This is a genomic window from Vibrio sp. SNU_ST1 (assembly GCF_030563405.1).
GTDB lineage: Bacteria > Pseudomonadota > Gammaproteobacteria > Enterobacterales > Vibrionaceae > Vibrio.
This window is the reverse complement of record NZ_CP130748.1, coordinates 2,190,270-2,420,955: the sequence shown is the minus strand read 5'-3', so window position 1 is coordinate 2,420,955 and position 230,686 is coordinate 2,190,270. Positions and strand designations below refer to the sequence as shown.

Sequence of the window (230,686 nt, the reverse complement as noted above, 5' to 3'; positions counted from 1 at the left end):
GACTGGGCACTAGGTCTAGTAAACCCTCGCTTGGCGAAAGAGGGGAAAGAGCCGGTTCGTATCGAGTCGATTCCTCTGGATGATCAAGCGTCATTTAACCTATTACAGAATTCAGAAACGACTGCGGTATTCCAACTGGAATCACGCGGTATGAAAGATCTGATCAAGCGTCTGCAACCCGACTGTTTTGAAGATATCATCGCATTGGTGGCCTTGTTCCGTCCGGGCCCTCTGCAATCAGGCATGGTAGATAACTTTATCGACCGTAAACACGGACGAGAGGCAGTATCTTACCCTGATGAAACGTGGCAACACGAGTCGTTAAAAGAAACATTAGAACCGACTTACGGCATCATCCTGTATCAAGAACAGGTAATGCAAATCGCTCAGATCCTGGCGGGTTATACCCTTGGCGGAGCGGATATGTTGCGTCGTGCAATGGGTAAGAAAAAGCCAGAAGAGATGGCAAAGCAGCGCGGTACCTTTAAAGAAGGTGCTGAAGCCAATGGTGTTGATGGCGAACTGTCCATGAAGATCTTTGACTTGGTAGAGAAATTTGCGGGCTACGGCTTCAACAAATCTCACTCTGCAGCATACGCATTGGTTTCTTATCAAACACTATGGCTGAAAACTCACTACCCAGCGGAGTTTATGGCAGCAGTAATGACCGCGGATATGGATAACACCGAAAAGGTTATTGGCCTTGTCGATGAGTGTTTCCGTATGAAGCTCAAGCTTCTTCCACCTGATATCAACTCGGGCCTATACCGCTTTAATGTCGATGAAGATGGTGCGATTGTTTATGGCATTGGAGCGATAAAAGGGGTAGGTGAAGGGCCTATTGAAGCGATCATCGAAGCGCGAGATAAGGGGGGCTACTTTAAAGACTTATTCGACTTCTGTGCTCGTCTTGATTTGAAGAAGGTCAACAAACGTGTTATTGAAAAGTTGATTCTATCTGGAGCCTTAGATAGATTAGGTCCTCACCGGGCGGCGATGATGGCATCTTTGAAAGATGCGGTTAAGGCAGCAAGCCAACATCACCATGCTGAGTCGTTCGGTCAATCTGATATGTTTGGTGTGTTGACCGACGCTCCGGAAGAGGTTGAACACAAGTATACTCAAGTGCCTAAATGGCCTGAAAAGGTTTGGCTTGAAGGTGAACGCGAAACGCTTGGTTTGTATTTAACGGGTCACCCGGTGAATGCCTACATTAAAGAACTTGCGAAATACACCAGCTGTCGCTTGAAAGATGCGACACCGACACGTCGTGATCAGTCTTTAACAATTGCAGGTTTGGTCATTGCTGCTAGGGTAATGACCACGAAGCGCGGAACTCGAATCGGTTTGATGACTCTTGATGACCGATCGGGTCGGATGGAAGTGATGTTGTTCTCTGATGCGCTCGATCGCTACGCAGAATTGCTCGAAAAAGACAAAATTGTGGTCGTTTCTGGACAGGTCAGCTTTGATGATTTCAATGGTGGGCTTAAAATGTCCGCGCGCGAGGTCATGGACTTAGGAAGCGCCCGTGAGAAATATGCTCGTGGGGTGTCGATATCTATCGAGCAATCCCAAATTAACGGTCAATTTTTTGAACGCTTTAGTCAAATCTTAGAACCTTATAGAGCCGGAACGGTCCCAGTCAATGTATACTACCAACGTGCCGACGCTAGAGCGCGGTTAACATTGGGCACAGAATGGCGTGTGACGCCAAGTGATACATTACTAGACGAATTAAAACAGCTGCTTGGAAATAGCCAAGTAGAACTCGAATTTAACTAAAATTTAGCTCTGTAAACGCGGAGCTGAATCAACAAGGATTCATAGATGAGCCTGAACTTTCTAGAATTTGAAAAGCCTATCGCTGAACTTGAAGCAAAAATCGAAGCGCTACGTGACGTTTCGCGTCACGGTGGTGACACAGCGGTAGATCTAGACAAAGAAATCGAACAGCTAGAGAAAAAAAGCTTAGAGCTTAAACAGAAAATCTTTAGTGACTTAGGTGCATGGCAGGTAGCTCAACTTGCTCGTCACCCTCAACGTCCTTACACCAAAGATTATCTGGAGCATGCATTCACAGAGTTTGAAGAGATGGCGGGCGATCGCGCTTACGCTGACGACAAAGCAATTGTGGGTGGTATGGCTCGTCTAAATGGCCGTCCTGTTATGGTTATTGGTCACCAGAAAGGTCGTGAGACTAAAGAGAAAGTGATCCGTAACTTTGGTATGCCAAAGCCTGAAGGTTACCGCAAGGCACTTCGCCTAATGGAAACGGCTGAGCGTTTCAACATGCCTATCATTACTTTCATCGACACAGCGGGTGCATACCCAGGTGTTGGTGCAGAAGAACGTGGCCAATCTGAAGCTATCGCTAAAAACTTAAAAGTGATGGCTGGTCTTTCTGTTCCAGTTATCTGTAACGTTGTTGGTGAAGGCGGTTCTGGTGGTGCACTTGCGATTGGTGTTGGTGACTACGTGAATATGCTTCAGTACTCGACGTACTCAGTAATCTCTCCTGAAGGTTGTGCTTCAATCTTATGGCGTGATTCAGATAAAGCGCCACAAGCGGCTGAAGCGATGGGCCTAGTTGCTCCTCGTCTTAAAGAGCTTGAGCTTATCGATGAAATCATTCCTGAGCCTCTAGGTGGCGCGCACCGCGATCCAATACAGACAGCTCAGAACATGAAAGACATGTTAGTTAAGCAGTTAGAAGAGCTAGAGCAATTTGATAACGAAGCACTTTTAGAGCGTCGTTATCAGCGTCTAATGAGCTACGGTTACTGCTGATAAGCGACCTTAGCAAGGTATAATACCTGCTTTCCGTAACAAGTTGATGAAAGGGTTGGACTCAGTGCCAACCCTTTTTTATTATTAAAACATTCTCCTTTCTCATTAGTACACACGGCTCACTTAACCCCATGACTCACTTAATCGAAACTTTTACCTCTGCATTTCAACAAAGCGATCTCAAACCTCGTCGGTTAGTCGTTGCTTTCAGTGGTGGTGTCGATTCTCGAGTGTTGTTGGAACTTGCCTCTCAATACGCTAAGTCCCATCACATTGAGTGCTGTGCGGTGCACGTTCACCACGGTCTAAGTAAGAATGCTGACCTTTGGGCTGAGCAATGCCAAACATGGTGTGATGCGTCATCGGTTCCTTTAGCTATCGAGCGAGTATCTCTAGATATTAACAGCGGAGAAAGTGTTGAAAAGCTGGCTCGAGATGCTCGTTATGATTCGCTTCAGAAGCACCTTAGTTTTGGTGATGTTCTAATTACGGGTCAACATATTGATGACCAACTTGAAACTTTTTTGTTGGCGTTAAAACGTGGAAGTGGGCCGAAAGGACTCTCTTCTATGGCAAAAGTGATGCCGTTTGGCGAAGCGTTCATTGTGAGACCTCTACTGTCAGTGTCTCGAGTTGATATTGAAGAGTCTGCACGTAGCATGGGCTTAGCTTGGGTGGAAGATGAGAGTAATCAGGATCTGCGCTTTGATCGAAATTTCATTCGTCATCAAGTCACTCCGACGTTGACAGAGCGCTGGCCTAGCTTTCGAGAATCGGTCTGTCGCAGTGCTCAATTATGTGCAGAACAAGAGTCGCTACTCGACGAACTGCTTGAGTCTCACTTACAACAAGCTTTGGGAGGTTGTAACAGTAACAGTAACAGTAACAGTAACAGTCAGAGCTTAAGCATTGATTCGTTATCTCAGCATTCTGATTTGTTACGAGCACGTTTGATCAGAATGTGGCTTAGCCATTGTAATCAACCGATGCCAAGCCAAAAGCAGCTAAAACTTATTTGGGATGAAGTGGCTTGTGCTCAGGCAGACGCCAATCCTAAGCTGGTGTTGAATGATGTTGAGATTAGGCGCTTTAATAATCAGCTCTACTTGGTACAAGACACTAAAGATTTGTCGTACTGGGAAAGTGAAATTTTGATTGATGAGAATTTATTATTGCCTGATGGTTTAGGTGAGATCCATTTGAAAGCGGTGTCGAGTGGTAGTGCATCTAATAACCGAGATGCACAACGGTTTTCCCTTACTAAAGCCAACGGAACCCTACGAGTGATCTTTAATCCTGAAGGAGTGTCGGCTCACCCAGTTGGTCGTGGTCATAGTCGAAAACTCAAGAAGCTTTTTCAGGAATACCAAGTACCTAGCTGGTTAAGACGTAGAACGCCGATATTAATGGATGGCGATCGAGTGATCGCTGTTTTAGGCTTATTCGTAGATAAAAATTACGAAGGTCAAGATTGTGAAGCGCTTTGGAGCAAGTAGAAAAAGTTTGTGTCACAATTCTACGTCACTTAAATAAAAATAATTAATGGAATATGCAATGAAGAAAATTACACTAGGGTTAGTTCTTGGACTTGGGCTATTGAGTGGTAACGCTCTGGCTGGTGATATTACTGCGGGTCAAGCTAAAGCGGCAATCTGTGCGGCTTGTCATGGCGCAGACGGTATCGCAATGATCCCAGGATATCCAAACCTTAAAGGCCAAAACGAGCAATACATCGCTTCATCAATTAAGGCCTATAAGAACGGCCAGCGCACCGGCGGTTTGGCCGCTGTCATGCAGGCTCAAGCTTCAATGCTGAGTGATGAAGACATCGCGAATCTAGCCGCTTACTACGCAAGCCTTAAGTAATACCAATCGTAGTAAATAACTGGTCCCCCTAGCTTGCTAAAACGCTCGATAACTGCGTTAGAATTTTTGATTGTAGAATAACTACTTATCGAAAATTCAGCCTTGTTCTCAAGCTTTTTTCCTACGCTATTTCTGACCACTTACTTACTGTGATTAGTATGAAACCTTCTTAAAGCGCAGATTAAACAAGATGATAAATTTCGAGCCAGAGCTTTAATGCTCTGGCTTTTTTCATTGAATGTTTACTATAGCTAACCGATAATGAGCTATTCGCACAGTTTAAGGGATGAACATGAAAAAGATTGAAGCCATTATCAAGCCATTCAAACTTGATGATGTACGTGAAGCACTTGCAGAAGTGGGCATTACGGGTATGACAGTATCTGAAGTTAAAGGCTTTGGACGTCAAAAAGGTCATACTGAGCTATACCGTGGCGCAGAGTACATGGTCGATTTTTTACCTAAAGTGAAATTGGAAATTGTTGTGACCGACGAAGTGGCTGACCAATGTGTTGATACCATTATCGAAACGGCTCAAACAGGTAAAATTGGTGACGGTAAGATCTTCATTACTGAAGTTGAACGTGTGGTACGTATTCGTACTGGCGAAGAAGACGAAGACGCCGTATAAAAAAACTATTACCTTAAAAGGAGCGTTTATCGCTCCTTTTTCATTTCTGGTAGGGTGCTTTATGTTTAAGAAAACCATGATTGTTATCACGCTATTGATAACGCTTACTGTCGTTAGTTTTCATTTTATCTTCGTGATCCCGAATAAACCCAACTTGATCACTTCTTCTCAAAATACTAGCAACGATATCTATAGCTGCTACCAAAATTCTGCCCCGAAAGCGATTGATGTGTCTGATGGCCTAGGCATTACCGTGTGGAATATCTATAAGCAAAACCGAAATAATTGGCAAAGTGAGTTAAATCAGCTGTCAGCCGGTAGCGATTTAGTTTTGCTGCAAGAAGCGAGTATGACAGAAGGGCTTCGCCAATGGGTAACGAGTGGTCAATGGGGAAGTACTCGAGTTAATGCATTTGAAGCTTTTGAACAAAGTGCAGGCGTACTCAACCTAGCGACGCATCTACCGATTGAAGCTTGTGCTTATACTCATGAAGAACCTTGGCTTCAATTGCCTAAATCTGCACTTTGGTCTCGCTATTTGCTAAGTAATGGCGAAGAACTGGCTGTGATTAATATCCATGCGGTGAACTTTACCTTTGGTACGGAAGATTACGAGGCTCAGCTCAAGAGCTTAACCGACAATCTCCAAAAGTATCGTGGGCCTGTTATTTTTGCTGGGGATTTTAACAGTTGGAGTGAAGCTCGCTTTGCTGTATTGAAAGATGCGTTGGAACAGGTAGGTTTGACGGAAGTGGCTTTTGAACCAGATAACCGTACACAGTTTATGACAGGGTTGGTGCTCGATCATGTGTTCTATCGAGGGTTAGAAGTAGACAAAGCAAAAGCGCCCATTACGGACGCCTCTGATCATAACCCTATGCGAGTGACCTTTAAGGTTAAATAGTAAGAAGCTATTTGCTATTCACCATTCAGACTGTGGTTACTTTGGGTAATAAGCAGTGGAATAAATAGGCTAGTGAATTTTCACTAGCCTTCTTTTTATCTATTCAGCTTAAAAAATCAAAATGTAGAGAGCCCAGATTAGGTAATAGCCAACCCATGGCAAACCAGAGATGACCAGTGCCTGACCACGCTCAAACTCAGTCCAAGTTAATACTGCTGCATAACCCAATACAATGTACCAAGGCAACAACAGTGGTAATGAGCTGGCAAATTGCGACCAATCATTGGTTAGTGGTAACTTGATTAAGCCGTTTAAGCTGTTCAAGTCGGCCGCGTAGCTCATCACATGCCCGTGCTTGAGTATCAAGCTTGCGTAGCTTGCTACATCGCCTAGAACGGCAGGGAATATCACTACCGATGCGGCTGCAAACCATCGCCAAAAGCTATGTTGGTGTTGGCTTGGCTTTGTTGCCAAGTTAAACCAAAATGCCAACAGAATGATGGTTAACGTACGGCCGAATACATCACTGATGATTTCACTCGCGAGTAGAGTATTACTGTCAAGTAACGCCAATTGGTCAGGGTTTGTTTGAGCCAGTTGCTGTGACAACTCAGCGCTTAACCATGCAAAATCTACATTCGAAAAATAGGCTCCCCAAAATAAGAATGGGCTGAGCATTAATACGACGTAGGGTTGCCATCCCCAAGCACTTCTTTGATAAAGCGCTAAGAAACAAGCTGTTGGTGAACGGAATATATCCAACAGCATGACGAGTGGGTTACTTGACGGGTTCATACACTTACCTTAGTTACATCAACATACAGCTTTAGTTTTTGTCCTGGCTGTAGGTATTTCTTGTTCTGCAAAGCGTTCCATTTTACAACATCTGCGCTTTTTACTTTGAACTTTGATGCAATACCGCTGACTGTGTCACCTGATCTTACGTTATAAAAGACAGTTCGGATAATGGCACCGTCTGAACCATTCTTCCAAATGACCAGTTCTTGACCAATTCTAAGTGTGTCACGTGGTCCCATGCCATTCCACTTCGCCAGTGATTGGTGAGATACCTTATTTGCGCGCGCAATCGTCCATAGGCTATCACCACTTTTTACAGTATGGCTAAGCTTATATTGGCCACGACTCTTTGACTGTGTGCTTGCTAGGCGATTTGAAGCGCTTAGTGCGTATGTCTTGTCGTCTTTGGTTGATGTTGGAATAAATAGGTGCTGACCAACACGAATATTATTGTTGCTTAAACCGTTTGCAGAGCGGATCACTTTGCTGGTGGTGTTGTATTTACTCGCCAGTACGCTGATGCTATCGCCAGATTGCACTTTATAGCGCACCAACTTCATGCCTTTGCCTTTATTGACTGCCACTTCTTTGTTGAACTTCTCAACAGAGCTTAGAGGAAGCAATAATTGTTGGTGTTTCTCTGGTGCCGTTGCCCACTGGTTATAAGCCGGGTTGTAGCCTTGCAGCTCTTTGACAGGAATGCCTGCATAGCTTGCAGCAATGGCTAAATCAAGTTGTTCATTTGGGTTAACCAGAGTCAGTACTGGCTTGTTCGGGATCGCAGGGATATCGATGCCATATTTTTCTTGGTTGGCAATCACGTCGGCTAGTGCAAGTAGCTTAGGTACATAGCTGCTAGTCTCTTTTGGTAAGTCTAGAGAGAAGAAGTCGATTGGCTTACCCTGCTTCTTGTTCTTACGGATTGCGCTGTTCACACGACCACCGCCACTGTTGTAGGCTGCGATTGCATGTTGCCAGTTCCCATCAAAACGTTTGTTGAGGTCGGTTAAGAAGTCCAATGCAGCGTTGGTTGAAGCGGCTACGTCACGGCGGCCATCGTACCAGAAGTTTTGTTCTAGTCCGTAAGCTTTGCCAGTACCCGAAATGAACTGCCATAGTCCGGCAGCGCTACCATGAGAATAAGCAAATGCATCAAACGAGCTTTCAACAACGGGCAACAGGGCTAGCTCTAAAGGCAAGTCTCTTTCTTCAATCTTAGTAGTGATCAAGTAAAGGAAAGGTTCAGCGCGTTTTGATACAGTTTTTAGATGACCAGGGTGCTTGAGGTACCAAGTGCGGTAGTAGTCGACTTTCTTTTGGTCTGGCACTTCCATTTCAAGTTGCATCGCAATACGTTTCCAAACATCTTGCTGTGTTTGTGGAGTAACGACGGGTGTTTCAACTTTTGGTTGTTCTTGGATCGCTCCCGATGAAACGTTCGCTTGAGAAACTTCTTTAGTAGGGGAGGTGTTGGTTTGCTCGGAAGCTTGGTCTGGATTCTCTGACTGAGTTAATTGGCAACCAGAAAGTAGTAGTACCAAAGCCCAGCTGTACTTAACTCGCATGTTACAGCCTTTTTAATAAACGGCCGATGATAATACTTGCCACTCCCTATGAGTGACAAGCCTGTATTTGTTAAAATTCGTTCTTCCACGCACGTAAAGCGGTAAAAACAGATAAAGGATCGGTCTGCTCGGTACGATTAGATACTGATTTCACTACACTTGGTTCTGTGTAGCGTAAGAAGGGGTTAACAAACTTTTCTTGTCTTAAATTTGTGGGGATGGTCGACTTATTTTGAGCTCGAAGCCGGTTCACTTGGTCGCGGTATTGTTGCAAATGTTGGTTGTCAGGCTCAACGGCCAGTGCAAAAGCGATATTGGCTGCCGTGTATTCATGAGCACAGTAAACCTCGGTTTCTTGTGGGAGTGCTGTGATCTTATTCAATGCATCAAACATCTGCTGTGGTGTGCCTTCCATGATTCGCCCACAACCGGCTGAAAACAGTACATCGCCACAAAACAGTTTGGCATCACCCACATAACCTATGTGCCCAGCGGTGTGCCCACTGAGCCCTAGCACGAGGAATACTTCGCCAAACAGCTCTAATTGGTCACCGTCATCAACGGGATGCGTTAAGGTCGGGATAGGTTCATTTTTAGGGCCAACGACATCCACGCCAGGGAATTGTCTTACCAACTCTGGCACGCCACCAATGTGATCGTGGTGGTGGTGCGTAATCAAGATTGCATCTAAAGTTAGCTCATGGTGTGCTAAGTACTCTAATACTGGAGCTGCATCACCAGGGTCGACGACAGCACAACGGCGATCGCTATTTTGAATCAGCCAGATGTAATTGTCGTTAAATGCAGGTATGCTTTTGATATGTAACATTATTGGTTCTCCAGTCACTTTTAGTGAGACAGAATAAGTGAGACAGATTATTGATGAAGCCAGCACGTAGCAGAAAGAAGTTTGAGCGTCCTTATACTTGGGTACAATTGCACAATGGGGACTGGTTGAGGGAATCTATTCAAACTCGACTCGATGAGTGGTGCCCAAAGCTATTTGGTTACCATATGCTCAAACTTGGTGGCCTCAGCAGTGAAATTTCTAGCTGCACATGCAACATTCAACATCAAGTAAACCTAGATATCCAGAACCCATTACATAATGTGATAGCAGATGGTTATAATTTACCCTTTTTAGAGAAAAGCTTTGATGTTGTGGTGCTGAGCCATCAGTTAGATTATAGCAACGACCCACACCGGCTATTGAGAGAAGTCGACCGAGTAATGATGGATGATGGCTATATCATTATCACTGGCTTTAATCCTTTTAGTGTTACTGGGCTTGCCAGTTTGATGCCTTGGCGAAAGAACAGCTTGCCATGGAGTGGACGTATGTATACGCCAAACCGAATTAAAGATTGGCTAGGTGTACTTAATTATGAAGTGATTCATTGTGACACCTACGCGCTGTTCCCTATGAGTAAATACCAAGCGATGTGGACGTGGTTGGAGAACAGCTTAGGCAGCTGCGCATCGTTCGCTGGTAGCCAATACTTTATTGTTGCTCGTAAACGTACTTATCCACTTAAGCCTATCAAACCACATTGGCACCTTAAGCGACGCTTCTCCCCTGTAGGAGCCAGTTTTAGAACCAATACGCGTCGCACCTTGGACTCTGCTAAAACTTCGTATCCGTTAAAAACAGAAAAAGCCGACTCGTAGTCGGCTTTTCATCTATCTATCAGTTTCAGAAACAATAAATCTGTTTCTGAAATCTACATCTCATTTACAAAGGTGATTAGCTTGGTTGATAGCCCGTATCTTCTTGAGTCGGGTTTTCAGCTGCACTTCGAGCTAAATCATCACACATTTCATTTTCTCGGTGCCCCGCGTGCCCCTTAACCCAGCGCCAATCAACGCTATGGCGCGCCGTCTCTTTGTCGAGTCTTTGCCACAGGTCTGCGTTTTTAACGGGCTTTCTATCGGCTGTTTTCCAATCACGCTTTTTCCAGTTGTGAATCCACTGGGTGATACCTTGACGCACGTATTGGCTATCTGTGGTCAGAATGACAGAGCAAGGCTCTTTGAGGGCTTGGAGAGCCACAACAGCGGCGAGCATTTCCATGCGGTTATTGGTGGTTAGGGTGAAACCTTCGGCTAACGTCTTCTCGACTTTTTTGTAGCGAAGTACGATGCCGTAGCCGCCAGGGCCTGGGTTGCCTAAACAAGAACCATCAGTGAAAATTTCAACTTGTTTCGTCATGATTTGATACTATTACCTCAAGCACATTATCTGCATAGTCTGACACAGTTATCCTTATGAATACCAGTAGCACTCCAGAACAAAGCACGAACGAAAAAAACAGTTCGAATGAAAATAAACGCATCGTTGTACTCGATACCGAAACCACCGGTATGAATACAGAGGGTGGCCCCCACTATATGGGACATCGCATCGTTGAAATTGGTGCAGTCGAGATCATCAACCGTAGGCTGACTGGGCGTCACTTTCACGTCTATATCAAGCCCGATCGTGCGATTCAAGAAGAGGCAATTGGCGTTCACGGTATTACCGATGAATTCTTGATTGATAAACCAGAATACCAAGACATACATAAAGAGTTTCTCGACTTTATTAAAGGTGCGGAGCTGGTGGCTCATAACGCGCCCTTCGATACGGGCTTTATGGATTATGAGTTTGAGAAACTTAACCCTGCGATAGGTAAAACGGATGACTACTGTAAAGTTACCGATACCTTGGCGATGGCGAAGAAGATATTCCCAGGGAAAAGAAACAATCTAGATATCTTATGTGACCGTTATGGTATTGATAACTCACACCGTACACTTCACGGCGCATTGCTCGATGCGGAGATTCTAGCTGACGTCTACTTGTTGATGACGGGTGGGCAAACTTCGCTGCAATTTAACGCTGGCCAACAAGAAGGCGAAGGTGAAAGTATACGAAGAGCAGAAAGTGGTCGAAAATCCCTAAAGGTTTTGCGAGCTACGGCCGATGAAGTAGAAGCGCATCAAAGTCGTTTAGACCTCGTCGAGAAAAGCGGAAGCTGCCTCTGGCGTCAGTAGGGAGAGAGTATGTTAAGGGTATTGGCTACCGGTTGTTTATTGCTGTTGAGCTTTGGCTTACACGCAGCAACAGAATCTGTAATGAGTTTATTGGATAATCGCTTTCGAGTTGATCCCAGTATCGAGCAAGTTACTTTTGTGATCTATCGAGCCGATAATTCTAAACCCGTCGTCTTGGTTCGTCCTGATGGCAAGAAGTACCACGCTTTGCGTCATGCTGATAATGTCCGTTGGTACCAAGAATCGTCAATGGATATTATCTCTATCGACAATCCGATGCCGGGTCCTTGGCAAGCGGTAGGTAAAGTCTCACCTAAAAATAATATCAAACTTTTATCTCATCTGGTTTTAGACGCCAATGAATTTCCAGACAAGTTGTACCAAACCGAACACATTAAATTTACCGCTCGTTTGACATCCGATGGCAAGCCGCTTGTGCTACGTGACTTTCTTGACCGTGTGAAGCTTAAAGTAACATTCACTAAGTTCGTCGAAAACGAAGAGTCCTTAGTGAGAGAAGCGCGGCCAATTCCGGTTGTCATGGGGGAATTTGCCGATGATGGCGTTGATCTTGACGAAAAAGCTGGAGATGGTGTGTTCACCGTGTCGTTACCAATGGACATTGAGCCTGGTAAATATCGAGCTCGAATTACTTCTGGTAATGGTGTCTTCCTTCGAGCACAAGAGCAAGAAGTCTTGGTCTACCCAACGCCAATCACCACCACCTTCATTCAGTCTCGCAAAGAAGGTTTATCTCATACCGTCGTAGCATCTGGCGAGCCGGGTATGATTGCACCGAGCTCGTTAGCAGCTCACGTTGAGTATAAAGCTCCGGATGGGTATGTGCTGTATAAGCAAGGCCAAGCCGAAGCTGATGCGATGAAAGTGTCTTTAACGTTGCCTTATAATGATGATTTGGGAATTTACACTTGGTCGGGGATGGTTTATGCCACCGATGCGTCAAGCCAGCGTCCACTGATCTTTCCGATTACCGAGCAGTCGTACAGCGTTGTTCAAGAGATAGACTTAGCTGAATCTCGACGTCTTCAAGAAGAGGCGCTTGCAGAGCAGAAGCGTATTGCTGAGAAATTAATGATTCTTCAAAAAAGAGAAGATGATAGGCAGCGCAGCATAATGATTATAGCGGTAGGTAATGTGGCTGCGATTTTATTGGGCTTACTGATTTGGTTTGTAATACGTAAAATCACAGCGAAGAAGAGAGCGCTACCTGAGATGCAGCTCAAGGCGCCTAAGTAACTCGTCTGTATCACTAGAGTTGTCTTGAGAGAGTAAACGTCGGGACAACAAACCTCGAGAGGCTAAACTTAGATAGAACAAGCCTCGACAGAGTAAGCATTAAAATTTGTGACAATGAAGTGATGAATAAAAAAAACGGGACTCATAGGAGTCCCGTTTTTGTTTCTTTCTCTTACCTTAAGCGACGTTATCGATCGATTGGTCTGGGTATTGAGACTTTGCTGCAAGCTCCTCTGGTGAGAAATCATCAACGTTAATTGTGTACAGTCTATGTTCCTCTGCACTCTCCAATAACTCGGCTTCTTTCTCCGTTAAGATACCTTTCTCAAGTCCCAGCTGAGCGACAAGGTCGAGTCGTAAGAAAGCGCGCTTTTGATGTGTTTCTTTGCAGACTTTATCGAACAGAGGTTCAGCTTGAAGAATCACTTCTAGCGCTTTTTCAATCTTACCTACCGGGTTGTATTCTGTTGCTTCCAGGTATTGGCCACGGCCGATACGAGAGCGTGTTTCGCTTGGTGTTTGTAGGATGTGCGCGACTTGGCTATCCAGCTTGTCGTTTGGTGCGCGACGGATACGGCCAAATGGCATTAACACAACGCGAAGTAGGTGACCAATCACAGGATTAGGGAAGTTCGCCAAGAACTCATCAATTGCGACTTCAGTTTGACGCAAGCTATCTTGCATACCCCAATGGACTAATGGGAGATCTTCAGCATGGCTACCTTCGCTTTCAAAGCGCTTAAGTGTTGCTGAACCTAAGTAGAGCTGACTCAGGATATCACCAAGTCTTGCTGAGAGGCGCTCTCTGCGTTTCAGTGAACCGCCTAATACAGCCATTGAAATATCAGACAGTAGCGCTAGGTTAGCACTGTAGCGGTTCAGCTGTTGATAGTAACGCTGTGTCTGTTTATTTGCTTTATTAGATGGTGTTGGTGCATCTGAGCCTCGACCATCAGTTAAACCAAACCACAAACTACGGACTAGGTTGCTCATCGTAAAGCTAACGTGTCCTGCTAACGCTGAATCAAACTTATCCAGTGCATCGCTGCTTTCCGAATAAGCGGCTTCCATTTCATTTAGTACGTAAGGATGACAACGAATTGCACCTTGACCATAGATGATCATCGAACGAGTTAGGATGTTGGCACCTTCCACGGTAATCGCGATTGGCGCGCCTTGGTAGCTACGAGCTAAGAAGTTTGATGGACCTAAACAGATGCCTTTACCACCGACGATATCCATCGCATCGATGATGCTGCGTTGGCCACGGTGAGTACAGTGGTACTTCACGATTGCAGAGATAACCGAAGGCTTTTCACCAAGATCGATACCCGCAACCGTTAGGTTACTTGCTGCATCCATTACATAAGCATTACCAGCTAGACGTGCCAGTGGCTCTTCAACCCCTTCCATACGACCAATGGGTTGTTTGAATTGACGACGAATACGAGCATAAGCACCTGTTGCTAATGCTGCAGATTTAATACCACCGGTTGAGTTTGAAGGCAGTGTGATACCACGACCAACCGACAGACACTCAACCAACATACGCCAGCCTTGTCCTGCCATTTTCTGGCCACCAATGATGAAATCGATAGGCACAAAAATGTCATCACCTTGAGTCGGACCATTTTGGAAAGGTACGTTGAGTGGGGAGTGACGGTTGCCAATCTCTACGCCTTTTAAATCGGTAGGAATAAGGGCACAAGTGATGCCAAGATCTTTTTTGTCACCAAGCAGACCTTCTGGGTCTCGCAGTTTAAAGGCTAAGCCTAAAACGGTCGCGACAGGCGCTAAGGTGATGTAACGTTTGTTCCAAGTTAGGCGCATCCCCAATACTTCTTCGCCTTGCCATTGACCTTTACACACCACGCCATAATCTGGGATTGAGCCAGCATCTGAGCCGGCTTCTGGGCTAGTTAAGGCAAAGCAAGGGATCTCTTTACCTTCGGCTAGGCGAGGCAGGTAGTGGTTTCTTTGTTCTTCTGTACCATAGTGTTGTAATAGCTCACCGGGACCTAACGAATTAGGGACGCCAACGGTTGATGACAATACGCTAGAAACACCCGTTAGTTTCTGTAAAACCAAAGACTGAGCGTAGGCGGAGAACTCTAAGCCGCCATACTTTTTCTTGATGATCATAGCGAAGAATTTATGGTCTTTCAGGTACTGCCAAACTTCTGGTGGCAAATCGGCAAGTTCATGTGTCACTTGGTAATCGTTGACCATCTTACACACTGTATTTACTGGGCCATCTAAAAACGCTTGTTCCGCCTCAGAAAGTTTCGGATCCGCAATGTTTTGTAGCTTCTTCCACTCAGGCTTGCCTTTGAACAGCTCTGCTTCCCACCACACTGTGCCTGCTTCCAATGCCTCTTTTTCCGTCTGAGACATTGCTGGTAGAACCTTCTTAAACAGAGACAGTGCTTTTTGGCTAATGAGGGTTTGACGAATTGTTGGTATAGCAAAGATCGCAATGGCCAATAGATAACAAAGCCAACCAGTGACTGCCACGCTGCCAAACAGGGTTAATGCTACCATTGCGCCAGTTAACACGATTAACGCACGGACCAGACTAACTCTATGGTAAAGACAGACGCCTAAGATGGCTGTCATGCCGAGTAGGGAGAGCAATATGTTCATGATCGATTTCCTTTTCAGAGATCACTTATTGTTATTAAGTTTAGGTAAGAGGTCTAACCAGTCAAGTGTAAACAAAATATTAAATATTTGTAAAACTCCAAAGTGAATAAAAAGTGATCTCAATAGAGTTAAAGTTCTAATTGTGAGAGGTTGGTGGTGAATATTTGGACGGATCGACAGTGAGAGGTTAGGGGCTGTTGATTTTTCGTGGTTCAATTTTGTTCGAGATAAAATCGTTTTAGGCGCGGCGAAGAGTATGTAGCCTAGTCATTCTAAGAAAATATTCTTCAACAAAGCATAAAACGATTTTAGCCGAACCCTTCGGGCAGCCTTTGTGGTTCATTTCTACTGCGTTATTGGCTTTTCATGTAGGCTAGCTATACGTCAAAGCCTCTGCCTTGTATAAATTTCCCACAAAGATCTGCAAAAATCAGCTCGAAAGGTCAACAGACCCTAATAAAGGTGGCAATCTTTGGGCTTAAGTGTCGACACTATTTCATGTTTGTGGGTAAACTCAGTTATAAAGAGGGGAAAACCCTCAATTCTCATTTCACGCACTTTAAGTTGCGTCAAAAAACATAAGAGATAAGCCAAATGTACCAAGACCTAATCAAAAGTGAATTGAACGAAGCTGCTGACGTTCTGAACAAGTTCTTGAGTGATGACCATAACATTGCTCAAATTGAAGCTGCTGCAAAAATGATCGCAGATTCATTCAAGCAAGAGGGCAAAGTGCTTTCTTGTGGTAACGGTGGTTCACACTGTGATGCAATGCACTTCGCGGAAGAGCTAACAGGCCGATACCGTGAAAATCGTCCAGGTTACGCTGGTATTGCGATTTCAGATCCTAGTCATCTGTCTTGTGTGAGTAATGACTTTGGCTACGATCACGTATTTTCTCGTTATGTAGAAGCGGTAGGCCGTAAAGGTGATGTGTTATTTGGTTTGTCGACTTCAGGTAACTCTGCCAACATCTTAAAAGCAATTGAAGCTGCTCAAGCTAAAGGTATGAAAACCATTGCGCTTACCGGTAAAGATGGCGGTAAAATGGCAGGTTGTGCTGATATCGAAATCCGAGTGCCACACTTTGGCTACGCTGACCGTATCCAAGAGATTCACATTAAGATCATCCACATTGTGATTCAGCTTGTTGAAAAAGAAATGGAATAATAGTTTTACAGACATTTGGAGCCTAGGTTTGTGGCTCCATTGGTTTTTATAGGGAGTAGATTAAACCATGTGTGAATTGCTCGGTATGAGCGCGAATGTGCCAACTGATATTTGTTTTAGCTTTACTGGTCTTATGCAGCGTGGAGGCAATACCGGCCCACATCGTGATGGTTGGGGTATTACCTTCTATGAAGGAAAGGGTTTTCGTACATTTAAAGATCCTAATCCTAGCTGTGAATCTAAGATCGCTGAGTTGGTTCAAAACTACCCAATTAAGAGCCAAGCTGTTGTCAGTCATATCCGTCAAGCCAACCGTGGTGGCGTTAATCTAGAAAATACTCACCCTTTTACCCGTGAGCTTTGGGGACGATACTGGACCTTTGCTCACAATGGTCAACTAACGGATTATGATGATCTGGTTAGTGGTCGATTCAGACCTGTCGGTGAGACGGACAGTGAACTCTCTTTCTGTTGGTTGTTGAAACAACTTGAAGATCGTTTTCCTGAACCTCCTCAAGATATGGAAGGTATGTTTCGCTTTGTTGCTGAGTGTTGTGACCAGCTACGAGAGAAAGGTGTTTTCAATATGCTGCTCAGTGATGGTGAGTACGTGATGAACTACTGTACGAACCATTTGTACTGGATAACAAGACGTGCTCCTTTTGGTAACGCGAGCCTGATTGATGAAGATGTTGAGATTAACTTCCAAGAAGAAACTACGCCCAATGATGTGGTAACAGTCGTTGCAACTCAGCCTCTAACAGACAATGAAGAGTGGTTTAGAATGAAGCCGGGTGAATACGCGCTGTTTCATTTTGGAGAGTTAATTGGCAACAACCACCAAGCGTTGGAAGATGTCGCTTACGCACCTAAAAAGGTGGCAAGCCAAGCACCTACAGAACCATTGAGCTAATCTAGTCGATACTATTATTTGTCCTGATTAAAAAAGGCCGCTTACTGTACTAATAAGTCAGTGAGCGGCCTTTTTGTATTCGGACTTTTTTTAGGCTTTTTCTTCCGCGATTTACTTTTTTCTTCCGCGATTTACTTAGCTAGAGGAGCCCAACGAATTACTCTTCTGCGTAACCGTGTGTACCTAATGTTTCACCGTCTAAGACAGCCTTCCCGTTTACCATCGATAAACGATCTTCAGCAAACCATTTACAAACCATCGGGTAAATACAATGCTCTTGAGTCAGCACTCGGTTTGCTAACATGTCCGCATCATCATCTTCAAATACTGGCACCTTAGCTTGTAAGATCACAGGACCACCATCGAGCTCTTCGGTAACAAAGTGGACGCTTGTGCCATGCTCTTTGTCTTGTGCATCAATGGCACGCTGGTGGGTGTGTAGCCCAGGGTACTTAGGCAATAGAGAAGGGTGGATGTTGACCATTTTACCTGCATAGTGACGAACAAACTCTGGGCTTAGGATTCGCATATAGCCTGCAAGTACGATCAAATCGGGTTGGTAGGCATCGATTTGAATCATCAATTCATGATCAAACTCTTCTCGTGATCCAAAGTCTTTTGGGTTCACTGAATTCGCGTCAACGCCAGCGGTTTTCGCTCGCTCTAAACCAAAAGCTTCTGCTTTATTTGAGAAGACAGCTTTAACTGAAGCATCAATCATATTGCTATCGCAGGCGTCCAAAATTGCCTGTAAGTTACTTCCGCTTCCTGAGACTAAAACGACGATGTTTTTCTTAGAGTGACTGTTATTCATAGAATGGCTGTTCTTCATAGAGTGGGTCATGCGATTGATTAACGGGACTGTTTACAATGTACCTATATAAACTAAGGTTTTCTGCGGGCTAAATAGCAAAATGAGGACCATTAGGTCCTCATCTATTAACTAAATAAGCGATTACATCACTTATTTGATTTCAACTTGCTCTTCGCCAGCTTCAGCGTTTGCGATCTCACCGATAACCCAAGCGTTTTCGCCTTCGGCTTTCAGTAGTTCAACAGCAGCGTCTGCTTGATCTTTAGGTAGAGCAACAACTAGGCCTACACCACAGTTGAAAGTGCGGTACATTTCAAATGTCTCCACGTTACCTTTCTCTTGTAGCCAGTTGAAGATAGCAGGCCATTCCCAGCTCTTGCCATCAATCACTGCTTTAGTACCTTCAGGAAGTACGCGTGGGATGTTTTCCCAGAAACCACCACCTGTGATGTGCGAGATAGCATGAATGTCATGCTCTGCAATCATCTTAAGTGCCGATTTGATGTAAATCTTAGTTGGTTCTAGTAGGTGCTCACCGATAGTGCGACCTTCCAGTTCTTCACTCTTATCAGCACCAGAAACTTCTAGAACTTTACGAATTAAAGAGTAACCGTTTGAGTGTGGACCACTTGAGCCAACAGCGATAAGTGCGTCGCCTGCTGCTACTTTAGTGCCATCGATGATATTCGCTTTTTCTACAACACCAACACAGAAGCCAGCAACATCGTAGTCATCGCCTTCGTACATGCCAGGCATCTCAGCCGTTTCACCACCGATTAATGCACAACCAGCTTGAACACAGCCTTCAGCAATACCAGAAACAACGTCTGCTGCTGTATCTACATCTAGCTTACCTGTTGCGTAGTAATCTAGGAAAAATAGCGGCTCACCACCTTGAACGATTAGGTCGTTCACACACATTGCCACTAGGTCGATACCAATGGTGTCGTGTTTTTTCAGATCCAAAGCAAGGCGAAGTTTAGTACCAACACCATCAGTACCTGAAACAAGTACCGGCTCTTTGTATTTCGTTGGAAGTTCACATAGGGCGCCAAAGCCACCAATACCGCCCATTACTTCAGGGCGACGAGTGCGTTTAACAGCACCTTTAATACGGTCTACTAGTGCATTACCTGCATCGATATCAACACCAGCGTCTTTGTAGCTTAGAGAAGAAGTATTACCACTCACGGGATAGTCCTCGAACTTAAGTTGGATGTGAAAACGGCGCTATTCTAACAGGGCTTGATTACCAAGAGCAAACGTTTGCGCGGTTTTTTTTATTAGAATAAAGATTCTGAAATAACCCCACAGTTCGTGTATAATCTACAGGTTTGTTTAAATATTGCCGGAGTTGGAAATGAAAGTTGTTGAAGTGAAACACCCGCTAGTAAAACATAAAATTGGCCTGATGCGTGAAGGTGACATTAGTACTAAGCGTTTTCGTGAGCTAGCGACAGAAGTGGGTAGCCTTCTAACATACGAAGCGACATCAGACTTTGAAACTGAACGTGTAACTATTGATGGTTGGAACGGCCCAGTAGAAGTTGACCAAATTAAAGGTAAAAAGGTAACAGTAGTGCCAATCCTACGTGCAGGTCTAGGCATGATGGATGGTGTTTTAGAGCATATGCCAAGTGCTCGAATCAGTGTCGTGGGTATCTACCGCGACGAAGAAACATTAGAGCCTGTACCATACTTCAACAAGCTAGCATCTAACATTGATGAGCGTATTGCTCTAGTGGTTGATCCAATGTTAGCAACTGGCGGTTCTATGATTGCAACTCTTGACCTTCTAAAAGAGCAAGGCTGTAAAGTATTTAAAGTACTGGTACTTGTTGCTGCCCCTGAAGGTATCGCTGCACTAGAAAAAGCGCACCCAGATGTTGAGCTTTACACTGCTGCAATCGATGAGAAGCTAAACGACAAGGGCTACATTGTTCCTGGTCTTGGCGATGCTGGTGATAAGATCTTCGGTACTAAGTAATTTGGTTTCAGCTTAAGTTACGCTAAACCGTTTCTTAACTCGCTGAATTAGCCGTATTAATAAAAAGGGAGAGCATTCGATGCTCTCCCTTTTTTGATCTTACTAACTTGTGATGCTTTTTACTTAGTATCACAAGCCTCAATCAATCAGTTAGTCGATCTGAGCTTTGTCTACCACTGTGTTGTCGCCTAACTCTTCTGGAAGAATTAGGTTAAGTAGAATTGCCACGATGCCGCATAAGCTTACGCCTTGCAGACTAAAGTCGCCGATGCCAAATGCCATGCCGCCAATACCGAATACTAGGGTTATACCCACAATCACAAGGTTACGTGATTTGTGTAGGTCGACTTTGTTCTGAATTAGAGTATTCAAGCCTACGGTTGCGATAGAACCAAACAGTAGAATCATGATGCCGCCCATAACAGGAACTGGAATCGTTTGTAATAGAGCGCCTAGCTTACCTACTAACGCCAGAACAATGGCTGTTACTGCAGCCCAAGTCATGATCACAGGGTTGAATGCTTTAGTTAACATTACAGCTCCCGTAACTTCACTGTACGTTGTGTTTGGTGGCGCGCCTAGCATAGAAGCTGCAATCGTTGCCACACCGTCACCAGTAATTGTGCGGTGTAAACCTGGCTTCTTAAGGTAGTCTTTACCGGTTACATTAGAGATAGCAAGCATGTCGCCTACGTGTTCAACAGCAGGTGCAATCGCTACAAATACCATAAAAAAGATAGCGTTGATGTTGAACTCTGGTGCTGTGAAGTTTGGTAGAGCTAACCAAGCAGCTTGAGCTACAGGGGTAAAATCAACGACGCCGTATACTAAGCTCGTCACATAACCAGCAACAATACCGCCGAAGATCGGCAGCAGCTTAAGAAAGCCTTTCGAGAAAACACTGATGACAATCGTTACCAGTAATGAGATAGAAGAAATCCATAACGCGGCGTCTGCTTCAATCAGTTGAACCGCACCATCGCCTGTTTTACCTAGAGCCATGTTTACCGCAACAGGTGCAAGACCTAAACCGATAACCATGATTACAGGGCCAACCACGACTGGGGGAAGCAGTTTATGGATGAAGGCGACACCACGTACTTTAATCAATGCACCCATTAATACATACACAACACCTGCAGCCATAAGGCCGCCCATGGTTGCACCAACACCCCAAGTTTGAATGCCGAACATGATAGGTGCGATGAATGCAAAAGAAGACGCTAAGAAGATTGGCACTGAACGGCGTGTAATAAGTTGGAATAGAAGGGTACCGATACCTGCACCAAAGAGCGCTACGTTTGGGTCAAGGCCTGTCAGCAGGGGCACCAATACAAGTGCGCCAAAAGCAACAAATAGCATTTGCGCACCTTGCAAAGCATTTTTCATGTTATGTCCTTAAATGGTCTTTATATGAAAAGTGAAAATAAAAATTCGCGGGATTCTATCACTTGGCAATCGGTTGCTATGTCGGGTAGATCAAATTTATTTATATTAGTGATGTTTATCTCTATCAAAATAAGAAAAATTTAGTTTACAAGTGAACGATTTATCATGGTTAGGTGATATTTTGTGGTTATTAAACGCAGTGTGCGCTATCGACCTTGCCCCTCAATCCATAGTTGCTTATCATCAAGGCACAAGCTTTGAATATTAGGATCAATATGCGCTACATAGCATTGTTGTTGATGGGACTATTAGCCTCTCCGAGTTATGCCTTAACTCAAGTAGATATCTTTAGTGCTGAAGTTGCGATTAACGCCGAAGACAAACAACCAGAACAAGTGGCAAGAAATACTGGCATGGAGCAGGTATTGATACGTGCGACTGGCCAAACTGATGTCGCGTCGAATGAGACGATTCAAAAGGCGATGCGTAAGAGTGCGCAGTACATGTCTCAAATGAGTTTTGGCGAAAGCAATGACCAATCAACATTGCGCATGCGTTTTAACGGCGCCCAAATTCGTTCACTACTGACTCAAGCGCAATTACCGTACTGGCCTGATACACGCTCAAATATTCTTGTTTGGCTGGTGGAAGAGAATAACTACGACAAGAACATTGTCTGGGAACACTCCAACTCACTGTTAGTTGCAGGCTTACAAGCCAATGCAAAAGAGCGAGGTTTGCCTTTGATGTTTCCTGTTGGTGATTTTGACGATGTTACGGGAATCGCTACCTCGGATTTATGGGGCAACTTTGTCACACCGATTAGCAATGCGAGTCAACGTTATCCGGTTGATGCTGTTTTGGTGATTAAGGCACAACCTTCTGGATTACGTTGGACTTTATATGATCAAACCCCAAACCAGTTAACGAGCGCACCAACATCACCGGTAATCGGCTCGGTATCGGGTAACAGTGCGGCGACGTCTAAGAAACTGGTTGATCAAATCAGTAATTATTACGCAGGGAAGAGTGCTGTTGTTGTAGCAAGTGAATCATCAGAGTCGATTTTAACGCAGTTTATCAGTTTGAATAATGCTCAAGACTTTTTCCAATTGGAGAATGCGCTTAAGCGTCTAAACTCGGTTGCAAGCTTAGATATTCTACAAATTCAAAACAATGAAGTGACGTTCCGAATTCATTTGTTATCGACCCAACAAGAGTTTGAGCAAGAAGTTGGAAGTATTCGCCAAGTCGCGAAGGTTGAAGCGTCTTATATTGAACCTGAAGTGAGCCCTGAGTTCGAAGCGCAAGATAACACTATGTCTGTAGGCGATGACACTGCCGTTATTGCTGGTGCGAAGGGTGATGAAACAACCCCAAGTATTCAAGTGATTAAAGGCAGCGACCTATCAGTGGATACTGAGCTAACAAATACGACTGACGTGACGCGAGAGGAATCTGTCGCGGAAGAGCTACCTGTCACAGCGCCTGTACATGCGAAGCCAAGCTTAATATACGAATGGGTTCGCTCGTGATCGTTTACCGACATGACTGATTGATACGAAATCATGAAAAAAGCCCTGCAAGAGAAATCTCGCAGGGCTTTTTGTTTATTTGTTGTCATGTCAGATCTAGAGCATCGAATCAATATTATTGCTCGAACTTCGCTTTCTCTTTCTTTTCTACTTCAGAAAGGCGCTTAAGCTTGATGCCTAATTCCTTGGCACGAAAACGAGTAAATAAGATATTACCCGTAAAGCCTAGCGTAGTCAGAAGCAGCTCTACTGCTGCCAGAAGGCGTTCACCACCATCGATATATAAGATGGTGAGAGCATGCAGAAAGTAGAGCATCAAGACGAAATTTGCCCAAGCATGCGTATAAGGTTTACCTGCTAGAATGCCCGGTAATGGTAGTAACAGCGGTACAGCCCAAGCAATGGCCAGTGTGACATTACTGAGATGCGGGTGCGGTGAAAGCGTCATCTGCCAAGCAACCACCCAAAATAAAAGCGACAAGTTGCCCGTTAAAGCAAGGTAACGCAATAACTTGGTTTTGGGAGACATCGGTCTTTCTGACATATACATCATTGAGGTATTCCCTTTTGCTTTATTGCGATACGCGCTAGGCGTTGACCTAGCTTTTGTGCCAACTCAATTTCTTCTTTGCTTAATGAAGCTCGCTCTCCGGTACTACTTGCACCGTAAGGTGTACCACCAGTTTGAGTGGTGTGCAGCGCAGGTTCTGAGTAGGGGATCCCCACAACTAACATGCCATGATGAAGGAGGGGCAACATCATGCTTTGTTGTGTGGTCTCTTGTCCGCCATGCAGCGATGAAGATGAGGTAAATACACAAGCAGGCTTGTCGATCAGATCGCCATTGATCCACAGTGATGTCGTGCTATCCCAAAAGTGCTTCATTGGCCCTGCCATGTTGCCAAACCAAACTGGGCTGCCTAGTGCTAAGCCATCGCAAGAACAGAGCTCTTGTGATGTCGCAATAGGATCTGTTGGTTGATAACGCGAATCCGGCTGCTCTTCTACCGTGTACACGTCGTTCACTGTTCTTAGCATGGCTTCACAATGAGGAATGGACTCCACCCCGCGAGCGATTTGCCTTGCTAGCGCTTGGGTGTTGCCGTGTCGACTATAGTAGAGAACAAGAATGTTGATGCTCATATTGAATTACAGAATCTCTAGTACTTGTTCTGGTGGACGACCAATTTTTGCTTTGTTGTTCGCGACAACCACTGGGCGTTCAAACAGTTTTGGATTCGTTGCCATCGCAGCGAAAAGATTTTCATCAGTCACTGATGCGTCACCAAGGTTCGCTTCTTTGTAATCCGCTTCTTTGGTACGCATCATGTCGCGAACACTCTCAAAACCAAGCTGAGTGAAAAGCACTTTCAGCTGTTCAACAGTCAAAGGCGTATCTAGGTATTTGATCACCTCTGGTTGTACGCCGTTTGTTTTAAGCAGTTCGAGAGTTTGACGACTCTTTGAGCAGCGTGGGTTATGATAAATCACGACAGACATGGTTCTTCCTCATTATTATTTTTGATTTAATAGTTCAGTCGAAGCCAACTGAGTGGCTTCTTATTGTGTAACGTTGAGCTTTCTTTGTATTTTGGCAACGTGCTTCGCTGCCAGTCATATACCTATTGCAACGACAAGAAGCGTTCGCGCTGTATCATTAGTTGATCAATTCGAGCGTCATAACGTGCTTGTTTTAGGCTGCCTAGTTCCGCGATTTGGCTCGCCTGCGTGTAGTACTGAATCGCTTTGTTCCAGTTGGCTTGCAGTGCCAAGATCTCTGCTCTAGCAGCAAGTTCTTCATCGCTATTACCAAGGCTTGTATTTGCCTTTGAAAGCAGGTACCAGCCATTGGTGTCGTTCGGATTATCATGTGTGTAACGTTGCAATACGCGAACGGCTTCCTGTAGGTCTTCATTTTCGATCAGCGCATTGGCGTAGTTAATGGTTAGAACTGGGTTGTTTGGTTGACGAACCAGTGCTGACTCTAGTTCTTTAATCGCAATTTCAGGTTGTTTTTGTTCAATATGCAGATCTGAAATGGCATCTAGATAAAACAGGTTGGTTGGATCGCTGTTGATGAGTTTGGTCAGAATCAGCTCTGCTTTATCTAATTTTTTAGAATCAAGGTATACCAGTGCTTGGCCATATTCTAATGATGGAACCATGGCTTTAGGTGCTGTCTTCAGCTTACGCTCAAACCAATCTAGGGCAGCATCATTATTGATGCCAGCATAGCGCGCGACAATGCGAGCTCTTGCTAGATGGTAATCCAGTGACGGAGCCAATTTTAGTGGTGTATAGCTACGAGCGCGAGCACGTGAATCTGTGATTCGGTCTTCTGGTAATGGGTGGGTTAATAGCATTGGTGGCGGTGTGCTTGCATAGCGGTATTCATCAGCTAATCGGCCAAAGAAGCGTGGCATAGCGTTTACATCGAACCCAGCTTTCGCAAGCGTGTTGATGCCAAAGCGGTCAGCTTCTTTTTCATTACTGCGGGTGTAGTTGATTTGGCTTTGCATGTTGCCTGCCGTTGTTGCAGTGATGGCTGCGATACCAGCTTCAGGTGCAGCTATGGCCAATAATACAGAAGCTGCGAGCGCTGCAATAGTTGCAGGTGAACGGCGAGCTTGATCTTCCATACTACGTGCTAAGTGACGCTGAGTAACGTGCGCGATTTCGTGCGCTAATACGGAAGCCAGTTCACTTTCAGACTGTGCATGCAGGAACAAACCTGAGTGCAAAGCAACATAACCACCAAAAAAAGCAAAAGCGTTGATGTTGCGGTCGCGGATCATAAAGAACTGAAAAGGTGTCTTTACATCATTTGCGTTCGCGACAAGGCGATGACCAAGCGTGTCAATGTATTGGTTTAGAACCGGGTCGTTTACGATAGGCTGGCTGCTTCTGATGATGCGCATGTAAGCATCACCATAGATAAGCTCTTGGTCGATAGTGAGTGTGCCGCCAGCAGCGGTGCCGATATCGGGTAGCTCCAAACCATTGGTATTTGCCAACGTTGGGGGGCTTAATGTAGCTGCGATGCATAAGCAAGCAATTGAGCGAGCGCGTTTAAACATATTAGTCAGTAATACTCCGTTTCTTCTGACAGTAAGACAAGTGCAATGCAAATTGGTTCTCTATCTGATGTAATCTTTACCAAGTGCGTGCGCTATCATGAAGGAAGATGAATGAATGATGGCGCGTTTTCAAAAACAGATTACAATACGACCCTTATAATAAGCATCGAGCTAAAGAATGACACCTAATATTCTAGATTTACGCCAAGAGCGCTGTCCAATGGCACTATTATTAGCCAAGCGTCACAGTGTAAAGTTGGAAGTAGGGCAATCATTGTCAATTTATGTCTCTGATAACAGCTCGATGAAAGATATTGTTACTTTTTTGTCTAAGCAAGCCTATGACGTCACCGTAGAGGTTTGCTCTAATTACCATCATCTCCTCGTCACTAAAAAGGAATTGCAGTCAAATGCTTGAAATGGTCAATCGTTGGTATAAACGACGTTTCTCAGATCCCCATGCTGTCAGCTTGGTTGCCATCATTCTCTTCGGCTTTATTACGATCTACTTCTTTGGTCACCTCATTGCCCCACTTTTAGTGGCTATTGTGTTGGCTTACCTGCTTGAGTGGCCTGTTACTCAACTTCAAAGACTCGGTGTTCCAAGAACCCCATCAGTGATGTTGGTGATCTTAATGTTCTTTAGCGTGATGTTACTTGCGCTGTTTGGTCTAGTACCAACGATTTGGGAACAGGTAGGTAACCTTATCAATGATATACCAAGCATGTATGGTGGCTTACAGAAGTTCATCGCAACCATTCCTGAGCGTTACCCTGAACTAGCAAACCTGCAGATCGTTGAGTCGATTGTGTCGAATGCGAAAAACAAAGCATTAGGCTTTGGCGAAAGCGTTGTGAAGGGCTCTTTAGCTTCTCTTGTTAGTTTGGCAACGCTTGCGGTTTACCTGATTCTTGTACCGCTGCTGATTTTCTTCTTACTAAAAGACAAAGAAGAGATGATCAGTATGGCCAGTGGTGTTCTACCTAAGAACCGTCGTCTAGCGACCAAGGTTTGGGTTGAGATGAACCAACAAATCTCAAACTACATTCGCGGTAAGGTGCTTGAGATCCTGATTGTTGGTGGTGTGAGCTATGTAACTTTTGCGATTCTGGATTTACGTTATTCAGCACTGCTGGCTGTCGCGGTTGGTTTCTCGGTATTGATTCCTTACATCGGTGCGGCGGCTGTGACCGTTCCAGTCGCGATTGTTGGTTTGTTCCAGTGGGGATTAGAGCCTCAGTTTTATTGGCTGTTACTTGCTTACGGTATTATCCAAGCTCTAGATGGCAACGTGCTCGTTCCGGTTTTGTTCTCTGAAGCCGTGAACCTACACCCAGTAGCGATTATTGTAGCGGTATTGGTGTTTGGTGGGCTGTGGGGGTTCTGGGGCGTGTTCTTTGCTATCCCTCTAGCCACGCTGGTGAAAGCGGTTTGGAATGCCTTACCGAGCCATGCTCTCGATGATGACCCTGAACATCAATCGTAACGAAATGACTTACAAATGTTAGTTTTTTTATTAGCACTATTTATTTCACCACAAGTTTTCGCTGATGGAGATATAAGCTGGGTCAACGCTCAGAACAAATATTCCTGTGCGAAGGAGTTAGAGAGCTGCTTCATGGATGATTTTACTTCAGAAGAAGACTCTAAGGTTGTTGATGGGATATTTTTATACTTGGATAATATCGATTATCTAAGTCATTATTATAGCAAAACTAAGTTCCTCGAGAGGTTAGCAACTATCTCTAAAAAAAACGAGAACTATGCTTTTTTGATCGAAGCAAGTATTTATTACCATGGGGAAGGTTTTGTTCAAGATTTAGAACAATCAATAGATATTATTGAGTCAAGTCCTTTTTATAGTGAAAATGATCCTGACCAGATGATTATCCTTGGCAAGAGTTATTATTGGAAGTTTACAAAATCAAAAGAACCGCCTTTAGATTGGCATATAAAAGCCAAAAAATATCTTAAAAAATCTTATAAATTGGATGAAAACTATGCGTCAAGAGAGCTAGCCTTTATCCTAATCGAAGATGAAAATTCAGAAGATTTAGAATTGGCAGGAGATCTCTTTAGAAGGTTTGCTGAAACTGGTGACGAAGATGATGTATATACCTATGAATTGTATATTCAAAGCATGAAGCAATTAAAAGACAACCAATAATTTCTTTCTTACCTGATTCAATGTTTGTTTTGATGTAGAAAGGCATTTGTTAGGCTTAGGAATAAAAACTTTGAGTTGCCAATAGCATATTTATTTCTTCAACATAATTTTTCAATATCAAGTTCTATATTGCTCAGGTGAGTATAGTCGCGCTTGTCATATTGATGAAATATTAAAAAGGCCGAATACCCATGATATTCGGCCTTTTTGCATTTGGCTTAGTGAGTAGTGTATTTAGATTCGCTAGGTGCGAATTTAGAGAATCAACTCACTAAAATCGACATTAAGCTTCTGGGTTGAAGTAATCTAGAACCACTTCGTGGTGAGTTTTGGTTTTGAACTTGTTGAAGACATGTTCAATCTGACCTTCTTCATCAATTAGGAAGCTAATACGGTGCAGGCCGTCGTACACTTTGCCCATAAATTTCTTCTCGCCCCAAACACCAAACTGTTCAGCAACACTGTGGTCTTCATCAGATAGCAGTGTGAAGTTCAGAGATTTCTTCGCAACGAAATTTGGTAGACGTTTTACTGGGTCAACACTTACACCTAAAACAACCACATTCAGGTCATCAAGCTGTGCTTTGATATCACGCAGGCCTTCCGCTTGCACAATACAACCCGGAGTCATTGCTTTTGGGTAAAAATAGAAAAGGACTTTTTTACCTTTGAAGTCACCAAGAGATACGATATTGCCATCTTGATCTGGAAGAGAAAAAGCAGGTGCTGGAACACCAGCCGTTAGCGTATTCATGATATTTCCTTTTTAAAAACTGTTTTTGATAAAGTTGAGCGAGCCTTGTACGGATAGGCTCTGACACAGCGCGTCGAATTCTTCTTGTAGCTGCATCAAATTACATTCTGATTGCACAGAAGCGGTAATAGAGATATGGAATTGGTCGTTGTCGAGCTGAACCTTAGACTTATTGATGGTTCGTGCACTTAACGAATCGAGGCCGATGTTTCGGTCTGCGAAGAACTGGGTAAACTGCTCGGTAAGGCCTATTTTATCGTCTGACTCAACGAACACCTCTACTGTGTAAGAGTTCTCAATAACATCATGAGTTGAGGTTCGCTTCATAATCGTAATCAAGTCGTGCTCTTGTCCAAGCAAGGGCAGGGTGGTTTCAACGCGGGTGATGTTGTTTGCCTTTCCAGACAGTAGCATGATAAGCGTAAATTCTTCGCCAAATTGAGCGATACGGCTATCAATAATGTTACAGCCTGATTGGGTGACTAAATGAACCACTTGGTTGCATACACCTGGGCGATCTGTGCCCACAGCTGTGATTACTAGATGTTGAGTCATAAAATCACGTCTCTTATATTCCATTGATTCATGCATGTTAGCACAGTTAGCTAGAGGAATAAGTGTGCGCTTGGGGCTTTTATGAGGCACTTTGCTTCAAATATGTAACAAGTAATAGGAATATTTAGAGTGTTCAAAATTCAAAGAGTGGTGTGAGAGCATTGCTTACTTGTTACTGACATCGAGTGCTGAGCTATTCGCTAGATTGAGTGTAGGTTATCCAAATTCGAGGTCGAACGCCGTTATAAGTCGTTTTACCTCAAACATACGACAATATTTACTGCAGATGTTGCTGGTAAGCCACTTTAATGTCTTGTGTTTATTGATTGGCTTACAGTAACATGCAAAAAGAATAAATTAAGGGAGATAGACATGTTTTCAGGAAGTATCGTTGCGCTAGTTACACCATTTAATACAGATGGTGAAGTGGATTTCGACAGCCTTAAAAAGTTAGTTGATCACCATGTTGCAGCAGGTAGTGATGGTCTGGTTGCGGTTGGCACAACTGGTGAGTCTTCAACACTCACTATTGAAGAGCATGTCAAAGTCGTCAATAAGGTCGTTGAATTTGCTGATGGCCGTATTCCTGTTATCGCTGGTACGGGTGCAAACGCAACTCACGAATCTGTACTTTTCAGCCGTTTGCTCAATGGTTCTGGTATTGCTGGTTGCCTGAGTGTCACGCCTTACTACAACAAACCGACTCAAGAAGGTTTGTACCAACATTACAAAGCAATTGCTGAAGTCAGTGACGTTCCACAGATCCTTTACAATGTACCTGGTCGCACTGCGGTAGACTTGTTGCCAGAAACGGTTGCTCGTCTTGCCGAGATCGAAAACATCGTTGCACTGAAAGATGCGACTGGTGATCTCGAAAGAATTGCAATTCACCGTGAACTTTGTGGCGAAGACTTTATCTTACTAAGTGGTGATGACTTAACTGGCCTTGAATTTGTTAAGCGTGGTGGCGATGGTGTGATCTCTGTAACGAACAATGTTGCAGCTGCTGATATGGCGACCATGTTCAAGCTAGCGAAGGAAGGCAAGTTTGAGGAAGCTGAAGCGATCAATGAGCGTTTGATGCCTCTACATAAAAATTTGTTCGTTGAGTCTAACCCTATTCCCGTAAAATGGGCGGTTCACAAAATGGGTCTGATTGCTGAAGGTGGCTTACGCCTACCACTGACTGAACTGTCAAAACCAGCTCAACCTGTTGTTGCTCAAGCAATGACTGAAGCGTGCATTTACTAAAAACGTATAAAGCAATGCCGAAGCGAACCTTCGGCATTTAGGAGTATAAATGAAGTATTCTCACCAGCTAGTGATCGGTTCACTGGCTGTTTTCGTTCTTACAGCATGTTCTGGCAGCCCGACTCAACGTCGCCAAGCCAAAGATGATTTTGAATACTTAGAAACACCTGAGTTTTCACAATGGCAATTGCCTGAAGATGCTCAGCCTCAGTTTTACCCAAACTTTGATATCCCAAGCGGTGAATTCAGTGGTGGTACCGGTCGTCAAGTGGATATTCGTCCTCCTCAACAAGTTCTTGAACTGATCCCAGGTGCTCGTACTGAGCGTCAAAATGGTGAAGTGACGTTATGGCTCCTTCGTGCTGAAGAGGCTGACCGAGTATGGCAAACGGCTGTAGATATGCTGACCCAGCGTAATATCGGCATTCGTGAACAGTCAGAAAATGACATTGAGACTGATTGGGTTACGTGGGTTTCTGAAGATGAAGAAGTCGAGATTGGTAGCCGCTACTCTATCTCACGTTTTCAGGCGAACAATCGCCATGGCTTCAAGATTAATCTGATTGATTGGCGTGAAGGTTCTGAAGAAAAGCCAGTATCGGCAACCAATAAAGAACGCTACAACGCGTTCCTAACGAACCTAGTGATGGCGAGATACGATGCAGACCTTCGTGCTGAAGCGGCACTGAAAGCACAAGAGTTGGTGAAACGTATTCCTATTTCAATGGGTTCGGACCGCAGTGGTTTCCCTGTGATCATTGCTCGCACACCATACAATGTATTGTGGCAACGTCTACCTACCTTGCTACCGACGATGGGCTTCGAACTTGAAGAGCGTAACCAGTCTCAAGGTACCGTAAAAGCGAAATACGCAGCGCCTGATGATGAGTTCTGGGAAACAATTGGCCTACAACCTATTGATCTAGCGCCAGGTACTTACACCTTCTTGTTTGGTGATCTTGGTAACCGTACGTCAATTAACGTAACGGATGCATCAGGTAAGCCAGTAGAAGAAGAGCTATTGAAGTCAATGGTTCCGGTATTGGCACACGTTGCTGATCAAACCAAAGACAAGAAAGAAGCAAAAGCTGAATAAGCACTGAGCTGATTTTGAAAAATAAAAAGAGGACATACAGTGTCCTCTTTTTTTATGTTGGTCAGTGTTTTATGTGCCTGTTGTCAATTCGCTAACAAGGGATAACACGCGCCTGCTTGTTGGGGCTAGCGCATCAAGGGCGTTAGGCTAAGTATTTTTGCTGTCAGTAGACTCATCTTTTTGAGCTTTCTCTTGGTTCTGTTTATCCAATTGATTGAGCTTGTCTAAGTCTTTTTCTGTTTTGTTACGACCTGTCAGATCCATATTAGCGGTCTGTTTGAGCGCAGCAATATTACCCACCACAACGCTAACCACGATGATGATGATAACCCAAGGGTTTGTAAGCCACTCTAACATAAGCGCTCCTAATGACTGATATTCGCCACGAAGCGCGCATAGATCTCGTCTAGCTGCTCCGCAATAATTTCATACCCTAATATTGGCTTAGATTGGAGTTGCTTGCCAAGTAAAGTGGGAGATAACTGTGATAAACACAACTGTGAAACTTTACGGTGGCTTATATGCCAAGGTTCTATCGCCACGCCACCAAGGTCTTGGCTGTAAGGAAAGAAGAATCCAAACTGAGATGCATTGGTAGACAGCCATTGGTAAAACACTTGCTGGTGGCCTGTGAGGTATTCCCATGGTTCCAGTTGTAGCTGCGCGCCTTCCGGTAAGTGATTCCGAGCAAAGACATCAAAGTCACAACCCCAATGGTGACGACTCGCTCCGGGAAGCGCAGACCACCTTAGGATCGCCGACAACTTTTGATGTTCACTGAGTGTTGAAGCATCTAGTGGTTGGCTTTCTGAGTCTAATATCGGTGCTTCACCAGAAAACTTACGATTCCAAATCAGAGATTGCCTTTCATAGTCGCGAAAGCCACTGGCAATCTCCATTTTAAAACCAGCAAGTTGAGCAGCTTCAATCAAGTTGTTCAGATCATCTTTGACGTCACTGTGGACCAAGAAGGTCTTGGTGCCAATCAGGCTAGGTTCCAGATGAGAATCTGATTGTCCGGTAAGCTGCTCTGGTGTCATAACGCGTCTCTCAATAATTGGATGCTATCAATCGCTGATGAAAGAACTATTTAGCGAACAGGTTCACTAGTGTTCTTTCGTACATGTCGGTTAGCTTCTCTAAGTCAGCTACTTTCACGCATTCGTTAACCTTGTGAATGGTTGCATTAACCGGACCTAGTTCTACCACTTGCCCTTTCATGCGCGCAATAAAACGTCCATCAGATGTACCACCTGTGGTCAGTAGTGCTGGTTTTACGTCGTTAACGTGACCAACGGCATCCACAATAGCATCAAGCAACGAGCCTGCGTCGGTTAAGAACGGGTCGCCATTGAATGTCCATTTCAAATCGTATTCGAAATCGTACTTGTCGAGTGTATTTGTGATTCGTTCAACGATGATGTCGTTGTTTAACTCTGTGCTAAAGCGAAGGTTAAACTGAACATTAAATTCACCAGGGATCACGTTTGACGCGCCCGTGCCCGCACTCACATTTGGGATCTGGAAGCTGGTTGGTGGGAAGTAGTCATTACCTTTGTCCCACTCGGTCGTTGCTAGTTCGTTGATCGCTAGCAGAGAGCTGTGTACCGGGTTGTTCGCTAGGTGAGGGTAAGCAACATGACCTTGTGTGCCTTTAACCGTTAGATCGCCAGTGATAGAACCACGACGGCCGTTCTTCACGACATCACCTACGTACTCAGTACTTGATGGTTCGCCAACAATACACATGTCGATGTTCTCGCCACGAGCCATCAATGCTTCAACAACACGTACTGTCCCGTTGATGAACGGGCCTTCTTCATCTGACGTGATAAGGAAACCGATTGAGCCTGTGTGGTCCGGGTGTTTAGCAATGAACTGTTCTACTGCAACGATCATTGAAGCTAGAGAACCTTTCATATCTGCCGCGCCGCGACCATGTAGGAAACCATCTACGATAGTCGGTTCGAATGGCTTAGTGTTCCACTGCTCAATTGGGCCTGCAGGTACAACATCTGTGTGGCCAGCAAAGGCAAATAGAGGCGCTTCTGTACCACGGCGAGCCCAGAAGTTCGTCGTATCTTCAAATACCATCACTTCGATTTCAAAGCCTAATGCTTTTAAGCGTTCAATCATCAGGTCTTGGCAACCTGCATCTTCAGGGGTTACCGATTGACGGCTAATGAGGTCTTTTGCCAGAGCCAAAGTTGGGCTATCTGTCATCCTTGAGTTCCTTGTTTAAATTAAACGTCTAGTCATTAATTTTTAGGGCGAAGATTCAATGATCAACGTCCAGTTGTCTGTCTATGTAAATAATACGCTCTAAGCAAAAATAGCCGAGTATTGGTCGGCTTTAAATCCGATGTGAAGCTTACCTTCAACTTTCAAAATTGGGCGCTTAATCATTGCTGGTTGTTCAACAAGCAGAGCCACGGCTTTTTCTTCCGTTAGCGTGTCTTTTTGTTCTTGAGTCAGTTGGCGATAAGTCGTACCACGTTTGTTTAGCACTAACTCCCAACCAAGCTCTGAACAGAAGCTTGTTACTAACTCTTCAGTGATACCTTGTTTACGATAATCGTGAAATTCGAACTCGATACCTTCAGCTTCTAGCCATTTTTTTGCTTTTTTGATGGTGTCGCAGTTCGGAATGCCAAACATAGTGATAGTCATTATTCTTCCTTTGGGTGATTTTATTTCGTTGTTATGAGTTGAATCCTATCAGGAAGCTGCAATTCAGACAAAATAGAGTGAGGAATATTTCATAGAGTGAAAAAAAACAGTAAGAAAATGTCACTATTGGAGACTTATTGATCAGCCTCAACATGTTGTCAGCAAAAAAAGAAATAATTGAGTTGCACATATATAGGAGGTGTCAATGGAGTTGAGTCCTGTTTTTGCAAGGCGGCTATATTTAGCATTGTTAGTGGAAAGCCTTGATAGGCCAAATGTGCCTAAACTCATCGAAAAAACGGGGTGGCCTCGTCGTACTATTCAAGATGTACTCAAGGCGTTACCGGGGATCGGTATTGAACTTATGTTTGTTCAAGATGGGCGACGTCATAATGATGGCTATTACCAATTATCCGACTGGGGGCCATTTGACAGTCAATGGGTTATCCAGCGTAAAGGCGATATAGCAACAAGCCTTGGATTTAGTGCATAAGCCAGCGAAAGCTGGCTTTCTTCTATCTTCTCTCTACCGATCAGCGGTAAGTCGAATTAGCGACACCGATAAGCGGTGCCCAACATGGTTACGGAAGTCGCAAAATCTTGGGGAAGTGTGAAAATCACGGTGTCCGAACCTAATCTAATAGCGTTGGACTTTAACTCATTCATTGCGCCTTGAATCAGAGTATCGTTCGGGTAAAACAGGTAACTATACCAGTGGCCTTCGCTGCCGGTGACTTCCCCTTTATATTCGCACTTGTTGATATCAATCAGTCCGTGGTAATCCATTTGTACTTGGTCAGATTCGCTATGCGGTATTGATGTAGGTGTCGTGCACCCTACTAATATGCCAGTCATAGCTAAAGTGACTAATTCCTTTTTCATACATTTATCCTGCTATTTCATCAAATAAACCGCGAAACCTACCCAGCTTGCGATCAATAGTAACCACGGCAATTTGCTGGCGTGATTTGATGTTGTTTCAACAATCGTGTCTACATTACTCTCTTCGTCTAGATTAGTTTGTTGAGTTTGCTTCTCTTTCTGTACGCGTTTTCTTGCTTTATCGGCTTGGCGGCTGCGTTCTTTTTGCTGTTTCTTGTAAAGTGCGATGCCTTTTTCGATACCTTGAGCAATTAATTTTGTTTGTTCTTTGGTTTGAGCTGGCTTTTGCGTCGCTTTGGCTATCTTCAGTGCTTCTTGTTGAGATTCAACAGACGGTGTATTAGTTTTCTTTTTCATACTGAGTTCGACAATTAAAACGGATTAACCAATAAGATAACGCAAACCTAGTTAAGTATGAATGATTTGCGTTAAAGTGTTGGTTTGAAAACAAGTGAAAGTGAGAGTTGTGCGGTACTCCATAGAACAATACGATAAACACGGCTTTTTGAAAGCCCCAATCTTATTATGGTTAGGTTGGCTGTTTCTTGCGAAAGCTTTGGTCGTTTTCATTGTTGCGGGCGCAAGCCGAGAGTCGGGAACGGAGATTCTTGAGACCATCTATCCAGATCACCAGATGTTTTATGTCGGGATTACGTTGAGCGTCCCTAGTTTGTTATTGATGTGGTTGTTTGGACTAAGATCTCCAGAGAGAAAGCGCCTTAACAAAGTTGTGTCATGGGGACGTTGGGTTACCATGATGGCTATCTTGGCACAGGGCTCCCACACAATTTATTTAATCTATTTGGATAACGGATGGTTCCGTTGGTCAAATGCTATTACCCTATTATTGCTCCTCTGGTTAGCGCTTTATTTAACCAATAGCCATGCCGCTAGGGATTGCTTTAAAGTGGTTGAGCACGAAGACTGATTCTCATCAAAACATTTGTACCATTCACAATTATACTTAGAAGCTAAAACTGGAAGGAATAATCTATGCTTAATGTTTCAAATGAGCAGCCTAACGTTCAAAGTGCTATTTTGCCTGAAGCTGGGCCTTTCGCTCTTTACGTTCAACTTAAAGTGAACGCTAATACTGCTAATGTACTAGCAGAAATTCAAAAGCTTCCGACTCTAATCGACGAGCTGAACCAAACTCAACCTGATGCTAACCTAACGGCGTCGGTAGCGTTCTCAAAAGTTTTTTGGGATAAGTTCGAGCAAGCTGCTCCCTCTGATCTAATTGATTTTCCTACGCTTGGTGAAGGTGATATCACAGCACCGAGCACGCTGTCTGATGTTCTGATTCACTGTCATTCAAACCGACATGACCTACACTTCTTCATCCTACGTAAATTGCTATCTGAAGTAGCGGCAGACGTTGAAGTAGTAGATGAAACTTACGGTTACCGTTTCCTAGACTCACGTGACATGACTGATTTCGTTGATGGTACTGAAAACCCGAAAGACGCGCAGCGCGCTGAAGTGGCGATTGTTCCTGAAGGTGAATTCGCAGGTGGTAGCTACGTGATGGTGCAACGTTTTGTGCATAACCTACCTGCTTGGAATAGATTAAACGTATCGGCACAAGAGAAAGTGGTTGGCCGTACTAAGCCAGATTCGATCGAGCTAGACGATGTTCCAGCGGCGTCTCACGTTGGCCGTGTGGATATCAAAGAAGAAGGCAAGGGTCTTAAAATTGTTCGTCACAGCCTGCCTTACGGTACAGCAACGGGCGACCACGGCTTGCTGTTCATTGCTTACTGTAACGTTCGTCATAACTTTGATGCGATGCTAGAGAGTATGTACGGCGAAACAGATGGCAAAACAGACCAACTTCTTCGCTTTACTAAAGCCGTTACTGGCGCTTACTACTTTGCTCCATCAGCTGAGATGTTGAGTGCATTAACGATTAAGTAAGTCGTCTCAAATAGAATAAACAAAGGGAGCCTCATGGCTCCTTTTTTTTAAAGTTATATATAAATAGGTCGATACAAGAGCAATCGTAAGTTTTATTCATCTTTTTGTAAGTGAAGGTCTATGGCTATAACTGTTAATACGAATGTTTCAGCATTAGTGGCTCAGAGGAATCTCTCTAATGCCAATAACATGCTGAACCAATCTTTGGAGCGCTTGGCTTCAGGGAGTCGTATTAATAGTGCAAAAGACGATGCTGCTGGCTTACAAATCTCTAATCGATTAGAAGCACAGATGAGCGGCATCGATGTTGCGGTTCGAAATGCTAACGACGGTATCTCCATTATGCAGACAGCAGAAGGGGCGATGAATGAAACCACCAATATCATGCAACGCATGCGAGACCTGTCACTGCAAGCGACTAATGGTTCGAATAGCCAATCGGAAAGGATGGCTATTCAAGAAGAAGTAACCGCCTTAAATGATGAGTTGAACCGAATTGCGGAAACCACTTCATTTGGTGGGAAAAAGCTCCTTAACGGCAGTTTTGGTAGTTCGTCATTTCAAATTGGTGGCAGCTCTGGTGAAGCGGTGCAGATAGGTTTGAAAAACATGCGCACCGATGATATCAACATGGGCGGCTTTAGCTATGTTGCCAATGGCATGGCAAGTGACTCGTGGGAAGTTAAATCTAACCAGACAGATATGACGATGGCGTTTACCGATCGTTTTGGTCAGCCTCAAGAGATCAACATTAATGCCAAAGCGGGCGATGACATTGAAGAGCTAGCGACTTATATCAATGGTCAAACGGATCTGGTTTCGGCTTCCGTCAATGATGACGGGCAGCTTCAGATCTATATGTCAGGCGAAGATACGGCAGGCACGATCTCTTTCTCAGGCTCGTTAGCCAGTGAGCTTTCGATGTCGGCGGGTTATTACGAGTCAGTCGATGATATTAATGTCACTGATGTTGGTGGAGCGCAGCGCGCCGTGTCTATTTTGGATACCGCGATGAAGTATGTTGATAGTCACCGTTCTGAACTCGGGGCGATGCAAAACCGCTTTGACCATGCGATTAATAACCTTGAAAATGTTCATGAGAACTTGGGGGCATCAAACAGTCGAATCAAAGATACAGACTACGCCAAAGAAACCACTCAAATGCTCAAACAACAAATACTGCAGCAAGTCAGTACCACTATTTTAGCTCAAGCTAAGCAAGCGCCGAACTTAGCTTTAACGCTGTTAGGCTAATAAATTAGGTCAATTCTTATAAAGGTATTCTCGGTTAACTAAAGCCCTTTGGTTAATTAAAATACAACATGTCCCCCGGCTGACTTTGTGACAACTTTAGCCTTTTTCTCATCTTTTTTTGATAATTTCACTGCCAGTCACGCTTTCTTATCCTTTCTCGCTATTTCTTTAATTTTGTTGTTTTTTTTCTAAAGGTTTCAGCATTCACGCCGTTATTAAAAGTAACTTAGAGATAACTACTTGGTTTTCCGAGACGTCGGAAGCCGCTATACCGGAAAATCAATTGGAGAAATCACCATGGCAGTGAATGTAAATACCAACGTATCAGCAATGACAGCACAACGTTACCTAAACAGTGCAAACAGCGCTCAACAAACATCAATGGAACGCCTATCTTCAGGCTCTAAAATCAACAGCGCAAAAGATGATGCTGCTGGCCTACAAATCTCGAACCGTTTGAACGTTCAGAGCCGCGGCCTTGATGTTGCTGTACGTAACGCGAACGATGGTATCTCTATCGCTCAAACAGCAGAAGGTGCGATGAATGAAACATCAAACATTCTACAACGTATGCGTGATTTGTCTTTGCAATCAACAAACGGTTCAAATACCAAATCTGACCGTGTAGCAATCCAAGAAGAAGTAACGGCGCTTAATGATGAACTAAATCGTATCGCTGAAACCACATCTTTTGGTGGCAACAAGCTGCTTAACGGTACTCACGGTACTAAGTCATTCCAAATTGGTGCAGACAATGGTGAGGCAGTAATGCTTCAACTGAAAGACATGCGTTCTGATAACGACCAAATGGGCGGCAGCAGCTACCAATTTACAGAAGCTAAAGGTAAAGATTGGGGCGTGAAAGCTGGTGCGAATGACTTAACCATGTCATTAAAAGACAGCTTCGGTGACCAACGAGAAATCAACATCTCTGCTAAAGCTGGCGACGATATCGAAGAGCTAGCGACTTACATTAACGGTCAACAAGACCTAGTAAAAGCATCAATCGATGAAGAAGGTAAACTGCAAATCTTCGCTGGCAATAATAAAGTTGATGGAGAAATTGCATTTTCTGGTGCTTTATCCGATGAACTAGGCATGCAAGCAGGTAAGAACCCTGAAGACCCAAAAACTCTAGAGGGTAAGCAAGTAACGGTTGATACTATCGACGTAACGTCTGTTGGTGGTGCTCAAGAATCTGTAGCTGTTATCGATGCGGCACTTAAATATGTAGATAGCCACCGTTCTGAGCTTGGTGCTTTCCAAAACCGTTTCGACCACGCAATCAACAACTTAGATAACATTAATGAAAACGTTAATGCATCTAAGAGCCGCATTAAAGATACTGATTTCGCGAAAGAAACGACTAATATGACTAAGTCTCAAATTCTTTCACAAGCTTCAAGCTCGATTCTTGCACAAGCGAAGCAAGCTCCGAACTCCGCACTTAGCCTACTAGGTTAATCGGTTGAAAGGCCACGTTGACTATAAGCGTTGTTGATCGCAAGCGTTAACGTTAGGCTTCCACAAATTAGCTCGTGGTGAGAGATGAGCGCTAAATAAACCCAGCTTCGGCTGGGTTTTTTATTGTCTGTTATTTGGAAAGGGTGTAGTTGGAGAAAGTGCAGTGTTGGTAAGCAGGAGCAAAAACGAGATTCTCTATCACGTTCGTTCCTCACTCTAGGGAATAATGAATATAGGGCAGTATTGAATCTATTCTTATTACCTTAATCGAAGTCTTTAGTTGTCATCTTAGAATCAAGTAGAACGAGATATCAGAGATCTCCTGTTTGTTAAAAACAACAGGCGTAATTTAATGTATAGGCGAAATGCCTTGAATCGTGATTAATACCAATCATAGTAAGTAAGTGATCAAACATAGCATAGGAAAAAAGCTTGAGAACAAGGCAGAATTTTTCGATAAGTAGTTATTCTACAATCAAAAATTCTAACGAAGTTATCGAGGTTTTTAACAAGCTAGGGTGACCAGTTCTTTACTACGATTGGTATAACAGCGTTTAATAAGAAACTAGGCCGGATAGCAGGGTACAAACGGTCAGTGTGGTTGTGGTTGGTTTAGGGAGCTTGGAGAAGGGTTTCAGTGTGATAGTCAGTAATCCTATCTGAGATGTTAAAACAAATATAACAGGCACAAAAAACGCCACCCTTAGGTAGCGTTTTAATTAAAGCAGATAAGTAATCGGGATTACTTAGTTACTTTAAGAACTGGAGTTTCGCCAACAGTTACAGAACCAGAAAGCTTGTTCAGCTCCTTGATTTCGTCCATGTTAGAGATAACAACTGGAGTAAGCGTAGATTTTGCTTTCTCTTCTAGAAGCGCAAGGTCGAAAGTGATGATTGTGTCACCAGCTTTAACAGATTGACCTTCTTCAGCTACACGAGTGAAGCCTTCGCCTTTAAGTTCAACAGTATCGATACCGAAGTGAACAAAAAGCTCAATACCGTCGTCAGACTCGATAGAGAATGCGTGGTTAGTTTCGAAGATTTTACCGATAGTACCGTTAACAGGAGCTACCATTTTATCGCCAGCTGGTTTGATAGCAATGCCATCACCAACGATTTTTTCAGCGAAAACTACATCTGGCACGTCTTCGATGTTTACGATTTCACCAGAAAGAGGTGCGATGATTTCGATTGCACCAGCATCAGCGCTGTCATCAGATACAAGCTTTTTCAGTTTGTCAAACAGACCCATTGTGTCATGCTCCTAACGTTTAGTTTTATTCTGTAGAATATACTATACCAATCTAACAAATTAGACGACTATTTTTAGCCGTCTAACTTCATTAAGCTCTTGGTGATTACTGAGTTTTCTCAGCGATGAATTTTTCTACACAAGCTTCAATTTCTGCAGCTGTAGGTAGAGATAGTGCTTCGTCAGCCATAGCTTTAACTTCAGCAAAGTTAGAGTTACGGATTACTTTCTTAACTTTAGGGATAGAGATACCGCTCATAGAGAACTCATCTAGACCCATACCAAGAAGAAGTAGAGTTGCACGCTCATCACCTGCTAGTTCGCCACACATACCTGTCCATTTACCTTCTTTGTGAGAAGCATCGATTACTTGCTTGATAACAAGAAGAACCGCTGGAGATAGTGGGTTGTATAGGTGAGAAATCATTTCGTTACCACGGTCTACCGCAAGAGTATATTGCGTTAGGTCGTTAGTACCGATAGAGAAGAAAGATACTTCTTTCGCTAGGTGATGTGCGATTGCAGCAGCTGCTGGAGTCTCAACCATTACGCCGATTTCGATTTCTTCATCGAAAGCTAGGCCTTCAGCGCGAAGTTCAACTTTGTACTCTTCGATTGCTTTTTTAAGTTCACGGATCTCTTCAACAGAAATGATCATTGGGAACATGATGCGTAGTTTACCGTGTGCAGATGCACGTAGGATACCACGTAGTTGGTCACGTAGAATTTCACGACGATCCAAGCTGATACGTACTGCACGCCAGCCTAGGAATGGGTTCATCTCTTGTGGAAGATCCATGTATGGTAGGTCTTTATCGCCACCGATATCCATAGTACGGATAATCACTGACTCGCCTTCCATTGCTTCCGCTACTTCTTTGTAAGCAACGTATTGCTCTTCTTCAGTAGGAAGTGCTGTACGGTCCATGAATAGGAATTCAGTACGGTACAGACCAACGCCTTCACCGCCGTTACGCAGAATACCGTCACAGTCTTTTACTGTACCGATGTTGCCACAAACTTCTACACGGTGACCGTCTAGAGTTTCAGCATGTAAATCTTTTAGTTTTGCTAGTTCAACTGCTTCTGCTTCGAAATCAGATTTGATTTTCTTAGCTTCTGCTAATTCAGCGTCAGAAGGGTTGATGATGATCTTGTTGTTCATCGCATCTAGCACAAGCATGTCGCCGTTTTTAACTTGCTTAGTGATATCGTTAGTACCAACGATAGCTGGAAGCTCAAGTGAACGTGCCATGATTGAAGTATGAGATGTACGACCGCCGATGTCACAAGCAAAACCAAGAACGTAGTCTAGGTTGATTTGTGCCGTTTCAGATGGCGTTAAATCGTAAGCAACTAGGATAACTTCTTCATTGATATCTGCTAAAGATACAATGTTGATGCCTAGTGCATTTTTAACGAAGCGAGTACCGATATCACGGATATCAGTCGCACGTTCTTTTAGGTACTCATCATCAAGCGACTCAAGTGCAACAGCTTGCTCTTCGATCACTGTGTAGATCGCGTTGTCTGCGTGCATTTTGTCTTTCTTGATGAGTGCTAAAATCTCTTCTTCTAGCTCTTCATCTTCAAGCAGCATGATGTGGCCTTCAAAGATTGCTTCTTTTTCTTCGCCAAAAGTTTCAAGTGCTTTTTGCTTTACAACTTCAAGTTGTTGAGAAGATTTATTACGAGCGTCAAAAAAACGCTGAACTTCAGCTTCAACTTGATCGTCTGAGATAGATTGAGTGTTTAGGACAATTTCATCTTCTTGAAGTAGTAGTGCTTTACCGAAAGCAATACCAGGAGATGCTAGGATGCCTGAAATCATAGCCTTACCTTAGTTGTTCAACTGTAAACGGGAGAATGTGTGACTTTAAGTCGTCGACTAATGTCGCGCTTATTGCTATCTAATTCGAATTGCTATCTATTTCGAACAAAGCCACTTTGCTGTGCAAAATGGCTTTGAAAGAAGGAGACCGTATTAGTGTAGTTGATCCATAAGAGCAACTAGGTGGTCTACAGCTTGCTGAGCTTGAGGGCCTTCAGCTGAAATAGTAACGTTAGTACCTTTTACTAGGCCTAAAGTTTGTAGTTTGAACAGGCTTTTTGCGCTAGCGCTTTTGCCGTTAGAAGTCACTGTGATGTCAGCGTCGAAAGATTTTGCTTCTTTAACAAACTGTGCAGCTGGACGAGTGTGAAGACCGTTTTCTGCTGTGATTTCTACTTGCTTCTCGTACATTTTATATACCCCAATTAATTTATTTTTTGTAAGTTTGTAACCAGATTTAGCTTAACTGCTTTAGCCTAAATGCGCTAGAGCCGAGTATGCCATGTTCATGTTAGAACTTAGACTGGTTATAAATTTTATCCGGCCATGGTCTTCTTTTTTGAGTACTCACGACTTTCAGAATTTGTTTATTGCTTCTTTTATTTTGAAGCGAAAAATAAAACAGACCCGATATTACCAAAGGTGAGGCAGGGATCAACAAAAAAGCCCCTATATGGGGCTTTTTTGGACGAAAAATTGATTTGACCACATATTACTGTTGGTTCTCTTTTTCCGTAAAGAGACCAGCAAAGAGGGCAGTGCTAAGGTAACGTTCGCCCGAGCTTGGTAGCACTGTGACGATAGTTTTTCCTTCAAATTCAGGCAGTTCCGAAATTCGGTTTGCTGCTACGACTGCTGCGCCAGATGAGATGCCCGCGAGGATACCTTCTTCTTTCATTAGGCGTTGAGCCATCTCAATCGCTTCTTCAGAAGTTACGGACTCTACGCGGTCAATAATGTCTAAATCTAGGTTACCAGGAATGAAACCTGCACCAATACCTTGGATTTTATGTGGAGCGGGTTTAATTTCTTCACCTGCAAGTGCCTGCGCAATCACTGGAGATTCTGCTGGTTCAACGGCTACAGAAGTGATGGCTTTGCCTTTTTCACCTTTAATGTAACGACTTGTTCCAGTGATGGTGCCACCAGTACCTACACCGGCTACAAACACATCGATCTCGCCATCTGTTGCTTCCCAAATTTCAGGGCCAGTTGTCTGTTCGTGAATCTGTGGATTTGCTGGGTTATTGAATTGCTGTAGTAGTAGGTACTTGTCTGGGTCTGAAGCAACAATCTCTTCAGCTTTAGCAATCGCGCCGTTCATACCTTTTGGTGCTTCAGTTAGCACTAGGTTTGCGCCAAGAGCTTTAAGCAGCTTACGACGTTCTAGGCTCATTGATTCAGGCATTGTTAGTGTTAGCTTGTAGCCGCGCGCTGCAGCAACGAATGCAAGAGCAACACCTGTGTTACCACTGGTAGGCTCAACAAGCTCGATACCTGGCTTAAGCGTACCTGCTTTTTCTGCTTCCCAAATCATGTTTGAACCGATACGACACTTAACGCTGAAGCTTGGGTTACGAGCTTCGATCTTAGCTAGGACGTTACCTTTGCTTACTTTGTTTAGGCGGACTAGAGGTGTGTTACCAATCGTTAGGGTGTTGTCTTCGTAGATCTTGCTCATGCGATATTCCTTCATTTAATGACAGAACTAAACGTAGTATATCTACCAATTTACCGTCTAGTGTCTTTCGATGTTTGTTTAGCTTGAATTTAGATTAAACAAGTTGAAAAAAAGGTAAAAGGATTAAAAAGTTATATCATATAGAGATGTAGCAGGATTCACGCCTATCTTTATTGAAATCAGAACGTCAAAAAGATAGGCGTTGTTAGAGCAGGCTGTAAAACTATAGACGAGAGCGTAGGGCTTGGTCTTTAAACTCTGCAACCCACATTGCAGTAGCGCCGCAGACGGCAACTGGCATCACAATCAGGTTTAAAACTGGAATGGTAGTAAACACAGAAACAAGTGCGCCGAAGCTGTAGCTCTTACCTTGTTTTTGTTTCAAATTATTTCTCATATCGTCAAACTTGATTTTATGGTTGTCGAATGGGTAGTCAGCGTACTGAATAGCTAACATCCATGCAGTGAAAATGAACCATAAAAACGGTGCAACAGTTTGTCCTAGCGCTGGAATTAACAAAAGTAAGAATAAGCCGATCGCTTTTGGCAGAATATAGACCAGTTTGCGCCATTCTCTCGCTAAAATACGTGGGGTGTCTTTGAGTGCATCGAGTAAGCCATCGTCATTGACTTTTTTACCACTGAGTAGTTCTTCGACTTTTTCCGCGAGCAATCCGTTGAACGGTGCAGCAATAAAGTTAGCGAGTGTACTGAAGAAATACGAAAATGTGGCCAAAACGGTTAACACAAGTAGCGGCCATAGGATATATGACAACCACGACAAGAAACTTGGCAATGCACCAATCCAGCCTTCAATCCAAGTGTTTAAGTTGGAGAAAATATAAAATAAAGCACCGCCCACGAGTAGCACGTTAGCGATAAGAGGGAGCAGTACAAACTTACGGATACTCGGCGATAAGGCAATTTTTATTCCGAAAATAAAATAGCCAAAGCCAGAGCGAGGAACAGATTCAATAGTCATATTTAAATTGGGTCACATGTGAATTTGGTTAAATAGCAAACATCTCTAGTGTACTCGACCGAAATTAAGAAAAAAAGCGTGGTGAAAATCACACCAACTAATGAACTAATTGTATTAAGTGGTTCTAAAACAGTGGCTACTTTTGATAGAGTAGTGAGATTAGCCAAATTAACCTAACTTAGTGACAGCGTGTTTATAGCTAGTTGACTAAGAAAGCTGAGAGCGAAAAATGCAGGAATTGCGATTTGTACTCATTATTGTTGGCGCATTAGCTATCGCCGCATTATTGTTCCATGGTCTATGGACGAGTAAGAAAGAAGGGAAAGCAAAGTTTGGAGATAAGCCGCTTGGTAAGCTTGATAACGACAGCTTAGATGAAGCTGAATCTATTCCAAACCGTTCATTCGCTCCTGAGGATGATTTTGAGATAATCCGAAAAGAGCGTAAAGAACCGGATTTTGCTGTCTCACCGTCTGCAACTGATCCGCTGATTGACTCAGATCCATTGTCAGCACCACAAGTAAAAGAAGCTCACGAAGACGAAATAGAATTGAATGATCTTCCTTCTTTCAGTGTTGAAGCCCCGATCGAAGTTAAAGGTGAGCTTGAAGAGGTTGAGGAAGAGAAGGTTGTTGAACCTGAAGTTCCTAGCTTTGAATTGACTGACGAGCAAAAAGAAAATCACGCAGGCTTTAAAGAGCAGCACGGTTCGTTTGAAGAAGCCTTTGATGCGGACGCTGATCCACTGCTTTCTAACGAAGGCTTAACGCTAAGCGAACCGTTTATTGGGAAAGAAGTGGTTGCTGCACAAAGTGTTACTTCGGTTGAAGAAACTAAGTTAGATAAAGACGCCAATTTAGCAGAAGAAGCTCAGTTGGGTGACGAAGTTAATTTAGCTGACGAAAGTAAGTTAGATGAAAAAGCTCATTCAAATGAAGATCTTGGCCTTGAAGTTATTGTTCTTAATGTTCACTGTGCCGGGGAGATCCCATTTGTGGGTACTGAACTTTTCCGTAGCATGGAGAACAACGGCCTAGCTTATGGTGAAATGTCGATCTACCACTGCTTTGCACAAGCGAGCGATGAGCCAAAAGTTATTTTCAGCGTAGCAAATATGATGCAGCCAGGAACACTAGAACATGACGATCCTGCTGACTTTACCACCAAAGGTATTTCGTTCTTTATGACGCTGCCTTGTTATGGTCAAGCTGATCAAAACTTCAATCTGATGCTGAGTGCTGCACAGAAAATTGCCGACGATATGGGCGGAAACGTATTGGATGAGTCACGTAACTTGATGACGCCAAACCGTTTGTCTGATTACCGTAAGCAAATCCGAGACTTTATGACGGCAGCTAACGCCTAGCCGTATTGTTTAGCCTTGTAAATAATCTATATTTATAGAAGAGGGCTCCTAAGGGAGCCCTTTTTGATATTTCAATCACGACAGAGAATGATATGAAAGAATCGATTCAAGTTACCTTAGAGCAGTTAAGAGAAACTCTGCACTATCATGCCGTTCGTTATTACGTAGAAGATAGCCCTGAGATCCCTGATGTCGAGTACGATCGATTGATGCAACAACTGCTAAAGATCGAAGAAGAGAACCCAGAGCTTGTGACGGTAGATTCGCCGAGTCAGCGTGTCGGCGGTCAGCCTCTAGACGGCTTCACTCAAGTGACCCATGAGATCCCGATGCTTTCTTTAGATAATGCTTTCTCTGATGACGATTTAGATGCGTTCAATAAGCGCATGTCTGATAGAGCGCCAACAGCGAACCTAAAGACCTTCTGTTGTGAACCTAAGCTTGATGGTTTAGCGGTAAGCCTACTCTATGTAAAAGGCACCTTAGTACAGGCAGCGACGCGTGGTGATGGTGCGACGGGTGAAAATATTACCGAAAACGTGCGAACCATCAGCTCGATTCCGCTTAAGTTACAAGGTGAAGGCTGGCCAGAACGTATTGAAGTTCGTGGCGAAGTGTTTATGCCAAAAGCGGGCTTCGACAAATTGAATGAGATGGCATTGAAGAAGGGCGAGAAGGTCTTTGTGAATCCACGTAATGCCGCCGCAGGTAGCTTACGTCAGCTTGATTCTCGTATTACAGCAAAACGCCCCTTGGCTTTCTACGCATACAGTGTCGGTGTTGTACAAGGCGCTGAGCTTTCAAATAGCCACTATCAACGTTTCCTGCAGCTGAAAGCTTGGGGCTTGCCTATGTGCCCAGAGACAAAGCAACTGAGCTCGATTGAGGATGTAAAAGCCTATTACCAAGATATCATGACTCGTCGTGATGCTCTGGCTTATGAAATTGATGGGGTGGTGATTAAGGTTGATGACATTGCCGCACAAGAAACTCTAGGTTTTGTTGCACGCGCACCTCGCTGGGCTATTGCTTATAAGTTCCCAGCTCAAGAAGAAATTACTCTGCTCAATGATGTTGAGTTTCAGGTCGGTCGTACAGGCGCTATTACGCCGGTTGCTAAGCTTGAACCTATTTTTGTTGGCGGCGTAACGGTAAGCAATGCAACGCTGCACAATGCTGATGAGATCGCTCGTTTAGGTGTCAAGGTCGGAGATAGCGTGATTATCCGCCGTGCTGGTGACGTTATTCCACAAATTGTAGCTGTTGTACAAGATCGTCGTCCTGAGACTGCTAAAGACATTGTGTTCCCGGACGCCTGCCCTGTATGTAATTCTGCAGTGGAGCGCGTTGAGGGCGAAGCTGTAGCACGTTGTACTGGCGGTTTAGTGTGTCAGGCGCAGCGTAAAGAGGCACTTAAGCACTTTGTGTCTAGAAAGGCGCTAGATGTCGATGGTCTTGGCGTAAAGGTGATAGAACAGCTTGTGGATCGCGAAATGGTCGAAACGCCAGCGGATCTGTTCAAGCTAAGCGCGGGTGTGATTACGGTTCTTGATCGAATGGGGCCTAAATCGGCACAGAATGTAGTGAGTGCGCTTAACAAAGCGAAAGATACGACATTGGCGCGCTTCCTTTATTCTTTAGGAATTCGAGAAGTAGGTGAAGCGACGGCTATGAACTTAGCCCAGCACTTTAAAACGTTGGAGTTGGTTCAAGCTGCAACTCATGAACAGTTGGTTGAAGTGTCAGATATTGGTGACATCGTAGCAAGTCACCTCACGAGCTTTTTCTCACAAGAGAAAAATAGAGCAGTAGTCGACCAACTCATCGAGCTTGGAGTTAACTGGCCTGCAATTGAAGCTGTTGCGGATGATCAAGAGCTACCGTTAGAAGGCAAGGTAGTAGTGTTGACTGGCTCACTCTCTAAATTAGGTCGCAGTGAAGCGAAAGCCGCTTTGCAGGTTTTAGGTGCAAAAGTAACCGGTAGCGTCTCCAAGAAAACGGATATTTTATTCGCTGGTGAAGCGGCAGGTTCTAAACTGACCAAAGCACAAGATTTAGGTATCGAAATAAGAACCGAAGAAGATCTAATAGCCCTTATTTCGTAAGTAAATACAGATAAAAAAAGCTCAAAGGCACTCCTTTTAAGGGAGTGCCTTTTTTGTTTCTGATATAAAAATGATGGCTTTTTAATTGTTGAGAAATTTGTTCCTATACGAACTATGAAATCAGGACAGTGATGACGCTCAACATTAATGAAATGTTGCTTTAGTTGTTTATTAAATGCGAGTGATATCAATTTTTAAGAGGTTGAGGTGAGGCTAAGTTTTTGTTTTTTAATTATTTTTCCTTTTGTTATCTCGATCTTTTCAATTAGTAGACCTGGATCACTAAGTACATGATAAATTTGCACCAACTCATATTTTTTTAGATGAAAATTAAGTTCTCGTTGATCTTTTTTGGGGTGAAGTTAGTCTTATTGGCATGGATGCACATTGTGTATAACCAGAAAGGAAATCGAGAATTCGGTGTTTCAGGGTTCTCAAACAAGAAAAGGTATTTCTCTCTACGGCGGCCAACTTTAGGCGGGAAATATTCAAACAGCTATATCCATTTTTAGGAGTTTTATTCCATGGAAAACAAAATTTTCAAACGTACTTTACTTGGTGCTGCAGTTGCGATGATTTCAAGTGGTGCATTCGCATCTGAATCTTCTCAAGTTGGTGTTATCTCAGATTTTAACGTTCAGGCTTACGGTGTAGCAGCAATCTCTGTTGTTAACTATGATTCAGAAAAAACAAAAAATGGCGTAAAAACTGACACAGGTACGGGTTACGATTACGAGAATGAATCTCGTATTGGTTTCCGTGCAAGTAAAGACATGTTCGATAACGTGAACGTATTCATGCAAATTGAATCTGGCTACGTTGGTGAAAACGGTGACGGTGCGACACTAGGTAACCGTGATACGTTCTTAGGTCTGCAAGGTGACTGGGGTAAAGTACGTTTTGGTCGTATGTTAACGCCAATGTATGAAGTAATTGACTGGCCTTATGCTAACCCAGGTTTGGGCGCAGTATGGGACTGGGGCGGCGATGTTAAATATAACCGTGACCGTCATGGTGATATGGCTCGATACGATTCTGCTGACTTGAATGGTTTTACATTCAACCTAGCAACAGGTCGTGGTGACTCAAGCGTTAAAGATAACTACTTCTACGGCGCGGCTGCTCACTACCGTTTAGCTGATACGGTTACTTTCCACGCTGCTGTTGAATCAGAATCAGATCGTCAACTAACAGCTGCAACAGCTGGAACTGCTGCTGGTACATGTTTAGTAAGTTCTGGCTGTGATGGTGTTAAGTTTGGCGATGCGACTGCAGCGGTTGCAGCGACGTCTGCTGAAATGGCTGACACTTTCGGTTACCTAATCGGTTTTGAAGCGTCACTTCCTGCTGGTTTCGGTATTTCTGCAGCCTACAAAGCGGGTGAGTCAGATGTTCAAGGCGGCGCTAAATCAGAACAGGCTTCATACTCTGTAATCGGTCAGTACTGGAACGGCCCTTGGGGCTTCAAACTAGGCTACGCGGCTAACCTAGAGTCTGAAACTGATGGTGTTAAAAACGCTGATGAAGATAGCGTAATCTCAGGTCAGCTAATGTACGTTCATAACGGCTTTGTTCCTTACATTCGTATTGCACAGCGTGATATTAAAGCTGACGATAAAGGTTCTATTGCTAACACAGATACGTTCGTTACACGTATTGGTTTAGAGTACGGCTTCTAATTGAAACCATGCTTTAAGTAAAGAGATGCGCTGGCTTGTTAGTCGGCGCATATTCATTTCTGGTCCAGCCTAAGAAAGAAAAGGCATCGAAATAATATTATGGGGAAACCCTCGAGGTAGTTAATATGAAAAAAATAGTTTTAGCATCGATTCCTTTATTCTTAATTGGATGTACAACATTAGATTCTAATAGTGATTTTACAGATTCCGTTAAAAGAATAGAGAGTAAGCAAAATTATCAAATCGTCGTTGGTGAGTCGTTGTCTCCTGATGTGCTTGAAGTTAGACAAGGTCAGCTAGTGAACTCGTCTTTAGAGCTAAATTACGTTACCCCGAACAGTACTGTAACGGTACCTGATTCATATATAACGATGGAGCTTCAGTACTTTAAAAATTATAATGAGTACCGCTCTGTCTTAGTTAAGGGGGCTGAAGGTAAAGTACCATTAAAACCTTATGCAGCTTCAGCTGAAACATGTAGTGATATATGTACTCAAACACAGTATGTAAAATTTCCGGTGTCCAATGAAATCTTCAACGAAGCGCCTTTTAAAGATCTAATTTTTGATGTCCAAGTTTCAAATGCGAACAGCATTTCATTTTCTATCCCTGCTGGCTACATTGAAGCAATCGTAAATACTGGTAATAAAAACGCTACAGCTAAACCAATGGTTGCAGCAGTACCTGTAGTCGCAGCAACACCTGTAGCTGCAGTGCCCGCGATACAGCAAGAGCCGGTAAGCCAAGCTCAAGAGATGTCAAAATATTGGTTTGAACAAATTCCAACGGAACAAAGAGACTCTGTTATTAACTGGTCCGTAGCAAATCGAAATGGTGTTGTTGATTCTTTGGGTGATAATGTCAAAGAGATTGAAATGTTCGAATATTGGTTTAACAAAGCTTCGAAAGAAGAACGTAAAGCGATAATCAAACAACTAATCGAGTTTTAAAGGAAAGGAGCCTAGGCTCCTTTTTTGTTAGTGTAGAACCTTACCATTACTATGTTTGCATATAACGATAGGCATATATTCTACAACACTACTTCCTAAGTCACATTTTATGATCGGTCCAGATGCAGTGCTTCCTACATTTTGGGCGAATACAGAGAAGCTTAAAACTAAGCTAAAAATTAACGCTAGATAACATTTCATAATGACACCTCACTAAAAATCTCTTCAAACAAGAGATATCCATTAGTATGTGAGGTATTTCTCAAAGATCAAAAAAATCAAAAATTTCCTATGAAAAATAACGAATGCCTATTTTGCTATTTCAATCAGTAACTTGTTGATAGTTGGTGTTTGGGTTTGTTGGAAAAACTAAGCTACTTTCATCATTTGATGTAAAATAGCCATAAACAGCAGACTTTATTTTCGAACATTATATTGCTTCAATATTTTTGTTTCGGTAGCTAGCATTCCTAGATGTTTGAAGAATAGTCTTAGGTTTCTAAATAGTTTTTAAGCGATATTTACTTGAGTAATATTATGAACATAAGCGAAGTTGCAAGCCTCACGCAGTTATCACCTAAGTCTATTCGTTTGTATGAAGACAAAGGGGTGATATCTGCACCGTTACGTTCTGAAAATGGTTATCGGTCTTATGGTGAGAAGCAGATCAAGGAGCTCGGAATCGTAGCGAAAGCGAGAAGCGCTGGTTTTTCGCTTGATGAGTGTCGTGCGCTTGTTGAATTAGCCGACAACCCATGTCGCGAAAGTGCCGATGTTAAAGCAAAAGCGCTAAGTAAATTGGAAGAAGTGAATAAAAAAATTGAAGACTTATTGATCATTCAGAAGACATTGAAAGAGTGGGTTGAACTGTGCCCTGGTGACTCAAATAGCCATTGCCCAATTATCGATTCACTTGTAGAGAAAAAGCCATAAGTTGGTTACTTATGGCTTTGAAGGAGGGTTTTCTTGATTATTGTTTAGTAGGGCTTATCGTGAGAACAATGCCATCGACAGCAGTAATCACGACTTCCTCTCCCGCATCAATATCATGTGTACTCATCGCAGACCATGAGCTATCCCCTAGCTTTATCCTACAGTTACCTTTTTGTACTGATTCTAAGAGACGAGTCTTTCTTCCAATTAGTTGTTTCTCTCGTTGATTAAGATCTCGAGTAGAGTCAGATTGCTTGTCACTCGATAGCTGTCTTCTCCACCACAGCCAAGTGGTGATAAGCGAGAAGCTCGCAAAGGATAGCCATTGCATCTGCCAACCGATTGGTAGTGCGCCCAATAGCGCTCCGACAAGCATGGCAGATATACCTATCCACAAAAAGTAACCAGCGGTTCCAATCAGCTCAAGTGCTAACAACGCTAGCCCAAACGCTAACCAATGCCAGTAGTTTACTTGTTCGAGTAATTCGACCATAAGTTAGTCCTTACTACCCTTGTCATTCTTATGTGCAAATATCTCTGCAATACCCGCAACAGAACCCATTAGTCCAGTCGCTTCGAGCGGTAGCATGATGATCTTACCGTTTTCTGCTTGACCAATAGACTTCAGTGCGTCGGTGTAACCTTGTGCAATAAAGTAATTGACCGCTTGCATGTCGCCTTGAGCAATCGCTGTTGATACCATTTCTGTCGCTTTAGCTTCAGCTTCGGCAGCCCGTTCACGAGCTTCAGCTTGCAGGATAGCTGCTTGCTTTTGACCTTCCGCTTTTAAGATTTCTGATTGTTTGTGACCTTCTGCTTTCAATATCTCAGCTTGTCGTACACCCTCTGCCTCTAGGATATCTGCACGTTTGTTACGCTCGGCTTTCATCTGAGCATTCATCGCAGCGGTAAGGTCTGCTGGTGGCTGTACGTCTTTGATTTCGATACGCGTAACTTTGACACCCCAAGGGTTTGTCGCTTCATCAACGATATTCAATAATTTGGTGTTAATCATGTCTCGCTGGCTGAGCATTTCATCCAGTTCCATCGAGCCCAGTACAGTACGGATATTGGTGAGAGTTAAATTACGAATCGCGTGCTCAAGATCATTCACCTCATAAGCCGCTTTAGGCGCGTCGATCACTTGAACGAAACACACCGCATCAATAACCACATTTGCATTATCTTTGGAGATGACTTCTTGTGCCGGGATGTCGAGAACACGTTCCATCATACTGATGCGTTGTCCGATTTTATCGATAAATGGAATGATCAGGTTCAGACCTGGTTGGAGGGTTTGTGTATAACGGCCGAAGCGTTCTACGGTCCAGTTATTGCCTTGCGGAACCGTTTTTACTCCGGCGAAAATAAACAATATTGCGACGGCAGTAAAGACGCCGATAGTAATCAATGTATCAATAGCCATACAAAATCCTTTGCAAGTTTAAGTTTTTGATAGTTCAGTATTGATACTGGCTCATATTTAAATTCTGAGCAAATTTATAAATGAGAAATGGGCCATAAAATATTGATTTTATGGCCCATTTTACATTCTATTATTCGATAAACTAATTGATTGAATTGTCAGTTTTCGATGAGATATACGATGCTTATCTTTAGTGCTTTTAGGGTTTAGTTAGTAGAGCAGAGAGTACAGTTGTCGGCGGTACTTACTGGCAACTGGGTTACCTTGTCCAAGCGCACTTAAGATATCCATGAACTCTTTTTTCATATCGCCATCGCAAGCATTTAGATCTTTTGCTAGGAAAGACCATAACAGTTCCATCGCTTCTTCGTTGCGATTCACTTGGTGATATTGCAATGCTAATTCAGATGCGGTCTTAGCGTCATTTGGGTCTTGCTGAAGAGCGGTTTCTAATGCTTGTATTTCAGGGCTGTCTGCTGCTTGCTTGTGAAGCTCAAGCTTTGCGACTAAGCCTTTATAGTAATTATCTTGGTACTCTAGAGGGATGGTGGCTAGCTGAGTTTCAGCTAGATCAAACTGTTGCGTTTCTAACAAACACTCTGCGATCGCCAGTTTTACCTCGCCTTTACCCGTTAGCTCTAGTGGCAATTGTTGCATTGCAGCGAGAGCTTGTGTGTGCTCGCCTGCTTGCATTTGCTCGAGAGCCTGACGCAGTGCGAGCTCGTCTTGGCTAGGAAGATGTTTTCCTAACATTTCAATAATCGCTTCTATGCTTTGTGGACCACCCAAACCATCAACAGGCTGACCGTTAACAAACAGTGCAATAGTAGGGAGTGCTTGTACGCCGAATTGGCTAGCAATTGCCTGCTCTTGTTCACAATTCAACAGAGCTAAAGTAAAAGCGCCGTTGTATTGTTGAGTTAATGTTTGAAGTTCAGGAATGACTTGGGCGCTCTCTTGGCTCATTGGTGCCCAAAAATGGATGAGTACAGGGGTCTGCATCGAACCTTCTAATACTTGACGAAAGTTCTGCTCATTTAGTTCAACAATATGCGGAGATTGCATTTACGTTCCTTGATGTTTGTTTTGTGGATACGTTGCAAATATGGGGGGATAAGTCGGTAACTTCAAGATCTAACTCGGTTATCTCAAATAAAAAGAGCCAAAATAGAAAAACGCTATGCTTCTGTGTTGATAACGTGGTTATCTCAACAGGGGAGGCATAGCGTTATCATTGAGGTGGTCAGTGAGGCATTGCGTGAGATACTCAAAACAGAATAAACAACGTAATCGCCAGACTCACACCTACCCAATTGAGGCGGTTTAAAGTCATGAAATATCCAGAAGTCGATTCATCAATTGGGGATAATCGATGAGATAGGATAAATCATGACATCTTATTGTTACGGAAAAATTACATCGTTACATTAAAGTTTGCGACGATGCATTCAAAGTTAGAAATTTATGCAGCTTTTCTCAAAATAGGGTCTAGCCAGCGACTCGGTAGAATCCTTTTCAATACCGCGAACACTTTAGTTGGGGTTGTAACTCGGTATCTGAGCTTGGGTTTATCTGCGGTGAGTGCGTGATAAACCGGTTCAATACAACTTTCAGGCGGCAGAACAAAAGCGTTGTTCGATGATTCTTTTTCGAGTCGGTTTTTTTGCTGTTGATAAGCTTCTTGATGAGCGCTACCAGTAATGGTAATCCATTTATTGAAGGCTGTCAGGGCGTTGTTTCTAAACTGGGTTTCAATTGGACCGGGTTGTAATAACGAGATATGTATACCGCTACCATACAGCTCTAAACGTAACGTATCTGTCCACCCCTCAAGCGCGAACTTCGAAGCGTTGTAAGCGCCACGATATTTCATTGCAGCAAAGCCTAGGACTGAACTGTTTTGAACGATCCGACCTTCGCCGCGCTCGCGCATGTGCGGAAGGATTTGACAAACAAGATGGTGCCAACCAAAGAAATTCGTTTCGAACTGTTCTTTGAGCCCTTGTGTCGGCAAGTCTTCTAAGGCTCCTGCTTGACCATAAGCGCCGTTGTTGAATAAGCCATACAATCCGTTAGGTGCCAGCTCAATAGCAAGCTGTGCAGCTTGTTCAATGCTTTCTTGATTAGAAAGGTCGAGCTGTATGCAGGTCAGTCCTTCATCTTGCAGACGCTGTACATCTTGCGGATGACGACACGACGCAATGACGTGGAAGCCACGCTTCTGTAGTGCATGTGCACATGTGTAGCCAATACCCGTTGAGCAACCGGTGATAAGAATCGACTTGTTCACGCTTAATCCTTCATTAGAGTCTTTATCGCTCTAGGGTAAAGAATTAGTCTTGATGTTGTAACAAGTTTTTTAAGGCTGGTTCGATTCGTGAATAACTAAAGATAAATCCCATTTCAGTGAGTTTCTTTGGTTTGGAACGAATGCTGTCAAAGAGCAGACAAGAAGATTCCCCCATCAGAAGCGACATTGCCCATTTCGGCGTGAATAAGAAATGAGGTCGGCGTAGTTGCTTGGCGAGTGTGCTGCTGAACAGTTTGTTGGTTACAGGATGAGGGGCACACATATTAAATTCCCCTTGAGCGTGAGGAATCGACAATAAGTGGTTGATAGCTCTCACCATATCAAGCATGTGGATCCAAGGCATGTATTGCTGGCCTGAACCTAACGGTCCGCCTACCCCGAGCTTGTAGGGCATTAGCATCTTCTTCAACGCGCCGCCATTTTCACCTAACACAATCCCCGTTCTTAGTAGTATCACACGCGTCTCATCGGATTGGGCTCTCTTGGCTATCTCTTCCCAGTGCGCACAGACTTTATGGGGAAAACTTTCGTCTTCTACTTGTAGTGATTCATCAAATGGGTGTTGCTGTTGATCGCCATAGTAACCTACAGCCGAACCGCTAATAAAAACCTCCGGTGGGGGGCTACTGGCATGAATTAATTCGACCAGTTTTTCAGTGATGTGCCAGCGACTGTGACAGATCCTCTCTTTTTGCTCTGTACTCCAACGCTTATCTGCAATCGGTTCACCTGCGAGGTTGACGACAACATCAAAATCATTGAGATCACTGAGTTCATCAAGGGATTGAATGTAATGAAGGTTGTTCTGGTTGAGGTGATTTAGGTTTTGCTTCGCTTTTTCAGGACTCCGCGTCAGCAGTGTCACGTCGTCAGTGTTCCAACTTTTGACCAATTCAGAGCCAATAAATCCAGTACCACCAGTTAACAATATCTTCATACCAATCTCCCTATTACACATAATTATAGACATGGCTTGTTTTTAATCGCCAATCAATACGAAAAAATCACTATAACGATCAGTTGGTTTCAATCGTGTGATACCTGAATTACGCCTGATTTAATTTACTCTGGCGAGAAATTAAATTCATTTGGTCAGGATGTGTACCGTTATCACACTTATGGATTTTACTCGGATATGTTACCAACTGCGTAATATTTGTCACATAAGGAATGATAAGGATTTGCCATGATTATTGGTAATTAATAACCAGGCACAATTTCAATGACTAGGAGTTGCGATGACAGCAGTGCTTGCTTTGTTTCGAGCCATGTTAGGTAGTCTAAGGGATCTCTTGCCGATCGTGGCGGTGATTACTTTCTTCCAGCTTGCTGTTTTGCAAGAGCCACTCCCTCATCTTTTGTCTATTCTAATTGGCTTAGTGCTGGTGGTTTTGGGACTGACTTTTTTTATCTTTGGCCTTGAAATGGGTCTCTTCCCAATCGGCGAGTCGATGGCTCAAGCTTTTGCTCGTAAGGGGAGCGTGTTTTGGTTATTGACCTTCGCTTTCTGTTTAGGCTTTGGTACCACCATTGCCGAACCTGCGTTAACCGCAGTGGCCGCCGAAGCAGCAGAAGTGGCCGCTGAAGGTGGTGTTATTCCCAACTCTTTAGATGAAATGGAACAGTACGCCGATGGCTTGCGCTTGACAGTGGCATTGTCGGTTGGTATCGCTATTTTACTTGGCGTGCTGCGAATATTAAAAGGCTGGCCAATTCAGTACATGATCATCGGTGGTTATATTGGTGTGGTGGTGCTCACCGCTTTCGCCCCTGAAAATATCATTGGGATTGCGTATGACTCCGGTGGAGTGACAACATCGACGATCACCGTTCCGTTAGTGACCGCATTGGGGGTGGGGTTAGCGTCTGCGATTAAAGGAAGAAACCCGATGATTGATGGCTTTGGATTGATCGCCTTTGCTTCACTGCTGCCGATGATGTTTGTCATGGTGTATGGGATGGTGGTGACATGATCAGTGTCCAACAATTTATCGACACCTTTTTAGGCACTGTGATGGATGTGATTCCAATTGCGGTGATCATCTTTGGTTTTCAATTGGCGGTGCTGCGCAAGCCAGTTAATAACCTAGCCAAAGTGTTGGTAGGTTTCTTTTACGTCATTCTTGGTTTATCGCTCTTTTTGATGGGGTTAGAGCTCGCGTTGTTTCCTTTGGGGGAGACAATGGCAATGCAATTGACCGAGCCCAGTTTTCTGACTGAATTTAAGATCAGTTCAGGCCTTGCCTTAGTTTGGTTTGATTATTACTGGGTTTACCTTTTCGCGTTTTGTATTGGTTTTAGTACCACGATAGCTGAGCCCTCTTTGATTGCGGTAGCGATCAAGGCGAATCAAGTCTCTGGTGGTAGTATCAGCGTTAATGGGCTGAGGATCTCCGTGGCGTTAGGCGTAGCGATTGGCATATCGCTAGGTAGTTATCGCATCGTGGCTGGTGACCCTATTCATTACTACATCATTGTTGGCTATGTCATTGTGGTAATTCAGACCTTTTATGCACCCAAATTGATTATTCCATTGGCTTACGATTCTGGCGGGGTTACGACATCAACGGTGACGGTTCCTTTAGTAACGGCACTTGGGTTGGGACTCGCGTCAACGGTGCCAGGAAGAAATCCGGTAATTGATGGCTTTGGGTTGATTGCTTTCGCGAGCTTATTTCCAATTATATCCGTGATGGGGTATGCCCAAATAACGCAATGGCTAAACCGATCACAATCCTCTAAGGAGAGCAAAGATGCGCTTTAAACTTATCTTAGCGTTTGTAGAAGAGAGCAAGACCGATGTCGTGCTCGACGCCGCGCGTGATGCGGGCGCAACAGGGGCAACCGTGATTAACAATGCCAGAGGGCAGGGGCTAAACCAAAAACGCACCTTCTTTGGGTTAACGTTAGAGGTGCAAAAAGATGTGTTGCTGTTTGTGGTTGAGGAGCACCTAGCTAGGCATATTCTTGAAACTATCGGTGAAGTGGGGGAATTCGACCAAGAGTCAGGGCAAGGGATAGCAGTGCAGATCGATGTCGAAGATGCGGTCGGGGTCGCGCACCAAGTTGAAACATTAACTAAGGTTGTGGAGGACGAGTTATGAGTGTCAGTGAAAAAATCCGAGTAAGCGATGTAATGGCTAATACGTATGTGATTATCGATGGGCTAACCACTGTGTTGGAAGCGATAGAGATGGCGAAAAAGCACAAAGTGAAAGCCATTATTGTCGATAAGCGCCACGAAGATGATGAATACGGCATCGTATTGATGAATGACATTGCCAAAAAAGTATTAGCTAAAAATCGGTCTCCAAAGCGAACTAACGTTTATGAGATCATGACTAAACCAGCGTTAAGCGTGTCTGCTGACATGAATGTGAAGTACTGTGCACGCTTGTTTGAGCGTTTTGGTATCAGTCGTGCGCCAGTCGTTAGTGATAACAAGATAGTCGGTATGGTTAGTTACAATAATATCGTGATCAACGGTATGGCGAGAGATGACGTGTAGCTGTTAGATACGTACAATAGGCTCATAAATTTTATGGAGAAGTACGTGTGAAATTATTTTTTGCTTCAGACCTACACGGTTCGCTGCCAGCAACAGAAAAGGTATTAGAACTCTACCAAGCGTCTGGTGCGCAATATTTAGTGCTATTGGGTGACATTCTGAATCATGGTCCAAGAAACCCGATCCCAGAAGGATATAACCCGCCGGCGGTTGCAGAGAAGTTGAATGCGTTTTCTCAAGAAATTATTGCTGTTCGTGGCAACTGCGATAGCGAAGTGGATCAGATGCTGTTGTCTTTTCCAATGATGATGGATTACTCGTGGGTACTATTAGAATCAGGTCAGCGTATCTTTTTAACCCATGGCCATTTGTACAATACCAATAAAAGGCCTGCGCTGAAAGCGGGTGACATTATTGCCCACGGTCATACCCATATTCCAGTTGCTGAATACCAAGAAGAAATCTTTATCTTTAACCCTAGCTCTGTGACATTCCCGCGAGATGGCCACGCAGCAAGCTACGGCGTCTATGAAAACAATGTCTTCAAAATCATCAGCCTTGACGGTGATGTTCTCGTGAGTGGTCAGCTATAAGATTTCGAGTTAGTTCCATCAACATTACATCGAGTGGCGGAACAGAATTGCTGACTTCTGTGCAAAGGCTTACTTTGAGTCCACGTGGCCGAGGTCTCTGTCTGGAGCAATGATGTTTCGTACTCTTTGCTTCAGAACTTTAGCCTCAGGAAAACCGCCGTCCGCTTTTCTTTCCCAAATCTGTATTCCATTACAAAAAACCTCAAATCGACCTCCGGTATCTGGGTGTAAACTCACTTGCTCTATCTCTTCACTGAAAGTATGCAGTAACTCTTGGCATAACCAACTAGAACGAAGCATCCAATTGCATTGACGGCAATAGTGTATTGCGATGGTCGCTTTGGAGATTGATGTACCTACCGAGTTTGGTTCTGCATTCATAGGTATCCTTGAAAATTCTATACAGTAGTTTGATGTCAACAGTTAATAAAAAAGGGGCATCATGCCCCTTTCTATTGGTATATTGTTTAATGATATAAAGTTTTTGATATTAAATAACTGTCGAGTTTTAGTTTGAGCCAGCTTTAGTTTGAGAACAATACTCTAGAGCCATGATTTAGGCTAGTGAGCAGCAGTGCCTTCTGATTAATAATATCAATGCGTCGGCTTTGTTCTGCATCCATTTTAATCACTTGAGTGATCAGTTCGAGTTGCTCTTCCGAAAAGTCTTGTCGCTCAGCAGAAGTGACATCTTTAAACTCCGTTGGTGAGATCAGTAAGTAATTATCGTTAATATCCCACTGACCGGTTTCGGAAATATTGATGACGTTTGCGGGTGCAGTCTGAGTGCCATACAATTTAACCACAGCCATTCTCAGATACGTACCATTTGGCAGGTATTTCGCATTCGATGACAATTCAACTTTGCGCAGTGGTCCGATTGAATCCTCTTGCTTGATATCGCTAATCAGCGTGACCATTTTCGATTGCCATTCGTGTTGTGTCAGCAAGCGCTCTACTTTTGCATCGCTACCCCAGTACAACCAACCGCTAAAGAAAGCAGAGATAACCAGTAAAATAATGGATACTTTTAATTTCATGTTACTGACCACCGTTACAAATGTCGTTTACATCCGACTGGTTTGCGTAAATTCTTAGAGTTATATTCTCGCTCGAGTAATCTTGAGGGTGAATATAGTTTAGAGCTAGATTGTTACCTTGCCCCCCTGTTGCAATCACTTCAGTTGGCTTTAGCATGCCTGTGTGGTTAGTGTTGTAACGCAATACACATTTCTCTATCGCTGGTAGCCAACTAGTCAGACTCGGGTGGTTAATTGGTGTTTGAACTTTGACACCATTAACCTCTGCTAATGTTCGAAACTCTGACTCTGCTGGGTTCGTTAACGTTAAAACGAGTACTGGCATGATGAAAGCGACAAGCAGTATTCCAAACGCTAACCATTTATTAGGGCTTTCAGTTTTAGGTTCAGCCTGATTGGTCACCGGTTCCGATTCGACATGGGGCTCTTGAGCCTTTGCAATCGGCTCTGGGTCGATAGTTTCAGTGATGACCTCGTCAGCTAATGTGGTATTAGCAAACGTTAAGATCGGCTCTACGTCACTTTCTGAAATTTCAGTTGTTACTGGCTGATCATTTGATGACAGTGGTGCTGAGCGTTCAACCGTCGCGATAAATTGGTAACCGCGTTTAGGAACAGTCTTTACGAATGCTGGAGATTTGGTTGAGTCTTTGAGCATTTTTCTGAGTGTCGATACCGCTTGCGTTAAGCTAGAGTCGTCCACCTCAAAGCCTTGGTCTCGCCAAACATATTCGTGTAATTCGTTACGAGTGATAACTTCATTGGGTCTTTCTGACAGCATCAGGAGAATGCGGCTTTCATTGCTGCCAAGGCGTACGACTTCACCGTCGCTCATCTGATCAACAAGTGAGTTGCTATTTGGGTCAAATACGAACCGCTGTGCGAGAATAAACTTTGTGCCGATATTGCTCATTGAACTCTTCTATTTTGGATGATTTGGGGTGCGAAATAGACAAATCTCAGGTGAAGTTCTGTTAATTCTTCACCAAATCATGGCTTCTTTTATGTTCTTTTATATTTATAACACTCAAGGATAATAAAAACAGATCAAAAAAACAGTGTTTTTATGCTTTTTGACCTTGAATTTACATTTGTCATCCTCATGTTAATGAACAGAAGAGTGGCATAATGTGTAACGCCCCTATGATTATTCAACATAAAGTATAGATGTTTTGGAGTAAAAATGAGCGAAACGGCAACGCAAAATAAAGAGACTCGTGGCTTTCAATCTGAAGTAAAACAACTACTTCATCTAATGATTCACTCACTGTATTCAAATAAAGAAATCTTTCTACGTGAGCTGATCTCTAACGCATCTGACGCGGCTGATAAGCTTCGTTTCCAAGCGCTATCAAATGGCGACCTTTACCAAGGCGATGCTGATTTAGGTGTAAAACTTTCGTTTAACGCTGAAGCGAATACTTTAACGATCTCTGATAATGGCATCGGTATGAGCCGCGACAACGTTATTGAGCATTTAGGTACTATTGCTAAGTCAGGCACCGCAGACTTTTTCTCAAAGTTGTCTGAAGACCAAAGCAAAGATTCTCAATTGATTGGTCAATTTGGTGTGGGTTTCTATTCTGCATTTATCGTTGCAGACGCAGTGACTGTTCGCACTCGAGCTGCTGGACTTGCTAATGACCAAGCCGTGCAATGGCACTCTGCGGGTGAAGGTGATTACACTATCGAAGACATCACGAAAGAATCTCGTGGTACAGACATCATTCTTCATATGCGTGAAGACGGCAAAGAGTTCTTAAATGAGTGGCGTCTACGTGAAGTGATTGGTAAGTATTCTGATCACATTGGTATCCCTGTCTCTATCTTCACAGCGGTGAAAGATGACGAAGGTAAAGACACCGAAGAGAAGCATTGGGAACAGATTAACAAGGCTCAAGCGCTTTGGACTCGTAACAAGTCTGATATTGAGAAAGAAGAGTACCAAGAGTTTTACAAGCACGTATCTCACGATTTTGCTGATCCACTAACCTGGAGTCACAACAAAGTTGAAGGTAAGAACGACTACACAAGTCTGCTTTATATTCCTGCGAAAGCACCTTGGGATATGATGAACCGTGATCATAAGAGCGGCTTGAAACTATACGTGCAACGTGTGTTTATTATGGATGACGCAGAGCAGTTCATGCCATCTTATATGCGTTTCGTTCGTGGTTTGATTGACTCAAACGATCTGCCACTGAACGTGTCTCGTGAAATTCTACAAGACAACAAGGTTACTCAGTCTCTTCGTGGCGCATGTACCAAGCGTGTGCTGACTATGCTTGAGCGCATGGCGAAGAATGACAACGACAAGTACCTAGAATTTTGGAAAGAGTTTGGCCTTGTACTGAAAGAAGGTCCAGCGGAAGACATGGCGAACAAAGAAAAAATCGCTGGTTTGCTTCGCTTCTCATCAACGGAAGTGGATTCTGCTGAACAAACTATCCGCCTAGCATCTTACGTTGAACGCATGAAAGAAGGCCAAGACAAGATCTATTACCTAACAGCAGATAGTTACGCTGCCGCTAAGAACAGCCCACACTTGGAGCAGTTCAAAGCAAAAGGTATCGAAGTGGTCCTAATGTACGATCGTATTGATGAGTACGTAATGAATTACCTGACTGACTTCGACGGTAAACAGTTCCAATCGATCACTAAAGCGGGCTTAGACCTAAGCAAGTTTGAAGGTGAAGAAGAGAAAGAGAAGCAAAAAGAGACAGAAGAAGAGTTCAAATCTGTAGTTGAGCGCACTCAATCTTACCTAGGTGCTCGTGTTAAAGAGGTTCGCACGACATTCAAGTTAGCAACTACGCCTGCTGTTGTTGTTACCGATGATTTCGAGATGGGCACTCAAATGGCTAAACTTCTTGAAGCTGCAGGTCAAGCTGCTCCTGAAGTTAAGTACATCTTTGAGATTAACCCTGAGCATGCGCTAGTTAAACAGATGGCAGATGAAGCGGACGAACAAGCGTTTGGTCGTTGGGTTGAGCTACTACTTGGTCAAGCTATGCTGGCTGAAAAGGGCTCAATGGAAGATCCGTCACAATTCTTAGGTGCAATCAACGAACTACTGACAAAACGTTAGTCTTTCGACTTTGGGCTAAGCTCATAATTATAAATAAAAGCTCGCTAATGCGGGCTTTTTTTGTGAACGTCGCTTAACTTCATCGAAATGTCGCTAAAATTACTAACTAGACGAACACAAACGCTGTCGATACATTCTTTAGTCTTAATTTAAGCAAAATTGAATATTAATGTGATAGAATGCTCGACCTAATCAGCTGGTATTATGAACCTATCATCTCCAGTTGTATGATTTTTAAACGTTATACCGAAACTTACCGTTTTGCTTCTGTTTACAGTTGTGCTTAGCCTCAGTTGTTACCTAACCTCTCTTGTTTGACCTAAATTAAACCAGAAAGGCGGGATAGTGAGCTTCGGTATAAATCATAATTTTTATAAGAGGATTAAACATGCGCATCATTCTTCTAGGTGCTCCTGGCGCGGGTAAAGGTACTCAAGCTAACTTCATCATGAACAAATTTGGTATCCCTCAAATTTCAACTGGTGACATGCTACGTGCTGCTATCAAAGCGGGTACTGAGCTTGGTAAGCAAGCAAAATCAGTAATCGACGCTGGTCAGCTAGTTTCTGATGAAATTATCCTTGGTCTTATCAAAGAGCGTATCGCTCAAGATGACTGTGAGAAAGGTTTCCTACTAGACGGTTTCCCACGCACAATCCCTCAAGCTGATGGCCTAAAAGAAATGGGTATCGCAGTAGACTACGTTGTTGAATTCGACGTAGCTGACGATGTGATTGTTGAGCGTATGGCTGGTCGTCGTGCTCACCTTCCTTCTGGCCGTACATACCACAATGTGTACAACCCGCCTAAAGAAGAAGGTAAAGATGACATCACTGGCGAAGAGCTAGTGGTTCGTGATGACGACAAAGAAGAAACAGTTCGTGCACGTCTAGGCGTATACCACGATCAAACAGCTCCGCTTATCTCTTACTACGGTAAGGAAGCAGAAGCAGGCAACACTAAGTACCTTAAATTTGATGGAACTAAGCAAGTTGCTGAAGTTAGTGCAGAACTTGAGAAAGCACTAGCATAATTGGCTAACAGCCAGTTTTAGAATTTGATATATTGGAAGCGACCTTAAGGTCGCTTTTTTTGTTTCAATTTTTAGTCATATACCAATCTAGATAAACTCGATTGTGCACTGTTTCCGTGGTGCGGCTTAGATTCGCGCGGCTAACGATCAATGTGATGTTGTGATCACCTAGGTTAAGAACGATTATTCTTAAATTTAGTGGCACAACAATGATCTTAAACTTATGTAGATTAGTATATTACGTTCCAGAAAATCACATATTGGTCTCAGGTATCTATGAAAAATAATAAAAAGCAGGGCGTTTTACTGGTGAACTTAGGAACCCCAGACTCGGCGACCCCAGCTGGCGTTCGTCGATTTTTGAGTGAATTCTTACACGACAAGAGAGTAGTCAGCTTAACTCGCTGGCTTTGGTTCCCTATCTTACATGGGGTGATTTTACCGGTTCGCTCCCCTAAAGTAGCCAAACTTTATCAATCCGTTTGGATGGATGAAGGCTCACCACTGCTTGTGTACTCTCAAAGACAAGCCGAAAAGCTCCAGAAAAAATTACAGATGCCCGTAGCGCTAGGTATGACCTATGGCAACCCAAGCCTTAAAACGGGCGTTGAGCAATTAATGGAGCAGGGCGTTGAAGACATCATCGTATTGCCTTTATATCCTCAATACTCAGGCACGACCACAGCGGCCGTATCTGATGGATTAACCAAAGCCTTTAAGCAGATGCCAGTGATTCCGAGCTATCGCTTTATTCGCGACTACTACGCGCACCCAAGCTACACAAAAGCATTGGCTGAAAGCGTGCGTAGCCATTGGGATAAAAATGGCAGAGCCGATCATTTAGTTTGTTCTTTCCACGGTATTCCGAAGCGATTGGCTGATGAAGGCGACATCTACCCACAGCATTGTGAAGCGACAACAAAGCTCCTTGCTGCTGAGTTAGGCTTATCAGCGGACGATATCACCATGACATACCAATCTCGATTTGGTCGAGAAGAGTGGTTGAAGCCATACACTGACGACACACTTGAATCATTGCCGAGCAAAGGCATCAAAAAAATCGATATTATGGCGCCTGCATTTTCTGTGGATTGTTTAGAAACGTTAGAAGAGATTTCTGATCAGTGTAAAGAGACCTTTATTGACGCTGGTGGCTCAGACTTTAGTTATATTATGTGTCTTAACGACAGAGACTCGCACATCGATATGATGGCGGAGTTAGTGGCGCTGTATCGTTAAATACGACTTCGCCCAAACTGTCATGCATATCTAAAAATAACAAAAGGGCTGCTCATTGAGCAGCCCTTTTTGAACTGGATGTTTCTTCTTGAAATCGATCTAGATATTAAGCAACCGAAGTTTCTGCTTTTGGCTCTGCTTCAAGCATCATGTTGCTTTCTACGCCATGCATCCATGATACAAGCTTGCCAGCACAAAGAAGTAGTAAGACGCCACTTATTGTCGCTGTAATTGCGATACCACCGAAGATAGACATTGCGCCAAGCTCACCAACGTGAGAACCCACAAGACCAGCTACGTAGTTTGCGACAGCATTGAAGCCAAACCATGCACCCATCATTAGCGATGCGAGACGAAGCGGAGCTAACTTAGTGACCAACGACAGGCCAATAGGAGATAGACAAAGCTCGCCAAGGGTATGGAAGAAGAAAGCACCGACTAGCCACAGCATTGATGTTTTCACTGTTAGGTCGCCGCCTTGCTCCATTACCGCGCCCATCATGCACACAAAGCCAAGTGCTAAGAAGAACAATGCCATTGCAAACTTAACAGGAGAGTTGGGTTCACGCTTACCCAACTTCACCCAAAACGCGGCAATAATTGGAGCAAGTGTAATGATGAAGAATGGGTTCAGAGATTGGAACCACGCCGCTGGGACTTCAAAGCCACCAATCATGCGGTCAGTATATTGCTGAGTATAGATATTCATCAGGCCGCCAGCTTGTTCAAAGCCCGCCCAGAAAACTATGACGAATAGACCCATAACCAGAATAACTTTTAATCGATCGAACTCTTCTTTGGTGAGTGGCGTTTTTTCTTTAGATTTGTTCAGTGCTTTTGCTCGCGCAGCTGCTGGCACTGAACCAATGTTACCTAACCAAGATTGAGCCATTGTCATTTGCATGATTAAGCTAATAACCATACCAATACCAGCGGCTAAGAAACCTGCTTTCCAGCCGAAAGAGTCGACAGCAGCGCCTGAAATCAAGCCACCTAATAATGCACCTAAGTTGATGCCCATGTAGAAAATGGTGAATGCACCGTCACGGCGGTTATCACCTTCTTGGTATAGGTCGCCAACCATGGTCGAGATGTTTGGCTTAAACATACCGTTACCACTGATAAGTAGTGCTAAACCTAGATAAAGAGCATTTACTTGGTCTAAGCCAATAGCGCCGTTAGGAAGAGCGAGTGTAAATTGGCCGAGTGCCATTAATACACCGCCAACCAGTATCGATTTACGTTGCCCTAAGTAGTTATCGGCAATCCAGCCCCCGATCAATGGCGTGATGTAGACTAAGCCAGTGTAAATACCGTAGAGATCAAGTGCGTCTTTCGTTGACCAACCAAGCCCACCGTTGAGGGTCGTGTCAGTCAAAAATAAAACAAGGATGGCACGCATCGCGTAGTAGGAGAAACGTTCCCATAGCTCTGTGCTAAATAATAAAAATAGGCCTCTAGGGTGGCCAAAGATGTTGTGATTGCTTGGCATAAGTTTTACTAATTTTAGGTATTAAAAGATTTTATAGTCATTCATGTATACACAGTAGGGTAAAAGTCTGCAATAGGCGTATTTTGTGGTCACGATAACTTAGTTTTACTAAGGTGTTGATATTAAATATATTTACTTTTAATGTGGCCCATTCTGTTTGTGCTGCAAACTAACTTTCCATATTTGACCTGGTTGGTTAGTAACCTTTTTTTAAACCCTACCCAATAAAAATGTTTAGATTTATTGGCCTAGTCTATCATTATGATCTTATAGGGAATGTTATTCATACTATCTGCGATATACATATGCTTACAGCAATGAGTCTTTTGATTTCTAAATGTTCCTTGTACAATGACTGACCAAATTTTTTGCCTATGACTTTTTGGTTGATAAGTTTGTCTGTGACGCGTCATTTCTCGCTTATCAGAAATCATTTATTAACGGCGATTAAACTGTTTTAGGCTGTGGTAAAATATCTAAAAATATAAATGGCTAGTTAAATGAAACGTTGGTATTTACTTTACTGTAAGCGTGGTGATCAAAAACGCGCTCAACAGCACCTAGAAAATCAGGGGGTAGAGTGCTTTTACCCTCAAATAGAAGTCGAAAAGGTAGTGAGAGGGAAAGAGAAGCTGGTCCAAGAACCGCTGTTCCCATCATATATCTTTGTCCGTTTTGATTATGAGCAAGGCCCAAGCTTTACTACCGTTCGTTCAACTCGTGGTGTTGTCGACTTTATTAAGTTCGGTGCAAGGCCGTATGAAGTCCAAGGTGATTTGGTTTTTGAGCTAAAAGAGTTCGAGAAGTGTTGCAGTAGCGAAGTTGAAGATTGCTGTGTTGAATTTGAGACAGGGCAAGTTGTCAAAATTAATAGTGGCCAGTTTGCGGGTGTTGAAGCTATTTACCATCAGAAAGATGGCGAAGCTCGATCCATTATGCTCGTAAAAATGATCAGTCAAGTGGTTCCGATCAGTATTGAAAACGAAGCACTACAAGCTCACGTATAAGTGAAATATTAAAAAGTAAAAACTAGGCTTAAAACAAAAAGGCGCATAATGCGCCTTTTTTAGTATTTTATTTTTCAAACGCTTAAGCGTTGTAGGCGTCGTTGTGAACGGCTTGTACCGCACGGCCTGATGGGTCTACACAGTTTTTGAATGACTCATCCCACTCGATCGCTTTCGCTGATGAACAGGCAACTGAAGGGCCGCCAGGTACACACTCTGCCGCCGATTCTAGAGGGAATAGCTCCTCAAAGATTTCACGGTAAGCATAACCTTCTTTGGTTGTTGGTGTGTTGTAAGGGAAACGGAACTGAGCAGCTTCCATTTGTTGATCCGTTACTTTTTCTTCAGCCGTTGCTTTCAATGTGTCAATCCAGTCGTAGCCAACACCATCAGAGAACTGCTCTTTTTGGCGCCATGCGATTGAATCTGGCAGGTAGTCTTCAAAACACTCACGTAGGATGTGTTTCTCCATTTTACCGTTACCGCACATTTTGTCTTCAGGGTTTAAACGCATAGCCACATCGATGAACTCTTTATCCAAGAATGGTACACGACCTTCGACTCCCCATGCTGCAAGTGATTTGTTTGCACGAGCACAGTCAAACATGCTTAGAGCAAGAAGTTTACGTACTGTCTCTTCGTGGAACTCTTTTGCGTTTGGCGCTTTATGGAAGTACAGGTAGCCACCAAAGATTTCATCAGCACCTTCGCCAGAAAGTACCATTTTGATACCCATTGCCTTGATCTTACGAGCAAGCAAGTACATTGGCGTCGATGCGCGGATGGTCGTTACATCGTAAGTTTCAATGTGGTAGATAACATCACGGATGGCATCTAAGCCTTCCTGAATGGTGTACGTCATCTCGTGGTGCACAGTGCCGATTTTGTCCGCAACTTCACGAGCCGCGATAAGATCCGGCGCGTTTTCTAGACCAACAGCAAATGAGTGCAGTTGCGGCCACCAAGCTTCTGATTGCTCGTCATCTTCGATACGCATTGCTGCAAAACGCTTAGCGACTGCAGAAGTGATTGATGAATCAAGGCCACCAGATAGAAGTACACCGTAAGGAACGTCAGTCATTAGTTGACGCTTAACAGCAGCTTCTAGCGCTTCAGTTAGCTCTTCTTTGCTTGTGCTGTTACCTTGAACGGCTGCGTATTCGTTCCAATCGCGGATGTAGTAGCGTTGAGGTTCTGCATCTTTCGAAGAGTAGAAGCTACCAGGAGGGAACTCACTGATCGTCTTACAAACTGGAACAAGTGCTTTCATCTCTGAAGCTACGTAATAGTTGCCGTGCTCATCGTAGCCTTGGTAAAGCGGGATGATGCCAATATGGTCGCGGCCAACTAGGTATTCGTCTTTCTCTTCGTCATATAAAACGAAAGCGAAAATACCGTTAAGTTCTTCTAAAAGGTCGGCCCCCATCTCTTGGTAAAGCGCAAGAATGACTTCACAATCAGAGTCAGTTTGGAACTGGTATTTATCTTCATAGCGAGCGCGAAGTTCTTTGTGGTTATAGATTTCGCCATTAACTGCAAGAATGTGCTTTTTGTCTTGGCTGTATAGTGGTTGAGCACCACTGTTTAGGCCGACGATAGCGAGACGCTCGTGAGCAAGGATAGCTTTTTCACCGGCATAGATACCAGACCAGTCTGGGCCACGGTGACGAAGCTTTTTAGACATTTCTAAAGCAATAGGGCGAAGTGCTGCGGCATCACTTTTAATGTCGAGAATGCCAAATACTGAACACATAGAACTTCCTTTTAAATAATTTCTAAATCAACTGCATTCAATTTGCCATTCTGGCTAAAAAAAGCAACCGAATGTGAGCAAAAAAATAATATAAAGGGGTTTATGTTAGAAAATATCTAATTTTAAGGTGATTTTGGTGAGTGATGTCTAATTGCGGTTGGCTTTTTGAACAAAAACCTCTCAAAAGTGCAAAAAAACGCAATTCTGAGAGGTTGAATGGAACATGTTGAATATTAAATTTTATTGATGTTCGGATTCAATTGTTCACAAACATGTCGGGCAAAACCGCTGCCAGCTTCGCTGTAAATGTTAAATGCCGCATCGACGCCATTCTCTTTCAGTGTTTCGAGCTGATCTGGATATTCGGCAATTGCCGCTATTTGACCTTTAAAGTTTCGTGATTTTAATTGTTCTAAGGCGGTTTGATTACCTTGGTGGTGAGGCATAGCCAAGATCACCAGTTTTACGTTTGCTGTGTCTAAGATTCGTTCCCAGAAATCCGGGTCAGTTGCGTCACCAGAAATAACGTTTCTGCCATGGCTTCTGTGGTTATGTGCCGCGTCTTCACGAACTTCGACACCTAAACTTACTTTGCCGTAGCGTGAACGTAATTCGTCGTAGGCACCAGTACCAATGCGTCCCATACCAAGAATAAGTACCTGAGCCCGACCTGGGTCAATTCGTTTGTCACGTTGGTGGAGCTTCTCAGCAGCGTGCTCTTTTAACCAGCGACCTGATTGTTGATAAAGTTTGTGACCCGCTTTGTTGAGAGGTGCAGCGATTAAGAACGACAATGAAACGGCAATCGCCACTGCCACCAAGATGTCGCCAGACATCCAGCCCATCTTAAAAGCAAGGCCACCGACGATGAGACCAAATTCGCTGTAGTTAAACAGAGACAAAGAAGTGAGTAGGGAGGTTCGAACACGGAACTTGAATCGGTTTAGTACCAAGAAGTACAGGACGCCTTTCACTGGCAGTAACAATAAGAACAAGACTGCAAGCATAAAACCCTGAATAGTTGGCTGTTCTGACAAGCCAATATTCAAGAAGAAGCAGACGAGGAAAAGCTCTTTGAGGTTAAACAGCGACTTCGATAGCTCTGAAGCTTTTGGGTGACCGGCTAACAGCATACCTAGGATAAGGGCACCTAAGTCTGGTTTTACCCCCACAAACTGGAACAAACCAGCGCCAACAACTAATGCGAAGAAGATGCCGAAGAGCACCAACATTTCACCGTGCCCAACCCAATCGAGGACTTTGTAGAACAATGGGCGAAAGAAAGGCAAAGCGAACAGTGCGATAGCATACCACTCTGGAATTTTGCCTGTTGATGCAGTCAAGAATACGACAGCAAAGATATCTTGCATGACCAGAATGCCAATCGCTAGTGTGCCATAGGTAGCATTCATTTCCCCTTTCTCTTGCAGAGACTTGACCGCGAATACAGTACTAGAAAATGAAAGAGCAAAACCGAGTAGAACGATCTGTTCTATTGACATGGCTGCTAGAGATGAAATACCTAGGAACTTAAAACCAAATAGAGCGGCTGCAAAAAACAGAGTGGATAAAAGATTGTGGATTGTTGCGCCAGCCCAGATCTCTTTAGAGAGTAGGGTTTTGATGTCCAGCTTTAAGCCAATAGTAAATAAGAGAAGGGTGACACCAAGGTCAGCCAAAATAATGATGGTGTCATTGGTTTCAAAACCAAGGGCATAAAGCCCGAAACCCGCGACCAAAAAACCAACTAATGGGGGAAGGTGACATTTTAAAGCAATAAATCCTGCGATAAACGCAGTGGATATTAATATAAGTTCCATAACTTGTTGTTGTAGTTCCCTAGCTTAAAAAAACGGGCCGTGTTTATACAAACACGGCCCGCGGAAAATCAGAATTGTTTTCTTTAGTCTTCAAGAAGCTTTTGCAGTAACACACCGTTGAGCATGGCACGCTTAATCATGGCAAAGGCTCCCATCGTAGGATGTTTATCGATCTGTGATGCTACAATAGGCAGGCCGCTATGGAAAGTCGTTAACGACTGATTCTCTACATTGCGCTTAATTGCAGGGAAAACAATCTCTTGTGCCTTCGTAATATCACCAGCAATGATAACTTTCTGAGGGTTAAACAGGTTAATCGTCATCGCGATAGCCTTACCTAACTGGTTTCCTACTCGAACTAAGCTTTGTTTCGCGAGTTCATCGCCATTGATTGCGTGGTCACAAACATCTTGAATCGTAATATGTTCAAGTTCCGTTAAAGAAGATTCATAGCCTTGCTTAATGAGCTTCTGTACTCGATCAACAATGGCAGGGTTTGCCGCTACGGTTTCAAGACAACCGAAGTTACCACACTGGCACTGTTCTCCTAGCGGATCAATTTGGATATGACCAATTTCACCCACGTTACGGTTATGGCCTAAGAAAACCTGGCCATTAACGATAATACCAGCACCCGTACCACGGTGCACACTGACCAAAATAGAATCTTGACTATCTTTACTTGCACCGAAGTAGTGCTCAGCAAGCGCCATTCCTCTAACGTCATTACCAACAAAACAAGCCACATGGAAAGTATCGCGAATAATGTCGCTCAATGCGAGGTTATCGATGTCCGTATTTGGCATGTACTCAACAACACCGGTTGTTGGGTTAACCAAGCCTGGAAGGGTGACACCAATGGCAATCAGTTGGTCGATCTTTGGCTGATGCTCAGCAATGAAAGCCTTGAGGTTATTGACCAAGCCTTGTGTAAGGTCTGATTGGTCTGAATAATCTAGGTCTTGTTGTTGGAAAGCCAACTCACGACCGCCAAGGTCATGAAGGCTTATTTGAATATAGTCTCTACCTAAGCGTACAGCAACAGAATGAAAAGGGTCGACTTCTGTGGTTAGGGAGATCGCGCGTCTACCGCCAGTAGACGCTTGTTGCGCAACCTCTTTAATGAGGCCGCGCTCCAAAAGTTGGCGGGTAATTTTTGTAACACTTGCCGGTGCGAGTTGGCTTACATCAGCCACTTGTATACGACTGATAGGCCCTTGCTGGTCTATTAGTCGGTATACCGCCGCACTGTTTAGTTGTTTAACTAAGTCTACGTTACCTATTTGTCCGCCATTCATACTTAATTGTGCTCGTATTGTCCATTAACAACAGTCGCTTTAACGTTAAAGTCTCGGTCAAATACAGCTAGGTTTGCAACCATGCCTTTTTTGATTCGACCTAGCTTGCTTTCTACACCGATAGCCGTAGCTGGGTATAGCGTAGCCATGCGAAGAGCTTCGTCTAAAGCGATACCAGCGTGCTCAACTGTATTCTGAACTGCTTCAATCATAGTCAGAGCTGAGCCGCCCAGTGTGCCGTTTTCATCAACACACTTACCATCTCGGTAATATACTTTCTTACCGACAAAAATAAAGTATTCCATGTCAGCACCTGCAGGAGCTGTGGCATCCGTCACTAATACTAACTTTTCTCCCTTGATTTTGTGCGCAATTCTGATGTTTGCGTAATCAACGTGGAAGCCGTCGGCGATGATACCTGCATAAACTTCTGGCGTGTCGTAAATCGCGCCAACAACGCCAGGTTCACGACCGACCATAGGGGTCATTGCATTGAATAGGTGGGTAGCGAAAGTGATACCGGATTCGAAACTTTGTCGAGCTTCTGCGTAAGTCGCGTTTGTGTGGCCGATAGAAACGACAACGCCTGCTTTGTGTAGGCGCTCGATATGTTCTGGATCATTAAGCTCTGGTGCCAATGTTACTTTTGAAACTAGGTCGCTGTTCTCGCAAATCAGTTCAATCATTTCGCTGTCTGATTTACGAATGTGATCGACGCTATGGATGCCTTTTTTAGCCACGTTTAGATATGGACCTTCAAGGTGCAGACCTAGAGATTGGTTTTGGTATTGGTTGTGATATTCACGAGCTGCAGTAATAACTGCACGCATATCTTCGTCTGAAGAGGTGATTAGCGTTGGCAAGAAGCTAGTACAGCCAGACTTAAGGTTTGCTTCGTGCATGATCTGCATTGTTTCTGCCGTGATCTCATCATTCAGCATTACACCGCCACAACCATTCAGTTGTAGATCAATAAAACCTGGGCTTAGGTTTGCTCCGTTTAGATCGCGAACCTCGATTCCTTCTGGCAATTCAGAGGTAGGACAGACTTTTTTGATCAGTTCATTTTCGATTACAACAGCATGATCGGTTAGAACATCACTACCAGTGTAAATTTTACAGTTACTTAGCGCGTACATAGTCAGCTAATCCTTATTTCGTGAGATCTTTAAAATTTGTTCGTTACCTAAATGTGGACTTAGTTTGCGAGCATCATTTACGTAACGATTTATCTTTTATGGGCAAACGGCTTCAAAATGGTGAGCTGTTTAAGTTGTTGAAAAATCAATGAACAATTGATCATTATTATACGTTTAGGTTCATTGTTAATGATTATTCATAGGGTAATATCTGCCCAGAAATATCATCTTTTTGCCTAATGATTAGATTTGGATTTTATCTATAAATGTTCATTTTTTTGAATGATAAAATAAGTTTTATGATCTCGCTAGCAAAAACCTCTGGATTTGGTAAAAACTGGTGATTAGGATCACAAATGGTAAGGTTTTAATTTGCGGGGCAAAATTAATTGAATACACTGAATAGGACTAAATTGAGCGACTAAAATAAGTTTCTCAAATGAATTCTAAAAAATCCTATAGGGGGAAACAACTGGTGAATATTCTAGGATATGCACAGAAGCTAGGTAAGGCATTAATGCTACCTATCGCAACACTTCCGATTGCGGCGCTTCTACTACGTTTAGGTCAAGGCGACCTACTTGATATTCCATTTATGGCGCAAGCTGGTGGAGCTATCTTCGGCAACCTACCACTGCTATTTGGTCTAGGTATCGCGATTGGTCTTTCTAAAGACGGTAACGGCGCAGCGGGTCTTGCTGGTGCAGTTGCTTACTTCGTACTAACAGCGACAGCAACAACAATTAACGCTGACGTTAACATGTCATTCTTCGGCGGTATCTTCGCTGGTATCATCGCAGGTCACTCTTACAACGCTTTCCATGCTACACGCCTTCCTGAGTGGCTGGCTTTCTTTGCAGGTAAACGTTTAGTACCTATCATGGCTGGTCTATTTGCACTTGTTGCAGGTGCTGTGTCTGGTGTGGTTTGGCCTGGTGTTCAATCTGGTCTAGACGCACTGGCTCACGCAGTATCAACGTCTGGCGCTATCGGTCAATTCGTTTACGGTACTCTTAACCGTGCACTTATCCCTGTAGGTCTACACCATGTATTGAACTCATACTTCTGGTTCGGTATGGGTACATGTCAAGAAATCATTGTTGCTGGTCAAGGCGCATTCGCTAACATCACTCAACTTTGTGTTGACCCATCACTAGCTAAAACTCTAGTTGTTGGCCAAGAGCACACATTTACATTCGCTAACTCTGTAACTCCAGAAATCACTACTGTAGTTAAAGAAGTGACTGAAACTGTTAAATCTGGCGACCTACACCGTTTCTTCGGTGGCGATAAAGGCGCTGGCGTATTCATGAACGGTTTCTTCCCTGTAATGATGTTCGGTCTACCAGGTGCTGCACTTGCAATGTACCTAGCTGCTCCTGCTGAAAAACGCAGCCAAGTTGGTGGCGCACTGTTCTCAGTTGCATTCTGTTCATTCCTAACAGGTATCACAGAGCCGCTAGAATTCATGTTCGTATTCCTAGCTCCTGCTCTATACGCAATGCACGCTGTGTTTACAGGTCTGTCTCTAGTAGTTGCAAACATGTTTGGTACTCTGCATGGTTTCGGTTTCTCTGCTGGTCTTATCGACTTCGTATTGAACTGGGGTCTAGCAACTAAACCATTCGTACTACTACTAATCGGTCTTGGCTTCGGTGCTCTATACTTCTTCACTTTCTCTTTCGCAATCCGCGCTTTCAACTTGAAATCGCCAGGTCGTGAAGATGATGACGAAGCTGTAGCTGCTCCTGCTGGCGATGCACCAAAAGGTGAAGTTGCACGTCAATACCTGAAAGCTCTAGGTGGTCACGACAACCTAACTTCAATTGACGCTTGTATCACTCGTCTACGTCTAACTCTTAAAGACCGCTCTATCGCAGATGAAGCTGTTCTTAAGAAGCTTGGCGCTAAAGGTGTGGTTAAACTAGGTGAGAACAACCTACAGGTTATCCTAGGCCCACTAGCTGAAATCGTAGCCGGCGAAATGAAAGCTATCGGTGCAGGTGAAGACCTATCTGATGTTAAACTTCCATAGTGACGGAAGTGCTTAATTAAGAAGTAAAGTTACTCTTAAGTAAGTTTCCAATTGAAAGCCTCCCAAACGGGAGGCTTTTTTGTGCCTGCTGTTTAAGGTCAATGAACACGGTTCGTTCTATTCTTCATCGAATAGCAGAAATAATCGCAATTAACGGACGGTTCTTATTGTGCAAAGGCGAAGAATTGTGGATGATTAGCAACAATGATCTTTCTATCTTTGACTGGCGCTGTAAGCGACCATTTTCATTGGTACGAAAGATAACTTTCTCTGACAATACTAAATACATAGAGGTGCTATAGATGAGTGAAGCTGAGGCTCGTCCATCGAATTTCATTCGCCAAATTATCGATAAAGATTTAGCGGATGGTACACACAGTAGCGTGCATACTCGTTTCCCGCCGGAGCCAAATGGTTACCTGCACATTGGTCACGCTAAATCTATTTGCTTGAACTTTGGTATTGCTCAGGACTACCAGGGACAATGTAATCTTCGTTTCGATGATACAAACCCTGAAAAAGAAGACGTTGAATACGTTGAGTCAATTAAGAATGATGTAAGCTGGTTAGGCTTTGAATGGTCTGGTGATATTTGTTACTCATCAAACTATTTCGATACGCTTTACGCTTATGCTGTGGAATTAATTAATAAAGGCTTAGCGTATGTTGACGAGCTAAGTCCTGATCAAATCCGTGAGTACCGTGGCACGCTAAAAGAGCCAGGTAAAGCGAGCCCATTCCGTGATCGTAGCCCTGAAGAGAACCTAGCGTTGTTCGAAAAAATGCGTGACGGTGGCTTTGAAGAAGGTAAAGCGTGTCTACGTGCTAAGATCGACATGAGCTCTTCATTCATGGTTATGCGCGATCCTGTTATCTACCGTGTTCGTTTTGCTCATCACCATCAAACTGCTGATAAGTGGTGCATTTACCCAATGTACGACTTTACTCACTGTATCTCTGATGCGCTGGAAGGTATTACGCACTCTATCTGTACGCTTGAATTCCAAGATAACCGTCGTTTGTACGATTGGGTTCTAGATAACATCACGATTGATTGCCAACCTCGTCAGTACGAGTTTAGCCGCCTGAATCTTGAATACACAGTGATGTCTAAGCGTAAGCTGAACCAACTTGTGGTTGAAAACCTAGTTCAAGGTTGGGATGATCCGCGCATGCCTACTATTTCCGGTCTACGTCGTCGTGGTTTTACTTCAAGCTCGATTCGTGAGTTTTGTAAGCGTATTGGCGTGACTAAGCAAGAGAACATGATTGAGTTCGGTTCACTAGAATCTTGCATTCGTGATGATCTGAACGAAAATGCACCTCGTGCAATGGCTGTTCTGGATCCAGTTAAGATCGTTATTGAAAACTACGAAACAGGTGCAGTGGAAACGCTAACCGTTGCAAACCACCCGAACAAGCCAGAAATGGGTACTCGTGAAGTACCATTTACACGTGAAGTTTGGATTGAGCGTGATGACTTCCGTGAAGAAGCAAACAAAAAGTACAAGCGTTTGGTTCTAGGTAAAGAAGTTCGTCTACGTGGCGCTTACGTGATCAAAGCTGAACGTATCGAAAAAGATGCAGAAGGCAACATTACGACTATCTTCTGTTCTTACGACAGTGAAACATTGGGTAAGAACCCTGCAGATGGCCGTAAAGTGAAAGGCGTTATTCACTGGGTATCTGCTGATAAAGCGCTGCCTGCTGAGATTCGTTTGTACGATCGTCTATTCACAGTAGCAAACCCTGCCGCTGCTGATGATTTCGCTGCAACGCTAAACCCTGAATCACTTGTTACGCTAAATGGTTTTGTTGAACCTAGCCTAGCAGAAGGTGTGGTAGAGCAAGCATACCAGTTTGAACGTACAGGTTACTTCTGTGTGGATTCGAAAGATTCTAAAGCAGACGCATTAGTCTTCAACCGCACGGTTGGTCTACGCGATACTTGGGGTAAATCAGAGGCTTAATGGCTTTGTTTTTCTCTACTCTGTTTTCTAAGCTCTGTTTCTCAGAGCTTAGTTTTTCAAGAGACGCTTAATAAAAAACCGGCTTAGAGCCGGTTTTTTTGTGTCAGGGAAATAACCAAATTGTGGGCCAAGCTATTGTGATTCTTAATACAGTATCAGCCCAAATAAAAAACGCCGGCCTAAGCCAGCGTTCTGTGTTACTTCTTCGCTTTATGTGCGTCTGGGTTGCCTTTGCAATCCCCAGTGATGCTTTTACCATACAGATATAAACTGTGGTTAGTTAGCTGTACGTTGTAGCGTTGAGCGATTTCTTTTTGTCTTTCTTCGATAAGATCATCAGAGAACTCGATAACTTCACCGCAGTCTAAACATACTAGGTGATCGTGGTGATGCTGTGTTGAAAGTTCGAATACAGACTTACCACCTTCAAAGTGGTGACGAGTTACAATGCCTGCATCATCGAATTGGTTTAGTACGCGATAAACGGTCGCAAGACCAATCTCTTCACCTAAGTCGATCAGCTTTTTATATAAATCTTCAGCACTAATATGTTGGCAGTCTGGTTGTTGTAATACTTCTAAAATTTTGAGCCGTGGGAGGGTCACTTTAAGACCAGCATCTTTTAGCGCTTGATTATTGTCTGACATATACTTTCCTGTTGATGATCTGCAGCAATTAACAGAATTCAATATTAATACCATTATAGTTTAGTCAGGCATAACAATAAACCACGAACTTCAAAGGGTTACTCACTGACATCACAATCTGTTTTGTAAATTGGAAGTATCTCACTTATAGTGGAGGTACGACCAGTCAAGGTGACGGTATTTTTTGATATGAACATGGATTGTTGTTATGAATAAGCAACTCGCAAAAATATATAAACCTAACATTGTAAAATTTGCTCTTAATATTTGGCCGCCTTTCTGGGGGGCAGGGATTAGGATAGCCCATATTAGCTCTGATTTTAGGGTTGTTAAGACGATACTTAAGTTGCGCTGGTGGAATAAGAATGCCAATCGTACTCAATATGGTGGTAGTATCTTTTCTCTCACCGATCCGGTTTACTCTTTGATGCTAATGGGAATTTTAGGTGAGCGGTACTATGTTTGGGATAAAGAGGCGAGCATTAACTTTATCAAACCGGGTCAATCCGACTTGTACGCAGATTTTGAGATAAGTCAAGGGCAACTTGAGGAGATCTATCGTCAGACACAACTTGGTGAGAAGTGTTTTCCCGAATTTATTATCTACGTAAAAGATAAGCAGGGAAATGTGGTGTCAGAAATCCAGCGAACTCTTTATGTAAGAAAGAAGCCACAATTTAGAGATGATGACGAAGTATTTGAAGCTGAGTGTTGATTGATTACATTAAAGAGTAAAAAACCTCCTATAAGGAGGTTTTTTCATATCTACATAGCAGTTATTAATTGTAACAATTAACAGCCGCTAGAGAATTAGTCTTCTAGCTCTGCTAGGCACATCTCTTCGTGGATTTGTTTAACCCAGTTAGATACACGCTCATCAGTTAGCTCAGGCTGGCGGTCTTCATCGATACATAGACCAACGAACTGGCTGTCATCGCCTTCAACTAACCCCTTCGATGCTTCGAATTCGTAGCCTTCAGTTGATGTGTAACCTAGGATAGTACCGCCTTTTGCTTCAACGATGTCACGGATAGTGCCCATAGCATCGCAGAAGTATTCTGCGTAATCTTCTTGGTCGCCACAACCAAAGATAGCAACAAGCTTAGTTGAGAAATCAATAGCTTCTAGTTCAGGGAAAAAGTCATCCCAATCACATTGTGCTTCACCGTAGTACCACGTAGGGATACCAAGCAGCAGCAGATCGAAGTTATCGATATCTTCTTTGCTGCTTTTTGCAATGTCTTGAACTTGAACGAGCTGCTTGCCCAATTGCTTTTGAATCATCTTAGCAACAGCTTCAGTGTTACCTGTATCGCTACCAAAGAAGAGACCTACACTTGCCATAGAATCATTACCTTTCATTTTGTCTGTTGTCGGTGTAATAAAGTTCGGAGGAAATCGTTAGATTCCAGTTCCTTCCCAGCTTAGTTGGATTATCCCTTTGGCGATAAAACCCGCACAGCCAAGGAAAAGTACTAACCATACGATACGACGACCAAATGCAGGAACATTTCCCTGCTTTAGAACGTCTTTAATTGCCATTCCGATTAGAAAGAAAATCGCGGCAAACAGAAGATCTAAACCAACAGATTCAATGATGTTCATGTAGTCGTAAAGCATGGGAACCTTATATACCAAATTTGCTTGGGCGCACTATATCACTGTTGTGAGATAAAGTTAATCTGCTGTGATTACACAGCTCTCATTTATATCGACTAATCAACCTATCTAAGTGATGAATTTTCTTATTGCACGGAGCACTTCAGCGGGCTTTTCCGCGTGTAGCCAATGTCCAGTATTGGCGATAACATGTGCCTTTGCGTTGGAAAACTGCTGTTGAACGGCGGTTTGGTGCTCAGCCGTCAGATAATCTGAGTCACCACCCTTTATTAGCAAGGTTTTGACTGAGGTTTTGTCAATCGGTTCCCAACCAATAATCTGTGGGTAGTTGTTTAATAGCGAGGCAACGTTGAAACGCCATTCCATGATGCCTTGTTCTGATTTAAACAAAGATTTCGTTAAGAACTGGCGAACCCCATCAATTTCGATATGTTTTGCGAGGACCTTAAGCGCCTCTGAGCGTGATGTCGGTTTTTCTTCTATCACAGCTTGTAGGCCTGCGAATACGTTGTCGTGACGACTTTGGGTGTACGCGACTGGTGCCATATCTAAGACAATCAATTTATGCAGCGTCAGATGTTGTGTCAATGCCATTGCTACCTTGCCACCCATCGAGTGACCAATCACAATGACATCTTCTAGCTCAAGATCATTCAGCAGTTGAGCCACATCTTGTGCCATAGCTTGATAATTATGAGTGTCATTATGGAAAGATTGGCCGTGGTTACGTAGATCGATGCTAAGTACCTGATGATCGGCTTTTAGATCCCTAGCGAGCAAGCCAAGGTTGTCCAAATTTCCGAATAATCCATGGATCAAAACAATGGTGTGACCCTCACCTTCAATTTTATAGTTGAGCTGTACTGACATTTTTATCTTATTCATGGTGGGTTTGACGTAGAGTATCCGCGCGGATCTCGCTATAATCCCTCAGAGTTTAAACATTGAGATTGTGAAAAGCGAATGAAAACAATTGAGGTTGATGAGGACCTATACCGTTTTATTGCGGGTCAGACAGAACGTATTGGCGAAAGCGCTTCAGATATTCTGCGCCGCTTGTTACTGGTTGATAACCAAGGCACGGTTCCGATCGAAGAGATCGTTGAGCCAAAAGGTATCGTTGTTAGCAAAGAGGTAGGCTTTACTCCAGAGAAGTTCGATGGCGTTAAAGAAATGCGCTCACTACTAATATCAGATGAGTTTGCATCACTAAAGAAAGCCATTGATCGTTTCATGCTTGTGTTATCAACACTGCATAAAATCGACCCTTTAAGCTTTTCAGAAGCAACTCAAGTAAAAGGCCGTAAGCGTGTTTACTTTGCAGACAACGAAGCGACGTTGTTAGCAAACGGCAACACAACTAAGCCTAAAGCTATTCCACAAAGTCCTTTTTGGGTTATTACGAATAATAATACAAGCCGAAAAAGACAGATGGTTGAACAGCTTATGAGCCGCATGAGTTTCCAAGCAGAATTGATAGAAAAAGTAACAGGTTCAATTTAACGAAATCTGATTTAAACCTCATAATATCCATGGCTAAGAAGATATTATGAGGTTTTTTTGTTTTTAAATTTTATATATAAGGATGTCGATAATGGCTATGCACCCTCGTGCCGGGCAGAAAGCTCTGCAGGAAGATCTTCATAATATCCCGGCTTTAGTTGCAAACTATTTCTTACAGCAACCGGATGCTACTAACCCAGATCACAAAGTACTGTTCGGTACTTCAGGTCACCGCGGCACAGCAGACAAATCAACATTTAATGAAAACCACATTCTAGCGATCGCACAAGCGGTGGCTGAAGTTCGTGCCGATCAAGGTACAACAGGTCCACTTTTTCTAGGTAAAGATACTCACGCTCTATCTGAGCCTGCTTTTTCTACGGTTATTGAAGTGCTAGTTGCAAACGGCGTTGAAGTTATCGTTCAAGAAAACAATGGCTTTACTCCAACTCCAGGTATCTCGCACGCGATTCTTACGCACAACCTAGTGAATGATAAAAAAGCCGACGGCATTGTTATCACGCCTTCACATAACCCACCTCAAGACGGGGGCATTAAATACAACCCGACACACGGTGGCCCTGCTGAAGCTGAACTGACTCAAGCGATTGAAGATCGTGCGAATGTGATCATTGCTGAGCAAATGCAAGGCGTTAAGCGTACTCCTATCGCACAGGCTAAACAGTCTGAGCTAGTGAATGAAGTTGATTTAGTTGCTCCTTACGTTGCTGACTTGGTTAATGTGGTTGATATGGAAGCGATCCAGAAAGCAAACATCAAGATTGGCGTTGATCCACTGGGTGGTAGCGGTATTGATTACTGGCGTCAAATTGGCAAAGCGTACAACTTAGATCTTACTCTGGTCAGTGAAGCAGTTGATCCTTCGTTCCAATTTATGTCTCTAGACAAAGATGGTGTTGTTCGTATGGATTGCTCTTCTCCATACGCAATGGCAGGCTTACTGGCGCTTAAAGACGACTATCAACTAGCGTTTGGTAACGACCCTGATTACGATCGCCACGGCATTGTTACGCCAAAAGGCTTGATGAATCCAAACCACTTCCTAGCAGTGTGTATTGATTATCTATATCGCAACCGTGAAGGTTGGGGTAAAGACGTTGCAGTGGGTAAAACCTTGGTATCAAGTGCATTGATTGACCGTGTTGTTGCTGACTTAGGTCGCGAGCTTTGCGAAGTACCAGTGGGATTCAAATGGTTCGTTGATGGTCTTTATAACGGTCAGTTTGGTTTCGGTGGTGAAGAGAGTGCGGGTGCATCTTTCTTACGTAAAGACGGTACGCCTTGGTCAACAGATAAAGATGGCCTGATTCTTTGCCTACTTGCGGCTGAGATCACAGCAGTAACGGGTAAGAACCCACAAGAATACTACGAAGAACTTGCCGCTAAACATGGCGAATCTAAGTACAATCGTATTCAAGCAGTAGCTAACGGCGCACAAAAAGACGTGCTTAAGAAGCTATCTCCAGAGATGGTTTCAGCTGAGACGCTTGCTGGTGATGCAATTACTGCACGCTTAACGCACGCTCCAGGTAATGGTGCTGCGATTGGTGGCCTAAAAGTGACGACTGAAAATGGTTGGTTTGCTGCTCGTCCATCAGGTACAGAAGACATCTACAAGATCTACTGTGAAAGCTTTAAAGGTGAAGAGCACCTGAAAGCAATCGAAGCAGAAGCTCAAGAGATAGTTAACCAAGTATTTGCAGCCGCTGGTCTATAATCGAAATCTTGATTACTAGAGTCGCTACGTAGATTGAAGAAGGGTTGATGTGAAAGCATCAGCCCTTTTTATTTGTCTGTGAGTAAGTGACTAAGGCTAAGTCAACTCAATGGCTGAATGGATTAACCGTGTGGCCAACTTTGTGGCATCACAAACCAAAACTGTCCTGATTTGGTTTGTCCATGAACAAAGCGATCACCTAACTCGGTGATGGGTTTACCGCTGAAATCATCTGTCCCAGCTGCCCATTGTTCTTTGGTTAGAGGGTAGAGAGCTTCAGTAATTAAGTGAGCCTGATTTTGGTAGCACCAATAACCGTTTACTTGGCTCGGGTTAATATCGTAGCCCAAGCATCTTGTCGGTACGCTTTGCTCAAAGAAAGGGTTTGTATATAGACGACCTTGCATGAGGAGATGTTTTGAGTCGACATCGATCTCGGGATATTGCTCAACAAAGGCGGCTGAAGATGACATACCAAGCTGGTGGCTGAGCATCCTATCGAGCTTCTTATCCAATTGATCATGAGAGTTGGGTCCAAACCATGTTTGTTCATGAAGCAGATAAAACTTAATCGCCACTTCCCAATGTTGCAGCTTTTGGCTGCTCTCCTCTTCAAGAATAAAGTCGATTGCACCTAGCGTTCTGCCATCCACATTAATCTGAATTTCATCGTACTTGATCGAATAATCAGGTGAAGCTTCGATGACTTGTTCACATAGGTGCTGGTAGAGGAAACCTAACCTAGGATTACCATTGTATGTATGTGATGCATCTATGGTATGAGGGCTTGAGAAGGCTCTGAGACCAGAAACGGGTGGTTTGATTTCCAGTAATGGTGGCGAGTCGATAACCCATTGGTAAAAACGTTGCAGTGTTGTCATCTGTTCCTCATAAACTAGCTCTTTATAAACATAGCCCTGAGGCTTTCGACATTCTACCCGTAAATTGATATAACGACGTTATTATAAAGTAAGCTGGAAATAAAAATGAATAACTTACAATTAGAAAAGCTTCTTAACGAAAAACTGCAGCCACAGCAGATTAAAGATTACTGCCCGAATGGTTTACAGGTTGAAGGTGCATCAGAAGTAAAGCGTATCGTTACTGGTGTCACAGCATCTCAAGCGCTGATTGATAAAGCGGTAGAACTGAATGCAGACGCTTTATTAGTCCATCACGGCTTCTTTTGGAAAGGTGAGTCAGAAGCCATTCGCGGGATGAAAGGTAAGCGTATTCGCACATTGATCAAAAACGATATCAATCTGTTAGGTTACCACCTTCCTCTTGATATCCACCCTGAGCTTGGTAATAACGCCAAGCTTGCTGAGTTGCTTGATATCGAAGTCGAAGGCGGTTTAGAAGGGCACCCACAATCTGTTGCGATGTTCGGAAAGTTGAATGCACCAATGACAGGTGCAGAATTCGCAGAAAAGATTGGCCAAGCTTTGAATCGCAAGCCATTACACATTGCCCCTGAAAACCAAGACAAAATGATTACGACTGTCGGTTGGTGTACTGGTGGTGGTCAAGACTACATTGAATTAGCGGCTTCTCAAGGTATTGATGCGTTTATCTCTGGTGAGATCTCAGAGCGCACAACGTACTCAGCACGTGAGCAAGATATCCACTACTTTGCGGCAGGCCACCATGCAACAGAACGTTATGGCGTGAAGGCATTAGGTGAGTGGCTAGCGAAAGAGCATGACTTAGATGTTGAGTTTATTGATATAGACAACCCAGTGTAAAAACAAATATGTGATTGGGGGATAAGAGTTCCCCAACTCGCTCGTCCTTCACTATTGAGTGATGACGGAGTTGAGAGCATATAAAAGAAAAGGGTTGATGTTAATACATCAACCCTTTTTGAATTTAATCGATTAGAAAAGTATAAACCTTACTATTCGCGCTCGTGTAGAGCTTGGAAATCACGCTGTTCTTCACCAGTGTACAACTGACGAGGACGACCGATACGGTTCGTCGGATCGCTGTGCATTTCGTTCCAGTGTGCAATCCAACCGATGGTACGAGACATCGCGAAGATTACTGTGAACATTGATACAGGAATGCCGATCGCTTTCAGAATGATACCTGAGTAGAAATCTACGTTCGGGTATAGTTTCTTCGATACAAAGTACTCATCAGAAAGAGCGATGCGCTCAAGTTCCATTGCTACGTCTAGTAGTGGATCTTGAATGTTCAGTTCTTTAAGTACTTCGTGGCACGCTTCGCGCATTACCGTTGCTCGTGGATCGTAGTTCTTGTAGACACGGTGACCGAAGCCCATTAAACGGAATGGGTCATCTTTGTCTTTTGCTTTTGCTACGTACTCTTCAATGTTGTCTACGCTACCGATCTCTTCAAGCATCATTAGACAAGCTTCGTTAGCACCGCCGTGAGCCGGACCCCACAAAGAAGCGATACCAGCAGCAATACAAGCAAATGGGTTTGCGCCCGAAGAACCTGCTAAACGAACCGTTGACGTTGAAGCATTTTGTTCGTGATCTGCGTGTAACGTAAAGATTTTGTCCATTGCGCGAGCAACAACAGGGTTTACTTCATATTCTTCACATGGATTCGCATACATCATGTGCAGGAAGTTTTCTGCGTAGCCTAGGTCATTGCGTGGGTAGATAAACGGTTGACCGATAGAATATTTGTAACACATTGCCGCCAGTGTAGGCATTTTTGAAATTAGTCGGTATGCCGCAATTTCACGGTGTGTGTCGTTATTAACATCTAATGAATCATGATAGAACGCAGCAAGCGCACCTACCACACCACACATAACAGCCATTGGGTGAGCATCACGACGGAAGCCGTGGAAGAAACTAGCAATTTGCTCATGAACCATGGTGTGACGTGTGACAGTCGTCTTGAACTCTTCGTATTGAGCTCGAGAAGGAGCTTCGCCGTATAAAAGAATGTAACAAACTTCTAAGTAATCAGCGTTATTGGCCAGTTGATCAATTGGATAACCACGGTGTAGAAGGATACCTTTTCCACCGTCAATATAAGTGATTTGCGATTCACAAGATGCAGTGGCAAGAAAACCAGGATCAAAAGTGAAAAAACCATTAGAACCTAGTGTACGAACGTCGATGACTGGAGTACCAAGTACACCTTCTGTAATCGGCAATTCGATCGGCGCTTGACCTTCAATATGAAGGGTAGCTTTCTTATCCGCCATAACAATCTCCTTTGTTATTATTAATCCGTCCAGGATGTTTATGTGCCATTTTTTTACTGGTCTTACGTGAGAAAGTCAATTTTTCTGGAGCTTTGTGTGCACTTGTTAGTGTTTTTTACATTAAAATCGTTAAAAGTCTGGTCTGTGTAGCATTATTTGTTACGTCAATTGTATTAGAATGTTGCCGACCGTATAGTGGCGCTGAAAATGTCAGTCGGAACCTTATAAATTCAAGGCTAGAAAGAAATGTGAGGTTTCTTTTTTAATCTTGTAATTAACATATACTTTACAATTTACTAAGGCTCAAGCGTGGTTATTTGTTAAGTTAATGTTAATTTTTGATGGTTTGTGATTGATTTTTGCCCATAACAATATCATAAGGTTATTTAATGACCATCATGCTCAATGGAGCTGAGTGAGCGAGCCCGTGAAAGAAAGAAAGACAAGACCTGTTAATTTAGATTTACAGACCATCCACTTTCCTATCACAGCAATAGCTTCCATCCTACACCGTGTGTCTGGGGTGATTACTTTTGTTGCGATCGGAATTCTGCTTTGGTTACTATCCATTTCCCTCTCTTCCCCTGTAGGCTTTATGGAAGCTAGCGACATTGTCGACGGTTTCTTCGTGAAGTTTATTCTGTGGGGCATTTTAACCGCTTTGGCTTACCACATTGCTGGTGGTATTCGTCACCTTCTTATGGACCTTGGTCACTTTGAAGAGCTGGAATCTGGCGCTAAGAGCGCGAAGGTTGCATTCGCAGCAACAGCGGTATTGTCTCTACTAGCGGGGATCTTAGTATGGTAAACAACGTTTCTACTTTTGGTCGTAATGGCGTGCATGATTATCTATTGATTCGTGCAACAGCCATCATTATGACGCTTTACACTATCTACCTAGTGAGCTTCTGTGCTTTCTCAGGTGATATTTCTTACGCATCTTGGACACAATTCTTTGGTGGAACTTTCACTAAAGTCTTCACCATGTTAGCGCTTACTTCAATTTTGGTTCACGCGTGGATCGGCTTGTGGCAAGTACTAACTGACTACATCAAATGTGCAAAATTGCGCGTTGGTCTTCAAGTCGGTGTTGTTGCGGTTCTTCTAGGATATTTCTTCTCTGGTCTGTTTATTTTGTGGGGTGCGTAAGTGACTATTCCTGTTCGTGAGTTTGATGCTGTAGTAATCGGTGCTGGTGGTGCTGGTATGCGCGCCGCGCTACAAATTTCTGAGCAAGGCCTATCTTGTGCGTTGCTTTCTAAAGTTTTCCCAACTCGTTCTCATACTGTATCTGCGCAAGGTGGTATCACTGTTGCTCTTGGTAATGCGCATGAAGATCACTGGGAACAACACATGTACGATACGGTTAAAGGTTCCGATTACATCGGCGACCAAGATGCTATCGAATACATGTGTAAAAATGGCCCTGAGTCGGTTATCGAATTAGAAAAAATGGGTCTTCCATTTTCTCGTTTTGATAACGGCAGTATTTACCAACGTCCGTTTGGTGGCCAATCTAAGAATTTTGGTGGTGAGCAAGCGGCTCGTACCGCAGCGGCAGCCGACCGTACTGGTCACGCACTGCTACACACGCTTTACCAACAAAACATTAAACACAAAACGACGGTTTTCTCTGAGTGGTATGCACTGGATCTTGTTAAAAACGAAGATGGTGCAATCCTAGGTACTACTGCGCTTTGTATGGAGACGGGCGAGGTTTGCTACTTCAAAGCGAAGGCAACAATCCTCGCTACTGGTGGTGCTGGTCGTATCTACGCATCAACAACGAATGCACATATTAATACTGGTGACGGTGTTGGTATGGCGATTCGTGCTGGCGTTCCAATGCAAGACATCGAAATGTGGCAGTTCCACCCAACGGGTATCGCTGGCGCAGGTGTTTTGGTAACAGAAGGTTGTCGCGGTGAAGGTGGTTACCTTCTCAATAAAGACGGCGAGCGCTTCATGGAACGTTATGCTCCGAATGCTAAAGACTTAGCAGGTCGTGATGTGGTAGCTCGTTCGATGATGGTTGAGATTCGTGAAGGTCGTGGTTGTGATGGTCCATGGGGTCCACACATCAAGCTGAAACTTGATCACCTAGGTAAAGAGACGCTTGAATCTCGTCTACCGGGTGTATGTGAGCTTTCTCGTACCTTCGCTCACGTTGATCCTGTTAAAGAGCCAATCCCTGTAATCCCAACGTGTCACTACATGATGGGCGGCGTTCCAACACAGGTTTCTGGTCAAGCAATTAAACAGACTGAAGACGGCACAGACGTTGAAATTCAAGGTCTATTCGCTTGTGGCGAAATCGCTTCAGTATCCGTACACGGTGCAAACCGTCTAGGTGGCAACTCGCTACTTGATTTGGTTGTGTTCGGTCGTGCGACAGGTCTTCACCTTGGTGAGACTTTGAACAAACAAGCTGAAGCAAAACCTGCAACTGAAGCCGACATTGAACGTTCACTAGAGCGCTACAATCGTTGGGAAAACAGTACTGACGGTGAAGATCCTGCGGTAATTCGTAAAGACCTTCAGCAATGTATGCAGAACAACTTCTCTGTATTCCGTGAAGGTAAAGCGATGGCTGACGGCTTAGAAGAGCTGAAAGTGATTCGTGAGCGTCTTAAAAATGCACACCTTTCAGACAAGTCGACTGAGTTCAACACGCAACGTATTGAGTGTTTAGAGCTAGAAAACTTGATGGAAACTGCATTCGCAACCGCGGTTGCAGCAAACTTCCGTACAGAGAGTCGTGGAGCACATGCTCGTTTTGACTTCCCAGATCGTGATGATGAGCAATGGCTATGCCATTCACTGTACAACCCTGAATCAGAAAGTATGACTAAGCGTGGCGTGAACATGGAACCTATCCATCGTGAAGCATTCCCGCCGAAAGCACGTACGTACTAAGGAGATATGACCATGAAACTGAATTTCTCTTTATACCGTTACAACCCTGATGTGGACCAGAAACCTTACATGAAAGAGTACACCCTAGAGGTGGAAGAAGGTTCTGACATGATGCTTTTGGACGCGCTTATTCTTTTGAAAGAGCAAGATCCAACGATTTCATTCCGTCGCTCATGCCGTGAAGGTGTATGTGGTTCTGATGGTTTGAACATGAATGGTAAAAACGGATTGGCGTGTATTACGCCACTGTCTGCACTTTCTGGCCAAGATAAAATCGTAATTCGCCCACTTCCAGGTTTGCCTGTCGTACGCGATTTGATCGTAGACATGACTCAGTTCTACGATAACTACGAAAAAGTTAAGCCGTTCTTGGTGTCTGATGGCAATGTGCCACCGGCTCGTGAAAACCTACAAAGCCCTGATGAGCGTGCTCATTTAGATGGTTTGTATGAATGTATTATGTGTGCATGTTGTACGACTTCGTGCCCATCATTCTGGTGGAATCCAGATAAGTTCATCGGACCAGCTGGCCTACTTGCAGCATACCGTTGGCTAATAGATAGCCGAGATACGGCGACAGACGAACGTCTGTCCGATCTTGATGATGCATTTAGCGTTTTTCGTTGCCATGGCATCATGAATTGTGTAAGTGTTTGTCCTAAGGGATTAAATCCGACGAAAGCGATTGGTCATATCAAGACCATGCTAGTGAATCGTTCGGTTTAAGTTATATAAAAATTGCCGCCCTAGAAGTTTTGGGGCGGCCTTTTAATAGCTCGGCATAGACCGCAGCAAACGTGAAAACTACTGGTTAAGGGAAAATATGCACAACGGCGTGATGAAGGCATGGCTCGAGTCTTCACACTTGGCTGGCGCCAATGCAACGTACGTAGAAGAACTCTATGAACTGTATCTTAGTGACCCCGATTCGGTAAGTGACGAATGGAGAAGCGTTTTTGAAGAACTGCCTGTGCAAGCTTCAGAAGCGGTGGAACAACCACACTCTCGTGTTCGTGAATACTTCCGTCGACTCGCTCAAGAAACAAAGCATTACAGTGTCCAAGTTAGTGATCCAGATGTCGATGCGAAACAAGTAAAGGTTCTGCAACTTATTAATGCCTATCGATTCCGAGGGCATCAATCAGCAAATCTAGACCCTCTAGGTTTATGGGAAAGAGATACAGTCGCTGAACTGGATCCTTCTTTCCACACTCTTACCGAAGAAGACCTCAACGAGACGTTTAACGTCGGCTCTTACGCCATTGGCCAAGAGACGATGGTGCTTAAAGATCTCTACAAATCTCTAAAGCAAACTTATTGTGGTTCTATTGGTGCTGAATACATGCACATGACTAATACAGAACAAAAGCGTTGGATCCAACAGCGTTTAGAGTCTGTATCTGGTCAACCGTCTTTCAATAAAGAAGAAAAGCAAGCTTTCCTAGAAGAGCTAACGGCTGCTGAAGGTCTTGAGCGCTATCTTGGTGCGAAATTCCCTGGTGCAAAACGCTTCTCTTTGGAAGGTGGTGATGCTCTTATCCCAATGACGAAAGAAATCATTCGTCATGCAGGTGGACAAGGCATGCGTGAAGTTGTTGTTGGTATGGCTCACCGTGGTCGTCTAAACATGCTGGTCAATGTGCTTGGTAAAAAGCCACAAGACCTGTTTGACGAATTTGCGGGCAAGCACAGCGATGATTCATGGGGTACGGGTGATGTGAAATACCACCAAGGTTTCTCTGCGGATTTCGCAACCCCAGGCGGCAACGTTCACTTAGCACTTGCATTTAACCCATCTCACTTAGAAATCGTAAACCCGGTAGTTATCGGTTCAGTACGTGCTCGACAAGATCGTCTAGACGATAAAGACGGCAGTCGTGTACTTCCAATTACGATCCACGGTGATTCAGCTATCGCTGGTCAGGGCGTAGTGCAAGAGACGTTTAACATGTCTCAAGCGCGTGGTTTCTGTGTCGGTGGTACGGTTCGTATCGTTGTAAACAACCAAGTTGGTTTTACAACGTCTAACCCTCGCGATACACGTTCTACGATGTATTGTACAGATATCGCGAAGATGGTTCAGGCTCCGATTTTCCACGTTAATTCTGATGATCCAGAAGCGGTTGCGTTCGTAGCGCGTCTTGCATTGGATTACCGTAATACTTTTAAGCGTGATGTTGTTATTGATTTGGTTTGTTACCGTCGCCACGGTCACAACGAAGCCGATGAGCCGAATGCAACACAGCCTTTGATGTACCAAAAAATCAAGAAGCATCCAACACCACGTAAGCTTTATGCCGATGTGTTAATGGAGCGCGGTGAGTTTGGTATTGATACGGCAACTCAACTCGTTAACGAATATCGTGATGCACTTGATCACGGTGAAGTTGTGGTTAAAGAGTGGCGCCCAATGGCACTTCACTCTGTCGACTGGTCTCCTTACCTAGGTCACGACTGGAACATCGAGTGGGACAATAAGATTGATATCGAGCGCCTGAAAGAGCTTGGTACTAAACTTTGCCAATACCCAGACAGCCACAAGCTGCAAAGCCGAGTAAATAAACTGTACAACGATCGAACTGCCATGGTGAATGGTGAGAAACAAGTTGATTGGGGTATGGCTGAAACTCTGGCTTACGCAACACTTGTTGACGACGGTAAGCGTATTCGTATTTCTGGCCAAGATTCTGGCCGTGGTACGTTCTTCCACCGTCACTCTGTACTACACAATCAATCAGATGCCAGCACGTATGTTCCTCTTGCGAACATTCATGACAAACAAGGGCCATTCCAAGTGTTTGACTCTGTATTGTCAGAAGAAGCTGTGTTGGCATTTGAGTACGGCTATGCAACAGCAGAGCCGAGCGGTCTAACCCTTTGGGAAGCACAATTTGGTGACTTCGCAAACGGTGCACAAGTTGTTATTGACCAATTTATCTCGTCAGGTGAGCAAAAATGGGCACGTCTATGTGGCCTAACTATGTTGCTTCCTCACGGTTATGAAGGTCAAGGCCCTGAGCACTCTTCTGCTCGTCTTGAGCGTTACCTTCAGTTATGTGCTGAACAAAACATGCAGGTTGTTGTTCCTTCAACGCCAGCACAGGTTTACCACATGATTCGTCGTCAGGTCGTTAGACCAATGCGTCGTCCACTGATTGTAATGTCACCTAAGTCATTGCTTCGCCACCCTCTGTGTACGTCTTCTCTTGAAGATCTTGCAGACGGTACGTTCCAACCAGCCATCGCAGAAATTGATGATCTGGCTCCTGAGAACGTAAAACGCGTCGTGTTCTGTTCAGGCAAGGTTTACTTTGACCTTCTTGACCAAAGACGTAAGAACGAGCAAGACGATGTCGCTATTGTGCGTATTGAGCAACTTTACCCGTTCCCTTACGAGGACGTGAGAGCTGCAATCGCTCAATACACAAATGTAGTCGATTACGTTTGGTGTCAAGAAGAGCCACAAAACCAAGGTGCTTGGTACAGTAGCCAACATAATTTCCGAGCTGCTATCCCAGTGGGTGCTGATATTCAATACGCAGGTCGTCCTGCATCAGCGTCACCAGCTGTTGGCTATATGTCGGTACACTTGAAACAACAAAAAGCGTTAGTAGACGACGCTTTGACCCTACTTAAGAACTAGAAGTAAAAGGAAAATACAGACATGACAATTGAAATTCTGGTTCCAGATTTACCTGAATCTGTGGCTGATGCAACAGTAGCGACTTGGCACAAAAAACCAGGCGAAGCCGTTGCACGTGATGAAGTCATTGTAGACATCGAAACAGATAAAGTAGTTCTAGAAGTACCGGCTCCTGAAGCGGGTGTTCTGGAAGCTATCATTGAAGAAGAGGGTGCTACGGTACTTTCTAAGCAGCTTCTTGCGAAAATCAAGCCTGGTGCTGTCGCTGGTGAACCAACGAAAGACACTACTGAAGATACAGAAGCTTCTCCTGATAAGCGCCACAAAGCGGCACTTACAGAAGAAAGCAACGACGCACTAAGCCCTGCTGTTCGTCGTCTGCTTGCTGAGCACAACCTACAACCAGCTGACGTTAAAGGCACTGGTGTTGGTGGTCGTATTACTCGTGAAGACATTGACGCACACCTAGCAGCAGCGAAAGCGGCTCCGGCAGCAGCATCTGCACCAGCAGTTGAAGCGCCAGCAGCAGCTCGCAGCCAAAAACGCGTGCCAATGACTCGCCTACGTAAGACAGTTGCAAATCGTCTTCTAGAAGCGAAGAACAGCACAGCGATGCTGACTACTTTCAACGAAGTGAACATGAAGCCAATCATGGACCTTCGTAAGCAGTACAAAGACCAATTCGAGAAGCGTCACGATACGCGTCTTGGTTTCATGTCTTTCTACGTGAAAGCAGTAACAGAAGCACTGAAACGTTTCCCTGAAGTTAACGCTTCTATTGATGGTACAGATATCGTTTACCACAACTATTTCGACATCAGCATGGCAGTATCAACGCCACGTGGTCTAGTGACTCCAGTACTGAAAGACTGTGACACACTAGGTTTCGCTGACATCGAGAAAGGCATCAAAGAGCTAGCAATCAAAGGCCGTGACGGCAAGCTAACTGTTGATGAGCTGATGGGCGGTAACTTCACTATCACGAACGGTGGTGTATTTGGCTCTCTAATGTCTACGCCAATCATCAACCCGCCTCAAGCGGCAATTTTGGGTATGCACAAAATCCAAGATCGTCCAATGGCTGTTGATGGCAAGGTTGAGATCTTACCAATGATGTACCTAGCGCTTTCTTACGATCACCGTCTAATCGACGGCCGAGAATCAGTTGGCTTCCTAGTGACAATCAAAGAGCTTCTAGAAGATCCTGCACGTCTGCTATTAGACGTTTAGTATCTCTAAAACGTCTAGTTAACCCCGTTAGCTAGACGTAAAAAGTTTCAAAGGCTAGGCTGCTCAACGTCTGGCCTTCACTTGAACTGTAAAGCCATTAGAAAATGGACAGCAGTTGATTTGAGAAGACCCTACAGACGTACCACAGGAAACTGTGTCGTTATGGAAATAATAATCCCTTAAGGGGAAAATAAACGGAATATCAAAATGAATTTGCATGAATACCAAGCCAAACAGCTGTTTGCAGAATTCGGTTTGCCTGTACCAGAAGGTTTCGCATGTGATACAGCACAAGAAGCTTTCGAAGCTGCAGGTCGTATCAGTACAGCCAAGAAAGTCGTTAAGTGTCAAGTACACGCTGGTGGTCGCGGTAAAGCGGGCGGCGTAGAGCTACATGACACTAAAGAAGGCGTTAAAGAGTTTGCACAAAAGTGGCTAGGTAAAAACCTAGTGACTTACCAAACAGACGCTAATGGTCAGCCTGTAACAAAGATCCTAGTTGAAGAAGCATCTAACATTGCTAACGAGCTTTACCTAGGCGCTGTTGTTGACCGTGCAACGCGCAAAATTGTATTCATGGCGTCAACTGAAGGCGGTGTGGACATTGAGAAAATCGCTGAAGAAACTCCAGAGTTGATTCATCAATCAGCGATCGACCCTCTAGTTGGCCCTCAAGCTTACCAAGGCCGTGAACTGGCATTCAAACTTGGCCTAGCTGGCGATCAAATTAAACAGTTCGTTAAGATCTTCATGGGTCTTGGTAAAATGTTCGCTCAGTACGACCTAGCTCTACTAGAAATTAATCCGCTTGTTATTACAAATGAAGGTAACCTTCTTTGTCTAGACGGCAAGATCAACATTGACTCAAACGCAATGTACCGTCAGCCAAAGCTTCGTGAAATGCACGATCCTTCACAAGAAGACGAGCGCGAAGCGCACGCAGCTCAGTGGGAACTGAACTACGTAGCTCTTGATGGCAACGTTGGCTGTATGGTCAACGGTGCAGGCCTTGCTATGGGTACGATGGATATCGTAAACCTACACGGCGGCAAGCCAGCAAACTTCCTTGATGTAGGCGGCGGCGCAACAAAAGAGCGTGTAGCTGAAGCATTCAAGATCATCCTTTCTGATGACAATGTTAAAGCAGTACTAGTAAACATCTTCGGTGGCATCGTTCGTTGTGACATGATCGCTGAAGGTATTATTGGTGCAGTTAAAGAAGTTGGCGTAACAGTTCCTGTCGTTGTCCGTCTAGAAGGTACAAACGCAGACCTAGGTCGCGAAGTACTTGCTAATTCTGATGTTGATATCATTGCTGCTGTATCTCTAACAGATGCTGCTCAGAAAGTTGTTGCTGCTGCGGAGGCTAAATAATGTCTGTATTAATTAACAAAGACACTAAAGTAATCTGTCAGGGTTTCACTGGCGGTCAAGGTACATTCCACTCAGATCAAGCTATCGCATACGGTACGCAAATGGTTGGTGGTGTTTCACCTGGTAAAGGTGGTCAAACTCACCTAGGCCTTCCAGTATTCAACACAGTACGTGAAGCAGTAGAAGCGACTGGCGCAACAGCAACAGTTATCTACGTACCAGCACCTTTCTGTAAAGATGCAATCCTAGAAGCGATTGATGCAGGTATCGAACTGATCGTAACGATCACTGAAGGTATCCCTACTACAGATATGATCGACGTTAAGGTGAAGCTAGAAGAAACTGGCGTTCGCATGATCGGTCCTAACTGTCCAGGTCTTATTACTCCAGACGAGTGTAAGATTGGTATCATGCCTGGCCATATCCACAAGAAGGGTAAAGTAGGTATTGTATCTCGTTCAGGTACTCTGACGTACGAAGCAGTTAAACAAACAACAGATGAAGGCTTTGGTCAGTCTACATGTGTTGGTATCGGTGGTGACCCAATCCCAGGTTCAAACTTCATTGATATCCTAAAACTGTTCCAAGAAGACCCAGAGACTGAAGCAATCGTAATGATTGGTGAAATCGGTGGTACTGCGGAAGAAGAAGCGGCTGAGTTCATCAAAGCGAACGTAACTAAGCCAGTTGTTTCTTACATCGCTGGTGTTACAGCTCCTCCGGGTAAACGTATGGGCCACGCAGGCGCAATCATCTCTGGTGGTAAAGGTACTGCTGAAGATAAATTCGCAGCACTAGAAGCAGCAGGCGTTAAGACTGTTAAATCTCTTGCTGACATAGGTAAAGGCCTACGTGAAATCACGGGTTGGTAATCAGCTGGCTTTTGTCTAACGAGATAGAAGCTAACTGAACGATATAAGAAAGGCTTGGTCATTGACCAAGCCTTTTTCTTTTGTAAACGATTCTTTTATAAACGACTGCCGCATCAACTGTTGTGTTGTGTTGTGTTGTGAAAAGCCAGAATGAATCCCGACCTTTCACATTAGGCGCGGGTTTTATACATTTGAGATAGCATGAACATTGCCGCAGCACTGATAACAACAGAAGGGCCGGCCGGTGTGTCATAGAACCAAGACAAGCTCAATCCTCCGAACACAGCGATAGAACCAATTACAGAGGCGAGGAATGCCATTTGTTCGGGTGTATTGGCGAACTTTCTTGCCGTTGCTGCCGGAATGATGAGTAGTGAGGTCATGATTAACGCACCAACAAACTTCATACCTACCGCAATCACGATCCCAACCAATAGCATCAAAATAAGACGCATTAAATCAATGTTGATGCCGTCAACCGCTGCGAGATCTTCGTTAACGGTCGTCGACAATAGTGGTCGCCAAAAGGTAGCAAGTACCAGTCCAATCACGGCTGCACCCGCATAGATAAATACTAAGTCGGTCGGAGACACTGCAAGCAAGTCACCAAATAGGTAACTCATTAGGTCAACACGAACGTTATCTAAGAAACTCACGGCGACGAGACCCAAAGACAGAGCGCTGTGCGCCAAAATACCGAGTAGGGTATCGGTCGCGACCAGCTTTTGTTTTTGTAAAGTCACTAGCAACACAGCCAGCATCAAACAACAAATCAGCAGCGCGAAATACAAGTTAATGTTGAACAGAAAGCCAAGTGCTAAGCCCATCAAAGAAGCGTGAGCAAGCGTGTCACCAAAGTAAGCCATCTTACGCCACACCACGAATGAACCTAGTGGCCCCGCGATTAGAGCAATGCCCAAGCCAGCTAAAATAGAGGGAAGAAGAAACTCAAGCATTAGTGGTGTCCGTGTTTGTGGTTTGAACATTCATGCACGTCGCCTTCGACAGTCTGTCCTGCGAGATCATGATGGTGATGTTCGTGTTGGTGGTGATAAAAGGCTAAGGTCTCTTGGGTCGCGGTACCAAAAAGTGCGATATAAGAGGGGTGGTGTTTGATGTCTGCAGGTGCGCCTGAACAGCAGATATGGTGGTGCAAACAGATAACGTCATCTGTTTTTGCCATCACTAAATGCAGATCGTGTGAAACCATAAATACGGCACAACCAAAACGGTGGCGAATGGTATCTATGAGGTCATACAGGTCTATTTGGCCTTGTACATCAACACCTTGTGCGGGTTCATCAAGAACCAGTAGATCGGGTCTTCTTAGCAATGAACGAGCAATGAGCACACGTTGGTTTTCACCGCCAGATAGTTGATGCATGTTGCTCTTTTGTAGATGTTCAGCACCAACGAGCTTCAATGCTTCAAGGATCTCTTGCTGACTGAATTTACCAGTGAGCTTTAGAAAACGTTCTACATTGAGCGGTAGTGAATCATTGAGCTTTAATTTCTGCGGTACATACCCAATCTTTAGCTTATTGGCTTTTTTTATTTTGCCTGAAAATTTGGTCTGTAAACCCAATACCACTTTTACTAATGTCGACTTTCCTGCACCGTTTGGCCCAATCAAGGTGGTGATTCTGCCGCGCTCTAAATTTAGAGAGATGTTATCTAGAACTTTTCGACCGTCAAATTCGACGCTCACAGAATCTAGTTGGATTAAATTATCCATGAATAGAACTCATTTGCAATTCGCTAATGTTATAATGTAACATTTACCTCAAGCCTAAGCTACTTTTCTATTAACGAGGAATTATGTCACGTTCATCTTTTATACTTGCTACTTTGCTTTTAGCGCCAAGTGTTGCAAGTGCCAATACTATTCTAACAAGCTTCAAACCAATTCAAATGATTGTGACAGAATTAACGCAGGGCGTTAGTGAGCCGGATGTGTTGATGAACAGCAATGCTTCGCCGCACGATTATGCGCTTAAGCCATCGGATGTCAAAAAAGTTCATAGTGCCGATATGGTGATCTGGTTTGGCCCTGACCTAGAAGCTTTTTTGACCAAGGTGATTGGTTCTAGAGAAAACGTTATCAAGATCAGTGAGATTCCGGGGATTAACTTGAGAGAGTTTGGACATGAAGACCACGATGCTCATGAAGGGCACAACCATGGTAGTCATGACCCGCATTTTTGGTTGGGCATCGATCAAGTTGAGGTAGCGGCAAAATATATCTCAGCTCAGCTAATTGAATCAGACCCTGATAACGCAATGGCGTATCAAGAGAACCTAGATTCATTTTTGATTGCTTTGAAAGAGAAACAGCAGGCGATTCATGAACAACTCGCGCCAGTGAAAGACAAAGGCTACTACGTATTCCATGACGCGTATGGCTACTTCGAACAAGAATTTAAGTTGAATAATCTAGGTCACTTTACGGTTAGCCCTGAACGTAAACCTGGCGCAAAAAGTCTGATAACTATCAAGAAGACTTTGGTGCGTGAAAATGTTCAATGCGTATTTTCAGAGCCTCAATTTACACCGGCGGTGATTGAATCGGTGACTCGTGGAAGTAACGCTAAACAAGGACAACTTGATCCTGTTGGTTCGCAGGTTGAAGTGAAGAGTGGAAGCTATTTTTATTTTCTTCAGCAGCTTACAGATAGTTACACAAGCTGCTTGAGTGGAATGTAATCAATACCGAGTATTCTTTACGACACTTTGCTCTCGTTAATTGATGAATAATGCCGCTTTTTGCGGCATTTTCGTGACCGCTAAGATAAAACCTTCCAACAAATATCAAACCCCCTTTCTCCTTTGTCAATTTCAGCTAAAATAGAAAGATAATAATAATCACAAAAAAACTCACTTTTTGGTTAATCAGCAACAAGCGTTGTGAGAACCAATATTTCATGTGTTGTTGCTGTTCAGGATTAAAGGTTGCATCGAATTATTTTCAAAATGTTCATTTTAATGAGCATTTCATTTAGCGTTCTTGCGGTAAATACATCACCCTCCGTTTTCTACCCTTTGCCCGTTCAAGCACAAGGGAACTTCCTTGCGGCAAAAAATCTGTACTTAGGTGAAGGTGGTGGACTCTGGGTTCATGATGTGCATGGAAAAATACTTTTTTATGATGGCAGAACCATATTCCCTCGAAAAGGTAGCCTTTTGCAATTTTCTTCAGAGAAAGTCGCGTTTCTTAACGATGAGTTTTGGACTTTCTTTGATAATGAGGTGTACCGACATAGCCCAGGAATCGGCAACGAACTCGCATTTAGTCTAAGCCCTGGTGCTGAGATCGCGAATATTGGTGCGTCAGGTGATTATATTTGGGTTACTGATGGCAGTAATTTCTATACATACAACACTCGATCTTTAGAATTTACTACTTACTCACTTCTAAAATTGTATCGACACAACAATAGCAGCGATATTACGATTAACGATGCTGAGCGGGTACTGTCCAAATGGGTGCTAGCGACTAGTTCCGGAGTGTACCTTTCTGATAGCCAAGAATTTACTCATATCGGCGCATCAGAGAAGAATTATATAGAGACGCTGTATTTTTCGATGGCGAGACGTGAGCTAGTTATCGGCACATTGAATGGTGCGGTGATTATCGACCTTGCGAACCCAAAGAGAGAAACGTGGGTACATGGTTCACATGTTCTTTCTCTCGCAGAAACGACCGATCAATACTGGATTGGGACGGAGCATGGTCTTATCAGCTACAACTTTATTACAGGAAAAATTACACGATTTGAACAAGCCGACAATCAAGACTTTTCGTTACCGGGTGAAAAAATATACTCGTTAATTAACGACCATGCTGGTGGAATGTGGGTCGCGACCAACAACGGCATTCGATACTTTTCACTGTTCAGCAGGACATTCTCAAGAACGCCATTAACGGGAATGGGTATGCACTCGAGTAGTGTGGTGATAAACAAAGTACAGCTTGTTCGCGATCAACTGTCTTGGGTTGCTTCTTCCAGAGGTCTCTATTTGGTTGATTCTCAAAGTGAAGATAACCCCGTTCGTGTTTACTCTAACCCAGTACAGGACTTTGAGCTCTTTGGTTCTTCTATTTGGTTGGCGACAGCAGAAGGTATTATTAGTTTCAACACTGATACGTTAGAGGCTGAAGAGGTCGATCTACCAAGAGCGATTGAAGGTGTACCCGTTGAAAACTTTGCACTTGAAGCGGATAACATGCTTTGGATGACCTCGGGACAAAACCTTTATTCGTTATCTATCGAAACCAATAAGTTGACAAGTTATGGCACCGACTGGTTAGTTGATAAGTTCTTGCCAGCAAAGATCACCGCTCTCAACATAGGTTTACAAGGCCGTATTTATGTTGGTACTGATCACGGATTCTACTCATTTCTTGATGAGAGAATTAGCTTTAGTCGTTCAAGCGAGCGGTTTGGCAAAGTGGTCGATATTGAAAAAGCGAAAGATGGATCCCAGTGGTTTGCGAGTAGCTATGGTGTGTATCGAATCCCTCATAACAGTTCTATTATTCAAGAGGTCACTCTTGTTGAAGAAAATATCAGTCCTAAATGTTTAATTAGCGATGATAATGGGGTGTGGTTAGGTTCTTCGAAAGGGATTAGCTATTACGGATTGAATGGGCAACTGCATAAACACATCGGTTCACCATTTGGCTTGATCACCAATGAATTAGCTGCTGGTGCATGTGCTCTGTTTTACAGCGAAGGTAGCCCGTCTACTAGGCTTATCTTCGGCTCAAGATATGGCGTGGTGAGTGCATTATCTAATGAGCTATTAGTGTCAACAACACCTCATAGCCGTGCATTGCTGAGCAAGATAAGTGTTGACCAGCAGATAGTATCACTTGGTGGCAAGAAAGCTGATTTAGATGAAATTCCTTATGGCTCATCAATGGGTTTTAAGATTGGAATTTTACCAGCGACATACACACCTGCAATGGAGTATCGACTAAGCGACAATGAACCTTGGAGTGAGTTTGAAGGCGGCTTACTCGCGCTCGATCACCTTCTTCCTGGGGATTACACGCTGGAAGTAAAGCCCGTTAAGGACTCCCATTATCGCTTTACGTCAACGAACCAAAGCTTTTCCATTGCGGAGCCTTGGTACTTGAGTAATTGGGCAGCAGCAAGTTCTCTTATATTACTTATCTGTTTTGTTACAGCTTTGGTTTTTTGGCGCTCGCGTTATGTCACTTTTGCCAACCGGCACTTAAAGGCGCAAGTCGCATTAAAGACAGATCAATTGAGGCATCAAAGCCGAATACTACTTACGACCAATCAACAGCTTAAAAAACAGTTATCAGTTAAGAGTGCTCTTGTGTCTCACACCGCAAACGAACTTTTTTCTGAAGTTAATCATATCGCAGCGATGATCCCGAATTGGAACGACGAGCAAGGTAAGTCGCCAATATTGACATTGAAAAATGGCTTGGCTCAGTTGAGTAATACGCCACAAGGGAAGGGAAAGGTTTGTTACGATATAATTTTAATCTTAGAAGCTGTACTCAAAGCTTGGCAGGACGATTTAGCCAAAGCCGGTATTGAACTGGATATTAAAGTTGAAACTAAACAACGACATGTATCCTTACTGTATTTTAATCTTGATATTATTTTCAACAGTTTAGTCGCGAGCATCGTTAAGAGAAATTTTAAGTCACAGAGTATGGTGGTATTGGTTGAAGAGGTTAAAGAGCACCTTGTTGTGACGATTCGAGACCATGGAATGCCTTTCCCTAAATTGACTTCAAGTATTAATGACAATACTGGAAAGTCGACCGACCTAAACATCGAAAAGTTGCCATTATTGATGAACCAGAGCGGTGGTGAACTGAATGCCTTTGTCTCGGACTCTCAAAATAAGGTGCAGCTTTCGTGGCCAATTGAATATCAAGTGTTAGATAATTTGGAAGCTAGCACAATTGAAGAGATTGAGACCATTAAACTTACAGTTTCAGCGACGGAGCAACAAAGGTTAAGTGCTGAGCAAGAGTGGAAAAACAGAGTGTCGCAGCTTGTGAGTGAAAACTACGCCGATGCAGAGTTTAGTACTGCAAATGCTGCTAAGTACTTGTTCATGTCAGAGAGAAGCTTACAGAGACGTTTTAAATCGGCTTATAACAAGACCTTTAAAGAGCATTTGAGTGAAGTGCGTTTAGAGCATGCGTGCGAGCGGTTACTTGCGGGAGAGAGGATTTCAGACGTCGCGTTTGATTCTGGTTTCAATGACCCTTCCTATTTCAGTCAAAGGTTTAAACATCACTTTGGCATGTCACCATCTAAGTTTGCTGAAAACAACGAAGAGCAGTGAGCTAGGGACGTCCAGTAACAACATAGATAAAGATACTTTGAGCCTCGACATTCGTGTTGGGGCTTTTTTATGCTTCTACGAGATACGAGATACGAGATACGAGATACGAGATACGAGATACGAGATACGAGATACGAGATACGAGATATAACGATAGTTGGGGAGTTCAAAAAGGTTTATGGGGTAAAACAAAAGGAAGAAAAAAAATATCGTGGCATAGCCGGGGGGACTATACCACGGGTGCCAATGACACCTTCGCTTGCTGCCGGAGTGATATGGCAAGCCACATCACCTCTGGAATAAAATTAAAGAGAAAGAGTTTCTCTTCGATGGATTAACTATACGGGTAGCGACTTGTTTTGCTTATAAAATTAACGACAGATCACTGTGAGAAAACCGACATCATTATAAGTTGTTGATTATTATTGGTTTATTGTTTTCTGGTTGACGTGTGCTAGTGAGGTGGTTCTCACTAATTATTGAAAGTGACGTTTTTGACGTATACGTTTTTAACGAAACTTACGAGAGTGTATTTTCGAAAACATTGATTTCACACAATATTATTGTGGGTATGCATGTGTATCATGTCGCTAATAACAATATTTCTCATTATCAATCACAAACTAGGTACTTATGAAACTCTCACAATTAGAGCAAGGAAAAGCGGCTTCTATTGTTGCACTAACAGGTTTAACTCCAGACGTTAGAAAAAAACTGATGGTCATGGGGATGTTGCCAAAAACCGAGGTGACGTTAATTCGTCGTGCACCTATGGGCGATCCGCTTCAAGTTGAGGTGAGAGGCGTTTCAATCGCCATTCGTGAAAGTATCGCAGAACAAATTGAGGTTATCTAAATGGATTATCAAGTTCTTACCGTTGGTAACCCTAATAGTGGTAAAACAACATTGTTCAATGCACTGACAGGCGCCAAACAGCACGTTGGTAACTGGGTTGGTGTAACAGTAGAAAAGAAAACGGGTTTGTATTCGCACGCCGGTGATCAGTTTCAACTGACGGATTTACCAGGCATATATGCACTAGACAGTGGCAATGATGCGAACAGTATCGATGAATCTATCGCGTCTCGTGCCGTTCTAACTCACCCAGCCGATGTCATCATCAATGTTGTGGACGCAAGCTGTCTAGAACGAAGCTTATATATGACATTACAATTACGAGAGTTGGGACGCCCAATGATCGTTGTGTTGAACAAAATGGATGTATTACAGCGTGAACGTCAGGTAATTAACCTTAAAGCGCTAGAGAAAGAGCTAGGTTGTCCAGTTATAAGTTTATCTGCAAACGACAAAGGTCAAGTGGTTCGCTTTAAAGAGCGTCTTCATAAACTCCTTGTTCAAGGGGTTAACCTTGAGCCTATGTCTATTGATTATGATGCAGGGTTAGAAGCTCTTATTCCGTCAGTTGCTGCACAATTTGATGATGCTGATGTTTCTCATCGAGCTTTATCTATTCGTGCTTTGGAGAATGATTACTTAGTATTAAGCGGTTTGTCTCCGCAGATTCGCACGCAAATTGATAGTGTGCGCCTTGGTGCTGATTTTGATATTGACCTTGCAGTGGCTGATGCGAAGTACACTTTCTTGCATGATCTTTGTAAACGTGTTCGTCGCAGCGAAGGTAAACTCAGTCGTAATTTCACTGAAAAAGCAGATCAATTCATTCTTAACAAATGGGTCGGTATCCCTTTCTTCTTTGTCATCATGTACCTAATGTTCATGTTTTCTATCAATGTCGGTGGTGCATTTATCGACTTCTTTGATATTGGTGTTGGTGCAATATTAGTTGATGGTGGACATTACTTACTAGATGGTCACTTGCCGGTTTGGCTAGTCACTATACTTGCTGATGGCCTCGGTGGAGGTATTCAGACCGTTGCAACCTTTATTCCGGTTATCGCCGCGCTTTATTTGTTTTTGGCAGTATTAGAAAGTTCGGGTTACATGGCTCGTGCCGCATTTGTACTTGATAAAGTGATGCAGAAAATCGGCTTACCGGGCAAAGCTTTTGTCCCTTTGGTACTTGGTTTTGGCTGTAATGTACCTTCTATTATGGCTACACGTACTCTTGATCAAGAGCGTGAACGTAAATTGGCAGCATCAATGGCGCCGTTTATGTCATGTGGTGCTCGTTTACCGGTATACGCATTGTTCGCAGCTGCGTTCTTCCCTGAGGCTGGTCAAAATGTAGTATTTGCTCTGTATATTATGGGTATCGTTGCTTCAGTGTTTACTGGTTTATTTCTTAAAAAGACTATTTATCCTGGTAGCAGTGATAGCTTAGTTATGGAAATGCCGGATTATGAACTGCCGACTGTGCAAAACGTGATGCTTAAAACTTGGCAAAAGCTGAAGCGTTTCGTGCTTGGTGCGGGTAAAACAATCGTGATGGTTGTGGCTATTCTTAGCTTCTTGAACTCATTAGGTATGGACGGCAGTTTTGGTAATGAAGACAGCGAAAGCTCTGTGCTATCTAAAGCAGCTCAAGTCGTGACTCCAGTGTTCCAACCGATTGGTATCACTGAAGAAAACTGGCCTGCAACGGTTGGTATTATTACGGGAATTTTTGCTAAAGAGGCTGTTGTTGGTACGCTAAACAGCTTATACACCACGCCTTCTGATGAAGAAGCTGCTGAGTTTGATCTAGCGGCAAGTTTAGAAGAAGCAGTAATGACTATCCCTGAAAACCTAGCTGGTTTGAGCTATTCCGATCCATTAGGTATTGAAGTTGGCGACTTATCGGACTCAAGCTCTGTGGCTGCTGATCAAGAAGTCGATACCTCTATCTTTGGTAACTTGAAAGACAAATTTGTATCAGGGCATGCTGCATTCGCTTACTTGATTCTAATCCTGCTTTACACCCCTTGTGTTGCTGCGATGGGTGCTTATGTTCGTGAATTTGGTCAGATGTTTGCACGCTTCATTGCGGTGTGGACGATGGCTCTTGGTTACTTTGGTGCGACTTTCTACTACCAAGCGGCTAACTTTGCGGAACACCCAGTCAGCAGCGCTGTGTGGATGGTGGCAATTGCTGGTGGTTTTGTTGTGACGTATCGCGTCTTCAAGAAAATCGGCAGCAAGCAAAAAGCGCTAGAGGTGCAAGTAGTATGATTTTAACTGAACTTCATCAACATATTGATAACGAGGGGGTCTCAGCTCGTAGTGAACTCGCGTCTAAGTTTGGAATGAGTGAAGACGGTGTCGATGCGATGCTGAATGTGTGGGTTAAGAAAGGGAAAATTTCTCGCTTGGTCGATACGAATAAACATGGCCATACAACACGTATTCGTTACACCATCAGCAAACAAGATGGTTTGTCGCTTAATGTAATGATGTAGTTCAGATAGCTTAAATAAAAAACCGCAGCTTTTTAGCTGCGGTTTTTTATTGTGCAGTCTCTGCTTAGGAGGATTCTTTGGCTCCGCCTAGGCCGAGAACTTTAAGGCCAATACTCAGTAAGAGTATTGAGATAGGCAAGACGAGTATGTCCCATCCTATACTGTCGAAGTTGACGAGTACGAGCTCCAAAAATTTCACAAATAGAATGATGATGATAACTTCGGCCAAAATATTTTTTAGATGGCCAATGTTTGGCGTTTTTATCCAGTTAAGCACTTTGTTCTTTTTAATCTGCTCATCAATTTTTGCAGCGTTACTTTTGTCTGAGATGAATAAAGTGAACACGCCGTGAGAAAATATGAAGAGTACAAAAGCAATCAGAAACGTATCTAGAGATTTAATTAAGTATGAGATAGCGATGTCTGTTGTATCCAAATGTGCCAGTGATTCTGGTGGTATCTGGTTGAGCATGAAGATCGCAAAAGCAGAATAGGTCTTAGTTGCCCCCATGAAAAACAAAAGTAGCGAAGCAAGCATAGAGCATACGATAGCGATCCAGCTGATGTGACGAAATAGGTTGAAGGTTTGTTTCATGATGTTCTCTCTATGTTGTGTATGAGAGAGTATACGCAGGAATTCTTGTTGTGATAATGGTGTGTTTTTGTGAATTATTATTACATATTGGTAATAGTGGTAATGCCTAGCGGCTGGGCATTACCGGTATTAAAGAATACTTAAGACTTCTTGAAGATAGAGCTCAATGATAGAACATTCTGAATACGAGTATGGATTGTAGCTTGCTCTTCTTCGCTACGCTGTTCACCTTTGGTGTTGCCCCATACTGGCCCTGGCCATGCGATGTCGTCTTTGAAACGAGCAATATGGTGAATGTGCAGCTGTGGCACCATGTTACCCAGCGCGCCTAGGTTTAATTTGTCTGGTTGGAACGTAGCTTCTAATGCTTGGCTTACCGCTTGAGACTCAAGTAAGAACTGCTGTTGTTCTTTCATTGGCAGATGGTGCAACTCTTTTAGGTTGGCGCGTTTGGGTACCAAGATAACCCAAGGCACGGCACTGTCTTTGCTTAGCAGCGCCAAGCTTAGTGGAAATTCGCCGATAAGCGTGGTGTCTTTTGCTAACTGTGGGTGAAGTTCAAAGCTCATTATTATTATCCATTTCGATTTCTTGAAGTCATACCAATCACAGTAAGTAAATGATCAGAAATAGCGTAGGAAAAAGGTTTGAGAACAAGGCAGATTCTTTTGATAAGTAGTTACTCTACAATCAAAAATTCTAACGCAGTTATCGAGCGTTTTAACCAGCTAGGATGATTAGTTATTTACTACGATTGGTATCAGTATACGTTAGATAAAACAAAAGGTTGATGCTCTCACATCAACCTTTGTATTTATTCATTGTAACCCGAAGGGCATTACATGCGCTCTAGAGTTTCGATACCTAGAAGAGACAGACCTTGCTTGATAGTCTTCGCTGTTAGTGCAGCAAGCTTCAGGCGGCTCTGTTTAACGGTTTCATCTTCAGCCACAAGTATAGGGCACGCTTCGTAGAAGCTAGAGAATTGACCAGCAAGTTCGAACAGGTAGCTACACATGATGTGTGGTTGACCTTCGCGAGCAACAGACTGTACCGCTTCTTCAAATTGTAGAAGTTTCGCGATAAGGGCTTTCTCTTTCTCTTCAGTGATTTTGATTTCACCTTCTAGCGAGTCCATAGAAATGCCTGCTTTAGCAAAGATTGAAGCTACACGAGTGTATGCATACTGCATGTACGGTGCTGTGTTGCCTTCAAATGCCAGCATGTTTTCCCAGTCGAACACGTAATCAGTTGTACGGTGCTTAGAAAGGTCTGCGTATTTAACCGCCGCCATTGCTACTGTGTTCGCGATGGTTTTCTTCTCGTCTTCTGCTAGCTCAGGATTTTTAGATTCAATCAGCTGAGTTGCACGTACTTCCGCTTCGTCTAGAAGGTCAGCAAGACGCACTGTACCGCCTGCGCGAGTTTTAAATGGCTTGCCATCTTTACCTAGCATCATGCCGAATGCGTGGTGCTCAAGAGATACAGACTCAGGAACATAACCCGCTTTACGAACGATAGTCCAAGCTTGCATTAGGTGTTGGTGCTGACGAGAGTCGATGAAGTAAAGTACGCGATCTGCGCCCAGTTCTTCAAAACGGTATTTAGCACATGCAATATCGGTGGTGGTGTACAGGAAGCCACCGTCACGTTTTTGCACGATAACGCCCATAGGTTCGCCGTCTTTGTTTTTGTATTCGTCTAAGAATACAACTTGTGCGCCGTCAGACTCTTTTGCTAGGCCTTGTGCTTGTAGGTCAGAAACGATGTTTGAAAGCATGTGGTTATACATACTTTCACCCATCACATCATCACGTGTCAGTGATACATTTAGGCGATCGTAATTACGTTGGTTTTGAACCATGGTTACGTCAACCAGCTTTTTCCACATTTCAGCACAGTATGCGTCGCCACCTTGCAGTTTCACTACGTAGCCACGTGCTTTCACAGCGAATTCTTCGTCTTCGTCGTAAAGCTTTTTAGATTCACGGTAGAACTGCTCAAGATCTGAAAGTTCCATTGAAACTTCACCAGTTTCAGCTTGGATGCGCTCAAGGTTTGCGATAAGCATACCGAATTGAGTACCCCAGTCACCAATGTGGTTAGCACGGATAACTTTGTGACCTAAGAACTCAAGTGTACGAACAACAGCATCACCGATGATCGTTGAACGTAAGTGGCCTACGTGCATTTCTTTTGCAACGTTTGGAGCTGAGTAGTCAGCAACAATCGTTTGTGCTTCAGCGGCTGAAACACCAAGGCGAGAGTCAGCAAGTGCTGCGTCTGCTTGTTGTGCCAGGAACGCTTCATCTAGGAAGATGTTTAGGAAACCTGGACCTGCGATTTCAACTTTAGAAGCGATACCGTCTAGGTTTAGAACGTCCAATACTTTTTGAGCAAATTCTCGAGGGTTAGTGCCTAGTCGTTTAGCAACACCCATAATGCCGTTTGCTTGGTAGTCACCAAATTGTGGTTTTGCAGATTGGCGAACAGCCGCAGGAGAGCCTGCAGGTGCGCCAGCGGCTTCTAGAGCCTGAGATACTTTGTCATTAATCAGTGCTTGGATATTCACACGCGTTTCCTTCAATTCAAGGATGAATAAGAGTAGCCGTTATTTCGTGGGCATTAAATTTGGCTAATTATGCTTCTAGTTAACGATTTAATGCTGAAATGAACAACAGACTCTGTTTAAGTTCACAAAAATGGCGTTAATCATACCAATTTTGTGGGCTTTCTTATAGGTCGAATTGATAGAAAATTAACATTTCCTGAGGGGTTTTCGACAATCAACTTTGACCAAGCCAAGTTTGTCTATTTAGGAAAGTAAGACACGGTACTTTTTGAGTGTTTTTTGTAAAAGCAGCGCTTGTTGCTGGAAGTAAAACTGATACCATGCTGCCATTATTTGGAGAACATAGACAATGATGATGAGCCTGAAGCAAGCAGAACTAGAACCACAACAAATGATTGCACGCCTTGATACGTTTATGACGAAAATTGAGAACCTCGGAAATGTGCTGGGTTTGGATTTAAGCTTTGCTCAAGCAGATCATATTGCATTAAGAATCAATGAAACTGAGCTTGCGAAATCAGCACATCAAGCATGGTCTGAATACGGCTCTACGATTTCAGAAGCGATGATCAATGGTCGTCCCATTGTGGTGTTGGCTTTCGATAAACCATTGCAAAGCCTTGGTTGGAAGATTGAATGTTTAGAGCTTCCATACCCAGCTGAAGGCAAGGTTTACCCGAGCCAAGATTGGGAGCATGTAGAATTTGTGATTCCGTCTCACGCTCAAACGGCTGATGAGTACTTAGCGGATCTTAAAGAGACTTATCCACAGTTCGCAGCTAAATTTGAAAATTTGGCAGATCAAGGCATTAAGATAAAACTCTCTAGCCCGAAAGGTGAGGGTGAACGTTTGAATAACCCAACGGTTGCATTCAAGCATCAAGGGATTTGCATTAAGCTGCATCCACACTCTTTGAAGAAGATTGTTGAGTTAGAACAGGCCTAATTTGATTAGAGAGTTGCTGGGAAGAGATTCCTGATCTCGCTTAGGCTCGTCGGAATGACGGGGTGTTTGATGGTGTTTGCCAGAGTCTATTTTTGGATGCTGACTGTCTGAGCGTTCGAGGGCGTATGTCAGAGAGAAGGTTCTTGCCGAATTCGTCATTCCCGATAGCGACGAAGGAGTGTAGTCGGGAATCTCTAAAAGCTAGTCTGATAACCAGATACAAAAACGCGTAATGGAGAAATCCTATTACGCGTTTTTTATTGGGGTCTAACTGGAAGTCTTACTGTAAATCGAATTACAGAATTACAGAATTACAGTTTTGTTGCCGTAAACAAACACGTGATCATTGATCACTTTGTTCAGAGCCTTACTCAACACGTTCTTCTCTACGTCACGACCCGCTTGCGCCATGTCTTTTGCGCTGAAGTTGTGATCCACTGGGATAACATCTTGCTTGATGATAGGGCCTTCATCGAGATCGTTTGTCACAAAGTGCGCCGTTGCACCAATGATCTTCACACCGCGCTCGTAAGCTTGCTGGTATGGCTTAGCACCAATGAATGCTGGCAAGAAACTGTGGTGAATGTTGATGATTTTGTGGTTGTACTTCTCAACAAACCCCGGCGTCAGCACTCGCATGTATTTAGCAAGCACCAGGTAGTCTGCCTCATACAGGTCAATCACTTCCAACATCTTCTTCTCATGCTCTTCACGGTTCAACCCTTCGTGAGAAACATGGTGGTAAGGGATATCAAAACGCTCGGTTAGGCTTTGCAGTGTATCGTAGTTACCAACTACTGCCGCAATATCGACATCTAAACTGCCATCGAAGTTCTTCATCAGAATATCGCCAAGGCAGTGTGCTTCTTTAGTTACCAGTATCACAACACGCTTACGAGATGAATCAACAAGCTTACGTTTTGTGTTTTCTGGCAGGGCTTGGTCTAAATCGGCGAGTAAGGTTTCGTCATTGAAGTAGCCCTCTAGCTCGGTGCGCATAAAGAAGTGGCCACTTGTGTTATCAACGAACTCATTATTGTGAATAATATTGAGTTGGTGCTTATAACAAATGTTGGTGATCTTTGAGATGAGGCCTGGGGCGTCAGTACAATGTGTTAATAAAGTTTTTCTTTCCATTTGCGTCTTACTTCCATGAAATGTTGCACTTATTATAAGAAATCGGGATTCATCAAATTTAATGCAGGCCGTCGAACGGTGAACTGAGCCGCAGTATCACCGTTATAATTAATCTATTATCAAGTTGGTTTCAACAAATTCTGCTGCTCATTTATCGCATCGATAAATTGTTTTATATAGAAATATCAGTTTTTCGATAGAAAAAAAGGCAGAAGCTTCATTTTTCAAGTTTTGACCGTAGTACGCATTTGAACTTCAACCGAGGCATTGACGCTTTGGCCAAAAATAGAGGTGATACTTATGGATAAAGAGTTACTAGCAAAAAAACTGTACTGCAAACGAGTGAACTCATTAGCGGGAAGTACAGAGTTAGATGGTAATGTTCTAGATGAAATGTGGGAACGTAAAACTTCACCAACCGATGCAGTGAAAGCCATGCAGCCTTGCGATAATCATTTTGAAGGCGCCCCTTGGTTGTCGCGTTATCTCAGCCGAAAATAATAACGACTCTTTGATTTTTATTTCTTCAATTCTTACCTTCTAGATAGCTTAACCCGAACCAAATACCTCCGGTGCGAAGTCATTCTTGATTCGCGCCGGCTCACTAAACCTGCCATAATTCGCCTTCTATTTTTCTAAATTTCGTACTCTATGATATCTAAAACGTTTTCTGCTGATGGTGCTTTGGGTAAAGCGCTCCCTGGGTTCCAACCTCGACAAGCTCAGCTAGACATGGCTGAAGCGGTTGCACAGGCTATTGAACAACAGAGCCAATTGGTCGTTGAAGCGGGAACAGGAACAGGTAAGACGTTTGCTTATCTAGTGCCAGCACTGCTGAGTGGTAAGAAAACGATTATCAGTACGGGGTCTAAAAACCTTCAAGAACAGCTGTTTCACCGAGATTTACCATTGATGGTCGATGCGCTTGGTTTTTATGGTCAGGTTGCGTTACTCAAAGGCCGTTCAAACTATTTGTGCTTGGACAGGCTCAGTCGTCAAATGATCGAGAGCCATGGCACTCACACCGATCCAACGCTGTTAGCTCAGTTGGTGAAAGTGCGCAGCTGGTCGTCAGCGACTCAAACTGGCGATTTAGGTGACTGTGATGATATTGCTGAAGATAGCCCGGTCATTCCAACCATTACCTCGACTAACGACAACTGCTTAGGCAAAGAGTGCCCAAGCTACACCGATTGCTTTGTGCTGAAGGCGCGTAAAAAAGCGATGGATTCTGATGTTGTTGTAGTGAACCATCACTTGTTCCTCGCGGATTTAGCGATCAAAGAAACCGGGTTTGGTGAGCTGATACCTGAAGCTGATGTGTTTATCTTCGATGAAGCGCACCAACTTCCCGATATCGCTAGCCAATACTTCGGACAATCGGTTTCCAGCCGACAGATCCAAGAGCTAGCCAAAGACATTGAAATTGCTTACCGAACTGAAGCCAAAGACATGCGCCAACTGCAGAAAGTAGGGGATAGGCTCGTTCAATCGTCAGCCGATCTACGCATTGTGCTTGGCGATACGGGCTTTCGCGGTAACTGGCGTGAAGCATTGAAGTCAGAGTCGATTGCGAGAGAGCTAGTTCGCTTACAAGATGCGTTGCAACTGGCCGTTGATGTATTGAAATTAGCATTGGGTCGAAGCCAGCTGTTAGACACGGCTTTTGAACGCGCTACTATGATCAAGTCGCGCATTGAACGTGTATGTGATGTATCGATTACTGGCTATTCGTATTGGTATGACACTACGCCACGACACTTTGCTTTGCACATCACGCCACTCTCAGTCGCCGACAAGTTCCATGAGCAGATAGAGCTGAAACCGGGTGCTTGGGTGTTTACCTCCGCAACCTTAGCGGTTTCGGATGATTTCGACCATTTTACTTCTCGATTAGGACTAACGCCATCGGCACAGTTTTCACTACCGAGCCCGTTTGATTACCCAAATCAGGCGCGTTTGTGTGTGCCTCGTTATCTACCAGAACCGAATAGCCCGGGCTTAGCGGATAAGCTAGTAAGAATGCTGACCCCTGTGATTGAGCAAAACCAAGGTCGCTGTTTCTTCTTATGTACCTCACACAGCATGATGAAAGAATTGGGTGAACGGTTCCGCGAAACGCTCTCGGTTCCCGTTCTGCTGCAAGGTGAGACAAGTAAGCAAAAAACCTTAGCCGAATTCATGGAATTAGGTAATGCATTGCTGGTAGCCACTGGTGCTTTCTGGGAAGGTATAGATGTTAGGGGCGATGCATTAAGCTGTGTTATCATCGACAAATTGCCCTTTACAGCCCCTGATGACCCTTTGCTTAAGGCTCGAATTGAAGACTGTAAGTTGAAAGGGGGTGATCCTTTTGCACAAGTACAATTGCCAGACGCAGTGATTACCTTGAAACAAGGTGTCGGCCGATTGATACGTGATAAGCGCGATAATGGCGCTTTGATTATCTGCGACAACCGATTGGTGACTCGCGATTACGGTGGCATATTTTTGGCGAGTTTACCGCCTATCCCACGTACTCGTGACTTAGGGGTCATTAAAGAATTCTTAGCTAAAGACCATTCAACCGCTGCTGAGTAATTAGCATTGTTGAGCTTAGCCATTATTTTTAGATTAGATAACGAATATTTGAGACACAAATGAGCGCGAAAATTCTTGCAGTAGATACCGCAACTGAAAACTGTTCAGTTGCACTAGTAATTGGTGACCAGGTGTTCGCACGTAGCGAAGAGGCACCTCGAGACCATACGAAAAAAATTCTACCTATGGTTGATGAAGTACTGAAAGAAGCGAATGTTGCTTTAACCGATATCGACGCGATCGCGTTTGGCCAAGGCCCGGGCAGTTTCACGGGTGTACGTATTGGCATTGGTATTGCTCAAGGCTTAGCTTTTGGTGCTGATTTGCCGATGATCGGTGTGTCTACACTGGCAGCGATGGCGCAAGGCAGCTACCGTAAATTTGGCGAAACTCATGTTGCGACAGCGATTGATGCGCGCATGAGTGAAGTTTACTGGGCTCGTTACAGCCGTGAAGACGATGGTCGTTGGACGGCGGTCGATGCGGAGTGTGTGACGCCACCAAGCGAGTTGGCTGCGCAGTTAGAAGCAGATTCTGAGACATGGGCGAAAGTAGGCACAGGTTGGGAAGCATATGCTGAGCACATGGACACACTAGCGATCAAAACCAAAGCGTGTGAAGTACTATTCCCAGAAGCTCAAGATATGGCGTTTCTGGCTCAATTTGTTTACGCTGAAGGCAAAGCGGTTGCAGCAGAAGAGTCTGAGCCGGTTTACCTACGTGATAAAGTGACTTGGAAAAAACTGCCTGGTCGCGAGTAAATACGTATTACTTGGCTCTGCAGTTTATTTTGTAGAGCCGTTATTAAAATTAGGTAATAAACTCTTTAAGCATGGTTTCAATCAACGGCTTACCTCCTTCTTCGATAGGCAATACACCTAAAACCAATCGAACCAACAAAAAGAATGAGGTAAAAAAAGGCGATGCAAAGACCTCTGTTGGTCAGCCAACTAAGGTTGCGAATGCTGTCTCGCATTCTATTCGCCAGGTCAAAGAATCTGAGATTCACAAAGCTCAGGTTCAATATGATCTTCCAGAAGGGCGCGGACGACGTGCGATGGAAGAGTATATGGATGTGATGAATCAAGCTAAAAAAGAGGAACTTGCAAAGCTAATTGGGGTCGATATTTATATCTAGTTTTGTGTTTTCATTTATCCTGCTCTAAGGAGCTGCATTATGTATTCTCTCATATCTAAATCTCGCTTATTTTTCCTTGTCGCTTTCTCTACGATGGTGATGGGATGCTCCTCTTTACCTAAAGAACTTAATGCAAACTCAGAACAGGTGGTAACTGACTACCAAGAGTGGGTAAACACACTACCGGATGCCGGTGATGTTCGTTTGGGTGGCGTGATTGCTAAAGTCACTAATCTGAAAGATAAAACACGTGTGGAAGTGGTGAACTTACCTATCTCAAGTAGTGGCAAGCCTGATATTGATGCAGAACCAAAAGGACGTTTTGTTGGTTACATTGATGGCTATGTTGAACCATTGAGCTTTGCAGAGGGTCGTTTAGTTACTTTAGTTGGCACATCAAATAGCACTGAAGACGGTATGGTTGGTGAATACCCTTACACTTTCCCAGTCATGAATGTCTACAATCAACGTTTATGGCAGATCACTGAAAGAGTGGTCATTAATGACTTTGCGCCAACTTACTACTCTTGCCGTAGTTTGCATTGTCGCAGCTTTCAAACCATGCCTAAGTCAGGGCGTGTGATTCAAGATGTGCAATAGTCGAACCTTAACTCGACATACCCAATGACAGGGACACCATACTATCAATGATTGAAAAGTCATATTCTCTTGCGAGCGGGATGCTTGCAACACAGCAAACTGGTAACCCAAAAACGACCGCAACGACGGTCGTTTTTATTCATGGCTGGCTAGATAATTCCGCAAGCTTTACTCAGGTTATGCAGCAAGTCGCCAAGCTAGCTCCTAATGCTCACCTTATTGCTATCGATCTCTTCGGGCACGGTTTCTCGTCGCATAAAGCGGGGAGTTACTACCCATTTCACGACTATATTGATGATTTGCATCAGCTAGTGACCAAATTATCGCCAAACAGACTGGTACTGGTAGGACATTCTCTTGGTGCATTGATAGCAAGTTGCTATAGTGCCGCCTTTCCTGAAAAGGTGTCAGGATTAATTCAAATTGAAGGTCACGGACCTCTTTCTGAAGCTCCCCACGCAACAGTTTCTCGTTTGAGGGATGGGGTACTCAGTCGTCTTCGACAGCGAAGAAAGCCTTCACGTCCTCTAGCAAGTCTTGAGGATGCTATTAAGCTGAGAGCTTACGCTAACCAAATCAATGCAGAACTTATTGCTCCTATTGTTGAGCGAGGTATTGCCGAGTTCGAGAACTCTTGGCAATGGCGATGCGACCCTAATCTAAAATGTGACTCGCTATATCGAATGTCACAGGCGCATGCTGAAGCGATTATGGCGGCGATTGAATGCCCTCAATTAATAATATTAGGGAATGGTGGATTTCGACATTTGCAGCATAATCGCTACAAATCAGCGCATAGTCCTCTGAATATAGAGACGATTCCTGGCGGACATCATTGTCATTTAGAGAGCCCAGAGCTAGTTTCAGAGCTAATTCTTGGTGTAGTTAACAAAATTTAAACAAGTGTTTGAGCCTTTTAGTGCTCATGCACTAAAGCTGTGCTGTAATACCGCAATGATAAAAAGCGGCGAAGTAGTCGTCAGCTGATAAACGAGGAGTAACATCGTGGATAAACCTTGGCTTTCACGTTATCCAAGTGACGTACCAGAAACGATCAACCCAGATCAGTACCCATCTCTTGTTGAAATGTTTGAACAGTCGGTACAGAAGTACGCCGATCAACCTGCATTTGAAAACATGGGATCGATTATGACGTTCCGTAAGCTTGAAGAGCGCAGCCGCGCTTTTGCCGCTTACTTGCAAAATGATCTAAAACTGAAGAAAGGTGATCGTGTTGCGCTTATGATGCCAAACTTGCTGCAATACCCAATAGCACTCTTTGGTGTGCTGCGTGCTGGTATGATTGCAGTGAACGTCAATCCGCTGTACACGCCTCGTGAACTTGAACATCAACTGAATGACTCTGGCGCCAAAGCGATTGTTATCGTTTCTAACTTTGCAAGCACGCTAGAAAAAGTCGTTGATAAAACACCGGTTAAACACGTTGTACTCACTAGCCTTGGGCAAATGTTGCCACGAGCGAAAGGTACGATTGTCGACTTCGTAGTGAAATACGTCAAAGGTATGGTGCCTAAGTATGATCTGCCAGGCGCTATTTCATTTAGAAAAGCACTGCATAAAGGCCGTCGTCTACAGTACGTGAAGCCATTTATGGCTGGCGATGATATCGCATTTCTTCAGTACACTGGTGGTACAACGGGCGTAGCGAAGGGCGCAATTTTAACGCACCGCAATATGATTGCGAACGTACTTCAAGCGAAAGGGGCATACGGCCCAGTTCTGCAGGAAGGTCGTGAGTTGGTGGTAACGGCATTACCGCTTTACCATGTATTTGCACTGACAGTGAACTGTTTACTGTTTGTTGAGATGGGGGGGCGTAACCTTCTGATCACGAACCCTCGTGATATTCCTGGCTTTATTAAAGAACTGCAAAAGGTTCCGTTTACCGCTATTACGGGTGTAAACACTTTGTTCAATGCATTGGTCAACAACGAAGATTTCCACGAATTGGATTTCAGTAACATGCGTTTATCTGTTGGCGGTGGTATGGCCGTTCAACGCGCTGTTGCTGAGCAATGGAAAAAAGCGACAGGTGTTCATCTACTGGAAGGCTATGGTTTAACCGAATGTGCTCCTTTGGTAACGGGTAACCCATACGATCTAAAAGACTACACTGGCGCAATCGGTCTACCTGTACCATCGACGGAAGTTCGTATTGTTGATGATGAAGGGAAAGTAGTGGGCAATGACCAAGTGGGTGAATTGCAGGTTCGTGGTCCTCAAGTGATGCAAGGTTACTGGCAGCGTCCAGAAGCAACCAAAGAAGTGATCGATCAAGACGGCTGGTTATCGACAGGTGATATCGTTAAGTTTGATGACGAAGGCTTGTTGTACATCGTTGACCGTAAGAAAGACATGATTCTAGTGTCGGGCTTCAACGTTTACCCGAACGAGATTGAAGATGTAGTGGCTCTACACGGCAAAGTGTTAGAAGTTGCGGCTATCGGCCAACCTCATGAAGTGTCAGGTGAACTGGTTAAGATTTACGTAGTGAAACGTGACCCGAGCCTAACCAAAGAAGACATTATCGCGCACTGTCGTGAACACCTAACGGGCTACAAGATCCCTAAATTGATTGAGTTCCGTGAAGAACTACCAAAAACCAATGTAGGTAAGATCTTGCGCCGAGTGCTTCGTGAAGAAAACGACGCAGAGCTTGCCAAACGCGCAAGCGAGTAACGAGCTCATTTACGAGAAGATGCTGCACCATAAGCCATAGCAGCGCTTAATCTAAGCGAGCGCTGAAAAATGGTGTTAGAATGCCGACAGTTAATGTCGGCATTTTTGTATCCGGCGATCAAAGTAAAATCAGTGAGAGTTTTTGTGGATTATCAAATCATTACCCAAGTGAAAGACCTTGAGCGAGTTTGCCGACAAGCACGTGAAGCCGATGTTGTTATGCTTGATACAGAGTTCGTTCGTACAAGAACCTATTACCCTCAATTAGGCTTAATTCAGTTATTTGATGGTGAAACGCTGTCACTGATTGATCCTATTGCTCTTGATGAAATGACCCCGTTTGTTGGGCTGTTGAAAGACACTTCAGTACTGAAAGTGTTACACGCGTGTGGCGAGGATCTAGAAGTGTTCCAGAACGCATTTGGTTGTACGCCAACGCCAATGGTTGATACACAGATCATGGCAGCCTTCTTAGGGCATGGTCTTTCAACTGGCTTTGCTGCGCTGGTTTCAGAGTTTGTAGGCGTTGACCTAGATAAGAGTGAATCTCGCACCGACTGGCTAGCGCGTCCGCTTTCTCAAAAGCAACTCGACTATGCAGCGGCAGACGTTCATTACCTACTGCCAATGTACAATAAGCTGCTAGAAAAAGTGATGGAAGCGGGCTGGTGGGAAGCGGCACAGCAAGAGTCTGATTTACAAGTGGCTAAGCGCATCCGTAAAGCAAACCCAGATAACGCTTACCTTGATATTAAAGGCGCGTGGCAGCTAAAGCCTCAGCAGCTAGCTATTTTAAGACCGCTAGCAACTTGGCGTTTAAAAGAAGCGATTAAGCGTGACTTAGCGCTGAACTTTGTCTTTAAAGAGCAAGACTTATGGGCAGTAGCGCGTTTCGCGATGAAAGATCCTAAACATATGGAGCAAGAAGGTTTTGATTACCGCTCTGTACGTCGCCATGGTGCTAAAATCAGTTCAATCGTTAAGTTAGCTGAGCATACGCCAGAAGAAGAATATCCAGCGCCAGTAGAACGTCTAATGGACTACCCAGGTTACAAACAACTATTCAAAGTCTTGAAAGATGAAGTGAAAACAGCATCGCAACACAGTGGTTTAGCTACTGAGTTTTTGGCGTCGAAGAAGCAACTTAACCAAGTGTTAAGCTGGATTTGGAAGTACGATCGTAATCCTGAAAAGCTGCCAGATGTTATGCAAGGTTGGCGTTTAGATGTGGTTGGCGAGAAGCTCAATAAAGCGATCAAATAACCAACGACTGCAATGAAATTTCGATGATTCAAAGAAAAGCGACCTAATTAAGGTCGCTTTTTTATTTCGTAAAATTTAGCTAGCTACTCGGCACTTACGCCATCCTTTGAGTTGGCTTCCAACGTGCTAGCTCTGGAGCAAGCTTGATGCCTTGAGAGGTCAGCAGGTTAACACGTGCTAAGTAAGCCGCACCGTGCATCAGATGCTTAGCAAGATCAACGGCATTACGCTGTTGGTAATCATCTAGATAGCTGTCTTTTGCCCATGCGTTGAATGCGCCAAGTGCAGGGCCTGCCCATACTTGGTAATCCATTTCACGACCTTGTTCACCTGTGTTTGACCAACGACTAGAAAGACCCAAGTACCAACGGAAGATCAACGCCATCTTACGTTTCGGGTTACCTTCAACACGTTCGATCTGTTTAGGGTCGCGCTCGTTAAAGTGAGCCACAGTGCCAGCCCAAATGTCATCCAGTGTTGAACGGAATACCTGCTTCTCTAGCTTTAGGCGTTCTTCAACTGGAATCGCTTCAATCGAGTCGTAACGTGTGTATAGCTCATACAGTTTGTTTGCACGCATTGGGAATAGAGTGCCGCGCTTAACCACTTGCAGTTTCACGCCCATTTCGAACATGTCGGCCGCCGGAGCCATAGTCACGTCAGCCATTTCAGTTGTCGAAAGCAGCTTACGTGTGTGATCGCTCGCGCCAGCCTCAACACACGCTTGGTTGATTGAACCCGTAACAATGTAAGCAGCACCCATGTTAAACGTCGCTAGAGCAGCGTCAGGCGTACCTACGCCACCACCACAACCGACACGTAGCGGAGTTTTGAATTGGTACTGTGCTTGGATTTGCTCTTTCAGGGCAAGAATCGTTGGCAGTAGGGTAACCAGTGGACGGTTATCAGTGTGACCACCAGAGTCGGCTTCTGCGGTAATGTCATCAGCCATAGGAACCAACTGTGCCAGTTCCATCTGTTCTGCTGTGATTCGGCCTTCATCAACCAAAGCTTGCAGCATTTTCACAGGAGCAGGTTGCATGAATTTACTTGCGACTTCAGTACGGCTTACCTTGGCAATAACTTTGTTGCCTATCTGAACCTCACCTTGTGCATCGCGGCTAAGGCCAGCAGCACGGTAGTGAACGATTTGCGGTGTTAGACCTAAGAAGGCAGAAGCCTCAACCGTTTTCACTTTGTGCTTCAAAAATAGTTCAACACTGCCACGTTCTAGCGCGGGTTCGCTTGGGCTGTGAATCAGGTTAAACGCGTAAGGACCGTTTGGTAGTGCAGCCTGAATGCGGTTGATCGCTTGCTCAACACGAGACGGGATTAACCCCGCCGCGCCAAATGAACAAAGAATGCCAGCCTGACCAAGCGCAATCACCAACTCTTCAGATGAAATGCCGTTTGCCATGGCGCCAGCATAGTAAGCGTATTTCACGCCGTGGCAGCGACGAAACTCTTCGTCGCCCAAGCTTTGTGTACCGAGTGCAGGAGCAAAAGCGCTAACAGGCTGGCTGTTCGCTGCACTTGCTGAATCACCCGATGTAATTTCCGCTTGTTGGCTTACGCCCAAGCCTTTTTCTGGATGGTTTACTACGTAACAAGCAAGGCTCAAGTCTTTTAAGATGGTCGACATTGCCGCGCTATCAAAGTGAGTTGTGTTCTCTTCGATCTGCCAAGGCCACGGAGATAGCTTTTCGTTATTGATTGTAGTTAGAGTTGTCATACTAAATTATTTCCTAATTCTTTGTCTCTAATGGCGGCTTATGCTTTATCGATAGCAGGAGCTTCTTCGATACAAATCGCGATGTCTTTCACTTCGTAAATACGCAGACCATCTTTGCTCAGGTTTGCGTCGCCAACGATGATGCGTTTACCGTCTTCGTCTTTAATCGCAGTGATGTGTACATCCAGAGACATCTGCTTGTTCAGAGGATTAATCTGACCACGGTATTTCCATTTCACTTCAGATTGGATTTGACCAAACTTCGGATTGCGGAAGCCAGCGCCAAGATCTTTGTTTAGTGCGTAGGTTTGCATCAGCTCGATGATCGCTTCGACACCTAGAGAGCCTGGCATTACTGGGTCTTGATGGAAGTGGAATTGGAAGAACCAATCACTTGGGTCAATCGTACGCTCAGCATATAGGTAACCAAGACCGTCTTTACCACCATCGCTGGTGATCTGCACAGTATCGATAAAGTTCAAACGACCGCCAGCCAGTTGGTAGTGCTCTTGCACTTCACCAGTAGCAGAAACAGGTGCATTGAAGTAACGAGTCGTTTTGTCTAGCAGGTTGATGTTTACATCTGGTGTGCGGTTGTTATCAACGTGCCAAGGGTGAGTCACTTTACCGTTGTCCAAACCAAGCTGATCTTTCAGTGCTGCACCTTTGAAGTAACCAAATACCGCGGTACCTTGGTAGAAAGGTACGCCGTCAGTGCTCAGTTCGAAGCTGAAGCTCTGTACGATGTTGGTGCCCATCATTACGGTTGAAAGTAGACGAGAATCGTTGGTGATCGTTTTACCGCGTAAGTCGACGTTACGTAGCATTTTGCCACTGCCATCTAGGTTGCGGAAAAACAGTTCTTCACCTGGGAAGCCCAGTGTTGTACCCATGTAGCCAGAGATAAAGCCGTTTGGCTGCAGTGAAATCTCCATCAGTACCGAATAAGGCATCAAGGTGTGGTGACTGTTTTCATCAAAGTACCATGCATTTTCTGGCACTTCGTATTCTGCGATACACGATGAAGGTTTCTTGAAGTCGCCACGCTTACCGTCGATCTCAACCACACGAGTGGTTAGCTGTAAGTCACCACACGGAGTACGTGGTGGGATCATTCCACGGTAGATAGAGAAATCAGGGCCGAAACATTTTTCGATATCGCCGGTTGCGAATTCGAACATGTGATAAGGCGTGAATGGAACCGTATCGGGTGTGCGGTTCGGGTAATCAGGCGTTACCGGCGCTTCAACGTGTTGAAGAGGAATCACGCCTTTATTTGGCGTTGTTTCTAGGTCTTCAATTTGTGCCATCAGTGGCGCATTCGCTGAAGCTTGTTGGTTGACTGCTGGTGTATGGCCCAAGTTTTCAATAACAGGGGTCGCGACAGCTGTTTCTAAAGAAGGCAGGTAACGAGTACATTCGTCGTCTTCTTTTATCATCACGCCTAAGTTTTGGAAATCAACAATCACTTTGCCGTTGAGCAAGATATCGATGTTAGCCTTCGCGTATGGGCGAGGGCTTAGACCAATTTCAGTCACTTCCATGCGGTAAGTCAGTTCTGCCGATTGTGGTAGCACTTGTCCACGACAACGCACTTGTTGAGGGGCATTTTCAAGCGGTTGGAAACGACCATTTTGAACAAGCGTGTGCATGCCAAGGTGCATCATGAAGAACTGAAGCAGTTGACCACAACCTTCTGCCATCAAAGAGCCAGCCATTACTGAGTCATCTTTGAAGTGACAAGGGAAGTACCAGTGCTCAGGCTCTAGCTGTTTGTGACCTTCAATCAGACCAAGTCCCCATGTGCCGCCTTGTGGTTCAACACGGCTGACCTTTTCGATCATCATGAATTTCTCTGAGCTGAAGCATAGAGAAGGCTGGTGGCGATCAGATTGGTGAGTTGGGCCAAAACACTCTGCAATGTTCGCAGTCAGCAGGTGACGTAACTCTTGGTGGTTAAACTGCGTTTTAGGGCAGTGCAGAATCGGGTCGAAGCGTTGCTTAGTGGCAAGCTTACGAGCCTTGATCTCGTCTTCAGTGTGAATCACACCTTTGCCGTCTGCTAGCTCTTCATCAGTGAAGAAGCCTGCACAGCCGTTATCCATTTTCAGGATCATCTTGTCGCCAACGAAACACTCGTACGAGAAGAAGAAAAGTAGTGTGTCGCCATTGCGAGCAAAGCTGTTGATTGAGATGTCGTAACGGAGTGTATCGCCACCACGAGGCAAGTCGCCAAGGAAGGTCAGCGTACAATCGAGTAGGCGATAAACGCGCTCGCCTTTGTTTTCAAAATCAATGCCTAAGTAGCTGATCAGCATCAGGTCACATTGGCCAGATTCAACCGCTACTGCCCAAGGGATCTGACCATCAACAAGATACGGCGCATCAACAGGGATGTCGTATTCTGTGGTCATTGTGCTTGGCTTGTACTCGTTAACGGTCGCGTTCAGCTTAGTCACACGGGATACCAATAGGTAGTCGGTGGTTGGCAAACGAACGCGGCGCGAGTAGCTATCAATGATCGCGTAGTCAGGACCAAATACGTTAGCGATGTCGCCTTCAGCGTATTCAACCAGATCATCGTAATCCCAGATACATGGCTTTCGAACGGGCTTCACAGGTGCAGGAGTCGCTAATACGTTGACTGGCACTGACTGGGCTTGAGCTTGAACAGGCTGTCCATTCGTTTGTTGGCCAGTTGTTTGTTGAATAAGGGCATTGCTATCTAAACCAGACGTGACTGCGTTTAGCTGTGCTTTTAATAGCGCATCAGCCATTTGCATGCCTTGGGCACGAGTGTGCAGGAATGCTTTGTGTACTTGCTGAGCTGCTTGCTGATTTTGAGCAAAAGCTTGGTTGTATGGTGTTACAGACGGCTGTGATGCTGCATCCGTATTAGCGTCGATATTCGATACGCCATTTTTAGCGGATAGGACATGAGTCATATTGCTGTGGTTACCTGTTAGCTGACTGTGGCGCGTTGGCGCCAGAGTAGGGGATACTGATGTAGGAGTTTCGATGACTGGCTCTACCGCTTTCTGCGCTAATGCATTCTTCTCTAACTCTTTTTGCGCAAGGGCTGCTTGAATGCTTGCTGTCGTTGGAATCGACGCCACTCTTGCTGCTTGTTTACCAGAAGCTTTCTGTTGAATCGTTGCCAAGTTGGTCACTGGGGTTTGGGCAATATGTTGATAAATATCGCGACCACCAAGAGTAACTTGCTTAACCAATTGACGTTTAGCATCACTTGCCAGTTCATTACTTAAACGAACAGAAAGTGATTGAGATTCAACACTCGATTGGCTTAGTAGCAGCTGTGAACATTGTCCTTCGCTGATGTTGGCAACAATCGCGCTCTTAGAGCTGACATTTGGATTCAGAGACTCAAGGTTCAGATTGAGCAGACCGTGTAGCAGGCTTGCCATACCAGAGGCTGCAGAGCAGTGACCTACACGCTGACTCGCTTGAGTAGTCTTTGTGTTCCCTAGGCTGAGAGGCGAAGACTGATGTGATGAGAACTGATGAGATGAAGACTCTGGTGCATGGTTAAGTTCAAGCAGAGAAACATCGTTCGAGCTCATACCGACTTGAATCAGTAACTCATCAACAACGGCGTTGTTACGCTCGCTTGAACCAAACGCTAATGCGTTGATGCTGCCGTAAGCCGTATCTTGGTTGCTTGTTACTCGACTCTCTTTAACAAGAACGATTGCACCCGCGCCTTCGCCGACATTCCAACTGCCGTCTTGCGGTTGTCCGAATTTTGGAGAAAGTGACACTGGGCTCATGCTGTTCTTCAGAATCACATGTTCCGCACTGCCGCTTAGGTCGACGGCTGCAATTACAACTGCGTCCATCGATTCTTGCGACATCAGGTTTTGCGCGACATCAATACAACGTGCAACTGATTGTTCAGCGGCTGAAATCGTAAAGGCAGGGCCGTTAAAGTCCCACAATGAAGAGATACGCGAAGCCATGATGTTACCGATGAAACTGGTGTATTGGTTCAGCTTGGCTGCGTCCATCACACTGTCCATCGCGATGGTTTCTAGCGCTTGGTATTCGTCTTGAGTTAGTTCGATACCCATGTTGGCAAAGCTGTCAGCCAATTGGCTATGCAGGTTTACGCGTCCACGGAATTGGTGCATCTCAAGCTCAGTTTCCATCGCGACTAAAACCGCAACCTTTTGGCCTGCTACGAGCTTGGCATCTTTGATCGCTTCGTCTGCGACTTTCATCAGTAGCAACTGCTGAGAGATCAAACGGTCATCTTCATTAGGTGGCACTTTGAAGCGTAGGAAATCGAGATCGAATTGATCGATGTACGCTCCGTTTGGAATGCCGTGTAAACCAAATTGATTCAGTAGTTCTGGATGTTGGTCTAAGCCTTTCCAGCGTTTCTTAGGCAAAGCAATGAAAGCATCGTTGTTGGTCTCGATCGCAGTACTTAGTGCATCGATACTTTGCAGGGAGCCGAAGTGCGATGCGAGGCCAGTAATGCTTAAATTAGGCGATTGTAGACTTGGAGAAGCTGACTCTAGAGTCTGATTTGCATGACTCTTGTCAGAATACGCTTCAAGCAGCAAGTGAGCGTTACAACCACCGAAACCAAATACAGACACACCTGCGCAGCGCTCTGAGTTACCCGCTTTACTTGGCCAAGGTTGAACCTGCGTTGGTAGAGTCTGCGAGCCAAATAAACCTTCTGGCGACGATAGTGGCTTATCCAAGTTAATACTTGGTGGCAGCACGCCTTCTTTCATCGCAAAGATCATCTTCATGATCCCCGGCATACCTGCCGCAGTCAGTAAGTGACCGAGGTTTGATTTCGCAGAACCAATCAATGGCGGGTTAGAACCATTCAATTTTTCAGTAAAGAATCGTTCCATTGAGGTTAACTCAACCTTGTCACCTAATGGTGTGCCGGTTGCGTGACACTCAATCACTTCAATGCTGTCTGGTGATAGGTTTGAAGCCTCGTAAGCGCGTTCAAAGGCTTGTACTTGTCCTTTGCTATTCGGGCTTAATACGAACTGACCACGACCATCGTTTGATAAACCAATGCCGTTGACGACTGCGTAGATATTGTCGCCATCACGCTCGGCATCAGCTAAGCGTTTTAGCACTAATACACCAGCGCCTTCACCAGCAAACAAGCCTTTACTGTTGCTATCAAACGGAACCGACACGCCGTGGTCTGGGTAAGCGTGGAAGATGGAAAAACCCATGTTGATGAAGAATGGGTCAGCTCCTGATACCGCGCCTGCCAACATCATGTCGGCTTTGCCTGTGTTTAAGTAATCACACGCTAACTTCAATGAATACACTGAACTTGCACATGCCGCATCTAGGCTAAGTTGCACGTTGCCTAAACCTAGCGCATCAGCGACTAACTTAGAGGCGTTGTGTGCTGCCGCACCGTTGATCGGGTTGAGGTCTTGAGCAGTTTCATTGGTTGGTAGCAGTGAAAACTGGTCATTAGCTAATTTATCTTTAAGTGCTTTCTCGACCACCGAGTGATACATCGGCAGAAACAAGTCGTTTGAACGTGTCGTTGGGAACGAAAGGGCACCCATGATCACGCCAGTGCGCTCTAAAACATCGGCATTTAAATTAACGCCTGCGTCGACTAACGCCTTACGGCTGGTATCCAAAGCCCAAAGGAAACTCTGGTCGACACCTTTGAATGATTCCGCGGTTAAGCGGTAGCCATTGCTGTCGAAATTGAAGTTTTCGATGTAGCCGCCTTTATCACAGTAAAAGCGGTCTGATTCACCTTGTACACCCTGATAGCTTTCAGGCTTAGCGCCTAACTTTTCAGCGCTTAATGTGGTTCGAGAATCTTTTTTGTTTAGCAAGTTTTGCCAAAAATCTTTTGGCGTATCAGATTCAGGGTATTGGTTAGCAATACCGACAATCGCGATCTTATTGCACTTCACTTGCTGTTTGTTCTGAGCCTGATTCGATTGAGAACTCATACTAGCTCTCCTTGATGATTCACTGCGCTGCCTTGAGACACACCACGTAATTGCTTAGCGGCGGTGATCTGTTGTTCTAGCCCTTGAATAAGTGGCTCGACAGACAGTGGGATTTGATGAGTAATGAGCTGACCAATGCACTTGATGAGCGTGACAACATCGTCGCCACCCTTGGCATTGGAAGCGATTGTGCAGTTTTGGTCTGCTACGTTGTCGCTGCGGTTGATCTTGTCGATCAATGTGCTGGTTTGACGATCGGCACCGACTTCTACAAACAGGCGAGCACCTTGCTGACGCGCACTCTGGATCAACGCGGTGAAATCCAGCGTTGAACAGAAAGTGTCGGCAATCGAAAGGGCGATGCTGCCGCTATCGATATTGATTGGTGCGCCAGTTGGCAAGCCAGCTGCGCTGATAAAGCGGATATGCCTTGGCAACTCGTCGAACAGTGGTTGCGTGTAAAACTCTCGCACTTGGCTGTGTTGGCTCAACGCTGGCGTGGTGTGCATTGCGGTAACACGATTCGCGGCAATGCCTCGTTTACCCAATTTTTTGAGTAGTGCACGACATGTGCTTTCACAACCGGCCAGTACGCAGGTGTCACCTTGGATAATAGCAAGGTAAGCACGTGGAAACTCCGGTAACAGAGCCTCAATCGCTTGCGCATCACTGCGAACCACAAAGCTATTCCATTGGATGCTTTCGTCGCCGTTCAGCTGCCAATCTTGACGCACCGCGGTGAGTTCGCCCGAAATAGCCGTGGTGAAGATAGGACTGGTTTGAGTCATCTCAATCAGTGCATGTGGTTTTTTCCAAACATTTAAGCTCGCCCACATTGAGGCTTCACCTTTGGAGTAACCCAAGGCGAAATCTGGCTGCACTTTAAATTCGCCACACAATAGCTGCGTTAGTAAGTAACTACTGCCCACACCTGCAATTGCCAATTCACTGAGCGACATTTCTTGCGAGTCTTCAGCGTAGGTTTTTTCAGCCTGTAGCATCTCATTCAAGTTACCTTCTCGCTCTAAGCGAGCAAATAACTGTGGGAAATAGTGGTGAAACTCGCGCAACATGCCGGGATAAACCGTGCCAACACCAGGGTAAACAAATGCAACACCACCTTTGCTTTGAGGTTTCGGTGAGAAACAACTGCCCGCAGGAGTCTTGTATTGGCTATTGTCAGCCATTACTTTTGGCAACGCATTTTCAACCGCTGTGATCTCTTGTAGTGCAGCATCAATTGACGCCGCTTGAATCACGATGTTCGCGCCAAGGTCAGCATTGTGCTGAACGCTTTGGAAGTGATTTAGGTTTGAATGCATCAGGGTGGCGATAGCAAGTTCGCTGTCCGCCGAATCGCTAATGCACTTAAGCTCTGCTTTTAAAGAGGTTAACTGAGAAAGCAATTCGGCTTGTTCATTGCCTGAAACCACAAACATCAAACGTTCGCTCGATAGTAAGGGCTTTGGTTCTTGCAAACCGGTCGCTTGAGTCAATATCAGGCTGGTGGATTTTGGGCTATCGTCATTGAAGGTCAATGAAGCAACACGAGCTTTGTTCGGCTCAGTGAACCAATAATGGCTCGGTAATGAATGGTTCGGCAATGAACGGCTCGATATTACATTAACCATATTCAACAATTCCTCAAACTGCTGCGAAGCAGAGAGAGCAGAATATTGCTGTTGATGGCTTAAATCCGAAGTTGGGCGGCGTGCAATATCCAGAGCGAGCTGAACGCTATCTCCATTATCTAGATCAAGAGCTTCGGCAAAGCCTGCCAAATTTGCGTGTGGGTGAATCTTATTCTGAGCAGCATTCAGCGCACTTAACATCAACAATGATGGTGAGTGAGAATCCAAACAGAGTTTAACAGCAGCGCCTTGATTTATAGTCTCAACCGCACGGCTAAGTGCTTGATTAAAATTGCTGTCAACTACAACAGTAACCATCTCAGGAAACAAAGGTAATAAGTCGGCAGAAAGCTCAGCCGCGTTTACTGGCTGAGCTAAAAGAGCGATGCGCAATGGCATCGCTTTATTAGTAGGAACAGTCACTATGACAATTGCTCCTTTTCTGTTTTCTTATCTGTTTTAGTCTTACTCGCTACTGCTGAGCTAGACTTCGGCAAAAATGCGTCATTTAAGCTCTTGCTGATGGTGACTTTGGCACCTTTCATTACCGCGCTTAAACGACCATCTTGGTGGTAAAGCGAGATATCAGCTTGCAGCGAACGAGCCGTGCTTTTTATCACGCTGAGCTCTAGCCAACCTTGGTCACCATTGTGCATTGGTGCGTAACAAATAAACTCACCAATTGCAGACGGTAGGCTTGCCGCGCCGTACTTCAATCGAGCCCATACCAGCATTGCTTGCAACAGATAATCTTCAGCAAATGGTTGGCTATCACCAAAGCCTTGCTTAGGAATAAATGATCCGCAGTCGCTGTTTTCAATCTGAGGCAACTGGCACTGAGCCAATAAGCCTAAGTCGTCAAAGCGTTCAACTGAGGTAATACCTTGCAATCTTGGTCCATGAAACAGAGTGCCGTCACTGTATAGAGCTTGTGCTGTTGTTACGGGTGCTGAAGTATTGGCTTCAAAACGCTTTACTGACGCTTGTTGAACATCTTCAGACACTAGTACAGAGGCGACTTGCAACTGAGCTTGATACTGTGGTCGCCCTTGGCAACTGATCACCGCTTTTAGCTGATCTTTTGATTTAGCGTCAGAGGAAAGAACCAGTTTCAGCTCTTGCACTTCATCAGTATCAAAAATCACACCTTTCAGCAGTTTGTAGTTGTGAACGCTGACGTTCACCCCTAGCAGTTGCTCAGCCACTTCACGCATCCATTGGATAGCACACACTGTCGGTAACACTGGGTTACCGGCAATGCAGTGATCTTGAATGAAAGGCAATGCCTTCGGATCAAGATGACGTGTCACAGTGATGCTTGTATTCAGCGGACTCTTTGCAAGATGCATAGACTCCGCATTAAGCTTTTTTACAGCAGCTTCCTTGTTGTCAGAACCTTGCATGCTCGTACCAACCAGCAATTGAATGCCAGTTTCGTTCAGTAGCTGAGAACTAAATAGCTCTGCACCCGCCTGAAGAGGGATCACGTAAACACCGCGCTCTGTAAACATACGTTTCAGTGCTGCGTTGACCATGCCACCGTCCCACGGTCCCCAGTTGAAGCTCATCACTTTCGCTTGAGGGTTACGCGCAGACAATTGCAGAGCCGCTTTGTTTAGGATCTCGTTAGACATTGAGTAATCACTTTGGCCTGTATTTCCGTAGAAACCCGCTGCCGAAGAGAACATCGCAATCAGCTTTAGCTTGCTGCTATCAAGACCACCAAGAACCGCTTCTAATCCACCCACTTTCGTGCCGTAAACCATGTTCAGTTCATCAAGCGTTTTATCTTGAATGTGTTTGTCAGCCAGTACACCTGCACCGTGGATAAGACCCGTAATGCCGTCGAAGTTTGCCAGCGTTTTCGCTACTGACTCATGGTTCGACACATCTAAGCTTAGGTATTCAGCGCTCGCGCCAATCTCGTTGAAAGCGGCAAGTGCTGCGTTGATTTCAAGGCTGCTCAATACAGGTTTTAGCAAGGCATCAACTTTCTTCGGCGTTGGTTTGTCACCTGTTGCTTGTAGGTGAGCGATAGCCGCTGGTTTTAGCTCTTTCTCTTGCTTGCCTTGTGCCCACTGAGGTAGCTCCGCTGAAGTAATATGCTTACTACGACCTGCAAGAATGAAGTGAGACTTACATTGCTTAGCAAGCGTCAGTGCACATTCAAACGTCACGCCTTTAGCGCCACCCGTTACGAGAACTTTGTCGCTCTTGGTGAGTTGAGCGCCTGTGTTTTTGGTTTGTGCAGCACCTGGTGTTGTCGCAATCAATGTTGCACGACCAGATTCACCACTTTCCGCATGGCTAAGGCCGATTTCCACCGTGTTGGTGTCGATATCGAACAGTTCGCCAGTGATAGCTTCAGCAAGGTGACGAGCATCAATAGAAGCATCAGCATCCAATGCACGGCAGAACACGTTTGACCATTCGTGGCTCAGTGTCTTAGTTAGACCAGACAGCGCTGCTTGGTTAAGTTCTGCATTCGCTAATTGCTTAGCATCTAGGTAACCAAAGCCACCATCGATACGGCTTAGGGTGAAGAACACGCTGCGACCAGAAACCGCATTCAGTTGGCCATTTAGGTGCTTCGCGAATAAGAACGCTGTCGTCAGTGAAGTTCTTGAGTCTGCATTCAAGTTAACAGCTTGCTCGTTGCTTTGTTTCGCATCAACGATAGCTTGTAGATGAATGAAGCCAGCAATCACTTTGTTCGACGTTTTAAGGTCTGCTTCGATGTCGTTAATAACCGCAGTTACACCAGCATCATCGACGCTGTTGAGTGTGTAGCTTGCGATTTCACTGTTTAAAGGTGACGCGACAGAAGTAGCACTACGCACTACAGCAACTTGAATGCCGTTAGCGGTCAACTTTTCTGCTAGAACACCAGCGTTGTGACCATCATCGGTGATCACGACACAAGCGTCTTTTGAGAAACAATCGACGAGTTTATCTGCCGCTGGTAGCTTTTTTAGCGCTACTTCATTGTGTGGAGGAAGTTCTGTTGTCGCTGCTTCTGCGATAGGCGTTACAGGTTGAGCTTGAGGAGTCGCTGCGGGTGCAGCAGCGGATAGCTTGCTTTGCATGTAGGTAACGATTTCACCAAGTGTACGACACTCTGCTAGGTCTTCAGGGTTTAGTTCTGGCAGCGTTGGTAGCTGGTCTTGAACCGTACCAAGGATCTCAACACGTTTGATTGAGTCGATGCCAAGGTCAGCTTCCATGTCCATCGCTAGGTCGAGCATTTCTGCTGGGTAGCCTGTTTTGTCGGCAACCACTTCCATCATTGTCGATTGAACATGAGCAGGGTTTAGGTCGTTGCTTGCGCTTTCTGTAGCGGTTGCAGTTGCTTCTGGAGCAGGTGCTGCATTAGCACCTAGTTTGCTGTTCATGTAAGCAACGATTTCACCCAGAGTGCGGCACTCAGCTAGGTCTTCAGGGTTCAGCTCTGGCAATGTTGGTAGCTGGTCTTGAACCGTACCAAGGATCTCAACACGTTTGATTGAGTCGATGCCAAGGTCTGCTTCCATGTCCATTGCTAGGTCTAGCATTTCTGTTGGGTAGCCAGTTTTATCAGCCACTACGCTCAGCATTGTGCCTTGAACTTGTTCTGCGTTTAAACCGTTTGATACTGCTTGTACTGGTGCAGATACTTGAGCTGCTACTGGAGCAGAAGCTGGAAGCTTACTGTTCATGCTTTTAGTATTCATGTAAGCAACGATCTCGCCTAGAGTACGACACTCAGCGAGGTCTTCAGGGTTCAGTTCTGGAAGAGTCGGTAGCTCGTCTTGAACCGTACCTAGAATTTCAACACGCTTGATTGAGTCGATACCAAGATCTGCTTCCATGTCCATTGCTAGGTCTAGCATTTCAGTCGGGTAGCCCGTCTTCTCTGCTACCACTTCTAACATGGTTTTTTGAACGACAGCGGCATCTAGTCCGTTGTTAGATGTGACCGGAGCAACTGCTGTTGCTTGTGAAGACACTGGCGCAGAAGCTGGAAGCTTGCTGTTCATGTAGCTAACGATTTCGCCAAGAGTACGACACTCAGCTAAGTCTTCAGGGTTTAGCTCTGGAAGAGTAGGCAGTTCATCTTGAACCGTACCAAGGATCTCAACACGCTTGATTGAGTCGATACCAAGGTCTGCTTCCATATCCATTTCTAGATCAAGCATTTCTGTTGGGTAACCTGTCTTCTCAGCAACCACTTCTAGCATGGTTTGTTGAACGACTTTTGCATCAAGACTATTAGCAGCTTGAACAGGAGCCGTTGCACTTGGCTGTGCTGCCACAGGCGCTGATGCTGGCATCTTGCTGTTCATGCTTTTACTGTTCATATAGTCGACGATTTCACCAAGAGTACGACACTCAGCTAAATCTTCAGGGTTCAGCTCAGGTAGGTTTGGCATTTCGTCTTGAACGGTACCAAGAATCTCTACGCGCTTGATTGAGTCGATACCAAGGTCTGCTTCCATGTCCATTTCTAGATCAAGCATTTCCGTTGGGTAACCCGTTTTCTCGGCGACCACTTCGAGCATGACTTTTTCAGCATCCGCTGATTGTACTGCTGCTGGTGCAGCCACAGGAGCAGGTTGCGCTTTAACTGGTACAGGTTGAGCTGCAACAGGCGCTGCCGCTTGAGCCGCTACTTGTGGTGTAGGAACGGCTTCCTGTACTGGAGCTTGTTGAGCTGTTGTATTTTGAACTGGCGCAGCTTGAACAGGAGTCGCTTGTACTTGAGCTACAGGCTGTTGGACGACAGCTGCTTGAGTCGATGGAGCTTGAATCGCTGGCTGGGCATTTACTGGCGCAACGAAAGTTGGTTGTGCCGTTTGTACTGAACCTTGCGTCAGCATATTAAGTGCAGAGCTGTTGCTGTGCGATTGCATCTCTAGGTAATGAGCGTGAGCTTTTAGCGTCTCAGCTTGGTGCTGGTGGAACATCTCCATAGAACGTTGTAGGTTTTCAGGAATTGCTACGCCTGCTGTTGCCATTTTCGCTTGCTCAGACATTAGGGTGTTGAACGTGTCACCGTATTGCTGAGGAATAGCCAAGAATTGCTGATGTACTTCGGCTGCTTGTTGTTGAGCGTTGAAGAACGACTGCAGTGAAGATTCATCAACCGTTACTTGGGCTGCTGGCTGAATAGTCGCTGGTGCTGTTTGAGCGACGAGAGGCTGCTGCGCTGCTGATACTGGCGTACTTGATGCTGGTGCAACTGACGGTTGTACATTTGAAGCTTGAGGAGCTGCAACAGGTACTTCAACAATTTCTGTTTTTATCACTTCTTTTTCCACGATTTTCTCGACTTCAACTTTCACTTCCACAATCTCAGTCTTCTCGGTGACGTTGCCCGAAGCCAATGATTGATCCATTTTCTTACGAGTAGCAGGGCTGATGTAGTTGGTTGCATTCAGCTTGATGTTCATTGGTGACGCCTTTGCAGGTTCAGCAATGTCAGCTTGGTAAGGGTCAATGTTGTCTAGTGAAACACCTGCCACGCACAGTTGAACCGCAGCTAGGCGAAGCTGTTGGTCACTGTCGCCTTTAGGGCTTGGGTTAATGCTGATTGCGTAAAGCTCTTCGTTCTTATCAGCCAATGTTTTCTCAACCAGCTTTTGAAGAATATTTTTCGGACCGAACTCAACGAATACACGAGCACCTGCTTCATACATCGCTTCAATTTGCTCGCTGAAACGAACCGATTGCAGCATGTGTTGCTTGAACGCTTTCTTAATAGCTTTCGCGTCTTTGCTGTGCAGTTTGCCCGTTGCGTTTGAGTAAAGCGGCAGCGTCGGAGCGCTGAATGAAGCTTTATCAATTGCAGCAGCAAATGGTTTTTGAGCGTGAGCAACAAGCGGTGTGTGGAAAGCACCAGATACTGGCAGAGCAATTGCTTTGAAGCCTTGTTCTGTTAGCGCTTGTGCTGCTTGTTGAACCGTCGCAGTTGGACCTGCAATAACCAGTTGAGTCGGAGCATTGTAGTTGGCAATACTCACGCCTTCGAATTGGCTGATGCAGCTTTCAACGGCTGGAAGTTTGTCTGCGTCTAGGATGACCGCAAACATAGTACCGCTGTCGCCTTGTTCAGGTGTCGCTGCCATCGCATCGCCACGAGCGAAAGCTAGCTGGTAGTAATCGTCTTGCGAGATAACACCCGATGCACATAGTGCACTTAGCTCACCAAAGCTGTGGCCTGCGACCATGTCTGCTTTGAAGCCAGCTTGAGTCATGATGTCGAACTGACCCATAGACACAGTACCAATCGCACTTTGCGCATTGGCGGTGTTGGTTAGTACAGCTTCTTGAGCTTTGGTTGCTTCTGGTGTGAAAGTTGGAATTGGGAACAGAATTTGCGACAGAGCCGTTTTCTTGTGCTGACCAAATACTTGATCCGCTTGAGAAAGCTGTTGGCGCATCTCAGGGTAATGACAAGCAAGCTCGCGACCCATGTTTAGGTATTGCGACCCTTGACCTGCAAATAGCGCAGCCACTTTACCTGCGCCGTTTTCTGCAATCAGTGCCGACTCACGGTAGCTAGTACCGTTTGGCATCTGCCAATGTGCTTTGGTTTGGCTCTCAAGCATAGAAACCGCTTGAGTCAGTTGCGCTTGAAGGTCTGCTTGGTCAGTAACGACTAAACCAAGACGTGCATGCTTAGCGTCAACTTCGCGTAGAGCGTGTTGCTCAGCAAGCGTTTCCAGTTTGAACGCAGCATCTGTAGCTTGAGTTGAAACCTGCTTGAGCTCATTGATCAGTGCTTGGCGAGACTCTGCGCTGAACAATAGAGTTTGAGGTACTTGGCGCTGACGGTATTTGTCACCGCGAGCGTGTTCTGGTGTGTACTCTTCCAATACAACGTGGAAGTTAGTGCCACCAAAACCAAATGAGCTGATACCTGCACGGCGCGGTGTGCCGTCGACACGTTTCATCCAAGGACGCGTTTGGGTGTTTAGGTAGAACGGTGAGTTCTCGATATCTAACTTAGGATTCGGAGCCGATACGTTAATCGTTGGCGGCAGTACTTTGTGGTGCAGTGCTAATGCAGCTTTGATTAGACCTGCAGTACCCGCAGTTGATTTGGTGTGACCTATTTGAGATTTCACAGAACCTAACGCAATGTGTTGCTTCTCTTCGTTGTTCTCGCTGAATACTGAGTTTAAGCCACCAAATTCAGCTACATCACCTGCTGCTGTACCAGTACCGTGCGCTTCTAGTAAGCCAAGCGTGTGTGGTGCAAAACCTGCATCATCGTAAGCGCGTTTCAGTGCTTTAGCTTGCCCTTCAGGACGAGGTGCGTAAATACTCTTGAACTTACCGTCTGACGAAGAACCCACACCTTTAATCACTGAGTAGATTCTGTCGCCGTCGCGCTCTGCATCTTCAAGACGCTTAAGAGCAACCATGCCGATGCCTTCACCAATCATCATGCCTTTTGAGTCGATGTCGAAAGGTTGAATGGTTTCATTGGTGGTAAATGCAGGTGTTTTAGAGAAGCTCATGTACATGGTTGGCGAGTTATCTGTACACACGCCACCTGTGATCATCATTTCACTGCGGCCTTCAACCAGCTCGCTCAGTGCCATGCGCATTGCAGCTAGAGAGCCTGCACAAGCAGCATCTACTACACAGTTGATGCCACCAAGGTCAAAGCGGTTAGCGATACGACCTGAAATTACGTTACCCAATGAACCAGGGAATGAGTTTTCCTCCCAGTGGATGTATTGGTCTTGGAACTTTTTGATCAGCATTTCGCTGTCTTCGTCGTTGATGCCACTGCTCTTGAATACTTTTTTCAAAACAGGGTATTGAAGACGAGCGTTAAGGCTTTGAGCGATCTTCTGACCACCACCAACACCTAGCGTGATACCGATCTTATCGCGGTCGTAGCCTTCAGGTAGCTTGGCATCTTCAAGTACTTCTTTTGCAACGATCAGAGAAAGCAGCTGTGACGTATCAGTCAGTTCTAGGATATTTGGCGGAAGGCCGAACTCCATTGGGTTGAAGTCCACTTCAGGGATGAAACCACCGCGCTTACAGTAAGACTTGTCTGGCGTAGTACGATCTGAATCGTAGTAATCTTCTGGACGCCAGTGCGTATCTGGCACTTCAGTAATTGCATCGATCTTTTCGCTAATAAGGTCCCAAAATTTATTCAGGTAACGAGAGTTTGCAAACATGCTCGCCATACCAACGATAGCCACAGGCATGTCTTTAAGGCGTTTATTCAGTCGAGAATCGTCGACTGATTCCGGTGTATTTGTCTCGGGTTGGCTCATTATGAGTCTCCACTAGAAATCACAGAAAGTGATGTCGTGTTTTGAGGCTGCGCTTGTAAATTTATAGAAAGAAAATCTGAAACAGATTTAGGGAAGCACAGCTGAAAATTCAGGTTGCTGAGTAGCGGCAACCAGATAGAAACTAGGCTTTCGAAGTGCGTTGACTTACGAGAGTAGGGGAGGTGTTTCATGCGCGACGGTGGCATTCAAATGTTGAGGCGATGTCCATTAAAATCCTGTTCAAAGTCTGACTAAATGACAAGTCGGTATCCGCAAAGAAAACGTGTGAATTTGTTTAATGGTTGAGCAGGCTACCCGAGGTGAGTTGCTGATACAATGCTCCCAGAGGCCACTATGATCTGTTCAGACCAGATGATTTTACGGAACTTTTGTTTTTTGTATTTTTGATTGGATTAACCTATTGATAATTAATAGGTATGTGTATTTTTTTAGTGTTTATGCTCTATTTATTTGCTTTGTGAGATCTATGTCAGATTTTTGTAACTAACATTTAATAGGTGCCTATTCCGTAAGGTGAAGTGTGATCTGTGTTTTAATTTGTTATTATTTGAAAAGTTAGTTTTAAGCCCGTATATGAAGGGTGTTTCCTGCGCAGATTCTCTATGTTTATCTCGAATTATAGGTGAGTTAAATTTGTGCGTTTTGATGTTTTTTTGATGAGTGGTTTGAATCAGTGAGTATGAGTAAAATGGAAAAACCAGTCGTCGATCTATGGCTATGTTCTCTGAGCGATTTGCGTGACGATTCCGATAGCAGGTCATATTTAAAACAGACATTAACGGACGATGAAATAGTGAAAGTTGAGCGGTATCGAATACCCTCATCTCAAGTTCAAGCCTTGTATGTTCGTAACTATTTAAGAGGTGTGTTGTCTTGCTATTCGGATTTAGCACCTGAAGCGTGGCGATTTGATTATGGTGAGAAAGGAAAGCCAAGATTAATTGAGAAACAACAAATAGAAACCGGCCTGAATTTCAATATCAGTCATAGCAAAGAATATTTGTTAATCGCAGTTTGCCAGAGAGAAGGGAAGTCACTTCAATTAGGCGTCGATATCGAACATGCCAGAAGCTCGACCAATATCGACTCGATCATGAAGCACTATTTTTCAGATACGGAATTGACGGATTTACTTGAGCTCAGCAAAGAAGAACAAAGAGAGCGCTTTTTCGATCTGTGGGCGCTGAAGGAGTCGTATATCAAAGCGACGGGCAGGGGGCTAGCCACATCGTTGCGAAGCTTTTCGTTTGATTTCTCCAATCTGACGGAGCAAACATTGCCAATTCACCCTTCGGATTTTCAACCAAACTTGCAGGATGAAATTAGATTTCATGGTGAAATCAGCATATACAGTGGAGTTGGGTTGGATGTTACTGAGCAAACTGATATTTCTACAGATTGGCAATGTTGCTTAGGGCGGTTGGATGAGCAGTATCGCTTTGCGGTTACGCTCGGCGGAAATTTGCTACCGATGCAGATAGAGATGAGAACCTTTGCATCATCTCATCTCTTTTAAGCTAACTTGGTGAGGTGAGGTTAGCTCGACTCACCAAGCATCGCTTTTAATACTTCAGCGGGTACAGGCTGAAGTTGCTTGTCTTTATCAAGGCAGACCATTTCAATATCACCAATCACCGCAGGCTTAGTGGCATCTTTGCGCCACACTTCTTGTCGCCATAGCGTTTTGTATTTTCCATCGAGTTCAAAAGAGGTTCTGATATCGCAAATCTCAGCGAACTCAACCCCATCTTGGAAAGTCATGTTGGCTTTATATACCGCAAAACCCAATCCATGTTCATTCCACAACTCCGCCAGTTTGTCGCTGCCCAATACATGCTCGCGTGCACGCTCGAAATACTTTAGAAAGTTGGGGTGATAAACCACACCTGAGTGATCGGTATCTTCATAGTAAATTTGTACTGGGTGATGGTAGACCTGGCTCATTGATATCAACTCTTATTAAGTAGTGTTGTTACAATACCAATCGTAGTAAATAACTGCTCGCTCTAGCTGGTTAAAATACTCGATAACAGCGTTAGAATTTTTGATTGTAGAATAACTACTTATCAAAAAATCATGCCTTGTTCTCAAGCCTTTTTCCTGCGCTATTTCTGATCACTTATTCACTGTGATTGGTATAAATCTGATTAAGTTGTGCAGCACTCTACAGGATAGGTTGAAATTACTTCAAGGCATCATCGACTCTTGAGCTTTTGGTCAGACCTCATTCATTACTAATACATTGGCCAGCTTCCACCCATTTACAAATATTTTATGTGTCATTTCCCACCCATTAATTTTTGCAGCGAGTTGGTAACTACTGCTGGCAGATATCATGAAGCCTTATGGTTAAAGGGTTGTTAATGATTTGTGTTAATGTGGCGCGCTAATTGCCTTAGTGAAAGCACGCAGTTCCCATTGAAGGGCTGCTTTGTTTACTAAGGAGAATAATAATGTTTAAGCCTCTTACCCTGCTGTCTGTATCTGCTCTGGCGCTCACAAGTTTTAATGCTGCTGCAAACTGTGATCCTGGTGAAATCGTGATTAAATTCAGTCATGTGACCAATACCGACAAGCACCCGAAAGGCATTGCCGCTTCTTTACTGGAAGAGCGAGTAAACACTGAAATGAATGGTAAAGCTTGTATGCAAGTTTTCCCTAACTCGACGCTTTACGATGATAATAAGGTACTGGAAGCCCTGTTAAATGGTGATGTTCAAATGGCGGCACCTTCGCTGTCTAAATTTGAGAAGTTCACTAAGAAATACCGCATTTTTGACCTTCCATTCCTATTTGAAGATGTAGACGCCGTTGACCGTTTCCAAAACTCAGAATCTGGTGAAAAACTGAAGAATGCAATGAAACGTCGTGGTCTACAAGGCCTTGCGTTTTGGCACAATGGCATGAAACAGATGTCGGCGAACAAACCTCTTATCAACCCTGAAGACGCGGAAGGTTTGAAATTCCGTGTTCAAGCATCAGACGTCTTGGTTGCTCAGTTTGAACAGCTAGGCGCTAACCCACAGAAGATGTCTTTCAAAGAAGTATACGGTGGCCTGCAAACTAAGGTTATCGATGGCCAAGAGAACACATGGTCAAACATCTACGGTAAGAAGTTCTTTGAAGTACAAGACGGCGTGACTGAAACCAATCACGGTATCTTGGATTACCTAGTTGTAACGTCAAACGACTTCTGGAAAGACCTACCTGAAGATGTACGTACGCAACTTGGCACAATCGTTCAAGAAGTGTCTGAGACTCGTAACGCAGAATCTTCAAAAGTTAACCTAGCGAACAAAAACAATATCATCGAAGCTGGTGGTGAGGTTCGTGCGCTTACGCCTGAACAGCGTGAAGCATGGGTAACTGCGCTTCAACCAGTATGGAAGAAGTTTGAAAAAGACATCGGTTCAGATCTTATCGATGCAGCGTTAGCTTCAAACCAATAACACCGCTAAGGGAGTGGCGTGCATTTCGCCACTCCTTATTAAAATAACTATAAGCGGAGTCAATTATGGATAATCCTCAAATGGAACAGCCAAATTCTAGCGAATCAGCACTGGAAACCTCTTTTTTTTCCAAAGTCGGAAGAGTTACGGATGTGATTGAAGAGTCATTAATCGCATTTTTCCTTGGCGCAATGACGCTACTTACTTTTGCCAATGTGGTATTTCGATACGCATTCAATGGCAATATCTTATGGGCACTAGAACTGACGGTGTTCATGTTCGCTTGGATGGTGTTAGTGGGCGCATCTTATGGCGTTAAAAAACACTTCCACATTGGCGTTGATGTGATCATCAACCTTGCCCCAGAAAAGCTACGTAAAGTGTATGCGTTAATCGCCGTCACAAGCTGCCTAGCATTCTCAATCTTACTCCTTATCGGTTCTTGGAATTACTGGTACCCATTCGCGACTGAGCGCGCTTGGTACGAGACCGATGATATTCCAATGCCTGAGATGCTTCAGTTTCTTTCCAACTGGATGAATGAAGGCGAGCGATACGAGAAACTGCCACGTTTTATTCCTTACATGGCACTGCCGATTGGTATGGCAATGCTGACGTTCCGTTTTGCCCAAGTTGCTTACCAAGTAGTCACAGGCAAGCTTGACCGCATGATTGCAGGTCATGAGGCCGAAGAAGAGCTGGATGCATTGAAAGCTGATGTATTAGCGGGTTCTGATGAAGATGCGACAGCAGTATTGGATTCGACTCCGCAGAACAAAGCGAATGAGTCGAGTACAAAATCTAACGGTAAGGAAGACTAATAATGGCAATGTTATTTCTATTTTTAATGGTAATTGCTTTCATGTTGGTCGGTGTGCCAATTGCGATTTCCCTAGGTTTATCGAGCATCATTTTTTTGTTGATGCACTCTGATGCGTCATTAGCTTCGGTTGCACAAACGCTGTTTAATGCATTTGCAGGCCACTACACACTCTTAGCGATTCCTTTCTTTATTTTGGCCTCTAGTTTCATGTCCACTGGTGGTGTGGCGAAACGTATTATCCGTTTTGCTATTGCAATGGTGGGTTGGTTCCGCGGCGGTTTAGCAATGGCATCGGTTGTGGCGTGTATGATGTTCGCTGCACTGTCTGGTTCGTCTCCTGCAACGGTAGTAGCGATCGGTAGTATTGTTATCGCAGGTATGATCAAAAACGGCTACACAAAAGAGTTCGCGGCAGGGGTTATCTGTAATGCGGGTACTTTGGGTATCTTGATTCCACCATCCATCGTTATGGTTGTTTACGCTGCGGCGACGGATGTATCTGTAGGTCGTATGTTCTTAGGCGGCGTGATTCCTGGCCTGTTGGCGGGTGTGATGTTGATGATAGCTATCTACATTGCAGCACGTATTAAGAAAATTCCTGCACAGCCATTTGTGGGCTGGGGTGAGATGTTCGCAGCTGCGAAGGATGCGAGCTGGGGCTTGTTGCTGATTGTTATCATTTTAGGTGGTATCTACGGCGGTATCTTTACTCCGACAGAAGCGGCTGCTGTTGCAGCGGTTTACGCGTTCTTCATTGCCAACTTTATCTATAAAGATATGGGGCCGTTTGCGGACAAGAAGAATACAAAGCCTGCTTTGGTGAAAGTGTTCCAAACGTTTTTCCATAAAGACACCAAAGACACGCTCTATGATGCGGGTAAGCTGACCATCATGTTGCTGTTTATCATTGCCAATGCTCTGATTCTTAAGCATGTACTGACAGAAGAACGTATTCCTCAGATGATCACTGAGTCTATGCTTTCTGCGGGCTTAGGTCCGATTACCTTCTTGATTGTGGTGAACGTTCTACTCTTGATTGGTGGGCAGTTCATGGAGCCATCAGGCTTGCTGATCATCGTTGCGCCGTTGGTATTCCCAATTGCAATTGCACTGGGCATCGACCCTATTCACCTTGGTATCATGATGGTGGTGAACATGGAGATAGGGATGATAACCCCGCCGGTGGGGCTCAACTTGTTTGTGACCGCTGGGGTCGCGAAGATGTCGATGATGAACGTAGTCAAAGCAGCACTGCCTTGGGTGGGCGTGATGTTCTTGTTCCTAATCATCGTGACTTACGTACCATGGGTTTCAACGTGGTTACCAACTACTCTGATGGGGCCGGAGATTATAACCAAGTAGTGAATGGTTTTATTCTCAATGTAAATAGCAGCGATAGATGAAGAGTTACACCTTTTCATCTATCGCTTTCTTATTTCCGCGCCTTATTGTGCCGCTTAAGCGTCTGTCGTAGCCTTTCCATCGTACTCTTTTCTTTCTTCGCTCGCGCCCAGACCTTCTTTCTACTTCATAGTGGTCATCAACCAGCACTGTATCTACAATGACCGGAATGGTCGTTTTTTCATTCATATGCAACTTATCCTTAAAGTCGACATATGAATTATGGGAGAGGAACCTCATCTCTGCCAGTTTCGATAAACATTCAGATCAAGCGGGAGTTTGTGCTTTGTTTCGTGGCTTGTTTCTTTTACTTCGCAGCTTAATTCCTTACTTCGACATCTATTGTTTTACTTAAAGTTCTCTTTGTCGATTTGATAGCGCTGCATTTTGTCGTAAAGCGTTTTTCTTGGGACATTTAATTGAGACATGGTTAATTTTATACTCCCTTCATTCTCAATCAGCGCACGCTCGATCACTGCTTTTTCGAACTCTGCTACTTGGTCCGATAGACTAATGCTGGCATCTGAGTGGCTGTCTGAGCTCGCACCATCCCCCAGTTGAGCTAATTTTCCGAGTAAGATGAAGCGTTCAGCGCTGTTACGTAGTTCACGAACATTCCCTGGCCAATCATGAGCCAAAAGCGCGTGCAGTTCCTTTTGTGGAAGTGCCGGGGCTGTCTTGCCATAACGCGCTGCAGCGACCAGTAAAAAGTGGTGGAAGAGTGCTGGGATATCTTCTTGGCGGCTTCTTAGCGGCGGTAAATCTAGTGTCACGACATTGAGGCGATAATAGAGATCTTGGCGGAAAGTACCTTCTTCAGCAGCTTTCTTTAGGTCGACTTTAGTTGCCGCAATCACTCTGATATCTAGAGGAACTAAACCATTGGAACCAACTCTTTCAATGACGCGTTCTTGCAAGACGCGCAACAGGCGAATTTGTGCCTGCATTGGCATGGATTCAATTTCATCTAAGAATAGGGTACCGCCCTGAGCAAATTCAAATTTACCTACTCGCTTGCTTTCGGCGCCAGTAAACGCACCTTTCTCGTGACCATAGAGTTCACTTTCAATCAGGTTTTCAGGCACCGCCCCACAGTTGACCGCGACAAAGTTTTGCTCTCGGCGGCTGCTTTGTTCATGCAGAGAACGTGCGACCAACTCTTTGCCAGTGCCTGTTTCACCAAATAATAATATATCGGCGTTGGTGTCGGCGACGTGAGTGATGATAGAACGCAGGTCGGTCATTGATTGTGTGTCACCAATGATTCGCGGGCCAAGTGCTTTACTGGCCTTTAAAGAGCGCTTCAATTCAAGATTCTCGAGTGTGAGTTGACGCTTTTCTATTGCTCGTTTGGTGGTTTCGATTAGACGTTCATTGGCGAATGGCTTCTCAATGAAGTCATAGGCGCCATCTTGGATTGCTTGTACAGCCATCGAAATATCGCCGTGACCAGTAATCATAATCACGGGGATCTCTTTGTCTTTGTGCATCACGGTGTTGAGCAGGTCATGCCCGGAAAGGCCCGGTAGACAGATATCAGTGATGATTACGTGAGGTAAGCCGTTCTCTTGAATCGCGAGCAGAGCAGACTCCGCATCGGGAAAGAATTCGGCATCAATATCGGCGAGCTCAAAGCTCTGTTCAATAGCCATTCTCAGATCGGTTTCATCATCAATGAAATAGACGTGACACATAGTTATTCCTTTAATCTTTTATTTTTATTGTTGGTGAACGTGTACTGGTTTGCTTAGCGACAAATCTGATTCTTTTGTTGGAACTATGGGTAACTCGATACTAAATCGAGCACCACCTTGTGGGCTGTGATCTGTAACTAGCTTGCCATTTATTCCGCTGATTATTTGTTGAGAAATCGATAGCCCAAGTCCAAGTCCATTTTTCTTGGTGGTATGGAAGGGTTCAAAAAAATTGCCGTTAGAAGGGGAGGTGAAGCCTGGGCCATTATCATCGACATGAATCAGCAAGGTCTTGGCTTGTTGATGGTCGGACTCCCTCATCTCTAACAGAATAACTAATTGTTTGTCATCTTGTTGTTCCATCGCCTGAATCGCGTTAGTCAGCAGGTTAATGATTACTTGCTCCAGTTGAATGGCGTTGGCGAGCACGCAAGCATCAAAGGTTTCAGGGAGTTCGTTGACCTTAACTCGTTCACTCTTGAGCTGTGGCTTCATCAGTTCTTTTGACGAGTGCAATACCGGCAGTATCTGTAACGTGTGCAGTTCTTCCGCGGTGGATTTCTTTGCAAAGGAACGAAGCTGGTGGCTTATCTTAGCCATACGGTTAGTGAGCGCCGAGATTCGCGATAGATTGTCATCGACACGATCGGTCTTTTCTTTTGCAAGAAATAGTCGGCCGTTATCGGCATAACTACGAATAGCCGCTAATGGGTTATTTAGCTCATGACTGATGCTTGCTGACATTTGCCCCAACACGGCCAGTTTGGCGGCTTGGATGAGTTCGTCTTGTGTCTGCCTCAGTACATGTTCGGTTTCGATTCGGTGGTTAATCTCGACATGCAGCTCTGAAGTACGCTCAAGCACTTGAAATTCTAGCTTTTGCTTAGCCTCAGATTGCAGCCTATCTATCTGCGCACGCCTTTGTTGTCGGTGGTGATTGAGTTGCATTGTTAGATAAATAATCGCAAAAATAAGGCTCAGAACCACAAGGTAAGCAACCAAATCCCACCAAACTAAGTGAGTTGGAGAAAATACCCGTATGGTGAGTTTCGGCTCGGCTAGGAAGCGTGAGGAGCTAAAGAACTGCTCTTGGACAAGCTTGTGTGGAGACTCAATATTGCTAGTAGCGCTCTCTAAGTCACCGGAGAAGTGCAGGCTTTCTATTTTTGTATCGAGATACTGCCTGCTTTCTTGAATTCGAGAGTGTTGTTCTTCGCTTAGTGGTTGAAGGCTTTTGAACAGCCACTCAGGATTGCTCGACATAAATACGATCTGGTCTTTATCGTCAGCAACAAAAAAACTCTGTTTGCCTTTCCAACTTGCTTCAATTAGCGATAAATCCATCTTTACGACAATGACGCCAATAATCTCGGCGGCATAGGAGACGGGGTAAGAATAATAATAGCCTCGTTTTCCCGAGGTTGAACCTAGCGCAAAATATTGATTTTCATTGCCAAGAATCGCTTCTTGAAAGTAGGGGCGGAAAGCGAAATTTCGACGAATAAAAGAACGCGGTAGATTCCAGTTACTGGCTGCTATGGTGGTGCCAATGCTGTCTAACAGATAGGTGTCGGATGCTTGAATCACCGAGTTTACGTGTTCTAGATAGCGATTGGTGAGTTCGATTTGCGCAGAGTTACTTGGAGAGTGAAGAGCATCGACCAACTCTTTGTCCTTTGAAAGCAGCTCGGGAATGTGCGCGAACTTGTCGAGTTGGCTTGAAATATGAACCGAAAATCGGTCTAGCTTAGATTGATGATCATTTAACAAACTTTCATGGCTTGTGTTCCACACCCAATGGCCTCCAAAGACCATCAGTAGACTGTATATGGCCATTAATAGTATTGGGATTCTCAAAGCTTGAAACATGAAGGCTCTCCGCTCATTTCTTTGGTAAATAATCAAGCCTGTCTTCTCTCGTTTATGGTAGCAAATAGCGGTAGTGTTTGCTGAAAGTAGACAGTCGCCAGATGGATGTAGGTTAAGGGTTTGTAACGGGGATTGTTGAAAAAGTTATTGACTCTGAGGGGTAAAACAAGAGCAAGATCTCTTTTTAAGGTTTTTAGCAAAAAAAGCCCTCGATTCCCTTGAAAAAGTCGCTATTGTCCCCATTTCTGTTGTGCTAAGTGATGATTTGATCGTTTTTGTATCATTTAGTTGGACGAATTTAGAGCATTCATCATCATGCAGAGGTGAACGGCTCGACAGAGATTAAACAGATCGCTAGAATGTCGCGTCTAAAATTTCTGTCCTGAGGCTAATCGGAGATACCTTTCTTGTTTTCGAAAACAAGCTTTATTGCGTTTTAATCGACGCGTGAAGAACGAAGATATCGCTGATTAGTCTGGTGTTTGGTTGAATAGTCAATTCAGACATCAATGCTCGATTTTAAATTAGGTGTTCGGATAGAGCACTACACAAGGATGCAGCCAACAACGTCGGCTTTTGAATTAAAGCTAAGTTACGGCTCATATGCTCAGATTACTGAGCCAGTTTTGAGGTTTATATAATGCAAGTTACTGTTGAAACGCTAGAAGGCCTAGAGCGCCGTCTTAATATTACTGTTCCTGCTGCTAACATCGAAGATGCAGTTACAGCTGAACTACGCAACATCGCGAAAAACCGTCGTTTCGATGGCTTCCGTAAAGGCAAAGTGCCAATGAAGATGGTTGCTAAAATGTACGGCAAAGCAGTACGTCAAGACGTGATGGGCGAAGTAATGCAACGTCACTTCATCGAAGCGATCGTTAAAGAGAAAATCAACCCAGCTGGCGCACCTACTTTCGCACCAGTTGAAAACAACGAAGGCGCTGACCTAGTATTCAACGCAACTTTTGAAGTTTACCCAGAAGTTGAGCTGAAAGGTCTAGAAAACATCACTGTTGAGAAACCAGCAGTAGAAGTTAAAGAAGCTGACGTTGAAGAGATGATCGAAACTCTACGTAAGCAACAAGCAACTTGGACTGAAGTTGAAGCTGCTGCTGACGCTGGTTCTCGTGCAACTATCGACTTCGTTGGTTCTATCGACGGTGAAGAGTTCGAAGGCGGTAAAGCTGAGAACTTCCCACTAGAGATGGGTGCTGGTCGCATGATCCCTGGTTTTGAAGACGGCATCGTTGGTAAAACAGCAGGTATGGAATTCGAAATCGAAGTAAACTTCCCAGAAGATTACCACGCTGAAAACCTAAAAGGTAAAGCTGCTAAGTTCTCTATCAAGCTGAACAAAGTTGAAGCTCGTGAGCTTCCTGAACTAAACGAAGAATTCGTTTCTAAGTTCGGCGCAGCTGAAGGCGTTGAAGGCCTTAAAGCTGAAGTTCGTAAGAACATGGAGCGTGAGCTTAAGCAAGCTGTTAAGAACCGCATCAAAGAGCAAGCAATCGACGGTCTAGTTAACGAAAACAACATCGACGTACCTTCTGCTCTAATCGATCAAGAGATCGGTGTTCTACGTCAACAAGCTGCTCAACGTTTCGGTGGCAACACTGAAGCTGCTGACCAACTTCCACGTGAGCTGTTCGAAGAGCAAGCTAAACGTCGCGTAGTTGTAGGTCTTCTTCTTGGTGAAGTAATCAAGACTGAAGAGCTAAAAGCTGATGACGAGAAAGTTAAAGCTATCATCGAAGAGATGGCTACAGCATACGAAGATCCAACAGAAGTTATTGCTTACTACGAGCAAAACGAGCAAATGATGAACAACATGCGCAATGTTGCTCTAGAAGAGCAAGCTATTGATGCAATCATCGCTAAAGCTCAAGTTTCTGATAAAGAAGTTAGCTTCAACGAGCTAATGAATCAGCAACCTGCTTAATATAGTAATATCTGACGTAGAAGGTTGACGTACGGTCAACAATTCTGCTAACAATGGTCCGTATGATTTAATCATTCGGGCCATTTATTTTAGGGACATAAGAATATGAGCTACCAAGAAAAAAATACAATGCCATCGATTATGGACGCACTAGTTCCTATGGTGGTTGAACAGACTTCCCGTGGTGAACGTTCTTACGATATTTATTCTCGTCTATTAAAAGAACGTATCATTTTCTTAACAGGTCAAGTGGAAGACCACATGGCAAATCTTGTCGTGGCTCAACTGCTTTTCTTGGAATCAGAAAACCCAGACAAAGATATCTATCTTTACATCAACTCACCTGGCGGTAGCGTAACAGCGGGCATGTCTATCTATGACACAATGCAGTTCATCAAGCCAAACGTGAGCACAGTATGTATGGGTCAAGCTTGCTCTATGGGTGCATTCTTACTAGCGGGTGGTACTCCGGGTAAGCGTCACGTGCTTCCAAACTCACGTGTAATGATTCACCAGCCACTTGGCGGCTTCCAAGGCCAAGCGTCTGATATTCAAATTCACGCGCAAGAGATCCTAACGATCAAGCAAAAGCTAAACAAACTATTGGCAGAGCACACAGGTCAGCCTCTAGAGGTTGTTGAGCGTGATACAGATCGTGACAATTTCATGTCTGCTGATCAGGCTGTAGAATACGGTTTGGTGGATTCAGTTCTTAATCACCGCGGTCAATAATTGCAGGGCAATTGTTTAACGCAAAGTGATTCAAATTGATATACACTCAAACATAGAGAGTAAAGGCTAAGAGGTTAGCGAATGACAGATAAAAGCAAAGAGGGTGGTAGCGGTAAATTGCTTTACTGCTCTTTCTGTGGCAAAAGCCAGCACGAAGTTCGCAAGTTAATCGCAGGTCCTTCTGTTTACATTTGTGATGAATGTGTCGATCTTTGTAACGACATTATTCGTGAAGAAATTAAAGATGTTCTTCCAAAGAAAGAATCGGAATCGCTGCCAACGCCGCGTGAGATTCGTGAGCATCTTGACGACTATGTAATCGGTCAAGAATACGCGAAAAAAGTGCTAGCAGTTGCGGTATATAACCACTACAAGCGTTTACGTAATGGTGATACGACGGCTGAAGGCGTAGAGCTAGGTAAGAGTAACATTCTTCTTATCGGTCCTACTGGTAGTGGTAAAACACTACTGGCTGAAACACTGGCTCGTTTCCTAGACGTTCCTTTCACAATGGCAGATGCAACAACACTAACCGAAGCGGGTTATGTGGGCGAAGATGTTGAAAACATCATTCAGAAGTTGCTTCAGAAATGTGATTACGACGTAGCGAAAGCGGAACGCGGCATTGTTTACATCGATGAAATCGATAAGATTTCTCGTAAAGCTGAAAACCCATCGATCACGCGTGACGTGTCTGGTGAAGGTGTACAGCAAGCTCTACTAAAACTTGTTGAAGGTACAGTGGCTTCAGTTCCACCCCAAGGTGGTCGTAAGCATCCACAGCAAGAGTTCTTGCAAGTGGATACGTCTAAGATCCTATTTATCTGTGGTGGTGCATTTGCCGGCCTAGATAAAGTGATTGAGCAACGTGTAGAAACAGGTTCAGGTATCGGCTTTGGCGCAGAAGTGCGTTCAAAAGACGAAACTAAAACTATCGGTGAACTGTTCACTCAGGTAGAACCTGAAGATCTAGTGAAGTATGGTTTGATTCCAGAATTCATTGGTCGTCTACCTGTTACAACAACACTGACAGAGCTTGATGAAGAAGCGCTAATCCAAATCCTTTGTGAGCCAAAGAATGCACTGACAAAACAGTACGCTGCATTATTTGAGCTTGAGGATACAGAGTTAGAATTCCGTGAAGACGCCCTACGCGCAATTGCGAAGAAAGCAATGAACCGTAAAACGGGTGCTCGTGGTCTACGCTCTATCTTGGAGGGTGTTCTACTAGAAACTATGTACGAACTGCCATCTTCAACTGATGTAAGCAAGGTTGTGATTGATGAGTCGGTAATTAATGGTGAGTCAGAGCCACTATTGATTTACAGTAACTCAGATAACCAAGCAGCTGTTGCAGAGTAGGTCTTTTTAAGACTACACACTCAAATTGAAAAAGGAGGTAAGCAATTACCTCCTTTTTTTTATTCTTCCATTGAATCCAGTCGTTTAAGCCCCATATACTGCTTTATAAGTTAAAGCGGAAGAGAGAAATATATGAACTTGGAACGTTCCGAGCGTATCGAAATCCCCGTGCTACCTCTACGTGATGTAGTGGTTTACCCACACATGGTTATTCCATTGTTTGTTGGTCGTGAAAAATCGATTACTTGCCTTGAATCGGCAATGGAAGCTAACAAACAAGTACTACTTGTAGCGCAGAAAGAAGCGGACACTGATGAGCCTTCAATCGACGACCTATTTAACGTAGGTACAGTCGCTACTATTCTTCAGTTGCTAAAGCTGCCAGATGGTACCGTAAAAGTACTTGTCGAAGGTCAGCAGCGTGCAAAAATTCACCAGTTCAAAGAGAGTGAGTTTTTCTTAGCGGATGCTGAATACGTTGTAACCTCAGAACTTGACGAAAAAGAACAAGAAGTGGTTGTCCGCAGTGCGATCAATCAATTCGAAGGCTTTATTAAGCTAAACAAAAAAATACCACCAGAAGTTCTAACATCGCTGAACGGTATTGATGAGGCTGCTCGCCTTGCTGATACTATTGCTGCGCACATGCCACTTAAACTGGTCGATAAGCAGCACGTTCTAGAAATTGCAGATGTGACTGAACGTCTGGAATTCTTAATGGGCCAAATGGAGTCAGAAATTGACATCCTGCAAGTTGAAAAACGCATTCGTGGCCGCGTTAAGAAGCAGATGGAAAAATCTCAGCGTGAGTACTATCTGAATGAGCAAATGAAAGCGATTCAGAAAGAACTGGGCGAGATGGACGACGCGCCTGATGAATTCGAGACTCTGAAGAAGAAGATCGAAGATTCTAAGATGCCTCAAGAAGCTCGTGAAAAAACTGAGCAAGAACTGCAAAAACTGAAAATGATGTCGCCAATGTCTGCTGAAGCAACAGTAGTACGTAGTTACATTGATTGGATGGTAGGCGTTCCTTGGGCTAAGCGTTCAAAAGTTAAGAAAAATTTAGCGAAAGCGGAAGAGATCTTAAACGAAGATCACTACGGCTTAGAGCGTGTTAAAGAACGTATTCTTGAATACTTGGCAGTACAAAACCGTATCAACAAACTAAAAGGCCCAATCCTTTGTCTTGTTGGTCCTCCTGGTGTCGGTAAAACTTCGCTAGGCCGTTCGATTGCAGCGGCAACGGGTCGTAAGTACACACGTATGGCGCTCGGCGGCGTTCGTGATGAAGCTGAGATTCGTGGTCACCGTCGTACGTATATTGGTTCACTTCCGGGCAAGTTAATCCAGAAGATGTCTAAAGTTGGTGTTAAGAACCCACTGTTCCTATTAGATGAAATCGATAAGATGTCTTCTGATATGCGTGGCGACCCATCTTCTGCACTTCTAGAAGTACTAGATCCTGAGCAAAACAACGCATTTAACGATCACTATCTAGAAGTCGATTACGATCTGTCTGATGTGATGTTTGTTGCAACGTCTAACTCGATGGATATTCCGGGCCCACTATTGGACCGCATGGAAGTGATTCGCCTGTCTGGTTACACAGAAGATGAAAAGCTGAACATTGCGAAGAGCCACCTACTGGACAAGCAAGTTCAACGCAACGGTCTTAAGCCTCATGAGATTGAGATTGAAGACTCTGCAATCATCGGTATCATTCGTTACTACACGCGTGAAGCGGGTGTGCGTAGCCTAGAGCGTGAAATCTCTAAGATCTGTCGTAAAGCAGTGAAGAATATCTTGTTAGACAGCGACCTTAAATCTGTAACGGTTAACATTGATAACCTGAAAGAGTACTTAGGTGTGCAACGTCATGACTTCGGTAAAGCGGATGAAAGCAACCGTATCGGCCAAGTAACTGGCTTAGCATGGACGCAAGTAGGTGGCGATCTACTGACCATCGAAACAGAATCAATGCCAGGTAAAGGTAAGCTAACGCAAACCGGTTCGCTGGGCGACGTGATGAAAGAGTCGATTCAAGCGGCAATGACAGTGGTTCGCTCTCGTGCTGAAAATCTGGGTATTAACACTGATTTCTACGAGAAACGTGACATTCATGTTCACGTACCGGAAGGTGCAACGCCAAAAGATGGCCCGAGTGCGGGTATCGCAATGTGTACTGCATTGGTCTCTAGCTTAACGGGTAACCCTGTAAAAGCAGAGGTTGGTATGACAGGTGAAATTACCCTTCGTGGTGAAGTTTTACCTATCGGTGGCTTGAAAGAAAAGCTGCTTGCAGCGCACCGCGGTGGCATTAAAACGGTCTTGATTCCTAAAGATAATGAGCGTGATTTGGAAGAGATTCCAGACAACGTAATCGCTGACTTGAAGGTGATTCCGGTTCAATGGATTGATGAAGTACTGAAAGTCGCACTAGAACGAGATCCGTCAGGGGTTGAGTTCGACGTGAAAAAATAGTGATGCATAGCAAAAATAAGTAAAGAATTACGCTGATAGACCCGAAAAGGCTTGTCAGCGTTTTTTTTGGACGCTAAGTTATTCGACTAAAGCGGCAGCCCTTTTGTAATAAGGCTTGCGGCTAAATTAAAACCAAAATGGAACGTACAGTCATCGAGAAGTAGTCACAGATGACACATAGGGGAAAAACAGTGAATAAAACACAACTAGTAGAATCAATCGCAGAAAACGCAGACATCTCTAAAGCTTCAGCTGGTCGCGCTCTAGACGCTTTCATCGAAGCAGTTGGCACAACGCTACAATCAGGCGACCAAGTTGCACTTGTTGGCTTTGGTACTTTCAGTGTTCGTACTCGTGCTGCTCGTACAGGTCGTAACCCAAAAACTGGTGAAGAGATCCAAATCGCAGAAGCTAAAGTACCTGGCTTCAAAGCGGGTAAAGCACTTAAAGACGCATGTAACTAATTTTTGTTGCTGAAACCTCAGGTTTTTGTGAGGGGAAGGCAGTAATATGCGTTTACTGTTTGAACAATGATGTTTCATTCTTAGACAGTATATGTGCAAAGCACATTGAACTTATTTAAATTATGCGCATCCTACTGATGCGCATTTCTTTTTCTGATAATATCGCGTGAATAGATTTTTATTTTGAAGCCAATGCTTCATATCCGGAGAGCACTTAAATTATGATGGATCGATTACGCGAAGGCGTGAATAGCATCGCGGTAAAAATTATCCTTGGGTTGATTATCCTGTCATTCGTATTCGCAGGTGTAGGCAGCTACATCACCGGTGGCGGTAACAACGCAGCAGCTAAAGTTGGCAACACAGAAATTGCTCGTGGTGAGTTCGAACAAGCTTACCAAAACGAACGTAATCGCATGCAATCTCAACTTGGCGATTACTTCGCTCAAATGCTTGCAGACCCTGCATACGTAGAGTCTTTCCGCAAATCAGTACTTGATCGCATGATCAACGATGTTCTACTTGAGCAGCAAGCAGAATCTCTAGGCCTACGAATCAGTGATTCTCAAATCCGTACAATGATTTTGGAAATGCCTCAGTTCCAAACTGCAGGTCAATTCGACCAAGAAGTTTACCAATCAGCATTACGTCGTGCAGGTTTCAGCGCAGAAAGCTTCGCAGAATACATGCGTCGTGACCTAATGCGTAACCAGCTTGTCACTGCGCTTCAAGGTAGTGAATTTGTTCTTCAAGGCGAAATTGATATTCAGAGCAAGCTTATTGCTCAAACTCGTGACATTCGCACAGTGACACTGTCTGTCGCTGACCTAGCGAAAAATATCGAGTTAACTGACGAGCAAATCGAACAGTACTACCAAGAGAACCCTGCGGCTTACACTCGTCCAGAGCAGGCTAAGGTGTCTTACATCGAACTTTCTGCTGAAGCGCTTAAATCGCAGCTTGAAGTTAGCGATGAGGAAGCACAGAAATACTACCAAGAGCATCTAGACAAGTACTCTACTGAAGAGCAACGTAAAGTTAGCCACATCCTAGTTCAAGGTGATGACGAAGCGAAAGCACAGTCAATCTTAGACGAGCTAAATGCAGGCGCTGATTTTGCTACGCTAGCAGAAGAAAAATCTGACGACTTCGGTAGTGCAGACGTTGGCGGTGACCTAGGTTGGATTGAACGTGATGTTATGGACCCAGCATTCGAAGACGCGGCTTTCGCTCTTGAGAATATTGGCGATACGACTGACCTAGTTAAATCTGATTTCGGCTACCACATCATCAAGCTAGACGAAGTAAAAGCATCTCAAGCTCAGCCTTATATTGAAGTAACGGCAGAAATTAAGACAGAGCTTCTAGACCAACACGCAGTTGATCAGTTCTACGAGCAACAAACTGAACTTGAAAAAGTAGCGTTTGAATTCCCAGACTCTCTAGACGACTCTGCTGAAGCAATCAATGCGAAGATCACGACTACTGATTTCATCTCTCAAGCTGACGCTCCAGAAGTTCTGATGACGCCTGCAGTGATGCAAGCTATCTTGAGCCCTGAAGTGAAAGAAGACGGTCTGAACTCTGAAGTTATCGAAGTGGCTCCTGAGCACGTGATTGTTGTTCGTGTAGAAGAGACTCGCGACGAAACAGTTCTTCCTTTAGCAGAAGTGAAAGATCAAGTTGTAGCTGCATTATCTGCTGTAAAAGCAGAGCAACAAGCGGTAGAGCTAGGTGTTTCTCTAGTGAACGAACTTAAGCAAGGCAATGAAGCGGTACTAGCGGATAACAACCTTGAGTTCACTGAACTGGAAACCATTGACCGTAACTCTCCATTAGCGTCATCTGTATTCGCTCTAGTGAAACCAGAAGCCGGCCAAGCTGTGTTCGGTCAATCTAAAGACCAAGACGGTAACATCGTTGTTGTTGAGCTTTCTAAAGTAACGGCTGAAATCAACCCGGCTTACAGCACACAACTTGGTGCACAGTTAGAGCGCGTTGGTAATCAACAAGACCTTACTAATGTACTAAACGTACTGCGTAAAAATGCAGACGTTGAATACTACATCGTTGGTCAAACTCAATAAGCTTTGAATTTACTCGGTAGTCTTCTGCCGAGTAATACAACTTGAGAATGCAACTTGAGAGTAGTGCAGCAACTCGGTTTGCGAGCTAGCTAATAAGTTGATGAAAATTAGATGTATAACGAAGCGGGTCACTTAGGTGGCCCGCTTTATTTTTGTCTGGTGATTGTGTTATCTAGTGCGGCAAATGCATAAGTTACACTTTTTGTACAAAGGAACGGTTTATGCGCACGATATATTCAACATTACTTCTTTCATTTCTTATGACCCTCAGCTCACCAGTATTTGCTGATAGCCCAACTAAAGCTGAGCTTTACGATGGCATTGAAATTACGGTAAACATTAATACAGCAACAGCAGAAGAACTCTCAGCGCTATTAGTTGGGGTAGGGGATAAAAAAGCTCAAGAGATCGTCGATTACAGAGATCAAAACGGTGTGTTTACGACTGCTGATGATTTGGTGAGTGTGAAAGGGATAGGTGAAGCCACGGTTAAAAAGAACCGCGAAAGAATTCAACTTTAATCCGTTTGTCTACTTGTTATAAATGAAGCGATAGATATGAAGCCTCCGGCCAGTGTACCTGCTAGGTGGGCTTCAATCGCGACACGAGCATTAATCAGTTCGCCGGTCGCGCTAGAAGGGCCAACAAGCTGCTCCCAAGCGATTTTAGCGATTAATCCCAATACTAACAGCCAACTTGATCTCCTACCGTTTAAAGCCTCACTGAGCGCGAATAAGCCAAACAACCCATGCAAAGTGCCAGATAGGCCAACATAGATCTGAATACTCGAAAACAACAGAGCGAGCCCAGTCACTAAACTAATCACAAGCAGAGCAGCAACAAGCTGTTTTTTACTCGGTTGAAACAGATAGCTGATGATCCATAAGCCTGCTAGATTCATCAGAAGGTGCGAGTAGTTGGTATGTGAAAAGTTTCCTGTTAGGATCCGCCACCATTGCCCTTCGGCAATCGCATTGCTATCCCATACGACCCAAGCTTGTATTGGCTCAAATTGGAATAAGACGCATAAAAGTGAAGTGAAAATTAAAACAGGGTACACATAAAATCCATGTCTCGTTATTGCCCCAAATGCAGCAAGGCTTTGAAAGCTTGTATATGTCAGTGGGTTACGCCACTAGAATCGAACGTTGAGCTTATCATTCTTCAGCACCCATCAGAAGAGCATCGCCCGATGGGAACTGCGCGTATCCTCTCGTTATCTCTAAATAACAGTGTGACGTTTGTGGGTGAAGACTTTTCTAATAACGAGCAACTGAACATATTGCTGGCCGATGAACAGTATCAACATGTGATTTTATACCCAAGTGAAAACTCTGTTTCAGTTGAGTCGGCAACATCTCCAAATAAGAAGCTGCGTGTGATTTTATTGGATGGCACGTGGAAGAAGGCGTTCAAAATGTGGCAAGTATCGAGTAACTTGCATGCGCTGAATACGGTTCACTTGCCGAAAGATCTCAAGGGTAATTACCGAATTCGCAAAGCGCCAAGTGAAAATAGCCTGTCGACAGTAGAGGCGGGTTATCATCTGTTGAGCTTGTTAGAAAATGATAGAGACTTTAGCCCTCTGCTAACGGCATTTGACCAAATGATTCAGTTTCAAATCAATCAAATGCCGCCGGGCGTGTTTGAGAAAAACTACCTAGATTAAGCCAGTTTCGTTGGAACGAGTCAGAAATTAAAACTCAGTATGAGCTGAGAACAGTTGCTGGTGCATTTTCTGTGCAAGATCATCGGTCATGGATGATATGTAATCCGTAATCACGCGCATTTTTCGAGACTCATCTTGATGTTGTAGCCATTGCTTCTTGATAGGTAGTGGCAGCAAGCGTTCAGGATCCGCACTGAATGCTTCAAACATATCCATGATAATCTGCTGACCTTTATATTCGATCACTTGAACCTGTGGCACTTGAATCACGAACTCGCTGACAAAGTGTTTTAGTTTGTCGAGTGTGGCGTCCATGCTCGGTTCAAGCACGGCATTGTAAGCCAACAGCACATTCTCAAAGCTAGCATCCACTCGTTCAATCGAAATACTGGTCAACAGAGCGTTGACTATCCCACCAATCGCATCCTTTCGACGATACTGTTCACCAGAGAAAAGCATCTCTGTGATTGAATCTAGGTGTTCACAAACCCAAGGGTCGGCCATCTCTTTAAGTTGAGGGTAAGCCGACTCGACCCATTGAGATTTGGTGACAGAGCCAAGCACAATCGCATCTTCTAAATCGTGGACGCCATACGCGATGTCATCAGCAAGCTCCATAATCGAACAATCAAGTGACTTATATTTTGTCTTATTATGTTCAAGAGGTTCGGTGTGTTTTTTTCTTTTCTGTTTTAGAAGCTGTTGGTCGCTGCTTGAAAGCGGCTCCAGTACCCAGTTAAAAAGTTCTTCATCATGATTGTAGATGCCTTTTGCTGGCATCCAATCTTTGGCTCGGAGCTGTCGTTGATGCTTAACAGGCTCAGACTGTAATTTAGCTTGAACCTCACTAAGCAGAGAAGGGTACTTAATCAGCCCTAACAAAGTGCGTCGAGATAGGTTCATCCCGTGATGTTCAGTGTAAGGTTCTAGCTGTGTGACAATGCGAAACGTTTGAGCATTGCCCTCAAAGCCGCCGTGGTCACGCATCATGTAGTTGAGTGCGACTTCGCCGCCATGCCCATAAGGCGGGTGGCCGATGTCGTGGGCCAAACACAGTGAATCAATCAAACTGTCTGAGGGTAATAGGTCTCGAAACTCGGGCTGTTTTTTTTTCAGTTGGGCAACGATACCAGTACCAAGCTGAGCGGCTTCTAGCGAATGGGTAAGGCGAGTTCTGTGGAAATCGTTTACCGTGGTGCCATGAACTTGGGTTTTTGCTTGGAGGCGACGAAAAGCAGCAGAGTGAAGCACACGCGCACGATCGCGTTGATACGGGCTACGATGGTCATCACGCCTTATTTTATGTTCATCGTCATTTCGATGTTGCCATTCTTGTTCGAGTTCAAATGGTGGTTCGAGTGGAGAATTCAAAATAGCACCTATCAAATGGATTTATTTAGCTAATTACACTCAAGTTATACCCAGCTAGCTTATTTCGTCTAGTGATAATTCAAAACTGGGTGCAAATGTCGTCAGAAAGTAATCCATCTCCGGACTTTTTCGGTGTTCGAGCGTTTCTTCCAGTCGGCGCTTAGCTTGTTCGTATTCATGATTGCCCGCGCTGAGTTCTTCCAAGCATTTTAGGTAAGCACAGATGGTGTCGGCTTGCTTAACGATGCTTTGTTCTTCTTTGCTTGCTGTTCCAGATATCAAAAACGGGGAGAAGTCGTCTCGGAATTCTTCTGGCAGCATTGAAAGCAGTCTTTGCTCTGCTGCCGCTTCTATCTTCTTATACTCTTGTGCGATGTCTGGATTGTAGTATTTAACTGGCGTCGGTAAATCACCCGTTAGCACTTCACTGGTATCGTGGTACATACCAAGCAGCGCAATGTGCTCGGGGTTGAGCTGGCCATCAAACTTCTTATTTTTAATCAATGCCAAGGCGTGTGCGACGAAAGCAACTTGCAGGCTATGTTCTGAAATATTCTCGCTTGAGATTGAACGCATCAGGGGCCAGCGTTGGATGAGTTTCATGCGAGCTAAATGGGCAAAGAAATGGCTTTGTTTCATAAGAGTCCTTTTAATACCAATCGTAGTAAATAATTAATCATCCTAGCTTGTTAAAAAACTCGATAACTTTGTTAGAATTTTTGATTGTAGAATAACTACTTATCGAAGCTGTTTGTCGAAAAGAGCTGCCTTGTTCTCAAGCTTTTTTCCTGCGCTATTTCTGATCACTTACTTACTGTGATTGGTATAAACAATACTCCACTCGTATCTTGTTTTTGCGCAGGGATACGAGACAGCGGATACAAAAAAGGCTCCCAAACAGGAGCCCTTTAAGCATAGAAGTGATTGATTACAAGTTAAAGTCTTTTAAAACAGCAAATTGTAGTCATCCTTCTTTGTGCTAGTTAACCTTCGATGAGGTCGTCTTGGCTGTAGGTCTGTAAGAAGCGCTCTAGGCGACCAATCGCGATTTCTAGATCCTCGATGTGCGGCAGAGTCACGATGCGGAAGTGATCCGGTTTTGGCCAGTTGAAGCCAGTACCTTGAACCAATAGCACCTTCTCTTGCTTAAGGAAATCGAGCACAAACTTCTGATCGTCTTTGATGTTGTACATGTTGGTATCGATCTTAGGGAACAGGTACATTGCGCCTTTCGGTTTAACACAAGAAACGCCAGGGATCTTGTTGATCAGTTCCCATGCACGGTCACGTTGCTCAAGTAGACGACCACCTGGAAGAATTAGCTCATTGATACTTTGATAGCCGCCGAGTGCGGTTTGGATCGCGTGTTGCATTGGCACGTTAGCGCACAAACGCATCGAGGCCAGCATTTCTAGCCCTTCAACATAGCCTTTCGCTATGTGTTTCGGACCCGTTAAGAACATCCAGCCACCACGGAAACCACACACGCGGTAAGCTTTAGATAGACCATTGAACGTGACCATCAGTACGTCTTCAGCAAGCGTTGCGACTGAGGTGTGTACTGCACCGTCGTAAAGCACTTTGTCGTAGATTTCATCAGCGAAGATGATCAAACCGTGCTCACGAGCAATTTCAACAACTTGTAACAGGAAATCACGGCTATATACCGCGCCCGTTGGGTTGTTCGGGTTGATAAGAACGATGCCGCGAGTCTTTGGTGAGATCTTCGCACGCATGTCGTCTAGGTCTGGATACCAATCAGCATCTTCATCACACATGTAGTGAACCGGTGTACCACCAGAAAGCGCAACAGACGCTGTCCATAGTGGGTAGTCCGGAGCGGGAACTAAGATTTCATCACCATTATCCAGTAGCGCCTGCATAGACATAACGATAAGCTCTGATGCGCCGTTACCAATGTAAACGTCTTCTACATCAAGGTTACGTAGACCTTTTTTCTGGTAGTGCTGAACAACCGCTTTGCGGGCAGAATAGATGCCTTTTGAGTCACAGTAACCTTGAGATGTCGGTAGGTTACGGATTACATCAACAAGGATTTCATCAGGGGCGTCAAAACCAAATGGGGCGGGGTTACCAATATTAAGTTTCAGTATTTTATGCCCTTCTTCTTCCATGCGCTTAGCATGTTTGAGTACAGGCCCCCTGATTTCGTAGCATACGCTGTTGAGTTTTGACGACATCCCGATATTTTGCATTGCCGATTTCCTGAAATTAATTTAAATACTTTATTAAAGTACCGCAAAACGGGGTTTGATAGAATAAAAATCTGATGAATGTCGTATTTCATTGTCACGTTTGGTCTTTTTGTTGTCACTCTTTTCTAAATTTTAATTATTCGCTTCTTTGTCGTTGGCTAAGATGAATAAAGAGGCGGGATCGCTTAAAATCACAGGAATGTTCAAAAGATATCGTACATTCTTGATCTAAGTTGGTGCTGCCCATAAAGTATCAAACTAATATAATAATAATTTAGATGTGAACGAGGTCGATTTGTCACATTTCCAGCAAACTGTTTCCGCTTTGATTGAGCGAGTACAAAGTGCCCAAGCAAGCGAAGAGCGTTGTGTTGAAGTTCTAACGCAAAAACCATCGTTTGCATTTATTGAATGGCTTCATGCTCAACCACTCTTTCCTAAGTTTTACTGGCAGTCACGCGACACTCGTGAAGAGGTTGTTGCGCTCGGGCAATTACATACTTTTTCTGATCCTGCACCCGCGTACGCGATTCTTGGTGAAAACCAACGAATCTGGGGGGGACGATCGTTCGATGGTCACACCGAAAAAAACCGTCGTTGCATGGAGTCGTTTTTCTTTCTTCCTCAGATTGAATTGATCCGCTTCGACGAGACTTGGTCATTGGCCGTCAACTTATCTCCTGATCGCGTTGCATCCATTAATGCTCTAAATAAGCTCTCTGTTGAAGCGGCGGTATTGCCGCCTTTGTCTGCTCATATCGAACAGATCAATCACGTTCCAGAAAGAGAGCTGTGGGGTAACCTTGTTGATAAAGTACTTCAGGGCATCAGCGATGAAGAATATAAGAAAGTCGTATTAGCGCGTAAAACCACATTGCAATTGGATGCGCCAATCTGCGCGGCTCAGTTGCTTAAAGCCAGCTATTTGCAAAATCATCACAGTTTCCACTTTATGTTGGTACTGGACTCTAAACACAGCTTCATTGGCTCGACGCCTGAGCGCTTATATAGCCGACATGGTAGTGAGCTTGATACTGAAGCACTTGCGGGCACTATAGGTCGTGGTGAGAACGCGACAGAAGATATGGAGCTGTCTAACTGGCTCTCTCAAGACAGCAAAAACCTCAACGAGAACCAGTATGTTGTCGACGACATCATTGAACGTCTGACTCCTCACTCTCAAGCGGTACACGTTGAAAAGGAAGCGCGCCTTGTACGTTTGCGTAAGGTGCAGCATTTGAAGCGTAATATCCATGCTCAGCTCAATAATGGTGTTAATGGCGTGCAGCTGCTTGCTGCATTACAACCTACAGCAGCGGTGGCGGGTTTACCGCGTAAAGAAGCGATGGACTTCATACTAGAGCATGAACCGTTTGCTCGAGGGTGGTATGCCGGTTCTGTGGGTTATATCAGCCATCAGAGAGCGGAATTCTGTGTAGCAATTCGAAGTGCTTTGATTGTAAACGATCAGGTACAACTGTTTGCGGGTGCGGGGATCGTGCCGGGATCTGTAGCCGAATATGAGTGGCAAGAATTGAATAAGAAGATGTCAACTTTACTTAGCTTAATTTCAGATCATCCATCACTGGGTGTCGCATCATGAATCATGACCAAGCCGTATTAAATAGAGTTTGGTGTAAGACGTTACTGGAGGAGCTTGCACGCAGCGGCATTGAACATGTTTGTGTTGCGCCGGGTTCTCGCTCAACACCATTAACACTCGAAGCCGAAGCCAATCCAAAGTTAACTTTACACACGCACTTTGACGAGCGTGGTCTCGGTTTTTTTGCTCTAGGTTTAGCTAAAGCGAGTGATAAGCCAGTTGCCGTGATTGTTACCTCTGGTACAGCCGTTGCGAACCTTCTTCCAGCGACAGCTGAATCGGGTTTGACACGAGAGAAGTTGATCTTACTGACGTCTGATCGACCAATAGACTTGGTTGGTTGTGGGGCGAATCAAGCAATTCAGCAACAGGGTATCTTTTCGTCTCATGTTGAAAGCTCTTTAAATCTACCCAGCCCAACAACACAGACTTCTTTGAATTGGCTTCTAACATCGGTTGATAGCGTACTTGCGAAACAACAAAGTGTTGGTGGTGCGATTCATATTAATTGTCCATTCCCTGAGCCTTTGTATTCAACGAGTAGCGCTGAAATATATGCACAGTACACAGCTAGTGTCGCTGGGTGGAAGTCGGGAATAGGTTGTTACAGCCAAACGTTTTTACCTAATCAAGTAAACACACAACCTATTGCTCCAGGAGAATACCTTGGGCGCAAGGGTGTGGTTATTCTCGGTTCGCTCGATATTGAACAAGCGACAAAAGCTCAGCAGTTTGCCACTGCATTAGGTTGGCCAGTTTTTTGCGATCCTCAATCAGGCGTGAGTAGTGATTGGAAGCATTATGATCTCTGGTTACAAAGTAGCTCAGCCAAAGAGAAGCTAAACCAGTGTGATTTCATCCTTCAGTTCGGTGAGCGTATTGTTTCTAAGCGCCTAAATCATTGGATAAAGTCGCAAGCTTCATCATTCTGCTCATCACAATACATTGTTGTGTCACCAGATACGCACCGAATAAACCAAGATCATCTGCCGCAAACCCATATCGTTGCTGATATCGAGTCGTGGGTGTCAGAGCAGCATTTCCCCACCCTGTTAGGTCAACATGCAGGTTGGGCTGCACCTTTGGCAGACATCGCGAATACGGTTCAACAATTGGCATTGGCGCAAGTATCCAATAATGACCAGTTGACCGAGTTGAGCGTTGCAGTTGACTTGTCGACTAGACTTAAAGACAGAGAGTTGTTTGTGGGAAACAGCTTGATGGTAAGGCTGGTGGATATGTTGTCATCAATATCTGCAAATCAAGTTTACAGTAATCGTGGCGCATCGGGCATTGATGGCTTAGTGGCAACGGCTGCGGGCGTGTTGAAAATCAACCAGAATCCGTTGTTGATGTTGATTGGTGATACCTCTTTACTCTACGACCTCAACTCACTGGCTCTGTTGACTCATAATTTAACGCCGATGGTTATTGTTGTGACCAACAATGACGGTGGTGCGATCTTTGATTTATTGCCTGTACCTGAGCAGCAAAAACAGTCGCTTTATCAAATGCCTCATGGTTTCAGTTTTGAACACGCAGCTGCGCAATTCCAGCTTGCTTATGCTGCGCCAGAAACCTTGAACGGCTACCAAACTATTATCGAACAACATTTCGAGCAGGGTCAGGGCACCTTGCTCGTTGAAGTTAAGACGCCTCCCGAACAAGCGGCTACTTTGTTGAAACAATTCAGTTCAATGCTCATCGAGGCATTAGCCTAAGGACTTAACATGCTTTATTCCAATTATTACCCAGCGGAACATGAATCTTCTGACAAACCTCTGCTTGTTTTTCTACATGGTTTACTCGGAAGCGGGGATGATTGGAGTGCATGTCATCCATATCTAGAGGATTTTCCTCGTCTTTGCATAGATTTGCCCGGGCACGGACAGAGTCGCTTTATTGATCCGGTAGGTTTTGATCATTGCTGTAAGAAAATTGTACAGTGCATCACATCTCAACTGGCTCTCAACGAGCTTCCTGCCGATTATCCTATCGTAATGATTGGGTATTCTATGGGCGGAAGGCTCGCTATGTATGGGGTGACCAGCCCTTGTTTTGAGACGCTCAATCTAGAGAAGGTCATTATTGAAGGGGGCAACTTTGGTCTGGAACGTGATGAAGAAAGAGCACAAAGGTTAGTACATGATACGCAATGGGCGGTTCGCTTTGCGCAGCAGTCGATTGAGGATGTTTTAGACGACTGGTATCAACAAAGCGTCTTTTCTTCACTAAATCATGAGCAAAGACAAACTTTGGTCATTAAACGTAGTGGTAACCTTGGAGTATCCGTAGCAAATATGTTGTTATCTACTTCGTTGGCTAAGCAACCAGATTTACGTGCCACACTAAAATCTCATGAGCATTTATTGCATTATGTATGTGGTGAAAAAGATCATAAATTCATGGAGCTAGCTGAGAGTAGTGGCTTTGAATATAGTCAGGTCGACTACGCTGGTCATAATGTTCACTTTGAGCAACCAGAGTTGTTTTCAAACCTAATTATTCAATGCATCGCCAGTCGTCGATAATCTGACTGAGCAATTCTCTCGTACCAAGCACTATCAGAAGTAGAGCAACACCGTCACGACTATTCGTTAGTCGTGGTCTCTAATAGAACAATGGGAATCACCATGGCTAAAACAGTAGGCATCACAGAAGAAGAACTTTACGCAGCAGTGAACTGGCGCGATGAAAGCAGTCAATTTGAAGATATTCAGTACCATAAGTCTGACGACGGTATTGCGAAAATCACGATTGCTCGTCCTCAAGTTCACAATGCGTTCCGTCCACAAACCGTAAAAGAGATGATCAATGCACTGGCTGATGCTCGTTATGACGAGAAGGTTGGCGTAATCATTTTGACGGGTCTTGGTGAGAAGGCGTTCTGTTCTGGTGGTGACCAAAGTATTCGTGGTGACTACGGCGGCTATCAAGATGATTCAGGTACACACCACCTGAACGTGCTTGACTTCCAACGTCAAATTCGTACCTGTCCAAAACCAGTTATCGCAGCGGTATCGGGTTGGGCTGTCGGTGGCGGTCATGTACTTCACATGATGGCAGACCTTACGATTGCCGCTGAAAATGCGCAGTTCGGTCAGACGGGCCCTAAAGTGGGTTCATTCGATGGCGGTTGGGGTGCTTCTTACATGGCTCGTATCGTTGGTCAAAAGAAAGCGCGTGAAATCTGGTTCTTGTGTCGTTTCTACGATGCTCAAGAAGCATTGGACATGGGGCTAGTAAACACAGTGGTGCCAGTTGCCGACCTAGAAAAAGAGACCGTTCGCTGGTGTCGTGAAGTTCTTCAACACAGCCCAATGGCATTGCGTTGCTTGAAAGCGGCACTGAACGCGGACTGTGACGGTCAAGCCGGTCTACAAGAGTTGGCGGGTAACGCAACCATGATGTTCTACATGACAGAGGAAGGCCAAGAAGGCCGTAACGCATTCAACGAGAAACGTCGACCGGACTTCGACAAGTTCCCGCGTAATCCATAGTCTTTCTCCTCTTCAAAATGAGTCGCTAATAGCGGCTCGTTTTGTTTTGATGTTCCCCGTTTTTTAGGAAACTTTATGAACTTAGTGAATTCTCAGCGTCACGCTAAACTCTACCGTTATCAATTACCTATGGATAGTGGTGTGATTCTTCGTGACAATAAGTTGAACGAACGCGTTGGCTATATCATCCAACTTGAGTGTGATGGGCAGTCTGGTTTTGGCGAGGTCGCACCTTTGCCGGGCTTTAGCCAAGAAAATGCCGAGCAAGCCGGCATTCAGTTGCAAAATGAGTTAGAGCTTTGGAGTCACAACAAACCTAATACTCCATTCGATGAGCTTTATCCGTCAGTGGCGTTTGGCTTTTCAATGGCATTGATGGAACTAAGAGGCGAACTTAACGCGAAAGGTAACTATCAAGCTGCGCCTTTATGTACTGGTGACCCAGATGAACTGATCCCTGTGCTGAATGAGATGAAAGGCGAGAAGGTCGCCAAAGTCAAAGTCGGCCTCTACGAAGCGATCCGTGATGGCATGCTGGTGAGCTTATTCCTTGAGTCGATCCCTGATTTGACCCTAAGACTTGACGCTAACCGTGCGTGGAAGCCAGAGAAAGCGAAACAGTTCATTAAATACATTTCGCCGTCACTGCGTCAGCGCATTAGCTTTATTGAAGAGCCTTGCCGGAAACCTGAAGATAGCTTAGCTTTTGCTATTGACCACGGTGTTGCGATTGCATGGGATGAAACACTGCAAGAAGCGGTAAGAAGTCCAGAGTTTAATCTTAGTGACTTAACGGGTGTTAAGGCAGTTGTGATTAAACCAACCTTGATTGGCTCAGTAGAGCGTTGTGTTGCGATTATTGAACGAGCGCAACAACTTGGTATTAAACCTGTACTAAGCTCAAGTATAGAGTCTAGCCTTGGCTTAACTCAGATTGCTCGTTTGGCACAACAGTACTTGCCTAATGAAGTTCCAGGGCTTGATACGATTGGCTTATATCAGCAACAGCTAGAAGTCTCTTGGCCGGGGTGTCAGCTTCCTGTTTCAACGCTTGAACAGCAACAATTGATTTGGTCTTCTTAGGCAGCTCGTTCGATTGGCTTAGACTACTCTCAATCTATAACTCGGTTATCTTATGATGCGCCCACAATCTAATCATCACCCACTCTGGGTACAGTGGGCGCAGCAGAACCCACATCAAACAGCGTTAGTGACTCCTAGTCGCGCTTACACTTGGCAGCAAGTGTCTGTGCTGGTTAGTGAGTACCAACAACAGTTGTCTCATCAAGGCCTATCTGAAGGTGGTGTACTGACGATTGTTGGTAAGAATCAAGCTGAAGTGATTCCGGCTTATCTTGCCGCACTCAATTTAGGTGTGGTTTGTGCATTTACAATGCCTCAACCAGCAGCTCGTTTAACGCAAAAACTTGAATCCCTCTATGGTCAGCTAGACAGACGTTACCTTTGGCTATTAGATAGCTGTGGGTTAGATCATTCTGATGCTGTTGACCTCAAGACTGTATTGGTGACGTTACCTTGCTTGAACGAAGTTAAGGTCGATGGTGATGACAAACCAACAACACCGGAAAATCCTAACTTTAATCCTCAATATTTGGCAAGCATCGTATTCACTTCTGGCTCTACCGGAAATCCGAAAGTGGTGGCTCACACGTTGCAGCAACACTTATGTTCAGCTCAGGGTTTACTAGACGTTTTCAACTTTGAACAAGCTGACACTTGGTTGCTTAGCTTACCTATGTACCATGTGTCGGGATTAGCGATAGTTCATCGTTGGTTGGCGGCTGGTGGCTGCATCAAAATAGGGTCAGGTAAGCTTGAAACCGACATTGAAGGTTGCAGCCATGCCTCTTTAGTGGCTACTCAACTTCATCGATTACTAAAGAGTAAGCAAGCACTTACTTTAACTCATGTGCTTTTAGGCGGTAGCCATATCCCAGAAGCGCTAGGGCTTGAAGCTCAACAAATGGGCATTGAAACTTGGCTTGGATACGGCATGACAGAAGCCGCTTCGACGGTGACCGCGAAGCCCGTCGATGGCACCAAAACGGCAGGTTTTGTTCTCGACCAACGCCAGTTGAAAATTGAAGATCAACGTATCTTTATTGGCGGCAATACGCTTGCTTCTGGTTATTACTATCAGGGTGAGGTAACGTCATTGGTTGATGAGAACGGTTGGTTCGACAGTAAAGACCTCGGCGAATGGGATGGCGAACAAGTATCGATTATTGGTCGGGCTGATAATCAGTTCATTTCTGGCGGTGAGAATATTCACTGTGAGGAAATTGAGCGAGTACTGAATCAATTATCTTTAATCAATCAGGCGTTTATCGTTCCAATTGAAGATGATGAGTTCGGGTTTCGACCTGTCGCTATTGTGGATTGTACGGATTTACCAACTAAAGAATGGTTTGCCGAGCAATTAAATAGCTGTCTTGAACGGTTCAAATTTCCTGTCGAGTATTATCAAATGCCTCATCAAGAACAGCTAGGCATTAAGGTTTCACGCGCAGGGTTGGCACAGTGGTTACAGCAGATACGTTCTAAATAGAACTGAGAACAATAAAATGAAGCGCAATACACGGTGACTAGTCGTAATTGCGCTTCAGGGGGTTGTGATGGTGGTGAAACCATCACAAATTCTTAATATTCTATCTGGTCATTAAGGGTTTTATCTTTGCATCTGGCTGTTTAGCTTAAGCGAGTGCCTTCTTCATTTGTTCAGCAACCTTATCTACCTTACCTAAACCAATAATGACTTGTAGGCCACCTTTTCCGATAGGAACGACGCCTGCAGCACCTAGTTTTTTCAGTTTGTCACTGTCTGCTGCTGACGAGTCTTTTACTGTTAAGCGTAAGCGAGTAATACAGTTGTCCACTTCTAGAATGTTGTCTGCACCACCAATAGCTTCGATGTAGTTGTTGGTTAGGTTAACTAACGCTTCTGGAGATTCGGCTTCGCCTTCTGCTTCCATCTCTTCACCACGCCCCGGAGTACGTAGATTGAACTTGATGATAGCGAAACGGAAAATACCGTAGTAAAGAGCGAAGAACACCACACCTTGAACTAATAACATGTACCAGTTAGTCGCTAACGGGTTTTGGCTTGATAGCACTAAGTCAACAAAGCCTGCAGAGAAGCCGAAGCCTGCCATCCATTCCATGCTTGCTGCAATGTAAAGCGACAAACCTGTTAACACTGCGTGCAATAGGAACAATACAGGTGCTAGGAACATGAAACTGAACTCTAGAGGCTCAGTAATGCCAGTGAAGAATGAAGCCATTGCAGCCGCAAGCATGATTGCGAATACTTGGTTCTTATTTTTCGCATCAGAGCAGTGGTACATCGCCAATGCTGCTGCTGGTAGACCAAACATCATAATAGGGAAGAAGCCTGCTTGGTACATGCCTGTTTTACCCGGAATACCCGTACCGTTAGCGATAGATTGAGCACCACCTAAGAAGTTTGGAATGTCGTTGATACCAACAACGTCGAACCAGAACACAGGGTACAACGCATGGTGCATACCTATTGATAGGAATAAACGGTTAAAGAAGCCAAACAGACCGGCACCCACCGCGCCCATGCTTTCTAGTTTAATACCTAGAACGATCAGAGCATCATAAACAGCAGGCCAGATGTAAAGAAGAGCGAATGACAGTGCCATACCAGCAATTGAAGTCAGTATAGGAACCAAACGCTTACCGCTGAAGAACGCTAAAGCCTGAGGAAGTTCGACGGTTGAGTAGCGATTGTAGATCTCAGCAGAGATGATACCCACAATGATACCTACGAATTGGTTGCTAATCTTGCCAAATGCCGCTGGCACTTCACTTAATTCAACATCCATTAACTGAGCAACAGAGCCGGGAGCAAGTAGCGTGGTGACGACGAGGAACATCACAAAACCGGACAGTGCCGCAGAACCATTCTTATCACGGCTCAAACCGAATGCGACACCCACCGCGAACAGAACCGCCATGTTGTCAATGATCGCCCCACCAGATTTGATCAAGAATGCGGCTAAGATACTTTCTGAACCCCAGCCAACAGGATCCAACCAATAGCCGATCCCCATAAGGATTGCTGCAGCTGGCAGTGTGGCTACGGGAACCATCAATGCCTTACCTACTTTTTGCATATACCCGAGTATATTCATATGTGCCCCTAAGTTTGTAATTAATTTTTTTAATGTTTCTGCTCGTCAACGTATGGAGTCAAAGATTGATCGAGACAGGATTTAAAGTAACTGTGGCTATTAAAAACTTATTTCTTAATGCAAACAAACGAAACGGGTAGTAGTATGAATTAAAATTTTTAATGCATGAGTTCGTATGGCTAACCACCAATCTTTACTTAGAAATCTTCATACTTTTAATGTTGCTGCCGAGAAAATGAGCTTTACGCTAGCAGCGAAAAAGTTGCATCTGACTCAGGGAGCCGTTAGCCATCGAATCAAAGTGTTAGAAGGTGAACTCGGGTTTAACTTGTTTGTGCGAGGGACTCGCAAACTGGAACTGACTGAAGAAGGTCAGCGCTTTCAACGAACGTTATCCAAGTCGTTAAGCTCTATTTTTGGTGAGATCGAAGACATTACCAACACGGATTTGTATGGACAGATCAATATCGGTACCAGTCCTGCATTTGCGAACAGTTGGTTACTGCCAAGACTGGCTGATTTTAAACAGCGATATCCTAAGTTTAATCTCAACATTTTCTCGCAAGAAGAGCAGGATTTTCATCAAAATCATCTCGATGTCGCAATTTACTATGGTGCTGAAGATCTAAAAGACATGCATCGACAGCGTCTGTTCGGTGAAAAGTACATTCCGGTATGTACGCCGAGTTATGCCGCTGAACACGACATCTTTGATGATGGTTTAGAGTCGTTACACCGGATTAATTTCATTCATGCGCTAGGCTCTGATGTGTGGCAGCGTTGGATTAAGCACAATCAACTCGATGTAAATCTGTTTGAGCAGTTTTATTGTGTGAGTCATCGCGATATGGGCGTGCAGAGTGCTCTGCATAATATCGGCGTGGCAATGGGGCGCTATCATTTTGTTAAGCCGTACATTGAGACTGGTGAGCTCATAACGCCTTATCCAAGTATGGATACTGATAAAGGGTACGACTTGATCTGTCCGTTAGGCACTGAAAAGCGGCCTAAGGTAAGAACGTTTATTAAGTGGCTAGAGGGGCAATTGGGCTAGGTTAGTTAATTTAGCAATTAGATAGTTCAAAACAGAATTTATTATCTTTATAACCATCCATCATAATAAGACCTATAAATAACGGATTATAGAATAAGGTCTTATTATGAAAATTGCCCTCATCATTGCGGTTTTGCTGCAGATAGGCCAAGCGCTCGTTTCGTCAGGACTGACTCGTTCATTAGCTGAACTCACCGCATTTGTGCTGGTTGTGGTACTTGTTTTAATGAAAAGAGAGAGCAAGAAGAGTGATAAGCCCCTGTTTGATTTGTGATTGTTGCAATAAAGATTATCTTTACCACAAACGATAAAGGCAAAGCCCATTTGAGCTTTGCCTTTTTGTTTTGTTGCTCGTTAATCTGAGTGTCTAGGTAACCAAACGCCACCTAAAGCATTTGTTTACGTATTAGGTGTAATTAGGCGGATTAAGCGAGAGTTAGCCACGCCAAAGAACCTGTCGAGATCATGACCCACATCGTAATACCAAACATCAATGGTTTCGGCCCTGCCGCTTTTAACTTCTCAACTGAAATGCCACAGCCAATTAAGAACAAACACACCACCAGTGCTCGCTTAGATACATCAAAGATTCCTTGGTAGACCATCTCAAATTGTGGCAGTAAGTCACTAACCGCGATAGCGGCGCAATAGAAGAAAATGAAGTAAGGAATCGTAATCTTCTTTTGGTCGTTCTTGAAGATCATCGCACTGATTAAAGCGATTGGGATGATCCAAAGTGCACGAGCGAGCTTCAATGTTGTCGCTGTCGTCAGTGCTTCTTCGCCATATGCTGATGCTGCGCCTACTACAGAAGATGTATCGTGAATCGCGATTGCAGCCCATGTTCCGAAAGTTTGTTGGCTTAACTCAAGCGCATGACCAATCATCGGGAACAAGAAAAGGGCGATTGAGTTCAATACGAATACTGTGGCTAATGCTAAGCCAATTTGCTCATCGTCGGCTTTGATTGCGGGTGCCACTGCTGCAATGGCGCTACCACCACAAATCGCGGTGCCTGAAGAGATCAGGTAGCCCGTAGTGCGATCTAATCCCATTCGTTTCGCTAAGAACCAACCAATGACTAAAGTACCAATAATCGTCGTTACAATGAGGCCAATACCATCACCTGTTACCGCTAATGCTTTCTCAAACTGAATACCAAAGCCCAAGCCGACAATCGAATAGGCCAGCAACTTCTTCGTCAGTTTACCGACTTCTAAATGTTCAGGAACTAAACCTAAACTAGCAAGTAGGAAACCGATCACGAGGGCGGTCGGTGAGCTTACCCATGGCGTTAAGCAAAACAGAGTAGCAAGATAAAATGGAACAGACTTTTTTAAGTTCATTGTTTTTAGAGTCTTGTTTGACGTTATTGTAATGAGACCACTATACGTTTAATTAAGTGGTAAGTAAGTCTAAATGAATTGAACAAACGTTAAGTAAAACTAAACGTTTGTTCAGCTGATACGAATAAAGGCTTGGTTATTTAGCGGAGTGAGCCGCGAAGATCAGAGACTGACTGTCGAAGAGTGTCGCATGAAGCTTCTTTGGCTTGTATAGGTTCGGCAGCTTCTATCTCTAACTTGGCCCTGAAACGGGTGGGGAGCCCCTTAAAAGCTTGACCTTTATAACGACTGAAGTAGCTGCCCCATAGCCCTTTAAGTGCCATTGGAATCACAGGCACAGGAGATCGTTTGATAATCAGCTCCATGCCACGCATAAATTCGGCTACTTCGCCATCAGCGGTTAGCTTGCCTTCAGGGAAAATACACACGATGTGCCCTTCGTCTAGGGCTCGTTCAACTTCTTTGAAAGCGTTTCTAATCGAGTTTCGGTTGGTTGCGGAGATTGGAATAACCCCTGCTCTTTTTAAGAATCGACGTAGTGGAGGCAGTTTGGCGTAATCCTCCTCCATCACAAACCGAATCAAGCGAGGGCAAACCGCACTTAAAAGCAGTGCATCCATATAACTCACATGGTTGCAAACGATCAGTGCGCCGCCATTCTCTGGAAGATGGTGTAAGTTCTTGTGCTTAACTCGGTACATGGTGTGAGTGACTACCCATGTAAAGAAACGGAAAGCGTAGATAGGCACCTGATAAAACAGGTACAGCATAACCAAAGTGTTCCCTATCGCGAGCAACACAAACAGCTGTGGAATAGAAAGGTCGAGAACACTCAGGCAAACAATACCTAAAACTGCGCTTCCCACCATGAATAGTGAATTGTAAATGTTGAGCCCGGCTATCACTTGAGCGCGTTCGTCTGGTTTCGCTCGTAACTGCATCAGAGAATACAGAGGAACAATGAAGATACCGCCAGAGATACCCAATAGCAGAAGATAAGCAAACAGCGGCCACAGCTCTGAATACGTCACGAATTGATGGAAAGAGGTAAATTCAGGCAAGGACTCAGGAATGGATATCGCCATCAATAGCCCAAAAATCGACATACCTAGGCTACCCATTGGTACGATGCCGATTTCAATTCTGTGATTTGACAACTTATCGCAAGCCAAAGAACCTATCGCAATACCGACCGAGAAAAGAGCTAACAAAAAGGCAACCGAGCTTTCAGTGCCGTTCAAGTGGAGCTTTGTGAAGTTTGGAAACTGAGTTAGGTAAGCAGCGCCAAGGAACCAAAACCAGCTGATAGACATCAGTGCTTGAAACGTTGGACGATCTTTTTTGGCAATCGCCAGTGTCGCACGGGTTAGCTTTACTGGCTGCCACTTCACTTTCAGATCTGGTGCGTTACTTGGCGCTTGTGGAATAAAGCAGCTTGATACATAGCCGAGCACGGCGAAAGAAACAATACATATCGCAGCAATGAGCTTCGCGCTTTCTTCAGATGCAATAATACCTGCACCTAGAGTACCAATAAGGATGGCTAAGAATGTGCCGGTTTCGACTAAAGCGTTGCCGGATACCAGTTCTTTTGTTTCTAACTGTTGCGGAAGCAGCGCGTATTTCACCGGGCCAAAGAAGGCACTTTGCGTACCCATTAGGAACAGAAGTAGAAGTAGTATCCCGTAGCTTTCGTAGATAAACCCGATCGCACCCAGTGACATGATCGCCACTTCAAGGAGCTTAACTTTACGTATAAACCAAGATTTTTCGTATTTGTCAGCCAGTACACCAGCCAAAGCAGAAAACAGGAAGAAGGGCAGAATAAAAAGACCAGCGGCCAAATTAATGAATAGATTGCTGGAAATAGGCAGCGTATCTACGCTTGCGAAAGCAACAAACAGTAACAGAACATTTTTGAATATGTTGTCATTAAAGGCGCCTAGAAATTGAGTAATAAAGTAGGGTAGGAACCTTTTTTGCGTTAACAGCGAAGATTGGCTGCTGTTGTTCATTGTCTTTCCTTGGATGATTACCAGTTGGTTAAGTAGTTTGAGATTAGGTTATTGATCAATTCTTTACCATCGATAGGTTCAGAGGCGAAAAATTTATCATCAACGCTAAGTAGAGTAATTCCATGTACTCCAGACCATAATACACGGCTGGCTTTAATGACTTCGCTTTCTGTGTGTTCAGGAGCAATAGCTACCAACAATTGCTCTAACATACCGGTCATTCTATCAATACGGTTCGATTGCCATTCAGGAAGGTTTTCACCATTCATGTTGTGCTCAAAGATAAGCTGCCAACGGTGAGGGTGTTTTTGTGCAAAATCGTGATAGCAGTATGCAAGATTGAAAAGAGCCTGTTGAGGGTTGCTCGATTGTTCAACCGCAGAAGCTGATTGGGACGATAGTTCATCTAATGTTTGAGCAACAACGTGTAAAAGGAGTAGGTTGTAGTTACCAAATACATTCACCAAGGTGCTAGGGACATAACCAATCATATTGGCAATTTTACGTAGACTTAGCTCGTGATAAGAGTGCTCTTCTAAGAAGTCGGTTACCGTCTTTAAGGTTAATTGCACTAATTGTTCGCGAGTATGATCGTTTCGTCTTGCCATGAGTACTTTCTATTAAATGAACGTCGTTCAATATTTTAATGCTGCCCCAGAGTGCCGTCAATCCCTTCGCTAATTTAGTAATCAATTAATAGCCGCAATATTATGATACATGTGTAAACGTCGTGAATATTTCATTGTTCTTTGTTAACGAGTATGATTAAGGTGTCGAAAGATAAAAAAACCTATAAAGGATAATAATGAAACGATTTTTCTCACTAGTCGCGATCCTGTTGGTAACAGTCGCGGTGACGCCAATCGCGGAAGCGAAAAAGTTTGGTGGTGGTAAGTCATTTGGCAAAAGCTTTAAAACGGCTCCAGCACCAAAACAACAAAACACAAATTCGATCCGACAAGATCAAACGGGCAAGAAAACAGCAGCAGCTAACTCTAGCAAGAAAGGTCTTATGGGCGGTCTGCTAGGTGGTTTACTTGCTGGTGGTCTTTTAGCTGCATTCTTTGGTGGCGCATTTGAAGGTATCCAGTTCATGGATATTCTGATCATGGGTCTGATTGCTTTCTTAGCGTTTAAATTCCTACGCGGAATGCTGGGCGCGAAGCAGGGCTCAATGAATCAGCAGAATGCACGTGGCCAACAGCCAGCATTCGGCGGCATGGGTCAGAACAAGTTTGAACAACCTAAGCAACAACCAAATGTTCATAACTTCGAGCAAGCACAGCCTCAATCACAACCTCATTCGCAAAATAGCGCTGGTGGTTTCGGTTTTGGTGCACAAAGCGATGTTCCACATAACTACCCACCAGGTTTTGATCAAGCGGCATTCATTAACGGTTCTCGTGAGCACTACCGTACACTGCAAGGTGCATGGAATCACAACGAGCTAAACACGATTGAAGAATACGTATCTCCAAGTCTATTTGAAGACCTAAAAGCTGAGCGTAACAAGCTAGACGGTGATCAGCACACAGACGTAATGTACGTTGATGCTGAAATCGTTCGCGCAGACCACGATGGTAGTAAAGCACAGCTAAGCCTTCAGTTTAGCGGTCGCTACCGTGACACCGCAGACGGCATTGAAGAAGATATCACTGATATCTGGCATCTAGAGCGCGACCTAACAGTTGACAATGCGCCTTGGCTAATCGTTGGTATTCAAGGTTAATTCCATAGTTTAACGAAAACATCAATATGATGTAGTTATTTGGATGACATCAAATAATTGAAAGCCTCTGCTGAGTAATCAGCAGAGGCTTTTTTGTGTTTATATCGCATAATTTTCTTTCTAGTGGGGATAGGTCGCTCTTGGATTTACATTTGTTATCGGCTACGTAATTTTTGTTTACGAATCGAACCTTTCGGATCAAGCTTGTTGGTGATTTCTATCTTTTTCATTTTGGTCATAAATAAAATAGTGTTAACTCTCATGAATTATTGGTAATCACATCGGTGATCTTCCATGAGAATTGTTCTTTAATTGAGAAAACACATATCCATATCGTTCTATTTTTCGTTTGGTTGGAATTATCTATCATGTATTTAATCTTTAGAACAGCATTGGAGCTAACCATGAACCAACCTTATATATTACCGATCAGATCAGGCAAGAAACCTGTAACAGGCGATATGCCACCGCACCTACAATTTTCTGAGCAAAGCCCGGAAGTTATCTGGAAAGAACTGTGTGACTGGGCATTTTCAGTGTTCCCTCTTTCTCGTGAAGAAGCAACAATGATTTCCATACCTGCATCACGCGCATTGTGGCTCGATGAAAGTGTTAAAACATTACCTCACGATGCATTTATGCCACCTAAAGGAAGCAGGGAGTTCGCTCATGTTCATAAAGATGGAAGTATGCACTTGTGTGTCTCCCAAGGTTTTGCCGAAGAAGTTTATGCTAAAAAATGGGGGGAACCTCACCCATATAAACATCTAGGTGTTAATGAAATATTAGTATATGCACCAAGGAACGCGGAGGAGCTTGAAGTTGTAAAAATGACACTAAAGGCCGCTTATTATTATGCAACTGGTGATGTTTTATAATGACTATTTCTGGAGATTTATTTAGAAAGTGATTGATTACCTTATGTAGCCCCTTAATTTATGTGAGGGGCTATAATTATACCAATATGATAGTTTCGTGTTTTTAATCATGCAAGATATCGAATTACTTACTATTAACACAGGTCAATATTGAAATTATCTAACGGTGTATGTCTCATATCTTTCTAGTGTTTGACTCCCCTAGCTTTGTACAGCTGGATTTCAAATTTTCTACGATAGTATTTATAAACACTCTCAGTGCAGGATTCATCTGTTTATTTTGGGGGTAAACAATGTTCACGGGTAAATTAGAAATACAATATTCAGGTAATAACTCTATAAATTCACCGGATTTAATGTATGGGTCAACGAAGAACTCCGGTAAATAAGTTATTCCTTGACTATCAAGTGCCAAATCACGTAATAATTCTGGTTCATTGGATAGCATTTTTCCATCAACAGCAACAGAAAAATTCTTTTTGTTTTCTATGAATGGCCACTTACTATGATAGTCCGGGACGGTATCTATTAAGCACTGATGCTGAACCAAATCTCTAGGGTGTGTTGGTAATCCATTTTTTTCAATATACACAGGCGTAGCTACAAGCTTTAATTGCATTGTTGATACTTGTCGAGCAATTAAACCACTTGAAGGTAAATGCCCTATGCGCACGGCTAAATCATAACCTTCCTCGATTAAATTTACTTTTCGGTATAAAAATAGAGAATTAATATTAACGTTTGGGTGCTTCCCCATAAATTCAACCATTAGAGGTTTGAGTACGAATGTACCCCAAAAGTTAGGAGCGGTTATACGAAGAGTTCCTCTTAATTCCTGCTGACTTGCAACGGATATATTTTCAAGAGTGGCCACGGAAGTTAATATGTCGTCAATTTTTTCCAAATAAAGCTTCCCTTCCTCCGTAAGCGTTAAACTTCGGGTTGTTCTATACAACAGTTTTACGTTAAGCCATCTCTCTAACTCTGTAACATAACGACTCACTGCTGAATTTGCCAAATCTAGGCTTTCTGCTGCTTTAGAAAAGCTGTGTTTTCTTGCGACTTCTCGAAAAACTTCCATGCCACGTAATTTATCCATTTGTGCTCCATATGAGAATAATGATTTCTTTTTTATATTATTAATCAACTGTAGCGCATAATGTAATATTTGTCTCATCAAATAGTGATTCAATTCTAAAGAGGCAAGATCATGAAAGTAGTTCAAGTAAAAGCATATGGTGAAATAAACAACGTAGTCGCGTTTAACGAAATTCCAACACCAAGCATTGAAGCGGGAAAAGTACTAGTCAAAGTGCATGCAGCTAGCGTGAATCCTTTGGACAACGTACTACGTGCAGGTTATATGAAAGATATGATGCCAATGAGCTTTCCTTACGTAACAGGTAGTGATGGCGCGGGTGTTGTTGTTGAAGTGGCTGATGATGTAAATAAATTTAAAGTTGGCGATCAAGTATTCTTCAGACCAGATTACAGCGAAGCTGCAACATTTGCTGAGTTTCAATTAGTGAGTGTTGACGCAGTTGCTAAGAAGCCTACTTCAGTATCGTTATTGGAAAGTGCTGCAATTCCCCAAGTTTCTTTAACTGCATACCAAGCATTACTGATGGGAGGGAATGTTGAAGGTAAGAAAGTGCTTATTCATGGTGGTGCTGGAGGCGTTGGCTCACAAGCAATTCAGATCGCAAAAATTTTAGGAGCAAATGAAATTATTACCACAGCTGTAAGTGATGTTGCTGAGCAGTTAAAACAAAAAGGTGCCGACCAAGTTATTGACTTTAGAACTGAAGATTTTAGTCAGTTGGTTTCAGATGTCGATATCGTTATTGATACTATCGGCGGTGAAGTGCAAGAGAAATCTATTAAAGTAACTAAAGCAGGGGGCTCTGTTATTACATTAGTAGGCGCTATGTTTGATGAACTGGCTAAAGCCAATAACGTGACACTCTCATTGCTTTTCCATCAAGCTAGTGGGGAGCAACTCGCATGGATAGCTCAACAAGTCGATGGGGGACTTTTATCGACTAAAATCGATACTGTTTATTCAGCAAATGACGCGAAAGGTGCATTGGCTTATGTAGAGCAGGGTAAAGCTCACGGGAAGGTGATAATAGATTTTACCAACTTCTAAAAATACTGTGTCAAATAGAGGCATTAACCCAAAGGTTGATGCCTTTTATACTTTTACACTGAGCAGTTTATGCTAAAAGATATTTCATCTCATCGTATATTTTGGTTAATTAATCGCTTTCTTCTACCTTGGTATTGTTAACAATATAAGAAAAGGAAGTTTAAAATTTAGCGTGTTAATTACTAATGTAAGAAGAGTTAAGCTGTATTTTTAATAACACTAGGTAGTATATAAATGAAGTACCCACTTTCAATTAGAGTTTTGCATTGGTTTATGGGCGTAACGATGATTGCGTTGATTTTTGTAGGAGCTTATATGCATGACTTGCCAGTTGATGCACCAAATAAGCTAACGATGTACCCGTGGCACAAATCATTTGGAATATTGATTATGTTGTTATTTTTTGTTCGTTTATATATTAGAAGAAAATCCACCCTACCTGCATTACCTAAAGGCATTAAAAGTTGGGAAGCAAAACTCTCTCATTTCATTCACATTGCACTATATACATCGATGATAGCGATGCCGATTACTGGTTACTTGATGTCATCGACCTATAAATATAGCCATGGGATTGATTTTTTCGGGTTGACGTTACCTGATGCATTACCAAAAAGTGATGAACTGTTTGAATTATTCCACACTTTACACGATAAGATGGGTGTACTAATCTTGATTTTAGTCGCGTTACATATAGCTGGCGCACTGAAGCATCGTTTTCTTGAAAGTAAAGAAAACGACGTTTTAAATAGAATAATCTAAACAGGTGGGAATATGGCTGTTTTGGATAAAGGTATTTGGTATAAAAATAAAGAAGAACAGGATTTATCAGTAGTTGATTCTTTTAATTTATCAGAGGAAATAGAAACTGGTCGTTATCATTTGTATATATCACTAGCTTGTCCTTTTGCTCATCGACCTTATTTGGTTATTAGTTATTTAGGATTAAATAATGCGATTTCAATATCGTCAGTAGCAGCTAAAAGATATGAAGATGGTTGGTTGTTTGATAACGATTACCCTGACACCTTAAATAGTGTGTCAAGTTTAGTTGAGCTATATCAACGTTCACATCCTACTTATTCTGGAAGGGTTACGGTGCCTGTATTTTGGGATAAAAAACAAGGGGAAATAGTTGGTAATGACTCTGCATCTATGGCTATTGATTTTGCGACTAATTGGTTATCGTTGGCAAACAACCCTGTTCAGTTAAATCCAAAGTCGAAGGAAGAAAAAATTAACGAATTAAATAAGTGGTTACACACTCACGTAAATACGGGCATATATAGGGTAGGGTTTGCACCTGATCAAGTATCTTACGATAGTGCAAGTGCATCATTGTTTAAAGCGCTCGATACACTTGATGATAGACTTTCTAAGAGAAAATACTTGTTCGGGAGTGAAATAACATTATCTGACTTATTTTTAATTCCCACACTAGTGCGTTTTGAAGCTGTATATGAAATTCATTTTAAAGTGAATTATAAGTCAATGAATAAGTATAAGAATCTATATCGCTACATGCTTGATTTACTGTCTATATCAAGTATTAGAGAAACGATAGATATGGATTACATCAAACTTCACTACTATTATTCTCACAGGAATATTAACCCGACAGGGATTGTGCCAGCTGGACCTCAACTCCCTTGGTATAGCTAGACGAGTTTTATTAGATAAGCAGAAACGAAAAAAGCCAACTCAATGAGTTGGCTTTTCGATTTTCCAATTAAGGAGAATATGGTGGAGGGAGACGGATTCGAACCATCGAAGGCAGTGCCGGCAGATTTACAGTCTGCTCCCTTTGGCCACTCGGGAACCCCTCCAGGGTGTGTCTTACTCTTCACAAAGTAAGCCTAAATTGATGTTTTCCCATAAGCCCATCAACTAGGTTGTTCTCTTAACTCTCGAAAGAGGTAAGAAGAATATGGTGGAGGGAGACGGATTCGAACCATCGAAGGCAGTGCCGGCAGATTTACAGTCTGCTCCCTTTGGCCACTCGGGAACCCCTCCAGGGTGTGTCTTACTCTTCACAAAGTAAGCCTAAATTGATGTTTTCCCATAAGCCCATCAACTAGGTTGTTCTCTTAACTCTTAAAAGAGGTAAGAAGAATATGGTGGAGGGAGACGGATTCGAACCATCGAAGGCAGTGCCGGCAGATTTACAGTCTGCTCCCTTTGGCCACTCGGGAACCCCTCCAGGGTGTGTCTTACTCTTCACAAAGTAAGCCTAAATTGATGTTTTCCCATAAGCCCATCAACTAGGTTGTTCTCTTAACTCTTAAAAGAGGTAAGAAGAATATGGTGGAGGGAGACGGATTCGAACCATCGAAGGCAGTGCCGGCAGATTTACAGTCTGCTCCCTTTGGCCACTCGGGAACCCCTCCAGGGTGTGTCTTACTCTTCACAAAGTAAGCCTAAATTGATGTTTTCCCATAAGCCCATCAATTAGGTTGTTCTCTTAACTCTTAAAAGAGGTAAGAAGAATATGGTGGAGGGAGACGGATTCGAACCATCGAAGGCAGTGCCGGCAGATTTACAGTCTGCTCCCTTTGGCCACTCGGGAACCCCTCCAGGGTGTGTCTTACTCTTCACAAAGTAAGCCTAAATTGATGTTTTCCCATAAGCCCATCAATCAGGTTGTTCTCTTAACTCTCGAAAGAGGTAAGAAGAATATGGTGGAGGGAGACGGATTCGAACCATCGAAGGCAGTGCCGGCAGATTTACAGTCTGCTCCCTTTGGCCACTCGGGAACCCCTCCAGGGTGTGTCTTACTCTTCACAAAGTAAGCCTAAATTGATGTTTTCCCATAAGCCCATCAATCAGGTTGTTCTCTTAACTCTTGAAAGAGGTAAGAAGAATATGGTGGAGGGAGACGGATTCGAACCATCGAAGGCGGAGCCGGCAGATTTACAGTCTGCTCCCTTTGGCCACTCGGGAACCCCTCCAGGGTGTTTTTCCTAACTCATAATGGATAGGCTAAAGAGATGTTTTTCCCAACGCATCTCTCAAGTGCGGAGCGCATCATAGCAAACACGTTAAACCTGTAAAGGGTTTTTCTTATGGTTTTGTGTTAAATGCTGCCTTTTTGGGCAAAGATGGCGAAAAGTATGCATATTGCTCGTGAAGTGAACATCTGTATTAAGATTTACGTACTGATAGGTAACACCTTGAGGTAGTTAGCTTTCTGTATCGTGTTTGGTTCGTGTCATTCGTCATGAAACGTCAATTGAATTTAACTTAGATTTACACTTCTTGACGTTACAGCACTCATCAGTTGATAGAATACGGTTAATTTCATTTATAGATAATAATACCAATCGTAGTAAATAATTGGTCACCCTAGCTTGTTAAAACGCTCGATAACTGCGTTAAGATTTTTGATTGTAGAATAACTACTTATCGAAAACCTCTGCCTTGTTCTCAAGTCTTTTCCTTGCGCTATTTCTGACCACTTACCTACTGTGTTTGGTATAAACCTTACTTGCAGACCATTATTATGAAGCATAAAACTGTTTTAACCCTGCTTAGCTTGTCTATTATTATGGCGTCTCCAGCCGCACTAGCTAAACGTATGGGCCCTAGCACGGTCACTGTTGTTACCGAGCAAGTTGATATTCACCAAGTTAGCCAGTCTCTTTCTTTGGTCGGTAAGTTAGAAGCCGAGCAATCTGTAATGATCACTTCTGAAGTGGCTGGCAGAGTGAACTCTATTAACATCAAAGCCAATCAAGATGTCACCAAAGGGCAGATGTTGGTTCAACTCGATGACGACAAAGCAAAAGCTGCAGTTGCAGAAGCGCAAGCATATTTAAAAGATGAAAAGCGTAAGCTTGCGGAATTTCAACGACTAGTGAAACGTAACGCGATCACTCAAACTGAAATTGACGCTCAGAAAACTAACGTAGAGATCGCCAATGCTCGCCTAGCTGCCGCTAACGCCAACCTGAAAGATCTACATATCAGTGCTCCTTTCTCTGGTACGGTCGGTTTTATCGACTTTAGCCGCGGCAAAATGGTGACATCGGGTACAGAGCTCGTGACGTTAGATGACTTGTCTGTGATGCAGTTAGATCTTCAAATTCCTGAGCGCTACCTTTCTAAACTGTCTAAAGGTATGACAGTGACGGCTCGCACCAGTGCGTGGGGCGATACTCAGTTCACGGGCACTGTGGTGGGGATTGATTCTCGTATTAACGCTGAAACTTTGAACCTTCGAGTTCGAATCCACTTCGATAACAATAATGATTACCTAAAACCGGGCATGTTAGTGGCGGCTGATATGGACTTCCCACCAGTAGAAGCCCCAATCATTCCAGTTCAAGCGCTTGAGTACTCAGGCACTAAGCGTTTCGTTTATGTTATTGGCGAAGATAACAAAGCGACTCGTACCGAAGTATTCCTCGGGGCTCGTCTTGATAACGAAGTCGTGATCGAAAAAGGTATCGAGATTGGTCAGAAGATCGTAGTGCAAGGTATCGTGAACATGCGTGACGGTGTTTTGGTTCAAGAGCTTGCCGTCAATCGCCCTGCTAAACTTGACGGCGATACAGCTAATCTTGATGGCAACAAAGCTAAACTTGATGAAAATACAGCAGCACAAGAAGGCGCTAACTAATGTTGTTATCTGATGTTTCTGTGAAGAGACCAGTAGCGGCTGTTGTATTGAGCCTGCTTTTGGTTGTGTTTGGTATTGTCTCTTTCAATAAGCTCGCAGTTCGTGAAATGCCCGATATTGAAAGCCCGGTGGTATCGATCAGCACTCGTTATGAAGGTGCATCTGCCACCATCATTGAAAGCCAAATTACCTCCAACCTTGAAGATCAGTTATCCGGCATCAGTGGTATCGATGAAATCGAATCTACGACACGAAATGGATCGTCACGAATCACCATCACCTTTGAACTTGGTTATGACCTCAATACCGGTGTCAGTGATGTGCGTGATGCGGTAGCGCGTGCTCAGCGTTCGTTGCCAGATGAAGCCGACGACCCAATTGTTTACAAAAACAATGGTAGTGGTGAAGCCTCGGTCTACATCAACTTAAGTTCGACGGAGATGGACCGAACGCAGTTAACCGACTACACCGAACGTGTGTTGATTGACCGCTTTAGTTTGATCTCAGGTGTGAGCTCGGTAGATATCTCAGGTGGTTTGTACAAAGTCATGTACGTGAAGCTGAAACCTGCGTTAATGGCGGGTCGTGGTGTTACCGCTTCTGATATTACACAAGCCCTACGTAACGAGAACATTGAAAGCCCGGGTGGTGAAGTGCGTAACGATGCGATTGTGATGTCGGTTCGTACTGCTCGTTCATATACTGAAGCCAAAGATTTCGAATACTTAGCGGTGAAACGAGCCTCTGATAACACACCTATCTACTTGAAAGATGTGGCGGATGTTTACATTGGCGCAGAAAACGAGAACTCGACCTTTAAGAGTGACGGCGTTGTTAACGTAAGTATGGGCATTGTGCCTCAGTCTGATGCCAACCCACTTGAGGTGGCTGACTTAGTCCATAAAGAAGTAGAAGCTATTCAAAAGTTCTTGCCTGACGGAACTCGCTTGGCGATTGATTATGACTCAACTGTCTTTATCGACCGTTCGATCTCAGAGGTTTACAGCACACTCTTTATTACGGGTGGTTTGGTTATCCTCGTGCTTTACGTCTTCATTGGCCAAGCGCGTGCAACGCTGATTCCAGCCGTGACCGTTCCTGTGTCGCTAATCTCGTCGTTTATTGCGGCGTACTACTTTGGCTTCTCTATCAACCTCATCACCTTGATGGCACTTATCCTGTCTATCGGTTTGGTGGTTGATGATGCGATTGTGGTGGTTGAGAATATTTTCCACCACATTGAACGTGGTGAATCACCATTGCTTGCGGCTTATAAGGGGACGCGTGAAGTTGGCTTTGCGGTAATCGCAACCACGCTAGTATTGGTGATGGTATTCCTGCCAATCTCCTTCATGGACGGCATGGTAGGTCTTCTGTTTACTGAGTTCTCAGTGCTATTGGCGATGTCGGTGATCTTTTCATCTGTCATAGCATTAACCTTGACGCCGGTTCTGGGCAGCAAGATTTTAAAAGCGAACGTGAAACCTAATCGCTTCAATCAATTTGTTGAACGTGTGTTTGGTAAGTTAGAAGCTAGGTACAAATCGGTATTGCGCCGTGCTCTAAACTGGCGTTGGGCAGCTCCAATCATCATTATTGCGTGTATGGGCGGTAGTTATGGTTTGATGCAACAAGTGCCGTCACAACTGACGCCACAAGAAGACCGTGGTGTTATCTTTGCTTTTGTTCGTGGTGCCGATGCAACCAGTTACAACCGTATGTCTGCCAACATGGACATCGTTGAAGAGCGCCTAATGCCGCTGCTTGGTCAAGGATTCTTAAAGTCATTCAGCATTCAATCGCCAGCGTTTGGTGGTAATGCGGGCGACCAAACGGGCTTCGTTATCATGATCTTGGAAGATTGGGACGAACGTGAAGAAACAGCACAACAAGCCTTGGGTGAGGTACGTAAGTCTTTAGCGGGTATTCCTGATGTGCGTGTGTTCCCGTTCATGCCTGGCTTCCGTGGTGGTTCAAGTGAGCCTGTGCAATTTGTACTGGGTGGCTCTGATTACTCTGAGCTTCAAAAATGGGGCGAACTGTTAAAGCAAGCTGCTGAAGACTCGCCAATGATGGAAGGTGCGGACATCGATTACTCTGAGAAAACACCAGAGCTGTTGGTAACCGTAGATAAGCAACGAGCAGCCGAGCTAGGTGTGAGTGTTTCGGATATTTCAGATACGTTAGAAATCATGCTGGGCGGTAAGAGTGAAACGACGTTCGTTGAACGTGGTGAAGAGTACGACGTTTACCTGCGTGGCGATGAGAACAGCTTTAACAATGCCAATGACTTAAGCCAAATCTACATGCGAACTCAATCTGGTGAATTGGTGACACTGGATACGCTAACGCATATTGAAGAAGTAGCGTCCTCGATTCGTTTGTCGCACTACAACAAGCAGAAATCGGTGACCATCAAAGCGAACCTAATGGAAGGTTACACGCTGGGTGATGCACTAGACTTCCTCGATGAACAAGCGATTGAGCAGTTACCGGGGGATATTTCAGTAAGCTACTCTGGCGAGTCAAAAGACTTCAAAGAGAACCAATCGAGCATCCTCGTGGTGTTCGCGCTAGCGATGTTGGTCGCGTATTTGGTATTGGCTGCGCAATTTGAAAGCTTCATCAACCCGCTAGTGGTGATGTTCACCGTACCTATGGGTATCTTTGGTGGCTTCTTAGGCTTGGTGCTGATGAGTCAAGGGCTCAACGTTTACAGCCAGATCGGTATGATCATGTTGATAGGTATGGTGACCAAAAACGGCATCTTGATCGTCGAATTTGCCAACCAACTTCGAGATCGTGGTATTGAATTTGAAAAGGCGATCATTGATGCTTCAGCTCGACGTTTACGTCCAATCTTAATGACGGCATTTACCACGCTAGCCGGTGCGATTCCATTGATTACTTCAACGGGCGCTGGCTATGAAAGCCGAGTAGCTGTGGGTACGGTTATCTTCTTCGGTATGGGCTTCGCGACACTGGTAACTCTGTTCGTAATTCCTGCGATGTACCGACTGATTTCTGGCTCAACGCGTTCGCCGGGTCATGTGGAAGCCGAGCTGAATAAAGAGCTTAGTCATGACAATGTGGGAAGAACTTCTCACGGTTAATGAATGTGCACGCTTAATGAACACACTCGGTTAATGAGCACGGAATAGTGTAACAATATTGAAAAGCCTGCGTTTGCTCCTAGCGAATTGCAGGCTTTTTTTGTATAACACACAGAGCTCAATGAATTAATACAAGAAAACAAATACCAAAGGAAAGTAAAGTGGCTGAATTTAAATACAAAGATCTTTCTCAAGAAGAACAAGACAAGCTAGATGCAGCAACCTTCCGTCGCTTGTTAGCACACTTAGATGATAATAGAGATGTGCAGAATATTGATCTGATGATCTTGGCGGGCTTCTGCCGTAACTGTTTCAGTAAGTGGTATAAAGCGGAAGCTGAGCAACAAGGCTTAGACTTGGATATCGATGACGCTCGTGAGCGCGTATATGGCATGACTTACGATGAGTGGAAACAAAACCACCAGCCAAAAGCGACACCTGAGCAGTTAGCGGCGTTCGAAGCTAAGCAGAAGCCAGAGTAATTTGTTCTTTAGTGATTAATAGAATGAACAAACAAAAAGAGCCCATCAGGGCTCTTTTTCATTTGGAATATGCCAGGTTTACTTAAACCTAAGCCAACTCACCTGTTTGTGAGAAAGCTTCTAGCTTCGCTGCATAAGGTTGTAGGTCGCCGATGTTTAGATTAACCCACTCGTCATTGAAGTAAGTATCTAGGTAACGTTCGCCGCTGTCACATAGCAAAGTCACGATAGAGCCTTTCTCACCACGCGCTCTCATCTCACTGGCTAACTGAAGCACACCGTACATGTTAGTACCGGTTGATGCGCCCACCTTACGACCAAGAATGTCAGACAACCAATGCGTCGTTGCGATGCTTGCTGCATCAGGAATTTTACGCATTTCGTCAACCACACCAGGAATGAAGCTTGGCTCTGCGCGTGGGCGACCAATGCCTTCAATCTTGCTGAATGTATTGCCTTTCACGTTCACATTGCCTGTTTGGAAGTATTCGTGGAATACCGAGTTCTCAGGGTCGACAACACAAAGCTTAGTTTCATGCTGTTGGTAGCGAATGAAGCGACCGATAGTTGCAGAAGTACCGCCAGTACCTGGGCTCATTACTACCCAAGCTGGAACTGGGTGATCTTCCATCTGCATTTGATTGAAAATGGAGTTCGCGATGTTGTTGTTACCACGCCAGTCGGTGGCGCGCTCAGCGTAGGTAAATTGGTCCATGTAGTGACCATTCAGCTCCTCTGCTAAACGACGAGACTCATCGTAAATTTCATCTGAGCGGTCAACGAGGTGCGCTTGGCCGCCGTAGAATTCAATCTGCTCAATCTTCTTCTTAGCTGTGCATTTTGGCATTACCGCAATAAACGGCAGGCCAAGTAGGCGAGCGAAGTACGCTTCAGATACTGCAGTACTGCCTGATGAAGATTCAATGATCGTTGTTTCTGGGCCAACCCAACCGTTACAGATAGCGTATAAGAATAGAGAACGCGCTAAACGGTGTTTCAAAGAGCCTGTAGGGTGTGTGCTTTCATCTTTTAGGTAAACATCAATGCCCTCGATACTGGGTAGATCGAGCTTGATAAGGTGCGTATCCGCTGAGCGTTGGTAGTCGGCTTCAATTTTACGAATCGCATTGTTAATCCATTGATGGTCAGTGCACATAAGCGTTCTCCCGATCGAGTGTAGGAATTCTTTGTAATTGGTATGGTTCCAATTTAGCTAGAATTTGAGAGAAAAACTTTGCCATATTTGCTTTGTTTTGCTTAAATTGTAGAAAATTATTCTCTTTAAATTCGATTTGGTGAAAGTGTGATAGATGCCGTAGATAAAAAAATATTAAGGCTGTTACAAGAAGACAGCACATTGTCATTGAATGACATTTCAGAAGCGGTCAATCTCACCACGACACCTTGTTGGAAAAGGCTTAAACGCCTCGAAGAAAACGGCATTATTGAAAAAAAAGTGGCGTTATTGAACCCTGAAAAGCTCGAGCTTGCTTTTACCGCGTTCGTATTGGTTAAAACCAGTGATCATTCTCATGAGTGGTATGGTCGTTTTGTAAACACCGTATCGGAATTTCCAGAAGTGATGGAGTTTTATCGCATGGCTGGCGAATATGATTATATGATGAAGGTTCAGGTGAAAGACATGAAGTGCTTTGATGATTTCTACAAGCGCTTGGTGAATAGCATTGATGGTATCTCTAATGTGACCTCGACATTTGCGATGGAACCATTGAAGTACACAACAGCATTGCCGCTTTAAGCTCAAACTAATCTTAGGCTACCTATCGTTTCAGTTTAACTATCTTCTCAGTTTAGAGCTCGCCTTTGCGATAAAGAAAAGGATTATTCATGTTTGCAAAAGTATCTACCGCTATCCAATTGGTATTAGCGGTTGCCATTTTTTACTTGGGCTACACCATCTATTCGTTTACTAATAAAGTCGGGGAGATCGTCGATACTTATCCGCAGGTTATCGAAGATTTATCCGGTCTTACGAAAGGGCTAAAAGTGGAAGAGCTGCTAGCGTTTGCTGAACATGCCAGCGAGCTTGCTCCTCAAGTTTTGAACACAGTCGAAGAGGTCAGAAAGACGATAGATGACGTGAATCAAACCGTTTCATCGGTCGATAATAAAATCCCTGCGATATTAGATGAAGTTAGAAATGTCCGAACGGAAGTCGGGCAGGTAAGAACCGATGTCATCCCGCCCACATTGACTGAATTAAAACGATACCGTGTCGATGTGATGCCGCCGATATTCGCTGAAAGTAAATCTTACCGCCAGCAAACTATCCCCACTGTTGTTGCCGAATCTGAAATGCTACGAGCGGAAGTTCCGGGTATTTTGGCACAAGCGAATTTGCTGGCAGATAAAAGTAAAGAGTTAGCTCAAGGTGCCGCAGAGGGCGCAGTGAAAGGCGTCGTGTTATCGCCATTTAATCTACTGCGAGACGCTGGTGATGGAATTAAAACTCGAGTACAAGGTGAATTCGACCCCTTGCTAGAGGCTGAATAGAGATTGCTGACTGTTACGTGACAGCTTGTCGTTAGGATCATTAAAAAGAGAGGCTAGGTATTAAACCTAGTCTCTCTTTTTGTTTTCTCGTACATATTTGGGGCTTGTAAAAAGCGTTTATTCGCTATTTATACCAATCACAGTAAGTAAGTGTTCAGAAATAGCGCAGGGAAAAAACTTGAGAACAAGGCAGAATTTTTTGGTAAGTAGTTATTCTACAATCAAAAATTCTAACGAAGTTATCGAGGTTTTTAACAAGCTAGGATGACCAGTTATTTACTACGATTGGTATTACTTGATCGCTATTTAGTAAAACGCATCACACCTTCTTGAACGGCTGTCGCTACGAGCTCACCTTTCTGATTAAAAATTTCGCCGCGCACTAGGCCACGAGTGTTCGCAGCCGTTGGGCTTTCAATCGCATAAAGCAACCACTCATCCATCTTGAATGGGCGGTGGAACCAGATTGAGTGATCAATCGTCGCGACTTGGAAGTTTGGTGTCATGATTGAAACTTCATGTGGGTGAAGCGCAGTAACCAAGAACCCCCAATCTGACGCGTAAGCAAGCAAATATTGGTGAATGAGCTGGTTATCTGGCAACGCACCATTCGCTCTCACCCACAGATATTGCTTTGCTTCGGCCTTTTTAGGCTTCAGTGGGTTAACGACAGTAACAGGGCGCATTTCAATCGGCTTTTCGCCACAAAAAGTCTTACGCAGTTTTTCAGGCAAGAACTCAGCAATATGGCTCGCTAGCTCAGTTTCAGATGCAAAGTTCTCTGGGCCTGGGATGTTTGGCATTTCATTCTGATGTTCAAAACCTGGAGCATCACCATGGTAAGAAGCCGTGAGATAGAAAATAGGGCGGCCATTTTGAATCGCTTTAACACGGCGTGTACTAAAGCTGCGTCCATCTCTTAGGTTTTCAACATCGTAAATAATGGGTTTTTCAGGGTCGCCGGGAAATAGAAAGTAACTGTGGAACGAGTGAACACTGCGGTCGTCTTGAACAGTGTAACGAGCCGCAGATAGCGCTTGCCCCAATACTTGACCGCCGTATACCTGTGGCAGACCTAGGTTCTCACTTTGCCCGCGGAACAGGCCTTCCTCTAGTTTCTCTAGCTGAAGTAAATTGAGTAATTCATTTAAAGGTTGACTCATCGGCAGCATGCCTCTTGGTAAAATAGGTGTCAGATTATGGTGTTAATCATTCAGCTTAGTCAGATATCTGTCAATAAATCATAGGGTTTCAAGACAGAATATGAAAGCTCTCTTATAATTGGTGAGTAGATTTGCCGAGTCCGGCAAATATGTTGAGAGAAATTGAATATGAAAAAGGCTCTAATTCTTATTACGTCCTTAGTATCGTTTGGTCTACTTGTGGGTTGCCAAGCAACATCAGAAACGAACGCTTCTCAAGAAGTGGTTGCAGAGAACACTCAAGTGATTTCAGGAACAGTAAGCTACCGTGAAAGAATTGCATTACCAGAGAATGCAGTGGTTACCGTTACGCTAGAAGATATTTCACTGGCCGATGCACCATCTACGGTTATCGCGACTCAAGAGTTCACCACAGACGGTAAGCAAGTACCGTTTGCATTCGAGCTGAGCTACGACAACGACAAAATTAAAGCTAACCATCGTTACAATATGCGCGCAGCGATTCATGTTGACGGTAAACTACGCTTCACGACTGATACCATTAAGTCAGTAATTACTGATGTAGAAAACACACAGCAAGCAGACCTACGTTTGGTTGGTGTTCGTTAATCAGAAATCGATGCCCGCGTTAAGGCATCTTGATTAGTTTGACTTAGCTAGTTGATTCGTTGACTCGCTAATTAGGTGATTAGTGGCAGCTTTAGGGCTGCCATTTGTATATTCTGAGTTTAACTTTTCCTGCGTCACTCACTTCAACCCCTTCTTTAACCAAATGCTGCTTTTGTCGGTCGAACGAATCACCCTTTAAAGATATTTCACCCTTACTATTAATCACTCGATACCAAGGCAGTTTGCTTCCTTCTGGTAGGTTACCCAGCGCTTTACCCACATGGCGCGCATAACCCGGAAATCCTGAAAAACGTGCGATGTCTCCATAAGTTGTTACTTTCCCATATGGAATTTGGTGAATCACAGCAAAGATTTGGGGCAAAAATTGGTCCATACTAAATGTTCCTAGTTCATAAATACCAATCACAGTAAGTAAGTGTTCAAAAATAGCGCAGGGAAAAAGCTTGAGAGCAAGGCAGATTTTTCGATAAGTAGTTATTCTACAATCAAAAAATCTAACGAGGTTATCGAGTTTTTTAACAAGCTAGGGTGACCAGTTAATTACTACGATTGGTATGGTACCACGGATCGGTAGAAGGAGAGGGCTATGGTATTTTCAACGTTTCAGTTCTTGATAACCACATTATTAGCGGTTGTCTGCGCGAGAGCAATCAGTTTAAGTGAGGGAGATATCCCAGTACTTGCAATGGTCATTCCTGCTTTATGGATTTTGCCGCAAGGAGGCATCGCAGGATTAGCTTTGCTTGTCTCCATGACCACTTATGGATTAACGCTACCGCTACAACCCATCACGCTCTCAGTCAGTGTATGGGTATTATTCCCACTATTGATGGTGGTCTTTTCAAAACGCAGCAGTTTGTCGGTCGTGATTATTTCTGGCTTGATCGTCGCAACGCTACAAGTCGGGATTATGGTCACGCAATCAGCAGGTAAGCTTGAAGGCGTTCCTTGGGTTACCACACTACAAACCTTGTCAATCATCGTGATTTGGTGGGCAGCAAATCATCTTAAGCCAGCTAGCCGACACAGCTGGTGGTCATTAGGTTTGATACTTCCATTATGGATAGCCGATTTACCTTATGCCGCTTTGGTTGCTTTGTGTGTTACAGGTATTATGGCATCGATGGAAACACTGACGCGCTTGAAAACTTTCCGTTGGAATAAACTGTTGTGTTGGACATTGCCAACAGTCGGTTTTGCGGCTTTGGTGATCACCCCAAGTATCGAAGTGCCTAGTCCCGTTTTTGTGGTGTGGTTATGTTTGTTGGGCACCGCTTGGATGACAGACTATATCCTTCGCACCGAAGATAATGAAGACATCGATATTTAGCTCTTCTGTAACCAAACCTTCCACCTGCAGGTAAATGGCGAATTTACCTGCGATTTGCGAATGGGTTGAATAAAGGATAAGCACTTAGAACGCAATTATTCAAAAATAGGGTCGAAGGGCTTGCAATGGTTGCTGCGATGCTTAATAATCCAATCACTCTTTGAGGCAAGCCTCTTAGAAAAAGAATCTATGGAGGCTCTGGTCCTCCCGCAACACTAACTTGTGAACTCGGTCAGGCCTGGAAGGGAGCAGCCGCAGCAGGCGACGTGTGTGCCGGGATGTGGCTGGGGCTTCCACCCATTAAAAAAGCCGCTCTTAATGAGCGGCTTTTTGCTATCTGCAGTTTCCCTTTTTCTTGTTCAAGAACGTTTCATCTTTCTCAATTCGCAGGTAGCACTACAGCAGATGCTTCTTCGTCTGAATCTTCTTTGTCTTCTACTTGGTCAGCAACCCAATCAATAGTCTTTGTTAGATAAAGCTTGTTGGTTTCGGTATCACACCAACGCTTTGATAATCCTCTTCGATTAAACTCACTACCAATTGCAGCCTGTGTTTGGTTGCTTGGTCTTCCGTAATACAAGGTGTCACACAGTTGCAGGTTCGACATCGATTGTGGGTATGAATTAGCTGATGAGGAGTTCATGCTTAGTGCTTTCGATTGGTTGTGAGTACAGCCAGTGAGGCTTAAGAAAAAGAACAATGCTAAGGTTTTCTTCATCATATTTCTGAACGGTTGCTAATGGTTGGCGCGAATTATGGACATGATTAAGCCACTGATTTGTCAATTCTTCGCTAACTGCTTATAGATTCAGATCTTGCTCTCAGTTAAAAGGTGTTATTGAGCAGTTTAACTCCTCGACCCAAAAACAGTATTAACAAACAAATGCGCAATTTTGTACAAAAGCTGAAAGAGCCTATAGAGTAGACTGATAAGTCGCTCGATAATTAACAGGCTTGGGGATGGTTATAGAGAACAAGAAACGCTCTAAAGAAAAGGCCGAATATAAGGTAACGGAAGAGCTCGGTGGCCTTGAAATCCTTAATGCTAAATACGAAAAGCAGAACTTCTCGCGCCACAGCCATGAGGGCTATACGCTTGGGGTTATCGAGCAGGGCGCTCAGCGTTTTTATCGAACGGGCGGGCATCATATTGCACCACAAAATGCGATTATTCTGGTCAATGCCGATGAAGTTCATAGCGGCCACTCTGCCACTGAAGGCGGTTGGGCGTATCGAGCCATGTACCCACTCCCAGAGCAACTTGCCAAGATCACTCAAGAGCTAAACCTACCGAACTACGGTGCGCCTTACTTCCCAAGAGCGGTTGTTGAAGACCCTGAACTCGCCAATCAATTGAGATTGGTCTTCAACACGATTGATGAATCCGACAATCGCTTGTTAAGAGAAACATTGATGTACGGGATGTTGGTTAAGCTGATTAGCCGACACGGAAAGTCGCCACTTACCCCTCAACTTGATGGAAAAACTCAGCGCCAGCTTGTGTTGGTGAAAGAGTTCTTAGATGACTTTCCACAAGCCGATGTGTCCTTAGAGGCTCTGTCTAAACTGGCGGCTTTGAGCCCGTTTCATTTGGTACGTTCTTTTCAAAAAGAGTTTGGTCTTCCGCCGCATGCGTATCAGATCCAATCTAGATTGAGGTTATCGCGTAAGTTATTGAAACAAGGACATACGATTTCAGATACCGCGCAAGAGTGTGGCTTTCATGATCAAAGCCATTTTCATCGACATTTCAAAAAGGCCAATGGTTACACGCCGGGGCAATACATCAAAATGCTCTAAACTTGCGTGGTTAAGACATGGCTAACTTGTGTTAAGTGCGGTTAAGTGTGGCGAACAGAGGGTCATGAAATCGAGCAAGTTTGTACAATCGAACCGACTTAACTCTTCTTACATTGAATCGCCAATGTGAAGAGAGAAAAGAATGATATGGATAGTGAAAAAATGGATAGACGAACACAGTTATGGAAAGGTGTTTTGGCTGCGATGCCCTTGAGTATTGCGGTAATACCGTGGGGTATATTAGCTGGATCATATGCGATAGATGCCGGATTGAATCAACTTCAAGCGCAAGCTATGTCGGCTATTTTATTTGCGGGCTCGGCGCAACTTGTCGCCGCAGGGATGTTCAAATCGGGTATTGGGTTAGGGACTATGTTGTTGACCACGTTCTTTATTACTTCAAGACACTTTTTATACAGCGTATCGATGCGTGACAAAATCAGCCACCTTTCTGCTCGTTGGCGTTTATTGCTTGGCTTTTGGCTGACGGATGAACTGTTCGCGATTTGTAGTGGCCAATCTCAGCAAGAGTTTAACCGTTGGTACGCAGCGGGTGTAGGCGGCGGTTTTTACCTCGTTTGGAATATCGCGAGCTTTGTTGGCATTGTTGCAGGTAGTCAAATCCCATCACTAAACGAGATTGGGCTCGACTTCGCGGTTGCAGCGACCTTTATCGCTTTGGTGTTTCCATTAATTAGTACTTTGCCTGTCGTGGTGTGTGTTGTCGTTTCACTGGTCACTTCGGTTGCCATGTCGGTCAACAATATTGAGGGGGGGCTAATGATTGCAGCGATTGCCGGTATGTTAGCGGGCTTTTTCAGCGAATCGTTTCAAGATCGAAATAACGGCAACAAGCCAATCGTGGAAGGGAAATAGAGATGATTTGGTTAACGATATTACTTATGACAGCGATTGTGTTCTTTAGCCGGTATCTGTTTCTTGAGCCTGCTATCCCGTTACGACTCAATCAAACCGCAAGGCGCCTATTACGCTATTCAAGCCCAGCAGTGCTGACTGCAATTTGGGGGCCAATTGTATTTGCTCCTGAACAAACATTTTGGCCAAGCTTTGAAAACCCTTACTTGATAGGCGCACTGGTGACAGGTTTTCTGATTTGGAAAACAGGTAATGTGCTGCTAACGATCGGCGTCAGTATGGGGGTGTTTTTGTTCTATAACCTTGTTGTGGTTGATTACCTTTTTAACTGATTGATCTTGCAACGTATAGCGTGGTGGCATCTAATGTACTGATTCACTGTTTGTGTGTTTAGGTAAGGAGTTAGTTTGGCTAAGAAGTATTATGTGGTTTGGAAAGGTCGCACACCGGGTATTTTTACTACTTGGAATGAGTGTAAGTCGCAAGTTGATGGTTTTGCTGGTGCGAGATACAAATCGTTTCCAACACTAGGCGAGGCCGAGTCTGCTTTTGGTGGTAAATCATCGTTTGCGTCAGGCTCTTCGGCTACAAAGCCAAGCTCTGCGGGTAAAGTGACAAAAGCAAAGGCTCCGCCTCTTTCGGAGCAACAAATCACTGATATGCCTTTTGATATAAAGATCTTTACCGATGGTGCATGTGAGCCAAACCCTGGTGAAGCAGGGACGGGTTTAGCGGTCTACCAAAACAACCAGTTAACAGAATTGTGGTATGGCTTGTATCAGCCTGTTGGTACCAATAATACCGCCGAGTTACATGGGCTTAAACAAGCGTTTATTCTCGCGAAAGAAAAGCTAAACGCGGGTCTGTCTGTTGCAATTTATTGTGATTCTAAGTACTCGATAGATTGCATTACTAAGTGGGCAACAGGTTGGGAGAAAAAGGGTTGGACCAAGTCGGGTGGCGAGATCAAGAACCTCGATATAATTAAACCTGCGTATGCACTCTACCAAGAATTGGCATCAAAAATTACCATCCACCATGTGAACGGTCACGTAGGTATTGAAGGCAATGAATTGGCCGATAGAATGTCGATTGTGGCTATTTCATCGAAAGAGCAAGAGCTAGCTCAATATCGTGATATTGAAGATATCGAATCTATTTTAGCACTGAGATCAGGCTAAACCGAAAACCTATCGGTGACCTTGATATTCATCGGTAGGTGTTTCGCTCATTTCTTTGTTTTTACGCCTATTTCTAGGTTGGGTTTTCAATCCATTGTGACAACTGCTGGGCTTGTTTGAATGAATTAAAACTGTCTTTCACTCTCTGACGAGCCTTTAATCCCATCGACGCTTTATCGTCACTGCTAAGTTGGGCAAAATGCTCAATGGCTTCTCTTAATTCCTCAACGTTTTTTTCGCTAACCATAAAACCTGTCTCTGGTGAGACAATCTCTTTGCATCCCATGATGTTGGTCGTAATGACAGGTGTGCCAACGGCCATCGCTTCTTTTAAAACAAGTGGTCCCGTATCCACACATCCGGTTTCGGAGAAGCAAAATGGCGCGATTAGGCAGTCATAGTTCGGCAACTTATCTTGGACCCATTCATGAGGTTTGGCGCCAAGAAAGGTCACGTTTTGAGTGAGCCCTTGCTCGTTTACTTGTAATTTCAATTGTTGTTCTAAATTGCCAGTGCCGATGATATCAAGATGAATGTCGAGCGGTTCGGCAATCGGTGCTAATGCTTCAATAAGATGGTGGATACCTTTTTGTTCAACTAATCGACCAAGAAAAACAAAGCGAAGTTGTTTCATTTCAGTTTTTGGAGTTAGTTGAAATTGTTTGGTATTCACCCCGCAATGCAGGAGCTTAATGTTTCCCTTAGCCATGTTATTGAAGTCAGAGAGCATGTCTTTACATACTGCAACGACAAAGTCACTCGATGAAATCTTATGTTCAATATCATAAGCGAACTCGTAAACATCATGACCGTGAGCAACGAACGAACAGGTGATATTCAGCAGTTTTGCCGCGACGATGGCGTGAGCTGTGGTGTGCTGACAGAAATGCGCATGAACGTGTTCGACGTCGTTTTCCGCGAGTTGCAGCGCTAATTTGTACCCATAAGCGAATAATGACTTTTTGGGCATGCTGGTTTGTTTGGAAATAAAGGTTACGGCTTTGATAAAGCCGAGCCAATTGATGTTTATGATTTCACCAACACGAACATTTCTACCAATTTCTATAACGTCGTAGTCAAATGACTTTTCGCTCTCTTCTATCCCAAACGTCATCACACAAACATCGTGTCCACAAGCTACCAAAGAGTCGACTTCTGTTTGAATGAAGGTTTCACTGAGTACAGGGTAAGTTGGCGCCACAAATGCTACTTTCTTCATTCTTTGCTCCTCAAATCCATGAGATTAAAGCTATCAAGCCAAGGTAATAACCAATAAAGCAAGATGCGAACCAAGATCAGATGGTGCTTTGGGGGGCGTTTTCGATTGCTTTCCTATGGTTATCCCATTGGATGCGAACCGTTTTTCAAATTGATAATCAAATTGGAATTGCGGACTCTATGGCTGACGGTGTTTTATTGTCATTTTGGGAATGTCTGCGTAGGTGACTGATATGAAGGTAATTTAGTAGCAAGGAGCTCTCGGCATAGAACGTGCAAAGTTAGCTTATAACGTAGAAATCAGAGGGCGTCATTATGGCTAAAGTGAGTATTATCATTCCAACCTACAACTGTTTGGATTATCTGCCGAAGGCAATTGGTAGCGTGCTTAAGCAGACTCATCAAGATGTTGAGCTCATTATTATTGACGACAACAGTAATGATGGAACGTCGACGTATCTCGCATCGATAGACGATGAACGCATTGTTACTATATCCACTTTGGGGGTGGGAGCACCTCAAGCGAGAAATCTTGGGATAGAAAATGCGACGGGTGAATACATTGCTTTTTTAGATGCTGATGATTTTTGGTTTCCCGAAAAACTCGAACGTCAGGTCGAATTTCATCAACGATACCCAGACCTTGCGATGAGCTTTACGAACTACGAACACCTTACTGAAGACTATCAAGTGATAGTTGATTGCTTTAGTTATTGGTCACAGTTTCAAGACCAAGATGAACCGTTCATCAATATCGAAAACCCTTTAGAGTTTATTATTGAAAACAATGTTATTGGAACATCGACGGTAATGGTGAAAGCCGATGTGTTTTCTCAAACAGACAGTTTTAATCCTGATATCAAATATGCAGAAGATTGGGAGTTGTGGCTTCGAATGAGTGAAAAGCATCAAGTTGGTGCGTTGAACTCGGTGCAAGTTGGCTACTTGATGAGAGCGAGTTCCGTTACCCAAACGGAAAGTCTCAAGCTGAGGAATTTGCAATCTATAGAGACCATTCTTCAACGTTACCAAAATGACCGTCAACGATGGAATCTACCTACTTCGAGTTTCAACATCGCAAAGGCGAGAATCCTGGAAGGTTATGCTGACTATTATCGAGGCTTACAAAAAAACCGACAGGCCATCTCATACAGTATCCGCTCGTTGATTTTGGCTCCGCAAAAACGAACGCTACGGCATCTTCTCGGGGACTGTAAGAGTTTCCTAATGCCTGCATTGTAAAGAATAGGTGTCTCCTATGGGTTCACTAAAACAGTCCGCCTATTACGCCATCGGCATTGTGATGATGAAAGGGATCTCTCTCGTGATGATCCCCTATATCACCCACAAAATGACGCTGGCAGAATACGGTTCTTTAGAAGCCATCGTCTTGTTGGCCGATATCGGTACAATTCTATTTAGTTTCGGTATCGTTGAGGCAATGTACCGATATGTCGGCGTTGCTGAGGGCGAAGAAAAGAGGAAGCTGGTCTCAAACTGTTTCACATTGAGTGTCTTAGTATGTGTGTTAGGGGGGAGCTTAATTGCACTTAGCATGCCGCTACTGTTATTGATGCTGCCCGTAGAGTTCCAACCCTATCAAATCCTACTTCTGTTGATACCGACCATGCTCGATGGTGCGATTTCTATCCCGTTAACATTGATGCGAATGAATGCGATGGCTAAACGTTTTTGCATGCTCAATGTATTGAAGGCGATTGTGCAAGCTGCAATGACGTTTGTGCTGCTGGAAGCGGGTTATGGCATCGATGGTGTACTAATATCTTCTGCTGTTTCAAGTGTGTTGCTGATGCTGTGTTTGCTGCGTTATCAATGGCAGGAGATGGGCTCATTTGGCAGCCTCAAGTACTCCGCTAAGATCCTCAAATTTGGATTGCCCACTTTAGTTGGTGGAGCTTCGATATATATGATTACAGGGTTAGATCGCTGGGTAATGGCAAGCTTCGTTGGCGTAGAGGAGCTAGCGATTTATGCGGTCAGTGGCAAATTTGCGTTGTTACTGGGTTTACTGATTCAACCTTATGCGCTTTGGTGGTTTCCAAACCGTGTTGCCATGCTGCAACAGCCTGGCGGTAGTAAAGTATGTGCGGACAGAGCGCTCGTCGGCGTAAATCTAGCGATTGTTTTGGGATGTTTGATGATCCTCACTGTGCCTGGACTTATTGCTTTGATTCTACCAAGCAGTTACCAGTATGCGGGTACTATTGTCGTCGCTCTGTTGGCTATTGGTGTTATTAAGAGTGCAGGGGATTACCTGAATCTTGGTTGTTATAGCGGTGACTCAAGCCAATCGCAAATGTGGATACAAGGTGGTTGTGCGACTTTAGCTGCTATCGGTTATTTTGTTGTAACGCCTATCTATGGAGTGTGGGGCGTGGTGGCGGTGCTTTGTGGTACTTACACCGTGAGGCTGTCACTGCTTTATATCGTGAGCCAAAAGATGGAATATTTACCTTATGAACACCGTAAATGGATGGTCGCGGTGAGTATCGGTCTACTTGCGTTTATCAGTGACAGGCTTCTTGGTTGGGTGCTGGTTGACGTGCATGATTTTGTTTTAGGAAGCTTTGTTGCAATCGTCACGCTAGTCGCTTTTGTCCGCTACTCTGTCCTCCCTGTTCCGCAGGTATTACTTGATAAACTTATGCTAGGTAAGCATTCCCACGTAAATTGAACTGACTGCATCCAGAGCACTGGTATTCTGATAAGCGTCTAGGGGAATATGAATTAATGACAATGAAACACTGTTCATAATTGTTCTAATTAGATAGTATTTATAAATCTAGTGAATGCTAACAATGGAAAGATATATGAATAAGTGGATGCTGCTCCTTTCTCTGTTTTCAGCTGCCTCATACAGCGCCTCTAATTTTTTAGCCGAGGGTGTTGATACTCCCGACTTCAATGCACCGGATTTCAAGCCGCCTGAGGTTTCTCGACAGGAACAAAACAATATCGTTTGTGAAAGCGTCGTTTGTAATTCAATCTCGCGATCGCAGCCCGTTCCTGAAGTGGGCGAGGTACCTGACCGAGAGCCAAATAAAACAATAGAAACGCTAGCAAGTGCCATTTACATTGTCGGTGAAATTGGCGTTGCCGATAACTTGTCCGAACCCGATTATGAGCATCATGTTGTCGAGTAATGATTAATTAAAATTGCGGCATGTGAAGCGGTTAAATACAGAGTTTTCTGCATTCGTTTATTGATTAAGTATTTACGAAGTTGCCTTGTGCAATCTGCTTAGTGCCTTCCGTTATCACGTTGCCTGCAGCTCTGGTCGCCAAAGACGCAAACTTACTGAATCGTGAAATTCGATGGGTAGGAAGGTTTCTCGCTTTTTTGCCGACATAAAGGTTCTCTCTGGGAATCAAGGTTCAGTACAAAGTTCTGTCAATCATTACACAACCTCGTGTTTTGTTGTGATAACTTGTCGCCTGAATCAGTAACTCGATTGAAAAGGACAAAGCATGAAGTTTATTTGGTTGAAAGTAGCCGTTACAGTATTGGTATTCGCTGCACTGTTCGGCATCGTTTATTACAAAGTCGCAAGTGGTATATCTTAATCAAGTACTATTTTGTGCAGTTGTTTCCGTTGCAACGTGATTTTCCGGTTAGCCAGAATGAGATCTTATATCTATTATTGGCAAACCTTAGGTAGCACCAGTCTGCGATTGGCTTGAATATAGCCCAACGCAAAGGAGCATACAGCCAACCTTTCCCTACTAAGTTCCACGCTTGGTATGTCACGTCTAAACCGAGTAGCAGTTTTCCGTTCTCATCCAGTGCATGCAAAATCGTATTGGCTGCCTCTGCATCTATTTGCGGGTAGTTTGAAAACGCCTCACTGTAGATATCGATGGTTTGGATCTTATTCTTGGTATCATGCTTGGCAAGCGCAGCCATCTCTTTCGCACACAATGGACATGTTCCATCATAAAATATCGTAAGTTGTGTCATCGTCTGTTCGCCTATCATCTCACTACCTGAACCTTCTGTTACCCATTAAGCCGTTACAAGCCAATTCAATCGCTTGTTATTCAATAATCTAGTATTGGCTACATTATTGCACCTTTTAAAGATCACTCGCGCCGTATCAAAGCTCTAAAGGTATCTGACTTAGACACTTTGTTCACCCTTCTAAGCCCTTGATCATTTGGTCAAATCTCTGGTTTATGGACAAAATGATAACAAAGCGTCCAATAAAGCTGAGCCTTCAATATACAAAAATCAACCAAATCAATTAGTTGAACTTGGCTTGGAATATGCTCTATCGAACTTACGAATTGCTAAAGGATTTCTCCAGTTTGGGCATGGCAGAAAACCCCAAGAGCATAAGTATGGATAAATGGAGAGAGAACATGAAGGTTATAAATTATTTACTTAGTGTACTTTTGTTGTTTAGTAGCCCTCAGTTGGCGTGGGCTACTATTGATGTGATGGAACTTGATGGTAATGCGACCAGTGATAATAGTGGTATTGATTGGGACGACGTCAATGATCCCAACAGCATGGTCGGGATTGCGGAATTTTTCCAAAAAGACCGTAACGGTATCGACCAAATCTTTTGGAAGGGTGGATCAAAAGATGATTCCGATATTACGGATTGGGCTTTCCGTACTGCGTCACCACAACCAAAAGATGACTTTACCAATGCGTATGCTGCTGCCTTTGAAAGCGAAGGTGACTTACTGATCTACTTTGGTGCAGACCGATATGCGAACAATGGTGATATGTACATTGGCTTCTGGTTCTTACAAGACCAGGTTGGATTGCCGGATGGGAAAACCAAAGGCGACTTTGTTGGGCAGCATATCAATGGAGACATCCTCGTGCTGATTTCATTCCCACAAGCGAGTGGCGGCAATCCGTATATAGAAGTGTTGCAGTGGGATTTAAATAATGGTGATGTCACGGATAATATGACGAGAATTTTCCAAACAGACGGTGACCCTAAATCGAATGATTTCGTGGGAGCAAGATGTGGCAGTGGTGCTGTCGGTGTCGATAAGATCTGTGCAATTTCAAATGATGACTCTATCGGAGCTATACCGCTACCGAATGTACAAGGTTGGGACTATCTAGCTAAAACAGGTGAAACTACGTCTATTCCGACGGAGAGCTTTGTGGAAGGTCGATTAAACTTGTCAGCGCTATTGAATGATGAGTTTGGTATCAGCGACATTCCTTGTTTCAGTAGCTTCTTAGTGGAGTCACGAGCTTCACGTTCGATTGATGCATCTTTGGCTGACTTCGTTGTCGGTTCATTCAGTTTATGTAGCATCAGTATAGCGGCGACTTGTAACACAACCAGCTTTACGGTTGATGGCATGTTTAACATCGATTACACCGTGACGGTCACCAACACCGGTCCTGGTTCGTTAGGCACCAATGGTGATTACGAAGTGGCCTTTTTATCGGAGTCACCAATCTTAGGTGCGCTTCCAGTGGTGGGTAATGGCGATGAAGTGTGGAGTGTCGGTGAGTCATTCTCATTCATGGGTAATTACTTGTCTGTAAATAATGGTGCCGTCGGCGTGATAGATGGTTCAGTGGATCTTGATGGGCTTATCGTGAATGCTCAAGCTCCCGTGGCTTACAATTGTCCGCCAATAGATTTGAGCCCGATGGTTGAGATTTCTAAGGTATGTAATAGCTTCTTAGAGGTTGATAGCGGTCAAGTTGTGCTTAAGAAAACCTATGATGTTGAAATATGTAATACCGGTGATATTCCATTGGCCATTGAATCGCTGATGGACTCTAAGGATGATTCTTTGAGCCGTTCTGACTTACCTACTGAAGTAGTCAACAGCAGTTACTACCTAGACTTTGCTTTACCTTGCGATGATCTTGAGGATGTGACCACATGTGGTGCTGGCAATATGTGTAGTGCATTAAGTGCCGACCCTGAGCTGTTTGCTTGTAAAACGGGTGAAGGAGAGTGGATACCGAACTTTGGTGATGCGATTGGTCAAGTGTGTACACAAGTAAGCAAAACCTATGCGCCAAATGTGTTACCAACTGGAGTAGACGGAATGCTATCTAATCAAGTGACAGCAACGTTTGACTCGTTGTTCTTGCAAGAGGCATTTATGGAAACATCGAACATTGCAACCTGTGATGTTTGTCCATTTACTGTACCTGAGCCATAAGCACTTTCATTAATTGAGTACAACTAAACTCAAAAGCAGCCTAGTTCGTTAGGCTGCTTTTTAATTAACTAGGATACTTAAATTACTATCTGATGTTTTTTGATCAGCTTGTATAAGGTTGTCCGAGAAATAGACAACGCTTTGGCAGATTGGGAAATATTATAGTGGTGTTGCTGAATCACTCGACGAACATTTTTTGAAGAAAGTCGAGTATCATTTTCTGCGTCGGGCGACGCGTCTTTCAATTGAATCCCCATATGACGAGTAGAGAGGGCGCTTGAATTAGAAAGAACAATCGCCCTTTTTATGCAGTTGAATAACTCTCTAACATTGCCCGGCCAATGGTACTGTTTCATTTGCTCAAGGGTGTCACTAGGCAGTTTTGTTTTGGATGCGTAATTGTGCTTCAGTTCAAATCGAACCAAATCTTCAATGTCTTCCTTGTGATCATTGAGTGGTACTAGGTCTAATGGAAGTACATTGATCCGATGAAAGAGGTCCTTTCGAAATTTACCCGCCGCAACGGCTTGCTCTATGTTGACGTTGGTGGCGAAAATTACACGGCAATCTACGGGTAATTGGTTGTTACTGCCCAATCGCTCTATCAAGTTATTTTCTAGAAAATGGAGTAAGTAGGTTTGTAGTGACAGTTCAAGATCGCCGATCTCATCTAAAAATAGTGTGCCACCATTCGCTCTTTCGACATGTCCTACGTAGCGTTTGGTTGCGCCCGTGAACGAGCCTTTTTCAAAACCAAATAACTCTGAGTGAATCAAGGATTCGGGAATTGCGCCACAATTTACAGCGATGAAAGGTTTTTGACTGCGGGCTGAGGCCTCATGTATTAAACGCGCACATAGGCTTTTTCCGGTTCCAGTTTCTCCTTGAATCAGTACTGGAAAATCGTTGTTAGCGATCTTAGCTATCTTCTTTTTAAGTTGCTGAATGGTTCTGGATTGCCCCACCAATTGATATTGATGGCACGAGACAGGCTTAGGTTTGTTTTGTTTGGTGTCTACCATGCCATATGCATGCCCTAAGTTTCGACAAAGCCATTCTGTATCAATAGGTAGATGGTAATAGTCCCAAAAGGTTTGCTTAATGAGCGATAAGTTGCGGCTTGGTGGTTGGTTGCAGATAGCGATTGCTTTTAAATTTGGATAGTGAGCCTTCAGCGTTGATATTTGCTCACATTGCTTGTCGATTGAGGATGATGTTAGACAAGACATCAAAATTGGTGTGTAGCTTTCGCTGCGTGTATCGAGTAAGTGAATGGCCTGTTCGGTCGTTTCTGCAACTTGAGCTTCCCAGTTATGGAGACGCAGTTCTCCTGCCCACTGACTATGGTGCAGGCATGCGGTGTTGCATAACAAAATCACAGAACGAGTTATTGGCTCAGGTGATACTCTTTTTGATGGCATTGTGCTCACTCTTCATGTTTCGACTCCATGATGAAACCTTCAGTAAGCCCCCTAAATATCCCATAAGCTTAGAAGCAAAATTCAATTAATTCGAGTACACCAATCTGATGGCGTTTGGCTGACAAGTGTCATTCTCTCAAGCGGGAAAGCCAATCTGGTGCTTTACTTACTGATATTTATGCTTATTAATAAAAGTATTCACGAATATCGTGTTTTTACTGTTTTGTTTATTGATGATCACACAGTAAACGCCGCGCTAACCACTAACGATAAAGAGCTGATATTGATGATAATTAACGTAGCAAAAAAGTTTATTTTAGCAGCTTCTGCACTGGTTCTAGGTGGTTGTGTTAGTTACAGCGTTACTGAGCAAGAAATGACGAACTACCTTCAAGATTCAGTGATGTTAGAGCAGGAAGTGGGTGTACAAAACGTTATGTATGCGCAAGTGGCTGTTGATGACTTAGCGGTGAAAATTGGCCGAGCTGATACCGGGCGCGTGTCTGTTTTAGCGAACACCAATGCAAAAGTTCAGGTGTTCAATATGCCGAATATGGGATTGGATCTTGATATCGAGTTTAGTGCGATTCCGGAATACGACAAAGAGAGTGGCGAGATTTATTTGAAATCACTGCGTTTAGAGCGCTTTGACGAAAAAGATAAACAGCTTTCGCCAGAGATTGCGAAACTACTTAAGCCTGCCGTTTCTATGATTGGTTTTGCGTTGTCTCAGTCGCCAGTTTACAAACTCGACGGCAATAAGGTTCAAGAGTCATTGATTAAGTCTTCGGAACCTAACCTTGTGATTAAAGACAACAAGCTGGTCATCGAGTTATTCGATTAACCTTTAACGTTTAGCTTAGACTAAGATTTAAAACACAATGGCTGCCAGTTTGGGGGCCATTTTTGTTTGTGTTGAATAAGCAATGCTTCTGTTTTTTTGCTGTCTATTAAGCTTGTTTTCTCAGGCCTATTTATTGAATTCGCTGCGCATCTCACCTTTACTCTACTCTTGTGAGCAAGTCATCGCTTCAGTCATCAAATCATAAGAAAGAAAAGGTGAACGAACTATGAAGAGTCCAGTGATAGCGGATACCAAGCCAATCAAAGTGGAGCTAACCGAAGGGGAGGAGTATTACTTCTGTACCTGTGGGAAATCGAAAAACCAACCGTTTTGTGATGGTTCTCATGCCGGAACGGGCTTTAAGCCAAAGAGTTTCGTGGCCGAGGAAAACGGCGACGCCTATCTGTGTCGCTGTAAGTATTCGAACAATCTTCCTTTTTGTGATGGTACCCATAAACAGTTTACGGCTGAGCAAGTGGGCAAAGAAGGCCCCGATGTTCATATCCAAGCGGCAACGCCAGATCTCTCGCCAGCGGCTTCTGCAACCAAAGAAGAACCCACGGTTGAGTTCATTCATCAATTAGCACGAGATGGCTTATCTAAGGTTGGGCATCATGGGCCAATGACCTCAATGGGTGTACCAAGATATCTACTGCCTCACTGGGATGATATTCAAGTGATGGTTGCACAAATGGCGACTAAGCCTTTGTTGGAAAATGTGCCCGTCGGTACTGAACTTGTTATTGGGCCGAAGGCGAAAAAGCCGCTCAAATTGAACATCTCCTTGTTTGTGTCTGATATGAGTTTTGGCTCTTTGTCTGAAGAAGCGAAAGTCTCGTTGGCGACAGGTGCCGAACTCGCAGGGACAGGGATCTGCTCTGGAGAGGGCGGTATGTTGCCCGAAGAGAAAGCTGCGAACTCTCGTTACTTTTATGAACTGGCCAGTGCTCAGTTTGGTTACGATGAATCTAAGCTAAAAAATGTCCAAGCCTTCCACTTTAAAGGTGGACAGGGGGCTAAAACCGGAACGGGCGGTCATCTACCGGGGGCGAAGAATATCGGAAAAATCGCTGAGGTGCGTGGCATTGAAGCGGGCACTGCTGCGATTTCTCCACCTACCTTTGTTGATCTAAAAACGGTCGAGGATTTCAAAAAGTTCGCCGACCGAGTTCGAGAAGTGACAGGCGGAATCCCAATTGGCTTCAAGTTAAGTGCCAATCATATTGAAGAGGATATTCAGTTCGCATTGGATGCCAGTGCCGATTACATCATTTTAGACGGTCGCGGAGGTGGTACAGGCGCTGCGCCTGAAATGTTCCGAGACCATATCAGTGTTCCCACCATTCCAGCGCTTGCTCGTGCCAGAGCTTATTTAGACAAGCAAGGTGTAAGTGACAGAGTCACCTTAATCATTACTGGCGGACTTCGTGTTCCGATGGACTTTGTGAAAGCGATGGCGCTTGGCGCAGATGGTGTCGCTATCTCGAACAGTGCCATGCAGTCGATAGGGTGTGTGGCGGCGAGAATGTGTAACACCAATAATTGCCCGGCGGGTATTGCGACTCAAAAGGCCGACTTACGCCAGCGTTTAAATGTCGAGAAGGCATCGAATCAGCTTAAAAACTTCTTCGAGGCGTCGACAGAATTAATGCAAGTGATGGCGAGAGCGTGTGGGCATGATCACTTGAATCAGTTTAATCCTCACGATTTGGCAACATGGAATCGCGAAATGGCCGAGTTATCGGGCGTTGTTTATTCTGGTGTCAGTCCTTTAAATCAATCTAAGTAATTAACACCTCACTAAAGCACACCCACTGAATTTTTGGGTGTGCTTATTTTTGCCATGCAATACAAATCCATATTCCATCTGCTGTAATGCACTGCTTTATTGCCGTTTTTAAATTATTTCCTATTTCTTGAAAATATCACTTTACCTCAAGTTAACTTGAGGTTTTATCATCTTCTCCAATCCAAAAGTATCAAGCATCACCTTGTCATTTTTAAAGAAATGTTTCTAACCGAATTCGAGGATAAATAATGAAAGTATTAGCGATTGGCGCGACCAACAGCAAAGCATCGATTAACCAACAATTGGCAGCGTACACCGCAAGCTTAGTTGAGGGCGCACACGTAGAGGTGCTCGATCTTAATGATTTCGAGATGCCCATTTACAGTGAAGGCAGAGAAAAAGAGTCTGGCGTTCATCAACATGCGCAGCGCTTTTTTAGCAAGATTGGCGAAGCAGACGCGGTCGTGATCTCCTTTGCTGAATACAACGGCTCATACACAGCCGCCTTTAAAAACGTATTTGATTGGGCATCGCGTATTGATATGAAAGTATATCAAGGCAAACCAGTTGTTATGCTCTCCACATCACCAGGCCCAGGCGGCGCAAGCTCTGTGTTGTCGTCTGCGTTAAATTCTGCACCTTACTTTGATGCTGATGTGAAGGGTTCGATGTCGGTGCCGAGTTTCTACGATAATTTTAATGTAGAAACAGGAGAAATCACGAATCCTAAAATGGCAGAGAACTTGAAATCCATCATGACTCAGATCTAGAAATCGAATGACCTTAAATTAGACAAAGCAGCCATATTCGCAGCTGATTTTCGTTGAGCCTGTTGTCAAAGTTTAAGGGCATTAATTAGTTAAGATGAGAATTGGTCGTTATTATAAAGTTAAAGTAAACTTTAAATATTTATGATCTCAAGGATAGTGTCGTAATGAGAAACATTGTATACCTCACCATAGGCCAGTTGGCAGAGCGCAGTGGTGTTGCCCCTTCAGCGTTACGCTTTTACGAAACTAAGGGGTTGATTGCTTCGATTCGTACTAACGGCAATCAGCGTCGTTATCAGTCAGCGATGTTGCGTCGAATTGCGTTGATACAAGTGGCGCAGTCGATAGGCTTCACGCTGGAAGAGATCACCGAAGAGTTATCCACACTGCCGATGAACCATACCGCGACTAAGAGAGATTGGGAACGCGTTGCGAAGAAATGGCAGGGGCAACTCGACAGTAAGATGGCGCAGATTAAATCGCTCCAAGAGAACCTAACAGGTTGTATCGGTTGTGGTTGTCTGAGTATGCAGAAGTGCCAACTGTTGAACCCTGAAGATATCCTGCATGACCAAGGACAGGGTGCACAACGCATTGTTGACTAGCATTAACTGAGTGCCCGAAAGGCATGGGGCAACGAACTAAGTTTCAATTGTTTACTCAATGGGTTGCAACCGGTATGAATGGCATCGTGCCAGTGTTGAAAACGGCCCCGGAGCGAGAGGCTCTGACGAACGTCGTCTTTACATGGCCTATTTGCGAGATCCTGACGGAAACAAGATCTGTGCAACTCACTTTATGCCATAGTGGCGTATACTTAGGTAACATGGACTGTTAAGGATCGCTGGCGAATGCGAAGAACCAACAAAATGACACCTAATGAACGGTTTTATGAAAGCTTTGAGCGTTGCAGGATAGATGAAGAATTTCTAGAAACGTTTTTGGCGGACTTCTGCGAACACAACCCTAGGTTTTCTGAGCGATTTGAAAACATAGGGCTAGAGCAACAAACCAAGATGCTTAAAGCTTCAATCATCCTCATCCATAACTCTTCTGGCCTATCCAGTGTGCGAAACTCGGTGAAAAAACTGGGTAAGCGGCACAAAGATTTAGGGATGGACATCTCTGAACAAGAACTTAACGACTGGTTCAATTCGTTGCTCAATACCGTTAAAAAATACGACCCGCATTATAACGAGCAAGTTGAACAAGCTTGGACAGAAACGCTCGAAGCTGGCTTAACTATTATGAAGAAAGAGTGTGTCGCGGAATCAAAATGTGTAACGAAATAAGCCTCGTGTTCTATGAGGCTTACTTCCGTTTACGTAGATCTACTTTAAGTTGCCATACACGTGGCGAGTCAATGGTGCTTTTTAGTCATCGATCATTATCTTTGGATGCATGTAAGTATCTGAGTTAATCACCAAGTGGTAGTTGATAGCTGTTTTTCAACTCTTTAACCGAGATATTGGACTGAATCGCACTTACACCTTTCACTCGCCTGATCGAGCTAATACGCTCAAAGTACTCTTCCAAATCTTTCGCTAGCACTTGAATCATATAATCAGCGCCGCCTGCAATACAGTGACACATAGGAATCCAATCGGTGACTTCGACAAACTCTTCAAACGGTTCTGTGTTTTCTACTTCATGGTTACCCAAGGTCACAAGAGTAAAACCAGCCACATGAAAACCAAGCTTTTTGCGGTTTAACTTTGCGGCGTAACCATCAATATAGCCGGTCTCTTCCATACGCTTCCAACGTCGCCAGCATGGAGTTTCACTGAGGTTAACCTTTTCTGCGAGCTTACTGTTGCTCATGCGTCCGTCTAGTTGGATATGTTCTAAGATAGCGATATCAGTGTCATCTAACACTTCTTTGGTGGATTCTTTCTGTTTCATGATTTTTTCGGGAAAATATTGCTCAAATTTGCATTAATATTAGCCTATATAGCAATTTAATTCCTAGTCGAATCTGTAAACTCTCTCCGTATAAATACTTTACTTATTAGGAGTGAGAGGAAATGAGCTCTCAATTAATGCTGGCGTTCTTGCTATTTTCAACTTCAATTGCAATTACACCTGGAGCAGGCAATATCGCATTACTTGGGATTTCAAGTCGTTATGGGTTTGCAGCGACTTTACCTTTTATCTCTGGGAATGCTGTTGGCATCATAATCGTACTGGCGGGGGCCAGTGTCGGATTGGTGAGTCTATTTACCCTTTACCCAGATCTTTATAACATTTTGAAATACGCGGGTGCGGCTTACTTGCTGTTTATGGCGTGGTCGATTGCGAACATGCAAATCGAAGAAAGCACGACTGATAATCGCTCGGGCTTTATGTCAGGCGTTTTGGTGCAGGTGTTAAACCCTAAAGGTTGGATTGCTTCATTAACCGTGTTTTCGCAGTTCATCACCCCGAATGCAGATTACTTGATCCAAGTAGTGACTATTATCGCGGGTATGGTTATTACCGGAGTGCCTTGCATGTTGGTGTGGGCGTACTGTGGAACCATGCTTAAAAAGTTACTGCAATCGCCAAAGCAGATGATGTTTGTGAACCGTTGCTTAGGCGGCAGTCTCGCACTTGTGGTTGCCTTTATGCTTTATCAACCGGTATAGGCCACAGCTTTACAAGATTGCTGCACTAGAGTTCGAGTCACCGGCTGGTGGCTCGAGTTTCCCTGGTGAATGACGACTCTCTCAGTTTCATTTCGTACTTCTTACAAATCGATTCAACTAATAACCTAATCAACAACACATATCTTCGGTATCTTTCATCTTCAAATTGATAAATAACAAAAAATTATCATTAATATAATTTATGATAATTTCATTTGATTAACCTGTCTATCTATACTCTCTTTATCGAAACGAAACACCGAAGCTAATCTTCGGAAAGCACAGAATTAAAAACGAATTTGGAGCAAGTTATGAAAATGAATCACGTAGGCATCATGGTTGGTGACATGGACAAAGCAGTCGAGTTTTACACTAAGGCTCTGGGGCTAAGAATCGTAATGAACAACACTAAGGTTATGGAAGAGCGCGAATCAGCAATCGGCCGTATGTGTATCGCAGTATTTGGCGAAGGCTTCAAAGGCTTCAACATTGCACACCTAGTAACATCTGATGGCATCGGTGTTGAGTTGTTCGAAATGAAAGAACGCCAAGAGCGTCACGAAGTTGATTTCTCTCGTCTAGGCATCTTCCACTTCTGTCTGCAGCTTCCAAAAGAGCAGTTTCATTCAGCTATTAAGCGCGTTGAAGAGTATGGCGGCAAGGTTCGTATGGACATCATGCGTTACCACCCAGAAGACGAACTAAAACAAGCACAAATGGTTTACTTAGAAGACCCGTTTGGCAACCTATTTGAATTCTACTCGCACACATACGAAGACACGTACGCGACTGATTACGAGTAATCGCGCTACCTACCTGTCGTAAGGTAGAAACCGAAACTCCCCCTAAAAAGGATTGGTAGAGATACCAATCCTTTTTTGCGTTTCTTTGATGGGAGAGGAGAAGGGGCACTTAATATTAGAGTAGGGCATAAATCAATCTGTCTTCGGGTGTTCTTTGAACCGCGGTTTGTTTGTGTTGAATGACTAATAAACAAAAATATTTAAGACGTTGTTAAAGTTTACGTTTTAAGGATAAAACCTTTCATGAGCATGACGGAAGAAAGCGTAGTTTATGGAAATATTGCGGGCTCATACCGAATGGTAGCCTTGATAGAGCTGTGACTATACTCAGCACAATATTACTAACCAACAACAACGAAAATAGAGAAACATGCAGAGATTAGTGTTCCCAAATCACATGAAGAAACGACATATCATCTTTACCGCTCTTATTCTTATGATATTAGCCGGATGCACCTCAACGTCGGCTGTCGGCAGTTCTAAAACAAAGGGCTATGCCAAGTCACATGCTCTAGTGGGTAAAGCTTCTTGGTATGGCGATAAGTTCCATGGAAAACTCACAGCAAGTGGTGAGACATACAACATGAATGCCTACACAGCGGCTCATAAAACCTTGCCCTTTGGGACGATCGTGAGAGTGACTAATACAGGCAATAGCAAGTCGGTCGATGTGAAGATTAACGATCGAGGTCCTTATGTAAAAGGCCGAGTTATCGACCTTTCTCACAAGGCATTTGCACAAATAGGTAACGTTAAGAAAGGCACTGTGCCTGTCGAAATTGAGATTGTTGATGACAGCAATACTTTTAGGTACAAGCACTAACCACCTTCAAATACTCTTTTGAATTGTCAACCACAACTATAAACGGTACTAAGAGCTAGGCTGGAACTGGTTAGTAATCAAAAGTGAAGTTGTATTCGTTAAACAGGCTCACATCTTACTAAACTTGTGAGACATAAAATGGCCTACAGTTAAGTTGGGAATATAGAATTGAGTTGCTCCGCCAGGTAAGCCTTGCGAATTACCTCTCATTTCAAGCGCTGTATTTCTTTTGGATTGTGAGCCTGCATCAATCCGGTCCATCCCTTTAAAACCGCCAAACCAAGCATAAACCGGAGATTTTAGTCTCATTTCCAGTAAGTAATCCAATGAACTCCAGTTCTCTTTGATAACTGAGGTCAAACGTCCCCATTCTCTAAGAGATACGCCATTTCGCTGCGCAATTTTTTTCTTTTGTTCTAGTCCTGCATCATGTTGGAAAGGGTCGGTTGGTGACCACCATGGTGAGAGTGTGGTCTCGTCTGTAATTTCGCCTCGCCCTAAAGTTGGATAACCATTGAATTTATATATTGATGTCCCAGCTGGAAGGAGTTCTCTAGTGGGTTGGCCATATTGTAATTGAAAGGCATCTCTTACAAATGTTCCAGGGCCAGTTGGTATGGAGCCAACAATACTCCAGTCTAAATTATGATTTAGTATCACTTTAATACTCCTGCGTGATTCAATATAAATAGTTGAATTTGCGAATCGAATAACTGTCTGAAAAATAGATATTATTTATTTACAATATCACCACCAAGCATTACCTAGCAATATCACTCAGTGTTCATATATGCTTCGGTTTTAATGCAATTGACAAGTGTGTTGGAGGCGTGAGTTGATTCGCTATGTCTATATTTCCCCGTCGAAAATCTACATATAGGATGATTTGCCTCGAAGTAGGACTAAAAATAAGTGAATGAAGGAGATTATCAAATCGACTTTCAACGCTGAACCAACAAGCGACATGTTAACTCTGGAAGGCGTCACTTCTCGTAAGCGACAGATTGGCCCTGAAGTTCAAAAAGCAATTGAGAGCTTATAAGTATTAAGAGAGTTTGGAAAAGGGATTGTTAGAGATACCCCCTTTTTTTTGATAAGCTAATTAACTTGGACTTTAGGACTAAATTCACCAGTGTTTTCGTTGGCAAAATACTAATACCCGCATTGTATAAATATGGTAAAAAGTAGAGTTTGGTTGTTTATATGAAGTGTATAAATAAAAATTTCTTTTTATTTGAGTAGAAATGCACTTTCTGTTGTCCAAAACACACAATGTTTCTACCTAAAGGATTTTATTCTGTATGAGAAAACTAATAATAACAGCTCTTTGTCTTTATATATCTGGCTGTGCAACCAACGGTGCTGTCTGCATTCCTACAGGAGTTAGTATTTACTGTGGTAGTGGTGTCTAATATAAGCAATATCAATTGTGGACAACCAACAGTCAATTAATCTTAAAAATTATTTCCATTAGAATTATAGCCTTGTTCGGTTCTCAACCAAAACTCAGAAAGATCTTCAAATAGGTCGTCGTTGTCTAAGATACTTAAATGGTTTTCGTCGTATCCGAAAATTTGGTCGGCGTTTAATTGAGCTGGGCGCCAAAGCTGGCTTGATAGGTCAATTACGCCATCATTACTGTTGGTATTAAATAGCTCCCCCGAATTGTATCCAAATGCTAAAAAGTGCGGGGTATGGTTTTTAGTCTTACTACCAAATAACTCGGCGATAAATTTTCCGTCTGGATTTAAATCTACCCAGGCTGGCATCACGATAGGGGAGTATTCAACCCCTTGCTTGGCGGATGCCACACCACCAAACGGGGAAGATATGGTGGTGATGCTACTGACAAAATTGCACAACTGCCCGATTTGGCACTGACGAACACTGTTTGTCACGATAAGCCCACCCATGCTGTGCGCCACCACGTGTAATTGTTGGATCTTGTATTCCGTCACTATGGTATGCAGTAGGTTATTCAAGCCTTTCGAACTTAAAACCAGAGATAAGCCAGAAGGGTAGTTGAATACCCATATTTGGTATTTAGATTGATCGATTTTTTCGATTAATGGAGCAAAATCTAAAGCGGTTGCGTTGATACCATGTACAAATAATATAGGGATTTTAGTTGGGTCGTATTCCGACAAAAAGTAGAGTCCAGCATTGCCTTCAAAAAAGAATGTTACCGGCTGCCACATGCCGAGCTTAGCGTTTTCTCGCTTAAAGGGCGGATCCGTTAAACTCACAACGGTGCCTATATCGACAAGATCCAATTCCACTTTCAGTAAAGAAGACAATGAGCGATTAACAAAGGCACTGGGCATGTTATTTTCGTCAATGGTGAGTGAAACTCTTACTGTAGAATTGTCTTGGTGATCATGCAGATTAACGACACTGAATGGTTCGTCAGCTTGTAGGGTTAAATCTTGGTTTTTATCATCAAAGACAAGTAGGTAGTGTATTTTTCTAGATAGCTGCAATTGAATACTGTCGCTATCTATTATGCCATCATAGCCATCAACTTCGCTTTTATTGATATCTTTTATCTGTTGAATAACGACGGCTGAGCCCGACGCTGGTTCGGTCAAAATGATTTGGTACTGGTCGGTATAGGCATCAATTGCGTCTATCTCATTAGATAGATTTCTAAAATTACCACACCCTGATAGCACAGCACTAAATAACAGTACGAAAAATAATCGTCCAGTAATGAACTGCCTCATTCTAATCTCCATGTCAATAAGCTTCGTCCTTCAATCAACAATTTTATACATAAACAAACTGCATGAGTTTTATAGTAGCAAGAAAACAGAGAGTTAGATCATATGTTGTTCTTGAGCATGTCTTTAGATCGCGTCGGTAGTTTCATTACTGATGTAGGAAGCGTTTAGTTATTGGTTCTTTTACCTGAACCCAAAAGCAAACAACCAAGTTAGTAACCGTGGTTATTTGCCTTAGATTTGTTTTTTGTGGTCAAGGAACAAGAGCTTTTAGAAGTTAAAGCGTGTTTTTGTACACCTTACCGTCTTTCATGATCAATTTTTGTGTCTCTGTGTTCGCCACACACGCAACACTTTCCAGTGGGTTGCCGTCGATGATCAATAGGTCGGCATACGCGCCTTCAACAATCTGACCTAGCTTGCCTTCTTGAGCATCAATCGTTTCATCGGCAATCGTTGGGTCAATCTCTCCAATCTGAGTGATCAAGTTATCTTCGATAAGAAGTGATACGTTCTCGATTAGGTTGTTATCAACACCGTTAAATACGTTCGCGTTCGTGATTAGTTTTTTCATAGTCTGCACCTTTTGGATATGAGTTCGTGTCGCTGATGGAGTCATCATATGGGGAGCGGTAGTGGAAGAATGGCCATTTGGTGACACATAATGACGAGACTTATCTTTTGGTGCTTCTTTATATTTTGAAAAATTGCTTTATAGAGGGAAGCGAATTATTGGTGTGATAAATGATCAATCGATAAAAACTAATAATTTCGAATGGAATGGTTGTGGTGTCACCAAATGGTAAGTTTTGCTCCGATTCGAACGCTAAGATGTATTTCAAATCGAGGCTACTTATCCAATGAGAGAGAGACAGAATGACTAAATCAGACAAAGTTTATGGGTTCAACACTCCACAACGTTTATTCGTAGGTTACACGTTAGCCGTGCTGGTGGACTTAGTAGTGCTTAACTTTTTCGATGAGTACTGGGACTTCGTCAACATTGAGTCTTTCACTATTTCTTTGATAGCGGCGTTGCTGCTGCAGTTATTGTTGAAGCTCTCAATTGGCTTAGAGCACAAGATTGCCGAGCACTTCAAAAGTAAACCGGGGACCGCACCTAAGGTTTACCGAGCAATCACTACTTACATCATCTTGGTGGGTTCAAAGTTCGTGATGCTAGAAGCGATTAACTTATTGTTCGGCGAGAAGGTGAGCTTTACAGGGCCTTGGAATGGTGTCGTGGCGTTCTTCGCCGTGGTATTTACGATTCTGATTGCTGAAGTGATTGTATCGAAGATCTACTTTGCTCTTGATGATAAACAAGAATCAAACTTGAAAGAAAAGACAGCATAAGTAGAATTAAACAGAGAGGAGTTCGGAATGAACCCTCAATTGAAAAGGGTTGGCATGTTTGCCAACCCTTTTTGTCTTTTAGCCATCCCACACATCAGAGTGGGCGACTAATTCAGCTTATGCAGACCGATTAATTAGTACTTAACTTGGTAGTTCAGAGTGTAAGTACGGCCGCGGCCTTTGTAGTCATACGCCGCTGAGTCGTAATGAGACGAGTAAAGGATTTGAGCACGTTGACCCCAAACTGTGGTGTAGTCTTTGTTCAGTAAGTTTTGAATACCAAAACCTAGACTACCGACAGGAAGCTGGTAGGTACTCACTAGATCAAACACGGTGTAGCCATCAAGTTTGTTTTTGTCGTCTTCGTAATCAAACATAGTTTGGCTTTGTACTTTTACAGATAGGTCTGTGTCATACCAACCTGCCCAAGCACTTGCTTTAGAAGTACTTGCACTTCCTGCAGATACATCTTTCCAACTGTCGTTACCTTTCACTTCAGAGGTGACGTAGTGACCAGAAGCACCCAGTTGAATGTTGTCATGTACCCAGTAAGAAGCCATCGCCTCTAGCCCGTATACTCGCTTTTTGTCATTGATGTTTTCAATCAGCAGTGTCTTTCTGTTGTACTTCACTGATTTGTCAGATTGTGAGTAATAAGCCGCGGTTTGCAAGCTTAGCTCGCCAGTATCAAGGCGGTAACCTAACTCGAAACTGTTGGTTTTGATACCAGACATTTTTGAGTCATTAACGTTGATGCTGTCGTTGAGTTTCCAGTGATCGCCAACGAGCTTGTAGCTACCTTGTCCGTAGTATTTAGCTGGGTCTGCAAGGTCGAAGCCCTGTGAGAAGTTTGCCCAGACTTGAGACTCGTTAGTGAGGTGGTAGATCGTACCTAGGTTAAATAAGCCAACACCGTAATCCGTTTCACCACCTGGTACTGCGTCTGCTGTTTTTCCTTTACCTGCAGCAATTTTCTTCTGCTGGCTGTAGCCGACAAAATCATCAATCTTGTTAGAGATGTATTGGTAGCGGAATCCACCTTCCACCGTCCAATCATCGGTGATCGCATAGTCAGATTGTACAAAGCCCGCGATAGAGCTGACTTTAACACCTGCATAGCGACCCACTTGTGCATAGGTCTTGTTAATTAAGTTGCCTGAATTGTTCGCAATGGTGCGATCGTAAAGCGCTTGATTGCTATCAAGCTGATCTTGATACGCATCGATACCATAAACAATATTGAACTTATTGAAGCTCTTAGCCAGTGCTGTTTTTAATGAAATAACATCGGTAATTTGTTGACCAGAAGATTGGAAGTAAGGCGTGTAAGTTTGGTCTTCTTTACGGTACGAAGCTTCAGCAATAAACTGATGCCCAAGGAATTGATCATCGACGTAAGAGGCACTCAGCATGATGCGCTCAGTTCCGTGTTCGCGATCCGAGTAAAACCCTTTGCGTACGTCAACAAAATCGCGCCCGGTGATGTATAGGCCGTAAGGAGAGTTCTGCTGGCTATCGTAATATTGTGCTAGGAAGTTGAGCTTTTTGGTCTCAGACAGGTTCACGCCGACAGTTGTCAGGAAATCTACCGTCTTGTTGAACTGCAGTGAGCCTTGTGAAATGTCAGGAGTAACAATATCGCCATCTGCATCGAATACACCTTGTGTCTCGGTGTAAACCACAGAAGAGCGAGCTTGAACTTTGTCGTTACCGCCAGAGATAGATTGACCGACTTTGTAATCGAAATCTTCACCTGAATTAAAGCCCGATGAGCCACCGACATAAGATTCGAATTCTAACTCTTCACCTTGCGCTTTTTTGGTGATGATGTTGATGACACCACCAGAAGCACCGGCACCGTAGATAGACGTTGCGCCCGATAATACTTCGATACGATCAATATTAAATGGGTCGATGGAATCTAAGTGACGGCTGATTTGGCGAGAGGATTGCAGTGATACACCATCAATCATGACGAGCATCTTACGGCCACGTAGATTCTGACCATAGTTAGTACGGGCGCCGCTGCTTACATCTAAAGAGGGGATGCTCGCCGATAGAATTTCGCCTAGTGATTTACCACCACGGTATTCCTGTTCGATTTTATCGGCGTCGATGTACCAAACGGTTCCAGGGATATCGCTGATCGCTTTAGGCGTTCGGCTAGCGACAACCACCATGTTTTCTTCGGTTGTGTATTCTTGTGCTTGGGCTGTAAACACTGTGCTTGCTGCGACAATCGCTAGCGCAACGGTGGAAAGCTTGAAACTTCCTTTTTCGGTTTTCATTTTGTTCTCAATCTTGATCAATAAAAGGCTGCACAAAGACTCATATTTGTGCGATGACTTTGTTATTTTTATAAGTAAACAAGCGTTCATCTTTACTGGTTAGTAATAAATGAAGCCTCCTAAATTAGAAAAGAGGTTAACCGTGGTCACTTACTTATGGCCCCAAACATACTCATCTCGATATCTTTCAAGTTTGTATACGTTCGCATTCACGCCACCTAAGCGGTTACTACTCCCATAGTTAAAGTACGAAGCATTATCGTTAAGTTTATCAATTCTAAATAAGAATCATTATTATTGTGTTTTTGTTGCGAAAATACAATATGAAAATGCAATTTTCTTTTATAGATTTGGAATTAGTTGCTTGGCAGGGTTGTTAGCCACAGGGAAAAGTAGGGATAGTGCCTTGTACCGTAAGTGTTGAAGCGGATGTGAAGCCTACAATTCAGCAGGTGTTAAGTGCAGGAACTATCGTGATAGTGAGGTAAGAAGTCGTGTTTTTTATGGTAGAAGGACACGATAAAGGGCAGCCATGATTTGACTGCCCAAGTGGTTAACTGTTTTTTGCCATGATGCTGTTGATTAAACTTTCTCGCTGCTCCATAGAGACTGTCATTACGTCGTTGTAGGTACGTTTCATGACACGAATATCATTTTCCAGTAATTGAGCTAATTTTGTCGAAGCCGTTTGGTTGTTACCTTCGAGCACCAACTCGATGATCTCTAGGCGACGCTGACATGATTTAGTGACTGAAGATTGAATGTGCATCGAAACCAGATCGGTCGCTTTACGCAGGCGATTATGTTGCTGCATGGTGCTTAATAAAAAGCGGTTTCCTGAACATGCGGCAAGCAGCTCATGAAACTCGGCACTGAGGCTAAAGAGTTGGCTGGCGTTGACAGATTCTGGGTTCGCAATAGCTTGAGCATGGCGATCTCGGCAGCTTTCAATCACACTGTTATCAAGTGTCCATGTTGGTTCGAGTAGGCCTGCAGGCTCGAAAATGAGTCGGCATCGATAGCTTTCAGTGTGCCTTTCTAGTGTATTTAGAACACCATCAAGCTGCCATTTGTATCCTGGGCTACGACGAAAAATGCCGTCGCTTTCCAACAGGCGTAGCACGCTTTGCATCTCACCACGGTTGGCATCATAACGTTGTTGCAGGTCTTTCTCGGAAAACGACTGACCTAACTCACTAAAGAATAAATCCATGAGTACACGCAGGTATAACTGTTCTTGGCGAGGTTGTTGGTCGTTGTCTTGGCCTGAAATGTCGATATCTGCCGCATCGGTTTGCAATACCGCTCCCTTATAAGGGACGACTTTAGTGATGCCTTGCGCTGACAAGTGCTTTAACACTGCTCGAATAGGGCTTCTCGATACTTCGAATTGTTGTGCCAATGACGATTCGTTAAGGCTGCTTCCCGCTTTCGCGTCGTCGGCTTTTAGCCTTGCGATGACCTTGAATAACAAATTTTGTTGGAGCTTTGTAATTGTCGTTATGTCCATGACGCTCAGAGTATGTGTTTAATCTTGATTCCATGGTAAACACAAAAAGGCTTAAATACCATAAATTGTGTTTTTGTAACCAAAAGACAATGTTAATCGACCTGTTGCAATGGATAGGTTGGTTGGTAATTTAGCGGTTTATTGGGAATTGATCGGTAATTGATAGCTTTGTTGGCAAGTGTGTTAATGAGTAAGTAAGAAGAGAGCCCGCTTAAAGCCTCGACTTCAAATGGAGGCTTCAAACGGGGGGCTTTAAGCGGAGAAATTGACTTCTCGTGTGTGCTTATTTTCTCATTAGATAGAGGAAGTAGCCGCCACCAATCAGAGAGGCTAATAACCCCGCAGGGAACTGCCAAGGGAACCATAGCGTACGACCAATCCAGTCGGCAGCAACCATGATGATAGCGCCTAATAATGCTGCAGTGAGCATTTGAGGAATCGCGCGATATTGGTGAAGCGAGCGAGCCATGTGCGGCGCCAATAATCCAATGAAACTTAATGGCCCAATGACGATGGTGCACAGCGTTGTTAGTGCCGCGACTAGCAAAAGCAAAGCCAATCGAACAGCGGTTGTGTTCATACCTAGGCTGCTTGTGGTGACGTCCCCTAAGTTAATCAGCTCTATCCAGCGATTCAATGACAGCGCCACTGCACTGGTGATGGAAACCCCAACGGCGAGCAAAATGACATCTTGATTAGCGACTAAATAAGTCGATCCTGAAAGCCAAGTGAGGAGCGCGGTTGCATTCTCATTACCCGAGCTCATTGTGATGCGCAGTAGAGCGTCGAGCCCTGCACTTAGCGCTATGCCTGTTAACAAGGTTTGCGTTGGGGCGAAATTGTGTTTTCTTCCCATCAACCAAACCACGGCAGTCACTGAAGTTGCGCCGAGTGTACCAAGCAGCATTTGCTCTTCTCGGCCGACTGCTGTGCCAAATAGTGTGCCGAGCACTAACGCCAGAGCAGCCCCTGAGCTGATCCCCAATACTTCGGGGCTCGCCATTGGGTTGTTTGAGATGCGTTGAATAATCGTGCCTGCAAACGCAAGCCCGATCCCTGCCAATAGAGCAACTAATACACGTGGTAGACGCAGATCGAATAGCGATGGGTTGAGTTCAAGATTCCAACCGAACTGGTTTTTACCTACTGTAAGGGCAAGAACACACATTACCATCAATAGTACTGACATTGCGGCCAGTACTTTACGCGTATCAACGAATTTGTAGTGCTCAATGGTTTCACTGCGGTTTTTGAGATCGGACTGCAGCTTGGTACGTTGCAGTAACCACAATAAGAAAGGAGCACCCAGTAGCGCCGTCATTGCGCCGGTAGGGAGCAATTCGCCACCGAAGCCAGAGAAGGGCTGAATCACTAAATCTACAATCAATAGAATGAAGCTGCCTACCAACCCACTGACCAGAATCTGTTTCGCGAGTGCTCTTACACCGATAAGCCTAGCGATAGCAGGAGCCACAATGCCAACGAAACCGATTAAGCCTACTTCACTGACTACGGCTGCAGTAATAAATATCGCCAACGATAAGCAAAGCAATTTGATTTGTTTGATGTTGACACCAAGTGAAGTAGCGACATTATCGCCAAATTGCAGCGCTGATAATGGACGCTGTAAAACCAATAATAACAAGGTAGGGATAGAGACTAGCGGAAGCAATATCTGCACGCTCGACCAATCATTCTGATTCAGTAGACCGGCCCCCCAAACAAAAATACTGGTAAGCCGTTGTTCATGCAGCATGAGCAACATGGTGTTGAGTGAGCCTAAAAATAGGCTGACAACCATACCGGCTAACACCATGTGTAATGGTGAAAAGCCTCGTGCAGAACTTAAGGTAAAAACTAAGCCTGTTGCAAGGCAGCCCCCGATGAAAGCGGAAATAAACCCTGGGATAGCTAGGTTAGCAGGAATTAAAAGGATCCCTAATACCATGCCGAGTTCTGCGCCCGAAGCAACACCCAATGTGGTAGGTGAGGCAATGGGGTTACGCAGTACAAATTGCATCACACACCCAGCGACTGCCAGTGCAAAACCACAAATGAGAGCGACGGTAAGCCTAGGTAAATAGGTGAGGTGAGTAATCAGATGCTGATAATTTGAAGAATCAAAGTGAAACAGCGTATCCCAAATCAAGCCAACCCCTTGCGAGTAAGGAGCGGTAATTTGCAGTAGCGAGCTGATCAACAAAACTGCAGCGATAGACAGCACTGCAGGCTTGATATTGAATTGCCTGGTGAGGGTTTTTTCGATCTTTACGGTAGCCATTATTTTTGGATAAGCAGTTCGGTAATGTGGTCACTAAACCTTTGAGCAGCGATTAGCCCACCGAAGGTCCAGATGGTAGGAAGTTCGTAAACGGAGTCTGTACGCGTAAACGCCATCGCTTGCCAAAGAGGGGATTGAGTCAGTTTCTTATGCTCTTCTTCCGTTAGCGGGCCAAAGATCATCACATTCGTCTGTTGGTGTTCAGCGAGCCTTTCAGTGCCTGTAGTGGTAAAACCCCAGAGGTTTGTCTGCTCTTGCCAGTCGTTTTTAAGACCCATGCTGCTTATGGTGGCTTGCGCTAATGAACCTTGGCTATGAATGCGTAAGGTTTTGTCGTTAATAAAGCGTGCAAAAATCAGTGGTTTGTCTGAGTTGCCTGCGGCACGTATTTTTTCACCGTTATCGCTTAATCTCTTGTTTGTCTCATCAATCACTTGTTGGGCGCGTTGTGCTTTGTTAAATAGCTTGCCTAAAGAGAGGGTAACCGAAGTTGCGGATTCAAGTGGTTGTTTCTTTTTGCTGTAGACACTGTAAACCAAGACAGGTGCGATTTTATTGAGCTGGTGGTAGGCCGCCACCATATGCTCACTGATTAAAATGACGTCAGGTTTGAGTTCTGTTAGTAGCTCTAGGTTTGGTTCTCTTCGGGATCCCACATCTGTCGCGTCTGCATTTAACGCAGGTTTTACCACCCATTGCTGATAACCTTGTGCGTCTGCCACACCTTGCAACTCAACGCCTAGGCTTAATACGGTTTCGGTGAGTGCCCAATCTAAAGCCACCACTTTTTTAGGCGTAGCATCGAAAGAGGCACTGCCCATTTCATGTTTGATTTCTAGTGCGTGAACGCTCTCTAGAGCAAGGACATTGAAAGCTAATACTGTGAACAGCATGGTGATGAACTTTTTCACAACAGGTTCCTTTTGATTTAAGGGATGTAGCTGATAGGTTGCCCTGTCTCAGGGTGCTTAAAGAGCGCAAGCTCCATTCCGTAGATTTGCATCAGTGTTTCTGGCGTCATCAAATCTTTAGGCGAACCGGAAGCGATCACTTTTCCAGAATGAAGCGCAATCAAATGATCACTGAATTTGGCGGCCATGTTGACATCATGAAGCACCATGATCACGGTTAAGCCGAGTGACTGATTAAGCTCTCTAATTAAAGCGAGCAATTCATGCTGGTGCGCGACATCGAGTGCTGAAGTTGGTTCATCAAGCAAAATACATTGGCTTTGCTGAGCAAGTAGCATAGCGACCCAAGCTCTTTGTCTTTCTCCGCCGGAAAGTGTTGCGACAAATCGGTCAGAAAAGGCGTTAAGGCCAACTTTCTCAATCGCTTCGTCTACGATGGCATAATCATCTTTGCTGTAACGTCCAAATGCGCCTTTCCATGGATAACGGCCAAAGCAAACCAATTCACGAACGGTCACGCCATCAGTAATCGGTGGGTGCTGCGGCAGGTAGGCGACTTGGTGTGCAAATTCAAGGTTACTGTATGAGGCGAGTGGTTGCTCATTGAAGAAAACGTCACCTTCTGTTGGCGTGTTTTGTCGACTTAACAGTTTAATGAGTGTCGATTTGCCACATCCATTATGACCAAGCAAGGTGGTGATCTTCTTTGGTTCAAAGGTCAAAGTCGTTGGCGAAAGGATTTTCTTACCGTCGATTTCGAACGAGGCATTGGTAAGTGTGTACATAATGCAATATGAAGTTGAGTTATGGGCTGCTAGCCGCTAATGTAACACAGTGAAATCAAAATGATAATTATTCGCCAAATCAATCTATTTATCATTGTAATGTGCTCGTGCCCACTACGAACCTACCAACCTTACTCTAGCGCCTTCGATATTATGTCTGTGATACAAAATAAAAAATTTCAACTATTGGCTATAAGTCTTGCTTCGGCTCTTATGGGAATTGGGCAAAACGGCTTACTCGTTTCACTGCCTTTTCTTGTTGAACAGTCTGCATTCAGCCTACCTACGTGGTCGATTCTTATCGCGGTAGGAAGCATGTTATTTTTGCCATCTGCGCCGTTTTGGGGAAGGCAGAGCGACAAATATGGACCTAAAAAAGTAGTCATTCAGGCACTGATAGGCATGGCTATCAGCTTTGCTTTGTTGTGTTTTTTCGCCATGTTTAGCAAACAGGGGCAGGTATTCGAGTTTTGTTTGATTGGGCTGGTGGTCGCGCGAATTATTTATGGTTGTACGGTGTCTGGAATGGTGCCTGCGAGTCAGCATTGGGCGATATTATTGTGTGGTGAGAAGAACCGTTTACAGGCCATTACATCAGTGAGTCTTGGCCTAAGTGTTGGTCGATTAATTGGGCCTTTGGTCTCCATTTTAGCGTTAAAGTTATCGCCTTTTGCCCCCCTATTCGTGATGATCTTTTTGCCGTGTGTTGCTTTACTTGTCACGATGTTGTTACCACCCCCTAAAAAAGAAACTCGGAAGGCTGAAGGAATAGGGCAAGCACCTTGGTTACCGAATAAAACATTACTGCCTTTTTTATCTTGCGGGTTGTTGTTGTGTGCCGCAGTCGCGTTGTTGCAATACAGTTTTTCTCCATTGATCTATTCGATCACCCGTTGGTCTACCGATCAAATAAGTGACACGATCGGGATTCTTTTGACTATCAGTGCTGCCTGTACTTTTGCTACTCAACTCTTGGTTATCAAAAAAGAAAAGCTGACACCGTTTGTTATGTACCGTTGGGGGGCATTTGGTCTGCTTGTCGGCTTTGGAATGTTATTGATCCCCAGTATGTGGGCGTTAGCTATGGCGATGGTACTGACCGCGATTGGCGCAGCGCTAATTGTTCCTGCTTACACGTTATTCGCCACCGAAAAGCAAAGTGATGCTCCGGGTGCAGCCGCAGGGTATATCGCCATGTCTCATACTCTAGGCTATGGCGTTGCTTCATTATTTGCGTTTACTTCAACCTTGAACCCTCTGTATCCCATCTACTTATGTGGGCTATTTTCTGTACTGATTTTTGCGACGACTTATGTTGTAAAAATAAAGGGAAATACCAAGCTCGCAGAGCAAGCTTAATCTTATATTTCCCCTGATACTTTTTAGTGAATCAGTTAACAGCCGCAAGCAAACGGCTTTGTGTCAAACTTTGATTCGCTAATTTGTGTCTTTGAAAGCAGCGTCTTCGAGAAGAGTGTCTTCGAAAACAGTTTTCCCGTTCAACACTGTCATTAACACCTGTGTTTCTGCGATTCCTCTTGCTGACAACGTGGTGATGTCTTTGTTGAGAATCGCGAAGTCCGCTGATTTCCCTACCTCAATAGAACCCGTGATGTCGTCGATACCAAGGCTCTTAGCTGCATTGATGGTGTAAGCGTCTATCGCGGTATAGATATCAGTTAAGCCTGTTTGGCCCATGATTAAGCTGTTCGCGATGCCGACCAAAGGGTTGATATCGTGTACATTCCAGTCACTGCTTAAGGTGATATTGGCGTCAGTCTTGAGTATCGCGTCTAGGTTCATCATGGCTTTGGCACGGCGAGCACCAAGGAAGGCTTCGGCCCATTGGTGTTGGTGCCTTGCAACGTAATCGGAACCGACTTGGAAATCCGCCGAGACATTGAGTTGCTTGAAGCGGGGAACGTCTTCATCATTGATTAACTCAACGTGGGTTAGGGTGTAAGGCTTTTGTGAACCTTGTTTACGCACGCTTTCAATCGCATCTAGTGATTCACGAACGGCACCATCACCAATCGCATGAATGTGAGCACTAAAGCCGATTTTATCGAGCGCGGTTAGCCACTCTTTCATCTGTGCTGGTGGAATATAGTTTAGGCCATTGGGAGACTGTGGCAGATAGGTATCTAAATAGGGCGCGAGTGTTTTTGCTGTACCGTTAATGAAGATGCCATCGCTGTACATTTTTACCTGATCGACGAGTAGAAGACGGCTTTTATCATCTGAATACATCTTCTCGAAGACTTCTAATTGAGAGGGTATCGCCATTGATGGGTAAACCCAAGGGCGTAATGAAACGCGAGCAGTCAAATCTTGGTTTTGCTCCGCTTCTAGCCAAACGTCATACCAACCTCGCTTCCAATACATCCGGCCGTCACCAATGGTGGTAATGCCGTGCGCAGCGGCTTCTTCAAGACCGAACATTAACCCTTGGTAGCTTTGTTCAAAGAGCTCGCTTTGGCTGTTCCACGCCATCTCCATAATTTGGTCGCCAGCATTATCTAATAAGATACCATTGAGCTTGCCGCTGTCTTGGTCTTTTAAATAAGCGCCACCTTGTGGGTCTGGAGATTGTTGGCTAATTCGCGCTATTTTCAGTGCCTTTGAGTTAACCCACATTGAGTGTGAAGTTTGCTCCATGATCACCACGGGGCGATCAGGGAAGATGCTGTCGATGATCTCAAGTGGTGTGTATTCAGAGTCGCTGTCGAGTGTCGATTCCAAAGAAAAGCCATAACCCATCAGCCAGCCTCGACCATTGGTTTCGCTATTGATTTTACACGCTTCTAAGTAAGGGATTTGCTCTTCTAATGTGGCTTCAGAGTCTAGTTCGCAATTGCCACCCAGCTCTGAAGCGGCTTCGAAAACATGGTTGTGATTATCAATGAACCCCGGCAAGACAAAAGCGTTCTCCAAGTCGATGATATCAGTATTCTGCCCTTCAAAAGTTTGCGTCTGTTCGCGGTCACCGATGAAGATGATCTTGCCTTTATGGGTAACGATCGAGTCTGACTCGCGATGCCCATATATGTCGGCATTGGTAAAGATCTGGTCTGCGGTTAGGCTTTGAGAAACAGCCGATGGCACAGCGCCTAAGCTGGCGAGTAAGGCAATCCATGCAGTGCGT

General features: G+C 44.1%; 199 protein-coding genes, 7 tRNA genes, 1 other RNA gene and 4 pseudogenes (2 of these 211 only partly in view). 119 read left to right on the top strand and 92 right to left on the bottom strand.

Annotated elements, in window-relative coordinates:
* From dnaE to Q5H80_RS10510, 6 genes are all read left to right on the top strand, one after another.
* Positions 1-1,785, top strand: partial view of a DNA polymerase III subunit alpha gene (dnaE, locus tag Q5H80_RS10535; protein WP_304564713.1) — the 3' portion only. 1,695 nt of this gene lie to the left of the window's left edge; the window shows 1,785 of its 3,480 coding nt (coding positions 1,696-3,480); its start codon lies off the left edge, out of view; the stop codon is at positions 1,783-1,785.
* Positions 1,786-1,830: 45 nt separating this feature from the next.
* A complete protein-coding gene (accA, locus tag Q5H80_RS10530) occupies positions 1,831-2,790 on the top strand; it encodes an acetyl-CoA carboxylase carboxyl transferase subunit alpha (RefSeq protein WP_009847403.1) in 960 nt (319 codons plus the stop codon).
* A 131-nt stretch (positions 2,791-2,921) separates the two neighbouring features.
* Positions 2,922-4,286 (top strand): tRNA lysidine(34) synthetase TilS, encoded by a 1,365-nt coding sequence (tilS, locus tag Q5H80_RS10525; RefSeq protein ID WP_304564712.1) that lies wholly within the window; start codon positions 2,922-2,924, stop codon positions 4,284-4,286.
* Positions 4,287-4,344: 58 nt separating this feature from the next.
* Entirely contained in the window at positions 4,345-4,656 is a 312-nt protein-coding gene (locus Q5H80_RS10520) for a cytochrome c (protein ID WP_304564711.1), read from the top strand.
* Positions 4,657-4,948: 292 nt separating this feature from the next.
* On the top strand, positions 4,949-5,287 hold the full coding sequence (gene glnB, locus Q5H80_RS10515; RefSeq protein WP_017063373.1) for a nitrogen regulatory protein P-II: 339 nt from the start codon (positions 4,949-4,951) through the stop codon (positions 5,285-5,287).
* A 61-nt stretch (positions 5,288-5,348) separates the two neighbouring features.
* On the top strand, positions 5,349-6,191 hold the full coding sequence (locus tag Q5H80_RS10510; protein ID WP_304564710.1) for an endonuclease/exonuclease/phosphatase family protein: 843 nt from the start codon (positions 5,349-5,351) through the stop codon (positions 6,189-6,191).
* 108 nt (positions 6,192-6,299) lie between these two features.
* Here Q5H80_RS10510 and Q5H80_RS10505 read toward each other — a convergent pair whose 3' ends face one another.
* From Q5H80_RS10505 to gloB, 3 genes are all read right to left on the bottom strand, one after another.
* Positions 6,300-6,986 carry a YIP1 family protein gene (locus Q5H80_RS10505; RefSeq protein WP_009847398.1) on the bottom strand — a complete coding sequence of 229 codons (687 nt, stop codon included), beginning with the start codon at positions 6,984-6,986 and terminating at the stop codon, positions 6,300-6,302.
* The gene (locus Q5H80_RS10500) at positions 6,983-8,554 is read right to left on the bottom strand and encodes a LysM peptidoglycan-binding domain-containing protein (protein ID WP_304564709.1); all 1,572 of its coding nucleotides are present in this window, start codon (positions 8,552-8,554) and stop codon (positions 6,983-6,985) included. The genes Q5H80_RS10505 and Q5H80_RS10500 overlap by 4 nt, the downstream gene beginning before the upstream one ends.
* 70 nt (positions 8,555-8,624) lie before the next feature.
* The gene (gene gloB, locus Q5H80_RS10495; RefSeq protein ID WP_009847396.1) at positions 8,625-9,383 is read right to left on the bottom strand and encodes a hydroxyacylglutathione hydrolase; all 759 of its coding nucleotides are present in this window, start codon (positions 9,381-9,383) and stop codon (positions 8,625-8,627) included.
* Positions 9,384-9,436: 53 nt separating this feature from the next.
* On the opposite strand from gloB, the gene Q5H80_RS10490 reads away from it, so the two are divergent.
* The gene (locus Q5H80_RS10490; RefSeq protein ID WP_304564708.1) at positions 9,437-10,222 is read left to right on the top strand and encodes a class I SAM-dependent methyltransferase; all 786 of its coding nucleotides are present in this window, start codon (positions 9,437-9,439) and stop codon (positions 10,220-10,222) included.
* Positions 10,223-10,298: 76 nt separating this feature from the next.
* Here the strand turns inward: Q5H80_RS10490 and rnhA are convergent, their stop codons facing one another.
* Complete coding sequence (gene rnhA / locus Q5H80_RS10485; RefSeq protein ID WP_304564707.1) at positions 10,299-10,763, bottom strand: ribonuclease HI; 465 nt, start codon at positions 10,761-10,763, stop codon at positions 10,299-10,301.
* 56 nt (positions 10,764-10,819) lie between these two features.
* Between rnhA and dnaQ the strand changes: the two genes are divergently transcribed.
* A complete protein-coding gene (gene dnaQ / locus Q5H80_RS10480) occupies positions 10,820-11,587 on the top strand; it encodes a DNA polymerase III subunit epsilon (protein ID WP_009847393.1) in 768 nt (255 codons plus the stop codon).
* Between the two features lie 9 nt (positions 11,588-11,596).
* Positions 11,597-12,844, top strand: coding sequence for a TIGR03503 family protein (locus Q5H80_RS10475; protein WP_304564706.1), 1,248 nt, complete (start codon positions 11,597-11,599; stop codon positions 12,842-12,844).
* Between the two features lie 177 nt (positions 12,845-13,021).
* On the opposite strand, the gene fadE is transcribed toward Q5H80_RS10475, so the two are convergent.
* Complete coding sequence (gene fadE, locus Q5H80_RS10470; RefSeq protein ID WP_304564705.1) at positions 13,022-15,487, bottom strand: acyl-CoA dehydrogenase FadE; 2,466 nt, start codon at positions 15,485-15,487, stop codon at positions 13,022-13,024.
* Between the two features lie 594 nt (positions 15,488-16,081).
* On the opposite strand from fadE, the gene lpcA reads away from it, so the two are divergent.
* Both lpcA and Q5H80_RS10460 read left to right on the top strand, forming a co-directional pair.
* A complete protein-coding gene (gene lpcA / locus Q5H80_RS10465; protein ID WP_108166292.1) occupies positions 16,082-16,657 on the top strand; it encodes a D-sedoheptulose 7-phosphate isomerase in 576 nt (191 codons plus the stop codon).
* 67 nt (positions 16,658-16,724) lie between these two features.
* Positions 16,725-17,570, top strand: coding sequence for a class II glutamine amidotransferase (locus Q5H80_RS10460; protein WP_304564704.1), 846 nt, complete (start codon positions 16,725-16,727; stop codon positions 17,568-17,570).
* A 157-nt stretch (positions 17,571-17,727) separates the two neighbouring features.
* Here Q5H80_RS10460 and purN read toward each other — a convergent pair whose 3' ends face one another.
* Both purN and purM read right to left on the bottom strand, forming a co-directional pair.
* On the bottom strand, positions 17,728-18,414 hold the full coding sequence (gene purN / locus Q5H80_RS10455; RefSeq protein ID WP_304564703.1) for a phosphoribosylglycinamide formyltransferase: 687 nt from the start codon (positions 18,412-18,414) through the stop codon (positions 17,728-17,730).
* A 120-nt stretch (positions 18,415-18,534) separates the two neighbouring features.
* Positions 18,535-19,575, bottom strand: a complete 1,041-nt coding sequence (gene purM / locus Q5H80_RS10450; protein WP_052878916.1) for a phosphoribosylformylglycinamidine cyclo-ligase — start codon at positions 19,573-19,575, stop codon at positions 18,535-18,537.
* A gap of 169 nt (positions 19,576-19,744) precedes the next feature.
* Between purM and upp the strand changes: the two genes are divergently transcribed.
* Positions 19,745-20,371 (top strand): uracil phosphoribosyltransferase, encoded by a 627-nt coding sequence (gene upp / locus Q5H80_RS10445; protein ID WP_009847387.1) that lies wholly within the window; start codon positions 19,745-19,747, stop codon positions 20,369-20,371.
* A gap of 150 nt (positions 20,372-20,521) precedes the next feature.
* Here the strand turns inward: upp and Q5H80_RS10440 are convergent, their stop codons facing one another.
* A complete protein-coding gene (locus Q5H80_RS10440) occupies positions 20,522-21,760 on the bottom strand; it encodes a uracil-xanthine permease family protein (protein WP_304564702.1) in 1,239 nt (412 codons plus the stop codon).
* Between the two features lie 275 nt (positions 21,761-22,035).
* On the opposite strand from Q5H80_RS10440, the gene Q5H80_RS10435 reads away from it, so the two are divergent.
* A complete protein-coding gene (locus tag Q5H80_RS10435; protein WP_304564701.1) occupies positions 22,036-23,295 on the top strand; it encodes a DUF2066 domain-containing protein in 1,260 nt (419 codons plus the stop codon).
* 115 nt (positions 23,296-23,410) lie between these two features.
* Here Q5H80_RS10435 and Q5H80_RS10430 read toward each other — a convergent pair whose 3' ends face one another.
* The 4 genes from Q5H80_RS10430 to Q5H80_RS10415 all read right to left on the bottom strand — a co-directional run bounded on the left by Q5H80_RS10430 (position 23,411) and on the right by Q5H80_RS10415 (position 26,372).
* Entirely contained in the window at positions 23,411-23,848 is a 438-nt protein-coding gene (locus tag Q5H80_RS10430) for a DUF2069 domain-containing protein (RefSeq protein WP_304564700.1), read from the bottom strand.
* Complete coding sequence (gene wrbA / locus Q5H80_RS10425) at positions 23,845-24,438, bottom strand: NAD(P)H:quinone oxidoreductase (RefSeq protein WP_304564699.1); 594 nt, start codon at positions 24,436-24,438, stop codon at positions 23,845-23,847. The genes Q5H80_RS10430 and wrbA overlap by 4 nt, the downstream gene beginning before the upstream one ends.
* A gap of 6 nt (positions 24,439-24,444) precedes the next feature.
* A complete protein-coding gene (gene arsC, locus Q5H80_RS10420) occupies positions 24,445-24,795 on the bottom strand; it encodes an arsenate reductase (glutaredoxin) (RefSeq protein WP_304564698.1) in 351 nt (116 codons plus the stop codon).
* Between the two features lie 122 nt (positions 24,796-24,917).
* Positions 24,918-26,372: a M48 family metallopeptidase gene (locus Q5H80_RS10415; RefSeq protein WP_304564697.1), complete on the bottom strand. Its 1,455-nt coding sequence runs from the start codon at positions 26,370-26,372 to the stop codon at positions 24,918-24,920.
* Between the two features lie 178 nt (positions 26,373-26,550).
* Between Q5H80_RS10415 and Q5H80_RS10410 the strand changes: the two genes are divergently transcribed.
* The 3 genes from Q5H80_RS10410 (at position 26,551) to Q5H80_RS10400 (ending at position 28,540) form a co-directional block, all read left to right on the top strand.
* Positions 26,551-26,790 carry a sulfurtransferase TusA family protein gene (locus Q5H80_RS10410; protein ID WP_304564696.1) on the top strand — a complete coding sequence of 80 codons (240 nt, stop codon included), beginning with the start codon at positions 26,551-26,553 and terminating at the stop codon, positions 26,788-26,790.
* A complete protein-coding gene (locus Q5H80_RS10405; protein ID WP_009847379.1) occupies positions 26,783-27,859 on the top strand; it encodes an AI-2E family transporter in 1,077 nt (358 codons plus the stop codon). The genes Q5H80_RS10410 and Q5H80_RS10405 overlap by 8 nt, the downstream gene beginning before the upstream one ends.
* Before the next feature lie 132 nt (positions 27,860-27,991).
* On the top strand, positions 27,992-28,540 hold the full coding sequence (locus Q5H80_RS10400; protein ID WP_304564695.1) for a hypothetical protein: 549 nt from the start codon (positions 27,992-27,994) through the stop codon (positions 28,538-28,540).
* A gap of 283 nt (positions 28,541-28,823) precedes the next feature.
* Here Q5H80_RS10400 and bcp read toward each other — a convergent pair whose 3' ends face one another.
* Together bcp and Q5H80_RS10390 are read right to left on the bottom strand one after the other, a co-directional pair.
* Entirely contained in the window at positions 28,824-29,294 is a 471-nt protein-coding gene (gene bcp, locus Q5H80_RS10395; RefSeq protein WP_009847378.1) for a thioredoxin-dependent thiol peroxidase, read from the bottom strand.
* Between the two features lie 12 nt (positions 29,295-29,306).
* Positions 29,307-29,849 (bottom strand): glycine cleavage system protein R, encoded by a 543-nt coding sequence (locus Q5H80_RS10390; protein ID WP_009847377.1) that lies wholly within the window; start codon positions 29,847-29,849, stop codon positions 29,307-29,309.
* A 372-nt stretch (positions 29,850-30,221) separates the two neighbouring features.
* On the opposite strand from Q5H80_RS10390, the gene dapA reads away from it, so the two are divergent.
* Positions 30,222-31,100 (top strand): 4-hydroxy-tetrahydrodipicolinate synthase, encoded by an 879-nt coding sequence (gene dapA, locus Q5H80_RS10385; RefSeq protein ID WP_009847376.1) that lies wholly within the window; start codon positions 30,222-30,224, stop codon positions 31,098-31,100.
* Between the two features lie 49 nt (positions 31,101-31,149).
* On the top strand, positions 31,150-32,196 hold the full coding sequence (gene bamC, locus Q5H80_RS10380; RefSeq protein WP_304564694.1) for an outer membrane protein assembly factor BamC: 1,047 nt from the start codon (positions 31,150-31,152) through the stop codon (positions 32,194-32,196).
* Positions 32,197-32,343: 147 nt separating this feature from the next.
* On the opposite strand, the gene Q5H80_RS10375 is transcribed toward bamC, so the two are convergent.
* From Q5H80_RS10375 to Q5H80_RS10360, 4 genes are all read right to left on the bottom strand, one after another.
* Positions 32,344-32,553, bottom strand: a complete 210-nt coding sequence (locus tag Q5H80_RS10375) for a DUF2897 family protein (RefSeq protein ID WP_012604573.1) — start codon at positions 32,551-32,553, stop codon at positions 32,344-32,346.
* Positions 32,554-32,561: 8 nt separating this feature from the next.
* Positions 32,562-33,236 carry a M15 family metallopeptidase gene (locus Q5H80_RS10370; RefSeq protein WP_304564693.1) on the bottom strand — a complete coding sequence of 225 codons (675 nt, stop codon included), beginning with the start codon at positions 33,234-33,236 and terminating at the stop codon, positions 32,562-32,564.
* Between the two features lie 46 nt (positions 33,237-33,282).
* The gene (dapE, locus tag Q5H80_RS10365) at positions 33,283-34,419 is read right to left on the bottom strand and encodes a succinyl-diaminopimelate desuccinylase (protein ID WP_017107224.1); all 1,137 of its coding nucleotides are present in this window, start codon (positions 34,417-34,419) and stop codon (positions 33,283-33,285) included.
* Between the two features lie 99 nt (positions 34,420-34,518).
* Positions 34,519-34,866, bottom strand: a complete 348-nt coding sequence (locus Q5H80_RS10360; protein ID WP_304564692.1) for an ArsC family reductase — start codon at positions 34,864-34,866, stop codon at positions 34,519-34,521.
* A gap of 205 nt (positions 34,867-35,071) precedes the next feature.
* Here Q5H80_RS10360 and Q5H80_RS10355 point away from each other — a divergent pair, with 205 nt between their 5' ends.
* Complete coding sequence (locus Q5H80_RS10355; RefSeq protein WP_004734273.1) at positions 35,072-35,359, top strand: helix-turn-helix domain-containing protein; 288 nt, start codon at positions 35,072-35,074, stop codon at positions 35,357-35,359.
* Positions 35,360-35,415: 56 nt separating this feature from the next.
* Here the strand turns inward: Q5H80_RS10355 and Q5H80_RS10350 are convergent, their stop codons facing one another.
* A complete protein-coding gene (locus tag Q5H80_RS10350) occupies positions 35,416-35,748 on the bottom strand; it encodes a DUF4156 domain-containing protein (protein ID WP_304564691.1) in 333 nt (110 codons plus the stop codon).
* Positions 35,749-35,760: 12 nt separating this feature from the next.
* A complete protein-coding gene (locus tag Q5H80_RS10345; RefSeq protein ID WP_304564690.1) occupies positions 35,761-36,105 on the bottom strand; it encodes a DUF2956 domain-containing protein in 345 nt (114 codons plus the stop codon).
* Between the two features lie 109 nt (positions 36,106-36,214).
* Here Q5H80_RS10345 and Q5H80_RS10340 point away from each other — a divergent pair, with 109 nt between their 5' ends.
* From Q5H80_RS10340 to Q5H80_RS10325, 4 genes are all read left to right on the top strand, one after another.
* Complete coding sequence (locus Q5H80_RS10340; RefSeq protein ID WP_304564689.1) at positions 36,215-36,676, top strand: DUF2919 domain-containing protein; 462 nt, start codon at positions 36,215-36,217, stop codon at positions 36,674-36,676.
* A 65-nt stretch (positions 36,677-36,741) separates the two neighbouring features.
* A complete protein-coding gene (locus Q5H80_RS10335) occupies positions 36,742-37,665 on the top strand; it encodes a Dyp-type peroxidase (RefSeq protein ID WP_304564688.1) in 924 nt (307 codons plus the stop codon).
* 120 nt (positions 37,666-37,785) lie between these two features.
* Positions 37,786-38,919: a flagellin gene (locus Q5H80_RS10330; RefSeq protein ID WP_304564687.1), complete on the top strand. Its 1,134-nt coding sequence runs from the start codon at positions 37,786-37,788 to the stop codon at positions 38,917-38,919.
* A 297-nt stretch (positions 38,920-39,216) separates the two neighbouring features.
* Entirely contained in the window at positions 39,217-40,383 is a 1,167-nt protein-coding gene (locus Q5H80_RS10325) for a flagellin (protein WP_304564686.1), read from the top strand.
* A 742-nt stretch (positions 40,384-41,125) separates the two neighbouring features.
* Here Q5H80_RS10325 and crr read toward each other — a convergent pair.
* The 5 genes from crr to cysZ all read right to left on the bottom strand — a co-directional run bounded on the left by crr (position 41,126) and on the right by cysZ (position 46,129).
* A complete protein-coding gene (gene crr, locus Q5H80_RS10320; protein WP_009847364.1) occupies positions 41,126-41,635 on the bottom strand; it encodes a PTS glucose transporter subunit IIA in 510 nt (169 codons plus the stop codon).
* Between the two features lie 106 nt (positions 41,636-41,741).
* Positions 41,742-43,466: a phosphoenolpyruvate-protein phosphotransferase PtsI gene (gene ptsI / locus Q5H80_RS10315; protein ID WP_009847363.1), complete on the bottom strand. Its 1,725-nt coding sequence runs from the start codon at positions 43,464-43,466 to the stop codon at positions 41,742-41,744.
* A gap of 153 nt (positions 43,467-43,619) precedes the next feature.
* Complete coding sequence (locus Q5H80_RS10310; RefSeq protein ID WP_004734263.1) at positions 43,620-43,877, bottom strand: HPr family phosphocarrier protein; 258 nt, start codon at positions 43,875-43,877, stop codon at positions 43,620-43,622.
* A gap of 301 nt (positions 43,878-44,178) precedes the next feature.
* The gene (cysK, locus tag Q5H80_RS10305) at positions 44,179-45,147 is read right to left on the bottom strand and encodes a cysteine synthase A (RefSeq protein WP_304564685.1); all 969 of its coding nucleotides are present in this window, start codon (positions 45,145-45,147) and stop codon (positions 44,179-44,181) included.
* 223 nt (positions 45,148-45,370) lie between these two features.
* Complete coding sequence (gene cysZ / locus Q5H80_RS10300; protein WP_304564684.1) at positions 45,371-46,129, bottom strand: sulfate transporter CysZ; 759 nt, start codon at positions 46,127-46,129, stop codon at positions 45,371-45,373.
* A 229-nt stretch (positions 46,130-46,358) separates the two neighbouring features.
* Here cysZ and zipA point away from each other — a divergent pair, with 229 nt between their 5' ends.
* From zipA to cueR, 5 genes are all read left to right on the top strand, one after another.
* The gene (gene zipA / locus Q5H80_RS10295; RefSeq protein WP_304564683.1) at positions 46,359-47,495 is read left to right on the top strand and encodes a cell division protein ZipA; all 1,137 of its coding nucleotides are present in this window, start codon (positions 46,359-46,361) and stop codon (positions 47,493-47,495) included.
* A 92-nt stretch (positions 47,496-47,587) separates the two neighbouring features.
* Positions 47,588-49,600: an NAD-dependent DNA ligase LigA gene (gene ligA, locus Q5H80_RS10290; RefSeq protein WP_304564682.1), complete on the top strand. Its 2,013-nt coding sequence runs from the start codon at positions 47,588-47,590 to the stop codon at positions 49,598-49,600.
* A gap of 524 nt (positions 49,601-50,124) precedes the next feature.
* Positions 50,125-51,279: a porin gene (locus tag Q5H80_RS10285; protein WP_304564681.1), complete on the top strand. Its 1,155-nt coding sequence runs from the start codon at positions 50,125-50,127 to the stop codon at positions 51,277-51,279.
* 125 nt (positions 51,280-51,404) lie between these two features.
* Positions 51,405-52,229 (top strand): DUF2057 domain-containing protein, encoded by an 825-nt coding sequence (locus Q5H80_RS10280; RefSeq protein ID WP_304564680.1) that lies wholly within the window; start codon positions 51,405-51,407, stop codon positions 52,227-52,229.
* 537 nt (positions 52,230-52,766) lie between these two features.
* Complete coding sequence (cueR, locus tag Q5H80_RS10275; protein WP_304564679.1) at positions 52,767-53,162, top strand: Cu(I)-responsive transcriptional regulator; 396 nt, start codon at positions 52,767-52,769, stop codon at positions 53,160-53,162.
* 37 nt (positions 53,163-53,199) lie between these two features.
* Here the strand turns inward: cueR and Q5H80_RS10270 are convergent, their stop codons facing one another.
* The 5 genes from Q5H80_RS10270 to Q5H80_RS10250 all read right to left on the bottom strand — a co-directional run bounded on the left by Q5H80_RS10270 (position 53,200) and on the right by Q5H80_RS10250 (position 57,836).
* A complete protein-coding gene (locus tag Q5H80_RS10270) occupies positions 53,200-53,655 on the bottom strand; it encodes an NfeD family protein (RefSeq protein ID WP_304564678.1) in 456 nt (151 codons plus the stop codon).
* A gap of 3 nt (positions 53,656-53,658) precedes the next feature.
* A complete protein-coding gene (locus Q5H80_RS10265) occupies positions 53,659-54,588 on the bottom strand; it encodes an SPFH domain-containing protein (RefSeq protein ID WP_304564677.1) in 930 nt (309 codons plus the stop codon).
* A gap of 210 nt (positions 54,589-54,798) precedes the next feature.
* Positions 54,799-55,653, bottom strand: coding sequence for a co-chaperone YbbN (locus Q5H80_RS10260; RefSeq protein ID WP_304564676.1), 855 nt, complete (start codon positions 55,651-55,653; stop codon positions 54,799-54,801).
* Between the two features lie 397 nt (positions 55,654-56,050).
* Positions 56,051-56,878 carry an SDR family oxidoreductase gene (locus Q5H80_RS10255; RefSeq protein ID WP_304564675.1) on the bottom strand — a complete coding sequence of 276 codons (828 nt, stop codon included), beginning with the start codon at positions 56,876-56,878 and terminating at the stop codon, positions 56,051-56,053.
* Positions 56,879-56,921: 43 nt separating this feature from the next.
* On the bottom strand, positions 56,922-57,836 hold the full coding sequence (locus Q5H80_RS10250; protein ID WP_304564674.1) for a TIGR01777 family oxidoreductase: 915 nt from the start codon (positions 57,834-57,836) through the stop codon (positions 56,922-56,924).
* A 301-nt stretch (positions 57,837-58,137) separates the two neighbouring features.
* Here Q5H80_RS10250 and Q5H80_RS10245 point away from each other — a divergent pair, with 301 nt between their 5' ends.
* The 5 genes from Q5H80_RS10245 to yfcE are packed head-to-tail and all read left to right on the top strand — an operon-like array spanning position 58,138 to position 61,000.
* Positions 58,138-58,872, top strand: a complete 735-nt coding sequence (locus Q5H80_RS10245; RefSeq protein WP_304564673.1) for a DUF1538 domain-containing protein — start codon at positions 58,138-58,140, stop codon at positions 58,870-58,872.
* Complete coding sequence (locus tag Q5H80_RS10240; RefSeq protein ID WP_304564672.1) at positions 58,869-59,663, top strand: DUF1538 domain-containing protein; 795 nt, start codon at positions 58,869-58,871, stop codon at positions 59,661-59,663. The genes Q5H80_RS10245 and Q5H80_RS10240 overlap by 4 nt, the downstream gene beginning before the upstream one ends.
* The gene (locus tag Q5H80_RS10235; RefSeq protein ID WP_304564671.1) at positions 59,653-60,003 is read left to right on the top strand and encodes a P-II family nitrogen regulator; all 351 of its coding nucleotides are present in this window, start codon (positions 59,653-59,655) and stop codon (positions 60,001-60,003) included. Before Q5H80_RS10240 ends, Q5H80_RS10235 begins: the two co-directional genes overlap by 11 nt.
* Positions 60,000-60,407 carry a CBS domain-containing protein gene (locus Q5H80_RS10230; protein WP_304564670.1) on the top strand — a complete coding sequence of 136 codons (408 nt, stop codon included), beginning with the start codon at positions 60,000-60,002 and terminating at the stop codon, positions 60,405-60,407. Before Q5H80_RS10235 ends, Q5H80_RS10230 begins: the two co-directional genes overlap by 4 nt.
* Positions 60,408-60,454: 47 nt before the next feature.
* On the top strand, positions 60,455-61,000 hold the full coding sequence (yfcE, locus tag Q5H80_RS10225) for a phosphodiesterase (protein WP_304564669.1): 546 nt from the start codon (positions 60,455-60,457) through the stop codon (positions 60,998-61,000).
* Between the two features lie 69 nt (positions 61,001-61,069).
* On the opposite strand, the gene Q5H80_RS10220 is transcribed toward yfcE, so the two are convergent.
* The 3 genes from Q5H80_RS10220 to Q5H80_RS10210 all read right to left on the bottom strand — a co-directional run bounded on the left by Q5H80_RS10220 (position 61,070) and on the right by Q5H80_RS10210 (position 62,953).
* A complete protein-coding gene (locus Q5H80_RS10220) occupies positions 61,070-61,381 on the bottom strand; it encodes a SelT/SelW/SelH family protein (protein WP_304564668.1) in 312 nt (103 codons plus the stop codon).
* A 143-nt stretch (positions 61,382-61,524) separates the two neighbouring features.
* The gene (locus tag Q5H80_RS10215; protein WP_304564667.1) at positions 61,525-62,040 is read right to left on the bottom strand and encodes a regulatory protein ToxS; all 516 of its coding nucleotides are present in this window, start codon (positions 62,038-62,040) and stop codon (positions 61,525-61,527) included.
* Between the two features lies 1 nt (position 62,041).
* Positions 62,042-62,953 (bottom strand): transcriptional regulator, encoded by a 912-nt coding sequence (locus Q5H80_RS10210; RefSeq protein WP_304564666.1) that lies wholly within the window; start codon positions 62,951-62,953, stop codon positions 62,042-62,044.
* A 270-nt stretch (positions 62,954-63,223) separates the two neighbouring features.
* Here Q5H80_RS10210 and htpG point away from each other — a divergent pair, with 270 nt between their 5' ends.
* From htpG to hemH, 3 genes are all read left to right on the top strand, one after another.
* Positions 63,224-65,128, top strand: a complete 1,905-nt coding sequence (htpG, locus tag Q5H80_RS10205; RefSeq protein WP_304564665.1) for a molecular chaperone HtpG — start codon at positions 63,224-63,226, stop codon at positions 65,126-65,128.
* Positions 65,129-65,516: 388 nt separating this feature from the next.
* Positions 65,517-66,161 carry an adenylate kinase gene (adk, locus tag Q5H80_RS10200; RefSeq protein ID WP_009847341.1) on the top strand — a complete coding sequence of 215 codons (645 nt, stop codon included), beginning with the start codon at positions 65,517-65,519 and terminating at the stop codon, positions 66,159-66,161.
* A 276-nt stretch (positions 66,162-66,437) separates the two neighbouring features.
* Positions 66,438-67,400 carry a ferrochelatase gene (hemH, locus tag Q5H80_RS10195; protein ID WP_304564664.1) on the top strand — a complete coding sequence of 321 codons (963 nt, stop codon included), beginning with the start codon at positions 66,438-66,440 and terminating at the stop codon, positions 67,398-67,400.
* 106 nt (positions 67,401-67,506) lie between these two features.
* Here hemH and Q5H80_RS10190 read toward each other — a convergent pair whose 3' ends face one another.
* Positions 67,507-68,892: a peptide MFS transporter gene (locus Q5H80_RS10190; protein WP_012604544.1), complete on the bottom strand. Its 1,386-nt coding sequence runs from the start codon at positions 68,890-68,892 to the stop codon at positions 67,507-67,509.
* A gap of 500 nt (positions 68,893-69,392) precedes the next feature.
* Here Q5H80_RS10190 and rfaH point away from each other — a divergent pair, with 500 nt between their 5' ends.
* A complete protein-coding gene (gene rfaH / locus Q5H80_RS10185; protein WP_012604543.1) occupies positions 69,393-69,899 on the top strand; it encodes a transcription/translation regulatory transformer protein RfaH in 507 nt (168 codons plus the stop codon).
* A gap of 82 nt (positions 69,900-69,981) precedes the next feature.
* On the opposite strand, the gene asnB is transcribed toward rfaH, so the two are convergent.
* The 4 genes from asnB to nagA form a co-directional block, all read right to left on the bottom strand.
* Complete coding sequence (asnB, locus tag Q5H80_RS10180) at positions 69,982-71,652, bottom strand: asparagine synthase B (RefSeq protein ID WP_012604542.1); 1,671 nt, start codon at positions 71,650-71,652, stop codon at positions 69,982-69,984.
* A 233-nt stretch (positions 71,653-71,885) separates the two neighbouring features.
* The gene (locus Q5H80_RS10175) at positions 71,886-73,472 is read right to left on the bottom strand and encodes a cation:proton antiporter family protein (protein WP_304564663.1); all 1,587 of its coding nucleotides are present in this window, start codon (positions 73,470-73,472) and stop codon (positions 71,886-71,888) included.
* Between the two features lie 83 nt (positions 73,473-73,555).
* Positions 73,556-74,770: an ROK family protein gene (locus Q5H80_RS10170; RefSeq protein WP_009847335.1), complete on the bottom strand. Its 1,215-nt coding sequence runs from the start codon at positions 74,768-74,770 to the stop codon at positions 73,556-73,558.
* Positions 74,771-74,772: 2 nt separating this feature from the next.
* On the bottom strand, positions 74,773-75,909 hold the full coding sequence (gene nagA, locus Q5H80_RS10165; protein WP_304564662.1) for an N-acetylglucosamine-6-phosphate deacetylase: 1,137 nt from the start codon (positions 75,907-75,909) through the stop codon (positions 74,773-74,775).
* 517 nt (positions 75,910-76,426) lie between these two features.
* Here nagA and nagE (Q5H80_RS10160) point away from each other — a divergent pair.
* Together nagE (Q5H80_RS10160) and glnS are read left to right on the top strand one after the other, a co-directional pair.
* Entirely contained in the window at positions 76,427-77,944 is a 1,518-nt protein-coding gene (gene nagE / locus Q5H80_RS10160; protein WP_231847894.1) for an N-acetylglucosamine-specific PTS transporter subunit IIBC, read from the top strand.
* 302 nt (positions 77,945-78,246) lie between these two features.
* Complete coding sequence (gene glnS / locus Q5H80_RS10155; RefSeq protein WP_304564661.1) at positions 78,247-79,914, top strand: glutamine--tRNA ligase; 1,668 nt, start codon at positions 78,247-78,249, stop codon at positions 79,912-79,914.
* Between the two features lie 197 nt (positions 79,915-80,111).
* On the opposite strand, the gene fcrX is transcribed toward glnS, so the two are convergent.
* Complete coding sequence (gene fcrX / locus Q5H80_RS10150; protein ID WP_004734226.1) at positions 80,112-80,561, bottom strand: ferric iron uptake transcriptional regulator FcrX; 450 nt, start codon at positions 80,559-80,561, stop codon at positions 80,112-80,114.
* 208 nt (positions 80,562-80,769) lie between these two features.
* On the opposite strand from fcrX, the gene Q5H80_RS10145 reads away from it, so the two are divergent.
* On the top strand, positions 80,770-81,276 hold the full coding sequence (locus tag Q5H80_RS10145) for a DUF4442 domain-containing protein (RefSeq protein WP_304564660.1): 507 nt from the start codon (positions 80,770-80,772) through the stop codon (positions 81,274-81,276).
* Between the two features lie 95 nt (positions 81,277-81,371).
* Here Q5H80_RS10145 and fldA read toward each other — a convergent pair whose 3' ends face one another.
* The 3 genes from fldA to Q5H80_RS10130 all read right to left on the bottom strand — a co-directional run bounded on the left by fldA (position 81,372) and on the right by Q5H80_RS10130 (position 83,051).
* A complete protein-coding gene (fldA, locus tag Q5H80_RS10140) occupies positions 81,372-81,905 on the bottom strand; it encodes a flavodoxin FldA (protein WP_137374756.1) in 534 nt (177 codons plus the stop codon).
* Between the two features lie 57 nt (positions 81,906-81,962).
* Positions 81,963-82,181: a DUF2788 domain-containing protein gene (locus tag Q5H80_RS10135; RefSeq protein ID WP_009847328.1), complete on the bottom strand. Its 219-nt coding sequence runs from the start codon at positions 82,179-82,181 to the stop codon at positions 81,963-81,965.
* Between the two features lie 108 nt (positions 82,182-82,289).
* On the bottom strand, positions 82,290-83,051 hold the full coding sequence (locus Q5H80_RS10130; protein WP_304564659.1) for an alpha/beta fold hydrolase: 762 nt from the start codon (positions 83,049-83,051) through the stop codon (positions 82,290-82,292).
* Between the two features lie 93 nt (positions 83,052-83,144).
* Between Q5H80_RS10130 and seqA the strand changes: the two genes are divergently transcribed.
* Both seqA and pgm read left to right on the top strand, forming a co-directional pair.
* Entirely contained in the window at positions 83,145-83,684 is a 540-nt protein-coding gene (seqA, locus tag Q5H80_RS10125) for a replication initiation negative regulator SeqA (protein WP_009847326.1), read from the top strand.
* A 91-nt stretch (positions 83,685-83,775) separates the two neighbouring features.
* Positions 83,776-85,422, top strand: a complete 1,647-nt coding sequence (gene pgm / locus Q5H80_RS10120; protein WP_304564658.1) for a phosphoglucomutase (alpha-D-glucose-1,6-bisphosphate-dependent) — start codon at positions 83,776-83,778, stop codon at positions 85,420-85,422.
* 122 nt (positions 85,423-85,544) lie between these two features.
* Here pgm and Q5H80_RS10115 read toward each other — a convergent pair whose 3' ends face one another.
* Positions 85,545-86,303, bottom strand: coding sequence for a DUF1853 family protein (locus Q5H80_RS10115; RefSeq protein WP_304564657.1), 759 nt, complete (start codon positions 86,301-86,303; stop codon positions 85,545-85,547).
* A 105-nt stretch (positions 86,304-86,408) separates the two neighbouring features.
* Between Q5H80_RS10115 and Q5H80_RS10110 the strand changes: the two genes are divergently transcribed.
* Positions 86,409-87,167 carry a Nif3-like dinuclear metal center hexameric protein gene (locus tag Q5H80_RS10110; RefSeq protein ID WP_304564656.1) on the top strand — a complete coding sequence of 253 codons (759 nt, stop codon included), beginning with the start codon at positions 86,409-86,411 and terminating at the stop codon, positions 87,165-87,167.
* Positions 87,168-87,319: 152 nt separating this feature from the next.
* On the opposite strand, the gene Q5H80_RS10105 is transcribed toward Q5H80_RS10110, so the two are convergent.
* Positions 87,320-88,609: a citrate synthase gene (locus Q5H80_RS10105; RefSeq protein ID WP_004734217.1), complete on the bottom strand. Its 1,290-nt coding sequence runs from the start codon at positions 88,607-88,609 to the stop codon at positions 87,320-87,322.
* A gap of 415 nt (positions 88,610-89,024) precedes the next feature.
* Between Q5H80_RS10105 and sdhC the strand changes: the two genes are divergently transcribed.
* The 8 genes from sdhC to sucD all read left to right on the top strand — a co-directional run bounded on the left by sdhC (position 89,025) and on the right by sucD (position 98,644).
* Positions 89,025-89,417: a succinate dehydrogenase cytochrome b556 subunit gene (gene sdhC, locus Q5H80_RS10100; RefSeq protein ID WP_012604532.1), complete on the top strand. Its 393-nt coding sequence runs from the start codon at positions 89,025-89,027 to the stop codon at positions 89,415-89,417.
* The gene (gene sdhD / locus Q5H80_RS10095) at positions 89,411-89,758 is read left to right on the top strand and encodes a succinate dehydrogenase, hydrophobic membrane anchor protein (RefSeq protein WP_004734215.1); all 348 of its coding nucleotides are present in this window, start codon (positions 89,411-89,413) and stop codon (positions 89,756-89,758) included. Before sdhC ends, sdhD begins: the two co-directional genes overlap by 7 nt.
* Entirely contained in the window at positions 89,759-91,525 is a 1,767-nt protein-coding gene (gene sdhA, locus Q5H80_RS10090) for a succinate dehydrogenase flavoprotein subunit (RefSeq protein WP_009847321.1), read from the top strand.
* A gap of 12 nt (positions 91,526-91,537) precedes the next feature.
* On the top strand, positions 91,538-92,251 hold the full coding sequence (locus tag Q5H80_RS10085) for a succinate dehydrogenase iron-sulfur subunit (RefSeq protein WP_009847320.1): 714 nt from the start codon (positions 91,538-91,540) through the stop codon (positions 92,249-92,251).
* Positions 92,252-92,348: 97 nt separating this feature from the next.
* On the top strand, positions 92,349-95,168 hold the full coding sequence (gene sucA / locus Q5H80_RS10080; RefSeq protein WP_304564655.1) for a 2-oxoglutarate dehydrogenase E1 component: 2,820 nt from the start codon (positions 92,349-92,351) through the stop codon (positions 95,166-95,168).
* 21 nt (positions 95,169-95,189) lie between these two features.
* The gene (odhB, locus tag Q5H80_RS10075; protein WP_009847318.1) at positions 95,190-96,398 is read left to right on the top strand and encodes a 2-oxoglutarate dehydrogenase complex dihydrolipoyllysine-residue succinyltransferase; all 1,209 of its coding nucleotides are present in this window, start codon (positions 95,190-95,192) and stop codon (positions 96,396-96,398) included.
* Between the two features lie 207 nt (positions 96,399-96,605).
* Positions 96,606-97,772, top strand: coding sequence for an ADP-forming succinate--CoA ligase subunit beta (gene sucC, locus Q5H80_RS10070; protein ID WP_304564654.1), 1,167 nt, complete (start codon positions 96,606-96,608; stop codon positions 97,770-97,772).
* Positions 97,772-98,644 carry a succinate--CoA ligase subunit alpha gene (gene sucD, locus Q5H80_RS10065; RefSeq protein ID WP_017096870.1) on the top strand — a complete coding sequence of 291 codons (873 nt, stop codon included), beginning with the start codon at positions 97,772-97,774 and terminating at the stop codon, positions 98,642-98,644. The genes sucC and sucD overlap by 1 nt, the downstream gene beginning before the upstream one ends.
* A 170-nt stretch (positions 98,645-98,814) precedes the next feature.
* Here the strand turns inward: sucD and znuB are convergent, their stop codons facing one another.
* Both znuB and znuC read right to left on the bottom strand, forming a co-directional pair.
* Complete coding sequence (gene znuB, locus Q5H80_RS10060; RefSeq protein ID WP_304569407.1) at positions 98,815-99,600, bottom strand: zinc ABC transporter permease subunit ZnuB; 786 nt, start codon at positions 99,598-99,600, stop codon at positions 98,815-98,817.
* Complete coding sequence (znuC, locus tag Q5H80_RS10055) at positions 99,600-100,379, bottom strand: zinc ABC transporter ATP-binding protein ZnuC (RefSeq protein WP_304564653.1); 780 nt, start codon at positions 100,377-100,379, stop codon at positions 99,600-99,602. Before znuC ends, znuB begins: the two co-directional genes overlap by 1 nt.
* Positions 100,380-100,462: 83 nt before the next feature.
* Between znuC and znuA the strand changes: the two genes are divergently transcribed.
* The 5 genes from znuA (at position 100,463) to Q5H80_RS10030 (ending at position 108,336) form a co-directional block, all read left to right on the top strand.
* Entirely contained in the window at positions 100,463-101,347 is an 885-nt protein-coding gene (znuA, locus tag Q5H80_RS10050) for a zinc ABC transporter substrate-binding protein ZnuA (protein ID WP_304564652.1), read from the top strand.
* A 246-nt stretch (positions 101,348-101,593) separates the two neighbouring features.
* The gene (locus tag Q5H80_RS10045) at positions 101,594-104,980 is read left to right on the top strand and encodes a helix-turn-helix domain-containing protein (RefSeq protein WP_304564651.1); all 3,387 of its coding nucleotides are present in this window, start codon (positions 101,594-101,596) and stop codon (positions 104,978-104,980) included.
* A 633-nt stretch (positions 104,981-105,613) separates the two neighbouring features.
* Positions 105,614-105,835, top strand: a complete 222-nt coding sequence (locus Q5H80_RS10040) for a FeoA family protein (protein ID WP_004734203.1) — start codon at positions 105,614-105,616, stop codon at positions 105,833-105,835.
* Positions 105,836-108,109, top strand: coding sequence for a Fe(2+) transporter permease subunit FeoB (gene feoB / locus Q5H80_RS10035; RefSeq protein ID WP_304564650.1), 2,274 nt, complete (start codon positions 105,836-105,838; stop codon positions 108,107-108,109).
* Entirely contained in the window at positions 108,106-108,336 is a 231-nt protein-coding gene (locus Q5H80_RS10030) for a FeoC-like transcriptional regulator (RefSeq protein ID WP_304564649.1), read from the top strand. Before feoB ends, Q5H80_RS10030 begins: the two co-directional genes overlap by 4 nt.
* Before the next feature lie 64 nt (positions 108,337-108,400).
* Here the strand turns inward: Q5H80_RS10030 and Q5H80_RS10025 are convergent, their stop codons facing one another.
* The 3 genes from Q5H80_RS10025 to argS all read right to left on the bottom strand — a co-directional run bounded on the left by Q5H80_RS10025 (position 108,401) and on the right by argS (position 111,503).
* The gene (locus Q5H80_RS10025) at positions 108,401-108,931 is read right to left on the bottom strand and encodes a YqhA family protein (RefSeq protein ID WP_304564648.1); all 531 of its coding nucleotides are present in this window, start codon (positions 108,929-108,931) and stop codon (positions 108,401-108,403) included.
* A gap of 140 nt (positions 108,932-109,071) precedes the next feature.
* Positions 109,072-109,500, bottom strand: coding sequence for an HIT domain-containing protein (locus Q5H80_RS10020; protein WP_304564647.1), 429 nt, complete (start codon positions 109,498-109,500; stop codon positions 109,072-109,074).
* A 269-nt stretch (positions 109,501-109,769) separates the two neighbouring features.
* On the bottom strand, positions 109,770-111,503 hold the full coding sequence (gene argS, locus Q5H80_RS10015; protein ID WP_304564646.1) for an arginine--tRNA ligase: 1,734 nt from the start codon (positions 111,501-111,503) through the stop codon (positions 109,770-109,772).
* Between the two features lie 349 nt (positions 111,504-111,852).
* Here argS and Q5H80_RS10010 point away from each other — a divergent pair, with 349 nt between their 5' ends.
* Complete coding sequence (locus Q5H80_RS10010) at positions 111,853-112,449, top strand: VOC family protein (protein WP_304564645.1); 597 nt, start codon at positions 111,853-111,855, stop codon at positions 112,447-112,449.
* 303 nt (positions 112,450-112,752) lie between these two features.
* Here Q5H80_RS10010 and purU read toward each other — a convergent pair whose 3' ends face one another.
* Entirely contained in the window at positions 112,753-113,586 is an 834-nt protein-coding gene (purU, locus tag Q5H80_RS10005; protein WP_304564644.1) for a formyltetrahydrofolate deformylase, read from the bottom strand.
* Positions 113,587-113,886: 300 nt separating this feature from the next.
* Here purU and Q5H80_RS10000 point away from each other — a divergent pair, with 300 nt between their 5' ends.
* The 8 genes from Q5H80_RS10000 (at position 113,887) to rnd (ending at position 121,867) form a co-directional block, all read left to right on the top strand.
* Positions 113,887-114,087 (top strand): hypothetical protein, encoded by a 201-nt coding sequence (locus tag Q5H80_RS10000; RefSeq protein ID WP_304564643.1) that lies wholly within the window; start codon positions 113,887-113,889, stop codon positions 114,085-114,087.
* A 150-nt stretch (positions 114,088-114,237) separates the two neighbouring features.
* Positions 114,238-116,166 (top strand): ATP-dependent DNA helicase, encoded by a 1,929-nt coding sequence (locus tag Q5H80_RS09995; protein WP_304564642.1) that lies wholly within the window; start codon positions 114,238-114,240, stop codon positions 116,164-116,166.
* 59 nt (positions 116,167-116,225) lie between these two features.
* Positions 116,226-116,927, top strand: coding sequence for a tRNA (adenosine(37)-N6)-threonylcarbamoyltransferase complex dimerization subunit type 1 TsaB (tsaB, locus tag Q5H80_RS09990; protein WP_304564641.1), 702 nt, complete (start codon positions 116,226-116,228; stop codon positions 116,925-116,927).
* Between the two features lie 71 nt (positions 116,928-116,998).
* Positions 116,999-117,304 (top strand): chromosome partitioning protein ParA, encoded by a 306-nt coding sequence (locus Q5H80_RS09985; RefSeq protein WP_123924125.1) that lies wholly within the window; start codon positions 116,999-117,001, stop codon positions 117,302-117,304.
* 39 nt (positions 117,305-117,343) lie between these two features.
* Complete coding sequence (locus Q5H80_RS09980; protein WP_009847301.1) at positions 117,344-117,904, top strand: Slp family lipoprotein; 561 nt, start codon at positions 117,344-117,346, stop codon at positions 117,902-117,904.
* A 47-nt stretch (positions 117,905-117,951) separates the two neighbouring features.
* Complete coding sequence (locus tag Q5H80_RS09975; protein ID WP_304564640.1) at positions 117,952-118,803, top strand: alpha/beta fold hydrolase; 852 nt, start codon at positions 117,952-117,954, stop codon at positions 118,801-118,803.
* A 106-nt stretch (positions 118,804-118,909) separates the two neighbouring features.
* Positions 118,910-120,604 carry a long-chain-fatty-acid--CoA ligase FadD gene (fadD, locus tag Q5H80_RS09970; RefSeq protein ID WP_304564639.1) on the top strand — a complete coding sequence of 565 codons (1,695 nt, stop codon included), beginning with the start codon at positions 118,910-118,912 and terminating at the stop codon, positions 120,602-120,604.
* 144 nt (positions 120,605-120,748) lie between these two features.
* Positions 120,749-121,867 carry a ribonuclease D gene (gene rnd, locus Q5H80_RS09965; protein ID WP_304564638.1) on the top strand — a complete coding sequence of 373 codons (1,119 nt, stop codon included), beginning with the start codon at positions 120,749-120,751 and terminating at the stop codon, positions 121,865-121,867.
* Between the two features lie 94 nt (positions 121,868-121,961).
* Here the strand turns inward: rnd and pfaD are convergent, their stop codons facing one another.
* The 5 genes from pfaD to Q5H80_RS21150 are packed head-to-tail and all read right to left on the bottom strand — an operon-like array spanning position 121,962 to position 139,678.
* Positions 121,962-123,599, bottom strand: a complete 1,638-nt coding sequence (pfaD, locus tag Q5H80_RS09960) for an eicosapentaenoate synthase subunit PfaD (protein WP_304564637.1) — start codon at positions 123,597-123,599, stop codon at positions 121,962-121,964.
* Between the two features lie 38 nt (positions 123,600-123,637).
* Complete coding sequence (locus tag Q5H80_RS09955; RefSeq protein WP_304564636.1) at positions 123,638-129,577, bottom strand: beta-ketoacyl synthase N-terminal-like domain-containing protein; 5,940 nt, start codon at positions 129,575-129,577, stop codon at positions 123,638-123,640.
* A complete protein-coding gene (locus tag Q5H80_RS09950; protein WP_304564635.1) occupies positions 129,574-131,631 on the bottom strand; it encodes a PfaB family protein in 2,058 nt (685 codons plus the stop codon). The genes Q5H80_RS09955 and Q5H80_RS09950 overlap by 4 nt, the downstream gene beginning before the upstream one ends.
* Positions 131,631-139,487, bottom strand: a complete 7,857-nt coding sequence (locus tag Q5H80_RS09945; RefSeq protein WP_304564634.1) for a type I polyketide synthase — start codon at positions 139,485-139,487, stop codon at positions 131,631-131,633. Before Q5H80_RS09945 ends, Q5H80_RS09950 begins: the two co-directional genes overlap by 1 nt.
* A complete protein-coding gene (locus tag Q5H80_RS21150) occupies positions 139,487-139,678 on the bottom strand; it encodes a hypothetical protein (protein ID WP_369809697.1) in 192 nt (63 codons plus the stop codon). The genes Q5H80_RS09945 and Q5H80_RS21150 overlap by 1 nt, the downstream gene beginning before the upstream one ends.
* Positions 139,679-140,196: 518 nt before the next feature.
* On the opposite strand from Q5H80_RS21150, the gene Q5H80_RS09940 reads away from it, so the two are divergent.
* Positions 140,197-141,024: a 4'-phosphopantetheinyl transferase superfamily protein gene (locus Q5H80_RS09940; RefSeq protein WP_304564633.1), complete on the top strand. Its 828-nt coding sequence runs from the start codon at positions 140,197-140,199 to the stop codon at positions 141,022-141,024.
* 20 nt (positions 141,025-141,044) lie between these two features.
* On the opposite strand, the gene Q5H80_RS09935 is transcribed toward Q5H80_RS09940, so the two are convergent.
* Positions 141,045-141,452 carry a thioesterase family protein gene (locus Q5H80_RS09935; RefSeq protein ID WP_132942085.1) on the bottom strand — a complete coding sequence of 136 codons (408 nt, stop codon included), beginning with the start codon at positions 141,450-141,452 and terminating at the stop codon, positions 141,045-141,047.
* 509 nt (positions 141,453-141,961) lie between these two features.
* On the opposite strand from Q5H80_RS09935, the gene Q5H80_RS09930 reads away from it, so the two are divergent.
* From Q5H80_RS09930 to Q5H80_RS09920, 3 genes are all read left to right on the top strand, one after another.
* Complete coding sequence (locus Q5H80_RS09930; RefSeq protein WP_304564632.1) at positions 141,962-142,957, top strand: TRAP transporter substrate-binding protein; 996 nt, start codon at positions 141,962-141,964, stop codon at positions 142,955-142,957.
* Between the two features lie 65 nt (positions 142,958-143,022).
* On the top strand, positions 143,023-143,778 hold the full coding sequence (locus tag Q5H80_RS09925) for a TRAP transporter small permease (protein WP_304564631.1): 756 nt from the start codon (positions 143,023-143,025) through the stop codon (positions 143,776-143,778).
* A 2-nt stretch (positions 143,779-143,780) separates the two neighbouring features.
* A complete protein-coding gene (locus Q5H80_RS09920) occupies positions 143,781-145,142 on the top strand; it encodes a TRAP transporter large permease (protein ID WP_304564630.1) in 1,362 nt (453 codons plus the stop codon).
* A gap of 45 nt (positions 145,143-145,187) precedes the next feature.
* Here the strand turns inward: Q5H80_RS09920 and Q5H80_RS09915 are convergent, their stop codons facing one another.
* The 3 genes from Q5H80_RS09915 to Q5H80_RS09905 form a co-directional block, all read right to left on the bottom strand.
* Complete coding sequence (locus Q5H80_RS09915) at positions 145,188-145,370, bottom strand: hypothetical protein (protein ID WP_086712335.1); 183 nt, start codon at positions 145,368-145,370, stop codon at positions 145,188-145,190.
* 158 nt (positions 145,371-145,528) lie between these two features.
* Positions 145,529-146,875, bottom strand: coding sequence for a sigma-54 dependent transcriptional regulator (locus Q5H80_RS09910; RefSeq protein WP_304564629.1), 1,347 nt, complete (start codon positions 146,873-146,875; stop codon positions 145,529-145,531).
* 24 nt (positions 146,876-146,899) lie between these two features.
* Positions 146,900-148,744 carry an ATP-binding protein gene (locus Q5H80_RS09905; protein ID WP_304564628.1) on the bottom strand — a complete coding sequence of 615 codons (1,845 nt, stop codon included), beginning with the start codon at positions 148,742-148,744 and terminating at the stop codon, positions 146,900-146,902.
* Positions 148,745-148,907: 163 nt separating this feature from the next.
* Here Q5H80_RS09905 and Q5H80_RS21145 point away from each other — a divergent pair.
* The 8 genes and pseudogenes from Q5H80_RS21145 to Q5H80_RS09870 form a co-directional block, all read left to right on the top strand.
* A pseudogene (locus Q5H80_RS21145) lies at positions 148,908-149,090 on the top strand (hypothetical protein); the annotation flags it as partial.
* A 294-nt stretch (positions 149,091-149,384) separates the two neighbouring features.
* On the top strand, positions 149,385-150,683 hold the full coding sequence (gene tig / locus Q5H80_RS09900; RefSeq protein WP_004736079.1) for a trigger factor: 1,299 nt from the start codon (positions 149,385-149,387) through the stop codon (positions 150,681-150,683).
* A gap of 105 nt (positions 150,684-150,788) precedes the next feature.
* On the top strand, positions 150,789-151,415 hold the full coding sequence (gene clpP, locus Q5H80_RS09895) for an ATP-dependent Clp endopeptidase proteolytic subunit ClpP (RefSeq protein ID WP_004736080.1): 627 nt from the start codon (positions 150,789-150,791) through the stop codon (positions 151,413-151,415).
* 81 nt (positions 151,416-151,496) lie between these two features.
* Positions 151,497-152,777 (top strand): ATP-dependent protease ATP-binding subunit ClpX, encoded by a 1,281-nt coding sequence (clpX, locus tag Q5H80_RS09890; protein WP_009847283.1) that lies wholly within the window; start codon positions 151,497-151,499, stop codon positions 152,775-152,777.
* 132 nt (positions 152,778-152,909) lie between these two features.
* On the top strand, positions 152,910-155,261 hold the full coding sequence (gene lon, locus Q5H80_RS09885; protein ID WP_304564627.1) for an endopeptidase La: 2,352 nt from the start codon (positions 152,910-152,912) through the stop codon (positions 155,259-155,261).
* A gap of 191 nt (positions 155,262-155,452) precedes the next feature.
* A complete protein-coding gene (locus Q5H80_RS09880) occupies positions 155,453-155,725 on the top strand; it encodes an HU family DNA-binding protein (protein ID WP_004736083.1) in 273 nt (90 codons plus the stop codon).
* A 221-nt stretch (positions 155,726-155,946) separates the two neighbouring features.
* Complete coding sequence (gene ppiD, locus Q5H80_RS09875; RefSeq protein WP_304564626.1) at positions 155,947-157,812, top strand: peptidylprolyl isomerase; 1,866 nt, start codon at positions 155,947-155,949, stop codon at positions 157,810-157,812.
* 221 nt (positions 157,813-158,033) lie between these two features.
* Entirely contained in the window at positions 158,034-158,333 is a 300-nt protein-coding gene (locus tag Q5H80_RS09870) for a ComEA family DNA-binding protein (protein WP_304564625.1), read from the top strand.
* Here the strand turns inward: Q5H80_RS09870 and rrtA are convergent.
* A complete protein-coding gene (rrtA, locus tag Q5H80_RS09865) occupies positions 158,330-158,872 on the bottom strand; it encodes a rhombosortase (RefSeq protein ID WP_304564624.1) in 543 nt (180 codons plus the stop codon). The genes Q5H80_RS09870 and rrtA overlap by 4 nt on opposite strands.
* 9 nt (positions 158,873-158,881) lie before the next feature.
* Between rrtA and Q5H80_RS09860 the strand changes: the two genes are divergently transcribed.
* Positions 158,882-159,481: a tRNA-uridine aminocarboxypropyltransferase gene (locus tag Q5H80_RS09860; RefSeq protein WP_304564623.1), complete on the top strand. Its 600-nt coding sequence runs from the start codon at positions 158,882-158,884 to the stop codon at positions 159,479-159,481.
* A 27-nt stretch (positions 159,482-159,508) separates the two neighbouring features.
* On the opposite strand, the gene Q5H80_RS09855 is transcribed toward Q5H80_RS09860, so the two are convergent.
* The 3 genes from Q5H80_RS09855 to Q5H80_RS09845 form a co-directional block, all read right to left on the bottom strand.
* Entirely contained in the window at positions 159,509-160,852 is a 1,344-nt protein-coding gene (locus Q5H80_RS09855) for an anti-phage deoxyguanosine triphosphatase (protein WP_304564622.1), read from the bottom strand.
* Between the two features lie 54 nt (positions 160,853-160,906).
* Positions 160,907-161,491, bottom strand: a complete 585-nt coding sequence (gene yfbR, locus Q5H80_RS09850; protein WP_304564621.1) for a 5'-deoxynucleotidase — start codon at positions 161,489-161,491, stop codon at positions 160,907-160,909.
* Between the two features lie 344 nt (positions 161,492-161,835).
* Positions 161,836-163,068: a pyridoxal phosphate-dependent aminotransferase gene (locus tag Q5H80_RS09845; protein WP_004736094.1), complete on the bottom strand. Its 1,233-nt coding sequence runs from the start codon at positions 163,066-163,068 to the stop codon at positions 161,836-161,838.
* Positions 163,069-163,363: 295 nt separating this feature from the next.
* Here Q5H80_RS09845 and Q5H80_RS09840 point away from each other — a divergent pair, with 295 nt between their 5' ends.
* From Q5H80_RS09840 to menE, 6 genes are all read left to right on the top strand, one after another.
* Entirely contained in the window at positions 163,364-164,671 is a 1,308-nt protein-coding gene (locus Q5H80_RS09840) for an isochorismate synthase MenF (protein WP_304564620.1), read from the top strand.
* Positions 164,668-166,392: a 2-succinyl-5-enolpyruvyl-6-hydroxy-3-cyclohexene-1-carboxylic-acid synthase gene (gene menD / locus Q5H80_RS09835; protein ID WP_304564619.1), complete on the top strand. Its 1,725-nt coding sequence runs from the start codon at positions 164,668-164,670 to the stop codon at positions 166,390-166,392. Before Q5H80_RS09840 ends, menD begins: the two co-directional genes overlap by 4 nt.
* A gap of 9 nt (positions 166,393-166,401) precedes the next feature.
* Positions 166,402-167,202 (top strand): 2-succinyl-6-hydroxy-2,4-cyclohexadiene-1-carboxylate synthase, encoded by an 801-nt coding sequence (menH, locus tag Q5H80_RS09830; protein WP_304564618.1) that lies wholly within the window; start codon positions 166,402-166,404, stop codon positions 167,200-167,202.
* A 102-nt stretch (positions 167,203-167,304) separates the two neighbouring features.
* Complete coding sequence (gene menB, locus Q5H80_RS09825; protein ID WP_010439547.1) at positions 167,305-168,171, top strand: 1,4-dihydroxy-2-naphthoyl-CoA synthase; 867 nt, start codon at positions 167,305-167,307, stop codon at positions 168,169-168,171.
* Between the two features lie 75 nt (positions 168,172-168,246).
* Complete coding sequence (menC, locus tag Q5H80_RS09820) at positions 168,247-169,254, top strand: o-succinylbenzoate synthase (RefSeq protein WP_304564617.1); 1,008 nt, start codon at positions 168,247-168,249, stop codon at positions 169,252-169,254.
* Positions 169,255-169,306: 52 nt separating this feature from the next.
* A complete protein-coding gene (gene menE, locus Q5H80_RS09815) occupies positions 169,307-170,740 on the top strand; it encodes an o-succinylbenzoate--CoA ligase (protein WP_304564616.1) in 1,434 nt (477 codons plus the stop codon).
* A gap of 145 nt (positions 170,741-170,885) precedes the next feature.
* Here menE and nagE (Q5H80_RS09810) read toward each other — a convergent pair whose 3' ends face one another.
* Positions 170,886-172,331, bottom strand: coding sequence for an N-acetylglucosamine-specific PTS transporter subunit IIBC (nagE, locus tag Q5H80_RS09810; protein WP_304569406.1), 1,446 nt, complete (start codon positions 172,329-172,331; stop codon positions 170,886-170,888).
* A 193-nt stretch (positions 172,332-172,524) separates the two neighbouring features.
* Between nagE (Q5H80_RS09810) and Q5H80_RS09805 the strand changes: the two genes are divergently transcribed.
* Both Q5H80_RS09805 and Q5H80_RS09800 read left to right on the top strand, forming a co-directional pair.
* On the top strand, positions 172,525-173,403 hold the full coding sequence (locus Q5H80_RS09805) for a LysR substrate-binding domain-containing protein (RefSeq protein ID WP_017105244.1): 879 nt from the start codon (positions 172,525-172,527) through the stop codon (positions 173,401-173,403).
* A gap of 106 nt (positions 173,404-173,509) precedes the next feature.
* A complete protein-coding gene (locus Q5H80_RS09800) occupies positions 173,510-173,677 on the top strand; it encodes a hypothetical protein (protein ID WP_304564615.1) in 168 nt (55 codons plus the stop codon).
* Positions 173,678-173,828: 151 nt separating this feature from the next.
* On the opposite strand, the gene Q5H80_RS09795 is transcribed toward Q5H80_RS09800, so the two are convergent.
* The 3 genes from Q5H80_RS09795 to Q5H80_RS09785 all read right to left on the bottom strand — a co-directional run bounded on the left by Q5H80_RS09795 (position 173,829) and on the right by Q5H80_RS09785 (position 177,372).
* Positions 173,829-174,749: a YeiH family protein gene (locus Q5H80_RS09795; RefSeq protein WP_304564614.1), complete on the bottom strand. Its 921-nt coding sequence runs from the start codon at positions 174,747-174,749 to the stop codon at positions 173,829-173,831.
* A 140-nt stretch (positions 174,750-174,889) separates the two neighbouring features.
* Entirely contained in the window at positions 174,890-176,764 is a 1,875-nt protein-coding gene (locus Q5H80_RS09790; protein WP_304564613.1) for an MFS transporter, read from the bottom strand.
* Between the two features lie 17 nt (positions 176,765-176,781).
* Positions 176,782-177,372, bottom strand: a complete 591-nt coding sequence (locus Q5H80_RS09785; protein WP_012604487.1) for a TetR/AcrR family transcriptional regulator — start codon at positions 177,370-177,372, stop codon at positions 176,782-176,784.
* 197 nt (positions 177,373-177,569) lie between these two features.
* Here Q5H80_RS09785 and Q5H80_RS09780 point away from each other — a divergent pair, with 197 nt between their 5' ends.
* On the top strand, positions 177,570-178,493 hold the full coding sequence (locus Q5H80_RS09780) for a Tim44 domain-containing protein (protein ID WP_304564612.1): 924 nt from the start codon (positions 177,570-177,572) through the stop codon (positions 178,491-178,493).
* A gap of 404 nt (positions 178,494-178,897) precedes the next feature.
* A complete protein-coding gene (locus Q5H80_RS09775; protein WP_304564611.1) occupies positions 178,898-179,371 on the top strand; it encodes a luciferase family protein in 474 nt (157 codons plus the stop codon).
* Between the two features lie 175 nt (positions 179,372-179,546).
* On the opposite strand, the gene Q5H80_RS09770 is transcribed toward Q5H80_RS09775, so the two are convergent.
* Positions 179,547-180,470, bottom strand: coding sequence for a LysR family transcriptional regulator (locus Q5H80_RS09770; protein WP_304564610.1), 924 nt, complete (start codon positions 180,468-180,470; stop codon positions 179,547-179,549).
* 111 nt (positions 180,471-180,581) lie between these two features.
* On the opposite strand from Q5H80_RS09770, the gene Q5H80_RS09765 reads away from it, so the two are divergent.
* The 3 genes from Q5H80_RS09765 (at position 180,582) to Q5H80_RS09755 (ending at position 183,182) form a co-directional block, all read left to right on the top strand.
* Positions 180,582-181,520 (top strand): NADP-dependent oxidoreductase, encoded by a 939-nt coding sequence (locus Q5H80_RS09765; protein WP_304564609.1) that lies wholly within the window; start codon positions 180,582-180,584, stop codon positions 181,518-181,520.
* A gap of 234 nt (positions 181,521-181,754) precedes the next feature.
* Positions 181,755-182,282: a cytochrome b gene (locus Q5H80_RS09760; RefSeq protein ID WP_304564608.1), complete on the top strand. Its 528-nt coding sequence runs from the start codon at positions 181,755-181,757 to the stop codon at positions 182,280-182,282.
* 12 nt (positions 182,283-182,294) lie between these two features.
* The gene (locus tag Q5H80_RS09755) at positions 182,295-183,182 is read left to right on the top strand and encodes a glutathione S-transferase C-terminal domain-containing protein (RefSeq protein ID WP_304564607.1); all 888 of its coding nucleotides are present in this window, start codon (positions 182,295-182,297) and stop codon (positions 183,180-183,182) included.
* Between the two features lie 79 nt (positions 183,183-183,261).
* Here the strand turns inward: Q5H80_RS09755 and Q5H80_RS09750 are convergent.
* The 7 genes from Q5H80_RS09750 to Q5H80_RS09720 all read right to left on the bottom strand — a co-directional run bounded on the left by Q5H80_RS09750 (position 183,262) and on the right by Q5H80_RS09720 (position 184,468).
* Positions 183,262-183,346 (bottom strand) — tRNA-Tyr (locus tag Q5H80_RS09750).
* Positions 183,347-183,448: 102 nt separating this feature from the next.
* A tRNA-Tyr gene (locus tag Q5H80_RS09745) sits at positions 183,449-183,533 on the bottom strand.
* Between the two features lie 102 nt (positions 183,534-183,635).
* Positions 183,636-183,720, bottom strand: a tRNA-Tyr gene (locus Q5H80_RS09740).
* A gap of 102 nt (positions 183,721-183,822) precedes the next feature.
* Positions 183,823-183,907, bottom strand: a tRNA-Tyr gene (locus tag Q5H80_RS09735).
* Between the two features lie 102 nt (positions 183,908-184,009).
* A tRNA-Tyr gene (locus tag Q5H80_RS09730) sits at positions 184,010-184,094 on the bottom strand.
* 102 nt (positions 184,095-184,196) lie between these two features.
* Positions 184,197-184,281, bottom strand: a tRNA-Tyr gene (locus Q5H80_RS09725).
* A gap of 102 nt (positions 184,282-184,383) precedes the next feature.
* Positions 184,384-184,468: transfer RNA gene (locus tag Q5H80_RS09720), tRNA-Tyr, on the bottom strand.
* Positions 184,469-185,019: 551 nt separating this feature from the next.
* On the opposite strand from Q5H80_RS09720, the gene Q5H80_RS09715 reads away from it, so the two are divergent.
* From Q5H80_RS09715 to Q5H80_RS09705, 3 genes are all read left to right on the top strand, one after another.
* Positions 185,020-186,138, top strand: a complete 1,119-nt coding sequence (locus Q5H80_RS09715) for an efflux RND transporter periplasmic adaptor subunit (RefSeq protein ID WP_135384711.1) — start codon at positions 185,020-185,022, stop codon at positions 186,136-186,138.
* The gene (gene vexH, locus Q5H80_RS09710) at positions 186,138-189,251 is read left to right on the top strand and encodes a vibriobactin export RND transporter permease subunit VexH (RefSeq protein WP_304564606.1); all 3,114 of its coding nucleotides are present in this window, start codon (positions 186,138-186,140) and stop codon (positions 189,249-189,251) included. The genes Q5H80_RS09715 and vexH overlap by 1 nt, the downstream gene beginning before the upstream one ends.
* 161 nt (positions 189,252-189,412) lie before the next feature.
* The gene (locus tag Q5H80_RS09705) at positions 189,413-189,733 is read left to right on the top strand and encodes a DUF1244 domain-containing protein (protein WP_304564605.1); all 321 of its coding nucleotides are present in this window, start codon (positions 189,413-189,415) and stop codon (positions 189,731-189,733) included.
* Between the two features lie 88 nt (positions 189,734-189,821).
* Here the strand turns inward: Q5H80_RS09705 and Q5H80_RS09700 are convergent, their stop codons facing one another.
* Complete coding sequence (locus tag Q5H80_RS09700; protein ID WP_304564604.1) at positions 189,822-190,889, bottom strand: PLP-dependent cysteine synthase family protein; 1,068 nt, start codon at positions 190,887-190,889, stop codon at positions 189,822-189,824.
* Between the two features lie 147 nt (positions 190,890-191,036).
* Here Q5H80_RS09700 and Q5H80_RS09695 point away from each other — a divergent pair, with 147 nt between their 5' ends.
* Positions 191,037-191,492, top strand: coding sequence for an Lrp/AsnC family transcriptional regulator (locus Q5H80_RS09695; protein ID WP_009847256.1), 456 nt, complete (start codon positions 191,037-191,039; stop codon positions 191,490-191,492).
* 89 nt (positions 191,493-191,581) lie between these two features.
* Complete coding sequence (locus Q5H80_RS09690) at positions 191,582-192,247, top strand: hypothetical protein (RefSeq protein WP_304564603.1); 666 nt, start codon at positions 191,582-191,584, stop codon at positions 192,245-192,247.
* Between the two features lie 302 nt (positions 192,248-192,549).
* Here Q5H80_RS09690 and tesB read toward each other — a convergent pair whose 3' ends face one another.
* Entirely contained in the window at positions 192,550-193,410 is an 861-nt protein-coding gene (gene tesB / locus Q5H80_RS09685; RefSeq protein ID WP_304564602.1) for an acyl-CoA thioesterase II, read from the bottom strand.
* A 168-nt stretch (positions 193,411-193,578) separates the two neighbouring features.
* Here tesB and Q5H80_RS09680 point away from each other — a divergent pair, with 168 nt between their 5' ends.
* The gene (locus tag Q5H80_RS09680; protein WP_048616800.1) at positions 193,579-194,019 is read left to right on the top strand and encodes a YbaY family lipoprotein; all 441 of its coding nucleotides are present in this window, start codon (positions 193,579-193,581) and stop codon (positions 194,017-194,019) included.
* A gap of 91 nt (positions 194,020-194,110) precedes the next feature.
* Here the strand turns inward: Q5H80_RS09680 and Q5H80_RS09675 are convergent, their stop codons facing one another.
* Positions 194,111-194,413 (bottom strand): MGMT family protein, encoded by a 303-nt coding sequence (locus tag Q5H80_RS09675; RefSeq protein ID WP_304564601.1) that lies wholly within the window; start codon positions 194,411-194,413, stop codon positions 194,111-194,113.
* Between the two features lie 213 nt (positions 194,414-194,626).
* Here Q5H80_RS09675 and Q5H80_RS09670 point away from each other — a divergent pair, with 213 nt between their 5' ends.
* A complete protein-coding gene (locus Q5H80_RS09670; RefSeq protein ID WP_304564600.1) occupies positions 194,627-195,370 on the top strand; it encodes a hypothetical protein in 744 nt (247 codons plus the stop codon).
* Between the two features lie 196 nt (positions 195,371-195,566).
* An RNA gene (ffs, locus tag Q5H80_RS09665) (signal recognition particle sRNA small type) lies at positions 195,567-195,663 on the top strand.
* 86 nt (positions 195,664-195,749) lie between these two features.
* On the opposite strand, the gene Q5H80_RS09660 is transcribed toward ffs, so the two are convergent.
* On the bottom strand, positions 195,750-196,088 hold the full coding sequence (locus Q5H80_RS09660) for a hypothetical protein (RefSeq protein WP_304569405.1): 339 nt from the start codon (positions 196,086-196,088) through the stop codon (positions 195,750-195,752).
* Between the two features lie 242 nt (positions 196,089-196,330).
* On the opposite strand from Q5H80_RS09660, the gene Q5H80_RS09655 reads away from it, so the two are divergent.
* The 4 genes from Q5H80_RS09655 (at position 196,331) to Q5H80_RS09640 (ending at position 199,227) form a co-directional block, all read left to right on the top strand.
* Positions 196,331-197,170 carry an AraC family transcriptional regulator gene (locus Q5H80_RS09655; RefSeq protein WP_304564599.1) on the top strand — a complete coding sequence of 280 codons (840 nt, stop codon included), beginning with the start codon at positions 196,331-196,333 and terminating at the stop codon, positions 197,168-197,170.
* Positions 197,171-197,317: 147 nt separating this feature from the next.
* Positions 197,318-198,046: an AzlC family ABC transporter permease gene (locus Q5H80_RS09650; protein ID WP_304564598.1), complete on the top strand. Its 729-nt coding sequence runs from the start codon at positions 197,318-197,320 to the stop codon at positions 198,044-198,046.
* A gap of 2 nt (positions 198,047-198,048) precedes the next feature.
* Positions 198,049-198,378, top strand: a complete 330-nt coding sequence (locus Q5H80_RS09645) for an AzlD domain-containing protein (RefSeq protein ID WP_304564597.1) — start codon at positions 198,049-198,051, stop codon at positions 198,376-198,378.
* Positions 198,379-198,453: 75 nt separating this feature from the next.
* On the top strand, positions 198,454-199,227 hold the full coding sequence (locus tag Q5H80_RS09640; protein ID WP_304564596.1) for a ribonuclease H family protein: 774 nt from the start codon (positions 198,454-198,456) through the stop codon (positions 199,225-199,227).
* A gap of 73 nt (positions 199,228-199,300) precedes the next feature.
* On the opposite strand, the gene Q5H80_RS09635 is transcribed toward Q5H80_RS09640, so the two are convergent.
* Complete coding sequence (locus Q5H80_RS09635; protein WP_304564595.1) at positions 199,301-200,446, bottom strand: glycosyltransferase family 4 protein; 1,146 nt, start codon at positions 200,444-200,446, stop codon at positions 199,301-199,303.
* A gap of 314 nt (positions 200,447-200,760) precedes the next feature.
* Here Q5H80_RS09635 and Q5H80_RS09630 point away from each other — a divergent pair, with 314 nt between their 5' ends.
* From Q5H80_RS09630 to Q5H80_RS09620, 3 genes are all read left to right on the top strand, one after another.
* Positions 200,761-201,687, top strand: a complete 927-nt coding sequence (locus Q5H80_RS09630) for a glycosyltransferase (RefSeq protein WP_304564594.1) — start codon at positions 200,761-200,763, stop codon at positions 201,685-201,687.
* A 16-nt stretch (positions 201,688-201,703) separates the two neighbouring features.
* A complete protein-coding gene (locus Q5H80_RS09625; RefSeq protein WP_304564593.1) occupies positions 201,704-203,140 on the top strand; it encodes a lipopolysaccharide biosynthesis protein in 1,437 nt (478 codons plus the stop codon).
* A 115-nt stretch (positions 203,141-203,255) separates the two neighbouring features.
* The gene (locus Q5H80_RS09620) at positions 203,256-203,609 is read left to right on the top strand and encodes a hypothetical protein (RefSeq protein WP_304564592.1); all 354 of its coding nucleotides are present in this window, start codon (positions 203,256-203,258) and stop codon (positions 203,607-203,609) included.
* Positions 203,610-204,037: 428 nt separating this feature from the next.
* Here Q5H80_RS09620 and Q5H80_RS09615 read toward each other — a convergent pair whose 3' ends face one another.
* Positions 204,038-204,424, bottom strand: a complete 387-nt coding sequence (locus tag Q5H80_RS09615) for a thiol-disulfide oxidoreductase DCC family protein (protein ID WP_304564591.1) — start codon at positions 204,422-204,424, stop codon at positions 204,038-204,040.
* 401 nt (positions 204,425-204,825) lie between these two features.
* On the opposite strand from Q5H80_RS09615, the gene Q5H80_RS09610 reads away from it, so the two are divergent.
* Positions 204,826-206,616: a hypothetical protein gene (locus tag Q5H80_RS09610; RefSeq protein WP_304564590.1), complete on the top strand. Its 1,791-nt coding sequence runs from the start codon at positions 204,826-204,828 to the stop codon at positions 206,614-206,616.
* A 77-nt stretch (positions 206,617-206,693) separates the two neighbouring features.
* Here the strand turns inward: Q5H80_RS09610 and Q5H80_RS09605 are convergent, their stop codons facing one another.
* Entirely contained in the window at positions 206,694-208,037 is a 1,344-nt protein-coding gene (locus Q5H80_RS09605; protein WP_304564589.1) for a sigma-54-dependent Fis family transcriptional regulator, read from the bottom strand.
* A gap of 286 nt (positions 208,038-208,323) precedes the next feature.
* On the opposite strand from Q5H80_RS09605, the gene Q5H80_RS09600 reads away from it, so the two are divergent.
* From Q5H80_RS09600 to Q5H80_RS09575, 6 genes and pseudogenes are all read left to right on the top strand, one after another.
* Positions 208,324-208,881, top strand: a complete 558-nt coding sequence (locus Q5H80_RS09600; protein WP_304569404.1) for a DUF1439 domain-containing protein — start codon at positions 208,324-208,326, stop codon at positions 208,879-208,881.
* Between the two features lie 226 nt (positions 208,882-209,107).
* Positions 209,108-210,670, top strand: a complete 1,563-nt coding sequence (locus Q5H80_RS09595; protein ID WP_304564588.1) for a glutamate synthase-related protein — start codon at positions 209,108-209,110, stop codon at positions 210,668-210,670.
* 248 nt (positions 210,671-210,918) lie between these two features.
* Positions 210,919-211,440 carry an NADPH-dependent FMN reductase gene (locus Q5H80_RS09590; protein WP_304564587.1) on the top strand — a complete coding sequence of 174 codons (522 nt, stop codon included), beginning with the start codon at positions 210,919-210,921 and terminating at the stop codon, positions 211,438-211,440.
* A gap of 164 nt (positions 211,441-211,604) precedes the next feature.
* Complete coding sequence (gene soxR / locus Q5H80_RS09585; RefSeq protein WP_009847217.1) at positions 211,605-212,045, top strand: redox-sensitive transcriptional activator SoxR; 441 nt, start codon at positions 211,605-211,607, stop codon at positions 212,043-212,045.
* A 91-nt stretch (positions 212,046-212,136) separates the two neighbouring features.
* A pseudogene (locus Q5H80_RS09580) lies at positions 212,137-212,247 on the top strand (VOC family protein); the annotation flags it as partial.
* 62 nt (positions 212,248-212,309) lie between these two features.
* Positions 212,310-212,732: a globin gene (locus tag Q5H80_RS09575; protein ID WP_304569403.1), complete on the top strand. Its 423-nt coding sequence runs from the start codon at positions 212,310-212,312 to the stop codon at positions 212,730-212,732.
* A gap of 124 nt (positions 212,733-212,856) precedes the next feature.
* Here Q5H80_RS09575 and Q5H80_RS09570 read toward each other — a convergent pair whose 3' ends face one another.
* Complete coding sequence (locus Q5H80_RS09570; RefSeq protein ID WP_304564586.1) at positions 212,857-213,342, bottom strand: Lrp/AsnC family transcriptional regulator; 486 nt, start codon at positions 213,340-213,342, stop codon at positions 212,857-212,859.
* Between the two features lie 122 nt (positions 213,343-213,464).
* On the opposite strand from Q5H80_RS09570, the gene Q5H80_RS09565 reads away from it, so the two are divergent.
* The 3 genes from Q5H80_RS09565 to Q5H80_RS09555 all read left to right on the top strand — a co-directional run bounded on the left by Q5H80_RS09565 (position 213,465) and on the right by Q5H80_RS09555 (position 215,690).
* The gene (locus Q5H80_RS09565; protein ID WP_304564585.1) at positions 213,465-214,064 is read left to right on the top strand and encodes a LysE family translocator; all 600 of its coding nucleotides are present in this window, start codon (positions 213,465-213,467) and stop codon (positions 214,062-214,064) included.
* 311 nt (positions 214,065-214,375) lie between these two features.
* Positions 214,376-214,867, top strand: a complete 492-nt coding sequence (locus Q5H80_RS09560; RefSeq protein ID WP_029222246.1) for a VOC family protein — start codon at positions 214,376-214,378, stop codon at positions 214,865-214,867.
* A gap of 370 nt (positions 214,868-215,237) precedes the next feature.
* Positions 215,238-215,690 carry a septal ring lytic transglycosylase RlpA family protein gene (locus tag Q5H80_RS09555; protein WP_304564584.1) on the top strand — a complete coding sequence of 151 codons (453 nt, stop codon included), beginning with the start codon at positions 215,238-215,240 and terminating at the stop codon, positions 215,688-215,690.
* Positions 215,691-215,798: 108 nt separating this feature from the next.
* On the opposite strand, the gene Q5H80_RS09550 is transcribed toward Q5H80_RS09555, so the two are convergent.
* The gene (locus tag Q5H80_RS09550; RefSeq protein WP_102257807.1) at positions 215,799-216,350 is read right to left on the bottom strand and encodes a hypothetical protein; all 552 of its coding nucleotides are present in this window, start codon (positions 216,348-216,350) and stop codon (positions 215,799-215,801) included.
* 262 nt (positions 216,351-216,612) lie between these two features.
* On the opposite strand from Q5H80_RS09550, the pseudogene Q5H80_RS09545 reads away from it, so the two are divergent.
* Positions 216,613-216,732, top strand: a pseudogene (locus tag Q5H80_RS09545) (manganese-dependent inorganic pyrophosphatase); the annotation flags it as partial.
* A 412-nt stretch (positions 216,733-217,144) separates the two neighbouring features.
* On the opposite strand, the gene Q5H80_RS09540 reads toward Q5H80_RS09545, so the two are convergent.
* Both Q5H80_RS09540 and Q5H80_RS09535 read right to left on the bottom strand, forming a co-directional pair.
* Entirely contained in the window at positions 217,145-218,413 is a 1,269-nt protein-coding gene (locus tag Q5H80_RS09540; RefSeq protein ID WP_304564583.1) for a triacylglycerol lipase, read from the bottom strand.
* 274 nt (positions 218,414-218,687) lie between these two features.
* A pseudogene (locus Q5H80_RS09535) lies at positions 218,688-218,840 on the bottom strand (amidohydrolase family protein); the annotation flags it as partial.
* A 446-nt stretch (positions 218,841-219,286) separates the two neighbouring features.
* On the opposite strand from Q5H80_RS09535, the gene Q5H80_RS09530 reads away from it, so the two are divergent.
* On the top strand, positions 219,287-219,766 hold the full coding sequence (locus Q5H80_RS09530; RefSeq protein WP_012604442.1) for a hypothetical protein: 480 nt from the start codon (positions 219,287-219,289) through the stop codon (positions 219,764-219,766).
* Between the two features lie 134 nt (positions 219,767-219,900).
* Here Q5H80_RS09530 and Q5H80_RS09525 read toward each other — a convergent pair whose 3' ends face one another.
* From Q5H80_RS09525 to Q5H80_RS09505, 5 genes are all read right to left on the bottom strand, one after another.
* The gene (locus Q5H80_RS09525) at positions 219,901-222,054 is read right to left on the bottom strand and encodes a TonB-dependent receptor (RefSeq protein WP_304564582.1); all 2,154 of its coding nucleotides are present in this window, start codon (positions 222,052-222,054) and stop codon (positions 219,901-219,903) included.
* Between the two features lie 553 nt (positions 222,055-222,607).
* Positions 222,608-223,564, bottom strand: coding sequence for a GntR family transcriptional regulator (locus tag Q5H80_RS09520; protein WP_304564581.1), 957 nt, complete (start codon positions 223,562-223,564; stop codon positions 222,608-222,610).
* 283 nt (positions 223,565-223,847) lie between these two features.
* Positions 223,848-225,845 (bottom strand): Fe(3+)-hydroxamate ABC transporter permease FhuB, encoded by a 1,998-nt coding sequence (gene fhuB / locus Q5H80_RS09515; RefSeq protein ID WP_304564580.1) that lies wholly within the window; start codon positions 225,843-225,845, stop codon positions 223,848-223,850.
* Positions 225,845-226,756, bottom strand: coding sequence for an iron-siderophore ABC transporter substrate-binding protein (locus Q5H80_RS09510; protein ID WP_304564579.1), 912 nt, complete (start codon positions 226,754-226,756; stop codon positions 225,845-225,847). Before Q5H80_RS09510 ends, fhuB begins: the two co-directional genes overlap by 1 nt.
* A 17-nt stretch (positions 226,757-226,773) precedes the next feature.
* Entirely contained in the window at positions 226,774-227,541 is a 768-nt protein-coding gene (locus Q5H80_RS09505; protein WP_017104133.1) for an ABC transporter ATP-binding protein, read from the bottom strand.
* A 153-nt stretch (positions 227,542-227,694) separates the two neighbouring features.
* Between Q5H80_RS09505 and Q5H80_RS09500 the strand changes: the two genes are divergently transcribed.
* Entirely contained in the window at positions 227,695-228,900 is a 1,206-nt protein-coding gene (locus Q5H80_RS09500; RefSeq protein WP_304569402.1) for an MFS transporter, read from the top strand.
* Between the two features lie 78 nt (positions 228,901-228,978).
* On the opposite strand, the gene Q5H80_RS09495 is transcribed toward Q5H80_RS09500, so the two are convergent.
* Positions 228,979-230,686 carry the 3' portion of an amidohydrolase gene (locus tag Q5H80_RS09495; RefSeq protein ID WP_304564578.1) on the bottom strand. Its footprint extends 23 nt past the window's final position, so the window shows 1,708 of its 1,731 coding nt (coding positions 24-1,731); its start codon lies off the right edge, out of view — the gene reads right to left on this strand; it ends in the stop codon at positions 228,979-228,981.

Coding starts and splice junctions, on each gene's coding strand:
- accA (WP_009847403.1), top strand. CDS start 1,831: ATGAGCCTGAACTTTCTAGAATTTGAAAAGCCTATCGCTGAACTTGAA.
- tilS (WP_304564712.1), top strand. CDS start 2,922: ATGACTCACTTAATCGAAACTTTTACCTCTGCATTTCAACAAAGCGAT.
- Q5H80_RS10520 (WP_304564711.1), top strand. CDS start 4,345: ATGAAGAAAATTACACTAGGGTTAGTTCTTGGACTTGGGCTATTGAGT.
- glnB (WP_017063373.1), top strand. CDS start 4,949: ATGAAAAAGATTGAAGCCATTATCAAGCCATTCAAACTTGATGATGTA.
- Q5H80_RS10510 (WP_304564710.1), top strand. CDS start 5,349: ATGTTTAAGAAAACCATGATTGTTATCACGCTATTGATAACGCTTACT.
- Q5H80_RS10505 (WP_009847398.1), bottom strand. CDS start 6,986: ATGAACCCGTCAAGTAACCCACTCGTCATGCTGTTGGATATATTCCGT.
- Q5H80_RS10500 (WP_304564709.1), bottom strand. CDS start 8,554: ATGCGAGTTAAGTACAGCTGGGCTTTGGTACTACTACTTTCTGGTTGC.
- gloB (WP_009847396.1), bottom strand. CDS start 9,383: ATGTTACATATCAAAAGCATACCTGCATTTAACGACAATTACATCTGG.
- Q5H80_RS10490 (WP_304564708.1), top strand. CDS start 9,437: ATGAAGCCAGCACGTAGCAGAAAGAAGTTTGAGCGTCCTTATACTTGG.
- rnhA (WP_304564707.1), bottom strand. CDS start 10,763: ATGACGAAACAAGTTGAAATTTTCACTGATGGTTCTTGTTTAGGCAAC.
- dnaQ (WP_009847393.1), top strand. CDS start 10,820: ATGAATACCAGTAGCACTCCAGAACAAAGCACGAACGAAAAAAACAGT.
- Q5H80_RS10475 (WP_304564706.1), top strand. CDS start 11,597: ATGTTAAGGGTATTGGCTACCGGTTGTTTATTGCTGTTGAGCTTTGGC.
- fadE (WP_304564705.1), bottom strand. CDS start 15,487: ATGAACATATTGCTCTCCCTACTCGGCATGACAGCCATCTTAGGCGTC.
- lpcA (WP_108166292.1), top strand. CDS start 16,082: ATGTACCAAGACCTAATCAAAAGTGAATTGAACGAAGCTGCTGACGTT.
- Q5H80_RS10460 (WP_304564704.1), top strand. CDS start 16,725: ATGTGTGAATTGCTCGGTATGAGCGCGAATGTGCCAACTGATATTTGT.
- purN (WP_304564703.1), bottom strand. CDS start 18,414: ATGACCCACTCTATGAAGAACAGCCATTCTATGAATAACAGTCACTCT.
- upp (WP_009847387.1), top strand. CDS start 19,745: ATGAAAGTTGTTGAAGTGAAACACCCGCTAGTAAAACATAAAATTGGC.
- Q5H80_RS10440 (WP_304564702.1), bottom strand. CDS start 21,760: ATGAAAAATGCTTTGCAAGGTGCGCAAATGCTATTTGTTGCTTTTGGC.
- Q5H80_RS10435 (WP_304564701.1), top strand. CDS start 22,036: ATGCGCTACATAGCATTGTTGTTGATGGGACTATTAGCCTCTCCGAGT.
- Q5H80_RS10430 (WP_304564700.1), bottom strand. CDS start 23,848: ATGATGTATATGTCAGAAAGACCGATGTCTCCCAAAACCAAGTTATTG.
- wrbA (WP_304564699.1), bottom strand. CDS start 24,438: ATGAGCATCAACATTCTTGTTCTCTACTATAGTCGACACGGCAACACC.
- arsC (WP_304564698.1), bottom strand. CDS start 24,795: ATGTCTGTCGTGATTTATCATAACCCACGCTGCTCAAAGAGTCGTCAA.
- Q5H80_RS10415 (WP_304564697.1), bottom strand. CDS start 26,372: ATGTTTAAACGCGCTCGCTCAATTGCTTGCTTATGCATCGCAGCTACA.
- Q5H80_RS10410 (WP_304564696.1), top strand. CDS start 26,551: ATGACACCTAATATTCTAGATTTACGCCAAGAGCGCTGTCCAATGGCA.
- Q5H80_RS10405 (WP_009847379.1), top strand. CDS start 26,783: ATGCTTGAAATGGTCAATCGTTGGTATAAACGACGTTTCTCAGATCCC.
- Q5H80_RS10400 (WP_304564695.1), top strand. CDS start 27,992: ATGGATGATTTTACTTCAGAAGAAGACTCTAAGGTTGTTGATGGGATA.
- bcp (WP_009847378.1), bottom strand. CDS start 29,294: ATGAATACGCTAACGGCTGGTGTTCCAGCACCTGCTTTTTCTCTTCCA.
- Q5H80_RS10390 (WP_009847377.1), bottom strand. CDS start 29,849: ATGACTCAACATCTAGTAATCACAGCTGTGGGCACAGATCGCCCAGGT.
- dapA (WP_009847376.1), top strand. CDS start 30,222: ATGTTTTCAGGAAGTATCGTTGCGCTAGTTACACCATTTAATACAGAT.
- bamC (WP_304564694.1), top strand. CDS start 31,150: ATGAAGTATTCTCACCAGCTAGTGATCGGTTCACTGGCTGTTTTCGTT.
- Q5H80_RS10375 (WP_012604573.1), bottom strand. CDS start 32,553: ATGTTAGAGTGGCTTACAAACCCTTGGGTTATCATCATCATCGTGGTT.
- Q5H80_RS10370 (WP_304564693.1), bottom strand. CDS start 33,236: ATGACACCAGAGCAGCTTACCGGACAATCAGATTCTCATCTGGAACCT.
- dapE (WP_017107224.1), bottom strand. CDS start 34,419: ATGACAGATAGCCCAACTTTGGCTCTGGCAAAAGACCTCATTAGCCGT.
- Q5H80_RS10360 (WP_304564692.1), bottom strand. CDS start 34,866: ATGACTATCACTATGTTTGGCATTCCGAACTGCGACACCATCAAAAAA.
- Q5H80_RS10355 (WP_004734273.1), top strand. CDS start 35,072: ATGGAGTTGAGTCCTGTTTTTGCAAGGCGGCTATATTTAGCATTGTTA.
- Q5H80_RS10350 (WP_304564691.1), bottom strand. CDS start 35,748: ATGAAAAAGGAATTAGTCACTTTAGCTATGACTGGCATATTAGTAGGG.
- Q5H80_RS10345 (WP_304564690.1), bottom strand. CDS start 36,105: ATGAAAAAGAAAACTAATACACCGTCTGTTGAATCTCAACAAGAAGCA.
- Q5H80_RS10335 (WP_304564688.1), top strand. CDS start 36,742: ATGCTTAATGTTTCAAATGAGCAGCCTAACGTTCAAAGTGCTATTTTG.
- Q5H80_RS10330 (WP_304564687.1), top strand. CDS start 37,786: ATGGCTATAACTGTTAATACGAATGTTTCAGCATTAGTGGCTCAGAGG.
- Q5H80_RS10325 (WP_304564686.1), top strand. CDS start 39,217: ATGGCAGTGAATGTAAATACCAACGTATCAGCAATGACAGCACAACGT.
- crr (WP_009847364.1), bottom strand. CDS start 41,635: ATGGGTCTGTTTGACAAACTGAAAAAGCTTGTATCTGATGACAGCGCT.
- ptsI (WP_009847363.1), bottom strand. CDS start 43,466: ATGATTTCAGGCATCCTAGCATCTCCTGGTATTGCTTTCGGTAAAGCA.
- Q5H80_RS10310 (WP_004734263.1), bottom strand. CDS start 43,877: ATGTACGAGAAGCAAGTAGAAATCACAGCAGAAAACGGTCTTCACACT.
- cysK (WP_304564685.1), bottom strand. CDS start 45,147: ATGAGCAAGATCTACGAAGACAACACCCTAACGATTGGTAACACACCT.
- cysZ (WP_304564684.1), bottom strand. CDS start 46,129: ATGACTATTGAATCTGTTCCTCGCTCTGGCTTTGGCTATTTTATTTTC.
- zipA (WP_304564683.1), top strand. CDS start 46,359: ATGCAGGAATTGCGATTTGTACTCATTATTGTTGGCGCATTAGCTATC.
- ligA (WP_304564682.1), top strand. CDS start 47,588: ATGAAAGAATCGATTCAAGTTACCTTAGAGCAGTTAAGAGAAACTCTG.
- Q5H80_RS10285 (WP_304564681.1), top strand. CDS start 50,125: ATGGAAAACAAAATTTTCAAACGTACTTTACTTGGTGCTGCAGTTGCG.
- Q5H80_RS10280 (WP_304564680.1), top strand. CDS start 51,405: ATGAAAAAAATAGTTTTAGCATCGATTCCTTTATTCTTAATTGGATGT.
- cueR (WP_304564679.1), top strand. CDS start 52,767: ATGAACATAAGCGAAGTTGCAAGCCTCACGCAGTTATCACCTAAGTCT.
- Q5H80_RS10270 (WP_304564678.1), bottom strand. CDS start 53,655: ATGGTCGAATTACTCGAACAAGTAAACTACTGGCATTGGTTAGCGTTT.
- Q5H80_RS10265 (WP_304564677.1), bottom strand. CDS start 54,588: ATGGCTATTGATACATTGATTACTATCGGCGTCTTTACTGCCGTCGCA.
- Q5H80_RS10260 (WP_304564676.1), bottom strand. CDS start 55,653: ATGCAATCTCCGCATATTGTTGAACTAAATGAGCAGAACTTTCGTCAA.
- Q5H80_RS10250 (WP_304564674.1), bottom strand. CDS start 57,836: ATGAAGATATTGTTAACTGGTGGTACTGGATTTATTGGCTCTGAATTG.
- Q5H80_RS10245 (WP_304564673.1), top strand. CDS start 58,138: ATGACAGCAGTGCTTGCTTTGTTTCGAGCCATGTTAGGTAGTCTAAGG.
- Q5H80_RS10240 (WP_304564672.1), top strand. CDS start 58,869: ATGATCAGTGTCCAACAATTTATCGACACCTTTTTAGGCACTGTGATG.
- Q5H80_RS10235 (WP_304564671.1), top strand. CDS start 59,653: ATGCGCTTTAAACTTATCTTAGCGTTTGTAGAAGAGAGCAAGACCGAT.
- Q5H80_RS10230 (WP_304564670.1), top strand. CDS start 60,000: ATGAGTGTCAGTGAAAAAATCCGAGTAAGCGATGTAATGGCTAATACG.
- Q5H80_RS10220 (WP_304564668.1), bottom strand. CDS start 61,381: ATGAATGCAGAACCAAACTCGGTAGGTACATCAATCTCCAAAGCGACC.
- Q5H80_RS10215 (WP_304564667.1), bottom strand. CDS start 62,040: ATGAAATTAAAAGTATCCATTATTTTACTGGTTATCTCTGCTTTCTTT.
- Q5H80_RS10210 (WP_304564666.1), bottom strand. CDS start 62,953: ATGAGCAATATCGGCACAAAGTTTATTCTCGCACAGCGGTTCGTATTT.
- htpG (WP_304564665.1), top strand. CDS start 63,224: ATGAGCGAAACGGCAACGCAAAATAAAGAGACTCGTGGCTTTCAATCT.
- adk (WP_009847341.1), top strand. CDS start 65,517: ATGCGCATCATTCTTCTAGGTGCTCCTGGCGCGGGTAAAGGTACTCAA.
- hemH (WP_304564664.1), top strand. CDS start 66,438: ATGAAAAATAATAAAAAGCAGGGCGTTTTACTGGTGAACTTAGGAACC.
- Q5H80_RS10190 (WP_012604544.1), bottom strand. CDS start 68,892: ATGCCAAGCAATCACAACATCTTTGGCCACCCTAGAGGCCTATTTTTA.
- rfaH (WP_012604543.1), top strand. CDS start 69,393: ATGAAACGTTGGTATTTACTTTACTGTAAGCGTGGTGATCAAAAACGC.
- asnB (WP_012604542.1), bottom strand. CDS start 71,652: ATGTGTTCAGTATTTGGCATTCTCGACATTAAAAGTGATGCCGCAGCA.
- Q5H80_RS10175 (WP_304564663.1), bottom strand. CDS start 73,472: ATGGAACTTATATTAATATCCACTGCGTTTATCGCAGGATTTATTGCT.
- Q5H80_RS10170 (WP_009847335.1), bottom strand. CDS start 74,770: ATGAATGGCGGACAAATAGGTAACGTAGACTTAGTTAAACAACTAAAC.
- nagA (WP_304564662.1), bottom strand. CDS start 75,909: ATGTACGCGCTAAGTAACTGTAAAATTTACACTGGTAGTGATGTTCTA.
- nagE (WP_231847894.1), top strand. CDS start 76,427: ATGCTACCTATCGCAACACTTCCGATTGCGGCGCTTCTACTACGTTTA.
- glnS (WP_304564661.1), top strand. CDS start 78,247: ATGAGTGAAGCTGAGGCTCGTCCATCGAATTTCATTCGCCAAATTATC.
- fcrX (WP_004734226.1), bottom strand. CDS start 80,561: ATGTCAGACAATAATCAAGCGCTAAAAGATGCTGGTCTTAAAGTGACC.
- Q5H80_RS10145 (WP_304564660.1), top strand. CDS start 80,770: ATGAATAAGCAACTCGCAAAAATATATAAACCTAACATTGTAAAATTT.
- fldA (WP_137374756.1), bottom strand. CDS start 81,905: ATGGCAAGTGTAGGTCTCTTCTTTGGTAGCGATACAGGTAACACTGAA.
- Q5H80_RS10135 (WP_009847328.1), bottom strand. CDS start 82,181: ATGCTTTACGACTACATGAACATCATTGAATCTGTTGGTTTAGATCTT.
- Q5H80_RS10130 (WP_304564659.1), bottom strand. CDS start 83,051: ATGTCAGTACAGCTCAACTATAAAATTGAAGGTGAGGGTCACACCATT.
- seqA (WP_009847326.1), top strand. CDS start 83,145: ATGAAAACAATTGAGGTTGATGAGGACCTATACCGTTTTATTGCGGGT.
- pgm (WP_304564658.1), top strand. CDS start 83,776: ATGGCTATGCACCCTCGTGCCGGGCAGAAAGCTCTGCAGGAAGATCTT.
- Q5H80_RS10115 (WP_304564657.1), bottom strand. CDS start 86,303: ATGACAACACTGCAACGTTTTTACCAATGGGTTATCGACTCGCCACCA.
- Q5H80_RS10110 (WP_304564656.1), top strand. CDS start 86,409: ATGAATAACTTACAATTAGAAAAGCTTCTTAACGAAAAACTGCAGCCA.
- Q5H80_RS10105 (WP_004734217.1), bottom strand. CDS start 88,609: ATGGCGGATAAGAAAGCTACCCTTCATATTGAAGGTCAAGCGCCGATC.
- sdhD (WP_004734215.1), top strand. CDS start 89,411: ATGGTAAACAACGTTTCTACTTTTGGTCGTAATGGCGTGCATGATTAT.
- Q5H80_RS10085 (WP_009847320.1), top strand. CDS start 91,538: ATGAAACTGAATTTCTCTTTATACCGTTACAACCCTGATGTGGACCAG.
- sucA (WP_304564655.1), top strand. CDS start 92,349: ATGCACAACGGCGTGATGAAGGCATGGCTCGAGTCTTCACACTTGGCT.
- odhB (WP_009847318.1), top strand. CDS start 95,190: ATGACAATTGAAATTCTGGTTCCAGATTTACCTGAATCTGTGGCTGAT.
- sucC (WP_304564654.1), top strand. CDS start 96,606: ATGAATTTGCATGAATACCAAGCCAAACAGCTGTTTGCAGAATTCGGT.
- sucD (WP_017096870.1), top strand. CDS start 97,772: ATGTCTGTATTAATTAACAAAGACACTAAAGTAATCTGTCAGGGTTTC.
- znuB (WP_304569407.1), bottom strand. CDS start 99,600: ATGCTTGAGTTTCTTCTTCCCTCTATTTTAGCTGGCTTGGGCATTGCT.
- znuC (WP_304564653.1), bottom strand. CDS start 100,379: ATGGATAATTTAATCCAACTAGATTCTGTGAGCGTCGAATTTGACGGT.
- znuA (WP_304564652.1), top strand. CDS start 100,463: ATGTCACGTTCATCTTTTATACTTGCTACTTTGCTTTTAGCGCCAAGT.
- Q5H80_RS10040 (WP_004734203.1), top strand. CDS start 105,614: ATGAAACTCTCACAATTAGAGCAAGGAAAAGCGGCTTCTATTGTTGCA.
- feoB (WP_304564650.1), top strand. CDS start 105,836: ATGGATTATCAAGTTCTTACCGTTGGTAACCCTAATAGTGGTAAAACA.
- Q5H80_RS10030 (WP_304564649.1), top strand. CDS start 108,106: ATGATTTTAACTGAACTTCATCAACATATTGATAACGAGGGGGTCTCA.
- Q5H80_RS10025 (WP_304564648.1), bottom strand. CDS start 108,931: ATGAAACAAACCTTCAACCTATTTCGTCACATCAGCTGGATCGCTATC.
- Q5H80_RS10020 (WP_304564647.1), bottom strand. CDS start 109,500: ATGAGCTTTGAACTTCACCCACAGTTAGCAAAAGACACCACGCTTATC.
- Q5H80_RS10010 (WP_304564645.1), top strand. CDS start 111,853: ATGATGATGAGCCTGAAGCAAGCAGAACTAGAACCACAACAAATGATT.
- purU (WP_304564644.1), bottom strand. CDS start 113,586: ATGGAAAGAAAAACTTTATTAACACATTGTACTGACGCCCCAGGCCTC.
- Q5H80_RS10000 (WP_304564643.1), top strand. CDS start 113,887: ATGGATAAAGAGTTACTAGCAAAAAAACTGTACTGCAAACGAGTGAAC.
- Q5H80_RS09995 (WP_304564642.1), top strand. CDS start 114,238: ATGATATCTAAAACGTTTTCTGCTGATGGTGCTTTGGGTAAAGCGCTC.
- tsaB (WP_304564641.1), top strand. CDS start 116,226: ATGAGCGCGAAAATTCTTGCAGTAGATACCGCAACTGAAAACTGTTCA.
- Q5H80_RS09985 (WP_123924125.1), top strand. CDS start 116,999: ATGGTTTCAATCAACGGCTTACCTCCTTCTTCGATAGGCAATACACCT.
- Q5H80_RS09980 (WP_009847301.1), top strand. CDS start 117,344: ATGTATTCTCTCATATCTAAATCTCGCTTATTTTTCCTTGTCGCTTTC.
- Q5H80_RS09975 (WP_304564640.1), top strand. CDS start 117,952: ATGATTGAAAAGTCATATTCTCTTGCGAGCGGGATGCTTGCAACACAG.
- pfaD (WP_304564637.1), bottom strand. CDS start 123,599: ATGACAACTCTAACTACAATCAATAACGAAAAGCTATCTCCGTGGCCT.
- Q5H80_RS09955 (WP_304564636.1), bottom strand. CDS start 129,577: ATGAGTTCTCAATCGAATCAGGCTCAGAACAAACAGCAAGTGAAGTGC.
- Q5H80_RS09945 (WP_304564634.1), bottom strand. CDS start 139,487: ATGAGCCAACCCGAGACAAATACACCGGAATCAGTCGACGATTCTCGA.
- Q5H80_RS21150 (WP_369809697.1), bottom strand. CDS start 139,678: ATGAAACACCTCCCCTACTCTCGTAAGTCAACGCACTTCGAAAGCCTA.
- Q5H80_RS09940 (WP_304564633.1), top strand. CDS start 140,197: ATGGAAAAACCAGTCGTCGATCTATGGCTATGTTCTCTGAGCGATTTG.
- Q5H80_RS09935 (WP_132942085.1), bottom strand. CDS start 141,452: ATGAGCCAGGTCTACCATCACCCAGTACAAATTTACTATGAAGATACC.
- Q5H80_RS09930 (WP_304564632.1), top strand. CDS start 141,962: ATGTTTAAGCCTCTTACCCTGCTGTCTGTATCTGCTCTGGCGCTCACA.
- Q5H80_RS09925 (WP_304564631.1), top strand. CDS start 143,023: ATGGATAATCCTCAAATGGAACAGCCAAATTCTAGCGAATCAGCACTG.
- Q5H80_RS09920 (WP_304564630.1), top strand. CDS start 143,781: ATGGCAATGTTATTTCTATTTTTAATGGTAATTGCTTTCATGTTGGTC.
- Q5H80_RS09915 (WP_086712335.1), bottom strand. CDS start 145,370: ATGAATGAAAAAACGACCATTCCGGTCATTGTAGATACAGTGCTGGTT.
- Q5H80_RS09910 (WP_304564629.1), bottom strand. CDS start 146,875: ATGTGTCACGTCTATTTCATTGATGATGAAACCGATCTGAGAATGGCT.
- Q5H80_RS09905 (WP_304564628.1), bottom strand. CDS start 148,744: ATGTTTCAAGCTTTGAGAATCCCAATACTATTAATGGCCATATACAGT.
- tig (WP_004736079.1), top strand. CDS start 149,385: ATGCAAGTTACTGTTGAAACGCTAGAAGGCCTAGAGCGCCGTCTTAAT.
- clpP (WP_004736080.1), top strand. CDS start 150,789: ATGAGCTACCAAGAAAAAAATACAATGCCATCGATTATGGACGCACTA.
- clpX (WP_009847283.1), top strand. CDS start 151,497: ATGACAGATAAAAGCAAAGAGGGTGGTAGCGGTAAATTGCTTTACTGC.
- lon (WP_304564627.1), top strand. CDS start 152,910: ATGAACTTGGAACGTTCCGAGCGTATCGAAATCCCCGTGCTACCTCTA.
- ppiD (WP_304564626.1), top strand. CDS start 155,947: ATGATGGATCGATTACGCGAAGGCGTGAATAGCATCGCGGTAAAAATT.
- Q5H80_RS09870 (WP_304564625.1), top strand. CDS start 158,034: ATGCGCACGATATATTCAACATTACTTCTTTCATTTCTTATGACCCTC.
- Q5H80_RS09860 (WP_304564623.1), top strand. CDS start 158,882: ATGTCTCGTTATTGCCCCAAATGCAGCAAGGCTTTGAAAGCTTGTATA.
- yfbR (WP_304564621.1), bottom strand. CDS start 161,491: ATGAAACAAAGCCATTTCTTTGCCCATTTAGCTCGCATGAAACTCATC.
- Q5H80_RS09845 (WP_004736094.1), bottom strand. CDS start 163,068: ATGCAAAATATCGGGATGTCGTCAAAACTCAACAGCGTATGCTACGAA.
- menD (WP_304564619.1), top strand. CDS start 164,668: ATGAATCATGACCAAGCCGTATTAAATAGAGTTTGGTGTAAGACGTTA.
- menH (WP_304564618.1), top strand. CDS start 166,402: ATGCTTTATTCCAATTATTACCCAGCGGAACATGAATCTTCTGACAAA.
- menB (WP_010439547.1), top strand. CDS start 167,305: ATGGCTAAAACAGTAGGCATCACAGAAGAAGAACTTTACGCAGCAGTG.
- menC (WP_304564617.1), top strand. CDS start 168,247: ATGAACTTAGTGAATTCTCAGCGTCACGCTAAACTCTACCGTTATCAA.
- menE (WP_304564616.1), top strand. CDS start 169,307: ATGATGCGCCCACAATCTAATCATCACCCACTCTGGGTACAGTGGGCG.
- nagE (WP_304569406.1), bottom strand. CDS start 172,331: ATGCAAAAAGTAGGTAAGGCATTGATGGTTCCCGTAGCCACACTGCCA.
- Q5H80_RS09805 (WP_017105244.1), top strand. CDS start 172,525: ATGGCTAACCACCAATCTTTACTTAGAAATCTTCATACTTTTAATGTT.
- Q5H80_RS09800 (WP_304564615.1), top strand. CDS start 173,510: ATGAAAATTGCCCTCATCATTGCGGTTTTGCTGCAGATAGGCCAAGCG.
- Q5H80_RS09795 (WP_304564614.1), bottom strand. CDS start 174,749: ATGAACTTAAAAAAGTCTGTTCCATTTTATCTTGCTACTCTGTTTTGC.
- Q5H80_RS09790 (WP_304564613.1), bottom strand. CDS start 176,764: ATGAACAACAGCAGCCAATCTTCGCTGTTAACGCAAAAAAGGTTCCTA.
- Q5H80_RS09785 (WP_012604487.1), bottom strand. CDS start 177,372: ATGGCAAGACGAAACGATCATACTCGCGAACAATTAGTGCAATTAACC.
- Q5H80_RS09780 (WP_304564612.1), top strand. CDS start 177,570: ATGAAACGATTTTTCTCACTAGTCGCGATCCTGTTGGTAACAGTCGCG.
- Q5H80_RS09775 (WP_304564611.1), top strand. CDS start 178,898: ATGAACCAACCTTATATATTACCGATCAGATCAGGCAAGAAACCTGTA.
- Q5H80_RS09770 (WP_304564610.1), bottom strand. CDS start 180,470: ATGGATAAATTACGTGGCATGGAAGTTTTTCGAGAAGTCGCAAGAAAA.
- Q5H80_RS09765 (WP_304564609.1), top strand. CDS start 180,582: ATGAAAGTAGTTCAAGTAAAAGCATATGGTGAAATAAACAACGTAGTC.
- Q5H80_RS09760 (WP_304564608.1), top strand. CDS start 181,755: ATGAAGTACCCACTTTCAATTAGAGTTTTGCATTGGTTTATGGGCGTA.
- Q5H80_RS09755 (WP_304564607.1), top strand. CDS start 182,295: ATGGCTGTTTTGGATAAAGGTATTTGGTATAAAAATAAAGAAGAACAG.
- Q5H80_RS09715 (WP_135384711.1), top strand. CDS start 185,020: ATGAAGCATAAAACTGTTTTAACCCTGCTTAGCTTGTCTATTATTATG.
- vexH (WP_304564606.1), top strand. CDS start 186,138: ATGTTGTTATCTGATGTTTCTGTGAAGAGACCAGTAGCGGCTGTTGTA.
- Q5H80_RS09700 (WP_304564604.1), bottom strand. CDS start 190,889: ATGTGCACTGACCATCAATGGATTAACAATGCGATTCGTAAAATTGAA.
- Q5H80_RS09690 (WP_304564603.1), top strand. CDS start 191,582: ATGTTTGCAAAAGTATCTACCGCTATCCAATTGGTATTAGCGGTTGCC.
- tesB (WP_304564602.1), bottom strand. CDS start 193,410: ATGAGTCAACCTTTAAATGAATTACTCAATTTACTTCAGCTAGAGAAA.
- Q5H80_RS09680 (WP_048616800.1), top strand. CDS start 193,579: ATGAAAAAGGCTCTAATTCTTATTACGTCCTTAGTATCGTTTGGTCTA.
- Q5H80_RS09675 (WP_304564601.1), bottom strand. CDS start 194,413: ATGGACCAATTTTTGCCCCAAATCTTTGCTGTGATTCACCAAATTCCA.
- Q5H80_RS09670 (WP_304564600.1), top strand. CDS start 194,627: ATGGTATTTTCAACGTTTCAGTTCTTGATAACCACATTATTAGCGGTT.
- Q5H80_RS09660 (WP_304569405.1), bottom strand. CDS start 196,088: ATGAAGAAAACCTTAGCATTGTTCTTTTTCTTAAGCCTCACTGGCTGT.
- Q5H80_RS09655 (WP_304564599.1), top strand. CDS start 196,331: ATGGTTATAGAGAACAAGAAACGCTCTAAAGAAAAGGCCGAATATAAG.
- Q5H80_RS09650 (WP_304564598.1), top strand. CDS start 197,318: ATGGATAGTGAAAAAATGGATAGACGAACACAGTTATGGAAAGGTGTT.
- Q5H80_RS09645 (WP_304564597.1), top strand. CDS start 198,049: ATGATTTGGTTAACGATATTACTTATGACAGCGATTGTGTTCTTTAGC.
- Q5H80_RS09635 (WP_304564595.1), bottom strand. CDS start 200,446: ATGAAGAAAGTAGCATTTGTGGCGCCAACTTACCCTGTACTCAGTGAA.
- Q5H80_RS09630 (WP_304564594.1), top strand. CDS start 200,761: ATGGCTAAAGTGAGTATTATCATTCCAACCTACAACTGTTTGGATTAT.
- Q5H80_RS09625 (WP_304564593.1), top strand. CDS start 201,704: ATGGGTTCACTAAAACAGTCCGCCTATTACGCCATCGGCATTGTGATG.
- Q5H80_RS09620 (WP_304564592.1), top strand. CDS start 203,256: ATGCTAACAATGGAAAGATATATGAATAAGTGGATGCTGCTCCTTTCT.
- Q5H80_RS09615 (WP_304564591.1), bottom strand. CDS start 204,424: ATGACACAACTTACGATATTTTATGATGGAACATGTCCATTGTGTGCG.
- Q5H80_RS09610 (WP_304564590.1), top strand. CDS start 204,826: ATGAAGGTTATAAATTATTTACTTAGTGTACTTTTGTTGTTTAGTAGC.
- Q5H80_RS09605 (WP_304564589.1), bottom strand. CDS start 208,037: ATGCCATCAAAAAGAGTATCACCTGAGCCAATAACTCGTTCTGTGATT.
- Q5H80_RS09600 (WP_304569404.1), top strand. CDS start 208,324: ATGATAATTAACGTAGCAAAAAAGTTTATTTTAGCAGCTTCTGCACTG.
- Q5H80_RS09595 (WP_304564588.1), top strand. CDS start 209,108: ATGAAGAGTCCAGTGATAGCGGATACCAAGCCAATCAAAGTGGAGCTA.
- Q5H80_RS09590 (WP_304564587.1), top strand. CDS start 210,919: ATGAAAGTATTAGCGATTGGCGCGACCAACAGCAAAGCATCGATTAAC.
- soxR (WP_009847217.1), top strand. CDS start 211,605: ATGAGAAACATTGTATACCTCACCATAGGCCAGTTGGCAGAGCGCAGT.
- Q5H80_RS09575 (WP_304569403.1), top strand. CDS start 212,310: ATGACACCTAATGAACGGTTTTATGAAAGCTTTGAGCGTTGCAGGATA.
- Q5H80_RS09570 (WP_304564586.1), bottom strand. CDS start 213,342: ATGAAACAGAAAGAATCCACCAAAGAAGTGTTAGATGACACTGATATC.
- Q5H80_RS09565 (WP_304564585.1), top strand. CDS start 213,465: ATGAGCTCTCAATTAATGCTGGCGTTCTTGCTATTTTCAACTTCAATT.
- Q5H80_RS09560 (WP_029222246.1), top strand. CDS start 214,376: ATGAAAATGAATCACGTAGGCATCATGGTTGGTGACATGGACAAAGCA.
- Q5H80_RS09555 (WP_304564584.1), top strand. CDS start 215,238: ATGCAGAGATTAGTGTTCCCAAATCACATGAAGAAACGACATATCATC.
- Q5H80_RS09540 (WP_304564583.1), bottom strand. CDS start 218,413: ATGAGGCAGTTCATTACTGGACGATTATTTTTCGTACTGTTATTTAGT.
- Q5H80_RS09530 (WP_012604442.1), top strand. CDS start 219,287: ATGACTAAATCAGACAAAGTTTATGGGTTCAACACTCCACAACGTTTA.
- Q5H80_RS09525 (WP_304564582.1), bottom strand. CDS start 222,054: ATGAAAACCGAAAAAGGAAGTTTCAAGCTTTCCACCGTTGCGCTAGCG.
- Q5H80_RS09520 (WP_304564581.1), bottom strand. CDS start 223,564: ATGGACATAACGACAATTACAAAGCTCCAACAAAATTTGTTATTCAAG.
- fhuB (WP_304564580.1), bottom strand. CDS start 225,845: ATGGCTACCGTAAAGATCGAAAAAACCCTCACCAGGCAATTCAATATC.
- Q5H80_RS09505 (WP_017104133.1), bottom strand. CDS start 227,541: ATGTACACACTTACCAATGCCTCGTTCGAAATCGACGGTAAGAAAATC.
- Q5H80_RS09500 (WP_304569402.1), top strand. CDS start 227,695: ATGTCTGTGATACAAAATAAAAAATTTCAACTATTGGCTATAAGTCTT.